Annotated in this window: 205 protein-coding genes, 6 pseudogenes, 1 CRISPR repeat array and 2 riboswitches (1 of these 214 running past the window's edge); of the genes and pseudogenes, 53 read left to right on the plus strand and 158 right to left on the minus strand. The window is 40.1% G+C overall.

The window, feature by feature from the left end:
* Positions 1-323: 323 nt before the first annotated feature.
* From RCG24_RS12420 to RCG24_RS12430, 3 genes are all read right to left on the minus strand, one after another.
* Positions 324-1,154: an MBL fold metallo-hydrolase gene (locus RCG24_RS12420; RefSeq protein ID WP_308077128.1), complete on the minus strand. Its 831-nt coding sequence runs from the start codon at positions 1,152-1,154 to the stop codon at positions 324-326.
* A 279-nt stretch (positions 1,155-1,433) separates the two neighbouring features.
* Positions 1,434-2,273, minus strand: coding sequence for a glycosyltransferase family 8 protein (locus tag RCG24_RS12425; protein WP_308077129.1), 840 nt, complete (start codon positions 2,271-2,273; stop codon positions 1,434-1,436).
* Positions 2,274-2,367: 94 nt separating this feature from the next.
* Positions 2,368-3,489 carry a DUF1835 domain-containing protein gene (locus RCG24_RS12430; protein WP_308077130.1) on the minus strand — a complete coding sequence of 374 codons (1,122 nt, stop codon included), beginning with the start codon at positions 3,487-3,489 and terminating at the stop codon, positions 2,368-2,370.
* 387 nt (positions 3,490-3,876) lie between these two features.
* On the opposite strand from RCG24_RS12430, the gene RCG24_RS12435 reads away from it, so the two are divergent.
* From RCG24_RS12435 to RCG24_RS12445, 3 genes and pseudogenes are all read left to right on the plus strand, one after another.
* Complete coding sequence (locus RCG24_RS12435) at positions 3,877-4,311, plus strand: NUDIX hydrolase (protein WP_308077131.1); 435 nt, start codon at positions 3,877-3,879, stop codon at positions 4,309-4,311.
* Positions 4,312-4,352: 41 nt separating this feature from the next.
* Positions 4,353-4,920, plus strand: a pseudogene (locus RCG24_RS12440) (nucleotidyltransferase family protein).
* Between the two features lie 181 nt (positions 4,921-5,101).
* A complete protein-coding gene (locus RCG24_RS12445) occupies positions 5,102-5,314 on the plus strand; it encodes a glutaredoxin family protein (protein WP_308077132.1) in 213 nt (70 codons plus the stop codon).
* A gap of 267 nt (positions 5,315-5,581) precedes the next feature.
* On the opposite strand, the gene RCG24_RS12450 is transcribed toward RCG24_RS12445, so the two are convergent.
* From RCG24_RS12450 to RCG24_RS12460, 3 genes are all read right to left on the minus strand, one after another.
* Positions 5,582-6,133, minus strand: a complete 552-nt coding sequence (locus RCG24_RS12450; protein WP_202652838.1) for a GNAT family N-acetyltransferase — start codon at positions 6,131-6,133, stop codon at positions 5,582-5,584.
* Between the two features lie 199 nt (positions 6,134-6,332).
* Positions 6,333-9,485 carry a DEAD/DEAH box helicase gene (locus RCG24_RS12455; protein ID WP_308077133.1) on the minus strand — a complete coding sequence of 1,051 codons (3,153 nt, stop codon included), beginning with the start codon at positions 9,483-9,485 and terminating at the stop codon, positions 6,333-6,335.
* A 138-nt stretch (positions 9,486-9,623) separates the two neighbouring features.
* On the minus strand, positions 9,624-10,070 hold the full coding sequence (locus tag RCG24_RS12460; RefSeq protein ID WP_202652840.1) for a YaiI/YqxD family protein: 447 nt from the start codon (positions 10,068-10,070) through the stop codon (positions 9,624-9,626).
* A gap of 151 nt (positions 10,071-10,221) precedes the next feature.
* Between RCG24_RS12460 and RCG24_RS12465 the strand changes: the two genes are divergently transcribed.
* On the plus strand, positions 10,222-10,773 hold the full coding sequence (locus RCG24_RS12465; protein WP_308077134.1) for a class I SAM-dependent methyltransferase: 552 nt from the start codon (positions 10,222-10,224) through the stop codon (positions 10,771-10,773).
* Positions 10,733-10,978 (plus strand): hypothetical protein, encoded by a 246-nt coding sequence (locus RCG24_RS12470; protein WP_308077135.1) that lies wholly within the window; start codon positions 10,733-10,735, stop codon positions 10,976-10,978. Before RCG24_RS12465 ends, RCG24_RS12470 begins: the two co-directional genes overlap by 41 nt.
* 141 nt (positions 10,979-11,119) lie before the next feature.
* Here RCG24_RS12470 and hprK read toward each other — a convergent pair.
* Positions 11,120-12,062: pseudogene (gene hprK / locus RCG24_RS12475) on the minus strand (HPr(Ser) kinase/phosphatase).
* A gap of 280 nt (positions 12,063-12,342) precedes the next feature.
* Between hprK and RCG24_RS12480 the strand changes: the two are divergent.
* Positions 12,343-13,344, plus strand: a complete 1,002-nt coding sequence (locus tag RCG24_RS12480; RefSeq protein ID WP_308077136.1) for a DMT family transporter — start codon at positions 12,343-12,345, stop codon at positions 13,342-13,344.
* A gap of 524 nt (positions 13,345-13,868) precedes the next feature.
* Positions 13,869-15,314, plus strand: a complete 1,446-nt coding sequence (locus tag RCG24_RS12485; RefSeq protein ID WP_374049092.1) for a L,D-transpeptidase family protein — start codon at positions 13,869-13,871, stop codon at positions 15,312-15,314.
* Between the two features lie 60 nt (positions 15,315-15,374).
* Here the strand turns inward: RCG24_RS12485 and RCG24_RS12490 are convergent, their stop codons facing one another.
* Positions 15,375-15,911 (minus strand): CueP family metal-binding protein, encoded by a 537-nt coding sequence (locus RCG24_RS12490; protein WP_308077138.1) that lies wholly within the window; start codon positions 15,909-15,911, stop codon positions 15,375-15,377.
* A 153-nt stretch (positions 15,912-16,064) separates the two neighbouring features.
* A complete protein-coding gene (locus RCG24_RS12495) occupies positions 16,065-16,850 on the minus strand; it encodes a nucleotidyltransferase domain-containing protein (RefSeq protein ID WP_308077139.1) in 786 nt (261 codons plus the stop codon).
* 494 nt (positions 16,851-17,344) lie between these two features.
* Between RCG24_RS12495 and RCG24_RS12500 the strand changes: the two genes are divergently transcribed.
* The 4 genes from RCG24_RS12500 (at position 17,345) to RCG24_RS12515 (ending at position 20,451) form a co-directional block, all read left to right on the plus strand.
* The gene (locus RCG24_RS12500; RefSeq protein ID WP_202652845.1) at positions 17,345-18,073 is read left to right on the plus strand and encodes an amino acid ABC transporter ATP-binding protein; all 729 of its coding nucleotides are present in this window, start codon (positions 17,345-17,347) and stop codon (positions 18,071-18,073) included.
* 18 nt (positions 18,074-18,091) lie between these two features.
* Positions 18,092-18,907 (plus strand): ABC transporter substrate-binding protein, encoded by an 816-nt coding sequence (locus tag RCG24_RS12505; protein WP_308077140.1) that lies wholly within the window; start codon positions 18,092-18,094, stop codon positions 18,905-18,907.
* A gap of 228 nt (positions 18,908-19,135) precedes the next feature.
* Positions 19,136-19,789 (plus strand): amino acid ABC transporter permease, encoded by a 654-nt coding sequence (locus RCG24_RS12510; protein WP_202652847.1) that lies wholly within the window; start codon positions 19,136-19,138, stop codon positions 19,787-19,789.
* A gap of 11 nt (positions 19,790-19,800) precedes the next feature.
* Complete coding sequence (locus RCG24_RS12515; protein WP_308077141.1) at positions 19,801-20,451, plus strand: amino acid ABC transporter permease; 651 nt, start codon at positions 19,801-19,803, stop codon at positions 20,449-20,451.
* Positions 20,452-20,641: 190 nt separating this feature from the next.
* Here the strand turns inward: RCG24_RS12515 and RCG24_RS12520 are convergent, their stop codons facing one another.
* Positions 20,642-22,849 carry an alpha-galactosidase gene (locus RCG24_RS12520; protein ID WP_308077142.1) on the minus strand — a complete coding sequence of 736 codons (2,208 nt, stop codon included), beginning with the start codon at positions 22,847-22,849 and terminating at the stop codon, positions 20,642-20,644.
* Between the two features lie 238 nt (positions 22,850-23,087).
* Positions 23,088-23,264, minus strand: coding sequence for a hypothetical protein (locus tag RCG24_RS12525; RefSeq protein ID WP_202652850.1), 177 nt, complete (start codon positions 23,262-23,264; stop codon positions 23,088-23,090).
* Between the two features lie 143 nt (positions 23,265-23,407).
* Here RCG24_RS12525 and RCG24_RS12530 point away from each other — a divergent pair, with 143 nt between their 5' ends.
* Positions 23,408-24,337, plus strand: a complete 930-nt coding sequence (locus RCG24_RS12530) for an SDR family oxidoreductase (RefSeq protein WP_308077143.1) — start codon at positions 23,408-23,410, stop codon at positions 24,335-24,337.
* A 228-nt stretch (positions 24,338-24,565) separates the two neighbouring features.
* Here RCG24_RS12530 and RCG24_RS12535 read toward each other — a convergent pair whose 3' ends face one another.
* Entirely contained in the window at positions 24,566-25,687 is a 1,122-nt protein-coding gene (locus RCG24_RS12535) for an ABC transporter permease (RefSeq protein WP_308077144.1), read from the minus strand.
* Positions 25,674-26,405 (minus strand): ABC transporter ATP-binding protein, encoded by a 732-nt coding sequence (locus RCG24_RS12540; RefSeq protein ID WP_308077145.1) that lies wholly within the window; start codon positions 26,403-26,405, stop codon positions 25,674-25,676. Before RCG24_RS12540 ends, RCG24_RS12535 begins: the two co-directional genes overlap by 14 nt.
* A 259-nt stretch (positions 26,406-26,664) precedes the next feature.
* On the opposite strand from RCG24_RS12540, the gene RCG24_RS12545 reads away from it, so the two are divergent.
* Complete coding sequence (locus tag RCG24_RS12545; protein ID WP_202652854.1) at positions 26,665-27,753, plus strand: branched-chain amino acid aminotransferase; 1,089 nt, start codon at positions 26,665-26,667, stop codon at positions 27,751-27,753.
* Between the two features lie 78 nt (positions 27,754-27,831).
* Here the strand turns inward: RCG24_RS12545 and RCG24_RS12550 are convergent, their stop codons facing one another.
* From RCG24_RS12550 to RCG24_RS12575, 6 genes are all read right to left on the minus strand, one after another.
* Complete coding sequence (locus tag RCG24_RS12550; RefSeq protein ID WP_202652855.1) at positions 27,832-29,040, minus strand: anaerobic glycerol-3-phosphate dehydrogenase subunit C; 1,209 nt, start codon at positions 29,038-29,040, stop codon at positions 27,832-27,834.
* Positions 29,033-30,187, minus strand: a complete 1,155-nt coding sequence (locus tag RCG24_RS12555; RefSeq protein ID WP_202652856.1) for an FAD-binding protein — start codon at positions 30,185-30,187, stop codon at positions 29,033-29,035. The genes RCG24_RS12550 and RCG24_RS12555 overlap by 8 nt, the downstream gene beginning before the upstream one ends.
* Positions 30,180-30,719, minus strand: coding sequence for a (2Fe-2S)-binding protein (locus RCG24_RS12560; RefSeq protein ID WP_308077146.1), 540 nt, complete (start codon positions 30,717-30,719; stop codon positions 30,180-30,182). The genes RCG24_RS12555 and RCG24_RS12560 overlap by 8 nt, the downstream gene beginning before the upstream one ends.
* Positions 30,700-31,794 carry an FAD-dependent oxidoreductase gene (locus tag RCG24_RS12565; protein WP_308077147.1) on the minus strand — a complete coding sequence of 365 codons (1,095 nt, stop codon included), beginning with the start codon at positions 31,792-31,794 and terminating at the stop codon, positions 30,700-30,702. Before RCG24_RS12565 ends, RCG24_RS12560 begins: the two co-directional genes overlap by 20 nt.
* A gap of 190 nt (positions 31,795-31,984) precedes the next feature.
* Entirely contained in the window at positions 31,985-33,220 is a 1,236-nt protein-coding gene (fabF, locus tag RCG24_RS12570; protein WP_202652858.1) for a beta-ketoacyl-ACP synthase II, read from the minus strand.
* 109 nt (positions 33,221-33,329) lie between these two features.
* Positions 33,330-35,453 (minus strand): sensor histidine kinase, encoded by a 2,124-nt coding sequence (locus tag RCG24_RS12575; protein WP_308077148.1) that lies wholly within the window; start codon positions 35,451-35,453, stop codon positions 33,330-33,332.
* A gap of 115 nt (positions 35,454-35,568) precedes the next feature.
* On the opposite strand from RCG24_RS12575, the gene RCG24_RS12580 reads away from it, so the two are divergent.
* Complete coding sequence (locus RCG24_RS12580) at positions 35,569-36,249, plus strand: response regulator transcription factor (RefSeq protein WP_202652860.1); 681 nt, start codon at positions 35,569-35,571, stop codon at positions 36,247-36,249.
* A gap of 163 nt (positions 36,250-36,412) precedes the next feature.
* Entirely contained in the window at positions 36,413-36,544 is a 132-nt protein-coding gene (locus RCG24_RS12585) for an anti-repressor SinI family protein (RefSeq protein ID WP_202652861.1), read from the plus strand.
* A gap of 104 nt (positions 36,545-36,648) precedes the next feature.
* Here the strand turns inward: RCG24_RS12585 and RCG24_RS12590 are convergent, their stop codons facing one another.
* Together RCG24_RS12590 and RCG24_RS12595 are read right to left on the minus strand one after the other, a co-directional pair.
* Positions 36,649-37,110 carry an S-ribosylhomocysteine lyase gene (locus RCG24_RS12590; RefSeq protein WP_202652862.1) on the minus strand — a complete coding sequence of 154 codons (462 nt, stop codon included), beginning with the start codon at positions 37,108-37,110 and terminating at the stop codon, positions 36,649-36,651.
* Positions 37,111-37,275: 165 nt separating this feature from the next.
* The gene (locus RCG24_RS12595) at positions 37,276-37,713 is read right to left on the minus strand and encodes an Hsp20/alpha crystallin family protein (RefSeq protein WP_202652863.1); all 438 of its coding nucleotides are present in this window, start codon (positions 37,711-37,713) and stop codon (positions 37,276-37,278) included.
* Between the two features lie 211 nt (positions 37,714-37,924).
* On the opposite strand from RCG24_RS12595, the gene RCG24_RS12600 reads away from it, so the two are divergent.
* Positions 37,925-39,598 (plus strand): ribonuclease J, encoded by a 1,674-nt coding sequence (locus tag RCG24_RS12600; protein ID WP_308077149.1) that lies wholly within the window; start codon positions 37,925-37,927, stop codon positions 39,596-39,598.
* A 97-nt stretch (positions 39,599-39,695) separates the two neighbouring features.
* Here the strand turns inward: RCG24_RS12600 and RCG24_RS12605 are convergent, their stop codons facing one another.
* The 9 genes from RCG24_RS12605 to RCG24_RS12645 form a co-directional block, all read right to left on the minus strand.
* The gene (locus RCG24_RS12605) at positions 39,696-41,147 is read right to left on the minus strand and encodes a PstS family phosphate ABC transporter substrate-binding protein (RefSeq protein WP_308077150.1); all 1,452 of its coding nucleotides are present in this window, start codon (positions 41,145-41,147) and stop codon (positions 39,696-39,698) included.
* Positions 41,148-41,486: 339 nt separating this feature from the next.
* The gene (gene glpK, locus RCG24_RS12610; RefSeq protein WP_202652865.1) at positions 41,487-42,977 is read right to left on the minus strand and encodes a glycerol kinase GlpK; all 1,491 of its coding nucleotides are present in this window, start codon (positions 42,975-42,977) and stop codon (positions 41,487-41,489) included.
* Between the two features lie 23 nt (positions 42,978-43,000).
* Positions 43,001-43,831, minus strand: a complete 831-nt coding sequence (locus RCG24_RS12615) for an MIP/aquaporin family protein (RefSeq protein ID WP_202652866.1) — start codon at positions 43,829-43,831, stop codon at positions 43,001-43,003.
* Positions 43,832-44,199: 368 nt separating this feature from the next.
* Entirely contained in the window at positions 44,200-45,456 is a 1,257-nt protein-coding gene (locus RCG24_RS12620; RefSeq protein WP_308077151.1) for a sensor histidine kinase, read from the minus strand.
* A 9-nt stretch (positions 45,457-45,465) separates the two neighbouring features.
* The gene (locus tag RCG24_RS12625) at positions 45,466-46,137 is read right to left on the minus strand and encodes a response regulator transcription factor (protein ID WP_308077152.1); all 672 of its coding nucleotides are present in this window, start codon (positions 46,135-46,137) and stop codon (positions 45,466-45,468) included.
* Between the two features lie 187 nt (positions 46,138-46,324).
* The gene (locus RCG24_RS12630; protein ID WP_308077153.1) at positions 46,325-46,867 is read right to left on the minus strand and encodes a PepSY-associated TM helix domain-containing protein; all 543 of its coding nucleotides are present in this window, start codon (positions 46,865-46,867) and stop codon (positions 46,325-46,327) included.
* Between the two features lie 53 nt (positions 46,868-46,920).
* On the minus strand, positions 46,921-48,087 hold the full coding sequence (locus RCG24_RS12635) for an ABC transporter permease (protein ID WP_308077154.1): 1,167 nt from the start codon (positions 48,085-48,087) through the stop codon (positions 46,921-46,923).
* Positions 48,065-48,775, minus strand: a complete 711-nt coding sequence (locus RCG24_RS12640; RefSeq protein WP_308077155.1) for an ABC transporter ATP-binding protein — start codon at positions 48,773-48,775, stop codon at positions 48,065-48,067. Before RCG24_RS12640 ends, RCG24_RS12635 begins: the two co-directional genes overlap by 23 nt.
* A complete protein-coding gene (locus RCG24_RS12645) occupies positions 48,775-49,767 on the minus strand; it encodes an efflux RND transporter periplasmic adaptor subunit (protein ID WP_308077156.1) in 993 nt (330 codons plus the stop codon). Before RCG24_RS12645 ends, RCG24_RS12640 begins: the two co-directional genes overlap by 1 nt.
* 322 nt (positions 49,768-50,089) lie before the next feature.
* Between RCG24_RS12645 and RCG24_RS12650 the strand changes: the two genes are divergently transcribed.
* Entirely contained in the window at positions 50,090-50,686 is a 597-nt protein-coding gene (locus RCG24_RS12650) for a DedA family protein (RefSeq protein ID WP_308077157.1), read from the plus strand.
* A gap of 141 nt (positions 50,687-50,827) precedes the next feature.
* On the opposite strand, the gene RCG24_RS12655 is transcribed toward RCG24_RS12650, so the two are convergent.
* The 6 genes from RCG24_RS12655 to RCG24_RS12680 form a co-directional block, all read right to left on the minus strand.
* Complete coding sequence (locus RCG24_RS12655; protein ID WP_308077158.1) at positions 50,828-51,319, minus strand: RNA polymerase sigma factor; 492 nt, start codon at positions 51,317-51,319, stop codon at positions 50,828-50,830.
* Between the two features lie 63 nt (positions 51,320-51,382).
* Positions 51,383-53,350 (minus strand): DUF6449 domain-containing protein, encoded by a 1,968-nt coding sequence (locus RCG24_RS12660; RefSeq protein ID WP_308077159.1) that lies wholly within the window; start codon positions 53,348-53,350, stop codon positions 51,383-51,385.
* Positions 53,325-54,224, minus strand: a complete 900-nt coding sequence (locus tag RCG24_RS12665) for an ABC transporter ATP-binding protein (protein ID WP_308077160.1) — start codon at positions 54,222-54,224, stop codon at positions 53,325-53,327. The genes RCG24_RS12660 and RCG24_RS12665 overlap by 26 nt, the downstream gene beginning before the upstream one ends.
* Complete coding sequence (locus RCG24_RS12670; RefSeq protein ID WP_308079171.1) at positions 54,217-54,606, minus strand: GntR family transcriptional regulator; 390 nt, start codon at positions 54,604-54,606, stop codon at positions 54,217-54,219. Before RCG24_RS12670 ends, RCG24_RS12665 begins: the two co-directional genes overlap by 8 nt.
* 456 nt (positions 54,607-55,062) lie before the next feature.
* Complete coding sequence (locus RCG24_RS12675) at positions 55,063-55,617, minus strand: VanZ family protein (RefSeq protein WP_308077161.1); 555 nt, start codon at positions 55,615-55,617, stop codon at positions 55,063-55,065.
* A gap of 85 nt (positions 55,618-55,702) precedes the next feature.
* Positions 55,703-56,104, minus strand: coding sequence for a hypothetical protein (locus RCG24_RS12680; RefSeq protein WP_308077162.1), 402 nt, complete (start codon positions 56,102-56,104; stop codon positions 55,703-55,705).
* Between the two features lie 107 nt (positions 56,105-56,211).
* On the opposite strand from RCG24_RS12680, the gene RCG24_RS12685 reads away from it, so the two are divergent.
* Both RCG24_RS12685 and RCG24_RS12690 read left to right on the plus strand, forming a co-directional pair.
* The gene (locus tag RCG24_RS12685; protein WP_308077163.1) at positions 56,212-56,937 is read left to right on the plus strand and encodes an ABC transporter ATP-binding protein; all 726 of its coding nucleotides are present in this window, start codon (positions 56,212-56,214) and stop codon (positions 56,935-56,937) included.
* On the plus strand, positions 56,930-59,377 hold the full coding sequence (locus tag RCG24_RS12690; RefSeq protein ID WP_308077164.1) for an FtsX-like permease family protein: 2,448 nt from the start codon (positions 56,930-56,932) through the stop codon (positions 59,375-59,377). Before RCG24_RS12685 ends, RCG24_RS12690 begins: the two co-directional genes overlap by 8 nt.
* A gap of 358 nt (positions 59,378-59,735) precedes the next feature.
* Here the strand turns inward: RCG24_RS12690 and RCG24_RS12695 are convergent, their stop codons facing one another.
* From RCG24_RS12695 to RCG24_RS12840, 31 genes and pseudogenes are all read right to left on the minus strand, one after another.
* Positions 59,736-60,155, minus strand: a complete 420-nt coding sequence (locus RCG24_RS12695; protein WP_308079172.1) for a EutP/PduV family microcompartment system protein — start codon at positions 60,153-60,155, stop codon at positions 59,736-59,738.
* A 25-nt stretch (positions 60,156-60,180) separates the two neighbouring features.
* Complete coding sequence (eutS, locus tag RCG24_RS12700; protein WP_202652876.1) at positions 60,181-60,534, minus strand: ethanolamine utilization microcompartment protein EutS; 354 nt, start codon at positions 60,532-60,534, stop codon at positions 60,181-60,183.
* 185 nt (positions 60,535-60,719) lie between these two features.
* Entirely contained in the window at positions 60,720-61,874 is a 1,155-nt protein-coding gene (locus tag RCG24_RS12705; protein ID WP_308077165.1) for a 1-propanol dehydrogenase PduQ, read from the minus strand.
* Positions 61,875-61,908: 34 nt separating this feature from the next.
* Positions 61,909-62,745 (minus strand): DUF7973 family transport facilitator, encoded by an 837-nt coding sequence (locus tag RCG24_RS12710; protein ID WP_202652878.1) that lies wholly within the window; start codon positions 62,743-62,745, stop codon positions 61,909-61,911.
* Between the two features lie 92 nt (positions 62,746-62,837).
* The gene (locus RCG24_RS12715) at positions 62,838-64,232 is read right to left on the minus strand and encodes an aldehyde dehydrogenase family protein (protein WP_202652879.1); all 1,395 of its coding nucleotides are present in this window, start codon (positions 64,230-64,232) and stop codon (positions 62,838-62,840) included.
* Positions 64,229-65,224, minus strand: a complete 996-nt coding sequence (locus RCG24_RS12720) for a cob(I)yrinic acid a,c-diamide adenosyltransferase (RefSeq protein WP_202652880.1) — start codon at positions 65,222-65,224, stop codon at positions 64,229-64,231. The genes RCG24_RS12715 and RCG24_RS12720 overlap by 4 nt, the downstream gene beginning before the upstream one ends.
* A 15-nt stretch (positions 65,225-65,239) precedes the next feature.
* Positions 65,240-65,509, minus strand: coding sequence for a EutN/CcmL family microcompartment protein (locus tag RCG24_RS12725; protein WP_202652881.1), 270 nt, complete (start codon positions 65,507-65,509; stop codon positions 65,240-65,242).
* Between the two features lies 1 nt (position 65,510).
* Positions 65,511-66,302 carry a flavoprotein gene (locus RCG24_RS12730; RefSeq protein ID WP_202652882.1) on the minus strand — a complete coding sequence of 264 codons (792 nt, stop codon included), beginning with the start codon at positions 66,300-66,302 and terminating at the stop codon, positions 65,511-65,513.
* 11 nt (positions 66,303-66,313) lie between these two features.
* A complete protein-coding gene (gene eutJ, locus RCG24_RS12735) occupies positions 66,314-67,141 on the minus strand; it encodes an ethanolamine utilization protein EutJ (RefSeq protein WP_308077166.1) in 828 nt (275 codons plus the stop codon).
* A gap of 8 nt (positions 67,142-67,149) precedes the next feature.
* Positions 67,150-67,731, minus strand: coding sequence for a phosphate propanoyltransferase (pduL, locus tag RCG24_RS12740; RefSeq protein ID WP_308079173.1), 582 nt, complete (start codon positions 67,729-67,731; stop codon positions 67,150-67,152).
* An 87-nt stretch (positions 67,732-67,818) separates the two neighbouring features.
* Positions 67,819-68,094 (minus strand): BMC domain-containing protein, encoded by a 276-nt coding sequence (locus tag RCG24_RS12745; RefSeq protein ID WP_202652885.1) that lies wholly within the window; start codon positions 68,092-68,094, stop codon positions 67,819-67,821.
* Positions 68,091-68,849 carry a BMC domain-containing protein gene (locus RCG24_RS12750; protein WP_308077167.1) on the minus strand — a complete coding sequence of 253 codons (759 nt, stop codon included), beginning with the start codon at positions 68,847-68,849 and terminating at the stop codon, positions 68,091-68,093. The genes RCG24_RS12745 and RCG24_RS12750 overlap by 4 nt, the downstream gene beginning before the upstream one ends.
* A gap of 19 nt (positions 68,850-68,868) precedes the next feature.
* Positions 68,869-69,234, minus strand: coding sequence for a glycerol dehydratase reactivase beta/small subunit family protein (locus RCG24_RS12755; protein WP_308077168.1), 366 nt, complete (start codon positions 69,232-69,234; stop codon positions 68,869-68,871).
* Between the two features lie 78 nt (positions 69,235-69,312).
* A complete protein-coding gene (locus RCG24_RS12760; RefSeq protein ID WP_308077169.1) occupies positions 69,313-71,139 on the minus strand; it encodes a diol dehydratase reactivase subunit alpha in 1,827 nt (608 codons plus the stop codon).
* 32 nt (positions 71,140-71,171) lie between these two features.
* Positions 71,172-71,693, minus strand: a complete 522-nt coding sequence (locus tag RCG24_RS12765) for a diol dehydratase small subunit (protein WP_308077170.1) — start codon at positions 71,691-71,693, stop codon at positions 71,172-71,174.
* 18 nt (positions 71,694-71,711) lie between these two features.
* Positions 71,712-72,386 carry a propanediol/glycerol family dehydratase medium subunit gene (locus RCG24_RS12770; protein ID WP_308077171.1) on the minus strand — a complete coding sequence of 225 codons (675 nt, stop codon included), beginning with the start codon at positions 72,384-72,386 and terminating at the stop codon, positions 71,712-71,714.
* Between the two features lie 19 nt (positions 72,387-72,405).
* Positions 72,406-74,070: a propanediol/glycerol family dehydratase large subunit gene (locus RCG24_RS12775; RefSeq protein ID WP_202652891.1), complete on the minus strand. Its 1,665-nt coding sequence runs from the start codon at positions 74,068-74,070 to the stop codon at positions 72,406-72,408.
* 19 nt (positions 74,071-74,089) lie between these two features.
* Complete coding sequence (gene pduB, locus RCG24_RS12780; RefSeq protein WP_308077172.1) at positions 74,090-74,875, minus strand: propanediol utilization microcompartment protein PduB; 786 nt, start codon at positions 74,873-74,875, stop codon at positions 74,090-74,092.
* 20 nt (positions 74,876-74,895) lie between these two features.
* A complete protein-coding gene (locus tag RCG24_RS12785) occupies positions 74,896-75,180 on the minus strand; it encodes a BMC domain-containing protein (protein WP_235887893.1) in 285 nt (94 codons plus the stop codon).
* A 313-nt stretch (positions 75,181-75,493) separates the two neighbouring features.
* Complete coding sequence (locus tag RCG24_RS12790; RefSeq protein WP_202652893.1) at positions 75,494-76,579, minus strand: helix-turn-helix domain-containing protein; 1,086 nt, start codon at positions 76,577-76,579, stop codon at positions 75,494-75,496.
* Position 76,580: 1 nt separating this feature from the next.
* A complete protein-coding gene (locus RCG24_RS12795) occupies positions 76,581-77,813 on the minus strand; it encodes a sensor histidine kinase (protein WP_202652894.1) in 1,233 nt (410 codons plus the stop codon).
* 222 nt (positions 77,814-78,035) lie between these two features.
* Positions 78,036-79,241: an acetate kinase gene (locus RCG24_RS12800; protein ID WP_308077173.1), complete on the minus strand. Its 1,206-nt coding sequence runs from the start codon at positions 79,239-79,241 to the stop codon at positions 78,036-78,038.
* 396 nt (positions 79,242-79,637) lie between these two features.
* Positions 79,638-80,630 (minus strand): LacI family DNA-binding transcriptional regulator, encoded by a 993-nt coding sequence (locus tag RCG24_RS12805; RefSeq protein ID WP_308077174.1) that lies wholly within the window; start codon positions 80,628-80,630, stop codon positions 79,638-79,640.
* 16 nt (positions 80,631-80,646) lie between these two features.
* A complete protein-coding gene (locus RCG24_RS12810; RefSeq protein WP_202652897.1) occupies positions 80,647-81,696 on the minus strand; it encodes an aldose epimerase family protein in 1,050 nt (349 codons plus the stop codon).
* 85 nt (positions 81,697-81,781) lie between these two features.
* Positions 81,782-83,269: a UDP-glucose--hexose-1-phosphate uridylyltransferase gene (gene galT, locus RCG24_RS12815; RefSeq protein ID WP_308077175.1), complete on the minus strand. Its 1,488-nt coding sequence runs from the start codon at positions 83,267-83,269 to the stop codon at positions 81,782-81,784.
* 18 nt (positions 83,270-83,287) lie between these two features.
* A pseudogene (locus RCG24_RS21295) lies at positions 83,288-83,367 on the minus strand (NAD-dependent epimerase/dehydratase family protein); the annotation flags it as partial.
* Positions 83,364-84,545 carry a galactokinase gene (locus RCG24_RS12820; protein WP_374049093.1) on the minus strand — a complete coding sequence of 394 codons (1,182 nt, stop codon included), beginning with the start codon at positions 84,543-84,545 and terminating at the stop codon, positions 83,364-83,366. The pseudogene RCG24_RS21295 and the gene RCG24_RS12820, both read right to left, overlap by 4 nt.
* Before the next feature lie 425 nt (positions 84,546-84,970).
* Positions 84,971-85,114: a hypothetical protein gene (locus tag RCG24_RS12825; protein WP_308077176.1), complete on the minus strand. Its 144-nt coding sequence runs from the start codon at positions 85,112-85,114 to the stop codon at positions 84,971-84,973.
* A gap of 18 nt (positions 85,115-85,132) precedes the next feature.
* On the minus strand, positions 85,133-86,356 hold the full coding sequence (locus tag RCG24_RS12830) for an ATP-grasp domain-containing protein (protein ID WP_308077177.1): 1,224 nt from the start codon (positions 86,354-86,356) through the stop codon (positions 85,133-85,135).
* A gap of 180 nt (positions 86,357-86,536) precedes the next feature.
* Positions 86,537-87,769, minus strand: a complete 1,233-nt coding sequence (locus tag RCG24_RS12835; protein ID WP_308077178.1) for a Zn-dependent hydrolase — start codon at positions 87,767-87,769, stop codon at positions 86,537-86,539.
* Positions 87,770-87,969: 200 nt separating this feature from the next.
* Positions 87,970-88,860, minus strand: coding sequence for a LysR family transcriptional regulator (locus tag RCG24_RS12840; protein WP_308077179.1), 891 nt, complete (start codon positions 88,858-88,860; stop codon positions 87,970-87,972).
* Between the two features lie 120 nt (positions 88,861-88,980).
* Here RCG24_RS12840 and RCG24_RS12845 point away from each other — a divergent pair, with 120 nt between their 5' ends.
* The gene (locus RCG24_RS12845) at positions 88,981-90,048 is read left to right on the plus strand and encodes a YeiH family protein (RefSeq protein WP_374049094.1); all 1,068 of its coding nucleotides are present in this window, start codon (positions 88,981-88,983) and stop codon (positions 90,046-90,048) included.
* A gap of 126 nt (positions 90,049-90,174) precedes the next feature.
* On the opposite strand, the gene RCG24_RS12850 is transcribed toward RCG24_RS12845, so the two are convergent.
* The 5 genes from RCG24_RS12850 to RCG24_RS12870 all read right to left on the minus strand — a co-directional run bounded on the left by RCG24_RS12850 (position 90,175) and on the right by RCG24_RS12870 (position 94,537).
* Positions 90,175-91,557: an L-cystine transporter gene (locus RCG24_RS12850; RefSeq protein ID WP_308077180.1), complete on the minus strand. Its 1,383-nt coding sequence runs from the start codon at positions 91,555-91,557 to the stop codon at positions 90,175-90,177.
* A gap of 257 nt (positions 91,558-91,814) precedes the next feature.
* Positions 91,815-92,528, minus strand: coding sequence for a hypothetical protein (locus tag RCG24_RS12855; RefSeq protein WP_308077181.1), 714 nt, complete (start codon positions 92,526-92,528; stop codon positions 91,815-91,817).
* Positions 92,528-93,280 carry a hypothetical protein gene (locus tag RCG24_RS12860; RefSeq protein ID WP_308077182.1) on the minus strand — a complete coding sequence of 251 codons (753 nt, stop codon included), beginning with the start codon at positions 93,278-93,280 and terminating at the stop codon, positions 92,528-92,530. The genes RCG24_RS12855 and RCG24_RS12860 overlap by 1 nt, the downstream gene beginning before the upstream one ends.
* Positions 93,258-94,160 carry an ABC transporter ATP-binding protein gene (locus RCG24_RS12865; RefSeq protein WP_308077183.1) on the minus strand — a complete coding sequence of 301 codons (903 nt, stop codon included), beginning with the start codon at positions 94,158-94,160 and terminating at the stop codon, positions 93,258-93,260. The genes RCG24_RS12860 and RCG24_RS12865 overlap by 23 nt, the downstream gene beginning before the upstream one ends.
* The gene (locus RCG24_RS12870) at positions 94,157-94,537 is read right to left on the minus strand and encodes a GntR family transcriptional regulator (RefSeq protein ID WP_308077184.1); all 381 of its coding nucleotides are present in this window, start codon (positions 94,535-94,537) and stop codon (positions 94,157-94,159) included. The genes RCG24_RS12865 and RCG24_RS12870 overlap by 4 nt, the downstream gene beginning before the upstream one ends.
* A gap of 198 nt (positions 94,538-94,735) precedes the next feature.
* Between RCG24_RS12870 and RCG24_RS12875 the strand changes: the two genes are divergently transcribed.
* Positions 94,736-95,572, plus strand: a complete 837-nt coding sequence (locus RCG24_RS12875) for an aldo/keto reductase (protein WP_308077185.1) — start codon at positions 94,736-94,738, stop codon at positions 95,570-95,572.
* A 120-nt stretch (positions 95,573-95,692) separates the two neighbouring features.
* On the opposite strand, the gene RCG24_RS12880 is transcribed toward RCG24_RS12875, so the two are convergent.
* From RCG24_RS12880 to RCG24_RS12905, 6 genes are all read right to left on the minus strand, one after another.
* Positions 95,693-96,163 (minus strand): nucleoside deaminase, encoded by a 471-nt coding sequence (locus RCG24_RS12880; protein ID WP_308077186.1) that lies wholly within the window; start codon positions 96,161-96,163, stop codon positions 95,693-95,695.
* Positions 96,164-96,384: 221 nt separating this feature from the next.
* Positions 96,385-96,975 carry a biotin transporter BioY gene (locus RCG24_RS12885; protein ID WP_308077187.1) on the minus strand — a complete coding sequence of 197 codons (591 nt, stop codon included), beginning with the start codon at positions 96,973-96,975 and terminating at the stop codon, positions 96,385-96,387.
* 215 nt (positions 96,976-97,190) lie between these two features.
* Positions 97,191-97,757: a GDYXXLXY domain-containing protein gene (locus tag RCG24_RS12890; protein WP_308077188.1), complete on the minus strand. Its 567-nt coding sequence runs from the start codon at positions 97,755-97,757 to the stop codon at positions 97,191-97,193.
* A complete protein-coding gene (locus tag RCG24_RS12895; RefSeq protein ID WP_308077189.1) occupies positions 97,750-98,826 on the minus strand; it encodes a DUF2157 domain-containing protein in 1,077 nt (358 codons plus the stop codon). Before RCG24_RS12895 ends, RCG24_RS12890 begins: the two co-directional genes overlap by 8 nt.
* A gap of 241 nt (positions 98,827-99,067) precedes the next feature.
* Positions 99,068-99,982: a pseudouridine-5'-phosphate glycosidase gene (locus tag RCG24_RS12900; RefSeq protein ID WP_202652920.1), complete on the minus strand. Its 915-nt coding sequence runs from the start codon at positions 99,980-99,982 to the stop codon at positions 99,068-99,070.
* Complete coding sequence (locus RCG24_RS12905; protein ID WP_308079176.1) at positions 99,979-101,073, minus strand: carbohydrate kinase; 1,095 nt, start codon at positions 101,071-101,073, stop codon at positions 99,979-99,981. Before RCG24_RS12905 ends, RCG24_RS12900 begins: the two co-directional genes overlap by 4 nt.
* Positions 101,074-101,438: 365 nt before the next feature.
* On the opposite strand from RCG24_RS12905, the gene RCG24_RS12910 reads away from it, so the two are divergent.
* Positions 101,439-101,975, plus strand: a complete 537-nt coding sequence (locus RCG24_RS12910; protein WP_202652978.1) for a ribonuclease H-like YkuK family protein — start codon at positions 101,439-101,441, stop codon at positions 101,973-101,975.
* 115 nt (positions 101,976-102,090) lie between these two features.
* Here the strand turns inward: RCG24_RS12910 and RCG24_RS12915 are convergent, their stop codons facing one another.
* The 10 genes from RCG24_RS12915 to RCG24_RS12960 form a co-directional block, all read right to left on the minus strand.
* The gene (locus RCG24_RS12915) at positions 102,091-103,044 is read right to left on the minus strand and encodes a siderophore ABC transporter substrate-binding protein (protein WP_202652921.1); all 954 of its coding nucleotides are present in this window, start codon (positions 103,042-103,044) and stop codon (positions 102,091-102,093) included.
* 19 nt (positions 103,045-103,063) lie between these two features.
* Positions 103,064-103,825 (minus strand): iron ABC transporter ATP-binding protein, encoded by a 762-nt coding sequence (locus RCG24_RS12920; protein ID WP_308077190.1) that lies wholly within the window; start codon positions 103,823-103,825, stop codon positions 103,064-103,066.
* Entirely contained in the window at positions 103,825-104,772 is a 948-nt protein-coding gene (locus RCG24_RS12925) for an iron chelate uptake ABC transporter family permease subunit (RefSeq protein ID WP_308077191.1), read from the minus strand. The genes RCG24_RS12920 and RCG24_RS12925 overlap by 1 nt, the downstream gene beginning before the upstream one ends.
* On the minus strand, positions 104,765-105,715 hold the full coding sequence (locus RCG24_RS12930) for an ABC transporter permease (RefSeq protein ID WP_308077192.1): 951 nt from the start codon (positions 105,713-105,715) through the stop codon (positions 104,765-104,767). The genes RCG24_RS12925 and RCG24_RS12930 overlap by 8 nt, the downstream gene beginning before the upstream one ends.
* Positions 105,716-106,021: 306 nt before the next feature.
* Positions 106,022-107,014 carry a DUF418 domain-containing protein gene (locus RCG24_RS12935; protein ID WP_308077193.1) on the minus strand — a complete coding sequence of 331 codons (993 nt, stop codon included), beginning with the start codon at positions 107,012-107,014 and terminating at the stop codon, positions 106,022-106,024.
* 265 nt (positions 107,015-107,279) lie between these two features.
* A complete protein-coding gene (locus RCG24_RS12940) occupies positions 107,280-108,794 on the minus strand; it encodes a succinyl-CoA:acetate CoA-transferase ScpC (protein ID WP_308077194.1) in 1,515 nt (504 codons plus the stop codon).
* 212 nt (positions 108,795-109,006) lie between these two features.
* Positions 109,007-109,651, minus strand: a complete 645-nt coding sequence (locus tag RCG24_RS12945; protein WP_308079177.1) for a LytTR family DNA-binding domain-containing protein — start codon at positions 109,649-109,651, stop codon at positions 109,007-109,009.
* 158 nt (positions 109,652-109,809) lie between these two features.
* A complete protein-coding gene (locus tag RCG24_RS12950; RefSeq protein ID WP_202652927.1) occupies positions 109,810-110,421 on the minus strand; it encodes a methyltransferase in 612 nt (203 codons plus the stop codon).
* Positions 110,422-110,500: 79 nt separating this feature from the next.
* Complete coding sequence (locus RCG24_RS12955; protein WP_202652928.1) at positions 110,501-111,871, minus strand: RsmF rRNA methyltransferase first C-terminal domain-containing protein; 1,371 nt, start codon at positions 111,869-111,871, stop codon at positions 110,501-110,503.
* A 138-nt stretch (positions 111,872-112,009) separates the two neighbouring features.
* A complete protein-coding gene (locus tag RCG24_RS12960; RefSeq protein WP_202652929.1) occupies positions 112,010-113,209 on the minus strand; it encodes an MFS transporter in 1,200 nt (399 codons plus the stop codon).
* A gap of 218 nt (positions 113,210-113,427) precedes the next feature.
* A riboswitch (Lysine riboswitch) is annotated at positions 113,428-113,607 on the plus strand.
* 213 nt (positions 113,608-113,820) lie between these two features.
* Here RCG24_RS12960 and dapA point away from each other — a divergent pair.
* Positions 113,821-114,696 (plus strand): 4-hydroxy-tetrahydrodipicolinate synthase, encoded by an 876-nt coding sequence (gene dapA / locus RCG24_RS12965; RefSeq protein WP_202652980.1) that lies wholly within the window; start codon positions 113,821-113,823, stop codon positions 114,694-114,696.
* A gap of 71 nt (positions 114,697-114,767) precedes the next feature.
* Here dapA and cyoE read toward each other — a convergent pair whose 3' ends face one another.
* Positions 114,768-115,709, minus strand: coding sequence for a heme o synthase (cyoE, locus tag RCG24_RS12970; RefSeq protein ID WP_202652930.1), 942 nt, complete (start codon positions 115,707-115,709; stop codon positions 114,768-114,770).
* A gap of 315 nt (positions 115,710-116,024) precedes the next feature.
* On the opposite strand from cyoE, the gene RCG24_RS12975 reads away from it, so the two are divergent.
* The 5 genes from RCG24_RS12975 (at position 116,025) to RCG24_RS12995 (ending at position 120,589) form a co-directional block, all read left to right on the plus strand.
* Entirely contained in the window at positions 116,025-117,200 is a 1,176-nt protein-coding gene (locus RCG24_RS12975) for an acyl-CoA dehydrogenase family protein (protein ID WP_202652931.1), read from the plus strand.
* Positions 117,201-117,355: 155 nt separating this feature from the next.
* Entirely contained in the window at positions 117,356-118,213 is an 858-nt protein-coding gene (locus tag RCG24_RS12980; RefSeq protein WP_308077195.1) for a transporter substrate-binding domain-containing protein, read from the plus strand.
* 224 nt (positions 118,214-118,437) lie between these two features.
* Positions 118,438-119,100, plus strand: a complete 663-nt coding sequence (locus tag RCG24_RS12985; protein ID WP_308077196.1) for an amino acid ABC transporter permease — start codon at positions 118,438-118,440, stop codon at positions 119,098-119,100.
* A 12-nt stretch (positions 119,101-119,112) separates the two neighbouring features.
* A complete protein-coding gene (locus RCG24_RS12990) occupies positions 119,113-119,814 on the plus strand; it encodes an amino acid ABC transporter permease (protein WP_308077197.1) in 702 nt (233 codons plus the stop codon).
* Between the two features lie 19 nt (positions 119,815-119,833).
* A complete protein-coding gene (locus RCG24_RS12995) occupies positions 119,834-120,589 on the plus strand; it encodes an amino acid ABC transporter ATP-binding protein (RefSeq protein ID WP_308077198.1) in 756 nt (251 codons plus the stop codon).
* Between the two features lie 162 nt (positions 120,590-120,751).
* Here RCG24_RS12995 and RCG24_RS13000 read toward each other — a convergent pair whose 3' ends face one another.
* Together RCG24_RS13000 and RCG24_RS13005 are read right to left on the minus strand one after the other, a co-directional pair.
* Positions 120,752-121,579 (minus strand): DMT family transporter, encoded by an 828-nt coding sequence (locus RCG24_RS13000; RefSeq protein WP_308077199.1) that lies wholly within the window; start codon positions 121,577-121,579, stop codon positions 120,752-120,754.
* Entirely contained in the window at positions 121,530-121,667 is a 138-nt protein-coding gene (locus RCG24_RS13005) for a hypothetical protein (RefSeq protein ID WP_202652936.1), read from the minus strand. The genes RCG24_RS13000 and RCG24_RS13005 overlap by 50 nt, the downstream gene beginning before the upstream one ends.
* Positions 121,668-121,733: 66 nt before the next feature.
* Between RCG24_RS13005 and RCG24_RS13010 the strand changes: the two genes are divergently transcribed.
* The 10 genes and pseudogenes from RCG24_RS13010 (at position 121,734) to RCG24_RS13050 (ending at position 130,759) form a co-directional block, all read left to right on the plus strand.
* Entirely contained in the window at positions 121,734-122,642 is a 909-nt protein-coding gene (locus tag RCG24_RS13010; RefSeq protein ID WP_308077200.1) for an EamA family transporter, read from the plus strand.
* A 278-nt stretch (positions 122,643-122,920) separates the two neighbouring features.
* Positions 122,921-124,477 (plus strand): histidine kinase N-terminal 7TM domain-containing diguanylate cyclase, encoded by a 1,557-nt coding sequence (locus RCG24_RS13015; protein WP_308077201.1) that lies wholly within the window; start codon positions 122,921-122,923, stop codon positions 124,475-124,477.
* A gap of 583 nt (positions 124,478-125,060) precedes the next feature.
* The gene (locus RCG24_RS13020; protein WP_308077202.1) at positions 125,061-125,252 is read left to right on the plus strand and encodes a hypothetical protein; all 192 of its coding nucleotides are present in this window, start codon (positions 125,061-125,063) and stop codon (positions 125,250-125,252) included.
* A 190-nt stretch (positions 125,253-125,442) separates the two neighbouring features.
* Complete coding sequence (locus tag RCG24_RS13025; protein WP_308077203.1) at positions 125,443-126,684, plus strand: site-specific integrase; 1,242 nt, start codon at positions 125,443-125,445, stop codon at positions 126,682-126,684.
* Positions 126,677-127,066: a hypothetical protein gene (locus tag RCG24_RS13030; RefSeq protein ID WP_308077204.1), complete on the plus strand. Its 390-nt coding sequence runs from the start codon at positions 126,677-126,679 to the stop codon at positions 127,064-127,066. The genes RCG24_RS13025 and RCG24_RS13030 overlap by 8 nt, the downstream gene beginning before the upstream one ends.
* Positions 127,067-127,205: 139 nt before the next feature.
* Positions 127,206-127,670, plus strand: a complete 465-nt coding sequence (locus tag RCG24_RS21300) for a tyrosine-type recombinase/integrase (protein ID WP_374049159.1) — start codon at positions 127,206-127,208, stop codon at positions 127,668-127,670.
* Positions 127,654-128,679, plus strand: coding sequence for a tyrosine-type recombinase/integrase (locus RCG24_RS13035; protein ID WP_308077205.1), 1,026 nt, complete (start codon positions 127,654-127,656; stop codon positions 128,677-128,679). Before RCG24_RS21300 ends, RCG24_RS13035 begins: the two co-directional genes overlap by 17 nt.
* A gap of 110 nt (positions 128,680-128,789) precedes the next feature.
* A pseudogene (gene tnpB / locus RCG24_RS13040) lies at positions 128,790-129,098 on the plus strand (IS66 family insertion sequence element accessory protein TnpB); the annotation flags it as partial.
* Positions 129,099-129,302: 204 nt separating this feature from the next.
* Positions 129,303-130,522 (plus strand): annotated as a pseudogene (locus tag RCG24_RS13045) (IS66 family transposase); the annotation flags it as partial.
* A 75-nt stretch (positions 130,523-130,597) separates the two neighbouring features.
* A complete protein-coding gene (locus RCG24_RS13050; RefSeq protein ID WP_308079178.1) occupies positions 130,598-130,759 on the plus strand; it encodes a transposase domain-containing protein in 162 nt (53 codons plus the stop codon).
* 125 nt (positions 130,760-130,884) lie between these two features.
* A CRISPR array of direct repeats spans positions 130,885-149,130; the repeat unit is 30 nt; unit sequence GTTTCAATTCCTCATAGGTAAGATTATGAC.
* Positions 149,131-149,310: 180 nt separating this feature from the next.
* On the opposite strand, the gene cas2 is transcribed toward RCG24_RS13050, so the two are convergent.
* The 11 genes from cas2 to RCG24_RS13105 form a co-directional block, all read right to left on the minus strand.
* Positions 149,311-149,574 (minus strand): CRISPR-associated endonuclease Cas2, encoded by a 264-nt coding sequence (gene cas2, locus RCG24_RS13055; protein ID WP_308077206.1) that lies wholly within the window; start codon positions 149,572-149,574, stop codon positions 149,311-149,313.
* 14 nt (positions 149,575-149,588) lie between these two features.
* The gene (gene cas1b / locus RCG24_RS13060; protein WP_308077207.1) at positions 149,589-150,599 is read right to left on the minus strand and encodes a type I-B CRISPR-associated endonuclease Cas1b; all 1,011 of its coding nucleotides are present in this window, start codon (positions 150,597-150,599) and stop codon (positions 149,589-149,591) included.
* A complete protein-coding gene (gene cas4 / locus RCG24_RS13065) occupies positions 150,599-151,111 on the minus strand; it encodes a CRISPR-associated protein Cas4 (RefSeq protein WP_308077208.1) in 513 nt (170 codons plus the stop codon). The genes cas1b and cas4 overlap by 1 nt, the downstream gene beginning before the upstream one ends.
* Positions 151,099-153,576, minus strand: a complete 2,478-nt coding sequence (gene cas3, locus RCG24_RS13070) for a CRISPR-associated helicase Cas3' (RefSeq protein WP_308077209.1) — start codon at positions 153,574-153,576, stop codon at positions 151,099-151,101. The genes cas4 and cas3 overlap by 13 nt, the downstream gene beginning before the upstream one ends.
* 39 nt (positions 153,577-153,615) lie before the next feature.
* Complete coding sequence (gene cas5b, locus RCG24_RS13075; protein WP_308077210.1) at positions 153,616-154,353, minus strand: type I-B CRISPR-associated protein Cas5b; 738 nt, start codon at positions 154,351-154,353, stop codon at positions 153,616-153,618.
* Between the two features lie 5 nt (positions 154,354-154,358).
* Complete coding sequence (gene cas7b / locus RCG24_RS13080; protein WP_308077211.1) at positions 154,359-155,300, minus strand: type I-B CRISPR-associated protein Cas7/Csh2; 942 nt, start codon at positions 155,298-155,300, stop codon at positions 154,359-154,361.
* Complete coding sequence (locus RCG24_RS13085; protein ID WP_308077212.1) at positions 155,293-157,251, minus strand: TIGR02556 family CRISPR-associated protein; 1,959 nt, start codon at positions 157,249-157,251, stop codon at positions 155,293-155,295. Before RCG24_RS13085 ends, cas7b begins: the two co-directional genes overlap by 8 nt.
* 15 nt (positions 157,252-157,266) lie before the next feature.
* Positions 157,267-158,037 carry a CRISPR-associated endoribonuclease Cas6 gene (cas6, locus tag RCG24_RS13090; protein ID WP_308077213.1) on the minus strand — a complete coding sequence of 257 codons (771 nt, stop codon included), beginning with the start codon at positions 158,035-158,037 and terminating at the stop codon, positions 157,267-157,269.
* Positions 158,038-158,337: 300 nt separating this feature from the next.
* A complete protein-coding gene (locus RCG24_RS13095) occupies positions 158,338-159,681 on the minus strand; it encodes an ISLre2 family transposase (RefSeq protein ID WP_308077214.1) in 1,344 nt (447 codons plus the stop codon).
* A gap of 221 nt (positions 159,682-159,902) precedes the next feature.
* Complete coding sequence (locus tag RCG24_RS13100) at positions 159,903-160,556, minus strand: Crp/Fnr family transcriptional regulator (RefSeq protein WP_202652982.1); 654 nt, start codon at positions 160,554-160,556, stop codon at positions 159,903-159,905.
* 126 nt (positions 160,557-160,682) lie between these two features.
* A complete protein-coding gene (locus RCG24_RS13105) occupies positions 160,683-162,572 on the minus strand; it encodes a heavy metal translocating P-type ATPase (protein ID WP_308077215.1) in 1,890 nt (629 codons plus the stop codon).
* A 189-nt stretch (positions 162,573-162,761) separates the two neighbouring features.
* Here RCG24_RS13105 and RCG24_RS13110 point away from each other — a divergent pair, with 189 nt between their 5' ends.
* On the plus strand, positions 162,762-162,884 hold the full coding sequence (locus RCG24_RS13110; protein ID WP_308077216.1) for a hypothetical protein: 123 nt from the start codon (positions 162,762-162,764) through the stop codon (positions 162,882-162,884).
* A 117-nt stretch (positions 162,885-163,001) separates the two neighbouring features.
* Here the strand turns inward: RCG24_RS13110 and RCG24_RS13115 are convergent, their stop codons facing one another.
* The 3 genes from RCG24_RS13115 to RCG24_RS13125 all read right to left on the minus strand — a co-directional run bounded on the left by RCG24_RS13115 (position 163,002) and on the right by RCG24_RS13125 (position 165,326).
* Positions 163,002-163,223: a heavy-metal-associated domain-containing protein gene (locus RCG24_RS13115; RefSeq protein ID WP_202652960.1), complete on the minus strand. Its 222-nt coding sequence runs from the start codon at positions 163,221-163,223 to the stop codon at positions 163,002-163,004.
* Between the two features lie 203 nt (positions 163,224-163,426).
* Positions 163,427-164,584, minus strand: a complete 1,158-nt coding sequence (locus RCG24_RS13120; RefSeq protein WP_308077217.1) for an ABC transporter permease — start codon at positions 164,582-164,584, stop codon at positions 163,427-163,429.
* Entirely contained in the window at positions 164,574-165,326 is a 753-nt protein-coding gene (locus tag RCG24_RS13125) for an ABC transporter ATP-binding protein (protein ID WP_308077218.1), read from the minus strand. Before RCG24_RS13125 ends, RCG24_RS13120 begins: the two co-directional genes overlap by 11 nt.
* A 172-nt stretch (positions 165,327-165,498) precedes the next feature.
* Here RCG24_RS13125 and RCG24_RS13130 point away from each other — a divergent pair, with 172 nt between their 5' ends.
* Together RCG24_RS13130 and RCG24_RS13135 are read left to right on the plus strand one after the other, a co-directional pair.
* Positions 165,499-166,200, plus strand: a complete 702-nt coding sequence (locus RCG24_RS13130) for a LytR/AlgR family response regulator transcription factor (RefSeq protein ID WP_308079180.1) — start codon at positions 165,499-165,501, stop codon at positions 166,198-166,200.
* Between the two features lie 13 nt (positions 166,201-166,213).
* Positions 166,214-167,194 carry a sensor histidine kinase gene (locus tag RCG24_RS13135; protein ID WP_308077219.1) on the plus strand — a complete coding sequence of 327 codons (981 nt, stop codon included), beginning with the start codon at positions 166,214-166,216 and terminating at the stop codon, positions 167,192-167,194.
* A gap of 415 nt (positions 167,195-167,609) precedes the next feature.
* Here RCG24_RS13135 and RCG24_RS13140 read toward each other — a convergent pair whose 3' ends face one another.
* The 27 genes and pseudogenes from RCG24_RS13140 to RCG24_RS13265 form a co-directional block, all read right to left on the minus strand.
* Positions 167,610-168,722, minus strand: coding sequence for an FtsZ/tubulin family protein (locus RCG24_RS13140; RefSeq protein ID WP_308077220.1), 1,113 nt, complete (start codon positions 168,720-168,722; stop codon positions 167,610-167,612).
* A gap of 261 nt (positions 168,723-168,983) precedes the next feature.
* A complete protein-coding gene (locus RCG24_RS13145; RefSeq protein ID WP_308077221.1) occupies positions 168,984-169,730 on the minus strand; it encodes an amino acid ABC transporter ATP-binding protein in 747 nt (248 codons plus the stop codon).
* Positions 169,731-169,746: 16 nt separating this feature from the next.
* The gene (locus RCG24_RS13150; RefSeq protein ID WP_308077222.1) at positions 169,747-170,406 is read right to left on the minus strand and encodes an amino acid ABC transporter permease; all 660 of its coding nucleotides are present in this window, start codon (positions 170,404-170,406) and stop codon (positions 169,747-169,749) included.
* Positions 170,407-170,469: 63 nt separating this feature from the next.
* Positions 170,470-171,252, minus strand: a complete 783-nt coding sequence (locus RCG24_RS13155) for an amino acid ABC transporter substrate-binding protein (RefSeq protein ID WP_202652964.1) — start codon at positions 171,250-171,252, stop codon at positions 170,470-170,472.
* Positions 171,253-171,436: 184 nt separating this feature from the next.
* The gene (locus RCG24_RS13160) at positions 171,437-172,831 is read right to left on the minus strand and encodes an MATE family efflux transporter (RefSeq protein WP_374049095.1); all 1,395 of its coding nucleotides are present in this window, start codon (positions 172,829-172,831) and stop codon (positions 171,437-171,439) included.
* A 121-nt stretch (positions 172,832-172,952) separates the two neighbouring features.
* Positions 172,953-175,136: a sensor domain-containing protein gene (locus RCG24_RS13165; RefSeq protein WP_202656007.1), complete on the minus strand. Its 2,184-nt coding sequence runs from the start codon at positions 175,134-175,136 to the stop codon at positions 172,953-172,955.
* A 333-nt stretch (positions 175,137-175,469) separates the two neighbouring features.
* A complete protein-coding gene (locus RCG24_RS13170) occupies positions 175,470-177,521 on the minus strand; it encodes a methyl-accepting chemotaxis protein (RefSeq protein WP_308077223.1) in 2,052 nt (683 codons plus the stop codon).
* Between the two features lie 489 nt (positions 177,522-178,010).
* On the minus strand, positions 178,011-179,135 hold the full coding sequence (eutH, locus tag RCG24_RS13175; RefSeq protein ID WP_202656009.1) for an ethanolamine utilization protein EutH: 1,125 nt from the start codon (positions 179,133-179,135) through the stop codon (positions 178,011-178,013).
* Between the two features lie 198 nt (positions 179,136-179,333).
* Complete coding sequence (locus tag RCG24_RS13180; protein ID WP_202656010.1) at positions 179,334-179,603, minus strand: EutN/CcmL family microcompartment protein; 270 nt, start codon at positions 179,601-179,603, stop codon at positions 179,334-179,336.
* On the minus strand, positions 179,600-180,283 hold the full coding sequence (locus RCG24_RS13185; RefSeq protein WP_202656011.1) for a hypothetical protein: 684 nt from the start codon (positions 180,281-180,283) through the stop codon (positions 179,600-179,602). The genes RCG24_RS13180 and RCG24_RS13185 overlap by 4 nt, the downstream gene beginning before the upstream one ends.
* 12 nt (positions 180,284-180,295) lie before the next feature.
* Positions 180,296-180,919: an ethanolamine utilization phosphate acetyltransferase EutD gene (gene eutD, locus RCG24_RS13190; protein WP_202656012.1), complete on the minus strand. Its 624-nt coding sequence runs from the start codon at positions 180,917-180,919 to the stop codon at positions 180,296-180,298.
* 18 nt (positions 180,920-180,937) lie between these two features.
* Entirely contained in the window at positions 180,938-181,705 is a 768-nt protein-coding gene (locus RCG24_RS13195; protein WP_202656013.1) for a cobalamin adenosyltransferase, read from the minus strand.
* Between the two features lie 106 nt (positions 181,706-181,811).
* A complete protein-coding gene (locus RCG24_RS13200; protein ID WP_202656014.1) occupies positions 181,812-182,102 on the minus strand; it encodes a BMC domain-containing protein in 291 nt (96 codons plus the stop codon).
* 62 nt (positions 182,103-182,164) lie between these two features.
* A complete protein-coding gene (locus tag RCG24_RS13205; RefSeq protein WP_202656015.1) occupies positions 182,165-183,628 on the minus strand; it encodes an acetaldehyde dehydrogenase (acetylating) in 1,464 nt (487 codons plus the stop codon).
* Entirely contained in the window at positions 183,625-184,239 is a 615-nt protein-coding gene (locus RCG24_RS13210) for a BMC domain-containing protein (protein ID WP_202656016.1), read from the minus strand. The genes RCG24_RS13205 and RCG24_RS13210 overlap by 4 nt, the downstream gene beginning before the upstream one ends.
* 10 nt (positions 184,240-184,249) lie before the next feature.
* Positions 184,250-184,903 (minus strand): ethanolamine utilization microcompartment protein EutL, encoded by a 654-nt coding sequence (gene eutL / locus RCG24_RS13215; RefSeq protein WP_202656017.1) that lies wholly within the window; start codon positions 184,901-184,903, stop codon positions 184,250-184,252.
* Between the two features lie 19 nt (positions 184,904-184,922).
* Positions 184,923-185,811: pseudogene (gene eutC, locus RCG24_RS13220) on the minus strand (ethanolamine ammonia-lyase subunit EutC).
* A 21-nt stretch (positions 185,812-185,832) separates the two neighbouring features.
* The gene (locus tag RCG24_RS13225; RefSeq protein ID WP_202656018.1) at positions 185,833-187,200 is read right to left on the minus strand and encodes an ethanolamine ammonia-lyase subunit EutB; all 1,368 of its coding nucleotides are present in this window, start codon (positions 187,198-187,200) and stop codon (positions 185,833-185,835) included.
* 24 nt (positions 187,201-187,224) lie between these two features.
* Positions 187,225-188,655, minus strand: a complete 1,431-nt coding sequence (gene eutA / locus RCG24_RS13230) for an ethanolamine ammonia-lyase reactivating factor EutA (RefSeq protein WP_202656019.1) — start codon at positions 188,653-188,655, stop codon at positions 187,225-187,227.
* A 138-nt stretch (positions 188,656-188,793) separates the two neighbouring features.
* Positions 188,794-190,197 (minus strand): sensor histidine kinase, encoded by a 1,404-nt coding sequence (locus tag RCG24_RS13235; RefSeq protein WP_202656020.1) that lies wholly within the window; start codon positions 190,195-190,197, stop codon positions 188,794-188,796.
* Positions 190,190-190,762, minus strand: coding sequence for an ANTAR domain-containing response regulator (locus RCG24_RS13240; protein ID WP_308077224.1), 573 nt, complete (start codon positions 190,760-190,762; stop codon positions 190,190-190,192). Before RCG24_RS13240 ends, RCG24_RS13235 begins: the two co-directional genes overlap by 8 nt.
* Positions 190,763-190,797: 35 nt before the next feature.
* The gene (locus RCG24_RS13245; RefSeq protein ID WP_308077225.1) at positions 190,798-191,232 is read right to left on the minus strand and encodes a EutP/PduV family microcompartment system protein; all 435 of its coding nucleotides are present in this window, start codon (positions 191,230-191,232) and stop codon (positions 190,798-190,800) included.
* 9 nt (positions 191,233-191,241) lie between these two features.
* Positions 191,242-191,592, minus strand: coding sequence for an ethanolamine utilization microcompartment protein EutS (gene eutS / locus RCG24_RS13250; protein ID WP_202656023.1), 351 nt, complete (start codon positions 191,590-191,592; stop codon positions 191,242-191,244).
* 200 nt (positions 191,593-191,792) lie between these two features.
* Positions 191,793-192,932 (minus strand): 1-propanol dehydrogenase PduQ, encoded by a 1,140-nt coding sequence (locus tag RCG24_RS13255; protein WP_308077226.1) that lies wholly within the window; start codon positions 192,930-192,932, stop codon positions 191,793-191,795.
* 168 nt (positions 192,933-193,100) lie between these two features.
* Positions 193,101-193,562, minus strand: a complete 462-nt coding sequence (locus RCG24_RS13260; protein WP_308077227.1) for a cupin domain-containing protein — start codon at positions 193,560-193,562, stop codon at positions 193,101-193,103.
* 17 nt (positions 193,563-193,579) lie between these two features.
* The gene (locus tag RCG24_RS21305) at positions 193,580-193,714 is read right to left on the minus strand and encodes an ethanolamine ammonia-lyase light chain EutC (protein ID WP_374049160.1); all 135 of its coding nucleotides are present in this window, start codon (positions 193,712-193,714) and stop codon (positions 193,580-193,582) included.
* Complete coding sequence (locus tag RCG24_RS13265) at positions 193,711-193,857, minus strand: hypothetical protein (RefSeq protein ID WP_308077228.1); 147 nt, start codon at positions 193,855-193,857, stop codon at positions 193,711-193,713. Before RCG24_RS13265 ends, RCG24_RS21305 begins: the two co-directional genes overlap by 4 nt.
* 648 nt (positions 193,858-194,505) lie before the next feature.
* Between RCG24_RS13265 and RCG24_RS13270 the strand changes: the two genes are divergently transcribed.
* Complete coding sequence (locus tag RCG24_RS13270) at positions 194,506-195,375, plus strand: LysR family transcriptional regulator (protein ID WP_308077229.1); 870 nt, start codon at positions 194,506-194,508, stop codon at positions 195,373-195,375.
* Positions 195,376-195,523: 148 nt separating this feature from the next.
* Positions 195,524-196,216 carry a cysteate racemase gene (locus RCG24_RS13275; protein WP_308077230.1) on the plus strand — a complete coding sequence of 231 codons (693 nt, stop codon included), beginning with the start codon at positions 195,524-195,526 and terminating at the stop codon, positions 196,214-196,216.
* 117 nt (positions 196,217-196,333) lie between these two features.
* On the opposite strand, the gene RCG24_RS13280 is transcribed toward RCG24_RS13275, so the two are convergent.
* The 4 genes from RCG24_RS13280 to RCG24_RS13295 form a co-directional block, all read right to left on the minus strand.
* Positions 196,334-196,531 (minus strand): aspartyl-phosphate phosphatase Spo0E family protein, encoded by a 198-nt coding sequence (locus tag RCG24_RS13280; protein ID WP_308077231.1) that lies wholly within the window; start codon positions 196,529-196,531, stop codon positions 196,334-196,336.
* Positions 196,532-196,850: 319 nt separating this feature from the next.
* On the minus strand, positions 196,851-198,146 hold the full coding sequence (locus tag RCG24_RS13285) for an NCS2 family permease (protein ID WP_308077232.1): 1,296 nt from the start codon (positions 198,144-198,146) through the stop codon (positions 196,851-196,853).
* An 83-nt stretch (positions 198,147-198,229) separates the two neighbouring features.
* A riboswitch (purine riboswitch) is annotated at positions 198,230-198,331 on the minus strand.
* Between the two features lie 258 nt (positions 198,332-198,589).
* The gene (locus RCG24_RS13290; protein ID WP_308077233.1) at positions 198,590-199,111 is read right to left on the minus strand and encodes a hypothetical protein; all 522 of its coding nucleotides are present in this window, start codon (positions 199,109-199,111) and stop codon (positions 198,590-198,592) included.
* 177 nt (positions 199,112-199,288) lie between these two features.
* Complete coding sequence (locus tag RCG24_RS13295; RefSeq protein WP_308077234.1) at positions 199,289-199,921, minus strand: nitroreductase family protein; 633 nt, start codon at positions 199,919-199,921, stop codon at positions 199,289-199,291.
* 135 nt (positions 199,922-200,056) lie between these two features.
* Here RCG24_RS13295 and RCG24_RS13300 point away from each other — a divergent pair, with 135 nt between their 5' ends.
* The gene (locus RCG24_RS13300; protein WP_308077235.1) at positions 200,057-200,404 is read left to right on the plus strand and encodes a winged helix-turn-helix transcriptional regulator; all 348 of its coding nucleotides are present in this window, start codon (positions 200,057-200,059) and stop codon (positions 200,402-200,404) included.
* Positions 200,405-200,448: 44 nt separating this feature from the next.
* Here RCG24_RS13300 and RCG24_RS13305 read toward each other — a convergent pair whose 3' ends face one another.
* The 12 genes from RCG24_RS13305 to RCG24_RS13360 all read right to left on the minus strand — a co-directional run bounded on the left by RCG24_RS13305 (position 200,449) and on the right by RCG24_RS13360 (position 209,068).
* Positions 200,449-201,468, minus strand: a complete 1,020-nt coding sequence (locus RCG24_RS13305) for a pirin family protein (protein ID WP_308077236.1) — start codon at positions 201,466-201,468, stop codon at positions 200,449-200,451.
* Between the two features lie 141 nt (positions 201,469-201,609).
* Complete coding sequence (locus tag RCG24_RS13310) at positions 201,610-201,837, minus strand: hypothetical protein (protein WP_308077237.1); 228 nt, start codon at positions 201,835-201,837, stop codon at positions 201,610-201,612.
* A complete protein-coding gene (locus RCG24_RS13315) occupies positions 201,824-201,973 on the minus strand; it encodes a PilW family protein (protein ID WP_308077238.1) in 150 nt (49 codons plus the stop codon). Before RCG24_RS13315 ends, RCG24_RS13310 begins: the two co-directional genes overlap by 14 nt.
* A 185-nt stretch (positions 201,974-202,158) precedes the next feature.
* On the minus strand, positions 202,159-202,380 hold the full coding sequence (locus tag RCG24_RS13320; protein ID WP_308077239.1) for a type IV pilus modification PilV family protein: 222 nt from the start codon (positions 202,378-202,380) through the stop codon (positions 202,159-202,161).
* A gap of 451 nt (positions 202,381-202,831) precedes the next feature.
* Positions 202,832-203,473 carry a response regulator gene (locus tag RCG24_RS13325; protein WP_308077240.1) on the minus strand — a complete coding sequence of 214 codons (642 nt, stop codon included), beginning with the start codon at positions 203,471-203,473 and terminating at the stop codon, positions 202,832-202,834.
* Entirely contained in the window at positions 203,442-204,266 is an 825-nt protein-coding gene (locus RCG24_RS13330) for a sensor histidine kinase (RefSeq protein ID WP_308077241.1), read from the minus strand. Before RCG24_RS13330 ends, RCG24_RS13325 begins: the two co-directional genes overlap by 32 nt.
* Positions 204,267-204,299: 33 nt before the next feature.
* Complete coding sequence (locus tag RCG24_RS13335) at positions 204,300-205,022, minus strand: ABC transporter ATP-binding protein (protein WP_308077242.1); 723 nt, start codon at positions 205,020-205,022, stop codon at positions 204,300-204,302.
* Entirely contained in the window at positions 205,019-205,831 is an 813-nt protein-coding gene (locus RCG24_RS13340) for an ABC transporter permease (protein ID WP_202656041.1), read from the minus strand. Before RCG24_RS13340 ends, RCG24_RS13335 begins: the two co-directional genes overlap by 4 nt.
* Positions 205,832-205,908: 77 nt before the next feature.
* Positions 205,909-206,418: a nitrous oxide reductase accessory protein NosL gene (locus tag RCG24_RS13345; protein ID WP_202656042.1), complete on the minus strand. Its 510-nt coding sequence runs from the start codon at positions 206,416-206,418 to the stop codon at positions 205,909-205,911.
* Positions 206,415-207,692, minus strand: coding sequence for a right-handed parallel beta-helix repeat-containing protein (locus RCG24_RS13350; protein ID WP_308077243.1), 1,278 nt, complete (start codon positions 207,690-207,692; stop codon positions 206,415-206,417). The genes RCG24_RS13345 and RCG24_RS13350 overlap by 4 nt, the downstream gene beginning before the upstream one ends.
* A gap of 251 nt (positions 207,693-207,943) precedes the next feature.
* Positions 207,944-208,363: a GNAT family N-acetyltransferase gene (locus RCG24_RS13355; RefSeq protein WP_308077244.1), complete on the minus strand. Its 420-nt coding sequence runs from the start codon at positions 208,361-208,363 to the stop codon at positions 207,944-207,946.
* Positions 208,364-208,384: 21 nt separating this feature from the next.
* Complete coding sequence (locus RCG24_RS13360; protein ID WP_202656045.1) at positions 208,385-209,068, minus strand: MFS transporter; 684 nt, start codon at positions 209,066-209,068, stop codon at positions 208,385-208,387.
* Between the two features lie 53 nt (positions 209,069-209,121).
* Between RCG24_RS13360 and RCG24_RS13365 the strand changes: the two genes are divergently transcribed.
* Positions 209,122-210,381 carry an ABC transporter substrate-binding protein gene (locus RCG24_RS13365; protein ID WP_308077245.1) on the plus strand — a complete coding sequence of 420 codons (1,260 nt, stop codon included), beginning with the start codon at positions 209,122-209,124 and terminating at the stop codon, positions 210,379-210,381.
* A 216-nt stretch (positions 210,382-210,597) separates the two neighbouring features.
* The gene (locus RCG24_RS13370; RefSeq protein ID WP_202656047.1) at positions 210,598-212,190 is read left to right on the plus strand and encodes a long-chain-fatty-acid--CoA ligase; all 1,593 of its coding nucleotides are present in this window, start codon (positions 210,598-210,600) and stop codon (positions 212,188-212,190) included.
* 223 nt (positions 212,191-212,413) lie between these two features.
* Here RCG24_RS13370 and RCG24_RS13375 read toward each other — a convergent pair whose 3' ends face one another.
* A complete protein-coding gene (locus tag RCG24_RS13375) occupies positions 212,414-214,087 on the minus strand; it encodes an Ig-like domain-containing protein (RefSeq protein WP_202656048.1) in 1,674 nt (557 codons plus the stop codon).
* A gap of 245 nt (positions 214,088-214,332) precedes the next feature.
* Between RCG24_RS13375 and RCG24_RS13380 the strand changes: the two genes are divergently transcribed.
* From RCG24_RS13380 to RCG24_RS13400, 5 genes are all read left to right on the plus strand, one after another.
* Complete coding sequence (locus RCG24_RS13380; protein WP_308077246.1) at positions 214,333-215,544, plus strand: sensor histidine kinase; 1,212 nt, start codon at positions 214,333-214,335, stop codon at positions 215,542-215,544.
* On the plus strand, positions 215,541-216,218 hold the full coding sequence (locus RCG24_RS13385; RefSeq protein WP_202656050.1) for a response regulator: 678 nt from the start codon (positions 215,541-215,543) through the stop codon (positions 216,216-216,218). The genes RCG24_RS13380 and RCG24_RS13385 overlap by 4 nt, the downstream gene beginning before the upstream one ends.
* Before the next feature lie 137 nt (positions 216,219-216,355).
* Entirely contained in the window at positions 216,356-217,285 is a 930-nt protein-coding gene (locus RCG24_RS13390) for an ABC transporter ATP-binding protein (protein ID WP_308077247.1), read from the plus strand.
* Between the two features lie 15 nt (positions 217,286-217,300).
* Positions 217,301-218,515, plus strand: coding sequence for an ABC transporter permease (locus RCG24_RS13395; RefSeq protein ID WP_202656051.1), 1,215 nt, complete (start codon positions 217,301-217,303; stop codon positions 218,513-218,515).
* Between the two features lie 12 nt (positions 218,516-218,527).
* A complete protein-coding gene (locus RCG24_RS13400) occupies positions 218,528-219,685 on the plus strand; it encodes an ABC transporter permease (protein WP_308077248.1) in 1,158 nt (385 codons plus the stop codon).
* 681 nt (positions 219,686-220,366) lie between these two features.
* On the opposite strand, the gene RCG24_RS13405 is transcribed toward RCG24_RS13400, so the two are convergent.
* The gene (locus tag RCG24_RS13405) at positions 220,367-220,912 is read right to left on the minus strand and encodes a pyridoxamine 5'-phosphate oxidase family protein (RefSeq protein ID WP_308077249.1); all 546 of its coding nucleotides are present in this window, start codon (positions 220,910-220,912) and stop codon (positions 220,367-220,369) included.
* A 110-nt stretch (positions 220,913-221,022) separates the two neighbouring features.
* On the opposite strand from RCG24_RS13405, the gene RCG24_RS13410 reads away from it, so the two are divergent.
* Positions 221,023-222,453 (plus strand): MocR-like pyridoxine biosynthesis transcription factor PdxR, encoded by a 1,431-nt coding sequence (locus RCG24_RS13410; protein ID WP_202656060.1) that lies wholly within the window; start codon positions 221,023-221,025, stop codon positions 222,451-222,453.
* Positions 222,454-222,480: 27 nt separating this feature from the next.
* Here the strand turns inward: RCG24_RS13410 and RCG24_RS13415 are convergent, their stop codons facing one another.
* Positions 222,481-222,924 carry a MarR family winged helix-turn-helix transcriptional regulator gene (locus tag RCG24_RS13415; RefSeq protein ID WP_202656061.1) on the minus strand — a complete coding sequence of 148 codons (444 nt, stop codon included), beginning with the start codon at positions 222,922-222,924 and terminating at the stop codon, positions 222,481-222,483.
* A 143-nt stretch (positions 222,925-223,067) separates the two neighbouring features.
* Between RCG24_RS13415 and RCG24_RS13420 the strand changes: the two genes are divergently transcribed.
* A complete protein-coding gene (locus tag RCG24_RS13420) occupies positions 223,068-223,592 on the plus strand; it encodes a CarD family transcriptional regulator (protein WP_308077250.1) in 525 nt (174 codons plus the stop codon).
* Between the two features lie 57 nt (positions 223,593-223,649).
* Here RCG24_RS13420 and RCG24_RS13425 read toward each other — a convergent pair whose 3' ends face one another.
* The 7 genes from RCG24_RS13425 to RCG24_RS13455 all read right to left on the minus strand — a co-directional run.
* On the minus strand, positions 223,650-224,834 hold the full coding sequence (locus tag RCG24_RS13425; RefSeq protein WP_202656063.1) for a M20 metallopeptidase family protein: 1,185 nt from the start codon (positions 224,832-224,834) through the stop codon (positions 223,650-223,652).
* 72 nt (positions 224,835-224,906) lie between these two features.
* Positions 224,907-225,734: a MetQ/NlpA family ABC transporter substrate-binding protein gene (locus tag RCG24_RS13430; protein WP_202656064.1), complete on the minus strand. Its 828-nt coding sequence runs from the start codon at positions 225,732-225,734 to the stop codon at positions 224,907-224,909.
* A gap of 14 nt (positions 225,735-225,748) precedes the next feature.
* Positions 225,749-226,348, minus strand: a complete 600-nt coding sequence (locus RCG24_RS13435; RefSeq protein ID WP_202656086.1) for a methionine ABC transporter permease — start codon at positions 226,346-226,348, stop codon at positions 225,749-225,751.
* Between the two features lie 50 nt (positions 226,349-226,398).
* Positions 226,399-227,421, minus strand: a complete 1,023-nt coding sequence (locus tag RCG24_RS13440; protein WP_202656065.1) for a methionine ABC transporter ATP-binding protein — start codon at positions 227,419-227,421, stop codon at positions 226,399-226,401.
* A 350-nt stretch (positions 227,422-227,771) separates the two neighbouring features.
* Positions 227,772-228,620 (minus strand): carbon-nitrogen hydrolase, encoded by an 849-nt coding sequence (locus tag RCG24_RS13445; RefSeq protein ID WP_308079184.1) that lies wholly within the window; start codon positions 228,618-228,620, stop codon positions 227,772-227,774.
* A 5-nt stretch (positions 228,621-228,625) separates the two neighbouring features.
* Positions 228,626-230,230: an amidohydrolase gene (locus RCG24_RS13450; RefSeq protein WP_202656067.1), complete on the minus strand. Its 1,605-nt coding sequence runs from the start codon at positions 230,228-230,230 to the stop codon at positions 228,626-228,628.
* Between the two features lie 15 nt (positions 230,231-230,245).
* A protein-coding gene (locus RCG24_RS13455; RefSeq protein WP_308077251.1) for an APC family permease crosses the window boundary here: on the minus strand, positions 230,246-230,686 show its final stretch. The gene runs 924 nt beyond the window's last position; the window shows 441 of its 1,365 coding nt (coding positions 925-1,365); the start codon falls outside the window, past its right edge — the gene reads right to left on this strand; its stop codon occupies positions 230,246-230,248.

Below are 230,686 nucleotides of genomic sequence, written 5' to 3' on the forward strand. Positions count from 1 at the left end.
ACATAATTGGATACAATATCTATAATATATCAGTAGATTTTATAGAATTCAATAAAAAATTATAATATTTTGTATCCAATTAATCTAATTTTGGATACAATTCCAAGGCATAGTAACCTTCTTTCAATAATTAAAGATAATCTAGGAACCCACCTACACCACAATGAATTAAAGGACGACTTATTTTTGATACCAGGCGGTAAGCTGAGTACCCTGAACCGTAAAATCCGAGCCATTAACGAGGTCCTATAAGTTGCTCATGAGAACTGGGCATACTAATTTTACCGTTCCCCGTTCTCATAAGCTTTTTTTCAGCAAGATAGTCAAAAAGTGAAAGACCTTTTATCTTGCTCCTGAAGAACCGAAGTAACAATATGGATAGAACTCCACTCTCCCGACGAGAAATAGGAAATCGGGTATTTTTTCGGAAATAAAGTAATTGCGATTTCCTTTGACGGCATTCCCTTTCCGTGAAGATCAATGATTTTTCCCTGTAACTCCAGCAAATAGTCCAGCTTTCTTTCTAAAGCTGTACGCCCTCTCTTCAAGTAACCGGCATGACTGCAAAATACATCGCCAAAATCATAGGTCAAGACCTTTTTCAATGATTCAATAATGGTTGGTACACTTTCTTCGCGTAAAATCACTTTTGTCCGCTCTTGGCAGTATAAATCACCTGTAAACAGCTGCCCGGTTTCACGATTTAAAAAAGCTACATGATCGATGGCATGCCCCGGAGTCTCGATAACCTCCCAGACTGCATTGGGGGAGTTAAAGATTTTTCCAATAGCTTTTGCCCGGAATGGCTTCCTCCTGCCCCAAAATATTTTTCGATATAGTGGGTAATCATCCTTCCTTCCGCAATATTCAATCATACGATGATTCATAAAAAGAGGAATTTGACGCTTTCGCTGCAGCATTTCTGCGCAACCGGTATGATCTTCATGATAGTGGGTAATAACGATTTGTTGGATATCCAGATTTTCAAAAAAAGGGGTAAATTCCTTTTCTAAAGACTTTGCAGCCGTATCGATTAAGACGCCATCCAAGAGGAAGCAATGAACATTTAATTTAACACTTTTAAACTGAATGGTTCCGTTTCCCATTTGCACCCCATTAACTGTCGTTTGCGAAAAATTTTTCTTTAATAGCATGAAAAGCCCCCTCACTGATTTCATTTGTTAAATTCTAACATAGAATGAATGATTATTCATTCATTTTTTTAGGTTAAATCCTATTAAAAAACAATTTACTTGAACATACATTGCATGTTTGATTAGGGAATCTTTCAATTAAAGAACATTTTCCCAGCAAAAAAGCTCGCTTGGCCTTAAGAGCATTGAACGGATAAAAAAGTAAGGCAAACAGTTAGATTGTTCACCTTACTAATGAGATAAATAGTCAACATCATTTCCTTTCGGTTTCGCCCCAATTTATCCTAAAGCCCATTTTTCATAATGCTTGTATAAAGAATGAAACTTGCCGCTATAGTTTTTTTGCCATGGTTTTTTCTTGCCGCAGAAGTGAAGAAATACAGTATTATGTATGATAAAATCCATATCACACTTGCCGCTGCTTTTGAGTTTATAATAGTTGTAAAACCTTGCATCATAGTTGTAAATCGTTTCGTCCAAGGCCTTGATTTTTTTAGCATAGAGGGCATTCAAAATGTCTTGGTCCGGCATAATTAATCTTGCCCGGTTTTTTTCCACAAACTCATAAATTATCTTTTCATTTATCGTTTGTCTCTGGAGCTCAAGGTTCATTAAGAGAACGCCGGAATTGTAGTAAACATCTATTTCGTACGGCGTTAATCGCAACTTGTTAATTTCTTTTACAGAAATCTTGTCATGGTAGGCGGCGGCAAACAAGTATTCCTCCATGTCCAGTTGATAAAGTTGTCTCACTGAATTAATGACTAAAATATCCGGATCCAAATACAAAATACGGTCAAGCCGAGGTGGCAAAAACTTATATGCCAATAAACGGTAATACATTTCTTTCGTATAATGGAGGAGCACCGGGGCCTCGCTGAAATGAATGTCATCTACATGCACCTCTACTAATTGACTGCCGTGCTCATTAATAAATTGGTCTATTCTCTGAATCTCTTCTTGTTTTATGCTCGAGTGCATTAAATAGATTGTAAAACTTTCATCATCGTTATTTAAAAAAAGGGATGTGAGCATGACCTTTAAGGGTTTCAGATAGTTAGAATTCAATGTGACAAGTATATTCATTCCACCAACAACTCCTAAGCCGATAAAACTCATCTTATTTTCCAAGCGAGGAAAACAATACGAACCCATCCCTATTATACACTTTTCCATCAATGCCAACAGTGACTGGCCCTAGTCACATTATTTTTTATCGCAGTCTCACACGATAATGCCTCATCGATCGGGGCACTCCCTTTAACTCGAGGATGCCGCTATAGATTAAATGCCTTATCCGATATTCCAAATAAAAATCACTCATTACTTCGTCCATTTGACTAATGATTTCACCAATCACTCTTCCTGCTCGAATAAAGTCCTTCTGTTCCTGCCCGCGGTGCATTTTTTCAATCGTCCTGATGATGAGTGCATCATAGTAATCCTCGGGCACACTTTCCACTCTCCCATGATGCCAAATGCGGAGAACATTCTTTGTTTGTGCCAGCAATTCCCATTCCTTTTGAAAAATCAGCTTTTCCTGATGAGATAATGGAGTCTCATTGCGGTTCTGCTCAAATAGATGTTTCAGATTTTCGGGACGAATGTAATTTGAATGAGTAATTTTCTCTTCTTCTTTTTTTAAGTTTATGTTTTTTTGAAAAAGGTCGGTAATGTTCATCAGAAACACTTTATTGGCTTTATCCTTTAACAGATGGAGGATAAACCGGAAGCCGGTTTGTTCATCCCCATTGTTGGCGGTCCATAGATAAATAGGACTATCTTCCGGTATCTCGGCTATTTCCAGCAGAGTATTGTTAAAATTATTTTCCAGCTCATAATCATCCTGTTCCATGTTAATATTTTCATTTAACCAATCGAATCGTTGGGTTTGTCCTATTTTTTGATCCAGGTGCCATATCGGGCCCACAGAAAAAAATGCTTGGAATCCAATCACCGTTTTAGGACGATTAAGCCCAAATCTTAGTGCACCCGCCGCAGCTTCCGAGCAGACAAGGTGGACCACCCTTTTGCTATTTTCCTGAAGATTAGCCATTCGCTGCCTATGGATCAATTGATTTATTTTTTTCAACATTATGTTATTAGTATCCTGACTGACAACGTAAAACCGACCGGTGAGCGGAGTGCTATCTTCATGGTTAAAGGTATCGAATTCCTCCTCGTGGTTGAGTTCAAATGTTTGCCATTCTCCAATATGGGGCATTTCTTTTAAAGTTAAATATCTAAGCGTTTCCACTTTATAAACAAACACAATATTCGGCTCAATTAAGAAATAAATAAACGGAAAGCATTCCTTCGACCTTATGATATTCATCCCCTTTTTCTGCTTTAAAACTATAATAAAACATGAGGATATTATTTCCTAGTAGGTTATCTACAAGATAATTACTCGAAGGTGTCTGAAGCTGGTGCTATTCGCGAAGAATTCCAAATAAATTTTTGAAATAATTGAAAATACCGCCAAAATAAATTGGATATTTATGTTAATATTATATAGAAATTATGGAGAAACGCTTATTAACTACGGATACAGTAAAATCAGGGGTGAATACGCCAATTCAGAGAAGTCAGATTCTATACTTAGCGAATTGTATTTCAAAATATTTGATAAAGGGAGTTTTATTATGCGTCCAAAGTGGTCAATATGGGGTTTGAAATATAAGCTTTGAAGAATAAGAAAAATAACTGAAGGAGTGTTTGAATGTTTATTGTAAATGTTGAAGGTGCGATTTGGAAAAATGATAAATGGCTGATAATTGAAAGAAGCAAAAAAGAAGAACATGCCGGTGGTTTGCTTTCCCTTGTTGGCGGTAAGGTGGATATGGAAGGACATTCTTCAGATATTTTAGAAAGAACATTGAAGCGCGAGATTTTAGAAGAAGTCGGTATAACAGTTAAAGACAAACTAAAATATGTTCACAGTACTTCCTTTGTAATCGATACAGGTGAAAACGTGGTAGATATTGTTTTTCTTTGTGAACATGATTCTGGTGAGGCCTTTCCTAAAAGCCCTGACGAAGTGGAACGGGTTTTATGGTTAACTACTGACGAAATATTAAGCCACTCAAATTCACCCATTTATTTAAAGAAAAGCATTAAACATGCCGAAGCATTACTTCAGGTTCATCCGATATAGTATCACTTAGTTTACTACATTCTACGAGGAGCAATTTTCAAATGGAAATGAATGAGGAAAATATTATCTCTCTTATTAAGGAAGATATTTGGATGATGGATATCTTGAAATCAGTAAAAACATTTAACCTGCCTGATTGGTGGGTTTGCGCTGGTTTTGTTCGTTCAAAAATATGGGATACATTACATCATTTCAGCGAGAAAACCCCTAATCCAGATATCGATGTCATTTATTTTGACCCAGCAAACACGGAGGAAGCAACGGAAAAGATCCTTGAGGAAAAACTCAGAACCTTAAACCCCCATATTCCTTGGTCGGTAAAAAATGAGGCCCGGATGCATATTAAAAATAAGATCCCCCCTTATTCATCTTCTGTTGACGCGATATCAAAATTTCCGGAAACCGCTACAGCTTTAGGTGTTAGACTACAATGAAAAGGATAATGTTATTTTCACGGCTCCATGTGGAATTCATGATGTTGTCAATTTGGAGGTAAAACCAACCCCATTTTTCACAGAAACTAAGGAACGGATCGACATTTACAAAGACCGAATTTCAAAAAAGAATTGGAGATCAATCTGGAGCAATTTAAATATTCACCATATCTAAGCTTCATATTAAGTAGTTTTAATGTCTTTATAAATGATACATTTTGCCTTGACTTATAGGGAAAAACTAAAATGCGACCCGGGAATTCTTTTTGCAAAAGAAGGGTTGATTATTTGAAATTTTACCGGAAATATTCATATAATACCCATATAGGTATTATTAATAAAAGGAGGCAGACGCAATGAACGATATTACAGTTTATTCAACCAATACTTGACCTTACTGCACTATGATGAAACAATTCCTTGAGGCTCAAGGATTAACCTACAAAGAAGTAAATGTGCAGTCAGACCCAATTGCCGCTCAAAAGCTGGTCCGGGAAACTGGACAAATGGGCGTACCGCAGACAAAGATAAATGGCCACTGGGTCCTCGGCTTTGACCCGAAGAACTGATGAAATATGTAAAATAAGTTAGGTAAATGAAAACTCGCTGATTGGCGAGTCCTTAAGGACGAAGACAGAGGCGTAGTTGAATTTATGCGACATAAGAAAGCATAAAATTCGGAAAAATTTTATGCCTTCTTATTAGCCAAAAAAGGATTGACCTTTTTTAGCTTGCAGTCAACGTCTTGACTTTCTAGACGAGTCTGCAAGCTTTTTATATAATTTAGAAAAAATAGCATAAAAGTTGAGTGCCATCAGTACAGGAAAGATTTGTTGTTATGAAATATATTCTTTCCATTCGCTTGCTAACATCCCATAAACGACATGGTCAACATAATGATCATAGAGCCATTCTGCTTGCCTGATCATTCCTTCATTTACAAAACCTAATCTTTCAGGAACACTCCTGCTTTTTTTATTCTCCACAGCGGCTCTAATCTCTACCTTATTTAAATTCAAATGATTGAAAGCATAGTTGGTCAATGCTTTCGCCGCTTTGGTCATAATTCCCTTTCCTTGGTATTCTTCCCCCAACCAATAACCAATGTATGCGGTCTCATTTGACCAATTTATACTGTTGAAGCTTGCGACTCCAACGATCTCTCCTTTGTATAAAATAACGGTTGTCATACTTTTAGTTTCGGCATAACCTTTTAAACAGCCATGGATATACTCTTTTGTATCTTCTGCATTCTTGGTGAAGTCGAGCCAGGGCAGCCATTCTCTTAAATGCTTTCTTGATTTGTCTGTTAACTCAAAAACTCGTTCAGCATCTTTTAATTCAATTAATTTTAAGGAAACATCTTCGTCTATTTGATATAAAAACATAACCTCGCCCCTTATTTGAAATTTTTATAATTTTACCACAAAACTTTAAGATTTGTTTTAACAAGGTTCAACTTTTAAAAGAAAGAATAATTACATGTATGGAAATTTGGAATCTCTAAAGTGGACGCATGCAGATATCACAGCGGCTTAACAATTAATCAATGAATATGGGGGCTTATTTTACTGCCCCCGCTGATCACTAAAGAATATTCTTATTGGCCTTCGGAACAAGATAGGAAGGCATTTCCTCTCTCAGCCTCCAGACAAAGCTCATTGGCTTGCTGCCGGAATGGCTGATATAATCGGCTGTACCAAGGAACACAAACGGAGAAGTGTAGCCATTTTCTTTTTTATACTCCCTTACAAACAAGGCAATTTTATGGTTACGCTCTTTATGATGGATATATCGCTCTGCAGTCTTACTTCCCTCCGCCACCCGGCTTTGCGTTTGCCAATGGAACAGCCGATCATTAATCGCATAATCATCATATAGGGTTGACGGTGAAAAGTCCTTTTCCGATTTATTTAAGGTTATAAAAAAGATATCGAGATTTTTGTCTTCAAAGTGTTTAACCCCTTCCCGGAAAGCCGGGCTTTTCGTTTCATTATAATAATCCAAAGCAGCCAGCACTTGAGATGTATTGTAATTACAATGGACCCCCAATGGACAAGGAAAGTCAAAGTCATTTTCGAGCTCCATTGTTTCTAAAGATTCATAAAGATAATGTAAAATTTCTAAAATCTCTTCTCTAAATTCAGGCCGAGTTAATATTCTAATAATTCCTTTTTCAAGAGAGACGAACCCCTCCTTTGTTGGGTGGCTATTATAAAAGGAATAATAAAATATCCCAAGCATTAATTGATCTTCTTTATTGCGAATGGAACATTCTTTCATATACCTAATCATAAACTGAAGTAGCTTTTTCGAATTAATATGAAACAAATTAGGCAAACGCTTCGTTAACCATTTCTCGTCTGCAAACTCAAAGGTAGGCGCAACACCTGCCTCTACCTTCATCCTGCTGAAGCTGCGGTCACCATTTTTACCATAAAAATCGTAGATGGAAAGGTGATAATGATTTAAAAAGTTGGATAACGTTAATGAAAGCCCCGTATCCTCCTCAAAATACTTCATTTTTGCAAGAAGATTCCCCTTTGTGTTGGTACTGGCTTTAATATTTCTTAAAATATATTCCTTTGCCCGTTTTTCCAACTGCAGGAAACAACCTTTTGGCAGGTGCACAAAACCGTTTTCTATATAGTGCTGCACGGAATGCTTCGTTTTACCAATTAATGCCCGAAACTTTTCCTCAAAATTATAATTTCGATGGGCTTGTCCAACAAAATCAAGGACCGTTAGGCACTCTTTTCCCTCTGCTAACCGCAATCCACGCCCTAGCTGTTGTAAAAAAACAGTCAAGCTCTCTGTTGGCCGTAAAAATAAAATTGTATTAACGTCAGGAATATCGACTCCTTCATTATAGAGGTCAACGACAAAAATAAACTTAATATCTCCTTGTAAAAGGTGGCGCTGTGCTTCCCTTCGTATTTTTGTGTCAACATTTCCATATAATGCTATCGAAGGAATATCCACCTTATTAAAGAAGTCAGCCATATACTTTGCGTGTTCAATAGAAACGCAGAAGCCAAGTCCTTTTACTTGTTCAACATCCGTTACATATTTATAAACACTTTTAACAACTTGACTGCTCCTAAGGTCATTGGAGGTATAAACATTCTCTAAATCTTTTATCCCGTAACCCCTTCGACTCCATTTTAATTTGGATAAATCAACCGTGTCAGTTACACAAAAATATTGAAATGGACTAAGCAGTTTGCGATTAATGGCCTCTGTTAAACGCATCTCGGCGGATATTGTATCATCAAAATAAGTTAAAATATTTTTTCCGTCCATCCGCTCAGGTGTTGCGGTTAGACCAAGGAGAATTTTTGGCTGATAATGATGAAGCAGCCTCTGATAAGACTCTGCCGCAGCATGATGAAATTCATCTATGATAATAAAATCATAGTAATCACTCGAAGTCATTTCATAGAGCCTTTTGCTATTAAAACTTTGAATGCTGACAAATAAGTGATCAAGTGATTGGGGTTGGTAGGTTCCAACTAACATTTCACCAAAGTTTGGATCTTTCAAAATAGCCCGAAAGGTATCGAGACTCTGCTTTAGGATTTCTTCACGGTGAGCTGCAAACAAGAGCCTTGCAGACTTATTTTTATTCCAAAATCGCTTATAGTCAAACGCTGAAATGACAGTCTTTCCCACACCTGTTGCTGCAACAAGCAAATTCCGCATGCGTCCAAATACTTCTCGATCTACCTGAAGCTTTTCAAGTATTTCTTTTTGGTAGTAATACGGCTGGATATCGAAAATGAAGTAATGCTCATTCTCTTCTTTAATCTTACTTTTTGATAAAGCGTATTTTAAGGTCTCCTGATCCTGCTTATTACCATGGCTATACACTTTAAATTCATTGTCATTCCAGTAGCTTTCAAACGTAGCCTCAAACTTTCTTAGAATATCAAACGAGTCTTTTTCCGTGACTTTAATATTCCATTCCAAACCAGAAGTTAAAGCTGGATTCGATAAATTGGAGGATCCAATATAGGCTGTGCTAAAGCCTGTTTCCCTTTTAAAAAGATAGGCCTTTGCATGCAGTCTCGTTCGATCCACATCATAGGATATCTTGATTTCTGTATTGGGAAGCTGACTTAATTCCTGAATTGCTTTATAATCTGTCGCTTCCATATAGGAAGTAGTAATCACCCTAAGCTTATGATTCGGTTGATCGGTAAAAGTTCTAAGTTCCTCAATTATGCATCTTAGCCCACTCCACTTAATAAAGGATACAAGCATATCTATGGAATCAGCCGTTAAGATTTCTTTTTTTAACTCTCCCAGCATGTTTGGTTCATAATTAGATCCAGTAAAAAGTGAGCTTTGTGATAGTGGGGTAATGGGGCGGATCACATCACCTTTTCCAATACTTCGAACAGAATTAATTCTTGAATAGATGGAAGTCAGAATCTCTCCTTCTTCTTCAATCCTCAGCTGCCGGAACTCCTCTTCATCCAGTTGAACGCTTAAAGTCGAAATAATTTCATTACAGGTACGAATCTGATTGATTAACGCCTGCTCGTCATCGGCTTCATTTTCACGGACAAATTTAAGAGCCTTTCTGGTTACTTGAGATATGTATGATGACAATAATTTTCGTGCTTCCTCTACATCGATGCGTTCTTTCTCAATATTGTAGGTGTTAACATCTAATCCTGTAAGATCCTCTTTCAGCCTTTGGTTGATAATTTCCTCATAGATTCCTTGTTTTAGCATCAGCAAATACCTCAATTTTTCATGAAATAAATGGTATGAGTATCTCATTACCATTTTACAACATTTTACAACGAAGGAATCCTATAAAATGCAGTGAAAAAAACAGCAGTAAAATTCCTAAGTTTGTGAATTCCTTCATTAAATTGCTTGTGCAATTGCTATTTTAAAAACCTTCCTAAACTGCTCCCTGTCTTCCTGAGTAAAAGGCTTTGGTCCCTTGGTACGCTTGCCGCCTTTTCGGGCCATTGCACTTAAATATCGCGTGGTTAATAATTGGTCAATGTTCTCATTTGTATAGGTAAACCCTTTATGGTGAAGCACTAGGCAGCCTTTTGCCAAACCGAGCGATGCCAGTCCGTAATCCTGGGTTACAATAATATCTCCTGATTCTGCTAGCTTCATGATCCGATAATCGGCAGCATCTGCCCCGCTGTCGACATAAATGGTTTCCACCCCAGGAGGCTGTTCCGCATTCGAAAAATGCGAAAAACTCGTCACCAAAATGACAGGAATATCCTCCCTCACGGCTTCAGAAATGATAATGTCTTTAACTGGACAAGCATCTGCATCAACATAAATTTTCATTTTTCTCTCCTTTTTAAAAAAAAGCACTCCTAATATTAATATACTCAAGAAACCAACTTAATCCAATTTTTCATTTATCAATAGCCATGCAAGACCAATGAGAAAATAATGGTATAATTAGAACATTCATTACATTTAAAGGAGCGAAAAAATGAATAATCATTATACAGACATAAATTCATCGATAATTGATAGCTGGGTGGAAAACAATTGGGAATGGGGAGTACCTATTTCACATGAAACATATGAAAAAGCGTTACAGGGTGAGTGGAATGTCTTGCTTACACCGACAAAACCAGTTCCTAAATCGTGGTTTCCAGATTTTAAAGGACGGAAGATTTTGGGATTGGCTTCGGGCGGCGGACAACAAATGCCTATATTTTCAGCCTTAGGGGCAGAATGTACCATTATGGACTATTCACAAAAACAGTTAGATAGCGAATTATTGGTGGCTAGCCGTGAAGGCTATTCAATTAACATTGTTAAAGCTGATATGACACAACCTTTTCCTTTTGAAAAGGAGTCATTTGATTTAATTTTCCATCCTGTTTCGAACTGTTATATAGAGGATGTTTTCCACGTTTGGGAAGAATGTTTCAGGGTACTGAAAAAAGGGGGATTACTGATAGCTGGTTTGGATAATGGCGTAAACTATCTATTCGATGAAAATGAGAACGGTCTTAACCTATCGGCTTCCCTTTAATCCCTTGAAAGATCCCGAACTGTACCAAGAGTGTTTAAATAAGGATCTCGGAATTCAATTTTCACATTCGATTGAAGAACAGATTGGTGGCCAGTTAAAGGCAGGTTTTATGTTGACTGACTTATATGAGGATACAAACGGAAGCGGCAGATTGCATGAGTATAATGTTCCCACCTTTATCGCCACCAGGGCAATTAAAAAATAAAATAGTAAAAATTAATCCGCCTTTCACAAGACGCACATAAAGAAAATGCTCAGGGAACTGAGCGTTTTTGTGTTAAAATGGCCGATTCAGTGAAAAAGCGAACAATGCCAGCCATTGTTCGCTATCATTGAAGTAAGATGACTAGAGTGATGGTTTAGCCGAACCTGCAATATCGGCTTCAATTCTGCTCATAAAGTCTTCCACTGCACTGTATCCCTGCTGCCTTAAATACCAATTATTCGCTGCAGCTTCGATTAATCCAGCCACATCTCGGCCGGGCTGGAGTTGAATTTCGAAGGACGGAACCTTTACCCCCATATAATCGATATAGTGAGGTTCTTGTTCCAATTCGTTATTTAGGTCATCCTTCTGCCATTTTGTCAGAAGAATATCAAGAGCAATCCGTGTTTCATCTCTGAAACGCTTTGCGGCCGTATATCCGGACTACATTCAACAGTCCAATACTGCGAAGAGCCAGGAATTCCTTGTTTTTTTCATCATGCGTCCCAAGAATCGTTTGCGGACTCAGTTTCTTTAGAACCACGATATCGTCTGCGACCAAGCGGTGTCCGCGACGAATTAATGTATGGGCCGTCTCGCTTTTTCCAACGCCTGAATCGCCTCGAAGTAAGATTCCAATGCCGGATACATTCATACATACACCATGCACCGCTATTTCCGGTGCGAGCTCCTTCACCAAATAGGCATCTAATTTTTTGATAAACTCGGAAGTGATCTCAGTCCTGCTTGTTACCAGCAAAGGTATCCCCTGTTCATTGCAATGACGGCAAAGGTAGGAGAGTCCGTCTTCCCCTGCCGTGACAATAAAACATGGCGGATGATAGTAAACAATATTTTCTATTTGTGATTTCCGTTCCTCTTCGCTTAATGTATGTAAATAGGTTATTTCTTTTTTACCTAAAATAAGAATTCGTCCGGATTGAAAAAAATCAAACTGGCCAATAAACTCCAGACCCGGGCGATGGACCTGTGAATGCGTTATCATTTTTTGAAGTTGATTTTCACCAGCCGCTACCTTAAATGAAAACTTTCGGACCAAGTCTTCGACTGTTATGCTTTTCACCATTTTCACCACCTTGCAGCCTATTTAATTTGGATTATACTGAATAATCTTGAAGTCGTCATCATTTAAGGTCGTGATGAACCTCTTGTTTTTAACAAAAAAATCAGCGACACCAGTTCCTGGCACGGCGCCTATTCGCATTGGCGGCCTTTTCTATTTGGCTGTTTTATTCTTCATAGAAGTGTCTGTAAATCTAAATTTCATAACCTGTTCATGGTAAGAAACATGTTGCATGTGTATAATGAACAATTGGAGTAATAGAAGACATTTGGAGTTGACGATGATGAAACAACAAGAAGGCTATACTCGTTTCTTGACTAACAGATTTTGGGTCATCACGATTGCCGTTTTTTGTTCGATTTTATGGGGAAGTGCTTTTCCAGTATTAAAACTAAGCTATGACGAACTTGGAATGGCAGGAGATGATTTAGCTGCGAAAATTGTCTTCGCCGGCATCCGTTTTATGCTGGCGGCTTTGTTGCTGCTGATCATTGTATTCTTGTTTAATAGACAGGCATTGAAAATAAGCTGGCGGCAATGGCCGGCTGTTATTGGTTTGGGGCTCTTGTCCACGAGTTTACAATATTTCTTTTTCTATAATGGATTAGCCCATACTTCCGGAATGAAAGCAGCGATTTTAAATTCGAGCGGAGTATTTTTCGTTGTGTTTCTTGCCCACTTTATTTATGCCGATGACCGCTTGGATTGGCGGAAAATTCTTGGCTTAATTACCGGGTTTGGGGGAATTGTTGTTGCTAACTGGGGACAGGATACCTCTCTTCATTTTACTTTCTTTGGAGAAGGCTTCATGCTGCTCTCCGGATTGGCTGCGGCGTTTGGAACCTTCCTATCCAAACGCCTATCGGCTGACATTCATCCCTTTGCCTTAACCGGCTGGCAAATGTTGATTGGCTCGGCACTGATGCTGATAATTGGAACACCCAGCCTTAGTCCGGGCGCCATGACGTTCACAGCAAAGGGCTGGCTGTTACTTTTTTATGCAGTCTTTTTATCGGCAGCGGCCTTTGCCCTATGGACCTCGCTGCTAAAGTACAACAAGGCCGGAGAAGTGACACTTTTTAAATTTGTTGTTCCCGTTTCCGGAACGATCCTCTCAGCGATGTTCCTGCCCGGTGAACATTTATCAGTCAATACGATGGCAGCACTCCTTCTAGTATCTGCGGGAATTACCGCTGTCAATCAAAAAGGAAGAAAACCAGTTATAATGTTAAATGGAAACTCGCCGACTGGTGAGTCCTTAAGGACGAAGACAGAGGCGTAGTTGAATTTATGTGACATAAGGAAGCATAAAATTCGGAAAAATTTTATACTTCCTTATTAGCTAAAAAGATGGCAACATGCGGATCAATAAGTAAATAAATCTTAAAATCATGGTGCCTGATTCCCGCTGCATTATACTTTAATGTGAAAGGGGACAGGCACCACTGTTGATTATCCCTCTTTCACCTGCTTTTTTCTTTCTAAATTGCCTTAGCAAAAAGTTGGCAGTTTTTCTGTAATTATCATATTATAATGCTTAGACATTATATCATTTGGCCTGAATCAAACCTCCTCATTGCTCACCTATTATTCTATTTGGCAGCTCAAATTTTTCCAAATTATTACCCGAAACACATTACATATATTTTTAAAATATGGTAAATATAGACATCATAAAACTAGTAAAATAATGGTGATAATAGTAGAATAATAGGGTAAACTAGTCGAGGGGTTAGAAAAAAGATACTCGCTTAAAGCCAGTGGATGCCGATACCATGGTTTTTTACATAGATGGGGGGGAACGTTATGAATAACGCGCAATATGAATTAACGGAAGAAATGAGTAGAATGAAGAAAAACTCCATTAAATGGTATAAAAATTGGAAATTTATGATAACAAGCACCATTATCGTATTAGCACTCTTAATTGGAGGAATGAGCTATTATCAAGCGACCCGGTTCAATTCGCAAATTACCATAAATGACACTAAAGTGGGCGGGCTGACTGCTGAAAAAGCAGTCAAAAAGTTGAAAACAGCGATTTTGACAAACAGAGTTTATGTTGGAAAACAGCAAATTTTAGATGAAGAAGACACAAAGATGGGATTTACCGATGATGATTTGCCTGAAGTAAAAAAAATACTAAAAAGCCAATGGACTTTCTTTCCTTCCTTTAAGAAAAAAAATTATCTGCTTATTCCCAAAGAAGCTGATCAATATCGCAGCGTCACGCTAAAAAAGCTTGTTGAAGAAAAGCTTGTCACCATGAATAAATCCTTAAAAGCGCCTGTAAATGCCCAGGCTAAGTTAGAGCAGTGGCAAATTGTTATCAGCAAAAGCGAGAATGGAGAGCAGTATGATATAGTCAAACTAATGAAGGATTACGAAAAACAGGAATTTAAAAGCGAGATTCGTCTGAAACCGGTATTCCTGCAGCCGATTAAGGAAGACAGTCAGATTGTCAAAAACGAAGAAAAGAAACTGCGAGAACTCCTGAAGCAGACGATTGACTATAAAGTACAGAAAAAAGTCTATTCATTAAAGGCCAGTGAACTAATCAAAAACGCTTCTGTCTCCAAAGATATGAAGATCACCATCGACCCAAGCGAAATCAAAAACAAAATTACGGAAATAAATGAAAAACAGGCAACTTTAAATAAAGATATTCCGTTTAAGACCAGCTCAGGTAGAGTCGTCACCGTAAAAGCTCAAGGCTACGGCTGGGCCATAGATGTTGATAAAGAAGCGGCTCTGCTTCAAAAGGCTTTTGCAAAAGGAGATAAATCGGTATCGGCAACAAATATTTATGGCAATGGCTGGAGTAATGAAGGCATCGGATATGAAAACACCACCAATAACGGGATTGGCGACACCTATGCAGAAGTGTCTATTTCACAACAGCGCATTTGGCTTTATAAAAATGGAAAAATGGTTCTGTCTACCCATGTGGTAACGGGAAAACACATCACCGGTGAAGATACAGAAAAGGGGATATGGTATATCCTTTATAAGCGAACACAGTACACTCTAAGAGGCAGTGCAGTAGGTAAATCTGAATATGCGATTAAAGTAAATTACTGGGCACCGTTCACAAACAGCGGTCAAGGATTCCACGACGCCAGCTGGCGCACGAATTGGTCAAGTAATGCTTATCTTACGGCAGGTTCCGGCGGCTGCGTCAACACGCCACCAAGCATTATGGGGACAGTGTATAACTATCTCAGCACCTATGAACCGGTTGTTATTTATTAAGAATATAAAACTTAAAAGGAGCAGGAAATCGCAAGTGATTTCCTGCTCCTTTATTATGATTTACATCAATTTCATTGTTGTTATACAAGTAGGGGCATCTTTGAACGTAGAGATTTCTGCGCCCGCTTTTTTTCCGTCCTGCTCAATCTTTATTTGATACTTTTTATCCCGCGGCAGCCATAAATCGATAAATCCATTCTTTTGGGACTTAACCATCTTGTCCAATATAACTTGGCCTTCCGCATCTTTAATGTATACTTTAAACTGTTTATTGGTTAGTTCACCTTGACAACCTGTCAAGCTATGAGTCGTTCAAGGATGGGTATTTTTAACATAAGGAGCAATCGAAACAAAAAATTCATCCTTAGGCAAGTTATAAGCCGTCTCGTTTCCTTTTTTGTCTGTCACAACTAGTTGCTGCGGCGTGATCGAGGCGTTTTCCACCTTTTCGTTACCACCGCTATATTCACTTACCAATTGCTTAATGTTAGTCGTTTCCTTTTGCTTTACGGACTTTCCTTCATTTGTACCTGTTCCGCTACAGGCAGTTAATACGGATGCTGTCAATAAAGCAGCCATCATGAGCTTTAATTTCATGCAGTTGCCTCAACTCCTTTTCCCTTTCTTCAAACCATTTTACCTTTTTTCTACTTGGCGGGCGTTATTCTCATTGTATTCTTCACAATTCTTTCACACTATTTACAATTATTTACTTTTTGTTTATAAAGAAAACATTTCAGTGACTCAACATTAAGCCCACACTTCGTCAAGGGTATTTCTAAACAGTGAATCAAGCTGTGGAGAAAAATCTTGTAAATGTACATTTAGGGTTTTGGTCCTTTCTCGAAGTCGGGAAATTTCTTCGATAAAAAATTCGTTGATTATATCGATTTGCAGTTTTTCAGCTTGTTTTTCCCCGACCCGTTTTCTTTTTAGCAAGGCTTTGATTTCTCCTTTTACCTCCCCTTCCGCAATGCATTTTTCCAATAATAGTTGGTAATCCAATGGTGGAAATTCATTCAATTTTTCAATCCAGTTTGCTACCAGTATGGGTCTGAGAACATTCAAATATCTTTTGCTGCTCACTTCACCATCTTGTAAAATCCCTTGAAAATTTTTATTTGCCATGTTGAGATAATGATGCAGGCATGCCTGCGGAGCAAAGATCTCTCTTGTGAGCTTCTTCATTTGTGCAATAGTAGAAAATTCTTGATAATATACTATTCCTGAATGAAGCCATTCCAATAATGGCGGATTGGACTTCCTTAATAACCTTAAGGCTTTCGTTAATTCCCATCCGGTAATATCCAGCAGGTCATCAATTGGCAGTTCAATGACATCCCGCTTTTTCCCTATTCCAATTGGGTCAATCGTTAAATAATCGTCCTTCTTATGGACATATATAAAGCGGACATCATAATCACTATCTTTTGATGAGACCCCCCAGGCTCTGCTGCCAGCTTCACAGGCATATAGGATTTTCACATTATAATCCGACTCGATTTTTTTCAAGGCTTTTAAAATGGTTTCCTTCAAGTGAAATCACCAACTCTTTATCAAATATTTCTTTTCCAAAAAAGGCTTGTTTTCTTCATTAATTGCAGAACCTATTTATCCTATTTTCAGCATGGCTTGAGCTCCATGTCAATTTTTAGTCATGACTCTCCTTAAAGATATTTATGCGCTTCTTTTACATTTGGAGCGGTTATCTTACTCGGCTGCTTCTTCCTCACTCTTAAGGGTAAGAAAGAAGAAAACTGTAATGGGACAATAACAATAATTTGTTCAGCCGACAATTAGCGATGAAGTGAATTGGCTTTTTTTATGGATAATATCCTGTTAAACTTCAAACTTGATTTGAATAATCAAAAATTTCACAATTAAGGTTTACTATATTAAAAAAAAATTGTAGAATGTTTCTATGCCTGTTAATTATTTGTATATTCTAAAAAGAGGAAAGAGTCGACAAAAATCGACAATTCTACAGGCGCCCTTCATAAGAACAGAAATCAACAGGGAGGAGGATTGGCATGATTCGGTTTAATTCTGTTAACAAGTACTATGGTGACTTTCACGTCCTGAAAAATATTAATGTAGAGATTAATAAAGGCGAAGTTGTCGTTGTCATTGGTCCTTCTGGATCAGGGAAAAGTACCATGCTTCGTTGTATTAATCGTTTGGAAACGATTTCAGATGGGGAACTGATTGTGAATGGCGTGAAGGTAAATGACAAAAAGACAAACATTAATGAGTTAAGGCGAAATATTGGGATGGTTTTTCAGCATTTCCACCTATATCCGCACAAAACCGTCTTGGAAAATATAACGATTGCCCCGATGATGGTTTTAAAACAATCAAAAGAGGAAGCAGAAAAGGTGGCAAAATACTATCTCGAAAAGGTTGGTATACCTGATAAGGCAAACTCCTATCCATCACAGTTATCAGGTGGACAGCAGCAGAGGGTGGCGATTGCAAGAGGTCTTGCAATGAAGCCGGAAATTATGCTGTTTGATGAACCAACATCGGCCTTGGATCCGGAGATGATCGGCGAAGTGCTGGATGTCATGAAAACTCTGGCAAAAGAAGGAATGACAATGGTTGTTGTAACCCATGAAATGGGCTTTGCCAAGGAAGTTGCCGATCGTGTTATCTTTATGGATCATGGACAAATTCTTGAAGAGGGAACACCGGCTGAGTTTTTCGCTAATCCAAAAGAAGAAAGAGCGCGACTATTCCTTAGCCGTATATTAAATCATTAAAAAATAAGGGGGATTTATATGTTTAAAAGTAAATCTAGTAAATTAGCATTAATTCTTTTTTTAGCCATTTCCATGCTGCTTGCAGCCTGCGGCAAGGGTGAAAAAGCAAGCACCGGCGGTTCATCCAAAAACGCTCTCGAGCAAATTAAAGATAAAGGCAAAATTGTAATCGGCGTAAAATATGACACAAGATTATTTGGACTTAAGAATCCAACTTCCGGTGAAGTAGAAGGTTTCGATATTGATATTTCCAAAGAGCTGGCAAAAGCCATTCTTGGTGATGAAAAAAAGGTTGAGTTTAAAGAGGTTACCTCAAAAACTCGGATTCCCATGTTAAACAATGGTGATATTGATGCAATTGTCGCTACCATGACCATCTCGGAAGAACGTAAAAAAGAAGTTGATTTCTCTGATGTTTACTTTATGGCAGGACAATCACTTCTTGTCAAAAAAGGCAGCCCGATCAAAGGACTGAAAGATTTGAAAAAAGGTACCAAAGTTTTGGCAGTTAAAGGCTCAACTTCTGCCATCAATATTCGTGAAAAAGCTCCTGAAGCAACTGTTTTAGAATATGAAAACTACACAGAAGCATTCACTGCCTTGAAATCCGGTCAAGGGGATGCATTAACAACGGATGACGCGATCCTTTATGGAATGGTTGACCAAGATCCGAAATATCAGTTAGTCGGCGGTACCTTCACCGAAGAGCCATACGGCATTGCTGTTAAAAAAGGAAATAAAGAATTAGTTGACGCAATTAATGATGCTTTAAAGAAAATGAAAGAAAGCGGAAAATATGACGAAATTAAAAATAAATGGATCAAAACCAACTAACATCCACTAAGATCAGGATGAGCAAAATTTGCTCATCCTGATACTTCTTAATTAGAAAAGCAGAGGCGCCCTGGTCAGTGGCGTATGACCTGGAGCGCTCCAACTGAGATAAAGGAAACACGGTGAACGGAGTGAACCGATGTTGACTTATCGCAGGGCGGAGAGCGAAGGACACTAGCCGCTAGGGAGCTGGAGCTAGACAATGGATAAAAAAGGGGGGAGATCATCATGATCGATTTTTCAATCCTGATCGATAACTGGGATACATATTTGGAAGGATTTAAAAACACGATATTTGCTAGTTTAATTGGTTTGGTAGGGAGCTTTGTAATTGGTGTAATTGTTGCCGTGATGAGAATAGCACCAATTAAACCGTTAAATTGGATTGGCACCGTCTATGTTGAGTTCATTAGAAATATTCCTCTTCTTATCATAGCCTTTTTCTTTTATGTCGGGCTACCTGCGATCGGTGTAACGTTACCAGGGTTTGTGGCAGGGACGATTGCCCTTTCCATTTATACCGCTTCCTTTATCGCCGAAGCGATCCGGGCCGGAATACAATCTGTTCCCAAAGGGCAAATGGAGGCAGCAAGGTCATCAGGTCTCACCTATTTACAGGCAATGAGATTAATTATTTTACCGCAAGCGATCAAAATCGTTATTCCGCCAATTGGCAACCAGTTTATTAATCTGGTAAAAAATTCGTCAATTTTAGGGATGATCGCTGGTTTAGATTTAATGTATTTCGGAGATATCGTTTCCTCGCATACATTCGTTACCTTTGATGTCTACATTTTTGTCGCTTTGTTCTATCTTGTTTTAACAATACCATTAAGTCTTGGCGTTGGTTATCTGGAAAAACGCCTGGCTAGAAGTCATTAAGGAGGGGAATTATGGATATTGCAGGAGCACTTTCAGCCGATCATTTAAAATTCCTCGCCGATGGTTTTATGGTGACGTTATACATTGCGTTTATTTCGATTGTGCTTAGCTTTATTGTAGGAATTCTATTAGGTACTTTACGGTATGCAAAAATTCCCGTCGTATCCAAAATCGTGGCTGTGATTATTGAAACGATAAGGAATACACCGCTGTTGCTAATCATTTTCTTCACTTTTTTTGCCTTGCCGGAGGTTGGAATAAAGCTAAGCATCACAGTGGCGGCGATTTTAGCATTAACTGTATTTGAATCGGCGATGCTGGCTGAAATTGTCAGAGGCGGTTTGAATTCGATTGATAAAGGGCAAATTGAAGCAGCCCGTTCATCCGGGTTAACCTATATCCAAACATTATGGCATATTGTCATGCCTCAGGCATTGAGGAGAATGGTTCCGCCAATTGTCAGCCAATTTATCTCCTTATTGAAGGATACTTCTTTATGCGTGATTATCGCTTTACCAGAATTCATGCATAATGCGCAAATCATTTATGCCCAAAATGTCAATTACATTTTCCCAATCTTTTTCGTCGTCGCCTTCATGTATTTTATCGTAAACTATTGTTTATCATTAATTGCACGTCGCCTTGAAAATAAGCAGGCATAAAACATGGGGTTTGATGTTCCCTTCCTCATTCTTGTTATTAAAAAATCGCGGGGAACACTCTTTAAAAACATAATGGGAACCTAAAAAGACAATTCGTTTGGATTGTCTTTTTTGTTTATCTCTTTAGCACCCCATTGGCGATTTGCATGCTTCCATTGGCGGTTGCTACGCTCTATTTTGCGGAAGTCTTTCAAAAGCGAAGACTTTCCTTTTCCAGCCTTTGAATCAAAAATATTATTGAGAAATAATCGGATTTTACGAGCGGCATTGTAATCCCTATTTTCATCAACTCATCTCCATAAAAAGCCTGCCCGCCATTATTTATTTGATATTTCATTTGCGGGTCTAACCCTCGTAATTTTAAACGATAAAAAGGCGGATTAGGCGTTGCCAGAACTTTATAATAAAAGACGACCGCTTTCGATTTATCTGGGGCTACGTACATAAATGCTGTGTCCATTCCTTCAAACGGACTAAGCAGCCTGAATAGATCTCCAAAGCAGACCAAATCCTGAATTTGCTTGTAAAAATGAATCTCCTTCTGTATTTCCACCCTTTCTTCTTTCGTCAGCTGATCAACCTTCATTTCAAAGCCTAAATTTGCCGCCATGGCAACGTACAATCTCATTTGTAACGGCGTGTTCCTTCCTGTTTGCTGGTTCGGTACATCAGACACATGAGCGCCCATTGTTAACGCCGGATAAACAAGGCTCGTTCCATATTGAATTTTTAACCGTTCTACCGCATCGGTGTCATCGCTGGTCCAGGTTTGCGGCATATAATACAACATCCCAGGGTCAAAACGTCCACCGCCGCCTGAACAACTTTCGAATAAAATCTCGGGAAATCGTTCAGTTAACGTGTCTAAAATTCGGTACAACCCCAGCATATAGCGGTGCGCGGTTTCTTTCTGCCTTTCCGGCGGTAGCGCGGCCGAGCCGACCTCCGTCATATTCCGGTTCATGTCCCATTTAACGTAAGAAATAGGGGCTTTTGTAAAGACGTTTGTAAACGTGTCAATCAGCCAATCACAAACATCTTCCCGGCTTAAATCAAGCACAAGCTGATTTCTCGACAGTGTCCGCTTTCGTCCCGGTACATGGAGACACCAATCTGGATGCAGGCGATACAGTTCGCTGTCAGGTGAAACCATTTCCGGCTCGACCCACAGGCCAAATTGCATTCCCTTTGCTTGAATATATTCCGCAATCCCCTTCAATCCATGTGGCAGTTTTTTCCGATTAACGTCCCAATCCCCGAGTGAAGTTTTATCATTGTCACGGTGCCCGAACCAGCCGTCATCAAGGACAAATAGTTCAATTCCAAGGTTAGCGGCGGCATCCGCCAGTTGCTTTAATTTTTTCTCGGAAAAATTAAATCTTGTTGCCTCCCAATTATTAAAAAGAATTGGACGTGTTCGATCACGGTAAATGCCGCGGCAAACTCTGGTACGCAGTAATTTATGAAACGTTCTTGACATCCCGCCGAGCCCATCCGGTGAATAAACCATTAATGCCTCTGGAGTTTGAAATGTTTCCCCTGGCATTAACAGCCAAATAAAATCGAACGGATTAATCCCCATTGCCAGCCTTGTAGTTTCATAAGGATCTACTTCAATCGAGGCTTGGAAATTCCCGCTGTACACAAGACTTACTCCATAAACATCGCCATGCTCCTCCGTTGCTTCCTTTGAAAGCAGCGCAATAAACGGATTATGCTGGTGGCTACTTGCTCCCCTAGCTGAAGAAATCATTTGGGTTCCATGGTTTAATGGCTGCCGCTCAATATGGCATTCCCTCGCCCATGTTCCATGAAGCTGTAACCAATCCCATTTGGAGGAAAGAAAGTCAACGGACATACTCATGCATTTATGTATTTCTACTTTCTGGGAGCCTCGATGCTCAAAGGAAACTGACCTGGTGATCACATCGAGGTCGTGGTAAATGGTATAAATGAGATCCAAACCAATCGCCAGTACCGGATCTACCAGGGTGATAACTAAGGTATCTGCCTCCTGATTGTTTTCGACATAGGCAGACGGTAACCCCTCCAACCTGGGCTTTCCTTGCGTTATTTCATGCGAATCATATACAAATTCCGTAATCGTGGAACCATCTTTTGTCCGAAGCTGATATGCCGGTGAGCGGAAATCTCCGTTTCCAAAAGCCGGATATTCCTGCGCTAAAGTATCAAGTGAGAATTTTGAATCTGTTGGTTCTGTCATTGGTGAAAAAGGTCTGCCCTTATACGGAAGGATTAATGTTGGCTGAAGTGTTTGAATCCGTTTGCCCCAGTACAAATGAGCAGGATACTTGCCATGGACAATTTGAATTAAATAACTGATTTTTTGATTGTAAAGGTGGAAAACTTTGTCTTCTTCGTTCCATTCGATCGGCATGACCATCCCCCTTGGTATTTACCATTTTGTTCTATTTTATTTTTAAAGGGGGATTTTCAGCACTATTTGAATTTGGATGGTATTGGAGAAATGGTTTTAGCAGGCTATACAGCTAGTTCGGGCCAACTAGATAGGCTTTACTTTACCCAAACTGCTGAAATTTCTCCAACTCGGGCAACTAGACAGACTTTACTTTACCGAATAAGCCGAAAAGTTCCTCCCCTATAATACGATAAGTCTAAATAACCGGATAATACTGTTCATATCTTGGATTCGTATAGAATGGCGGGCGCTTGCCGATTTGCGGTATCATAAAAGGATGAGGATTTGAATTATATAGCAGTTCTTCTTTTTCCTCCGAAAAATCCACTAACAACAGCTTTGCTTCACGGCTGAATTGATAATAATACTGCACAGCTTAAAACCTCCTTGTTGACTTCTTTCTTTACACTATTCCGCATCCCTCCATCTTGAGCCCGTCACAATGGAACTTGACAGGCACTCTATCAGCCCAGATAACATACAGTAACTCGAAGATTTATTTCGAGGAGGATTGCTATGACACACGATCATCACCAGACGCCGCCAAACCAAGATTATCCGATGTATCCCCATTATGGAAAAATAACCCGCTATGAAGATATTCCACTATCTGTTCCCGAACAGCGCCAGCTTCGTCAGCCCGGTGTTGAAAAATTAATGGTTCCCCGGCCAATCATTGAAAATCCAAATTATAAAGGAAGCGGAAAATTAAAAGGGAAAGTTGCGCTTATTACCGGTGGTGACAGCGGCATGGGAGCAGCCGCTGCGATTGCTTTTGCGAAAGAAGAAGCCGATGTCGCAATTGCTTATTTAGATGAACATGAGGATGCCAACCGGACAAAGGCAAGGATTGAGGAACTCGGGCAGCGCTGTTTATTATTGCCTGGTGACCTCAGAGAAAAGCAGCAATGCCTTAACATTGTGGAAAGCACCATTCAAACCTTCGGCCGGCTGGATGTCCTTTGTAACCATGTGGGAATCCAGTTTATGCAAAATAGTCTGCTTGATATTACCGATGAGCAATTCGATGAAACATTCAAGGTAAACATTTACTCTCATTTTTACACGACCCGTGCCGCCCTGCCGTACTTAAAACCAGGCAGTTCCATTATTAATACTGCTTCTGTTGTGACCTATTATGGGAATGACCAATTGATCGATTATACTGCCACAAAAGGAGCAATTGTTGGATTCACCCGGGCCTTGGCACGCAATCTGATTGATAAAGGCATCAGAGTCAACGCCATTGCCCCTGGACGGATTTGGACACCACTGATTCCAGCAAGCTTTTCAGCCGACCAGGTGGCCCTTGCAGACAACCCGATGAAACGACAAGGTCAGCCCTTTGAGGTCGCTCCAACCTTTGTCTACCTTGCCTCTGACGACTCTCGCTTCGTCACCGGACAAACACTCCATGTAAACGGCGGGCAAGTCATGTCTTCCTAAACAAGTGGTACCTGCCACCACTTTTTAAACACTGTTAATGGTTTATTCATAATTTGGTCATTTATTGGGAGTAAGATCATACATGAAACGGACATGATCTTTTCATTGCCTTTCATCCCCCTTTATATATAATTTTTTATCCGGCATATAGCCGGATATTTTTTTGAATCCTAACAAAAATGCCAGGCACCTACCAGTCGGGATAGTGCCTGACACTCGTCAAAAAAGTTAAACGAACAACGCCCAGATCATCAGCATTCCACAAGGTATCAGCCATAATACCAAAAATGCCAGTCGTTTTCCTTTTACTAGGCTTGTTTCGTTTATGGGCCCGATATTTCTTGTAAATGGATGGGTAATAAAGGACTTCCAAATACCATCTTGTATTTTGAAGCCTGCAAAAAGAATGAATGCCAACACAAAAAACTGTACTTTTTCCGGCAATACCGCTAAAGCATAGAAAGAAAACAGGACAAAATATAGATAAAACTTTAAATGTCTTCCCTTGCGAAAATGCCATTTCCAATACATTTCAGCCAGTACATGTTCGGGTATTCTTTTGGAAAAAATTTCCTGTGATTGTTTATTAAATAACGGATATTTTCTTGTTTTCTTGATTCCTTCGTATTCACCGGACTGAACCATTAAAAAGACTGCCCATTTCCACTTTTCACTTCTTTCCCGCTCAGCCTCCGCATGAAAGTACCGTAATGGCTGTCTTTCTTTTTTGAGAAAAAATACAACAGCTCCAAAAATAGGCAGCATCATGCTGAGAAAAACAAGCTGATGATGGAATAGACCATACATTCCAATCCCATACAGCATAAATTCAAAAACGGAAAAAACCCTCCTTCTCCAGATTATCCCCCGTAAGGAAAACCATCTGGCCGCCAGTTTTCGGAAGAGACTCCAAACGACAACATAGAATAGGATGAGCAGCACAGTAAAAATTGAAAGTTGATAACCTGTTTTAAATACCGGATAAAAGTAAAAAATGAGGATACTTGCTGCCAACATGGCTTTCAATACAGAAAAGTATTTCCCCAACTGTAATAAAGATTGATAATAGTCACCTTTTTGAATAACAAATAATTCGTCTGCCTGTTCTACATATGTTCTGATTGAAAAAAATTGAGCAATATAGAAGAAAACAAGTCCAAACAAATGAACCGGTATAAATGATGTCCAAGCGGGCGGCGACTGCCACAGCTGATAATCGATGACAGCCAAGGCAATGATAACGGGAATGACAAGATAAAGGAAAACTGTCCAGTCAATAACCATCCCAATAACTTTCCGCTGGAATTTTTCTGCCTTTCTCCACCTTTTTATGTATTCAATCCAACCCATAATTCGGATCCTCATCGATAAGATAATCAAAACAGTCCAGCAAACTGCCATCCGGCAGCTGACATTTTTTTTGCAGGTCAAGTAGTGAACCTGAGGTATACATCGTTCCCTTTGAAAGCAGGATAAATTTATCGCAAAGTTTCTCAGCCGTATCCAGTACATGAGTACACATCAGAATTCCCGTTCCCTTTTCCCGTTCCTGTTCGATGATTCTTAGCAATAATTTCGTTGCCCGGGGATCAAGTCCAATGAAGGGCTCATCAACGATTAATAATTCCGGCGAAGGGAGCAGCGCAAGAATAATCATTATTTTTTGCTGCGTTCCTTTCGACAAGCTATGTGGCAGCTGGTGAATATAATGCTCGACGCGAAAAGTCTTCACTAGCTCCTTTGCCTGCCCTTCCCAGTTGGGAATTTCCCGCATCACTCCACAATATTCGATATGCTCCCAAACCGTTAATTCTTCATAAAAAACCGGTCTTTCCGGGACATAACCATAAACCGAGCCTTTCGTATGTACCGAAACAGAGCCTTCCATCCACGGGAGTTGTCCCAAAATAGCCTTAATGGTGGTACTTTTCCCCGCACCGTTCTCACCGATCAACCCAACAAGTTCACCAGCTTTTACGGAAAAAGAGATATTCTCAATAACCGGATCCTCGATGCTATATCCTGCCTTTTGCAAGTCAATCGTTAATCTGTCCATGAAAAAATTCATCCCCCCTCCTACGTCCAGTTCTGCTAATATATATTACTACGAAAATATGGGGATTTGGTTTCATCCATCAGCTTTTGTTGAAATCAGAATTAAATTGGAGGCACGACAAAAAATAAGAACCCCCATAGGCGGTTCATTGTCCTAGTACGATGTTTTTTAAGAATTTAGAAAACTTTAAAACCCAAACTATTGTATTTTTTCTGTATTAGGCGTACTCTCAATTATATAAACTAAATGATTGGGGATTTGGGGTGTAACGATGAAACAAGATATTGCATTTATTCAAAGAGAAGAATTAAAGGCTAAACCTGAGCCTGTTTCACTTGGCTTCGGGAACTATTATACGGACTATATGTTTGTCATGGATTATCATATTGACAGCGGATGGCATGATCCACGAATCGTTCCATATGAGCCAATAACACTTGATCCGGCGGCGATGGTTTTTCATTATGGACAGGCCATTTTTGAAGGGTTAAAGGCTTATAAAACCGCTGATGGAACCATTCAGCTTTTTCGCCCGGAAAAAAATATGAACCGGTTGAATGAATCATGCGCCCGGCTATGTATTCCACAAATTGATGAACAGCTTCTATTAAATGCAATCAAACAGTTGGTCTCAATTGAAAAAGATTGGATCCCTGAGGGCGAAGGAATGTCGCTTTATATCCGGCCGTTTATTCTCGCCACAGAACCTCACCTTGGCGTCCGTCCTTCCCATCAATATAAATTGCTGGTGATCCTGTCTCCATCAGGTGCCTATTATGGAAGCCAGTTAAGTCCGGTTAAAATCCATGTTGAAGAGCATTATGTTCGTGCCGTTATTGGCGGAGTCGGTCATGTCAAGACCTCAGGCAATTATGCCGCCAGCTTGAAGGCCCAAGAAGAGGCAGAGGAAAAGGGGTATGCGCAAATTCTCTGGCTCGATGCAAAGGAAAATAAGTATGTTGAAGAAGTGGGCAGCATGAATATTTTCTTCAAAATCAACGGTGAAGTCGTGACCCCTAAATTAAACGGTAGCATCTTACCTGGTGTTACCCGTGATTCGGTTATTCAATTATTAAAACATTGGGAAGTTCCCGTACGTGAAGCGAGGATTTCGATTGAAGACATTTTCGCCGCCCATGAACGCGGAGAATTGGAAGAAGTCTTCGGCTCCGGAACTGCTGCAGTTATATCACCGGTTGGCGAGCTAAATTGGAATGGAAAATCCATCGTTATTAACGAGCAACAAATTGGACAACTATCCCAGCGCATTTACGATGCCATTACGGGCATTCAGCTTGGCAAAGTTGAAGACCCATTTGACTGGACTGTTAAAGTAGACCGAGTGGAATCAGTTCTTTAATGATGAAAACAGCAGCGGGGAGGTCTCCGTTGCTGTTTTCTTCTAAATGAGTTTCTTCCTGCCGCAAGAACAATAAAATCAGCGGTAACTGTCATAGGCCTCCGCTAAGATCTGCATTGGATGTTTGACCACTTTATCTGTCAACTGATCCAGCTGGTTTTTACACATTCCGCACTCTGTAACCGTATAATCAGCATTTACTTCTTTTACCGCTTCGGCCATCGGCTTGCCAATTCTCATTGACACATCATATTTTTCCTTTTTAAAGCCAAATGTACCGCATTGCCCGCAACAGCCGGCGCCTACATCTTGAATCTCGTAACCAGGTATTAATTCTAAAATGTCCATAGCCGGATTACCGATTCCCTGGGCTTTCATATGACATGGAGCATAATACCCGGCTTTTTCCTTCATTGGTGATAAATCCATATTTAACTCGCCGCTGTCTTTTAACAACCGCAGGTATTCATCGGCATCATAAACATGACTGGCCAATTCTTTAGCCCCTGCCGATTTTAAAAACGAGACATATTCTTTTTTAAGAGCCATTGTACAGCTGGTACAGGTTAAGACGACATCGTAGCCCTGGCGGGTATATTCTAAAAGACTATTAATATTATAATTGGCATTTTTCAATCCTTGTGTCATTTGCCCGTTAGCGAACATCGGCACCCCGCAGCATTTTTGATCGGGAACGGCTACTTCAATACCATTGTATTTCATGACTTTGATAAAGCTTTCCGCGACCTCTGGCGCATTGTAAGTGGCATAACAGCCAACAAAATAAGCTACTTTCCGCTTCGTACCGGCTGTCTTCTTATGATAAATCCGCTTAAAGTTCTTAAAGCGATATTTTGGAAACTGCCGTTCGGCGGGTATGTCCATGACCATTTCCATCACTTTTCTAACCGGCTTCATTCCCATTGCCAAATTGGTAATCGGTCCAAATGAAGAGGCGAGCTTTCCTACTGTTTCCGCATTACTTAAGACAAAATCACGGAATTTGGTTCCTGATTGGTCAGAATGAATCGCCTTGGCATAGGCAGTCAATGTGGAAACATGGACATTTTCCGGACAGGACATGTCACAATTTCCGCATAAGGTACATAATTCAATACGTTTATCATCAATCGTTTGCTGCTGGTTCACCAGCCGTTTTAATTCCGGTCCCAGATGCTTAGGCCCGCCAAAATCCAGGGTTGTATTAGAAACAGGGCAGTTCACCACACATGCATTACATTTTAGACATTTTTCATAGGTTTGTTCAAATAAGTCAAAATCAAGCACTGCGGGTTCCTCCTTCTACTGATGCAAGTTGACAAACCTGATTAATCGTTTGATAGGCAGACACGATGGAGAATATGCCTCCGGTAATGCCATATTGTGTATTTTGCAATCCATTTGCTGCTCCAACTGGATGGAGGTTAACCGGACAATTCAGCAATGCGCCCTCCTCATCCGTTTTTAGTCCAAGGGCCGTTTCCTTAAGCCCACTAGGTGTTGCCTCCAAACCGCCGCCTAAGATTCCACCGGTTGCCAGCACAAATTGTTTTCCCTGTAATTCTGTTACCTGATTTACCGTTTTAATCATCAATGATTGGATCATTTGGCCATCCGCTTTAAACCCTGTCACTGTTGTATCGCTGTAAAAGCGAATTCCTAAGCGCACCGCCTGTTTCTTTAACCGTTCATTCAAACGGATCGCTGTTGCATTTGGCGGCATCCCCGGTGCTTCCGTCACTGCTGTGCCTAGCTCTCTGGTAAACTGCTCTACTGTTTTCCTCCAGTTTTCTATCCCTAATGATGCTGGGAAAATAAATAAGGAAGGACGCCTTATGTTCTTTTCCGTGAGTTGCTGCTTTATTTGTGTTAAACATTCGTTACGAACTTCCTCTTGATCTAACAGCCGGGCAGCGTCTAACTGTGTCATTGTCCGCTGTGAATGTTTTCCTAATGAAATCTTCATCGTATCAATGATAAGATCCGGCCGATGCTTGTGAAGATTTCCAGCGACATAAGCCGGCTGAAAATCGCTGATCCCTTGGAAGCCGACTACAACAACGTGGCCTCGCTCCGGAACCGGTTTAATCGTCTGTGGATAGAGGGTTGTTGTTTTTACGTGCCCGGCACCGGTTACAATTTGGACAGGTTTTTCGGGATCACCGGAATATGGGTATCCAAGTCTCTCAGTTAACTCTTTAAATTGTTCCACGGCATCGATGGCGCCTTGTTTTTGTCCAACTGTCAGCTGGTGAAATTCCATCCACTCTTTTAATCCTCCGTGTGAGCCAGGAATTAAGTCCATGACACCGGTTGACTGGATGATTTTACCGGAACCAATGGATACTAAAGCGGTTCGAAAGCCTTGTTCTTTAGCCGATATCGCCGATAATAATCCAGATAAGCCTTGACCTATAACAACCACATCAAACATTTTGTCGTTCCTCCCTTTCTAATCCTAATGAGACAAGGTAAATGGCTGCCATCATTTGTTGCTGCTTCGCTGTTTCTCCCGTTGCCACTACGCCCATTCCTTTTTCCCTCTCAATCATCGATTGCTTAAGGGCCCAATCCGCTTCTTCCGATGTTGCTTTCCCTTTTTCCACCGCTAGCGCCGCAGCCCGGTGATGACAGAAGGTTCCTTGACAAGGTCCCATACCTAAGCGGGTTCTGCGTCGAATATCGCCGAGGTGAAAGCGCCCATCCTCGGGAATCGCTGCCTCCACTTCTGCCCATGTTACCTGCTCGCACTCGCAAATAACCGTATTTTCTTCCCGTAAGGCGGATTCAATTTGTACTGCTTTTGTTCCAGCCCAAGATTTTAGTTTATTCCTTGCCGCCGGGGCCATATCTATCTGATTAAAATATCCTTCAACTTTACGCTGCGGAACTATTTCCTCAGCAGTTGTACATTTAACGTTAACACCAAGCTTTTCACAAACTAAGTCAACCGTCATTTCGGCCATTAGCCGGAAAGTCGTTAGCTTTCCCGGTAATGGTAATAAGGCCTGCCAGTCCATCCCGTTTCTGGTGATCCAATAAAGCAATTCCACGGGAAACATTTCTTCCACTCTTATCATTGAGATCAGCTGACTCTTGATAAAGCGGACGGCTGCCGGAATAGGCACGGATCATACGCATCTCATGAATGGAAGGAATCAATGCTTGTCCTTCTGCCAGCATCCTTTCAAGCTCCTGCCGGTCAAGAGATGTATCATTTGGATCGGTGACATTCACACCAGTCGTACCAAAAATCGTGACATCATGGGCGGGGACGAAAATGTCAGCATCTCCCGGGATCCTTAGCCGATTAATGACCTGCCGATTAAACCGGTGACTAAAAACGGCCAGCATGCCTTTATTATTAATGAGATGAAGCGGAATTCCTGCCATCTGGGCAATCTGTGTTCCCCATGGGCCTGCCGCATTTATAACAATATTGGCATAGATGTTTTTTTCCACACCGCTATACACGTCGCGAACCTTTACACCTTTTACCCGGTTTTGATCCAAAAGTACATCGATCACTTCATGGTATCTCAGCGCTTTAGCTCCATGGGCAACCGCATCTGCGACAACATCGATCACCAAGGTAAAAACATCCACCGCTCCATCAGGGACACGATAAACCGCTTGTACTTTTTTATTTAAATAGGGCTCCTGCTTTAGCGCCTGTTCTAGGGTGACTTGTTCAGTAGGGATTCCCACCTTTTTACAAGCTGCCAGCCATTTTTGAACGTATTCATCTGCATCTTCAGGCACTTTTGCAAATAAACCACCGGTTTCTTCAATGGATCCCGGGATTGTCTTTTTTAAAATTAAGTTTTCTTGATAGCTTTCAATCGCTGCTTCTTCATCACGAACAGCATAACGTGCCCCCGAATGAAGTAGTCCGTGATTTCTTGAGGAGGTGCCATGGCCCAAGTCCTGCTGCTCAATTAATACTGCCTTGATGCCGCGAAGCGCCAGGTCGCGGAGCACTCCTGCCCCCGTTACTCCTCCGCCGATGACCACTACGTCCGTTTCGATCATTTCTGTCATGATTAGTCACCTTTCCTTCCTATTATTGAAAAAAAGCCATAAAAACCTAGGGAAATCACTCTTTAGCTCTTCCCATTGGTTTTTATGGCTTTCTCCAAGTCTCTAGCCAACTATTATGTTTTCTATCTTAAGCATAACAAATTTATATCTTTTTGCAGGTCCTTCGCATGTCGATTTTGTGAAATTTTCTTTACACCTTTTTAAAAACTAATGTTGCATTATGACCGCCAAATCCAAAGGAGTTCGATAATACTACTTGCACATCTTTTTTCTTTGCCACGTTGGGGACGTAATCCAAATCAAGCTGTTCATCAGGCGTTTCATAATTAATCGTTGGCGGCATGATCCCTTCTTTAATCGCTAAAATAGAAAAAATCGCTTCGATTGCACCAGTTGCTCCTAACAAATGACCGGTCATCGATTTTGTCGAACTGACCGAAAGCTTATAAGCATGTTCTTTGAAAACTTCCTTGATCGCCAACGTTTCGTATAAATCATTATAATAAGTGGAAGTACCATGGGCGTTGATGTAATCCACTTGTTCCGGAGCAACTCCGGCATCCGCTAATGCCATTTTCATCGCCCGTATTGCTCCTTCCCCGTCCGGTGCCGGGGTTGTAATATGATGAGCATCACCAGTGCCCCCATAGCCAATCAGCTCAGCATAGATGTTTGCACCTCTGGCTAAAGCGTGTTCCATTTCTTCCAAAATAATAATTCCGGCCCCCTCACCGATAACAAATCCATCACGATTTTTATCAAATGGCCGACTTGCCGTTTGGGGATCGGGATTTTTCGAAAGCGCGGTCATATTGGAAAATCCGGCGATGGTCATTTCAGTGATCGTTGCTTCTGTTCCCCCGGCAATCATTAGTTCCGCATCGCCTTTCTGAATGACGCGAAAGGCATCGCCGATGGAATTGGCACCTGAGGCACAGGCGGTAACTGAACAATTATTGATCCCTTTTGCACCAAGTTCAATCGAAACTTGACCGGCCGCCATGTCCGGAATAAACAATGGAATCGTAAACGGATTAACTCTTCTCTGGCCTTTTTCAATAAACCTGCGGTGTTGTTCCTCGAATTCTGCTAAACCGCCGATCCCGGAGCCGATCCAAACACCGACACGTTCAGGGGAGATGTCCCTGCCAATTTCAATCCCGGAATCTTTTACAGCCATTTTACTTGCCGCTACCGCAAATTGGCTGTAACGTCCCATTCTTCTGGCCTCTTTTTTATCAATAAATTGTTCAGGTGCAAATTCCTTTACCTCTGCTGCAATATTAATATCTACTTTCTCCGTGTCGATACTGGTAGCCGGTCCAATCCCGGATACACCGTTTTTAATGTTATTCCATGTGGTATAGGCATCATTTCCTAAAGGAGTGACCGCTCCAATACCAGTAATCACTACTCTTTTTCCCATATAAGTTCTCTCCTGCTCCTTATTTTAAATCAGGGTACAGCTCAAAATCTTTCTGTTTACATTTAAACTAATCAAAAAAAGGGGGATAAATCAATTGAAATGCCCGGTGTCAGGCACCTTCAAATTGGGTTTCTATGGCTGTTTTCATGATCGGCACGTTAAAATAAAAGCAACTGCCCTTACCAGGTTTACTTTCAACCGCTATTGTCCCTTTGTGATATTCAATAATTTCCTTTGCGATTGCCAGCCCCAGCCCCGCTCCGCTATGCGGTTTTCCCTTAGTACTGTTCTTAAAGAACCGGTTGAATACCAGCCCAACTTCTTCTCCCTTGATTCCAATCCCATTATCACGTACTTTGATGGTAACCTCATTCGTATTTTCCTGGGCGAGCTCCAGAGATATTTTCCCATCTTCTTTGACAAAGCGCTGCGCATTCTTCAATAAGTTGACAATCACCTGTTCAATTCGGGTGGTATCGATAAATATGTATTGCGTTTGCGGTGGAAGGTTATCTATCATAATAAATTTTATCCCCTGTTTCTCGATATCCCATTTATATTTTTCATATAAACTACGAAAATACTCACGAATATCCGTTTGTTCCAAGGTAAATTTAATCTGGTGGTTTTCTATTTCTGAAATATCATTAAGGTCATGCAACATTCGTGAAAAGTAGAGACTCTGATCATAAATCAGTTGAATATACTTTTGTTCCGGTGGAATAACCCCATCAAGCATCCCTTTTGTGTAAGAACGAATATTGGTTAAAGGGGCCGCAATTTCATGGGAAATATTGCGAATCCATTTGTTTTTTGACTGCTGGACTTCGTATAACTTTTGATTGGTAATGAACAGCTCTTCATTTGCCTGTTTGAGCTCCTGCGTTCTTTCCAGTACCTGCTGCTCCAATGATGCATTCATCCGACTCAAATCTTCTGACAAGCGTTCTGTCTTAGCAAAAGAGGTTGCATATTTTTTCGAGAGAATAATCGCTTGTGTAAACAAGAAAAAGAACAGAGCGACAGAAGCTAGTTCGGTGGTAGCAATGAGTCTATTAAAATAGAAGGTGTCATTCAGAATTGCAGCAAACATCACGATAATAGCTGCTGTGTTCAAATAGGAACCTTCACGCTTCGCCCGGACAGCCAGATAATAAACGTAAATAATATAAAGAAACGTAATGATCATCAGGATTTGAATCAAAAGCATCGCCCTCGTATAAATCACTGCCGGGGTCACAATGATAAATAAACTGTTAACCGTCCAGACAATCGTGATGATATTCCTCAGTTTCCGATTCATTTCTTGTGGAAATTGTGTATAGGAAAATAAGGCAATGAAGAGGGTGCCCAGCGTTGCCCCAAGATACTCCAGTTTGCAGGCGATTTCCCAGCTTAAAAAGGACAACAAATAAGAGGCGAGTCCTTCCTCTTGAATAGTTGCCCTAACAGCCACAACGATACAGACAATCGCAAAGAAGAGAAAGGAATATTCCTTTTTTCGAAATAAAAATAAAGCCGCATGGTATAGTCCGATGATAACAATGCTTATAATGATGATGGTGCGATAAATAATCGATTTTTCTTTGTAAGCCATAACAGGCTCCGGTTCTCCGATTAGGATCCCCTCTTCCAAGCCTGCCCGGCGCTGATGAAAATTGGATATTTGAACGATGAGTTCAATTGGATTAGAGTCGACTTTGAACATAATCACTTTAGGGTTATTATCCGGGATCATTTCCTTTCTATTGGTTGCGACGGTGCCCACTTTCGACATTTCTTTGCCGTTAATCCATAAACGATAAGCAGATGCTTCGCTTGGCATATAAATCGCCTTCACCGTACCTAGTGCATTTTGGGGAAGCTGCACTCGTAAACGATAGGTTGCATATCCCGCTAAAGGTAAATGGTTTCCCTGGAAGTTATAGCTCGTCCATTCTTGAGGAACCGTAACAAATTGCCGGTTTTTAGCGATATCCTTTTGTATGAAGTCCCTTGGCGTATACAGCTTTTGCCAATAAAATTCCCATTCTCCATTCAATTTGATAAGTTGATCCTTAGTGAAATGAGAAATTTTAAATTCTCCTGCTACGGCTTTCCCATTGGATGCTGCGTCAACCACAGATGTGATCGAGCACAATCCAATGATGACGATTATCGTTATCAAACTACGAGATTTCCACTTCATCGCCAACATCCCTTTAATATAGTATCCAGCAATCATTATTATCATACCATTTTTTACACAATAAGGTAATGGTACAGCGTATGTATTACATTAGATGCTTCTACTATGGTATATTTAGTGTAAGCAGAATTTTCTCCAAACTGCATAGGGAGATGAATCTATGGGTCCCATTACCATTTTAATAGTCGAAGATGACGATTCTATTATTGAAATTTTACGACTCTATCTTGAGCGGGAGGGATTTTTGGTCTATTCGGCTGCGACCGCCGCTGATGGCCTGCAGCTGATGGAAGAGAACATCCCCAATATTGTTTTACTTGACCTCAATCTTCCAGACCAAAACGGGTTTGAGATTGCCCGCAGATATCGTTCACTATCAGAAGGAATCCTCATTTTTATTACGGGGGAAAAAACAAAAAATACGATTATTCAAGGGTTTGAAATTGGCTGCGACGATTACATTACAAAACCGTTTGATCCTCCTGAAGTAATCGCACGAATAAAAGCTAACCTTAGAAGAATAGGCGTTAACAGTTCCAATGAATTAACCGTTGGCAATTTAACCATCAATTTTTCCGATAAAACAGTAAAGAAAAAGGGAGAAATGATTGAATTATTTGCCAAGGAACGTATGCTCCTCTTCCACCTTGTTCAACATCCAAACCAAGTATTCAGTGCAGAACAATTATATGATCTGATCTGGGGAATAGATTCAGAGGCTGAGCTAAAAACGGTCCAAGTCCATTTAAGTACATTAAGGAAAAAAATCGAAATGGACCCTAAGAATCCACGTTTTATTCAAACAGTTAGAGGATTCGGGTATAAATTTTCAACAAAATAGAGCATTTTTAGGATCAGGAAAAAAGTCCTGATTTTTTTTAGTATATTTATAAGTTTTTTAACTAGTTTTTAACCTTCGTAGGTTAAGGTAAAGATAGGATATATTTACTGGTTGAAAGATACTTGTTAATAGTTTCCGGGGATTGTAGAAAGGGAGTGAATTTTTGAACGCCGCTATAGATCAAGAGTGGGTCGAACTAATAGCAACAGCCAAACAGCAAGGGTTAACAATCGAAGAAATCAAGGATTTTTTACAAACAGAAGCGGAAGGCAGCCATAAGCAAAAAACGGGATGATCTTGCTGAATAGCAGATAATCCCTTTTTTTTATTTCATTAAAAAGCTGCTTTTGTAAAAATAGTTGAACCATGCGAAAAATTCACATGGTTCCATTCACCTCTCTAGAATACTTCTGTCCATTCGCTGCGTTTCGCCAGCATTTGTTTTGCCAGTTCTTGGGCGCCTTCCAAACTGTGGCTGGCTGCCCAGCCGCATTGGACTTCGTTGCAGGCAGGAACTTCATCGGCAGCTAAAACGTCCTTCAATGTTTTTTCAAGAATATCGAGGATTTCGTCATAATTGTCATGGTTGATGACCGTTACATAGAAACCTGTTTGGCAGCCCATTGGACTTACATCGACAATATGATCAGAATGATTGCGGATATTTTCGGCCATCAGATGCTCAAGTGAATGAAGCGCCGGCATTTCCATATGCTCTTTGTTTGGCTGCTTGAAACGAACGTCATATTTATGGATGACATCCCCGTTCTTTCCTTCTTTAATCCCTGCTAAGCGGACGTAAGGCGCTCTTACCTTTGTATGATCAAGGTTGAAGCTTTCTACATTCATTTTCTTTGTCATTAAAGTCGCTCCTTAACTGTTAATATATTATCTTCACTAAACCACTGTTTCTATTTTACACTGATATATCCACTTTTTCTAAGGAAGAAATTTCAAATTTTTTAGAGAAGCTTCTCTCCCAAAATATAAAAGCACCTGACTCATTGGAGCCAGGTGCCAAAATTATTAATGAATTGGAATCTGTTTTTGTTCAATTTTGGGGATGTTCGTTTTAGTGCAACGAATTGTTAAAATTCCGTTATTAAAGGTGGCATCAATGGCATTTTCATCAATGTCCTTTACATAGAACCGACGGACGAATTCACCCATATGTCTTTCTTGACGAATATAGTTTTCCTTTTCTTCCTTAATATCTGCTTCACGGTGCGCAGAAATGGTTAGATAGTTCCGGTCGTATTCCACCTTGATCTGGTTTTTGTCGAAACCTGGCAGCTCAGCCTCAATCACATAATGATCCCCATCGTCTCTGATATCTGTGCGTAATAAGTGGGCATCACTTCTCACAGGTTCGAAGAAATTCTCGTTGAAGAAATCACTGAAGGAATCCCACATTTCAGCACTTAAGTCCCTTGCACGTTTCCTAAACGGCGATAAGTAATTCATGGCTGATTCCTCCTTTTCATTCTAAATTTTTTTACACTTATATTTTATACCTTATACGTAATTTGTCAAATATTGTAATTTGTAGCATTAGACATGTTTTTATATTTTTAATGTTGTTAATTCAGAAAAATAAGATAGAGGAAGTAAAATATTTGACTTGAAAAAGGGGAATACTTCCAGTAACCAATTCGGGATAGGGGGTTCAACAAAATTGCCTGTTAATAAAAATATCCTTTCCATTTTTGCCCTGGGCGGCATCAATGAAATAGGAAAAAATATGTATGTCCTTCAATATGCTGACGATATCGTCATTGTTGACTGTGGTGGGATGTTCCCCGATGAGAGTCTGTTAGGAATTGATTTAATTATTCCTGATATTACTTATTTGGAGGAGAATCAAGAAAAAATTCGCGCCCTGATCATTACTCACGGACACGAGGATCATATCGGCGGGATTCCTTATTTTTTGAAAAAAGTAAATGTACCAATATACGCAACCCGATTTACACTGGGATTAATCCAACTAAAATTGGAGGAGCATAAGCTCAATCGCGGTACCAAACTGGTCACAATCGATTCCGAATCAAAGCTCGAATTTGGAGCGTTTGGAGTTTCCTTTTTCAGGGTAAGCCACAGCATCCCCGATTGCCTTGGCATTGTTTTTCATACGCCTGAAGGAAATGTGGTCCATACCGGCGACTTCAAATTTGATTTAACCCCGGAGAACAATCAATATTCGGATATTCATAAAATGGCGGAAATTGGTACAAATGGGGTAATCGCCTTAATCTCAGAAAGTACCAATGCCGAGCGAAAGGGCTCAACACCTTCGGAGCAAATGGTCGGCGTTCATTTGGAAGAGGCCTTTATCCACGCGCAGGGAAAAATCTTTGTTTCAACCTTCGCTTCAAACGTGAATCGAATCCAGCAAATTGTGGCTGCTTGTATACAGACAGACCGAAAACTGGCTCTGTTGGGGCGAAGTATGGTGAACGTTGTTTCCGTTGCGATTGAACTCGGGATTTTGGATGTACCAGAGGGAATGCTGATTGAAGCAGGCGAAGTTGAACATTTCGCTCCTGAAAAAGTAGCCATCCTCTGTACCGGTAGTCAAGGGGAACCCATGGCCGCCCTTGGGCGGCTGGCCAACGGCAATTATCGGGATGTAGCCATTTACCCCGGAGATACTGTCATTTTGGCTGCCTCCCCAATCCCCGGGAATGAACGCGATGTTTCCCGAATTATTGATAATTTGTTTCAACTTGGTGCCAGGGTAATATACGGCTCTGGCTCTTCTACAGGGATGCATGTTTCCGGGCACGGCTACCAAGAGGACTTAAAACTCATGCTCTCCCTAATAAAACCTACCTATTTTATTCCGATTCATGGCGAGTTTCGGATGCTCCACCACCACCGCTTGCTCGCTGAATCGGTTGGAGTGGAAAAAGGAAATATATTTATTATTAAAAACGGGGATGTTGTCGACATTGAAAATGGTATTGCCCGACAAACGAGAGCGATACCTTCAGGGGACACTTACGTTGATGGGATGGGAATTGGCGACATTGGAGAAATTGTCCTGCGGGATCGTAAACAATTGTCTGAGGACGGAATGATGGTCATTGTGATTACTTTAAGTAAGGGCGAGCGTAACATCATTCAGGGGCCTGACACGATTACCCGCGGCTTTGTCTACGTAAAGGATTCTGAAGATCTTTTAAAAGAAGTCAATAACATTGTCAAAAAAACAGTAAATGGCCTGCAGGCAGAAAACATTCGTCAATGGAACATCATTAAACAAAACATTAAAAAAGCTGTCGGCCGGTATCTGTTTGAGCAAACCAAACGAAAACCAATGATCCTGCCAGTTATTATCGAAATCTAAATTTTTTTATCGTTGTCAGACACCACTAAAACATCGATATCTAGAAGTTTGTTCCCATTAACTTGCTAGATATACTGTTGTGGTGCCTGACACCTGCTCAATTCACTGGTATGTAGCCTATTTTTTCGACAATTTCCTGGCCTTGTGATCCCTGCATCCATTTGAGGAACGGCTGAACCTGCTGCTTTCTGTTATCTTTTAAGGTAATCGCGTAGAGGTTGGCCGTAAAAGGATATTTCCCGCTCCCGATGTTTTTGGGGGTTGGTTCGATGCCATTAATGGCAAGCAGTTTAATATCCGGATTCGGGCTCATGCCAGTGGCAAAAAAGCGAAATGAAAAGCCGATGGAATTGTCATAATTTCGATAATCTGCCACTTGTTCAATGATACCGCCCATTCCTTCAGGAACATCTTCCTTTAATGGCTCGATGATCGGTGTTTCCCCCATAATCTTTTCTAAAAGTGTCTGGCTTCCTGAATTTTTTGGCCGTTGGAAAGCGATTATCCTTGCTTGGTTTCCTCCCAGCTTTGACCAGTTTTTAATTTTGCCGGAATAGATTCCTTTAATCTCAGCTACTGATAAATCATCAACGGGATTTTTATGATTGACGAAAAACACAAATGCTTCCTTACCAATTGGCGTCATAACCAGCTCTTTTCCTGCTTTTTTCGCCATCTCCTGCTGCTCTTTTGACGGCTCGGCGCCGAAATAGATGTCTATTTCACCTGACAATAAGCGTTCATAGGCATAAATCGTGTTGGTAAAAGTGACAACTTCTTTTTCTGCCATCACGTTTTTAATATTTTTATAGGTAGCGTTAGCAAATCCGGAATAGACAGGATAGGCTGCCTCTGCTCCATCCAAAATGGGCATTTCATTTGGATTAGATATTATAAATGAAGACTTTGTATTTAGCTGAGGCAGTTTATTGTCCGGATTCGTCACCTCGTAGGGTGTTAAGTCTGTACTGGAGTATCCGCCTCCATATTTAAATCCATAGGAAGGGAGGACCGTTTTACTGCGATGCCACTCGACAGCTGCCCCAGTTGAAATCGCCAGGGCAAACACAAGCAAAATCGAAAGCAGCTGCTTCTTATGGAACGCAGGACGTAACTTACCAAAAGCAACGGAAGCCATTATTGCTGCTGCAAAGGCCAGTTCATAGACAAGCGGTGCCCATAGAAAAAGTCTTCCTTCCCCCATAAACATGGCCATAAAATAGATCGGAGCCATCGCAATATGAGAAATGCCATAATACCACCAAACTTCGGATCCATAAAATCCCCCGCTAATCAGCATAAAAACAGCCCATAGTACTGCCGTGTAGGCCAGCGGATAAAGAAAAAACAGAACATTATGCCCTGATTTTTCCCATATCTCCTGTTTGATCGAGGCGATAAACCCGGCAAGCAGCCCGCCAACGATAAGTGTAGCAAGTGCACCAATCATCAGAGAACTAACATTCATCATAAAAAAGGCAAGGATAGAAAGAACCAAAGGGATAATGCCAAACCATAAGGACCATAATCGAACCATTTTCTTCAACATCCACAACCCCCAGTGGGATAAATTACTAATAATACAAGTGTAATATTACACTATATATTATAGTATTACAACATAAATTTTCAAAAAATTGGCGCTGCTCAAAAAGAGATTTCTAATTGTGCGGAAGTACTCATAACGCATACTCGCTACCGTTAAACCTGAAATCGCCAATAGCCATTAAGCATTTCAAACAACTGCTCTTGTCTCGTGCCGGTTAAAGTCACCAAAAAGGGCGTTTCCCCTTTTTCTCGTAGTACTTTCCTAATTAGCAAAAAAAGACCACTTCGCAGATAATTAATCTGAAAGTGGCCCTTCCTTTTTTCTAAGGCTGCAAAAATATTATTTAAATACTCTAGCAGCGTTTACAGCTTTTTTCCAACCGGTATAAAGATTTTCTCTTTCTTCTTCGGCCATATTTGGTGTAAAGGCGCGGTCCATATTCCATTGAGCCGCAATTTCCTCTTGACTATCCCAATAGCCAACTGCAAGTCCTGCTAAATAAGCTGCGCCTAATGCCGTTGTTTCTTTAATGACTGGACGCTCTACCGGTACATTTAAGAGATCTCCTTGGAATTGCATTAAGAAGTTATTGGCAACTGCGCCGCCATCTACGCGTAAAGATTTTAGCGAAATGCCGGAATCAGCCTCCATCGAAGTTAACACATCTTTTGTTTGGTATGCAAGGGACTCTAATGTTGCCCGGATAAAATGTTCTTTCGTTGTTCCACGAGTTAAACCGAAAACTGCCCCGCGGACATCGCTGTCCCAATACGGAGTTCCCAGGCCAACAAACGCTGGAACCATATATACTCCATCCGTGGAGGATACCGATGTAGCATATTCTTCGCTTTCAGCCGCATTTTTGAACATCCGTAAGCCGTCACGAAGCCATTGGATAGCAGAACCGGCAACAAAGATACTTCCTTCTAAGGCATATTCTACTTTTCCGTTAATTCCCCATGCGATCGTTGTTAACAAGCCGTGTTCCGATTTTACGGCTTTTTCACCGGTATTCATTAACATAAAGCAACCGGTTCCATAAGTGTTTTTCGCCATGCCTTCTTCATAGCATGCTTGGCCAAAGAGTGCTGCCTGCTGGTCGCCTGCGACCCCGGCAATTGGAACATTGCAGCCGAAGAAATGGTAGTCAACTGTTTTACCATAAACTTCTGATGATGGACGGACTTGCGGAAGCATTGAAGCTGGAACGGTTAGGATGTCCAACAGCTCCTGATCCCATTTAAGTTCATGGATATTGAACATTAAGGTTCTCGATGCATTTGAGTAGTCAGTGACATGAGCTTGGCCGCCGGAAAGTTTCCAAATGAGCCATGTATCAATGGTTCCGAAAAGAAGATCGCCGCGTTCTGCCTTTTCTCTTGCACCTTCTACATTATCTAAAATCCATTTTACTTTTGTGCCGGAGAAGTAAGCATCAATTAATAATCCCGTTTTATCTCTAAATAATTGGTCATAGCCTTTTGCTTTCAAATCTTCACAGATTTCCGCGGTTTGCCGGGACTGCCAGACAATCGCATTATAGATTGGAACCCCTGTATTTTTATCCCAAACTACTGCTGTTTCCCGTTGGTTTGTAATCCCGATACCAGCTACTTGCTCTGGTTTAGTGTTCGTTTCTGCCAAGCAGGTAGCAATAACGGATAAAATAGAACCCCAAATTTCACTTGCATCATGTTCTACCCAGCCTGGTTTTGGAAAATATTGTGTAAATTCCTTTTGAGCGATATGAACAATTTCACCTTTTTTATTAAACAGGATTGCCCGTGAGCTTGTTGTACCTTGGTCAAGAGATAAAATGTATTTTTCCATCGAAATTTCCCCTTTTCAATAGCTTATGCACTAATTTTTTCAGTAGTTGAAGTAAACTCTGGTTCAGGTTTTGTGCCCTTTACTTTAGCAACAGCAAGAACAACAATCGTTACCGCTAAAACAACCCAAAGGCTTGCCGTTGTTTTTCCAAGAAATGCTGCTTTGTAAAATAAACCTCCTAGGCTTCCGCCAAGAATTGGGCCAACAATCGGAATCCAAGAATATCTCCAGTTAGAATCTCCTTTTCCTGGAATTGGAAGGAAGGCATGGGCTAATCTCGGACCAAAGTCACGTGCTGGGTTAATCGCATATCCTGTTGTTCCACCTAGGCTCAAGCCGATGCTGACAATGAGGAAGCCAACGATTAATGGATTTAAGCCATCGGTAAATTTATTTGCACCAATTGCTAGTATTCCTAAAACAAGAATGAATGTACCAATCATTTCACTAATCAGGTTTGCAAAAGTATGAGGAATTGCCGGACCAGTCGCAAAAGTTCCTAATTTCGCACCTGGATCATCTGTCACTTTCCAATGTGGCAGGTATTGGAAGTAGACGAGTACCGCTCCAATCACAGCACCGATAACCTGGGCAATAATATAAGCAGGTACTTGACTCCAAGGAAAGTCCCCTGAGAATGCTAATGCAATCGTCAATGCTGGATTTAAATGCGCGCCGCTAAATTGTCCTACTGCGTAGGCGCCCATTGCTACCGCAAATCCCCAGCCAAATGTGATGACAATCCAACCGCTTCCGTTAGACAGTGTTTTTTTCAAATTGACACCAGCACAAACACCTGCCCCTAACGTAATTAGAATGGCTGTTCCGATTAATTCACCCCAAAATGCTGTCATAAATGTTCCTCCTCTTTTTTCATTGAGATGAAAATATTAAGTAGACTATACAGAAATGAAAGAGGAGACCACAAAGCTTCCCAAAAAAATCAGGGCATTGCGTGATCTCCTCATCTCTTCACTGTTTATCAACTTAGTACCAGTATATTTTCTAATGTAACCGCTGTCAATAAGGTTCACAATATTGACATATATATTACTATTATTACATTGTTGGTGATTTTCAAGTCAAAAACAAGCCCCAAGAGACATCGGGCGTCAAATGCTTACCCTGCTGCAACCCTTACCGGAATAGGTTTTGATTGCTAATAAATTTTGACAGCAGATCTTTGACATTGCCGCCACGAGAAGCTCTTGGAAATAATTTTTTAATTTTTTTGCGCTCTTGGGAAGATCATTTCAATCGCTGTTCCTTCACCCAGCTTGCTTTGAACCCTTGTTTTGCCGTGATGTTTTTCAATAATCCATTTGGCGATCGACAGCCCTAATCCGGTTCCTTCCGCTTTCGTTCTTGCTTTATCACTTTGGAAAAACCGGTCAAAAATCTTGGGAATATCCTGCTCTGGAATTCCAATGCCATTATCTTCTACCTTTAGAAAGATGGACGAATGGCTTTGGTGACAGGAAAGCTGAATTTTTCCTCCTTCACCCGTGTATTTCAAGGCATTATCCAGCAAAATGACGATTAGCTGATGAATTCTTTCTTTATCAGCAACAAAAGTTACAGGCTCAGGCGCGTCCAAAGTAAGCGATTTTTCTTGATATAAGGCAATTTCCTCGTAATCCCGGACGATCTCTTGCAAGAGTCCGTCTAGGCGAAATACCTGTTTGTTCATCTCTAACTGATTTGAGTCGGACCTGGCAAGTGTTAGCAGGTTCGCCACAAGCTTGGAAAGACGTCTGGACTCATTTGAGATCGTAGAGATATCATGTATTTTATCCTGAACGGTAGCCTGCGGGCTGCGAAAAAGCAATTCTGTCTTAGCCTGAATAACGGCTAGGGGAGTCCGCAGCTCATGTGAAGCATCAGACACAAATTGCTGCTGTTTTTGCCAGGCGTTCTTGATCGGAACCAAGGCTCTCCCCGCCAAAAAGTATCCTGACCCAACTGCAAGAATGATGCCCACCCCACAGCCTATTATAATAATGAGAAAAAGTCTATTTAATAATTCTTTTTCCGAGTTCACATTACGGATAAATTGAACGGTTACTTTCCCTATATCAGTATCTACTTCGAAAGCAATATAACGATAGGAGAAGTTCCCCACGGATACATCCTCTAAAGAATTCAGCTTTTTCGGACGGATTTTCTTTTCATAATCTTGAAACAATTGAGAATCACGTGTTTGGTCAGTTATCAGCTGGTGATTCTGATCCCATATTAAGGTCATAATCCGCGGATCTCTACGAATAAACTTGGGTCCCTGAGGCACAATGCTTGGATCATCCATATCATCAGGTGAACGCTGTTGAAAATGCTGAATGGAATCTACTAATGAACGGTTTACGTCTAGGTATAATCTACTTTCAGTATAAAAATAAATGATGCTTCCTAGAATAGCAATCAGGATAATCAGGACGAGTGAATTTAATAATGTAAGCTTAATATGGGTTTTTCGAAACATGGACTATCCCTACTTTTCATCCAGCATATAGCCAACACCGCGAATCGTTTTAATATCAGAATGATAGCCAAATGGTTCAAGTTTTTTTCTGAGGTGATGCATAAATACCTCAACAATCGCAATTGTTGTATCAGAATCAAAGCCCCATACACGATCATAAATTTGTTCTTTTGTCAAAATAGCACCCTTATTCTGGATTAAATATTCCAGCAATTCATATTGCTTTGCAGTCAGTTTAATCGATTCTCCATCCACATGAATATCTTTTTCTTTGCCAAATAATTCAATGCCACGATATTGAATCGTTTGATTAGTCGTTAAGCTGCCGCTCCGTCTTAATAGGGCCCGGATCCTCGCCTTTAATTCAGCGGCCTGAAATGGCTTGACCAAGTAATCATCGCCGCCGCTGTCCAGTCCTTTCACACGGTCCTCGAGTGAATCGCGTGCGGTCAAAAATAGAACCGGTATTTGCAGGCCTTCCTTACGAATCGTCTGTAACACTTCAAAACCGTCAATTTCTGGGATCATCACGTCTAACACGATGGCGTCATGAATATTCTGCCTTGCTAAAAATAAGGCGTCCTCACCGTTTGACGCTTGGTCCACCTCAAATTCATCAGATAAAAGTTGAACAATTGATTCTAATAAAGGAAGATTATCTTCAACAACCAATAAACGCATGTTTACAGCTCCTCAAAAAAATACTAGCTTTATTATATATGAAGTGAGCAGTTGCGGTATAGGATACTTGTGTTGCTTCGCTAATAATTATTCAAGATTCGCTAATAAATCATATAATTCGCTAATATAAGGTTTAAATTCGCTAATAAACGGTCTACTTTCGCTAATAAATTGGAGTCGATTCATGTTAAACAACTGTTCGCTCCACCTTTGTTTTTTTCCTTTTTTTGTCTGCCCCCAGGATCTTAATTGATAAATAGATCCCTGTTCCTGTTAAGAGCATCATGGCGATGGCAATCAGGTCAATAAGCCATTTTATATCTGTTGTTCCAATTCTTCCTTCATGCAGGCCTCTAACGATCCCCATAACAGATTGGGTGCCAGCTCCTTCTCCTTTAAATCCACCTCTTCCATATGCTCCGCCAGCTCCCGGAAATTGGCCGTTTGTGCCATTATTGTTCTGACCATTGGTATTAGGTTGAGCGGTAGCCTGAGACTGGTCATTTGCCTGACTTTGAGTTGTCCCCGATTGGGAGCTTGACGCTGAAGTGGTACCCTGCTGATTCAGATTCGCCGGTATCTGTCCGGGCTGGAAATTGCCTCGTTCTTCTAATTGTGACTGGCCAATCAACCACGGTTCATTCATAATCAAACCCGTTAGCGATTCCATAAAAATAAAAATTGAGCTAATTAATCCAATCCATAAATGTGCAGTTCGTGTTTTTTTCATACTTATATAACTCCTCCTTGAAAAATATCTTTATTGGATGTCAGGCATCATTTTTATTGATAACGAAGTGCCTGAATTGGATTTAGTTTGGATGCTTTGTTAGCTGGGAATACGCCAAACACAACTCCGACTACCAGTGAGAATAGGAATGAGTAAAGAATGACTGATGTAGAGAAAGAAATGCTCATGCTTGTTAAGGTTGAGACCAGTTCTCCCAAGCCAAGTCCTGAAAGTATTCCAATAATGCCGCCCAGCGCACTTAGAACAACAGCTTCAATTAAAAACTGCAGCAGGATATCCCGGCGTTTTGCACCAATTGCTTTACGGATGCCAATTTCTTTGGTCCGTTCCGACACTGACACAAGCATTATATTCATGATGCCGATCCCGCCGACAAGTAAGGAGATGCTGGCAATGCCCCCAAGCATCAATGTCATTGTTTCCGATACAGAACTCATCGTATCCATAACGTCCTGTTGATTTGTGACCCCGTAGTCATCACTTTTACCGGGATAAAGGCTGGCCATCTTCATTTTGACTTCATTCATGACGAAGTCCATTTGATCCTCACTTTTCCCTTTTAGATAAACAGTACTAATTGTCGTACTTCCAACTAACCGCTCACCGGTACTCAAGGGGACGATTATGGTATTATCGCCGCCTTGCCCCATCGAACTTCCTTTTGAGGCCAAAACGCCAACAACTTTATAAGAAACACCGTCTAACTGAATATGCTCCCCCACTGGGTTACTTGCCCCAAATAAGGTGGAGGCTGTTTCCGAGCCAAGCACGACGACTTTTTGCCGATATTCTACATCAAGATCCGTGATAAACCGGCCTTGTTTGACCTTTGCATCGCGAACATCGGAATATGCTGCGTTTGTCCCTGTTAAACTGACCTGGGATGTGGTCCTATCTTTTTTGGCCGTTACCCGTCCGGAGACGACCGGTGATATCGCTTTGACACCGTTCAGATCCCCTAATTCACTAATTTTATCTTCCGTTAACTCAAGGTCCGTGCTATAGGTATTTACCGTTAATAGGTTGGTTCCCAATTGATTGATTCGGCTGGTCACATTTTTGGTTGAACCTTGGGCAATCGACACCAGCACGATCACCGAAGCCACCCCGATGATAATCCCCAGCATCGTGAGAATGGATCGCAGCTTATTCGATTTAACACTTTTGAGTGCCATTTTAATGGATTGCAAGATTCTCAAGGAAATCACCTCCATTCTCCTGCAGCCGGCCATCCTGGATACTAACCATTCGTTTTGCCTGCTTGGCAATAGCTAAATCATGCGTAATTAAAATAATCGTATGACCTAATTCATTTAATTCCTGCATCAGTTCGAGGATCTCTCTACTGGTTTTACTATCGAGGGCCCCTGTCGGTTCGTCCGCCAGCAGAATTGACGGCTGCCCGACGAGCGCCCGGGCGATGGCGACCCTTTGCTGCTGACCGCCGGAAAGCTGGCTGGGCATATGCCCTGCCCGATCCTTCAATCCAACCTTCATGAGACTATCCAATGCCCGCAGACGTCTTTCCCCTGCTGGAACCCCGGAATAGATAAGCGGCAGTTCCACATTTTCCAGTGCCGAAAGTTTAGTTAATAAATTAAAATTTTGAAAAATAAAACCTATTTTTTGATTGCGGATCAAAGCTAATTGATTATCATCCATTTCCTCAATATCTTTTCCGTCGAGAAAATAGGAGCCCTGATCGGGGCGGTCCAGACAACCAAGCATGTTCATCAATGTTGATTTGCCTGAACCTGAGGGTCCGATGATCGCTAGGAATTCACCTTTTTTGATCTCAAGCGAAACATTATTTAAGGCATGCACCGTTTCACCACCAAGCTTGTACGTTTTCATCATATTCTTGATTTGTATTATAGGAGTGCCCATTAATTGCCGCTCCTTCCATTGCTGTTGCTGCTGGATCCTTTATTTATTCCGCTTGGAGGCATGCCGCCAGTTATACCCCCCATACCGCCAAAGCCTTGCATCGCACCTCTTTGTTGACTGGACGATGAGCTGTCTGAAGCCAGCTGCGGTAATTGAACGGTTTCTCCTTCTGATACCCCATCAGTAATTTCCACATAATCTTCATTGGCGATACCAGTTTTGACCGTTTGTTTCTGTGTATTGCCGGCAGCAGAAGATGAGCTGTTATCAGTTCCCGCATTTGCTGAAGCAACAAGAACATACTTTTCATTATTACTGGTGTACACAGCATCAACCGGAACATAAAGGGCGTTTTTCTTCGTTTCCGTCAGTATACTTGCCTCCGTGCTCATGCCCACTTTTAAATTTTGCGGTTTATTAAAATGTATCGTTACATCAAATGTTGATGTGCCGTTCTCGGAAGAGCCTTCTCTAGCGACACTCGTCACTTTTCCTGCAAAGGTTTGATCAGGAAAAGCATTGACGGTTACCGTAGCTGTCTGATTCTTTTTCACTTTTGGAATGTCGAGCTCATCAATTTGTACTACGGTCTCTAAATCACTATAATCGGTAAGATGGGCCACAGCCTCTCCTTTTGTTATCCGGTCACCGTCTTTAACGGATACAGTAGTGATGGTTCCGTCAGCAGGTGCCGTAATTGGATCGCTGCCATCTGTGAAGGTGATTAATTCGTCTCCTTCATTTACTTTTTCACCGGCAGAAACTAATACTTCATCAATTTCATTATTATCCTCGTTGGCTGTGATATCCTCGCTGGTCACGGCTGCAACTGAACCTGAGCCGCTGACTTTCACCTCCAGCTTGCCTTTTTGAACCACAGCCGTTCGGACCTGCTGAACAGTTTCCGCGCTGCTCGTTTTCGAGTTATACCACTGGAATCCAACAAACCCAATAACCAGAACACCGATTATGATCCAAATCCACTTTTTCATATACCTATCTCCTTATCCGATGGAATAGCCCGGACCTATTCCATCAGGTTTTATTAGTTCATGAACCCATTATTACGGGCAAACCTTAACTTATCCTTAAAAAAGGCAAAGAATAATATTTATTAACCAAAAGCGATATACTAAAGTGTCTGACACTGTCCCGGGTCAATTATCAAAAGGTCTGGTTAATTTGCTATTCCAATAGGGAACGAGTAGTTAGCTGTTTCCGATGGTGTCAGGCACTACCCTTAACATGTTTTTGATGATGTTGTAAATACTAAACTGAAGAGTTGATAGTTTTTTATTTGGGAAGTGTAAATGGATGCAGTATTTGAGTGGTCTTATTGAGCATTATGGATACATAGGCATTATCCTCGCACTAATTGGCGGTATTATCGGTCTGCCGATTCCGGATGAGGTGCTCCTGACCTATGTTGGATTTAATGTGTATCAAGGAAGGATGTTGTTTGTTCCTGCCCTCCTTAGCGCGTTTGTTGGAGGATTGGGCGGTATCACACTGAGCTATTTGATTGGAATTAAATTAGGCTTGCCGTTTTTAAAAAAATTTGGCCCTAAATTTCATATAACCGAAGAACGAGTAGCACGAACGAGAAAATTATTTGTAAAGTTTGGTCCTTTTCTGCTCTTAATTGGCTACTTTATCCCTGGAATTCGTCATGTTGTCGCCTATCTTTCGGGAATGAACGGCTATACGTATAAAAAGTTTGCCACTTTTGCCTATTTGGGGGCTATGATCTGGTGTCTTACTTTTATTACACTAGGAAGGATGCTGGGGGAAAATTGGACTCAAGTTGGATTCTTTTTATCAAGATATAGTATCTATTTCGTATTCCTTTTAATTGTTGGCTGCCTTATTTACTATACTTATTGGAAAAAATCACGAGCATTTGGAAAATAATTATAGCAGAAGCACAAAGTGCCAACCCCATCATAACGCCGAAACGTAAAGGGATTGGCACTTTATAAGCATTAGAAACTAACTTTATTTTCCATATTGTCCACTGGAGACGGACAAATGTCCACGAGTGGTGTCAGGCACCTAGCCGGTTGGTGTTAGGCACCGTTTTAGTTGTTTTCGGGCACGGTAGAGTCTGGTTTTGACGGTTCCCGATTTCAGCTTGAGGAGGCTGGCGATTTCGGTTTCCTTGAGACCGTATTGGATTTTTAGGATGAGGACTTGCTGTGATTCAACGGACAGCCTTTCCATCGTTCGGTCCACTTCCTCTTGAAAAAGACGGACGCAAACCTCTTCCTCAATATTGTCTCTGTTTTCCATAGTTCCTGCCACTGGTTCTAACATGTCGGAATCGAGTAAATAGCAGCCTTTTCGTTTTTCCAATCTTAGAAAATCAATTGCTGTTCTGACGGTAATCGCGGACAACCAGGCACCGATTTTTGCGTAATCGTCAACCGAATCAATTTTTTTATAAGCCTTCAAAAAAGCTTCCTGAACAATATCTTCCGCATGGAAAAAATCTCTTGTATATTGATAAGCAAGATAAAACATCCGCTGCGAATAGGTTTCATACAACTGATTAAAATCAATCTTACTCAGGTCGTCACCCCCCTGTGAAACTCTTCTTATTTCTTCTAATTAAAAATGCTTTAATACAAAATCCGGCGCATGTTCCTCATCAAAAGACATGATCTCGTAGTAGCCACCAAATTTATAGTAAAAGATTACTTTGTACTCCTTTTCAGTACTTGCTGATACCCGGTTTAGAAGCTCTCCAATCTGCCTTTTATTCTTGATATCCACTGAATTCTCTTTACCTTCCAATTCCTGCTTCAATGCATTTTCAGAAACATCATGATTGGTAGTATCGCTTTTCACAACAAGCACATGTGAAAAATCATCCGCAGTAACAGCTGCCCTGTCTAATAGTTCCTTTTTCTTTAGCCAGTGGGACAAATTTCGATAAATTGGCTTAAAATCCACCGGCTCAACATAATGTTTATTATTTAATAAAAATTCCACCGTCGAACCACGGTCTTGAAAATAAAGGCTGTCCTCATAAGATTCTGCTAAAATATCCGCTCGCAACGTTGAAAGAGCTTCTTTTATTTCTTCTGGATCGGATAAGGTTACCTGTTTATTCAGAGGCCCATTCGCCCTAATATTGACCGTTTTAATTTTTTCTTCCGGCACTTTAAAAATCGGCATGACCGCAAATTTATAGTCCTTTGAATCATAAATAGGTTTGAAAAAATCATCGTATAGCCGTTGATTTACCTGATATTCGCGATTTACCGTCCTGCCATTTTTCAATTTATACTGAATAAAATAATTTACCAAATTCTCATTTTTGTGCTGCTTTAATTGCCGATCGGCAAGAATTTGCTGGTGTAGCCTGCGAACCGCTGTAATATTCGCCTGATCCTTCATCGGTTTCATCCTGATGAATTCATCGTCCTGAACATTATTGATCATATAAAAGGATCGGTCATTTGCCAACTGGACACTTTGAATATCCGCTATATCCGGAACTTTATTTTCATAAATTCCAAGTGTTTTAACCCCGATTACAAGAACGGCAATAATCGCTGCATAGATCGCTAAGCCTTTTACCTGAGCGAAAACCCGCCATGTTTTTTGCAGCACCATTTCTGCAATAAAGTAGCCAAAAAACGCCCCAATCACATAGCCAAAAATGATCCAGGACAAGCTATTATTGGAGACACCGTTGAAATAGGTCCCGCCAACGAGCATCACACAAAATGTTACACCATATTTAAAAATTGACCGCAGTTTTGGAAAGGCAATCGCTTCTGAAGCTTGCTCCACATTCCTTTTTCTATAAAGATAGAGTGCCAGCCAGTAAAAGACTAAAGCCAAAATAAGGTATAGGAAGGTATCTCTCCAGTGAAAAATTGAGCCGTTACGATTGGCCGCATACGTAATTGGTGACAATTTTTCAAGCTGCTGATTTAAAAGAAGATCACTTGGAAAACCATACAGCAATATTTTCAGGTTATAAAACAATAACAAGGTAAAGCCAACCGGAAAAAAAAGAAAAATATATGCCAGTACCGCATTTACCGCAGAAATTCCGGTCAACATAGCAATCATTACACTCACCGTATACAAAAGAATTGCAATTACAACGGTCGTCCCTGCCCAATAAACCAAGTCTTTTAAGTGAAAAACGCTGTCAAGATCAAGAGCCGTATGCATGAAAAGAAGAATCAAGGTGTTTACGGCAACCGGTGCGATTAAAAATACCATACCCGCCAAAGCGTAATGATGAAAGATTTTTTCCCGATTTAGTGGCAGACTGTGCATCATGTCGGAGGCCTGCTTCACATGAAGGAAGCGAAATAGAAACACTGTCAGCACAACTGGTACAATCACAAGCAAGCCAAGTTGAAACTCAAAATTAACTTGAAAAAGAGTTAAATACTCATTGTAATCTTGTGGAAGGCGTTCTTCCGAATACATCATTAGTAATTGAATGGGCAGGATTAACAGCAAACCAAGGAAATACACAATCGAAATCCAGCCGGTGCTTCTGGCGATTTGCTTCATGATTTCGATATTAAACCACGACACTTTTGATGGCATAACCGATATCCCCCATTTCATAAATAAAAATTTCCTCGAGTGTAAGCGGGAGTATGTCAAAAATGACTGGATTTGTCTCACGAATTTGTTTAGCAATCGAATCTTCTTCGCCCTTTACAATGAAGATGCTGACGCTTCCCCGTTTTTCGCTATGAAGGATTTTCAGGCTTCTTAACAATTTGTTCGGGACAGTATCACGGTAAGCAAGCTGTACCTTGTGGGTATCGCTTTTGAGTTCATCCAGTTCTTTTTCAATAATAATTGATCCCTTATGGATGATGCCGATATGGTCGCAAAGATCCTCCACTTCCCGCAGGTTGTGTGATGAAATGAGGATCGTCATTTCCCGTTCGGCGACATCATGTATCAGCAGGTTTTTTACTTTTTTTCTAACGACGGGGTCAAGGCCGTCCAATGGTTCGTCCAAAATCAGAATTTCCGGATTGCAGGCCAGGGCCAAAATAAAGGAAATTTGCCGCTGCCAGCCCTTTGAAAAGGTTTGAATTTTTTTCTGTAAATTCACTTCAAACAGCTTGGCAAGTTTTTCAAAACGTTCCTCGCTCCAGCTTGGATAACAGCTTTTATAAAAACGGGCCATTTGCTTCGTTGTATAGTGGGAAAAAACAAAGGGTTGATCGGGTATGTAAAAGATGTTTTGTTTCAGGCTGGTATTTTCATAAACCGGTTTGCCGTCAATGCTAATCTTCCCTTTGTCCTGGCGGTAAATCCCTGCAAGCAGTTTGATCAAGGTCGTTTTTCCGGCACCATTTGAGCCGATCAACCCATATATCGAGCCTTTTTGAATCGAAAGGTTGACGTTTTGCAATGCTTGAAACCGGTCAAATTGCTTGCTTACATTACTCATCTCAATCATTCTCGTCCCCTCCTCCTTTTGCACTATCTAACTCTTGGATCATTTGAATCAATTCATTCACTGAAATGCCGATGAAGAGGGCCTCCAAGATTAGTTTTTCCAGCTCCTGCTTAATGGTTTTGATTTTTTCTGAATCCCTTATTTTATGGTTAGGATTAACAAAACTCCCTTTTCCTTTAATCGAGTAAATGAAGCCTTGGGTTTCGAGTTCGCGGTAAGCTTTTTGAATCGTATTTGGATTAATGGTCAGTTCCGTTGCTAATGTCCGGACGGATGGGACTTGTTCATCAGGTTTCAATACTTCATTCATGATTAGCTCCTTCATTTTATCAACCAGTTGCTCATAAATCGGCTTACGGCTCCTCATGTCCAGCTCAAACATAACGGACCCCCAATCTGTATTAAGTGTACTATGATTCATAATACAGTTGTATTATATGCTATCCACTGGAAAAATGGAAGACTTATTTCAAAATTTTTGGTGTCAAAGTAGAATTTGAGGAAGGCACTGCTGGATTCTTTGCGGAAGTATTTTCGTTTTCGAAATGAATGAAACGGGGACAATGGTAAGTTTATGGTGTAGCATATAAAAAGCACCTCCTTAAAATGATACTTTTATCGTACTAGGGGGTGCTGTTTTTGTTTTATATACCTTTTTAGAATACGGGATTACCATTCACTGTCTAAGATGTAAAGCCCAAAACAAAACTCCTTTTTGAACCCTTTTCTGGATAGAACTATTTTTTGTCAGGATATGACTTAACAATTTCTTAATAGAACCACCGTTTACCTTGAGATACAAATAGTGGTAAGAGGAGAGCATTAGTCCCCCTCTAACTTAATTACTATATTTTTTCAAATAGCTTGCCTTTTTATATACCAAGAGAAAAAGGTTATAACCTAAAATAATTCCTAAGGAGTTAAGGATAATATCATCAACATCTATGCCTCTACTTCCTAATTTCATAAAAAAGAGAAGAACTTGTCCCAATTCTATAATAAAGGGAATAAGAAAACTAATTAAGAGTATTTTTTTCCAATTTACTTTAACTGAAAATAAAGGAATCAAGAATCCTATAGGAAAAGTAAGTAAGATGTTTCCTAAGATATTTGATATTGCTATATTTAAAGATATCTTTGAATGAATAGCGTTATTAATATATTCATAAATAGTTTTAAAAGGTAAAAAATTAACGGATAGATAATTAAATGATGGAGCTGGAATAATCCAAACAAAGTAGATTAAAAGTAAAAAATAAGTTAACACTACGAACCTTTTACATTCTGTAAACCAATTTATTTTAATTCGTTTTAATATGAAAAAACGAATCAAAGAATAAACAATATAAAATGGAATAACTAAAAAAATGAATGCTTCTAATAACCTAGACATGAAATTCCCTCAATTAATAAATAGTGATAAAGGAGTATAGTTCTAACGGAACCATACTCCACTTTTTTGGAAGACAGAGTGATAACTATTGGTCAATAGTTCCAGATCCTTTTACTCTGCTACCATAACCGGTATCATCATTTTTAGTAACATTTACTGTGTATGTGCCACTACTAATTTTTCCCCAATTTTTAGTATATGAATATCCATCAGCTAAAAATTTTGCACTATAACTTGTAAATAAGCTCTTATAAAGATCAACAGTATAATGTGATTTGGATTTTTGCACAGAACCACTTGCGCTATATGTATTTGCTGTTGCAGTGGTTGATGTTGATTCATTAGACAAAGAGTGTGTTTTAGAACCTTCTACCCTAGCAGAAATGTCAAATGAATAAGAACCAGTGTATGCACTTACAACTCCCGGAATAATTAGACCCAAAACTAATAAACCAGGTACCAATATTCTTTTAACATTCTTTTTCAAAAAAATCCCTCCTAGACCAATATTTGTTTACGAAATATATATTAAATTAATAGATTATATTTTTCAATATATATTTTACATTTTATTCATTTTTTGTTAAATTAATCTTGTCTAAAAATAATATATTATGTGAGGTTAATAGTGTGTCAACAATTTTAAGAGCCGAAAATATAACTAAAAAGTATAACTATGAAATGCAGAATAATATTCTAGAAAAAACCTGTTTTACCGTTGAACAGGGTTCCATTCAAGTTATTAAGGGAAAGAGTGGATCAGGTAAATCGACATTTTTAAGTATAATTGGAGGAATGGAGTTTCCCACAAGTGGAAAGGTTTACTACAAAAATGAATCTTTATATGACCTTTCTGATGAAAAACAATCAAAGATTAGGGGAGAAAAATTTGGTTTTGTTTTTCAATCTTTTCAGTTAATTCCCGAGTTAACAGTAAGAGAAAATATAGAGCTACCCCTAATACTTCTAAAAAGAAAAAAAAAGGAAAAATTAAAGGAAAGTGTAAACGAACTTGCTAAGGAATTAGGTATAGGCTATCAGTTGGATAAGCGCCCAAGCTTTTTATCTGGCGGGGAACAACAACGTGTAGCTATCGCGAGAGCTTTGATAACTGAACCGGAAATTTTATTTGCTGATGAACCAACAGGTAACTTAGACCAAACGACAACAAAAAGTATCATAAGTCTATTAACCAAATTAAATAAAGATAAAAATTTGTCCTTAGTCATTGTAACTCATGAACCTAATCTTTTTCAGACTCCTCATTATCTATACTCCCTGAAAAACGGTAAGTTAGAGAGGATGAATTTGAATGTTTAATTTAAGTTGTAAATTTTTATTTTCGAGAAAAAAATGGCTTGTTTTGATTGTTCTTACTTTGGCAGTTGTCATTTCCTCTATCCTCTCAATATTTACAGCTTCGGAAGCTATTAGAGCAGGCTTATTGGAAAAAGCTTATTCTCTATACGGAGAACATTCTGGGGGACTAGTTGGTGTAGAGACAACTAAAAGAGAATTAGAAGGAAAAGTAAAGAAAATAGGTGAATACCAATTATTAGATTTCTATCCTTTAAAAAATAATAAGAAAGTAGCTACTATAGGATGGATGGATAAAAATGCTATAAAACTAGGTAATATAAAGATTATGAAGGGGCGTTTTCCCAAAGATAAGAACGAAGTAGCCATAGAATCTGCTTATTTAAATTTAATTAATAGTAAATGGAAGATTGGGGAAACTTTAACTTTAAAAGGAAAAAAGCAACAATGGAAAGTAAAGTTAGTAGGTATTGTTTCTAATTATTCTTCCAAATGGTATGTACCGATTCAGTTAAAACAAGGGATTAATGCCTTTCCGAATATTTTTCTAGGTACTCCTGCTTACAAAAATACACCTAAGAATAACTATTTAATTAAGATGGGGGATGATAGAAAGAACACTATAAAAAAAATGGAAAAACTTTTAAATGAATATAATAATATGGGTTTTGTTAATTACAAGTTATTAGAAGAGGGTTTAAAAGATTATGATAATATCAGGTATGTATCCATTACATTTCAAATTATTCTTCTTTTAATTTCTTTTTTTTCTGTAACTAGCTTATTTTCCTATTTCAACATAAAGCAAATGCAAAAGATAGGAATTTTAAAGGCAATAGGAGTAAAAAATAGTAGTTTATATCTATTGTATTTCTCTCAAGTTTTTATCTTGTTTTTATCCAGTTTGTTGTTTGCAATACCATTCCAATATGTCCTTAAAACTTTTATTGTAAAAATGGGGTTTAAAGAAAGTTTATCGGGATCTCCCAACCTTTTTAATACAAATACTATCATAATATTATGTATTGTCTTCTTATTTGTATTAGTCTTGTTTATTTCTTGTTGGACCCTGATTCGTTCCAAACATTCTTCTATTAAAAGCATAATAACTGGTAATAGCAAAACTCCCTTTATTCATGAATATCTTGAAAAGAAGATAAAGACATTTGAAGTAAAGCAATTAGCAAGGCAATTATTTTTATTCCCAAAACAATTTGCTTTTACGGTTTCTATTATTAGCATATCTATACTTGTGCTAGTATTTTCCGTTGTCCTTCAAAAAGAGTCGGATGGGATATGGGATGTAGAAGAATATTATTACTTAAGCTCTCAAGAACTATACGGCTATGATACGGTAGACAATTTGCCAGTCCTATTAAAACAAGGGCTAACTTTTTCTGAAGAGGATGCTTTGAAATTAAGCAATCTGTCCGGAGTTAAATATGTTGAAAAAAATCCATTTATGGTTGATGTTAAACCATTATTGGATGCAGATCAGAAAACAAAATCTATTAATTTATGGTTAAATAAAAATGGATCTATGTTGACTTACGAGAATAAATGGATTGTACCAAACGTAAAATATGAGATTGTAGATGAACAGGAGTTCAACAAAATTTTCCCGGAACGAAGCTATAATGACTTTAAAGGAAAAATTATGTTATTTATCCCTAATAATGATAGAACAAACGATAAGAATATAAAAAAGCTTATTGGTAAAAAGCTTAATTTCGTTAAATTAGTAAAAGAAGATGAAAATATACGAAAAATAGAAAAGAAATTTTTGGTTTATGATGCTAGAAATCAAGCACTTACTAAACATTTAAATGGATTGAGGATAAAATATGATAATTTTACAATTGTATTTGATAAGGATACAATTGTAAAGTCCAATCTTTTTTATGGTTATTATGATTTTAAAGTTTATTTAGATAAAGATATAACAAACAAAGAATTTAATAAAATTGATGATTATGTGAATCAGCTAATTGCAACTGTACCGGGAAGCTTATTTCAAAACATTCCGGAATCTATTAATAACGCAAAACGGATGACATCACTTTTAAGTTTCCTTGGAAAATTTTCCTTCGTAATTGCATCATTATTAACTACCCTAAGTATTAGTATTATCGTATTTAGTAAATATCGGCTTCAAAAGAGAGACTGGGGAATTTACTTATCTTTGGGGATGTCCAAGAGAAAAATTTACTTATTTCTAACCAAGGAAATGTTTATATATTATTTTCTAGCCTCTATAATAAGTTTCTTAGTACTTGTATCAGTTTTACTTTCAGCAAATTTGACCTATTCTATCTCATTTTATTTAATTTATTTTGTGTTGTCTCTCTTATTTATGTTTTTTCTAATAATAATTGGAAGTTTCCTATTATATCAGATTGTTACCAAGCAATCCGTATTTTCTATGTTAAGAGAAGTAGAATAGAATTATTGTAAAATGCTAACTCATTAAGCCAATTTCCTCACCTATTCTTTAGGTAGGGATTTTTTTAGGATAAGAAAATTCTGTCTCACCGTAGCCCATATGGATCAAGCTCGAAAGTTTCTTTAATCAGTGTTTCTTAATGAAAAGCATCTCCTTAAATTAATACGATTATCGTGCCAGAAGCTTCTACTGTTTTATATGCGTTGTTTGAATACAAATACGGGCTCTTACAAAAAAACAAACAAATGAAAAGAGGATAGCTTCTTCGCTATCCTCAAGGGGCTGAAAGGCATTTTTTTCTAAATATACCGTATGTGGTCAAAAATGAAGGAAATAGTATCGACAGTTAAGAAGAATTCTATTCTTGGTCAAGATACTGTAGTATTTCGTCTATCCCTTGCCCGGTCATGACAGAGATATGAATGATCTTCTCTGCTCCGGCCATACGCAGATATTCTCGGGCAGCTTCAATCTGTTTTGGATCTTTTGCCAAGTCTACCTTTGTTACAATTCCAATGATCGGCTTTGGAAACATCGCCGCAAATAGCGGAGGAAACAAACTTGTTTGCTCTGTACAGTCCTGTATCAAACCGATTACATCGGCATCGGCCGCGGTGATCGTTATGGCATTATAATAGAATCTGTTTTCAATGTATTCACCGGGAGTATCGATGGCATTTTCAAATGTTTGAACGGCTTGCGTCTTTTGATATTCCATTTGCTCCCCGTGGAGCCTTTGACAAAGGGTTGTTTTTCCGCTGCCTGTTTTACCAATCAGAGATGATTTTTCTCATAATCAACTCCTATGTTCTTGTTACCTTGGTAGCAATGGTAAAATCCAAAATCTTGGATAAGCCGGTTAGCACTTCATTCAGCGCATATTCGACGGAGGAGACATCTCCAGTAATCACAACTGAACCACTAAAGCGATCCACAAAGCCAATTTTGATATTACCCGATTTTGTCGCAATATCGGCGGCAATTATCGAGGCTTCACTAGGTGTGATCGTTAATATTCCAATCGCATTATGATAATCATTCGCCAGACCGAGCTTTTTGTATAAGTCCTCGTCCGGATTGGCGATGATATGTGCTAAAGTGACCTGTTTCCCTGGTACATATTCTTGGATAATTCTTTCTTTTTTTCCTTGTTCCATATCTAACCCATCCTATTTCCTTCATTAATTACTATTGCTAGGGCATCTCCATTGAATGTTTTAACATGAAATAATTAAGCTTTCTTGGCAGTAAGCCATCGGTAAATTAATCTTGGAAGAAATCTTCTAATCCTGATTTTCATCTTACGCCCCTCCAATTTTATTACTGCTTAACATTCCAAAGACTAACCTTCATACGCCCACTTCAATAAATTTTTGAAGTCTTCCTTGCTGACACTTTTGGGATTGCCGGTCGTACAAATATCATGGCAGGCTTCCTCGGCAATGACTGGAACATTTTCTTCAAACAACTGTTCATCAATGTTACACTCTTTTAATGTGGAAGGAATACCCATCCGTTTGTTTAGATATTTAACCGCCGTTGCCAGACTTAAAACGCCTTCTTCTAATGTAGAACTGGCAAAGCCTAACATCTTGGCAATCTCCGTATATCTTTTGGCTACCTTGGAAGTATCAACCGTTCCATCACATAATCCGCCGTTAAATTGAATCACATAAGGAAGCAAAATGGCATTGCTTTTTCCATGTGATAAATGGAATTTGGCGCCAACAGCGTGTGCTAAACTGTGATTAATCCCTAATGAGGCATTCGTAAAAGCAACCCCCGCCATGCAGGAGGCAACATGCAGTTTTCCTCTTGCATCAAGGTCTTCACCAAATCTATAGGCTCTCAGTAAATAGGTAAAGATAATTTTTATTGCTCTTTCCGCATAGATATCCGTGAATTCCACTGCGTTTGGTGAGACATACGCTTCCAGCGCATGTGTCAGCACATCCATTCCGGTATCAGCCGTAACAGAAGGCGGGACTGTTTTCGTCAGTTGCTCGTCTAATATGGCAACATCAGGGTACATGCAGTCATCACTCATCGGAATTTTGATGTGGCGGGCTGTATCAGTTATAACCGAATAGGATGTTACTTCCGATCCCGTTCCACTCGTAGTTGGAATGGCAACAAAAGTAGGTCTGGCAAATTCCATTTTTCCATCGAACTTTTGAGCTGCCTTATCGAAAAATGACAAGATCGCTTTTGCTGTATCAATTGGTGAGCCGCCGCCAAGTGCAATAAGTAAATCTGGTTTCTCTTCAAGGAAGGAGGAAAACCCCGCTTTAACCGTTTCTAAAGAAGGGTTAGGTTCAACCTCTGAAAAAACCTTATATTCAGCTCCCGATAATCTGCTGATTATTTTGTCAGCTGTACCAAGTTTCACCATCATTTGATCCGTGACTATGAACGCCTTTTTTACTTGCAAGTCACATAAATAGTCTAATGATTGGTTTCCAAAGATAACTTTTGGTTTTACTAAAAAGGTATTCATTTGCTTTATCCTCCGACCTACACCTCATCACCAATTACATGAGGGTAAAAATAAACAAGCTGCAAAGAAAGATCGTTGTTGCTGGCGGGTCAATATGACTGTCAACATAAGTGTTTAATGTATAGCCGATGGCTTCGCCCAGGACGCCGGCAATGACAGCAAATAGGGCACCAATCAGGACACTTCCGGTTGCCATAGTTGCATATCCGGCAACAAGGGTAATATGGTGGGTGATTGGAATATCAAAACCAAACTCTAGGAAGATTAATGTTGCCGCACTAATAACAAAACCAAGTGTAGTAATTTGCGTTAGATCTATCAAATAAGAAATAACCAAACCAATGCCTAGTGAATTTACGATAACAAAAGCCAATGTTTTGCCGGTAGGAACATATTGTCGTTTTTCACCGGCTTTTGGTGTGAATTTCCCAGTTAATCCTGAATGACCAAATGCGAAGCGGGCAATCAGACCTGATGTAAACACGGTCATCGCAACTGTATCGACAGGAATTTTCAAATATGCATAGAGATAATTAATGAGATAACCCAAGATGCCAAACATTCCGCCAATCAATAAAACTGAATAATCATTGGTTTTTTTCAATGGCGTCAAAATATCAGCACCATTCTCAAATTCATGTTTCTTGTTAGCTGCGAACGCTGCGGCGGCAACACCGCCGGCAAACGCGATATGCGGGCCAAACAAGGTTCCAAAGGTAATATCGTTCAAAATGGTTGCAGGTCCGCCGGCTGCGATAACGCCGACGCCGATTAATCCGATAAATCCTGTGAAAATAAAAGCTGGTAATGCACCCAGAACTGCGCCAAAAACTCCTCCACCAAATGCAGCTAAAATTAATTCCCAAGTCATAAATACTCTCCTTACTCTGAACTCTTATTTTTAAGAGCAAATCGTTTATTTTTATTAGAGGGTATTGCCGTACAACAAGATCTTTCTATTCATTACCTTACAGATAATCCATCTACTAGAACACATTTTCTTCTTCTGGCAAAGTTTTTAGCAGAAGTTAACCCTTCGCCGGTAGGACCCGCGATCGTAAAAGTGGTATAACCTTCTCCGCCAACTCCAATTCCCGCGTAGGATGGACCATTCTTGACAAAAATTGTGGTTTGAATGGCCTTGGCGAAATTCGTTAGATTGTCCACATTCTTAGAGTGCATAATCGCAGTATGACGGAAGCCATGCTCTACTTCCACTGCTAATTCAATTGCTTTCTCAACATTTTCAACCCGGACAACCGGAAGGATTGGCATCATTAGTTCTGCCGTTACCAGCGGGTGATCGCCAGGTACGTCCATAATCGCTACACGGGTACCTGCAGGAACATCAATTCCGATTTGGCCTAAAATATAGGCAACATCTTTACCAACAAACTTTTTATTGGCATGCCCCTTGTCAACTACTAACTCGGTAAGCTTTTGAATTTGTCCTTTATCGGTAATTTGGAAGGCACCATTTTTCTTCATGTAAAAAATCAGGTAATCAGCGACTGATTCAACCACGATGACTTCCTTTTCGGCTACACATGGCAAGTTATTATCAAAACTGCAGCCGTCAATAATATCCTTACCGGCCTTTTCCAGATCTGCTGTTTCATCGACAACGGCCGGAGGGTTTCCTGCTCCTGCCCCAATCGCTTTCTTTCCGCTCGATAGAACGGCTTTGACAACTCCAGGACCGCCGGTTGCCACAAGCATTCTAATCTTTTTATGTTTCATCATGATGTTGGCTTGTTCAATCGACGGATTGACGGTGGTTGAAAGCAGGTTATCCGGCCCGCCGGCTTCCACGATCGCTTGGTTCAGCAGTTCAATTGCTTTTAACGAGGTATTCTTGGCTGTCGGGTGCGGACTAAAGACAACCGCATTCCCTGCAGCGATCATCCCAATTGAATTACAAATAACTGTTTCAGTTGGATTAGTCGTTGGTGTAATCGAACCAATCACACCGTAAGGAGAAAGTTCGACAACCGTTAATCCATGATCACCGGAAATGGCCTCCGTTTTTAAATCCTCAATTCCCGGCGTTTTTTCTGCCGCCAGGCGATTCTTGAGCACCTTGTCTTGATAGTTTCCCATGCCTGACTCATCAACCGCCATGCGAGCAAACAATTCAGCATTTTCAATGGCTGTCTTACGAATGGCATCAATCAGTTTGCCTCTTTGTTCAAGTGAAAGTTTGACCAGTTCTTTTTGAGCAGCTTCTGCCGCTTCAATGGCCTCTTCCATATCCTCAAACAAGCCAAAATGCGGTGCTTTTGCCTCGTTATTACTCGAGCTCATTTCCTCCAAGATTTTTTTAACAAGTTCTTCAACCTTTTGTACATCTACAGTCATTTCAATTTCCTTCTTTCTTCGTCAAACACCTTTAAAGCTGCGGCAGCGATTGTCATATCTTCTTCCACCGTTCCGCCGCTTACTCCAATACCACCAATTATCTGTTTATCTACTGTAAGCGGATATCCTCCGCCAAAGGTGACGATTTTATGATGATTTGTTAATTGAATGCCGTATAACTCAGCACCCGGCTGGATCAACGGAACTAGTTCATGTGTCGCCATTTTTAACGCCACCGCCGTATAGGCTTTGTTAGCCGAAATATCCAAACTTGCTAATAGTGATCCCTCCATACGATGGATTAAGGTGATGTTTCCTCCGGGATCAACAACTGAAAAGACAACAGGAACTCCTAAGGCTGCTGCTGCTTCCTCGACTGCTTTGGCCATTTTCCCAGCCAATTCGAGTGTGACATTTGTCAGCTTTTCTTTCGAACACTCGAGTTTCTCGATTACCTTTCCTTTGATTTCAGCTAACATGCTATAGTAAACTTCCGCCCTCGCTAACATGAAGATCGTATCGGATAATCGGTTGACATACTGAATAACTTCACGACGGACACTTGATTCCTTACTCAGTTCTACGATTAATCGTTCTGCCCTGCGGATGATCGACCTCGATAAATGAAGCGCAGCCGAAGCCGTTGTTTCCCCAGGAATGATAAATTCATGGATTTTTCCCAGCTTTTCCTCATATTTGTCAATAACACTTTCAAAAAAAGCAATATCCTCGGAACCTACTTTATTTTTCAACAGCTCTTTTCCTTTATCGTCACTGGCCAATTCGGCACCGACAACAAAGATCTGTTTTTGGATGCGGTTTATGATATCCTTTAACTCGCGATTTTTTATTAAAGAATAGGCAACACCGAGGGCAGCATTCGCTTCATCAAGTGTTCCGTAACAGGTAACCTTAAGGCTGTCTTTGGCGATTCTTGAACCGCCAAGAAGTCCTGTTTCACCTTTATCGCCCTTTTTGGTATAAATGGCCACTCAGTCCAACCTCCTTTATCCACTTACCTCTACCGAATCAACAATAGCCACAATCGCAGCATCAATCATCGAATCCGAAGAGTCGAATACGAATCCTGCCGGTCTTCCGTTCGTGACAATCACATATTCTCCTTTTCCTGCCCCAACACTGTCTACTGCTACTTCCACACTGTCCTGCAATTCCCCGTTGGGTTTTACCTTTTCTACTAATAATAGTTTTTTCCCAACTAAGTCTTCGTCTTTTCGTGTTGCCACAACACTGCCAATTACGATTCCTAAGTACATCCTAATCACCTGCTAATCTTTCACGTATGATGGTTACCCCCATCTCCTTGGCAGTCTCAAGCGCTAGAGGGCTAATAATCGTTGATTGTGCTATTTTAAGAGCTTCATGATGTTGTTTTGCTTCGATAATGTCCAACCTTGTTAGTACCTTTTTTTGAAAAACCGTCAGTTTTTCACGAGGCGCTTGTTTTGGCCTTTGCTGAGTAGAGAAAGTAAAGACATTCTGCTTGACGGCCTCAAATAGATTTTTGGCCTCCACTAATACCGTGCCGTAGCTTTCCAATGTTCGCAGGTGCTGGTCCATCTGATCTGTATAAGCTTTCGGTGCTTTGTTTAAACCAAGCTTTTCTCTTATCGGGCTGTGTAAATCACAGGCGTCATTGGCAGCGATAATCGGAGTCCCTTCCATAATCACATGGGATGCCAGGTTGGTTGCCATCGTATCCGCAATGCCTAATGCAATCTTTACAGCAGTATTTAAGGTCAACGTCGGAATAATTAAGGCGCTGATTCCATCGTAGTACGGTCTTAGTCCTTTCAAATCCTTTTCAAGATAGATTGTCGATATGCCCAGCCGTTTCTCGATTAATGGAGGGGAAAGAACATACTCGGCACTGTTAGATAACAAAATGTTGAATTCCCAGCCGTCCTCCATCAGAAGTTTCAGCTGCTTCAGCGATTCTTCAAACCCGCCGGCTCCTCCGGTAAAAAGGACTGTGGCTTTTTTCATTTTCTGTTGTAGCCTTTTGAGTACCTCTTCCACGATGCTGTTGAGTATTGCTTCCGTGTTCAAACCCTTTCACCTCATTTCAAACAGGACAGCGCTATACCTAAAGGAGTGGTCAGCAGGGGATGAGCCGGTTTAACCGTTTTTACGCCAATTTCTTTATAAAAGACTTTTTCAAACTCATCAAAGCAGCTCGCTCCCCCGACGACGTAAATTTCCTCAACATCGTAGCTTGCGATGTGTTTTTTCACAATCGCAGCCATCTTTTCAACCACGGGTTTGATAACTGGAAAGACTTCATGTTGTCTACTTTGATCTTTTTTTAGCTTCTCTGCTTCCTCAAATGAAGTTTTGTAATTTCCGGCAACCACCAGGCTCATATGTGTTCCACCTGTAGCCTCATCCGCGGTATAAATGACTTCGCCATTTTTTAGGATGCTAATGCCTGTCGTTCCTCCGCCTACATCCACAACAGCGCCGTCGGTTATTCCCAATACTGCCGCTGCTGCCGTAGGTTCATCGACGACTTTGACAACTTCCATTTCTGCCGATTCAACTACGTTGGCGATCGCCTTTAAGTTGCCGCCAATGGTGCCAGGGGGGATCGCCGTTGCCGCATGGGTCAATGACACGCCAAGAAGATCCTCCATTTCACTCTTTAGCTGCCTTACAATTCTAACTGCGCCGACATAGTCGACCACTAGTCCATCCTTGACAACTGATGCCGGATAAAGGGCGCCAGCAACAGGATTTCCCATGTTGTCCAAAACCGACAGAACAATATTTGCCGTTCCCAGGTCAACACCGACATGCAATTCTCCTTCATAGGGATTACTTTGGTGTTGTTCAATTAGTCGAGCGAAGCTATTAATATAATTATTTACTTTTGTTAGATCAATAGACATAGCGCATCTTAGCCTTTCCTGATTTTCCCGAGTTCTCCGTTTTTCACTCCTGCAGCATTAGCTTCATCCGTATCAAGGTGCATTTCTAAAACATATTTATCAGATACGCGAATAAGGACATGTTGAAAAATCGTTTTCCGTACACTGCCAACTTCTACTTCAACCATTTCCTTATCATGTAAGTCAAACTTCTCGGCAAATTCAGGTGGAACATGAATATGCCGCAGTGCCGCAATCACTCCTTCTTGGAGTTCCAGCTTTCCTGCTGGTCCTGTTAAAACCAAACCAGGAGTTCCTGCGATTTTCCCTGATTCCCGTACTGGTGCCGGGACACCAAGTTTAAAGCTGTCAGTAAAGGAAATTTCTACTTGTGTTTTTCCTCTTACAGGTCCTAAAATTCGCACATTCTGGATTTCACCCTTAGGTCCTGTTAGAACGACCGTTTCCTTGGCAGCAAATTGTCCAGGCTGTTTTAAATCCTTCATTTTGGTTAATTGGTAGCCTGAACCAAACAGTGCTTCCAAATCCTTTTGGCTCAGATGTACGTGCCGATTGGAAATTCCAATTGGTACATACGGCACTGCTTCCATTTCTTGCAGCCTTTTAACTACTTCTTTTACGATCTCTGCTTGTCTAGCTGAGCTGTACGCCATTTAAGAACCTCCAATCGTTTTAGCTTACAGGCCTTGAGGAAGCATTTTTTCAACATCTGTATGTGGTCTGGCAATGACATGGACAGAAATAACCTTTCCGACACGTTCAACAGCAGCAGCACCAGCATCAACAGCTGCCTTCACGGCACCGACATCTCCGCGTACCATTACCGTTACAAGTCCGGAACCGATTTTTTCAAAGCCGACTAAAGTTACATTGGCTGCTTTGGTCATGGCATCGGCTCCTTCAATTGCCCCAACTAATCCTTTTGTTTCAATCATTCCTAATGCGTCATTCATTTGCCGTTCCTCCTTATTTCTTTGTAATGAATACAGGTTGAGCGTAAATCGCCCTTTTTCCTAGGACATTTGGGGTCCTTACAAATATTGCAGGTTGCTCCATTTTCTAGTTGCGATGAATCTACTTCAGCGCTTTCCTTGAAAAGATTTCCTTCTTCATCAGGGAAGTCCGGATTCTCTTGTTCAACTGGGGTTGCATCCTCTGTATCGTTGTGAACAGCTGCTTCCGTCAGCGGACTTTGTTCAGATTCATTCCCAGCTGCCTGATTCTGTTGGATTTCCTCTTCCTTGGAAACTGCTTTGTTTTCAAGACTTTCACCAGCAGCTGACGGATTATCCGAAACCGAAGCAATCGTTGATTCACCCTCAGTCCCTTCCACCTTAGTATGAGTTTCAGTACTTTCGGGGATTTCAGGTTGACTGGATGGAACATCTGTTTTCGTTTCATTTGTTTCTGTTGTTCTTTTTAAAGGTCCTACCGTTTCCTTGGTATAAATGATTTTTTCAATTTCATCATGGGGTCTGGCAATCATATGTTTGCTGGCGACTTTACCGACTCTTGCAGCCGCGGCACTGCCAGCTTCTAAAGCGGCTTTTACAGCACCGACATCACCGACAAATTTAATCATGACCATCCCGCCGCCTTTTGTTAGCTCATAACTAAGCAGTGTGACATTTGCCGACTTAACTGCTGCATCGGCTGCCTCTATTGCTGCTGCCAATCCGACGGTTTCAATCAATCCTAATGCATTCATTCCTAAAACTCCACCTCCTTTACATTCGTTCTCTGATTCTCCTGAGAACCTCTTTCACAATAGTGGAGATTTCCTCTGAGATAAGAGTTTCTTCTTCCGCTGAATGAATCTCTTCAAAGCTTTTAAAAGGAATCCCTTTTACCAATCTGGCTGCATTCGCCCCAAGCACATTCTGTTGATCCTGACTTGCTGCACTTAGTTGAAAAAGCGGCTGTTCCTTAGGCAGCTTGGTATAATGAAGAATCATTTGGCTGTCATCACCAATGCCAATACCAACGCCTAAGGTAGAATCCAACGCAGCCTGATAGCCTAATTCAATCGCTGAATTCCCCGTTTTTCCTTGATAAAGGTAGGGAACTCCTTCCTCTTCGATTCCATAAAGCAAGGAATGAAAAAGAGGAATCGTTCAGTAATGAACTATAATAAACATGGACCGCTGGTTTTTCATTTCCATCGTTTATTTTCACTGAACCCTTCCTCCTTCACTAAGAACCAATATAAGTCCTGTAGCTACTGCGTTTCGAGGACCTTCACTGCCGCGAATATTCCCTCTGCCAGCTACAACACCATATTGAGATAATGCATCCGTTACTAATTGTGGAACTTCAAAGTCTAATGCTGAGCCCCCTACCAAAACAACAAACTCCATATCTCGTATATTTCTTGTTGGTGAAACAAGCGTTAATGCGCGAATTGCGTTGGTCACAAATACCTTTTCTTTCGCTCCCCGTCTCACAAGCTTAATTTTTTCCACTGATTGCTCTCCAGGGATTGGAATCATGTTTCCATCTTTTAAGATAACAACTCTGGCAAATACATGAGGGTCGAGCGGATGATCGAAGAATTGAACGGTTCCATCTTCATGGCGAATATGGAACAAGCTTTCCACTTTGGCCAGCGGATATTTTTTAATATCTTCGGCTAAGCCTATGTCATCAAGACCCAATTCTGAATTAATCAGCATTGTGACCATATCGCCTGCGCCAGCTAAGTGAATCGATGTTGTTTTTCCATCTTTGGACATAATCGAGGCATCGGTAGATCCAGCCCCCATGTCGACAATCGCGATCGGTGTTTTTGTTCCTGGAGTAGATAGTGCGCCGCGGATTGCCATATCAGCCTCTACTCCACCGACCTCTACAGGAACATTGATTTCCGCTTGCAGTTCGTCGGCGATCATTTGCATTTGCAATTTATCCGCTTTTACCATGGCTGCAATTCCGACGGCATTCTCCATCGAGAATTCTTCAGCTAGCCCACCCTTGACCTTTTGTGGGATAAACGTATTGACAGCCAGGAGGTCTTGAATTTTGATATCATTGGGATGTTGGTTTGTCAGCTCAGACATCACCTGTCTAACTCTTTCCAACATGCCGCCCGCATTCGTTCCAGCTTCACCCTTAATATCTTCAATCGGTGCCGATGCTGTTAACACTTCCATCATTCTTTCAGCACCTTCATCGACATCTACTGTAGCCTTTTTCTTACCGATAATATGAAGTTTGCCTGCTGGGATGCTCCTAGCCTGAACATCTCCCTTTGGAGTCTTTATTACAACGGCGGAGCGATTCCCAATGAGTGCCCGCGCAATCGGTACAATCATTTTCGTTTCATCGGAGTCCAAGTTAAATACTGTTGCAATACCGTATGGATTAGATAATACTTCAACGACGCCGCCGGGAGGGGCAACCTCAATCGCTGCTTTCATACCAACCGGTACTTTTTCCAGTAAACGAACTTCATCAATGATTGGCATTTTCTTCTGAATCCGGTTATTAATGAGGACACCGTCATCCTTTTGAACAATCGCCCCGTTGATTTTTAAACCTTGTTCATTGGCCTGATTGATCATTTCGGCAGCCTGTTCAAAGCCCACATCTTTTCCGATTAAAACGATATAATCTTCGGTTGTGTCTGCTTTTTTCAGATCGTGAATATCAATGGTTTTTCCAATGCCTAAGCCCAATCCCCCTGGTGTTGAGGGATTGTGGCCAATCATTGTGGACTCAGTAATAATCGTCTCAGTAATGGTTTCCATGGCCACATCCCCAATAACAGGAGCTGCTTCATTAATTCGAATAAGATCCAAGTCGTCTATTTTTCGATTAATTTTGTTGAGAGCTTCTTTAATGGCAGCCAGGACACCATGGATATTTTGCCGCGTACCTTTCATTCCTGTTGTATTAACAAAACCACTTGTTAAAAAAGTGACTTGGTTGTCATTTGATACATTTGCAATGGCAACTTCCGTTGTGGCGTTTCCAATATCCACTCCTGCAACCAATTTCATTAGCCTGTACCTCCTGGATCAAATAAGGCAGATCAATCTTTTTTCAAACGATCCCTTAGTTCATAGATTTCAGCAGCTTCACGAACTAAAGTAGCGTTAACCTTTGCTCCATATTGGTGTTCAAGTTCATCAGCAATGGCTAACAACTCTTCTTTTGTGGAACGATAAGGCCGTAAAGAATTATAGATTTCGAGAATCCGATCATCTGGAATAGCGATGAGTTCAGCCGCCCGGCGAAGGTTGCGGGCAAATGGTTTCCGCCCCATTGATTCAGCTACTTGTGCTTGCAATTCCAATGTTTCCGGGGAAATCCTGACATCCTCCGGTCTAACAGCGCCATCGATAACTCCAGCTAAGGTTATATCATCTAAAGATTTCCCCGTTGGTGATTTAATGAGCTCTGGTCTTTTTTCTGATAATGGATAGTCCGTTTTTGCTTCAACTTTTACACAAGTTTTTGTTTCGCATTTTGTTGGTTCTGGTGTATTTTCTTTTGCTCCACTCATGGAGGACAATACTTCTTTTACGATTTGTTCAATTAGTTGTTCATTCATACTGTTCACCTCCGTTTATTAGTAGAACTTAACGTCCAATTCAACTGGTTTTTTATTACGGTCGACATATTGTGTTTCTTTAATATGCAATAGTGCCGCAATTGCCTGGTATTTGGGACGAGCCATTTGGTCATTTCGAGTTGGCACTGGATTTGGTGATTCACCTTTTGCATATTTAGCAGCATTTTTCCCAATAGCACGGAAGGTTTCCAGGTCTAATAACGGCGCCTGCGGGAATAGCTCTAAGTTATTTAATGGCTGCAAATCTTTTTGATGGATAACGGTTGTTCCTTTTGATTGAATACCAATACCAATTCCAGATCCGCTCAGTTTTGCCGCATCATGAGCAACAAAGCCTACGTCTGAGGTACGGTAAACACGAACAACTCTGGCTGTAAGTCCTTCTTCTTCAATACCGGCGATAACTTCTTTTAATAAGTCCTTATGTGGGATTCCGACAATTGTTTTTGTTTGATGCTCACCAAAAGCTGCCGCAAGCCCAATGACAACTTCATTCTTTCTTGTACCCACTTTTGCTTCGCCTTTAACAGCAAGTTCTAAGCCTGTTGCCTCATCAGCTGCCGGTTTTTTTACAGTTTCTGTTACTACTGATTCAGTTTGTTTATTTTCAGCACCAAAATCTGCTAATACTTCTTCAATAATTTGACGAATTAATTTTTCATTGATGGCCATTCACTTACACCCCTTTCGGTTAGTTAATGTCTTCCGGTCTAATGGCGCGAGGGATATTTTTAATTTCTTCCCATCTTTCTTCACTCATACGGTAGCCTGTTCCAGGACCCATATAGTCGTTCACGTCATTTACGGCACTAATAATATGGAAGTCTTTATCGATAATTGCTGATGTATGGAGATAGTCACCAGAAATACGTTGTTTTAACATATTTAAGACATTTTGAGCGACATCTTCAAAACCGCGTCTGTACAGTGCTTTCACGACATCAAGACCTGTTACGCCGCGTTTCATCATATCTTCAGCAGCTCTTAAATCCTCAACAACGTTCCGGTCAGGCATATCTTTGCTGCCATGTGCGTAGGTTGCTGCTTCTACTTCTTCATCAGTAATCGTAGGAAGACCTAATTCTTCAAAAACAGCTTGGATTGCTTTCGCTGCTTTATTCCGAATGGCAACTACTTCCTCTTCAGTAACCGGACGTAAGCCGCCATCAACTTTAAGGTCACGTTGTAATACGTTATAATCATCAAAGTCTTCTGCATCGAAGTTCGAGCCGGCAAACATATTGTCATAGTTTGGTGTTGCACTGTAGCCAGAGAAAATAAAGTCTGTTCCAGGAAGCATTTGCATTAATGTCCGGGCTGTTCTTCTGATATCAGAGTGTGAGAATGTTTGGTCGTTACCAGAAGCCACTTCCATATCCAACATTGTTGTAATAAGGTTTTCAGCAAGGACGGCACGAATACCGGATGGAACGCCTCCAGGAACGCCAATACAGCTAATCGAACCGTTTTGCAGTCCTTGTGCACCAGCACCTTTAGTGATAAAGATACAGCGTGCTTCCAGGTAAAGCATCGATTTTCCTTCGGCATAACCCATTTGTACTTCTGAACCTGTACCAGATGTAAAACGCATTTTTAGACCGCGGGATGCATAAGCGGATGCCAAGAATGCTTTAGAATATGGAGTATCGTCACCATCAACAAATACTGGCTCAGTACCGTATACAGAAACTGTTTCAGCGTAACAAGTTAATCCTCTCATCCCCAATTGTAATTCCGTTGCTTCTTCAACAGAACATTGAGTTAAGATTCCGCCGCGACCAGTTTGCGCACCAACTAAAAGTCCCAGTGCATTAAATGGATAATAACGAACAATACCTACTGTTGTTTCCTGTTCATCAAATCCACGTAGTGCTGCTTCAGCTGCGTCAGCGGCAATTTGAATCGGATTGTCTTTTACGTTAGTTACGTGACATTGGTTCGATGGCGTTTTTCTTGCTCTCATTTTTTGTAGTGCCATCATCATTTCTACCACGTTCATATTGCCCAGCACTTCACAAATCTTTGCCGGGGTCATTGCAGTAGTCAGCGGGACAATTTTTTCCCGTGGAACATTAATATCTACTAACATTTTGGCAAACTCTACTGAGTCAATGGCCATTGCTTCTTCAGATTTTTCAATATTAATCCCGTAATCAGCAATAAAACGGTCAATGAAGTCAAAATCTTTACGGGCTTTTCCATCTAATTCCACAACTACGCCATTTTCAATTTTGATGCTTGGTTTAGGGTCGCTAGGACCGTTCATGGCAATTAAGCCTACTTCCGGCCATTCAGCAACAAACCCATCTTGGTTTACGGGACGTTCTGCTAGTACTTGAAAACGTTTGGATTTCATGAGTTACCCTCCTATTTAATTAAATGTAAGGAACTGTATCAGAAACAGGCTGACTTCCAAGGGTTCCCAAAAGTTTAATGCCAACTTCTCTTGCTGCAATTAGGGCTTGGCGGACAGCACCAGAATCGCCACTGAAGGTTAAGATGACTTCATTGGAAAAACTAGTTCCTTGAGCAGGAGAGCTATAACCGATTACATCAACATTTGCAGCTTTTACAACCGTATCAGCTAAAACAACGCCAATGGCAGCAGGTGCTCCAACTACGAGGCCAAATGATTTGCCAATAGGGGCATTAAATGCTTTTTCACATGCATAACTTGCACGAGCAGTATATTGAAGTTCGATATGTCCTGCTTCATTTCCATATACATCACCGAAGGTACGGTCTAATTCTTTAAGAGCAACTTCAACCGCGCGACGAGCATCTGCTACATCCTCTGCACCGAAAATAATTAAGCTGCCGTGACCTGCGCCGCCTTTGGTATCACGGGCAAGTTCTACTTTTAAAATTTCTGTATTCGTTGCTTTGACGGCTTCATCAGCAGCCATAATTTGCGGACCAGCTCCAGTACGGTCTCCGATAATACCGATCGAGCGGTATTTTTTGTCCAACCCCATTGCTTCATGGACACTTGGATCCACGTTTGCGATCACAAGTCCAATGGTATCGCCGCGGCCGGTACCAACAAACTCAGTTAAACCGCAGAAAGTTTTTTCCTGTTTCTTTTCTCCAACAGCAGGTGCAGGTACATCTACTTTTTTCATTACTTCTTCCATAATTTGTTCGATAAGTTGTTCTTTCATTTTTTTACACCTCCGTTAGTTTATTCTTGTATTAATTTAGGTAAGATTCCTTCAACTTCTGAATGTGGTCTTGGAATAACATGAATGGAAACGACTTCTCCCACTTTTTCCGCAGCTGCTGCACCGGCATCAGTTGCAGCCTTCACTGCTCCGACATCACCACGAACCATGACTGTTACAAGTCCTGAGCCGATTTTTTGGTAGCCAATTAGCGTAACATTGGCTGCTTTAACCATTGCATCGGCCGCTTCTACAGCACCAACCAAACCTTTCGTTTCTACCATTCCTAATGCTTCTTTCATCATTTGGAGTTCCTCCTTAAAATGTTAGGCTGATGGAATAGTAATCGGTCAGACCTCATGCTATTCCTAAATCGCTTACATTAATAATCGTATAATAATTGATTTGGACTTTCGTGATAGGATATTGGTATCTAAGGGTAAAGATTTGCTTGTTTGTTATGGTATTTTTTTGTGTTCATTAATTTCTCTATGATGATTTTTTGCCAGGAGGATACTTTTTTGTCCCGTCCTGATATTTTTTTGTCCTGATGCCTTTTAACTGTAATGTTTTTTTAAACAAAAAATCCACCTGCCACAATAGCGGGTGGATTACTTCCTAAATATACCAATTATTATTAAGAATCTTGGCGTTTTTCTTCAACAAAATGTCTTTACTAGGTACTTTCTCCTTTTGCTTACGATATTCAGAGGGGGTAACCCCTACCAGCTTTTTAAAAACTTTACTAAAATAATTCGCCTCTTGATAATTAAGCGATAAGGCAATATTGATGACCGGCATATCTGTTTTTTCAAGAAGTTCCTTTGCCCTTTCTATTTTCCTTTCTGTAACGTAATTAACGAAATTGATCTTTAATTCCTTCTTAAATAGCTTGCTGAGATAAAAAGGACTTAAGTGAACATACTCTGAAACTTCTTCTAATGTAACGCCTTTTTGATAATTTTTTTCGATATAATTAAGCGCAAATTGGATTACCTTTTTTTCCTGAATCGAGGCAGTTGACATAATCTCCTCAAATATTTCTTCTACGATATTGGATATCGTTTTTTCAAACGTATAGAGATCGATAATATTTTGTGCTTTCTCCTGCCATTGGATTTTTTTCTTGATGTCCAAGCCTTTTTCCTGACAGATAATACCTAACTGTTCTACCATGGATACACTAAACGCCCGTATTTCATTCAAATTACCACCATATAGTAAAGAAAGCTGCTTGCCAATTCTTTTCAACTGGTCTTTGGTACTCTTAAAGTCTTCTTCTATGATGGAGTGAACAAATTTATCAATGATTTTATCATAAGAATGCCTGTTAACCATTTCCCACTGCAAAAATTGATCAACGATCTTCATGATACTTTTCGTACTATATGGCTTGATTAGAGTGGCATCAGCCATTCTTTCTACTGTCTTTGGGAGGGTGTTTACGTAATCAAAGTCCAACAATAAAGTAGTAAAGCAATTTTTGTTGTAATCCTTCATTTGTTTTAGGCATTCATAAATATTCATACCGGGAAGATTACTATCAAGGAACATCATATCAGGTTTATTCGAACGATAGAGGTCTAATGCTGATTCCGCCGTTTCAGCCTCCCCGATTGCCGTTATTCCTTTTACTTCCGAAATAATCCGTTTGAGTGCATCTCTTATTAATGATTCATCATCCACTATTAGAAGTTTATACATATCAGATCTCCCTATCGTACTTATTTGGGATCTTTAGTTTAACTGTTGTACCGCCGTTTACGTTTTGACTTATGGAGAGTCTGTAATCATTGCCGTAATGGGAAATTAAAATAGAATTAACGTTCCGTAAACTAATTCCCTTCATTTGCCCAGTCTGTTCAATCATATTTTCACCATCAGCTAAAATATCGGCAATCTTTTCCTTAGTGATTCCAACTCCGTTATCGGTTACTTCAATAATCGAATCGTGACCCATAGGATACCCTTTAATTGTAATGATACCGTTTCCATCCTTTGGCTCAATTCCATGGACAATCGCATTATCAATAATGGATTGCAAGATCAAGGAAGGCAATTCAATAGATTTAATCTCTTCATCAATATTGAAAAAAACTTGAATTCGATCTTTAAATCTAAGTTTTTGCAGTTTTAAATAATCGTCAATAAAGGACAGTTCCTCTTTTAATGAAACAAGCCGGTTATAATTAGTTAAAATGTACTTCATAATATCTGCCAAAGATACAATGACATCCTGAGTTCTAGGCGCATTTTCAACAATCGATAAACATGTAACAGCATTCAGTGCATTGAATAAAAAGTGTGGATTTACGACCAGCTGCAGGGCGCGAATTTGCTTGTCCAACAGAGCTTTCTCCAAATCCGCCTGAACTTTCATTTGTTGGATTAGCTGCTGATTCTTTGCTTGCAGCTCTTCTTGGGCAAGGTTAATGACATTCTGTTCAAACATGTGATTAATCACGTAAAACATCATTTCAGCCGCTGCTTCAATTTTTTTAAGAGAACTAATCGGAATTTTGTTATACTCATCGACTATTTCTTTATTCTCCTGCCAGCCGGAAGACTCTTTAACAATAAAGTCAAGTTTATCTTTTTCTTCATCACTAATTCTGGCTTGTCCCACCTGCATCGAGCCGATCCATTGACCTTTGACAATGATGGGAACAGAAAGATCCACTAATCCGGCATGACATTTATACACATAAAAGGTACCCCTTCTTGCAGCTTCCAAGCCGCCATATGCATCACACTTAAAGCAATTCTCAATGAGTTGTGGATCTTGCCGTAGGCAGTTACAAAAGCCGGAGAAATTACTATACTCGGCAATTGGATTTCCCTTGAAATCAACGGTTATAGCTGCTAGCCCAGTTGATTCTGCATACGAGTCTTGAATTTTTTGTAAAAGATTAATATCAATAATTTCTTGCAAATTCATGATCGAATCAGCTCACTTATATAGAGAATATTATTTATCTCATTATACAACATTGATATATTATTAAAGGTATTTGGGTTAGTGTTTTCGAAAAATAGACATAATCCATTTCTATTGGCAAATGTAATTTTTTAAGGACAACGATTGGATCATCATGGTGTGTTAAGCGATAAGGTTCTTTAGAGACGGTGAAACTTTAAGGGGAAAAGTCTCCCCTTAAAGTCAGCTGAGTACAAACATTTCGTCGGAAATTCTAAGTACATCTCTGGCAATCATCACTTCTTCATTCGTTGGAATCAATAATACCTTGACAAGGGAGTGCGGATAGCTAATTACCGCTTCTTCACCGTGAATATAATTTAAGCTTTGATCCCAATAAACGCCCATAAATTCTAGTCCTGTCAGTACTTTTGAGCGAATCGTAGGGCTATTCTCACCAATTCCTGCTGTAAAAATGATGGCGTCGACGCCATTCATCCGGGCAGCATAGGAGCCGATGTATTGATGAATGCGGCTGGAAAAAATATCGAGCGCGAGCAGTGCCCGGGCATCGCCTTCGCTGGCCTTCGTTTCAATATCGCGCAAGTCACTGGAAAAACCGGTGATTCCTAACAGCCCGCTCTCTTTATTTAAAATTGTTAATACTTCGTCAGCAGTTTTGCCTGTTTTTTTCATGATAAATGGGATGATGGAGGGGTCAACACTACCGGATCTTGTTCCCATTACCACGCCTTCAAGCGGAGTAAACCCCATTGAAGTATCGATCGATTTGCCTCCCTTAATGGCGGCAATGCTGGCACCGTTTCCTAAGTGACAGGAAATTAACCGCAGTTCCTCAATTGGTCTTCCTAGCATTTCCGCTGCCCGCTGGGAAACATATTTATGTGAAGTACCATGGAAACCATATTTGCGGATTCCATATTCCTGATAATATTTAATCGGCAGGCTGTATAAATATGAACTTTCCGGCATAGTTTGGTGGAAAGCTGTATCAAACACAGCAACGGATGAAATATCTGTTAATACTTTTTGAAATGCCCTAATTCCGGAAACGTTTGCCGGATTATGGAGCGGTGCCAATTCAGAAAGCTTCTCCAGCTGGTTTAAGACCTCATCGGTTACAAGAACTGAATCCTTAAATATTTCCCCACCATGGGCCACACGGTGTCCAACGCCATCAATTTCCGAAAACGAATGAATAATTTTATTGGAAATTAATTTTTCCAAAAGAATCTGAACAGCAGTATCATGGTTAGGAATATCGAGGGTCTCCTTCTTTTTTTCTCCAGCGACAGTAATGGAAAAAATGGAATCCTTTAAACCAATCCTTTCAACAATTCCTTTAGTAATTATATTTTCACTAGGCATATCAAATAGCTGAAATTTCAATGATGAACTACCTGCATTAATCGCCATTATCTTAGACATCTTTTGTTTCCCCATTCCTTTTCTAAATCTTCTAAACATGAAAATAAAACACTCCAATAATTCTAATGATACACTCTCTGAATTTATAGTAAATGGATATTTTGTTAATTTATTTTGAACCTTTTTAAAACATGAAAAATATCACCTAAATGTCACACTCGCTATAAATACTATAAAATCATAAAAATTAGTCTTTTACACCCCTTCAAACTGTATTACTCTTAAAATATTATTAACTATAACAGTTTGGGTGTCAGGCACCACAAAAAGACAAATACATCATTTTGTCCACCCCAGGCGGACAGTTTTCCAGTAGTTGGATATACACTTGTTATAAATGGTAAAAAACTCACCAGTTATTGATTCTGGTGAGTTTTTTTCTATGCTTTTGGGAGGTTAAAAGCTGCTGTTGCGAATGATAAGTTCTGTGGCAATCGATATCGTTTTAGCAATTTTTCTGCCGCCGATTCTTTCGAGGAGCGTATCGACAGCTGTTTCCCCCATGAGTTCGGTATACACCTTTACGGTACTTAGAGACGGAAAGACATATTTGGATACACTTATGTCGTTAACACCAATAATATTCACTCGTTCCGGCACGGCGATACCTGCTTCCAAAAGTGCACGAAGAGCACCGATTGCCAAGGAATCACTTCCTAAAAAGAATGCTGTGGGAAGGTCAACACCGCATTCATTAATTGCCTTCTTCATAAGATTATATCCAGCTTCCACTGAGAAGCTACCGGTATAAACAAATGCTTCATTCAACATCCCTGTTTCCGTTAAGTAACGTTTAAACGCTCGCTCTCTTGGATCCTCTATCATCGAGGTTTGATCTTTAAAAGCTTCCCTGCCCCCGATATAACCAATTTGTTTATGGCCTTTTTCGAGCAAATAGCTTAACACCTTCTCCGTTGCTGTTTCAAAGTCAATCACCACGGAATCAAAGCTCTCTTCGTCCGGGCAAGAGTCGACAAAGACAATGTTTTCAGTTGCAGATTGCAGGTCCATCACTTGTTTTTGGCTAAATTTTCCGATCGCAATCAGTCCCTGAATATCTTCTTGCTTGAGATTCGCTAAATTATCATGAAAATATCTGATGATTTGAAGGCCGCGATCTTGGCAGCGGTTTTCCACCCCAAGCCGGATTGACATATAATACAAATCTTCCAGCTCTTCCTTTTCAGAGTACCAATGTACAAGGGCAATTTTTCCCGTTTCTTGTTTCCGGGCTGTCGGCTTCTTCTTATAATCCAGCTCCTCTGCTGCTTCAAAAATTCTTTTTTTTGTTTCATCACTGACAGAAAGAGTCGTGTCATAATTCAATACGCGCGAAACAGTAGCAATTGATACCCCTGCTTTTTTGGCAATTTCTTTAATGGTAGCCATTGGCATTTACTCCTTATCACTTAACAGAAAAACGATAGCTCGTTTCTTGATAATATTCTTCCTCTGGATTTAAAATCACAGACGGAAATTGTGGATGATGTATCGCATCTGGGTACCCTTGTGTTTCAAGGCAAACTCCCAAATATTTTCTTGCCTGAACACCGCCTATGGAAAAAGGCCCTTCTAATTGATTGGCTGTATATAAGACCACACATGGTTGATTTGTCGTAATCGTCAGCATCCGGCCGCTTTCCTCCTCACTTAAAAGGATTGTATTTTTCTCCTCCATTTTCGAAAAAACAATCGCATGGTCATAGCCATGACCGACAAGTACATTTTGCGAATGCCATGATTGAATCCCTTCATTCATCACCCGACCGTTGCGGAAATCAAATGGTGTACCAGCTGCGGCTAATATTTTTCCGGTCGGGATCAGATCCGCACCAAGCTCTAAAAAGCGGTCATTATCAAGCTGCAGCTTATGTTGAGAACAGTCTCGCTTAAGATTCCCACTTAGGTTAAAATATGAGTGATTTGTTAAGTTCACTAGCGTTTTGTGGTCTGTTTTGGCCTTATAGGTAATTTTTAATTCATTTTCATGATTTAAAAGGTAGGTAACGGTCGTTTCCAAGTTTCCAGGGTAACCCTCTTCGCCATCCGGGCTGTGATAGGAAAACTTTACACCAACCGATTGTTCTTTTTCAAACGTTGCGGCTTGCCAAACTCTTGAGTTAAAACCCTTCCTGCCGCCATGCAGATGATTTGGGCCTTCGTTAGCCGTAAGAAAATAGTCCTTTCCATCCAGTTGGAATTTGGCACCTTGAATTCTTCCGGCGACGCGGCCAACAACTGCTCCAAAATACGGTGACCATTTTACATAATCGTCAAAGCGGTCAAAACCCAGAACTACATTTTCAACGTTCCCATTACGGTCGGGCACGATAATTTTGGTAATCACACCGCCAAAGTTCAGGAAAGAAATCGACATCCCTGAATCGTTACTTAAGCAATATTCCATCACTGTCTGCCCATCATACTGCCCGAAAACTTTTTCTGAAATCCTCATCTTCTTCACCCCAATTTCCGAAAACCAAAACTTTTTCTAACAATCAGCAGGGATCAAGCAAAACCCCACTGATTGAAGTTTCAATTTACAATTTATCAATGAACCGCTTGAATCCTGCCCTTCCGGCTTCATCGCGTTTAAACACACCGGCATCCTCTAATACCCGTAAAAATTTCTTCCCTACTTCTTCACGAACAATCTTTTTGCTATTCTCCTCCGCAGCGGCAGCGCCATAACAGGCTTTCAACTGTTCCGCCCATTCTAAATGATAATCAGCCACATTTGCTTCTCGGCCAAGAATGTAATTTTCCACTTCTACAAGTTCCTCTTTTAAACGTGCCGGTAACACGGCAAGCCCCATGACTTCAATTAACCCGATGTTTTCTTTTTTAATATGATGAACATCAGCGTGCGGGTGGAAAATTCCGAGCGGATGTTCCTCACTCGTCCGATTATTCCTTAGTACCAGATCCAGTTCGAAAAATTCTCCTTTTTTCCGGGCAATCGGGGTAACTGTATTATGCGGGGTCCCACCGCTCCAAGCCAAGATCCCTAGTGACACATCACGGTAGTTTCTCCATTTATCTAAAATATGAGTTCCTGCAGTCACAAGCGAGCCGGTATCCTTTGAACGCAGCCGAATCACTGACATCGGCCATTTAACAACAGAGCATTGCACAGCTGGAAATCCAGTCAATTCAAACGTCCAATCGGCCTCAGCCTTTGCCATGGCAAATTCATAATTGCCGCCTTGGTAATGATCATGCGATAATATCGAGCCGCCGACGATTGGCAGATCGGCATTCGAGCCGAGAAAATAATGCGGAAATTGTTCAACAAACTCCAAAATCCTTCTGAACGAATCAGGGGTGATTTTCATTTCGGTATGCTGCTCTGACAGCACTATACAATGTTCGTTATAATACATATATGGTGAGTACTGTAAGAACCACGTCTTATCTAACAAGTTGAGCCGAATCATCCGATGATTGGAGCGTGCCGGATGACCAATTCTACCGGCATAGCCTTCATTCTCGACACAAAGGAGACATTTCGGATAGGCTGTTTGCTTCGCCTCTCGTTCACGGGCGATATTTTTCGGGTCCTTTTCCGGCTTTGATAGATTAATGGTAATATCAAGTTCGCCGTATTCGGTTGGCACTTTATACTGAATATTCTTTTGGATCCGTTTCATTTGAATGTAATTGCTATTTTTACTTAACTCATAAAAATACTCTGTTGCTGCTTTCGGACTCTGCTGATATTTTTCAAAAAAGAGCCGATTAACTTCAGAAGGCCTGGCAACAAAACAATTCATGATTTTACTTGCAAGAATTTCTTTTTCATCCAAATAATCCTCAATCATCCTCTGCTCGCAGGCATATGCAACAATTCTCTCAAGGATACTTGGAATATCCTCAGGAATTTCACAGCAATCGGCTTCCTTTTCCCTGAACTCAGTTAAATGCAGCAGCGATAAGACTTGATTACGCGCATAAATTTCATCCTGCTTCTCGATTAATCCCGCTGTAATCACCCGGTCAATAAGCTGCTGGATCAATTGGTAAATCATTTTTCCCACCTTACCTTTTACTTCGTATCCTCGACGATTAATTGATCAACGGCATAGGAGCCAATATAGCCTGCTTCGCCTAACACGAGAATGCTCATTTTACTTCCTCCAATTCAATTTCTTTTGCCCCATCCCCGATACTGGCAACATAAAAATCTGCAGCGTAACCGATCGTTTCTTTATAAGCCGATCCCACATTTGCAATAAAATGGTCGACTTCTTCATTTTCAACAATCGCAATCGCACAGCCGCCAAAGCCGGCCCCGGTCATGCGAGCACCAAGGACTCCGGGGTGGTTCCAGGCCGCTTCCACTAAACTGTCTAATTCCACTCCCGTTACTTCATAATCATCCCGTAAAGAAATATGGGACTGGTTCATCAGTTGGCCAAATGCTGTTAGATTACCTGCCTTCAACTCATCCAAGGCCTTTATGGTTCTTACATTTTCGTAAACTGCATGTTTTGCCCGTTTCCGAACGGTTTCATTGGTAATCAACTGTTGATTTTCATCAAACTCTTTTTCCGAAAGCTGTCCAAGTGCTTCAATTGGGAGCTTCTGCTGCAGCTGTTTGAGCGCCTCTTCACATTCACTCCTGCGCTCATTATATTTGGAATCCGCTAATTCCCGGCGCTTGTTTGTATTCATGATGATAATTTTGTGATTTTCAAGCTGGATCGGAGCATACTCATACTTTAAAGTCTGACAATCTAATAAGATACCTGCATCCTTTTTTCCCATGCCAACAGCAAACTGGTCCATAATCCCGCTGTTAACACCGATAAATTCATTTTCAACCCGCTTGCCAATTTTGATTAACTCGAGGCGGGGAATCTCTAATTGGTATAAGCCGTTAACCAGCACCCCTGTTAACAGCTCAATCGAAGCCGATGAGGATAGACCTGCCCCATTGGGAATGTTTCCTTCAATGGCACAATCAAAACCAGTGGGAATTACAAATCCCGCCTCAATGATATAGCGGAGCATACCCTTTGGATAGTTGGCCCAAGAATGCTGTTGATCATAATCCAATTCATTTAAGTTAAATTCAATTACTCCTTTATTAGGAAAGTTCTTGGAATATAAACGGATCAGCTGATCTTCCCGTTGTCTGGCAACAGCGTAAGTTCCATAGGTGATGGCACACGGAAAAACATGACCGCCGTTATAATCTGTATGTTCCCCAATTAAATTAATACGACCAGGAGCGAAGAATGCTTGTTTTGGTAAAACGCCAAAGGCATCTAAGAATGTTTTGTTTAATGTTATTACGTTCAAGGTGGAATCCCCTTTCTTTAGGTAAAGATTTTGAAATTCCTGTCATTATTAAAAATAATTATCTGTCTGTCATTTTATCTTACACCGATTAGTAAAAACAAAACAATATTTTACTTAAATTTTACTAAAATATTTTATTTACCAATATAAACTTTATTACAGATTTTAATAGAGCAAACAAATTAGTCTGAAAGATAATAAAAAAGAAACATGGACCCCTCAACGAAAGTCCATGTGTTCCTTACCGGCAATGAAAAAAATTCCTATTTTTCTGCAAAGTGTTTTTCAGCTGCTAAATAGCGTATGTTTTCAATCTTTCTAGAATCAAAGATTGCTTATAGCTTTTGGAATATAACTGTTAATAATTACATCGGGAAATTTCTTTTGTTGTTCAACTCTTTTCCCCGCTTCATAAACCCAACCCTTCACCATCTTTCTCCCAAAATCCACACCATTGAAGGAAAAATAAATAACCCTAGTCCCTCCATTTTGGCGGCAGCTGCATATAAATAAGCTTTCTTAACATCTGCAATCTGCAGGATGCTTCCGATGATGTAGCATTCCATCAAGAACCATATGTTTCTTCTTTAAAGCGGTTCTAAATAAAATTTTATCTCGGCAGCAGCTTTATTCGCTGTCTTTTTTGCCTTTTCAGCGCTGTCCGCGACGGCAATCACATAGGCATAGCGGTCACCCATCGACTGCGGTTTCCTTAAGATTGCTCCTTTTCGCGGTTTCACGTAAACCATTTTAACTTCATCATGCTTTAACGCTCGATTCTTACCGGTTATTTTGATTAATTTTCCTAGTGAATGAATTGTAATATATTTTGCATAAACATAGTTCATTACTGTTTTTTTCAAATTAGGTTTCAATCCTAAGAATAATTTGATGGTCTCCTTGACCAAATTAATTCCTGTACCCTCTTCAATAATTCGATTCATTGCTCCACCGGACATTCTAGGATTGATCTCAATCAGCTTCCATTCTCCTCTTACGTTCCGCATTTCCAGATGACAGGTTCCATTGGTTAATTGAAGGTGTCTTATAATCTTAAAAACGGCTGTTTCTAATTTTTCACTTTCATTTATATTTAATAGGGCTGGATAATTGTAACCAGTGACAATAAAGCGCGCACCGTTTAAAATCTCCTGTTCAATCACGGCAATAATTGAAATTTCACCATTAACTACCATCACTTCGATTAAATATTGTGGTCCATCTAGATATTCTTCGATTAAAATCACATCATTGGGGATTCTTTTTTTTAAGTATTGTAATCCTTTCATTAATTCCGCGACTGAGTTAACAGGGAGTACATCCTTTGAGCCATTTGATACGGGGGACTTTAACACTAGAGGAAAGGAATTCTCTAGTTGCTGAAGCGCTTCGTCAATTGGTTTATCGATATGATAAATGATATGTTTTGGAGAAACAGGGAGCTCTGTTATATGTTTACGCACAAGTGATTTATTCTCAATCAACGATAAGGCCTTGGTTGATAACTGCACAATTCCTAATTGTTGTGACAGTTCTGCGGCTAAAGCAACAAAGGGGTCAATGAAACTGATAACTGCCTCAATCTGTTTATTTTTCTGCTGTAACTCCTGAATAATCGAAAGAACTATGTTTTTATCCAATAAATCCTCTACATAGATCATTTGCTGCACTTCCGAAAATTCTTTTCTTTGCCTGATAAAACTTTTTCGATTAGTTAATAAAACAGTATAGTATCCCATATTAGTGGATACAAATAGGGCTTCTCTGCTTGTTCCAGATTTATTACTACCAATAAAAACAATTGTCTGCATACGAACCACTCATCCCCAGTATTACAAATTTAATAAAAAATACTCTAACATAAAGTATGTCATTTCAAAATGAATGACACTTGGAATTCCTATTCCTGTGCCCTACTTTTCGAAAATGAAAAAGAGTGGCCGCCTTTATGTTTAGAGGCACCACTCTTCTAGTTTTGTAGTTCAAATTTCCTATTTAGATAATAAAGCGAGAACAGTATCCAAAATAACATTGACCCCTTTTTCACAGTCTTCCCATGTGGTCAATTCTTCCTCACAGTGGCTTTTTCCATTGATGCTTGGAACAAATAACATCGCTGTCGGAACATAACTGGCAATAAACTGGGCATCATGTCCCGCGCCGCTGACCATTCTTCGGTTTGAATATCCCAGCGAAGCGGCGGATTGCTCTAATAGTTGACACAGTTCAGGTGCAAACCAAACGGTATCACGCTCCCATAATTTCGTTGTCTTCACTTCACAGCCCTCATTTACCCCTAAAGACGGCAGGCCTTGAATGATTTCTTTTACTGTCGCGATGATCTCCATGTTTTTATGCCTTGCTTCCAGTGTAAAGACCACTTTATTGGGAATAACCGTGTGGATACTTGGATAAACATTTACCCTGCCGATCGTATAGACCAACTCCTGATCCAGTACACTTAAACGCTTGCGTATTTCATTGATCAGGTTATTCGCGGCAAACAAGGCATCCCTTCGCATGGACATTGGCGTTGTCCCGGCATGGTTGGATTCGCCTGTCACTTCAATTTCATAGCAGGCCATGCCTACAACGCATTCCACTACCCCGATCGTCAATGCTTCTTTTTCCAAAACCGGCCCTTGTTCAATATGCATCTCTAAAAAGGCCGTCGCTTCCTTCAGCCGATTCTCAATGTCACCCGCATAGCCGCTGGCTGCCAAAGCTTCACCAAAAGTAATTCCTTCTGAATCCTGACTCCCGAACATGACGTTTTTATCAAATTTCCCCGAAAGGACACCTGAAGCCATCATTGACGGTTCAAATCTGGCCCCTTCTTCATTGGTAAAATTGACAAGCGTAATCGGAATGCTGGGTTCAATTTGATTTTCAACCAGTGTCCTTACAACTTCTAAACCGGTTAGTACTCCTAAAATGCCGTCAAACCGGCCTCCTTTTTTGACGGAGTCGATATGGGAACCGATCACGATTGGCGGTTTATCCTCAAGACCCGCGAGCGTTGCGTACATGCAGCCCATATCGTCTACCTTGACGGTCATTCCCAGTTCCTCGCAGCAGGTACGAAAATAGTCTCTAGCTTGAATATCTTCCTTTGATAACGACAAGCGGGTAACCCCATTATTTTCGGTCCGGCCAAACTCTGCAAACTTTTCCAACTCCTGTTTCAATCTTTTGCCATTAATTAAAACCTTTTGTCGCTGCATTCTGTAACACTCCCCTTTACCCATAATTTAAGTGTGTCAAAATGTCTGTTTCCACAAATGGAGCATCGTTTTCCTTTCAAAAAGACGATATGTTAAAATATTTCGTCAATTATAAATTATAAATCCTTCCCAAAAGTTGTCATTAGACAAAACATAACATCTTTACGCTAACTTGTTTTATAGTTTGTATGATTCACTGATTACTCAAAGTCAGACAAGTATTCCCTTAAGGTTTCAATAAACGTTTTAACCGCTTTAGTCTGAAACGTAGTATGAGTGATAATCGAAAAATTCCGAATAAAAGGAAGCCCCTCTACATCAATCACCCCGAGGTAGCCGTTTCGCAGTTCTTTTTCAATTGCCCAACGGGATAATAAAGAAATTCCCAGGCCAGCTTGCACCGATTCCTTAATCAGCTGTGTGCTGCCAAATTCCATTATTTTTTTCGGAGTAAACTGACGACTGCTAAAAAGGTTTTCCGCCGCCTCTCTTGTTCCAGAGCCCTCTTCCCTTAAGATCCACGTTTCTTCTGCTAATTCGGCCAAACTGAGTGTACCTGTTTTATTAGTTAAGGAATGGTCCGGGGAAGCGACGATAACCATCTTATCTTCAGAAACGACTTCTGAATTAAGCTGGTCATTATGTAAAAATCCTTCAATAATACCAATATCTAATAGATGGGAACTTACCAGCTCAATGATTTCCTTTGAGTTGTGAATTTTAATTGATGGCTGAATATGCGGATAATTATGTTGCATTCTTGCAATAATATGCGGCAATAAATATTCGCCAAATGTGTAACTTGCTCCAATAGTAATCGGTCCACTCGCGTTATTGGTGAGATCATCGACCAAAGATTGCATTTTTGTCATCAGCGCCAAAATTTCCTGAGCATGATAATAAACGATTTCTCCGGCCTGATTGAGACGGACAAACTTGTTGGTTCGTTCCAACAATCTGGCACCAATCTGCTCCTCCAACGATTTGATGTACTGGCTGACGGCCGGCTGAGTCATGTGTAATTCCTCTGCGGCCTTTGAAAAATTCCCCTTTTCAACCACCTTTACAAAAATCTGTAAATATTGATCCATTATCCTAGAAGCCTCCTACGTTTATAACTGCTTACTTATTATACCTATTATATATATTTATTTTTCTTATCAATCAAATAGTTGTACTCTAAGTTTAGATTTTAAATTGAGGTGATCTTGGTGGGGAACGAAACAGCTCAAGCATTATCTTTAGATGAGGAATTCGAAAAGCAGTCTAAAAAGCCTGCGCCGAAGCCATCTGTTGGTCTCTGGCTCGGGGGTATTGCCTTTACATTTATTACTGCCTTTTGTGGCTTTGCCTTAGCAAAAGTGCCCGGATTTGACCGAGTCGGACCGCTGGCCAGTGCAATTGTGATTGCCATCATTTACCGGCAGGTTTTTGGCTATCCTGAAAAAATTCGTGCGGGGATTCAATTTTCAGCAAAACGATTTCTGCGATTCGCCATTATTTTATATGGGTTAAAGCTAAATATTGATATCGTCCTACATCAGGGGCTGGGTCTGCTTGTCCGCGATGCTGGTGTGATTACGGTTGCCATTCTGTTAACCGTTTGGCTTGGTAAATGGTTGAAGGCAGAGTCGACACTTACAATGCTCGTTGGAATCGGTACTGGCGTATGCGGAGCAGCCGCGATTGCCGCGGTTTCCCCGATTATTAAAGCGAAGGACGAAGATACCGCAATTGGGGTTGGTATTATTGCATTGGTGGGAACAATTTTCTCGATTACCTATACGATATTACGGCCTATCTTGCCGCTATCTGCGATTGAATACGGCATTTGGAGCGGGATCAGCCTGCACGAAATCGCCCATGTTGCCTTGGCTGGCGCGCCAGCAGGGCCGGATGGCTTAGCAATTGCCCTGCTGGCCAAGCTTGGCCGAGTGCTCTTGCTGATTCCCTTATGTTTCATTCTCATGTATTGGATGAAAATGCGAAGCGCCGGGAAGACCGGGACTGAGGGGACAAAAATTGAATTTCCATGGTTCCTGATTGGCTTTATTTTAATGAGTGTATTTGGAAGCTATGTCCTTGGCAAATCCATTCCGGTTTCAAAAGCGGCCATGGACGAAATTTCCACAGCCACTACCTTTATTTTAACCTCTGCAATGGTCGGCCTTGGCTTAAACGTCAGCCTCCACGACCTACGCACAAAAGCACTGCGTCCGCTGATTGCGATGTTAATTACATCCGTACTGCTTTCAGTCATTGCTTATTTTATTGCGTAAAAGAAAAAGGTGTCAGGCACCATTCGTGGACAAATGACTTCATTTGTCCACCCCAGGTGGACAGTCGAAGTTTCAATAGGACTGTCCCGCTGTTTTGGTGCTTGACACCTTATTTATGCTTTTTTATTAAGCTTCAGCTATAGTTGTTTGTTGATAGACATCTTTTTCCAACTCACCTGTTGCTCTTGCGGTTAAGATTCCTGCCGTCATGCTGCCGCTGACATTAAGAGCGGTACGTCCCATGTCAATCAGTGGCTCTACTGAAATGAGCAAACCGACTATGGCGATTGGCAGGTTCATCACGGATAATACAATCAGGGCCGCAAAGGTTGCTCCACCGCCCACTCCGGCAACTCCGAAGGAACTGATCGCGACAACCAAAATTAGGGTTAAAATGAATGATAGACTCGTTGGGTCAATCCCGGCAGCAGGTGCTACCATGATCGCTAACATCGCTGGATACATACCGGCACAACCATTTTGTCCGATTGAAAGTCCAAACGAAGCAGCAAAGTTGGCAATCCCTTCTGAAACCCCAAAATCCTTCGTCTGCGATTTAATATTTAATGGTAATGTTCCTGCACTTGTCCGTGAGGTAAATGCAAAAGTCAATGTTGGTAATGCTTTTTTCACATAATTTAGCGGATTTAATTTTGCAAATGTTAATAGCAATAAATGGACGATAAATATGAGAATAAGTCCTACATATGATGCAACGACGAATTTTCCTAACTTGACAATAGCTTCATAATCACTTGTCGCTGTTACTCTGGTGATGATCGCCAAAATCCCATACGGGGTCAAACGAAGAATCAAAGTAACAACCCTCATAATAATCGTGTACAAGGTATCAATTATTTTCGCAAAGAAATCCGCCGATTCCGGATTTTTTCGCTTTACTCCAAGATAGGCCATTCCGATAAAAGCGGCAAAAATGACGACAGCAATAGTTGATGTTGGCCGTGCACCGGTTAAATCCTGAAACGGATTGCTTGGCAATAATTCCAAGATTTGTTGAGGAATTGTCATGTCTTTAACTGTGACTACTTTTTCCTGCAACAGGGCATTGCGGGCATTTTCGGCTTCTCCTGCAGTCAGGTGAATCCCGTCAAGTCCAAATCCCAACGCTGAGCCGATGCCAATGGCCGCTGAAATAGCAGTCGTCCCAAGCAGGATCCCAATAACAAGGAAGCTGATTTTTCCGATGTTTTTGGTTAACTTTAATTTTGTAAAGGCACCGACAATTGAAATAAATACGAGTGGCATAACAATCATTTGCAGCAGTTTCACATACCCGTCAGCAACGATGCTAAACCAGTTGATTGACCCAGTGGTTACTTTGGAAGTTACCCCATAAATCAAATGAAGTACTAACCCAAATACGATCCCTAAACCTAGCGCCGTAAACACGCGTTTTGAAAATGACACGTGCTTCTTTTGCATAAAAAATAAACCAGCCATGAGCAAAAATAACACAGCAATATTCACTATGATAAGAATGGTGTTCATGATGTCTCCCCTTCATATAGTAAGTTCATATAACATTTTCTTATACGAAGATTTTAATACCATAATTCCAATAAGTCAAGTAGGAATTATAGAAAATGATATGATCTAACCAAAACCTACTAACCTTACAACCTCAAAAAACCGGACCGCCACAGGGGCTATCCGGTTTAAATTATTGTCTGAAACGCAACTGTCCACCCCAGGCGTACAAATGTCCACGAGTGGTGTCAGGCACCAACAAAGGCACCCTCCACTGTTCACTTTACGTATTCGAGGTTGAGGTCGGAGTTTTTGATTATTTTTAGATTTTGTGGGACTTTGAGATATAAGATCGCCTGTCCTTCGCTGGAATAGGATTCGTGACCGAAAAAGTTTTCACCGTTAAATTGCTTGACGGTAAATACGTTTGAGAATTGTGATAATCTTAGTTGGTTTTTTGACGAATTGGTAAGACGCAGACGGTTACCTGTTATTTCAAGTCCAGGAGGATGAACCAATTTTGAGATATCCATTCCATTCACTTCAGATCTGGTCATATAGAAACCAATCTCAATGTGACCATCATTTTGTCCCTTTCTTTCCACTATAAAGGTAATGTTATAGGAAGTATCATTATTAGTGGTAATTTCAAGCTGCTGCTGCTTAAATTTGAAATCCCAACTTTTCAACAAAAACTTCTGGTCATACTGGTTGATATTCCCCGCTATTGCCGCATCATACAAACTCGTGCTTTCCTGATCAAGCACATTACTGTTTACCTTTTCCAATTCAGTCAGGCCCTTAACCGGTAATACATTACTTATTACCATGGAAATGATAAGAATGGCTAAATATGCGCCAACAGCCCAGCGGACCCGCATACTATAAGGCAGCCACCCGCTTCTATTGACCGTTTTCGCCAGTTTGAAAGCCACGCCGACAACACAACCTATGACTATTAACATAATGAAAATAGGAGTGATCGCCATCATTATGGTTTCACCTCCATTTTGTTAGATAGGATAAATGCACCGCAAAACATTAGGACCGCCGTTGCCAAAACTTTAACGATAAAAAGAACAAACGATGTTTCCATAAAGAAAAACTTAACCAAAGCAGCAATGACCCCATCCTGCCCGCGTAACCCATCAAGTATTAACCCGCCAACAAAGATAACCGGCAGCACAACTGCGAAGGCCCGGCTTAACTGAACAAGTGTCCCCACCATGTACCCTATTGCAGAAAACAGAAGAATATAGAGAGTCGTCACGCCAGTACCGATTAACAAATCCATTACTCCGGCTAAATTCACAGGACTGATGATTAAAAAACTGCTTTTAAAAATGAAGACAATGATTTTTACCAAAAAGGTAGTCAACATCGAGGTGATCCCTCCGACTATACTCGCGGTCAGCAGGAACAAGACATTGGATAAATTACTGCTGAGACGATTGGTAACCAATATGAAATCATCATTTCGGTACGCCTTCGTGGTAATCAGAATGGCGGTGATGAACCCCCACAGGATTGTAAATCCAACCACCACATCTGCCGAATAATAACGGAGCTCCAAGTCTATCAAGCCGCCGCTGCTCGCCATCATGCCAGAACTGCCTTGCGAAAACAAAATGGCGATTAATTGAACAATAACCATTGACATAAACACCTGAATATAGGCCTTCAGCTTGTAAGCATATTGGCGCTTGACAATCTCCCACAGACTAACCTTCGTTAAAGACATCATCAATGCCTCCCTTCGTTTTACCAGTTAAATAGACACAGAGATCCGTAGAGCTCACAGGCAGAACATTCATCCCGGCCTGTTTTGCCTTCTGCACTTCTACCTCCGAGAAATCATTTCTTACCACCACATAGGATTGATCAAAGGCACCGCTTTTCGAAAAAATAACGTCCCGGTCCTTCGTCCATTCGTTCACAAGAGCAGCCTTCCCTTCCAGCCCAATGGCCCATTCGCGAAAATCAGCCATTGGCATATGAAGCAGATTCCCGCCCTGTTTCATCAGTAAAATATCCTCTAATAAATCCTCAATTTCTTCTAAATGATGACTCGAGAGAATAATTGTCCGGGGATTAGCAATGTAGTCCTTAAGTAAAGCCCGGTAAAAATCCTTGCGAACCGCCGCATCCATCCCTGTTGTTGGCTCATCAAACAGCGTTAATGGCGTACGGGCCGCTAAACCTAAGATTGTATTGAAGGTGCTCCTCATCCCTTTCGAGAGCCCATTATAATATTGCGATGGATGGAAAGAAAAGTATTCAAACAGCCGCTGGGCCAGCTCCCGATCCCAATTTTTATAAAACTTTCCCATTGCCTCAAGAATTTCTTGGAGATTCAAGGCTGTCGGCAGGGTCAATTGTTCATGAACAAAAATAAGATTTGCCGAAACGAATAAATTATTAAACGGATTTTCGGAAAAAACTTGGATCTCTCCAGACGTCTGCTCCATATAACCAGCGATAATTTTCAGCAATGTAGATTTCCCTGCTCCATTGCGGCCAATTAACCCGGTAATCGTGTTTTCTTCAATTTTGCAGGAAAAATGATTCAGCGCCTTCGTGCTGCCAAAAACCTTTGTCAATCCGTTACATTCAATTATACTCATTGCCGCTCCTCCTCCGTATTTGCCGTTTTGATCATTTCAATCAGCTCTTGTTTGCTAACATTCAACCGTTCCGCTTCCTGGACAATTTCCTGGACTAGTCGTTTTAAGGTTTGATTTTTCCGCTTGTTGACAATTATGGCTTTCGCATCGTGCCTAACAAACATGCCCAGTCCGCGCTTTTTATAAAGAATTTGTTCATCCGCCAATAGGTTCAACCCCTTCGCCGCCGTTGCCGGGTTAATATTAAAAAGATCCGCCAGCTGATACTGGGAGTAGATTTTCTGATCACTTTCAAAATTTCCATTCAGAATTTCATTCTCAAGCCATTCCGAAATCTGTAGATATATCGGCTTTGTTCCGTCGAGATTTAGAGCCACTTTTACTCCCGCCTCCTCCCTGACATAGTGCATTACTGTTGTAATGTAGTATATTATAAACCACGCTAACCCGCAACCATTTTTGGATAAAACTTCAATCTTTTTGTTTTGAAAATTTATATAAAGACTCCCGGGGTAACTTTCATAAGCTTATGACTAACGCTATACTATAGGAGGATACTGATAGGAGGAATACGCATGAAGAAGACCTTTGAGGATCAAATTACATTACATAATGGTGTCACCATTCCCCAGCACGGTTTTGGAGTATATAAAATCACTGACCCGGCCGAAATGGAAATTGCAATCCCTAAGGCACTGGAAGTAGGCTATCGTTCTTTTGATACGGCGCAAATGTATCAAAATGAAGCCATGCTTGGAGAGCTATTATATAATAGTTCAGTTCCGAGAAAGGACCTGTTTATTACAACCAAAATCAATAACGGAAACCAGGGGTATGATCAAACATTATTTACGTTTGAGGAGTCTTTAGCCGACTTACAGCTTAGCCAGTTGGATCTCCTGCTTGTCCACTGGCCAAGCGAAAAGTATTTTTTCGATACTTGGCGCGCGTTTGAACGTTTATATGATGAAAAAATGGTACGGGCAATTGGTGTTTGTAATTTTCATCAACACCATCTTGAAAAATTAAACACAAAAGCGAATGTCATGCCGATGGTAAACCAAGTTGAGCTTCATCCCTATTTGACACAAGAAGCATTAAGAAACTATCTGAAGGAGCAAAATATTGCAGTTGAAGCATGGAGTCCGCTGGCAAGAGGGAGGATCCTTAATGATCCAGTCCTTGAAGAATTGGCACGGAACTATCATAAAACCACGGCACAGATCATTCTTCGCTGGCACCTGCAGCATGAGTTGATTTTTATCCCGAAATCCGTCACCCCTAGCCGTATAGCAGAAAATAGCGATATCTATGATTTTGAACTATCCGCTGAGGACATGAAAAAAATTGACAAATTAAATAGAAACCAGCGAACCGGATCCGACCCTGATGATGTCTACCCAACCATCTAAATGATTAAGCAACGGCTGACATTAAGCGAATCAACCAAAAGGCACCCTCCATACTTTGGATCGTGCCTTTTTTCTGTCCTCCTGTGACGGACAAATGTCCACGAGTGGTGCCTGACACCATTAATATTGCTGCTTTTGTGGAAGGCTGACCCAGGCATTAAAGGGTCGATAGGTGTTTTCCGGAAGAATACGAACCATGGGGATGCTGCGTTGATTCGGAGGCAAGGCAATTTGTCGGTAAATAAAATGATCATCAAAACCAATTCGGGCTGCATCTTCATTGGTACAGGCGTAGAATATTGATTTGAGTCTTGCCCAATAAATTGCACCTAAACACATCGGACACGGCTCACAGCTTGTATAGAGTTCGCAGCCGGTCAGCTGAAAGCTATTCAAATACTTGCAAGCTTCTCGAATCGCCTCCATTTCTGCATGTGCTGTCGGGTCTTTTTTCACTGCCACCTGATTTCGGCCTACACTAATAATCCGTCCCTCTTTTACGACTATAGCCCCAAATGGACCACCACCATTCGTTAGTACATTTTCGAGCGCAACATCTACGGCAATCTTCATAAACATCAACTCCCGCATAACTCCCCCCTAATATCGGTAACATCTTTCTTTTTTACTAGTGTATTATCCAATATAAGGAAAAAGAATCAAAGAAAAAAGAATAATCTATTACTACATCTTTGATAATTGCCCCGATAACCAAAAGAAGTGGTATAACCGAGAACTGGTTATACCACATTTTCATTTGGTATCAGCGCTAGGTGAAGATAACACATAGTGCTTACATCCATATCCATGGCTTAGGAAACTTTTTTTAATCTCTTGAATTGTCCCTTTGATAATACTGATTTTTCCAGCCGATGTGCCAAAACTCCAGCGAATACTGCGAGGATGATGTCTTTTGGCAGCGGTGGAATCATCCATAACCAGGCCATTTTATAGGTAAATCCCTCTGGGGCTGTAAACCATAGCTTATAAGCATAGTACATCCAGTTCGTTCCGAACAGGTAATTTACGCTCATCCCTATTAAAGCCGCAATGATAAAAGCAGGCAGCGACTTTTTCTTTTCGACAATTTTCCCAGCAATAAATGCAAGGAAAATAAACGAGACAATGAAACCAAAGGTCGGGCTGAGTATTGTTGAAGGACCGGCGCCAAATTTGGAAAATACCGGAACACCTACTAAACCAACAAGCATATAACTAACCATTGCGATAGAACCTAAGCGGCTACCCAATACCAACCCCGCCAGAATTGCAAAAAAAGTTTGTAAAGTGATCGGCACTCCACCTACTGTCAAAAATGGAGCAATTGAAGTAATGTTAGCTCCAATCCCCATTAGAGCAACAAACATCCCAACAAGGGTAATATCCAGTGCTTTTAATTTCATCTATTCTCCCACCCTATTAAAAAATTTCCATAGTTTTAAGATAAAGGGTAAGAGAGAGTATTGTCAACCTATTTTTAATTTAGGTTAACAAAAAAATACTCCTGGGATTTACCACAATCCTTTGTTTTAGTTAACGAATGCTTATGTTAAAGTTAGTTAATCCCTTATTTCATGGAAAATTATCACAAACTGTCCACCCCAGATGGACAATTTGTCTATTTTGTCCACGGACGGTGCCTGACACCAATTTCAATATCGGTTAGGATTGCGTAGCCGTTGTTGACTTTGGCTTTGGCGAGGATTTGGCCTTTTGTGGAGGCTTCTTCCCATTTAGTTCCGGTGTTGTCTTCGACGTAGTATTTGTCAAGGCTGTATTGGATGAAGGCCACTTCCATTCCTTCGCCATTGGTACCGATATAATCCAGCTTGCCTTTTAAAAACACACCATTTTTCGGCTTGTTCAGCGTCACTTTCACAGGATGATCGATACCGTCTTTCTTTTTCAAAACAACATATACATTCTGTTCACCAATGCCCCAACTCCCGTTCCTTTCCAGCTGCTTGATCACCTCCGTTTCGACCAACTCTTTCGGAACTTCCTCCGCCTCATAACGAAGGATCACATAATCCCCGCGGAACAAATCTGTTGGGTCAACTGGCTTGGTTTGTAAAGTAACTTCCTGCCCGGTAAACAATGTAAGAAGGGGCTGAAAGCACATGCCAAGAAGAATGAGCACCGGTACCGCACAAGCTACTATCAACTGTTTCGTCCGTTTATGCATGCTTGCCCTCTCCCTTCCGTCTTTGTTTTTCAAAATAAAACCCAAAGCCGAGTAAAAGAACACCGCCTATGATAAAGACGAACGATTTGGGCAGGAACTCAAAGGAGATATCAAGGTAAAAACGGAAAATCATGACACATAAGATAATAATGCTAAACAAGCTGCCGCGTTTAATTAGGTACAGCAGGAAGAGAAGATACAACAGTGAAAAAGGAATGTACAACCACTCCACTTGCGCTGGCCAGGTTTCATTAAAGGACAATAGCAGTGCGGCACATCCATGAGTGATATAGCCTAAATACACGTAAATGTCATGAATTTTTCCTTTACGTAAAACTAGAACAATCCCAATTACTAAAAGTATGAGACCTTGAATAAAAGGCTCATCGAAAGATCCATACCTGAGGAGGAAAAAATTAATAACTGTAACAAGAAAGACAAGCTGCACAACACCATTTACAAATGCTGTTCCTCTTGAGAAGGCAATTTTTCCATTTAAAAAATACAATGCAACAATCAGAACCACAATCCAGATCGGAATGACCCTCCCTTGCAAATAGGTAGCGTCCATGAGATGAAAAAGTGAGAAAAAGGCAGCCGCGAGCAAAATCCATTTATCTCGAAGCACCCAAGCTAAGGGGATAATTCCAATCGCCCACCACAAAAATGCATCCTGAGTACTGCCACCAATGTGAAACATTTGCTCCACCAAGAAGATCCCGGCCCCGAACACGATCACCCCAAGGTAATAAAAGCTTTTCGAGGTCTTCGGGTAATTACCTTCAAGCTTATACCCGGCAAATTGACATGCGATAAAGATACCAACAATCAGAAGAAATTTAATTGGCTTGGCCATCTCGGCCCAGTTGCTGGCGATAAAGCTAAGAATTCCGGCACCGATTAAAATCGAGCCAACATACAGCAATGTTCTTGTAAAAGATGGTTTGTCTCTGACTTCATACAACGATTCAATTTGTTCAGCCTTTTCAGGAGTAATAATTTCAGCCGCAGCTAAGTAATCCAGCTCCCTTTTTAAAAACTTCAGCTCCGTCTCCCGAACAACACGCATGAACATGTCCCCCTTTCTATTTTGATCTAGAAAAGCCTAATTGGGTAAAGGATGGAAGTAATATCCTATTTCTATTGTATTCGAAATGCTGCAAACTTTCCAAATAAGGAGATGAACATGCAAAAAAGGTTGATCCATCTAGGGTCAACCTTTTTCTCTAAAAAGATCCGGCCCTCAAACCGGAGCCAGACCTTTCTTTAAGACTTTTTTATTCTTCTGTCATTTAGTTCTAATCCATTTTTCATTTTAATGATGCTAGGTTTACGGCGATTTTCGCTCCTAGAACAGCGTTATTTTTTACGAGGGCAATGTTCGATTCCAGGCTTTTGCCGCCGGTTAGTTCTTTTACTTTAGCTAAGAGGAATGGCGTTACTTCTTTTCCGGAAATATGCTGTTCTTCTGCTTCTTTAAGGGCTGTTTCGATGACGTCCGTGATCGTTTTTTCATCCATTGCGTGTTCTTCCGGGATTGGATTGGCAATGACTGCACCGCCTTTAAGGTGTAAATCCCATTTCGTTTTCAACGTGTTGGAAATGGTCTCAACATCATCCGCCCGGAAGTTAACTGCAAATTTACTTGAACGGGTATAGAACGCCGGTAGGACATCCGTTTGGTAACCAATCACTGGTACGCCTTTTGTTTCAAGGTATTCCAGCGTTAAGCCCAAATCTAAAATCGATTTTGCCCCGGCACAAATAACCGCTACATTTGTTTGGGCCAATTCTTCTAAATCGGCGGAGATATCCATGGTTGTTTCGGCTCCGCGATGGACACCGCCAATGCCGCCAGTAACAAAAATGTGAATGTCGGCCAGTGCCGCACAAATCATTGTTGCCGCGACCGTTGTTGCCCCTAATTTTTTCGTTGCCAATAAATAGGCTAAATCACGGCGGGATGCTTTCGCAACACCGCTGCTCTTACCGAACATTTCAAGTTCCTCGTCAGATAAACCAATCTTAATCTTCCCATCAACAATCGCGATGGTTGCTGGAACTGCTCCGTTGTCACGAATAATTTGTTCCACTTCACGGGCTGTCTGGACATTTTGCGGATATGGCATACCATGCGAAATGATCGTGGACTCCAGTGCTACAATAGGTTGCCCTTGCTCTTTTGCTTTTTTGACTTCTTCGGATAATGCAATATATTCCTTCATGATAATTCCTCCATGTCTAGTTGTAATTGTGCTGCTGATAAATCTTGACGTACGGTAAAAGTTGATTCAAGTGTTTTTGCGGCATTTATCGTCCCGGCTTTAGCAATCTCGATTAAATTTTTCCCCTCAAGCCATGAGAAGATCACTGCCGCAGAGAAGGCATCACCCGCACCTGTCACATCCACGACTTCAGTTTGAATAGCGGGAACATGAAAAATCCCTTCCTTTATATTGCCAATCATTGCACCGTTTTTGCCATTCGTAATCACGACATTGTCAATCCCTTGTGAAAGCCATTTTTCAACTGCCTGCTGCCACTCTGCTTGATTGGAAATAGTCCTATTGAAATAGGTTTCCGATTCATCCCGGTTTGTAATTAACCAGGTGACGCCGTTTAAATCATCAGGCAGCCGCTCCATTTTCGGGGAAGAAACCGGGATTAACACAAGTGGTCTTTCATGTTTTTTCGCAAAATAAGATAAAAATTGAAGCGTTTCTTTTGGACAGTTCAAGTCGGCAACAATGCATTTTGCCCGGTCTAACAATGCGACTTGTTTTAACAGCAGTTCCGGGGTCAATGACTCGTACACTTCCATATCTGCTAAGGCAATGATCATTTCCCCGTCAGTATCTAAAACCGCGGTATAGGAGCCTGTCGCCATCCCTGGAAGTTTCGCCACTTGGTCGAGATTCATATATAATTTCGATGATTCCTCAATGAAGAACCAGTCACTGTCTGCGCCACAAGCAGTTATTAATGATACTTCCTGCCCGAGCCGTCCCAGATTTTCAGCAATGTTTCGGGCAACGCCGCCCACGCTTTTGACTGAGCGGATTGGATTGGATGTACCCAGTTTCGCCTTATTTTTCACTTGGAATTTCCGGTCCAAATTCGCGCCGCCGATACAAACAATTTGCTGCGATTCATTTAAAATATAGGCTCTGCCTAAAATATGACCTTTTTTCGTTAGTCCTGAGATCAAATTGGCGACGGATGGACGGGATAACCCGACTGCTTCAGCGAGCTCCTGCTGTGAAATATAGGGGTTCTTACGAATTAAATCATAAATCAACTGTTCTTTCTCAGTCATTCGTTCAGACAAACTTTCACCCCCTTAAAATCAAACTATTGTTTATTTTATAAACTTATGTTTAAATTTTACCCCCTAAAAGCCTGCCTGTCAACTCATATCTGTACCGTTAACTTTAAACAAAAGATCAAAATGGATTTGGTAAAACCGGCCCGCGGGGGGATTATCTGGTAAACCTTGCCGATAAATTGAGACTTCAACTCAGTTTGGGTTGTTATCACCCCATCACCCTATAAAATCAATAAGCAAGTGCTTCAAGTTCATGCACTCATTTCCGAGTGCACGCCAATTCATCATTTCCCATAAAATAGAATAAAATTTAGAAGAAGTCTTCCGCGTGAAGGGAAAGATGTGGTGTTTTGATGATGAAAAATCCCGAGCCTCGCCGTCATGTTTTTAAAAATCTTCAAGAGAACGGGATGCCATTTGAACTAGTGTTTACACGGATTACTGAGTTTATGAAGGCAGACCCGTGTGGTAATTTCCGCCTTATGGTGGGGACCGACTCCCAAGTCCATAAACTGCATACGGTATTCATTACAGGAATTGTCATTCAAAATGAAGGTAATGGAGTGTGGGCATGCATTAAAAAGGTGATTGTCCCCCGTAAAATGACCCAGCTGCACGAGCGGATTTCCCTTGAATTATCATTTACCGAGGAAATCGTGGCATTGTTTACCGAGGAGAGAAAACAAGAGCTTATTGAAATCGTCTTGCCTCACATTTACCAAGGGGCTACCTTCACGATAGAGGGACACATCGACATTGGTGCCGGGAAAAGAAACAAAACGAGCGAATTCGTCAAAGAAATGGTCACCCGAATGGAATCCATGGGTGTTGCGCCGAAAATTAAACCGGACGCCTTTGTCGCTTCAAGCTACGCCAACCGCTACACAAAATAACCTAAAGCAGGTATTCAAAAAGTGCAGCAAATTCTCCAAAAAACGGAAAAATGTCCACGTGGGGTGGACATTTTGACCTTTTTGTATTTTTAGGGTGTCAGGCACCATTGTATTTTTAAAGAGCAGCTTCGATTTCGTCTGCCATGAGTTTGACGGATTTTAGGCCGCCGCCGCTGAGGTACCAGGTGTCGGCGTTTAGGTAGATGATTTTGCCGTTTTTGTAGGCGTTTGTTTTCTTGACCAGGTCGTTCTCAATCGTTTGTTTGGCGCTGGAATCGCCCCCGATTGCGACGTTACGGTCAATAACAAACAAGACATCGGGATTTTTTTCCATAATGTATTCAAAGGTAATACTCTGACCATGTGTGGAAACTTCAATATTTTTATCAGCTGCTCCAAACCCAAATACATCATGGATTAACCCAAAGCGGGAACTTGGTCCATAAGCGCTGACTTTTCCTTCATTCGCCATCACAATTAAAGCCTTTTTATTAGCTTCAGAAGCTTCTTTATTCACTTTATCAACAGTTCCCTCAATATCTTTCAATTTTGCTGCAACCTGGTCTTCTTTATCAAAGATTTTGCCAATCAGTTTCATATTTTTTTCAAAAGAATCCATGTAATGGCTGTAATCAAAGTCGATATATACTGTCGGAGCAATCTCGGCAAATTGGTCATATAATTCTGCCTGCCGATTTGAAATAAATATAACATCCGGTTTCAATGAATGGATTGCCTCAAAATCAGGCTCCTTCAGGCTGCCAACATTCGTATACTTCTTATCACTATATTTTTCTAAATACTTAGGAACAGTTGTCTGAGGAACACCTGTAACTTCAACTCCCAATTCATCAAGAGTATCTAAAATTCCAAAATCAAAAACAACTACCTTCTTTGGATTTTTTTCCACAACGGCCTCACCGTATTTATGTTCCACTGTCATTTTCCCGGCAGATTCTCCATTTCCTGATGCCTTTTCCGTCTTGCCTTCCTCCTTCGATGCACCGCCACAAGCCGCAAGCACAAGGACAATTGAAAAAATAATACTTACTAAACTCCACTTTTTCATCGATTATCTCCCCTAAAAATTATGAATTAAAATAAACACAGATACGGCAGCCATCCATTTTTTGAATGGGAATGTCCATATCGTAAATTTCCTTCAATGCTTCAGATTGAATAATTTCCTCAGTTGGTCCATTTTTGACCACTCGGCCATCCTTCATTGCGACAATCCAGTCCGAATAAACGGATGCAAAATTTATATCATGCAGGACAATGACCACCGTTTTTCCCAGTTCATCAACAAGCCTCCGTAAAATCTTCATAATCTGAACGGAATGTTTCATATCCAAGTTATTTAGCGGTTCATCAAGCAAAATATAATCAGTATCCTGGGCAATGACCATCGCAATAAACGCCCGCTGCCGCTGACCTCCTGACAATTCATCCAAATAGCGCTCCTGCAACTCGGTTAAGTGCATATATTCAAGCGTCTGGTCGACAATCTGTTCATCCTCATCCGTCAGCCGCCCTTTGGAATAAGGAAAGCGGCCAAAGGAAACAAGCTCACGGATCGTCAGTCTAACGTTCATATAATTGGACTGTTTTAAAATCGACACCTTTTTAGCAAACTCATTTGATTTCATTTTTCGGGCATCGGCCTTATCAATCAGCACCTCTCCCGTATCAGCATCGAGCAGCCGGCTCACCATTGAAAGTAACGTCGACTTCCCTGCCCCGTTCGGTCCAATGAAAGAGGTTATTTTTCCCGGCTGAATCGTCACCGACACATCCTCTACAACTGCCTTTTTCCCGTAAAACTTTGACAGTGAAACGACTTGAATCATTAAGCATTCCTCGCTTTCAATAGTAGGTAGATGAAATACACACCGCCGACAAAGTTGATAATGACACTTAATGTGGTAGAAAAAGAAAATACCCGTTCAACCACCCACTGCCCGCCAACCAGCGCAATGATGCTCATCACCACCGCACCGCCAATCAGTGTCCGATGCTTATAAGTTTTGAAAAATTGATAGGACAGATTGGCGACGATTAAGCCAAAGAAAGTAATCGGGCCGACAAGTGCTGTGGAAATCGAAATAAACACAGCGACGATCATAAGCATCTGTTTGACGACGGCGTCATAGGGCACCCCTAAGTTAATGGCAGTCTCCCGGCCCAGTGAAAGCACATCTAAATATTTCACATAGCGCCAGGCGAAAATGGTTACAACGACAACAATTCCCGCGGACAACCAAACCAAATCTGAGTTGATATTATTAAAACTGGCAAACATCCGGTCTTGGACAATCTGAAACTCGTTCGGATCGATCAATACTTGAAAGAATGTCGAAATGCTCGAAAAAAACGTCCCGACAATAATGCCGACAAGCAATAAAAAGTAAATCTGCTGACCGGCCTTTTTAAACAAAAAGCGATATAGCAACAGGGAAAACACAATCATGACGGCAACCGAGATCAAAAAATTAATTTGTTTATTGACTGCCATCAGATGGTCAGACCCAAGAAAGAAAATCATCAATGTTTGTAAGAGCAAATAAAGTGAATCTAATCCCATAATGCTGGGGGTTAAAATTTTATTATGGGTAATCGTTTGAAAAACAACGGTCGCATAGGCAATGGTAAAGCCAGTTATCACCATGGCAATGACTTTTACGATACGCCTTGGCAATGCATAATCAAAACTTCCGTTTAAATCATGAAACAGGTAGATGGCACAGCATCCTGCAGCGATCAATGCAAGAAGGGCCAGTTTCATCGAATTACGCATATCTTTTCCTCCGGAACAACAAATATAAAAAAATGCCGCTTCCGATGACACCGACCATGAGACTGATCGAAATCTCATAGGGGTAAATGATTACCCTGCCAAGAATGTCACAAATGAGAAGGAAAATAGCACCAAGCAGTGCCGTATGCGGTAAGGTTTTTTTCAAATGATCTCCTTTAAAAATCGAGATAATGTTAGGAATGATTAAACCAAGAAATGGGATAATCCCAACAGTTAAAACAACAGTTGCTGTGATCAGTGCCACAAGAATCAAGCCAATATTCACAATTCGCCGGTAAGCAAGCCCGAGATTTTTCGAGAAATCCTCCCCCATTCCCGCTACGGTAAAGCGGTTGGCATAGAAATAGGCAATGATAATAATCGGAACACTTATGTAGAGTAATTCATAGCGGCCTTTCATGATCATCGAAAAATCACCCTGGAGCCATGCCGACATATTTTGAATTACATCTGCTTTGTAGGCAAAGAAGGTTGTTACCGAAGACAAAATATTGCCAAACATCAACCCTACAAGCGGAATGAATATTGCATCTTTAAACTTGATGCGGTCAAGGATCTGCATGAATAGAAAGGTCCCGGCAAGGGCAAAGGCAAAAGCAACCGCCATTTTTTGGAGCATTGATGCGTTCGCAAATACCAGCATCGAGACGAGTATTCCCAGCCTCGTAGCATCTAATGTCCCAGCTGTAGTCGGCGAAACAAACTTGTTTCGGCTTAGCTGCTGCATAATTAGTCCTGCAATGCTCATTCCAGCTCCAGCAAGCAAAATCGCGATAAGCCTTGGCAGCCGGCTAATTAGGAATATTTGGGTGTCCTCTGACTGGAGGTTCAACAAATCCAATGGTGATACAGTGCTTACTCCTACGAACAAAGAGGCAGCCGATAATACCAATAATCCCAGCAGTAAATATTTCATCTTCATAGCTTCCCAACACTTCTCTTTTTGGCTAATAAAAAGGTATAAAATTTTTCCAAATTTTATACTTTCCTTTGTCGCATAAATTCAACTACGCCTCATGAACCGTCCTTAAGGGCTCGCCAGTCAACGAGTTTTCATTTAAGCTTTTTATCAGTGACATTGAAAATCATTATCATTTAACCTTACGATTTTGATTATATCATCCTTGTATTTTAAGTCAATGCTAATTGAGAATTTTTATCATTTAATTTTCTGGATTTTTTAGTAAAAGGGGAAGAGGTCTCAAAAGTTCCACCAATGAATCGCTAATTATTGACGCATTGGTGGAATTTCCCGGTAGGTTATCATCCGCCACAGCCATTCAATCGGACCGAAACGGAAATACCGCAGCCATACACAACTGAAAATAAGTTGGATAATATAGATAGCGAGGCAAAGTTTGAAAGATTGCAGATAAGTAATGTTGCCAAATAAATGAAACCTATTCCCCAAGAGTAATATGAACACAGTTTGGCAGAGATAGTTTGTCAAGGCCAGCCGCCCATAACTTTTTAATGGGGATAGCAGTTTTTGAAAAAAGGAAAATCGCAAAAGTAATACCAGCAGGCCAGCATAAAAAGCAGACACAAGTGGACCAATAGCAATTCCGATACTAAAAAAGCGCTCTGTTTGCAAACTTATCGCTTCCGACTTCATGCCAAACTGTGTCGGGGCATAGTAGGCTTGATAGAATATGCCAACGACACTTAATAAGAACATCATTACTGTAAAAACGGCTGCCTTTTTTAACGGAATATTTTCAAAGATGCGATACTGCCCCGCGGCAACTCCTAATAGCATCAGCGGTACCACCATAAAGATTTTTATCGAAAAAAGGGCTAGGAAGAAGAGCATGATCCCCCCGAATATAAGATTCATTACTTTGTTGGCTTTATAAAAGGGTAAGATTATCAAGCCGGAAATGGCATACACTGTCAGTGCTTCCCCCGGGTGAAACTTTACATGAACAAGACCGATTAAGAAAAGGACGGCAATCCGCCTTAAAAATAGAACATAACCATTCTTTCCCTTGGCATTAGCCCGTGTGATGAAGATATAAAACCCAATCCCAAATAAAAAGGTGAAAATTGTATAGAAGCGGCCTTCTACAAATAAATACAAAAATTTCCAATATAAAAAATCGGCAGAATCTGAAGCTGGCTGACGAATCTCCAGCAATGGTCCAACATTCACCAAAATAATCCCCATTAACGCAAAGCCGCGCAAATAATCAAGGATATCAATTCGTTTATTTAGATCCATTGTCTGCACCTCCCACGGTCCCCCAACACCATAACGATTCTTCACACTGCTTATTTAAAGATACTAAAATCTCCGTTAAATTCAATAGCATAATAGCACATTCCTTCTTCCATCATACTTAGTGTCTAGCATCGCGGATCGAATCAGAGGCTGATGATCACTTGATTAGCTAACCTCGTACAGCAAAAAGCGCTTTGATCCCCCAATCAAAGCGCTTTTCTCTATATTTTATTTCTCCCATTATATGAATTTACCGATAAAACAATTATACCGTTGCTGTTACCGACTGCAGCATCGTCCCTGTGCTCGCGAAGTTAATGTGCCAAGATAGGGCTTTTTCCAACACATGTGGTGTTTGACCGCCCCTCGTAAGAGCCTCTTGGTAATATTCCCGCAGCTGCTCGCGGTACATTGGGTGAGCACAGTTCTCAATAATTAGTTCTGCCCGCTCTCTAGGCGCTAACCCGCGTAAGTCGGCATATCCTTGCTCCGTCACAATGACATCGACATCATGCTCCGTATGGTCAACATGCGAAACAAATGGAACAATACTGGATATCTTTCCGCCCTTTGCAATCGACTTAGTCACAAAAATAGCGAGACGTGCATTGCGGGCGAAATCCCCTGAACCGCCGATGCCATTCATCATTTTTGTCCCTAAGACATGTGTTGAATTCACATTTCCGTATATGTCTAATTCCAATGCTGTATTAATAGAGATCAATCCGAGACGGCGAATAATTTCCGGATGATTGGAAATCTCCTGCGGCCGCATCAATATTTTATCACGGTATTTATCAAAGTTTCCGAATACCTGTTTCATTTTTTCCTCAGAAAGAGTAAGCGAACAGCAGGAGGCAAAATTTACCTTGCCGGCATCAATTAAATCAAACACCGCATCCTGTAATACTTCCGAATACACATCCAAATCTTCAAACTCTGATTCCAGCATGCCATGAAGAACGGCATTTGCTACCGAACCAATTCCCGATTGAAGCGGGGCGAGACGCTTTGTCAGCCGGCCGGCTTCCACTTCTTTACGTAAAAAGTTGATTAAGTGATTGGCCATAATAAATGTTTCTTCATCAGGCGGTACGATCGTCGAAGGAGAATCAAGCTGATTGGTAAACACGATGCCTTTGACCTTGTCAATATCCACTGGAATTCCAATCGTGCCTATCCGATCATCCGGCTTGGTTAATGGGATCGGACCTCTTTCCCCCTGTTTTCCCGGATCATACAAATCATGCAATCCTTCCAGGTTCACTTGATGAGCCAAATTCACCTCAATAATAATTGCTTTTGCATTCAAAGCAAACGATAAAGAGTTTCCAACCGATGTTGTTGGAATCACCATTCCATCCTCTGTAACTGAATACGCTTCCAAAATCGCAAAATCAACCGGCTCCATTACCCCCGCACGGACCAGTTCTGCTGTATGCGACAAGTGCTGATCAACAAACAACATTTCCCCATTGTTAATTTTTTTTCGCATTGTTGGATCGGCTTGAAATGGAAGTCTTTTTCCCAGAATCCCCGCCTCTGCAAAAAGCTTGTCCACATCCGAACCTAACGAAGCCCCTGTATAGACATTCACTTTAAAAGACTCTGTTTCAGCACGTTTCACCAGCGCAAATGGCACCGCTTTCACGTCACCCGCACGTGTGAATCCGCTCAACCCCAGAGTCATTCCGTCTTGAATCCATGACGCCGCTTCTTCCGGCGACACAACACGATCCAAGAGCCGCTTATCGCGAATCCGTTCGTATTTATTTTCCATATTCCATCCCTCTCCCAAAATATGAAATTACATTAATTTTACCTTAAATAACTTATTAATTAGGGATTTCTGGGATATATTACGTAAAATTAAGACAAAGCAGCATTTTTTTCTTCTAAAGCAGAATGATTTAATTTAATAGTTTTATAATTTAGAATCATCACATTACTACAAGCTTTCCAGGCAATATAGATGAGCCAGAGAAAAATCGATTAAAACCCTAACAGCCTGCGAAAATAACTTGAATATGACTGGCTTACAGGAACTCGGTCGCCATTATCCATTGATAGAATAAAGGTAGAGTGAGTATCAGGGAAAATCTCCTTAATATGATTGACATTCACAATAAAGGAACGATGGCAGCGGATAAAATAATCCTTCGGTAAGACAAACTCAAATTCCTGCAGCGAATATTTATGTGTCCCACAGTGCTCGTTCGTGTGGACATAGGTCTTTTTTTCCTTCGATTCAAGATAGATTACTTGTGAAAATGGCAAGGGGATCCAGCCATCATTTGTCTTTAGGGTAACAACCAATTTTCCGTTTGTCAGCGCAGGGAAGATCGCCGTCACACAGCCCTCAAGCTTTCCCGTATGAAAAAGCGGGACTGCCATCCCATGATAAGGAACCCCAAAAACGTCCCGATTGATGAACTCCGACACCTTTTGCTTCGAATGGATCGCTTTATAAGCAATCGTCCCTTCCCTTAAAGGATCACCGGGGCGAATCTTCAAATCAATCCGCTTGCTAGGCCGATAGTAAATATACTCATAGGTGTTCGAAACGGCAAGCGAAATTTCTTCCGAAAAAAGTTCACTAATCACATCCAAAAGCGAAACAACCGTAATACTTTCCAACACTATACACCTCCACTTTAGTGTCAACGTCGGTATCAAGCACCAATCTCCAACACCACTTTACGATATCAGCACAAGCATAGGTATGATAAACAAGGCCAAAAAGATCATGGCGGCGGTCAAATGGAATTTTCTGCGGAACCCTCCAGACAGCCCGGCTACCCAAGCCGGTAGATTAGAAATCTTTCATTTGCATCCCGTAAATATTCGTGTGGCAGTACGATCTCCTTTTTCAATTCAAAAGGGCTATCGTTTCCCAAATAAAAAATATAATCCTCCGAAGGATAGTACAAAATTAATTCAGCACTCCGCTCACATTCCTCAACTGAGTTCAATACATTGTTAATGATACTCCTAAACACCTGAATGGAAAATGGATTAAAAAAATAAAAACGGTTATCCATTGGGTCAATTTTATATTCCTCTGCCAAACAGCAGTAAAACTGCAGCCTTTGTAAATGATTCTTGGTTTTTCTCGCATACGCTTCGCGGTTGTCAAGCGCCTTCCTGTACAATATTTCATTCATTTCAATCCCGGCTGCTGAGGCATGAAAAAAATAATGAATGTAAAAAACTAACCGTCCCTTGCCGCAGCCAAAATCAACCACCCGGTCGGTTCGCGTTACTTCGTAGTTTTCAAACAATACCTCAAGGGCACCATATGGTGTTGGCTCGTACGGGTAGTAACGGAAGGGTTTTGGTGCCGGCCCTTCCATTCTGTCTCCTTGTGTTTGGATGCCCAACAATTGATCATAATAATGTTCCTTCATCAAAAAGCTCCTAACAAGCAGGATCTATTTATAGTAGATCCCTGCTCTTCCAATTTAATTCCGGACATCGCTGCTTTTCTTACACAGACGCCCATCTCAAACCTTTTGGATAATGGTTTTTCAGTACCTGATCAGATACTTTTCCCCAACCCAGCGAATAGCCGTCAACGTCTACCAAGTACCAACCTTTTGGACCATTTGCTGACAGCGATTCACCTTTTAAATAAGCTAAGACATCAAGGGAATCCTTGCTCAAGCTCCAGCGATATTGGACCTGTTCGCTTGTCAAGGCAAGTGCCAAAGCATGTGACGGTTCAAAGCGATTTTTCTTGATTGTCCCCAAATGCCAGCCCGGCCTCACTACCTTAAGCTTTTCCAATGCCAACATCTCTTTCGGTACGAGATATAATTGGTCCCCAAATAACAGGAATTCACCCATAGGTACTTCCGATAGATGCTCCTCGGCAAACCGAAGATAACTTTTTAACAGCTTGGGGTCGGACATTGGTTTAACATATTTCCGCTTTCCCGGTTCCTCTCCGTCTGTCCTCCTTAACACTGCAACATAGTGCCCCTCACCTTGCAGCTGATGCGGCCAAAGCCTGAACGTCTTTTCAATTCCCACAGCCGGGTCTTCCACCCATTCCTTTCGGCCGCCGCTAAATCCTTGATATCCCTGAACCGCTTCGATTTCAAAATGGTGCTCCTGCTGTAAAAATTGGCTGATGACTCCTTCATTTTCTTCTGGTGCAAAGGTGCAAGTCGAATAAACAAGCCGGCCCCCCGGCCGAAGCATCGCCGCTGCCTGCCGTAAGATATCAAGCTGCCGTACCGCACACTGCTTAACACTGGCTAAACTCCATTCTGTGCGGGCTTCCGGGTCTTTGCGGAACATCCCCTCACCGGAGCATGGCGCATCCACCATTACCCGGTCAAAATAGGCTGGAAATCTTTCTGCCAAACGAGCCGGCGCCTCATTGGTGACGACAGCATTTTTTATTCCCATTCGCTCCACATTTTGCGATAAAATCCTTGCCCGTGAAGGAATGATTTCATTTGTTAATAAAAAGCCCTGCTGGCCCATTTTTTCAGCAATATGAGTTGTTTTGCCGCCAGGCGCCGCACACAAATCCAACACCTTTTCTCCCGGCTGGGGGTCGAGAAGCTCGGCAGCCGCCATCGCACTTGGCTCCTGCATATAATATAGCCCTGCTTCATGGTAAGGATGCTTACCCGGCCGGTCGGCAGCACGATAATAAAAGCCTTTTCTTGTCCAGGGGATTTTAGTGATAGAGAAAGGATTGATTTTTTCAAAATCAGCAAGTGAGATCTTTAAGGTATTCACCCTCAGCCCCTGAGCTTTAGGATGATCATAACTGTTGATAAATGCATCGTATTCACTTTTTAGCAGGACCTGCATTTTCGCGGTAAAATCCTTGGGCAGTTCCATGTTGGCTCACCTCGAATCATTTCAGTCTTTGTCAATCCATATAGTAAACTTTTTTAAAAAAATTTGCCAATCAGAAAAACAAGCTTCCCGTGCTGGGCCAACAGCAAAAAAGTAGCAGCCCCATCAAGGATGCTGCAATCATTTCACCTGCACATTTTTTACCGGAATGGAGGATAACTTGACCGATAATGGAAAGGCACAGAAGAGCAGGACAAGAATAAAACCAATGACTCCCTCCCAGCCAAAATGTGTCCAGAAGAATCCTCCGGTTGTCCCAGCTAAGCTTGAACCGCTATAGTAAAAAAACAAATACAAGGAGGACGCCTGGGCTTTTTCCGTTTTCGCCCGTCGTCCCACCCAGCTGGAAGCAATGGAGTGAGAACCAAAAAAACCAAATGTAAAAATCGCAATCCCAATAATTTTTATCGCTAATGGAGCGGAAAGTGTCAGTACCGCCCCAATGACCATAATAATCAGACCAAGCCACAATACTTTCTTACGGCCGTGCTGATCAGACAGCCGTCCCATCCAAGTAGAACTGAATGTTCCCATTATGTAAACGATAAAAATCCAGCCGACGATCGTTTGGCTTAATCGATAGGGCGGGGCCAACAGCTGAAAACCGATATAATTATATAAGGTAACAAAGCTGCCCATTAAAATAAAAGCAATACCATATAAACATAACAGCGCCGGGTCACGCAAGTGCCGGAACATAGACGTAAATAGATTCTTAAATTTTAGCGGCTTTGAGGTGAAATATTTAGAGTTTGGCAGATTCAGCCAGAACCAAATACTGAGGATTAAACTGATGACCCCGATACTTCCCATGGCAATACGCCAGGAAAAAAAGTCCGTCACCGAACCGGTAATAATTCGCCCTGCCATCCCGCCAATGGAATTCCCGCTAATATATAACCCCATCGCGACGCCTAAACTATTGGGATCTACTTCTTCACTCAAATAGGCCATCGCTATCGCCGGAAGCCCGGCAAGAACAATCCCCTGCAATATGCGAAAGCCGATTAGTGAACCGAAATTTAGGCTGAAGGCGGTAAAGATAACAATTAACGATGACAGCAATAATGAAACGGACATGATCATTTTTCGACCCCATGCTTCCGACAATGAGCTGGTGATCAGCATTGAGACCGCCAGTGTAAAGGTGGTAACCGATAGTGTCAAACTCCCTGCAGCCGCGGAAATATCAAATTCCTTGGTAAAAATCGGCATTAACGGCTGTACATCATAAAGAATTGAAAATGTGATAAATCCCCCGGCAAACAGTGAAAAATTTGCTTTCCGAAATGCTGATGTCCCTTGCTGCAGCTTACTCATTCCTGAACCTTCCCTCTAACAGTTTTTCCTTTTATCACTTTACTCCCCTACAGTGTAAAATACAAATATTGAGACCGTCGTAACCATAAAGTAATTCTCTGAATATCCAAATTTTTCACTATTTACTGTTTATCAGTTTCATAGGTTCCTTGATTTTCCAATGATAATCTGTTATATTACATATAATTACATATTTTCTTACTTCAATAACCTTTTGAAGTGAGGATAGAGGCGCAGAGACCATTAGTACTCAATTCGAGAATAATGAGGTCCTAGGAAAATTGAGGAAAGGGGGATTTGCCGAAGTATCAAGAAACTCATTGTTCTTGATGCTGGTTCTGCTGCTGAACAAGCACAGAATTGTCATATAGGAAACTATATGGAGGGCTATCTCACGCATGGGAACTTAAGTTTTTAAAATGTTTCTATTGCAGCAGCGAGGATCCCCTTCACTGCTGCTTTTTTGCGTTGATTTCATACGGCCTGACCACCTCTATTTTTAATGAAAACTCGCCGATTGGCGAGCCTTTAAGGCGGTTCATGAGGCGTAGTTGCAGAATAGGAAAGTTTAACTTTCCTATCGGCTAAAAAAATGAAAAAGGGTGAGAATGATGAAATTTGGCCAAGTATTAACCGCTATGGTCACACCATTTGATCAACAGGGTAAGGTAGATGTTAACGCTGTAAAAAACTTAGTCAATCACTTAATTGCCAATGGGACAGACGGATTAGTCGTGTCCGGGACAACCGGGGAGTCCCCAACTCTATCGACTGAAGAAAAAGTAGAGTTATTTAAATTGGTCGTGGAGACAGCCGCCGGAAGAGTGCCGGTCATTGCTGGAACCGGCTCCAATAACACCTATGCATCCATTGCACTGACCAGGAAGGCAGAGGAAGCCGGTGTTGACGGAATTATGCTGGTGGTTCCGTATTACAATAAGCCTTCTCAAGAAGGACTTTATCAACACTTTAAAACGATTGCCAAATCAACAGCTTTACCAATCATCCTTTATAATATCCCAGGTCGGACTTCTGTAAACATGTCGGTGGAGACCATCGTCTGCCTGTCACAAATTGAAAATATCGTTGCTGTTAAAGAAGCGAGCGGTAATCTAGATGCGATGGCGGAAATCATCAGCCGGACATCGGATGATTTCCTGCTGTTTAGCGGCGACGATGCCCTAACCATCCCCGTCCTATCGATTGGCGGAGCAGGAGTGATTTCCGTTGCTTCGCATATTATTGGGAATGAAATGCAAGAAATGATCAACCTATTTAAGAGCGGTGATGTTCGAGGCGCCGCTGCGGCTCATCGTCGTTTGCTGCCGCTTATGAAGGGCTTATTTGCTGCTCCAAACCCCACTCCGGTAAAAGCAGTATTAAATATGAGCGGCATTCCGGTTGGCGGTGTTCGCTTGCCATTAGTGCCTTTAACCGAGGAAGAGGAGCAAGCACTGCGCCGTCTGCTTCCAGGGGTCACAGTTTAGTTTTCCTATTATCTTAAAAAAGAGGCGGTCCCAAGCAATGGTGTCAGGCACCATTTAGGACAGCCTCTTTTTTAATGAAATACCGGTAAAGTCAGGACAATCGCCATGAGAAACAAAATGGTAATATAATTGACCGAACATAGGAACATCACATTCGCCCATTTCTTGTCATCCCTTGTGAAGAAACCGTAGATGCTGACAGCTAACCAGCCAACATTCATCAACGTTGCCAAAACTACGAAGGGAATCCCCAGAGCCCCGAGATAAAATGGCAGGGGCAGAAGACAGGCGATATAAACGGCCATTTGCCGCTTCGTCATCGCAAATCCATAAACAACCGGAAGCATTGCAACTCCCGCTGCTTTATATTCATCATATTTTTTCATCGCAATCGCAAATGTATGCGGCATTTGAAAAACAAAAATGATCAAGGCCAGCATAATCGGAACGATATGCCCACTTGGTTCAACAGCTGACCAGCCAATCAGTGGCGTTACTGCTCCTGAAATGCTGCCAATTACTGTATTCAATGTATACCTTCGTTTCGACCACATTGTATACAAGATACAGTAGGTAAACCAGCCAATAAAAGCATAAACGACTGCCTCCCAAGTAGTAAACAGCAGTAGCCCAAAACCAAGGAGTGTCAACAAAATCCCCAAAATAAGGACAGCTTTAAGCGAAAAATGCCCCGTTACTGTCGGTCGCTTTTTCGTTCGTTCCATAATCGAATCGATATCAACATCGTACCAATTATTAAACGCAAGCGCCCCAGCCATTACCAACGTACTGCCAGCAAATGTCAAGAAAAACAGTGACAAATGTTCACTAAAAGAGGCGCCGCTGAAATAAATCGCCAGCCAAAATCCGGTAATTACGGGCAAGGCATTTGCAAGTAAAACCGGCCCTTTAAACAATAATTTTATATCAGAAACAAAAGCAGAAATATCTCGTTTATTACCCAGGGCCGCCTTGACATCCATTCGTGGAGATGCAAAGGTTTCTTCTCTCATTCATTTCTCTCCTCCCTGATGGTGTTGAAAAATCTAATATTATTTTATCATAATAATGAATATAATTAACCAATTGAGACTAAGTTTCATTAATTTTCCTTTTGCGAACCCAACTTTAATTTAGCTATCTTGGTATCAGACTCATTAATTATCAATACTATAACAATGAAACTGCCCATACAGACGTTAACTACGAGGCTAATATTCCGAATTATTATAAAAATCAATTAAAACTCTTGACAGTTTTATAAACCTTAGCTAATATTATCCAATAAATCCAATCGGAATTATACACTTTTATAAAGGGGTCGTAATGTGAATAATCTATTCGTTAAAACAGCAAACCAACGAAAATGGGTCGATAGATTGAAAAAGAATGAAACAGTGTTTCATAAAAGAGGCATTATCGCTGATGACCTGGCTATCTTCCCAGAAGAAAATATTCATGATCTGGTGAAAATGGGTTATTCGAGTATCACACTTCCGAAAGCCTATGGCGGTGAAGGATTAAAAGTTTACGACATGGTCCTTTTTCAAGAAAAGTTGGCCAGCATTGATCCCAGCACTGCCCTCTCAATAGGCTGGAGCCTCGGGGTAACCGGAGAAATTTTTGAAAAAAAACTGTGGTCTAAAGAGAACCTGCAATTTTTCGCAACAGAAATCCTTAACGGCGCATTGGTCAACAGGGCTGTCAGCGAAGCCCAGACAGGCAGTCCGACAAGAGGCGGCCGCCCCGGAACAAGCGCAGTTAAAAAAGATGGCGCCTGGATCCTCAATGGTCGAAAAATCTTCACCACGATGTCACCTGTCTTAACCTATTTTCTTACCTCTGCGTGGATTGAAGAAAAACAAAGAGTGGGCTTTTTCCTTATTCATCAAGATACTCCCGGGCTTTCCATTGATGAAACATGGGATGTGATTGCGATGCGGGGAACCGGCAGTCATGACCTTGTGTTGAATAACGTAAGAGTGGATGAAGCAAAACTGGTGGAGCTTCCGGAATTACCTAGCGGCGCCGCCATCAACGGCTGGATCCTGCACATCCCGGCCTGTTATCTCGGCATCGCCCAGGCGGCCCGTGATTATGCTGTCCATTTTGCTAATCATCATTCACCAAATAGTTTAAACGGGCCCATCAGTCAGCTGCCAAATGTTCAACAGCTGCTAGGCGAGATTGACCTGGAACTAATCAATGCCCGACATCTCATTTATAGCGTAGCAGCCGCATATGATGACGAGACACAGCGGGACTTGCTTACAAATGAACTTGGTGTGGTGAAGCATGTGGTCACCAATTCGGCCATTTCCATTGTGGATAAAGCGATGAGGGTTGTCGGAGCAAAAAGCTTGCAGCGATCGAATCCATTGCAGCGATATTATCGGGATGTAAGAGCCGGACTGCATAACCCGCCTATGGACGATATGACGATAAAAAAATTGGCCTTGACCGCTATCGAACAAGAAAAAAGCAAATCAGCCGAGCAGGTGTAGTTCTTAGCACCTGTTTCAAAGAAACGGTCTCTTAACTTTTAGGAGGGGCCCTTCTTGCCACAGAAGGGCACTTTTCGGGATTAAAACCAAGTATTCACATAGATCAAATATACAAACTAGTATTTAAAAATATTTATATACAAAGGGGTATGGAAATGAAAACTAGAAATTTTTTTAAAGCAGCAATAACTGGGTTTGCGTTAATGACGCTTTTGGCTGGCTGCGCCAACAGTTCAGCATCATCTGATAACAGCGATTCAAAGGTTCGAAAAGTAAAGGTAGCATTTGATCAGGCTTCAAAACCAATTTCCTATTTGGATGAAAACGGCAAACCGACTGGTTATGACGTTGAAATGATGAAACAGGTCGATGAATTGCTGCCAGACTACGAATTTGAATTCGTCGGTACATCCAGCGATGACTTATTGTTGGGTGTGGAGCAAGGGAAGTATCAAGTTGGGGTTAAAAATGCCTTCTGGACAAAAGAAAGAACTGAAAAGTTTATTTATCCAAAAGAATTCCTTGGCCTAAGCAGTGCTGGACTTGTATTAAAGAAAAAGAATGAAAACATTAAATCACTCAAGGACTTCGCTTCAGCGGGATTAACCTTAGCGCCAATTGCTGCAAACAATGCGCAATATACGATTATTGATGAATACAATCAAGCTAATCCAAATAATAAGGTAAAGCTTAAGGCTGGGGACTCGTTTACCGTGGATGTCGTTCAATGGGTCAACGAAGGCCGGGTTGACGGCGGCGTCATGATCGAAGGACCGTTTAAACAACAAGTTCTCGACAAAAATGGCCCCTATTATAAATTGAAAAATGAAGTTATCTATAATGAGTTCGCCGTTATCAAAACATGGCCGCTATTTAATAAAAAAGAACAAAAATTCGCCGATGCCTATGATCAAGCCGTGAAAAAGTTAAAAGAACAAAAGAAACCAAATGAACTAAGCAAAAAATTCTACGGCCGCGATTTATTCGAAGTATTGGATACAGTCAAACGGTAATGAATGGTGTTAGTAATGAGTGGTGTCAGGCACCACTCGTGGACAAATGTCCGTGTGGAGTGGACAGTTTGTGAAGTTATCACATACTTATATCTAGTTGTCATTCAACTAGTCTCCTTTTTCATGGTGTCTGACACCATTTCCCTGCGATTATTACAATGAAAAGTTGGGGGTAAAACATGGAGAAATATTTTAACGCCAGCTATATATGGGAGTCATTTCCTATGTTACTCCCTTATGTTAAAGTAACCTTCCTGGTTGCCGGTTTGTCGGTTCTGTTTGGTACACTGCTCGGCTTTATGTTGGCTGCAATGAAAATTGGAAATAACAAGGTTGCCCGAAAAATCGCCAACGCCTATATAACAGCATTACGGTGTACACCATCGATTGTCCTGCTTTTTTTAGTTTATTATGGTTTGCCGGCTTTGGCGGAAAACTTTGGTTTACTGCTCGATAATGTCGATAAACTGTTTTTTATTGTCATTACGTTTTCACTGCAATTTGCCGCAGCCATGGCAGAGGTGATCCGTTCTGCCTATCAATCTATCGATAAAGGACAATTTGAAGCGGCGGTAAGTGTCGGACTTAGCAATTTCCAAGCCTACCGAAGAATTGTTTTTCCGCAAGCCCTTGTTGTCGCCTTGCCAAATTTCGGCAACAGTTTATTGGAATTAATCAAAGAGGGCTCATTGGCCTATACCATAGGACTAATCGATGTCATGGGAAAAGCCAGCCTGATAATCGACGGCAGATTTAATGCCCACGCACTCGAAACCTATATCGCCCTATCGGTCATTTATTGGGTAATCTCAATCGTGATCGAACAAGTCTTCTTCAAATTAGAAAAAATCTTTAGCAAAGGTAAGCAAGTCATTAAGACAACATAAGGTGGTGACAGAGTGGATTTTAAGTTTTTGGTGGATACTTTTTTTGTCGCATTATCAGGTGTACCCACAGCACTAATTATTACAATTATCTCGCTGCTCATTGCCCTGCCGCTTGGCTTTTTACTTGCCTTAACGAGGATTAATCAAATTCCCGTCCTGCAACGGTTTGCCCAAGTGTATGTTTCGTTTATCAGAGGAACGCCTGTCATTGTCCAAATCTTTATTGTTTATAGCAGTGTCCCGTTATTTTTATCATCCATTTTTGAAAAATATCATATTGATAAAAATGTTTATGATATCAATCCGATTTGGTATGCCTTTATCGTGTTTTCCATTAATACGACGGCCATCATGATAGAAATTTTCCGTTCAGCTATCAGCACTGTCAGCAAAGGTCAGCTGGAGGCGGCCTATTCCGTCGGCTTAACCAATGTGCAGGCATTGCGGCGGATCATCATCCCTCAAGTCCTGGTTACGGCCCTGCCCAATATTTGTACCGCCACCGTCAATCTGATCAAAGCCACATCACTGGGGTATGCGATGTCACTGCAGGAAATCACGCTCCGGGCAAAAGTAGCGGCAAATGTCGGCTACAACTATGTAGAGGCGTACATCGATATTTTTCTAGTCTACCTGATTTTATGCAGTTTAGTAGAATATCTTTTTAAACGTTATGAAAAACGCTTAAGCAAATATAAAATCGCACATGCCTAAATGAAACTGGAGGCAGAAAATGTTAGAGATTAAAAACATTCATAAATCATTTGGTCAAAATGAGATTTTAAAAGGGGTAGATTTACAAATTGATAAAGGGGATGTAGTCGTCATCCTTGGCCCCAGCGGTTCCGGAAAGACAACCCTGCTACGCTGTATCAATTTCCTCGAAAAAGCGGATGAAGGCTATGCCAATTTCGGTGATATCAATGTTCATCTAAAAACGGCATCGAAAAAACAAATTCATGTGATCCGGCAAAAAACCGCTTTTGTTTTTCAAAACTATAATCTGTTTAACAATAAAACAGCGCTCGAAAATGTAACGGAGGGGCTGATCATTGGCAGAAAGGTTCCGAAAGCGGAAGCAGTTGAAATTGGCAAAAAAGCATTGGATAAAGTCGGTCTGTCGGAAAAATACGACGCTTATCCGAGCCAATTATCCGGCGGACAGCAGCAGCGGGTTGGCATCGCCAGAGCTGTAGCCCTTAATCCGGATATCATCTTATTCGATGAACCGACCTCTGCCCTTGATCCCGAGCTGGTCGGCGAGGTGTTAACCGTCATGAAGAACATTGCCAAAGAAGGCACGACGATGCTGGTGGTCACCCATGAAATGTCGTTTGCCCGAGATGTTGCCAATCGAGTCGTGTTTATGGATGGCGGAGTGATTGTAGAAGAAGGGACGCCAAACGAAATTTTCTCCAATCCGAAAGAAGAGCGGACAAAGCAATTCCTCAAAAGAGTATTGCCGGAGGATTATATCTACTATATTTAAAAAAATTCCTGAGGCCGTCCTGAAAGAGTTGGTGTCAAACACCACAGAAAAAAAACTGTTTTGTGGTGCCTGACACCAAGAAGGACCGCCTCATTTTTTAAGCATTACTATTGTTCAACCTGTTTACCCTTACTTCCATTCTTTCACTTAAATAGGTGGATCCTAGAATAAGGAGCCCCCCAATATTTGCAGCATGCCCATGTTCTCGCCTAGAATAACCGCCGCAAAAATAACCGCTGACACTGGGTCCAGATAGCTTAACACCGCAATAGTCTGCCCTTTTAAATCCTTTATCGAAGTAAAATAAAGAAAATAGGCAATGCCCGTATGAAGAATACCGACGATTAAAATAAACAAAATCGACTGTCCGTTAAGGCCTGAAAAATCAAGCTGGTCCCTAAATAGGACATAAGGAAACAACACAATACTTGCGATGATTAATTGAATCACCGTTGTCTCAAAGCCTGGCAAGTTTTTAATAAATTTATTGATTAGCACGACACTTGCATAGAGGGCCGCCGCGGACAAGCCATAAAGAATTCCGACTGCATTGTTTCCTGAAGCACCGCCGCTTGTCCCTCCGAGGTTGACTAAAAACAAGCCGATCATTGCTGTGATAATACTGATGACATGAAACCTCGCCAATTTTTCCTTTAGCACAAAAGGCGCGGCGATCATCACAAAAATAGGGGCGAAGTAATAGCTTAATGTTGCATTAGAAACGGTTGTATAACGATAAGCTTGGAACAGCAAAATCCAATTGAAGCCGATCGCCGCTCCAGACAGAATTAACAGCAGCGCGTTTTTCCTGATCGCTTGCAACGAAATCTTTTGTTTTATCAGCATACTTGCACCGAGTAAAAATAAGCTTCCGATGACTCCCCGGAGCAAAGCAATTTCGCTGGATGACAGATCGATATTTTTGACAAATATCCCAATGCTACCCCATATCAGCATCGCTGTTAATATCTTTATCTTCCCTCTCACCATTAATCCCCCTGTCTCCATTGAAAATCTTAGGTATAATTTTAGAATATTCATAGTTAAAAAGAAACCCCGAGGCTTCCATAGTTTTCATGGACTTAACTCCTGAATATGTATATAATTATAGGGTTTTTTAATTATTTTGTAAGGAGAAGGTACAATGTGGTTTGTTTTTGCACTATTAACGACTTTTGCTTGGGGCGGTGCTGACCTGTTTTATAAGCGGGGGACCGACAGTAACGATCCATACAGCCATTTGAAAATTGTGGTCATGGTTGGCTTGGTCATGGGAATTCACGCAACGGCGTACATGTTAATAAAAGGATTAACTTTTGACCCTATTGATCTTGTAAAATACTTGCCTGTTTCCGCTTTCTACATCCTATCAATGGCAATTGGCTATGTTGGGCTAAGGTATATTGAACTTTCTATTGCTTCGCCTGTGCAAAATTCTTCCGGGGCCATTACAGCCATTTTATTATTTATCTTTTTTCCCCGAGAACTGGGCATTATGCATATCGTTGGGGTGGTAATTGTCAGTTTAGGCGTGATTGGGCTGGCCATTTTGGAAAAAAGAGCTGAGACAGCAGAACTCAGAGCAAACAACGTACATATTGATAAAAAATATCAAATTAGCTTTTTGGCCATAACATTTCCGATAATGTATTGTATTCTTGATGGATTAGGAACCTTTGCCGACGGTATTTATCTTGATGAACTAAAGCTGATCAGCGAAGATGCTGCATTGATTGCTTATGAATATACTTTTCTCATATGTGCCGTGGCATCTTATGTGTTTCTCAAATTTATCAAAAACGAGCCCTTTCAAATTTTCAGAGAACGCGACAAAGGCTGTGCCGCTATATTGGAAACAGCGGGGCAATTCTTTTACGTGTTCGCCATGGCGAAAAATGCCATTATCGCCGCACCGCTGATTGCTTCTTATAGTATTGTATCGGTGATCCTTTCACGTATTTTCTTAAAGGAAAAACTCAGCAAACAGCACTATGCAGTGATTGTGTTTGTAATGATTGGGATTGCCCTGCTTGGACTAGCGGATGAACTTTAAAATAAAAAATTTTTCGGCAATTATTAATTACGAAATTTAGTAATTTTGGTATAATACTCTAATGGGTATATAAATGAAAACTCGCCGGCTGGCGAATCCGAAAGGACGGTTCATGAGGCGCAGTTGATTTATGCGACATGGGAAAGGATAAAATTCGGAAAAATTTTGTACTTTCCTATTAGTCCACCATGCAGCGCAAAATTAGCGCCGCACCACAAAGAATGAAAATAGAGTTATACTTTCATGGTAGCTAAAAAAGACGGCTGGGAGGTGAAAGGATGAATCTCGAAATTTTCACATATGTTGTTATTGTTTGTATATCGGGAGTCTTATCATCCTTACTGGCCATCTACGCCTTCGTCAAAAGGAATGTCTTTTCAGGCAGCAAACTCTTCATTTTAATGTCTTGTTTTTCTGCTATCTATGTTTTTGGACATGCATTTGAATTATCAAGCAGTTCCCTGGTGGAAATTAAATTCTGGCTAAAAGTTCAATATGCCGGTTTACCATTTATTACGCCGACATGTCTTGTATTAATTTTACAATTTGCCGGGCTGGACCGATTTATCAAGCCCAAAATCATGATCCCAGTATTTCTGGTACCGCTCATTACCTTTTTAATGAGCGTAACCAATGATTTTCATCATTTGTTTTATCGCTCCGTTTATTTACGTCCAAATGAAAGTGTACCACTAGCCGACATCACAGCTGGTCCTTGGTATCTTGTTCACGGCAGTTATACTTTTGCGACCATGGTGCTTGGAACCTTTATTTTGCTTTGGTACTGGATTCAAACCCGAACAGCCTATTGGAAACAGATTTTAACGTTAATTTTGGGCCAGGTTATCCCAATGACAGCCTCGTTTCTATACTTAATTGGTCTATCACCGATGGGGATGGATCCGGTGCCGATTGTCATGTGTCTTACTTCCACTCTTTATTTCTGGGCGATTTTTTCTGCCAAACTGTTTATGCTTGCTCCCATTGCCAGGAATCGAATATTCGAAAGTATGCGTGACGGTGTCCTTGTGATTGACGAGGTCAGTCGGATTGTCGATTTTAACCAGGGAGCCAGAGGGATGATTGAAAAACTCAAGTTTGCCGCTATCGGAGAAAAGCTTGATTCTGTCTGGTCGGACTGGGCTAGTTTTGATCCTCTGCCTGAAAATAGAGAAATCGAGTGGTGCAATAAAGGAAAATACTATCAAATTCGAATAACCGATGTTCGAAAAAAGAATAACGAAATAGCGGGAAAAACGATTGTCCTGAGTGATGTGACAGAAAAGAAAAAACTCGAGCAACAATTAAAGCTGCTTGCCTACACGGACGGGTTAACAAAAGCTCATAACCGCACATATTTTCTCGAGAAAAGCCAACAGGAGCTTAACAGGGCCATCAATAAAGCGACCTCTCTGTCCTTATTTTTGTTTGATATTGACTTTTTCAAAAAAATTAATGATGGTTACGGTCACAGTATTGGAGATTTAGCCCTTTGTCATATAGTGGATCTATGTAAAAGCTGTTTGGCTCCAGAGTATATTTTTGCCCGCTACGGCGGTGAGGAATTTGTCGTTTGTCTGCCGGATGTCGATTTAAACAGAGCCGGTGAAATGGCAGAAACCATTCGGGCAGAAATTGAAGCAAATCCCCTTGAAACAGAGAAAGGGCCAGTCCCAATCACCTCCAGTTTCGGTGTCGCTGAAGTAACTAATGAAATTCAGACACTGGACGCGCTTTTGCAGGAAGCTGATAAAGCTTTATATACCTCGAAGGAAAATGGTCGGAATAGGGTGACATTGGCAGCGCATGTAGCAAATTTTCTACAGTTGAATTAGAAGAGAAGGACAGTCCCGGCGGCTGTCCTCTTGACATTTAAGACACAAGGTGGGTTAATTTCAAACCCAGCTTGAGATAAAAACAAATTTAAATTTTTACCAAGCTCTCTGAAACACAGTAAGCGATAAATTGAATAAAATCACTGTTTTCACCTTCTGCTCTTGTTCATTTTATAGCTTGGTTATTTCTGTGCGATAACCTTCCCTCCCTTATTAATAGCAGTTGAATGTACTAATATTAGATTTTATTAACAAGCAAGCTTGCTATTTCTCCATTTTCCATTCATGTTTAAAAGATTGATATAAGCAAATTTAAAATATAAAAGAAAGCCTACCTCTACAAATGTAATAATAATAAACCCTCGGTCAGATTACCTCATTCCTCTTAGGTAAGATTATGACTATAAGGGTTTACAAGGTAACCTTATAAGGTTATAAGTTTCAATTCCTCATAGGTAAGATTATGACGGCACAATCAGCAATTACGAAACGAAATTCGTAAGCCCCCAATCAAACAACGCATATAAACTTACAGCGCCTCCTGGTACTATGAATATATCAATTTAAGGGAGGTGCTTTTCATATGCCACAACAAAAACTAACCATTGTCCCCGTAACGTTACATTCCGTAAACGAAAATGTTTCTTCAAAGAATCCAGTAGGGATTTCCTCAAATCCTACTTGCACGATCAAAACCGGCAACGTCGAAATTTCCTTCTTTAACGGCGTAGATGAGCACATCATCCAAACGTTTATGAGGGAGCTGAGAAATTGATGAAACATGATTATACAAGCGTAAAAAATATTTACATCATTTGCGGTAAGACAGATATGAGAAATTATGGGAATTGTTTAACTATGGAAAATAACTTGAAGAAAAACCCGTAAAAACCGCAAAGTATGTGATTAACACTTCCCATAATGTTCCATACTGAACTTATCTTAATTGAAAGAGAGGTAATTGTATGGATCAAACAATTAATGGGCTAATACATGAGGTATTAAAGTCGCTTAGACAGGAGGGATATACCGAAAAAGGTGTTAAAAAACATTCCCAGACTTATTCACTCCTAGTGTCCTATGCGGATAAAGTTGGCCAATCGAAATATAGTGAAGAACTTGGGAATGCATTTGTTAAGGAAAGATATGGGGCATCTTTCGATACCCGTAGAGGTAATAACAGTCAGTATGTAACTGAAAAAATTCGTCATCTTAATAAACTTTGGCACTTCCAACAATATGGTACAGTCCATTTTGCTGCTAGAAGTGGGAAGAAAAAACCTTTTCAGTGTCCTGGTTGCTTTTCAGATGTGTATGAAAAGTTTTTATCCTTCTGTGAGTACAAAGGATATACGGATCATAGCCGCCGTTCCTTAATATATCCCGTAAAGAAGTTCCTTACATTTCTAGATGCCAATAATATATCATCCATGGATGATATTTTAGCAGGGACCATAACCAGTTTTATGACTCTTTATATTGACTGTTCAAAAGTTTATCTAAAAACATTAACATCAAAACTAAGTGTATTTTTCCATTTCCTTTTTGAAAATCACCTAGTATCTCATGAACTTCATACATTCCTTCCTGATATCCGATATGTGAGGGACTCATTCATCCCTTCTTCTTGGAAAAAAGAAGATGTCATTAAACTAATGAAATCCATTGATCGCAGTAATCCAGTTGGTAGGCGAGATTATGCAATGTTACTTCTTGTTGTGAGACTTGGACTTCGCGCAAGTGATATTCGCAATATTAAAATTACCGACTTTAACTGGCAGAACAGAACAATTCATATCATACAGTCTAAAACCCGTGAGCCACTTGAACTCCCTCTACTAGAGGATGTTGGTTGGGCCGTTATAGACTATCTAAAGAATGGTAGACCAGTAACTGATGATATTACATTATTTGTAAGACATTCCCCGGAGGGAGGACCAATTTCCGAGAGGAATAAACTTCAAAATGTTCTTCACAAACATATGCGAATTGCCGGGATTGAGATTCCAAAGAATGAACATAGAGGCTTACACTCCTTAAGAAGTAGCCTTGCTCGAACTATGCTTGAAAATGGTGCTGCACTTCCCGTTATCTCGGAAATTCTTGGGCACAGGAATACCCAGAGCACAAGTCATTATCTAAAGATTAACATAGAAGCACTAAAGAAATGCCCCATTGATCCCGAGGAGGTGTTCCTTGATGAATAAGTCCCATTATGAGTGGAAAAGCGCTATATCATCTAGCATAAAAGATTTCATTGATGAGAAACATCTTGCTGGATACCGTTTCCGCTGTCAAGAAAGATGGATGAAACAGTTTGATAAGTATTGTTATGAAAAAAATATTAGTATCGAACAACTTAATAGGAATCTATTAGAACAATTTTGTTCCAAAAATAAAAACGAATCTAGGATGACATATGAGGGCCGACTCTGTTTAATGCGGCAGTTCGCTAGATATCTTTTAAAACACGGATACAAAATTGAAATTCCAATCACACCCAAAAAGCGATTTTCTTATCCAATTCGTATTCCATATATATATACCGCAAGTGAGTTAAAAGAAATCTTTGTACAGATTGATAATTGATTTGGACATCACAAAGCCGGGGATATCGAAAACAAATAGACCCACTACTCTTTCGCATGATTTATGGTTGTGGGTTAAGGGTTATGGAAGCACTAAGGTTAAAAGTGGCTGATGTCAACCTCGAAGAGGGCTATCTATCATTGATGCGAAGAATGGAAGAGACCGGATTGTTCCTATGGCAGAAAGCTTAATTAACCGATGTAGAGCCTATTCTAAACAAATGCACTTATTGAGTAGTCCAAGTGATTTCTATTTTCCAGGTCGCACATCAGGAACTCATATATCCCACACTAGTACATACAAACGTTATCGAGAATACTTATGGAGAGCAGGCATTCCACATACAGGACATGGACCAAGAATACATGACCTCCGCCATACATTTTGTGTTCAGAGATTTAAAATATGGGCTCTTGCTGGAAATGACTTGAACAACCTAATGCCATACCTTTCGGCATATCTTGGTCATGCGGATTTTAGGGGAACAGAATACTATCTTCGGCTTACTGCTGATTTATATCCAGAAATTATTTCAAAACTAGATTATGCCCACGGTTATATCATTCCTGAAAGGAGCTGTAGTTTGAGTGAAGAAAGAATCTGATTTTGCTAAACACTTGTCCAGTTTTCTCACCAGATATCTTCCAGGGACATTAAATGTCAGTAAAAATACTATATCTTCCTACAGGGATGCCTATAAATTATTCCTTTTGTATTGGCAAGAAGAGAAGAAAATTCGACCAGAACATCTACGACTGGATTTGCTTACGCGTGAATCCGTCTTGCGCTTTCTTGATTGGCTTGAAAACAGTCGTGGGTGCTGTATTTCGACAAGAAACCAACGCTTGGCTGCGCTCCACTCTTTTATACGCTATGCACAATTGGAGAGCCCAGAAAATTTGTTTGAATTACAAAAAATATTAGCTATTCCAATGAAAAAGAGTTCCCGACCTGATATTAAGTTTCTTACATTAAGGGAAACAGAAATCTTATTAGCACAGCCGGCCACTTCCACTAAAGCGGGGAGAAGAAATCTAGTTTTGTTGGCCCTTATGTATGACAGTGGTGCAAGGGTACAAGAAATAATTGATCTGACCTACCAAGATGTCCGGCTTGACGCACCATCTGTTGTCATCCTTCGTGGCAAGGGAAATAAAACACGTTCCGTCCCATTAATGAAAAATACAACATCTTTGTTAAAAGAATATATTACAGAACAGAAATCAGGATACAGCACCTTATTGAACGATACACCATTATTCCTTAATCAGCAGAAACAAAAATTAACTAGAAAAGGGGTAGCCTATATTCTGAAAAAGCATGCCGAAAGCGCATGCTTAGATTCCGAATTTCAAAGAAGAGAAAAGATAACATGTCATGTGTTAAGACATTCTAGAGCAGCACATATGCTTCAGGCCGGCATTGCCCTAGTTTATATCCGCGATTTTCTTGGCCATGCAAGTGTTAAAAGTACCGAAATATATGCAAGGTTAAACGATGAGATAAAAAGGAAGGCCATGGAAGAAGCGTATATTGATTTAAATATGCAGGATTTTCCTTCCTGGCAGGAGGATGCTAAGTTGATGGATTGGCTTACGGATTTATGCAAGTAACCCAATTATAAAAAATTATGGGAAGTATATTTGTTACTTTGATTATGTAATAAACAATTTTCGAATCCCTACTTCCCATAATAGTACTCTTCGCATAATTTCTCTTATGTGACTCTTCTCATAAGAGAAAGGGAATTGACGGATTAGCTACTCTGATTCAAGATTCTTTTGAATTAGATCCCTATGGTGATTCTATATTCCTATTTGCTGGATGGAAGAAAGATCGTTATAAATGTTTGTATTTTGATGGAGATGGTTTTGCCATGCTTTATAAACGTTTGGATAACGGCAAACTCCAATGGCCAAAAGACGAAAATGAAGTACGCAATCTTTCTCAACAGGAGCTTCGTTGGCTCCTTGAAGGATTATCAATACAGCAGCCAAAGGCGATTCAACCATCATCAAAAGGTGTTTTTTAAATTCGTTGATGTCCTTTAATTTATCTTTATCCCACTGTTGAAACTCGTTATAATAAGAGGAGTGAATCCGAACGAAAAGTGGTGAATGATGTGGCGAACACTTCTTCTACGAATGAAAATCAAAATGAGAAGTTAATTCGACTGCTCGAAGAGCAATTGGCTCATTCGAATCAACAAAACAAGGACTTATCGAAACAGATTGAAGTGTTAACTGAGCAAGTTCGCCATTTAACCAAACTTTTATATGGATCCAAAACCGAAAAATCCAAATATAATACTCCGGATGGTCAAGTATCATTATTTGAAGATGACCCGTCTTTTAATGAACCTGAGCACACAGGAGAACAAAGCCAACAGACCATTTCTTACACTGTTGTACGAAAAGTTCAAAAGAAAAAACGAAATGATTCATTGGATGACCGTATTGAAGTAGAAGCCGTTCACCATTATCCAGAAAATACGATTTGTGACTGTTGCCATGGACAAATGATTGAAATTGGCAGTACGATCGTACGTGAAGAGGCAGAATTTATTCCTGCAAGAATGAAGAAAGTTCAACACATTGAACACGCTTTTGGATGTGTAGATTGTAAAGGCGATACACTTCAAAAAGCGCAAATTAAACGAGGTAAAGCACCACAGCCTCCCATTCAACGCAGTATTGCAAGTCCTAGCGTACTTGCCAAAGTTATCTATGATAAATTTGCACAATACTTACCCCTTTACCGTCAGGTAAAGGAATGGGATCGTTATGGCCTGAATACCAATGATAAGAACTTTTCAAATTGGATCATTCGTGCATCACATGATTGGCTTTTGCCTATTTACAATAGATTGAAAGTCTTGATGATGACTAAATCGCTAATGCATGTCGACGAAACGTATGGGCAAATTCTCAACCGATCCGATGGGAAATCTGGTCAAACCAATGCATATAATTGGGTATTCCGAAGTGTACCGTGCCAAGGGCCACCAATGACTCTCTTTCAAAGCGCTTTATCACGGGCCCGTTCTGTCCTTGAAAGTTTCATTGAAGGCTTTTCTGGAACGATTATTTGTGATGGTTATTCTGCTTATGATAAGTTGGAAGGTGTTACCTTCGCAAATTGTTGGGCTCATGTTCGTCGGTATTGGCTGAAGGCGGACAGCAAAAATGGCAGAATTGGGGTCAGTTTTTGTGACGATTTATATCGACTCGAAAGGAAATTTAAACATTTGGCTCCAAGTAAGCGCAGAAAAAACGCCAAAAATATTCGAAGCCAATTGTAGAAAAATTCCTCGATTGGGTTGAGAAATCACCATTCTACGGGAAAAACGCCCTCGCGAAAGCAGCTGAATATACATTGAACAGAGCTAATGGATTGAAAGCATTCCTATATGATGGGCGCATTGAAATTGATAATAATCCAGCTGAAAATGCCATTCGCCCCAACGTTATAGGAAGAAAAAATTGGCTCTTTAGTGTTAGTGAAGCCGGTGCAAAAGCGAACGCCATTTGTTTGAGTATTGCAGAAACTGCCAAAAGTAACGGGGTTGATTTCTACGAATACATAAAGAAGCTTTTGACGGATCTACCGAATCTCGGCATCCATCAAAACCCAAAAATTTTAGACCAATACATGCCTTGGTCAAAAATGATCCAGGCAGAATGTAGAAAATAATTGAAATAGCCGTAATTCGATTAAAAAAATCAGAATTTACGGCTATTTGCGATGCGTACCGGAAGGTACGCTTCTTTTTATATTTCGGGCTTACAAACTATCACTCTATTTTTCCGGGCATCGCGGTTTCAATTCCTCATAGGTAAGATTATGACTGATCAAGCGGAAAAAACTGTTCAGGTTAGATCTGAGTTTCAATTCCTCATAGGTAAGATTATGACTAGGATTCAATATTCTTAATTCTTCATCTGTCAGCTGTTTCAATTCCTCATAGGTAAGATTATGACCAAGGTAGTGGATTCTCTAATTCTTCAATATCCCCGTTTCAATTCCTCATAGGTAAGATTATGACGAGATTACGAATCTAGTAGATCCTATACCGTGGGTGTTTCAATTCCTCATAGGTAAGATTATGACGGATATGTACCTGTTGAGGAGAAGAAGACCAAAAGTGAGTTTCAATTCCTCATAGGTAAGATTATGACATATGGATATTCATATCATGGAGCGGGTAAAAATATGTTTCAATTCCTCATAGGTAAGATTATGACGTGCTAGGTTCCTCATATGAGTTTATAAATTCTTGGTTTCAATTCCTCATAGGTAAGATTATGACGGATATGTACCTGTTGAGGAGAAGAAGACCAAAAGTGAGTTTCAATTCCTCATAGGTAAGATTATGACTAAGAGGGTTACCGCTGGATGAACCACTTCACACTAGTTTCAATTCCTCATAGGTAAGATTATGACTTGTCTCCACTTGGAAAATGTGGTTTCTGAAACACCGGTTTCAATTCCTCATAGGTAAGATTATGACTTCGATAGTGAAAAGGAAGATCCGGCAGAAGTTCTGTTTCAATTCCTCATAGGTAAGATTATGACGGAGTATAGGGTGTAAAAGACGTAGAAGGTGTCTTGTTTCAATTCCTCATAGGTAAGATTATGACGGAGTTATCTCGGTTCTCAGAAGCTCCTAGCGGTGGTTTCAATTCCTCATAGGTAAGATTATGACGTATTTTATTTCGGTTGTTGCCACAGCTGGGGTTATCGGTTTCAATTCCTCATAGGTAAGATTATGACATTTAAAACAGACACGGGATACACGGCAATAGCCAAGTTTCAATTCCTCATAGGTAAGATTATGACGCGTATTGCGGAATGACCGCGTCGTCGCTCAATCGTTGTTTCAATTCCTCATAGGTAAGATTATGACGGTCGAACAATACAACTGCTTCTTTTAAGTCTCCAAGTTTCAATTCCTCATAGGTAAGATTATGACCTTGGAAAATATGTATTTGCTATCTTTATACATAGTAGTTTCAATTCCTCATAGGTAAGATTATGACAGAGGAAATCCCTATGAGTGGAATTGTCTTGCCATGTTTCAATTCCTCATAGGTAAGATTATGACCGGGTAATGCCAACAAGGTCTTGTCGGAACTTCCATGGTTTCAATTCCTCATAGGTAAGATTATGACGCCATTACCTCTTTCAACCCATCATGCTCTTCCCAGGTTTCAATTCCTCATAGGTAAGATTATGACGTGATCAAGCTGAAAAAACTGTTCAAGTTAGGTCAGAGTTTCAATTCCTCATAGGTAAGATTATGACCAAGTACCGGAACATCTTCAATAGGCGCCTGTTTTTGTTTCAATTCCTCATAGGTAAGATTATGACCTAGTGACAGGGTAGCTGCTCTAGTCCGCAGGTTTACGTTTCAATTCCTCATAGGTAAGATTATGACTCACCGCCCACTCTCCACTGGAGACCAGAAGCACGGTTTCAATTCCTCATAGGTAAGATTATGACACAATCCGACATCAGAAGAAAAGCATGCAAAAGCTGGTTTCAATTCCTCATAGGTAAGATTATGACGAGCTTTCTTTTCGTTCAGCCATGATTGATACTGATGTTTCAATTCCTCATAGGTAAGATTATGACCTGGGCAACTCTATCCTGTTCGCCTTGCATATTCCGGTTTCAATTCCTCATAGGTAAGATTATGACACAATCGCGGCCCAGGTGGGGTTAAGCAACTGCTAAGGTTTCAATTCCTCATAGGTAAGATTATGACACAATGGTATTCGAACAAAGATTTGTATGAGCAAATGTTTCAATTCCTCATAGGTAAGATTATGACTAAATATAACAAGTTTAGCAATATGGATTTTGGAGAGTTTCAATTCCTCATAGGTAAGATTATGACTCAGCAAGCAAGGGAACAGCAACAGCTGGATGAATGTTTCAATTCCTCATAGGTAAGATTATGACCTTTGATTCTATCTGAGGAGTTGATTTTACATGCCATGTTTCAATTCCTCATAGGTAAGATTATGACTGGTTTGGAATTCTAACTTAGAAATCAGTTTATCCCTGTTTCAATTCCTCATAGGTAAGATTATGACTGTAGAGGTTTCCTTTGATGGAGGAGTGAATTACGAGTTTCAATTCCTCATAGGTAAGATTATGACTGTTGTCGGATTCTGTTTCAACGGCAATGTTTCAATAGTTTCAATTCCTCATAGGTAAGATTATGACCCGCGTGTCACGTTATCTATGCGAATATAAGTCGCAGTTTCAATTCCTCATAGGTAAGATTATGACCATTGCCATTCGCAGGGTCGCGTACGAGGAAATCGGTTTCAATTCCTCATAGGTAAGATTATGACGGCGATAGACGGATTTGATGTAGATTATGAAGTGGTGTTTCAATTCCTCATAGGTAAGATTATGACAGATATCAATGGAGACGTGTTTGACGACCAGCCGGAGTTTCAATTCCTCATAGGTAAGATTATGACGCGAGTCACAAAAGTGGAGTTCGGCGTGGTCATCGTAGTTTCAATTCCTCATAGGTAAGATTATGACGATCAAAAAATTCACAAAAGGTTGAGTCAGCGTAGTAGGTTTCAATTCCTCATAGGTAAGATTATGACTCATGAAATCCGACGGCTAATGTTGAAATGCAATTGAAGTTTCAATTCCTCATAGGTAAGATTATGACTCAACGGTATCTAATGCATCCCGAGGAATGAGAACACGTTTCAATTCCTCATAGGTAAGATTATGACTTGGCAACAACACTGTTAACAGCACAATCACCTGTTATAGTTTCAATTCCTCATAGGTAAGATTATGACATTTCCTCCCCGTCTTATTTATATTTTAATTATACGAGTTTCAATTCCTCATAGGTAAGATTATGACCATTATCCACATTACTCAATCCAATATCGCTTTTAGTGTTTCAATTCCTCATAGGTAAGATTATGACATTGTCAGTTAGCATATCGTAATAAAACGACCCCTGTTTCAATTCCTCATAGGTAAGATTATGACACAAACCCTTTAAAAATCGGTGCTGTTTGTTTAAAAGTTTCAATTCCTCATAGGTAAGATTATGACTTATATTAGCTAATATTTCCATGTATTTGTTTTTTGGTTTCAATTCCTCATAGGTAAGATTATGACTTATATTAGCTAATATTTCCATGTATTTGTTTTTTGGTTTCAATTCCTCATAGGTAAGATTATGACGTAAAGCGACACACCGCTGTTCCGTCGCTCAAAAATTGGTTTCAATTCCTCATAGGTAAGATTATGACGAACGATATGAAGGATTGGGATGAAGGGTATTTTAAGTTTCAATTCCTCATAGGTAAGATTATGACGGATGAAGGAAAAATGGATTTATCCGACCATTTAATGTTTCAATTCCTCATAGGTAAGATTATGACTTTGACCGTAGGGATCCTGATGAAGTGCTATTTGCCAGTTTCAATTCCTCATAGGTAAGATTATGACTGGATGTGCTGTTCATTGATGATCTTTTTAAACCTGTGTTTCAATTCCTCATAGGTAAGATTATGACCGCAAGATTGAGTATGTGGCAGATTTCGAGATTCAGTTTCAATTCCTCATAGGTAAGATTATGACCTGCGACCGACTAAGAAAGTCGAGTTTCTTCAACGAGTTTCAATTCCTCATAGGTAAGATTATGACCCGGCTTTTTTAAACTTAAATTCGTTGTTAACTTCATGTTTCAATTCCTCATAGGTAAGATTATGACTTCGTACAGTCATAAATGCAGTAAACGCAAGGGAAGGTTTCAATTCCTCATAGGTAAGATTATGACGTCTTAGTTGCGACTGTGACACCGTTTATTTTTTCGGGTTTCAATTCCTCATAGGTAAGATTATGACGTCTTAGTTGCGACTGTGACACCGTTTATTTTTTCGGGTTTCAATTCCTCATAGGTAAGATTATGACTCGGCGTGACCCTCGACAATTTCCCTTACTTTGAAAGTTTCAATTCCTCATAGGTAAGATTATGACTCGAAATAAACTGCCACAAAAACAAGGTCGCTACCGATTTCAATTCCTCATAGGTAAGATTATGACGCGCCTGCATCCGTGGTTCTTTAGTATAGTCATCAATTTCAATTCCTCATAGGTAAGATTATGACGGAATGGAACTGGATGAAGTCATCCGCTTGAAACAGAATTTCAATTCCTCATAGGTAAGATTATGACGTTTTCCAAACAACCTTAATGACCAGGATGATTGTGATTTCAATTCCTCATAGGTAAGATTATGACGTACATCACTCCATAGCATTCTGTTGACAATAGACAAATTTCAATTCCTCATAGGTAAGATTATGACGTAATACCTTCGGACGTCGATGGAACACCAGCTTTCGATTTCAATTCCTCATAGGTAAGATTATGACGCAGCATTTTCTAAAGATGCAATATAAGTTTCCATATTTCAATTCCTCATAGGTAAGATTATGACCTTCCGCCTCCTTGAAATATTCGAAATGTTTCGCTAATTTCAATTCCTCATAGGTAAGATTATGACTAGGCTTGTTAGCACTGTAGCATGTGCGGATAGCGGATTTCAATTCCTCATAGGTAAGATTATGACTGGGATTACTTAAAACAACGTATGACTATTCGTCAAAATTTCAATTCCTCATAGGTAAGATTATGACCTAATGCATTTTTTAATTCATCACGAATGATAGACGCATTTCAATTCCTCATAGGTAAGATTATGACTTATGGACGACGAATTAGAACGGGAAACGGATGCCTATTTCAATTCCTCATAGGTAAGATTATGACACTGCAAGTGATTGATCGACTAGGGGCAGTTAGTGTATTTCAATTCCTCATAGGTAAGATTATGACAAAAAGGCACGGGATAACCATCAATGAGGAGGCAATATTTCAATTCCTCATAGGTAAGATTATGACTTATAGGAAAATTAGAACGTTCTTGGATTGGTGGTAATTTCAATTCCTCATAGGTAAGATTATGACGCTAGACCGCATCATGGCAAACAATATTCACGAATAATTTCAATTCCTCATAGGTAAGATTATGACGATATTTCCAAATGTAAATTAGATATTTCGTTAGAAATTTCAATTCCTCATAGGTAAGATTATGACCGGCAATTACTGACGGCGGGCTGAGTAGTGTTTGCGTATTTCAATTCCTCATAGGTAAGATTATGACACAAATGGTGATAAAACTTATGTCATCGATGTGTTATTTCAATTCCTCATAGGTAAGATTATGACGAATGTATCCAAAGGATAATGGAGAAACTGTAATGCTGTTTCAATTCCTCATAGGTAAGATTATGACGATTCTTGCTCTTGAAAAAGAGTGGAGCGCCAATGATTGTTTCAATTCCTCATAGGTAAGATTATGACAGATAATCATTCCAGGTAATAGGGATAATTTCCCCGGTTTCAATTCCTCATAGGTAAGATTATGACATGAAACACCAGCAAAAAGAGTAACCCGAAAAAAATATTTCAATTCCTCATAGGTAAGATTATGACGAGTAAACGCGGTTCATCTGATCGTTTCCGTAATGATATTTCAATTCCTCATAGGTAAGATTATGACATCCTCAGAGAACGAAAAATGACGAAGTAGACACATGTTTCAATTCCTCATAGGTAAGATTATGACAAAGTCAGCGTGAAAAAAGGATCGAATAAAACGATGTTTCAATTCCTCATAGGTAAGATTATGACGTATTAATGTACGAAAAAGCTGGCGAAATAGTTACTGTGTTTCAATTCCTCATAGGTAAGATTATGACCTTTCAGACTTGGTGTATTTGGTGTCATTTTCTCCGGTTTCAATTCCTCATAGGTAAGATTATGACGGTTTAGGGGCAGACGAGGAAACACTAAATCGATGTTTCAATTCCTCATAGGTAAGATTATGACTGCACCTTCTGTAATCACAGCATAGTGAACATTGGTGTTTCAATTCCTCATAGGTAAGATTATGACCGTCTCCGAACGCCACTCTATCGAAGCCGTGACTAATAGTTTCAATTCCTCATAGGTAAGATTATGACATAGTCCCCTACACAAAGTAGAGGGCTTTTTTACGTGTTTCAATTCCTCATAGGTAAGATTATGACATCAACGGGGTCGCATCAACTCCTTCACCCTGTTGAAGTTTCAATTCCTCATAGGTAAGATTATGACATTGTGATGGGTGCTGATAAAATCAAAGCTTACTCGTTTCAATTCCTCATAGGTAAGATTATGACTTAGACTCTCTATAAAGGTCTCTGATACCTTCTTTGTTTCAATTCCTCATAGGTAAGATTATGACAATAGTATTCCCCCATTTAGAATCAGGAACACACCAAGTTTCAATTCCTCATAGGTAAGATTATGACTTTTTGTTTTTTACCTGGCGTTTGAAAATATTTAATGTTTCAATTCCTCATAGGTAAGATTATGACCGAGACTGGCTAACGTGCTGGAAGCGGTGGGATTACTGTTTCAATTCCTCATAGGTAAGATTATGACTAAATACGTATTGACATACGATATACGTTATCGTAGTTTCAATTCCTCATAGGTAAGATTATGACGAAGGAGTTAGTGAAAAGTGAAGTATAACTTACCTGTTTCAATTCCTCATAGGTAAGATTATGACTTAATGCTTGACCGTCAATTTTTAAATCAAAACGATGTTTCAATTCCTCATAGGTAAGATTATGACTCCTCCGGTGATGTAACGGACGTGCATTCGAATCATTGTTTCAATTCCTCATAGGTAAGATTATGACTGAAAAGCCGACTCGATGGCGTGTGAGTTGGGCAAGGTTTCAATTCCTCATAGGTAAGATTATGACGCAATTCGTACAATAGTGTTTATTTTTCGTTTTATAAAGTTTCAATTCCTCATAGGTAAGATTATGACTTACTCGTATTTTAAAGGATAATATTGATAGAATTGTGTTTCAATTCCTCATAGGTAAGATTATGACTTAAACGTTCAGTAGATTGTCTGTACTGCTCCTCGGTGTTTCAATTCCTCATAGGTAAGATTATGACCAATAGCCGGCTTTTTGTAATCAGTAGATTTCAAAGTTTCAATTCCTCATAGGTAAGATTATGACCCGAACTGGCTGGCGGTCACATCGTCGGTAACTAAAGTTTCAATTCCTCATAGGTAAGATTATGACAGAATTCCTAAACTGGTTGCTATAGAAGTTCCGGGAACGTTTCAATTCCTCATAGGTAAGATTATGACACTTTCGTTTGTATGAGGACATTGATTTATCTTCATGTTTCAATTCCTCATAGGTAAGATTATGACTACAGACGAAAAAAAGTCCACTATTGAAGTATTCTGGTTTCAATTCCTCATAGGTAAGATTATGACTCTGTTGGATAAGAATAATTTGTACTCATCAAAAGTGTTTCAATTCCTCATAGGTAAGATTATGACTTTCTTTAATGTGTTCATACTTATGTTTATCTCTAGTGTTTCAATTCCTCATAGGTAAGATTATGACTTGTTAAACTAATGATTCATAATTGTTTATCATGTGTTTCAATTCCTCATAGGTAAGATTATGACTAAGCAAATGTTTCAAAACCTGTTCCACCACCAGCGTGTTTCAATTCCTCATAGGTAAGATTATGACCTTAAAGGTCATCGTCATCATCTTCTTCATCATCGTGTTTCAATTCCTCATAGGTAAGATTATGACGCGGATTCCCCAACAACCATACGGTCAATATTTGCTTGTTTCAATTCCTCATAGGTAAGATTATGACGAGTGACTAGCTTCATTAACATTTCTACTTTGGGCATGTTTCAATTCCTCATAGGTAAGATTATGACACTTATGCTTCTTAATTTTCCACTTAGTGTAGTACCGTTTCAATTCCTCATAGGTAAGATTATGACAAAGATCGCGGTTGCAGACTGAACCGAAGGCACGTTGTTTCAATTCCTCATAGGTAAGATTATGACAATAGCTGTAAAATACAAAACATCTGTGGCAACCATGTTTCAATTCCTCATAGGTAAGATTATGACGGAATTACGGTATGCCACAACTGTGGAAGTGAACTTGTTTCAATTCCTCATAGGTAAGATTATGACGGCACAGGGTTGGAAATGGAAGTAACACAATTTATACGTTTCAATTCCTCATAGGTAAGATTATGACTTATATTAGAGCCTAAGTTTGCTAGTAAGATGTGACGTTTCAATTCCTCATAGGTAAGATTATGACGCAGGAAATTTCAATTTATCTGGATTCGATCATTGGAGTTTCAATTCCTCATAGGTAAGATTATGACTTTGGATTCGATTTAGCACACAAAAAGCCGGAAAACGTTTCAATTCCTCATAGGTAAGATTATGACTTATGAAATTGTGACGAAATGTACTGTCGGAAATGGTTTCAATTCCTCATAGGTAAGATTATGACTTTAGTTCATTGGATGGGAAAACCTTATGCGGACGCGTTTCAATTCCTCATAGGTAAGATTATGACGGTCTGGCAAGTCACACTGTCCGGTGTGACCGATCAGTTTCAATTCCTCATAGGTAAGATTATGACCAAATGCCTGGTATTGGTGCAAATGCTGTACAAGGATGTTTCAATTCCTCATAGGTAAGATTATGACAAAAAAATGTCTCCTTTCTCTATATTTATATTATAGTTTCAATTCCTCATAGGTAAGATTATGACCGTCTTGCCGGTGCCAGGCGACTCACTCCATAAGTAGTTTCAATTCCTCATAGGTAAGATTATGACGCAGAAGCTAAAGCGTGGTTAGACTCTGAAAAGGAGTTTCAATTCCTCATAGGTAAGATTATGACTCGTCTGCACTGGGCGGACTGTAAAAAGAGAAAGTAGGTTTCAATTCCTCATAGGTAAGATTATGACGAAGTATTGCGATCTAAATTGTATGAAATATCATCGGGGTTTCAATTCCTCATAGGTAAGATTATGACGAGGACTGGATCCAGCAAAAAAGAGACGAGATTTTGTTTCAATTCCTCATAGGTAAGATTATGACCAATTCAAGCGCATTTACGTGTTGATCGTAACCGCAGTTTCAATTCCTCATAGGTAAGATTATGACAAATGCGGCTCGACCGAGAACTTGGACGTTCACCAGTTTCAATTCCTCATAGGTAAGATTATGACTTATTTGGTGCTCTTTTATCGAGCATAGTAGAAAGAGTTTCAATTCCTCATAGGTAAGATTATGACGGTTATCAATTGGGAAAGAAGAATCAAATTATAGAGTTTCAATTCCTCATAGGTAAGATTATGACAAAATGGAGATAGCAATATGAAAAATATAAGAAAAAGTTTCAATTCCTCATAGGTAAGATTATGACGAGTTTCTACTTTTTCTTCCTCTATTGGAATATCAAGTTTCAATTCCTCATAGGTAAGATTATGACTTCGTTATACGCTTTTGCTAATGCGAATCTACCTGGTTTCAATTCCTCATAGGTAAGATTATGACGTTGTTGGGCAGCCCAAACAGCGGGCAGTGGTCGAAGTTTCAATTCCTCATAGGTAAGATTATGACGATGATCTCCAGTATACGGAAGCTGGCACTTATTCAGGTTTCAATTCCTCATAGGTAAGATTATGACGGTTTTGATGTTCAGCTACGGTTATCAGAAGAATTGATGTTTCAATTCCTCATAGGTAAGATTATGACTGTATCTGGGAAGAATGAAACTATTGTATTTAGAAAGTTTCAATTCCTCATAGGTAAGATTATGACCAATACGGCTTTAATCTCTCAGGAATACAAACTTAAGTTTCAATTCCTCATAGGTAAGATTATGACCATTTTTCTTTTGCATCAAGTTATTTGCTATGGCCGGTTTCAATTCCTCATAGGTAAGATTATGACAAATCACCCATAGACAAAACATCGATAATGTAAAAAAGTTTCAATTCCTCATAGGTAAGATTATGACTCGCTCCCTTTCAAAATCAAATCGTTTTGGAACTCGAGTTTCAATTCCTCATAGGTAAGATTATGACCTTTAGCATCCACTTTTTCTATCTTTTCGATGGAAGTTTCAATTCCTCATAGGTAAGATTATGACACTCCGCCATATCACCATCGCTTATCATATCGCAGGTTTCAATTCCTCATAGGTAAGATTATGACGTTAATTCGTGTATCACTTGCACTTGATAAATCTAGTTTCAATTCCTCATAGGTAAGATTATGACAAATTGCAAACAAAAGCTGCAGAATTGATGCCTGAGTTTCAATTCCTCATAGGTAAGATTATGACGATTTGAACTCGTAGCTGAAGGCAAATATGAAGCCGGTTTCAATTCCTCATAGGTAAGATTATGACACAAAATCCTGATTAAGAATGCGCCATTTGCAACTCAGTTTCAATTCCTCATAGGTAAGATTATGACTGTTAGTTCAGCGCTTATTTCAAGAATCGAAAATGGGTTTCAATTCCTCATAGGTAAGATTATGACTTGACCGGGTCGCTGTACCCATCAATGCTTGCTAACTCAGTTTCAATTCCTCATAGGTAAGATTATGACGATAGCTGACGACGTTTCCGTCTACGTATAGTTCTTGTTTCAATTCCTCATAGGTAAGATTATGACAATGAAGGCGTCACAAATCGTCAAGACTATTTGCGCGTTTCAATTCCTCATAGGTAAGATTATGACAACGTGTCCTATCATTTGTGGTTCAGCGATATGCTCGGTTTCAATTCCTCATAGGTAAGATTATGACGTCTATTGGCGTGCGTTTGAGTTGGCGCCGTCCAAGGTTTCAATTCCTCATAGGTAAGATTATGACGTAAATACGTATTGACATACGATATACGTTATCGTAGTTTCAATTCCTCATAGGTAAGATTATGACCATCAGGAAGCACCTCCAAACCACTTTCTAATAGCGGTTTCAATTCCTCATAGGTAAGATTATGACGAAGTAAACTTTGAAATTGCGCAGCTCATGCTGAAGTTTCAATTCCTCATAGGTAAGATTATGACTTTCCGCAAAAGCATAGAATCCTTTGGTATTTCCGTGTTTCAATTCCTCATAGGTAAGATTATGACTTCCGACCCTAAAATGCTATCGAAATATTCAGCAGGTTTCAATTCCTCATAGGTAAGATTATGACGATAATTCTCCCATATAATTTCCCTCCATGAGTATAGTTTCAATTCCTCATAGGTAAGATTATGACTGCCATCCCCGGATATAAGTCCGACATAGAAAAAGAGTTTCAATTCCTCATAGGTAAGATTATGACTTCAAAGGATTTCCTTTTTGATCTTCAAAATAGAGAAGTTTCAATTCCTCATAGGTAAGATTATGACGAGGGGAAGGCGCAACCTCCATGAGTTCATCAATCCAGTTTCAATTCCTCATAGGTAAGATTATGACGTGATAGTTTCGTTCAAGCGCTTTTTCTCTTTCCGTGTTTCAATTCCTCATAGGTAAGATTATGACACTTTTTAGTTCTTGTATTGCTGTCCATGATTCTATGTTTCAATTCCTCATAGGTAAGATTATGACCCCTCCTTTCCGTGTGATATTTGCGTCTTTCACTAGTTTCAATTCCTCATAGGTAAGATTATGACGAACTTGGTATATACGGTTGACGAAAATCCCGACCCTTGTTTCAATTCCTCATAGGTAAGATTATGACTTTTTTTCGCCATTTTCTTTTCCTCCTCATATTTATGTTTCAATTCCTCATAGGTAAGATTATGACCCGGAATCCCTACCGTTTGTTACCGCGATATTTTTTTGTTTCAATTCCTCATAGGTAAGATTATGACGCGTTTGACTTCGTTTATTTCGCGACTGCCTATGCAGTTTCAATTCCTCATAGGTAAGATTATGACTTTTTGAACTACTTCACTTCATTAATATCTCTCCAGGTTTCAATTCCTCATAGGTAAGATTATGACGAGGAGCAGGAGGAGGAAACACCGCCAAAGAATCCGCGTTTCAATTCCTCATAGGTAAGATTATGACAAAGAAAAATGTCCTGACCGGAAACAACAAACGGACGTTTCAATTCCTCATAGGTAAGATTATGACCGAGTTAGTGCGTGCGGAGTAGCGCCAACTACTCCGGTTTCAATTCCTCATAGGTAAGATTATGACAAATTTGTTTTGCTAGATTTTAGGGTAGCTTTGGCATGTTTCAATTCCTCATAGGTAAGATTATGACGTTTACAAACAAACTTAACACAAATAACATTGCCGATGTTTCAATTCCTCATAGGTAAGATTATGACCAACCAATAGCGAGAAAATTCATGTTGCGGTACCACGGTTTCAATTCCTCATAGGTAAGATTATGACTGGGAAAATTGATTCAACAGTCATTCAAACAATCAAGTTTCAATTCCTCATAGGTAAGATTATGACGAGGAACCGAAAAAGCAACGCCAGGTTATGCCAAACGAGTTTCAATTCCTCATAGGTAAGATTATGACTATTAGCACGTTTGATAATATCCGCCTGCTTGTCCGGTTTCAATTCCTCATAGGTAAGATTATGACGTTGACGACCATCGCCAAAAACTGAAATCATGCTTGTTTCAATTCCTCATAGGTAAGATTATGACGATTACTTAGCTTTGTAATGTTATGAGCTTCAAGGGTGTTTCAATTCCTCATAGGTAAGATTATGACTTGGAAAGAGTGGAAATGATATTGCAGTCAATTGAGTTTCAATTCCTCATAGGTAAGATTATGACAGAAAACGACTCTGGAGCCATTCTGATTCTGTCTGCAGTTTCAATTCCTCATAGGTAAGATTATGACGACAAACCGCCCATAAAATTTCCGCTTGATTCCAAAAGTTTCAATTCCTCATAGGTAAGATTATGACTTTTCCTGAATCAAAAATTCAACAATGTCAGTCTTTGGTTTCAATTCCTCATAGGTAAGATTATGACCGATGGTTTAACGGCCATTTCGTAAAGTATTCAACGCTGTTTCAATTCCTCATAGGTAAGATTATGACATATTCTTCGCAAATAAGTACGTAAGTACAAACGAGTTTCAATTCCTCATAGGTAAGATTATGACCTCCTTTCCGTTCACCATCAGTCATACCGGCACTATGTTTCAATTCCTCATAGGTAAGATTATGACTGCCAGCATCGGCAGCATTGCACAAAAACAAATCAGTTTCAATTCCTCATAGGTAAGATTATGACGCAACAGCCGTTGCTCCTAGGCCTGCTGTATAACCGGTTTCAATTCCTCATAGGTAAGATTATGACTAAATCGACGCATATTGTAGGCTGTCCGTTAACTGAAGTTTCAATTCCTCATAGGTAAGATTATGACCCACCCACAATCTTGATCCGCAATTGATACACCGGGTTTCAATTCCTCATAGGTAAGATTATGACGTGTGACTCCGAACTCGCCAGCGCGATAATCTAAAGTTTCAATTCCTCATAGGTAAGATTATGACAAAAAAGTTGAAAGCAAAGCAAAGCGAAATTGCTTGTTTCAATTCCTCATAGGTAAGATTATGACTCGTGCCGAGCTGGACGCGCAGTTTCGTTTTCAGCGGTTTCAATTCCTCATAGGTAAGATTATGACTTTACTATTGGGGGAGTAATTCCCCCTCTTGTTGGGTGTTTCAATTCCTCATAGGTAAGATTATGACACGATTCCGACTTGCGGGATATATATGATTTCTGCATGTTTCAATTCCTCATAGGTAAGATTATGACATAACCTTTTCGTGCTGCTCGACGTTCCATATTCCGTGTTTCAATTCCTCATAGGTAAGATTATGACCGGAGCAGTTACGCCCCGACTAGAACCTTTCCTATGCGTTTCAATTCCTCATAGGTAAGATTATGACCGAAATGCTCCTCGTTTAACTCCTCCGGCTCCGGTACAGTTTCAATTCCTCATAGGTAAGATTATGACTCACATCGTAATGGTATCCGTTTGCCAGCTGAGGAAGTTTCAATTCCTCATAGGTAAGATTATGACGATCGTCTGTTTTCCTTCTGGTGATTCTTCAAAGTAGTTTCAATTCCTCATAGGTAAGATTATGACTTTTTAGCCTGGGCGGCTAAACCGGATAAGCCGCCCGTTTCAATTCCTCATAGGTAAGATTATGACAAATGCTCCTCGTTTAACTCCTCCGGCTCCGGTACAGTTTCAATTCCTCATAGGTAAGATTATGACGACCACGGTTTTCATTAGTACGATAAAAAGCATGGGTTTCAATTCCTCATAGGTAAGATTATGACGATACATCCAATATTTCCACCTACTTCCAACCGAGGTTTCAATTCCTCATAGGTAAGATTATGACCCCATCCCGTTCCCGTCTCATGCCAAATTTTCCGTAGTTTCAATTCCTCATAGGTAAGATTATGACGTAAATCAAAAGAGATAGCATCATGCCCCAATTCAGGTTTCAATTCCTCATAGGTAAGATTATGACTCACATCGTAATGGTATCCGTTTGCCAGCTGAGGAAGTTTCAATTCCTCATAGGTAAGATTATGACTTTAAACTATCGTGTAGTATAATATTAGTAGCAGCAGTTTCAATTCCTCATAGGTAAGATTATGACGCGTTATACTTAAATTACAGCAAGAGGGACAGAGAAGTTTCAATTCCTCATAGGTAAGATTATGACGGCCACCATAATACGACTGACGCACAACGTCCTCAAGTTTCAATTCCTCATAGGTAAGATTATGACTTTCGACGAATATAAAAATAGAATTCCATTGCATAGTTTCAATTCCTCATAGGTAAGATTATGACCCTATATACTATTATAAAACATACGTTCTCATCCCTGTTTCAATTCCTCATAGGTAAGATTATGACGATACAGTTCAAAAAGTGGCAAATCCTGTTAGAAAAAGTTTCAATTCCTCATAGGTAAGATTATGACCAAAATATTGCGACAGGTGTATAGGAGGAAAAAGAGTTTCAATTCCTCATAGGTAAGATTATGACCTCTGCCGCTTATTTGCCACTATTTACCACCTCCTTAGTTTCAATTCCTCATAGGTAAGATTATGACAACATCACCTTTATTGAATCATTTTTATCCACCGCAGTTTCAATTCCTCATAGGTAAGATTATGACAAATATTACATCATAGCCAAATTTCCGAGATTGAGTGTTTCAATTCCTCATAGGTAAGATTATGACAACCTAAATCAAATATAATAACTAATATAGATCTCAGTTTCAATTCCTCATAGGTAAGATTATGACACGGCGTGGCTGTTGGTGTGATTATTTGGTTCATGTGTTTCAATTCCTCATAGGTAAGATTATGACTCAAATAATTTTCAGCCGCCATGATTAACCCAAAGAGTTTCAATTCCTCATAGGTAAGATTATGACGTAGGTGCAATGCGAACCGTGTCACCTGCCATTGCAAGTTTCAATTCCTCATAGGTAAGATTATGACAGCCCTCTACTTTGTGTAGGGGGCTTGATTTTAACTTGTTTCAATTCCTCATAGGTAAGATTATGACAAATTCTTCAAATCTTTTCTTCCATGTTACTGGCTGGTTTCAATTCCTCATAGGTAAGATTATGACGGAGCTTGATTTTAGCTTTGCAATCCAAGTCAAAGGGTGTTTCAATTCCTCATAGGTAAGATTATGACACTACGGCGCCGTTACATAACTGCAAAAGTTTATTTGTGTTTCAATTCCTCATAGGTAAGATTATGACAAATGCCTCCAATCGTTCTTTTTGGTATTCAATACTAGTTTCAATTCCTCATAGGTAAGATTATGACCTTGGTCGCTTGATCAAGAACTTTCTAAGTCTCATGTTTCAATTCCTCATAGGTAAGATTATGACGCTTTATCAACAAGATTTTTCCAGTCAACCGTCGAAGTTTCAATTCCTCATAGGTAAGATTATGACGTCTTGAAATATATGGCTTCAAAGGCTCAGGAACCTCGTTTCAATTCCTCATAGGTAAGATTATGACCCACCTCTCCTGCTTCGCCAGCAATCCCTAAACCAGTTTCAATTCCTCATAGGTAAGATTATGACGTCGTACTATTTTCGTAGTAATAGTGATACTTCGCAGTTTCAATTCCTCATAGGTAAGATTATGACTGATAACCGGTTATACAGCCGCTCAATCTCAGCCAAGTTTCAATTCCTCATAGGTAAGATTATGACGGAACGTGGTTAATTCTCCCGTAATCATTCTCCAGTGTTTCAATTCCTCATAGGTAAGATTATGACTTCCTCGAGTCTTTCAATATGTTCTGCTCGTAGTGGTTTCAATTCCTCATAGGTAAGATTATGACTTTTGAACCTAGTCTATGAACGTCTCCGAATTCATTGTTTCAATTCCTCATAGGTAAGATTATGACTAGCCGCCGGAGCAACGATTAAAGTCGAGGTTTGCAAGTTTCAATTCCTCATAGGTAAGATTATGACGTAATCGACACTGCCGACGCGGAAAGCTAGTTCGTGTTTCAATTCCTCATAGGTAAGATTATGACAACACTCGCCGATACTGCCGGCTCACCATTTCCACCGTTTCAATTCCTCATAGGTAAGATTATGACAGCTTTGTGGGGTGCAATTAACCTATACTTTGTTGGGTTTCAATTCCTCATAGGTAAGATTATGACGGAAAAAGTAGACTCAATCGTCATTCGAACAATCAAGTTTCAATTCCTCATAGGTAAGATTATGACTTGCAGGCGGAAATCGCAAAAGCGACGGAGATATGTGTTTCAATTCCTCATAGGTAAGATTATGACGTCGCACCGCTCGCAAGCGTTAAGTCAGCCGTTACATGTTTCAATTCCTCATAGGTAAGATTATGACTACTCGTCGAGCAAGCGCGAAAGTGTAACGCAGTTAAGTTTCAATTCCTCATAGGTAAGATTATGACCGAATATAACGGCGAATACGGAGCTAGATATACGTGGTTTCAATTCCTCATAGGTAAGATTATGACGATATGTACCTGTTGAGGAGAAGAAGACCAAAAGTGAGTTTCAATTCCTCATAGGTAAGATTATGACGAATTGCGGCGGTCGGTGCCGGACTTGGCTATCGCTGTTTCAATTCCTCATAGGTAAGATTATGACTTTACCGTACATTAGATTATTATTACCATATCTATGTTTCAATTCCTCATAGGTAAGATTATGACTGAAACTAAAACATATCTCTTATTCTCTTTAGTGGAGTTTCAATTCCTCATAGGTAAGATTATGACGCTGACGCTTTTTGCGCTTTGCTTAGCGTGTGATAGTCGTTTCAATTCCTCATAGGTAAGATTATGACGACGACGGTTACATCGTCAATGAATTCGGCGAAATGGGTTTCAATTCCTCATAGGTAAGATTATGACCTGTTTGCGTCAAGTCGGCGACAAATACCAAGCGGTTTCAATTCCTCATAGGTAAGATTATGACAATAGTCCCCTACAAACGTAGAGGGCTTTTTTACGTGTTTCAATTCCTCATAGGTAAGATTATGACACGAGCTCGTTCGATGTCACAGGCTTCTTCATTGGAGTTTCAATTCCTCATAGGTAAGATTATGACGACGGGCATTAATAAGACGTTTGTTATAACAGAAGCAAGTTTCAATTCCTCATAGGTAAGATTATGACTAAATCCTCCTCCGAGTATGGTAGCTCGTTAGCCTTTGTTTCAATTCCTCATAGGTAAGATTATGACATTTACACATTAGATGTAACTGGAACTCCGTCCGTCGTTTCAATTCCTCATAGGTAAGATTATGACTTGGCGTATTTTTCCCCTTGACTTGGTTTTTCTGCGTTTCAATTCCTCATAGGTAAGATTATGACGGGGCTCGAATCTTTTCAAACTATATTACATGCTTTTGTTTCAATTCCTCATAGGTAAGATTATGACGGATATTAGACGATATTTTGATTTCGGTGTACACATGTTTCAATTCCTCATAGGTAAGATTATGACTTGGCGTTCTCTTTACATTCACTCTTTCTTTTTTTTGTTTCAATTCCTCATAGGTAAGATTATGACCCCAAAAAACATTGTTAAATCAATAATAAATATTTTACACCATAATTAAGAAAGTGGGAAATATTTTAATAAAAACCACATGATTCCCTTTAAATCTCCGAATTTTTCTTGCTTTTCTTTAAAGGAAATTTTGTCGTCGATCCCCCAGAGTTAATGTCCTGAGTTGGGTCGACGACAATTTTAAATAATAAAATCTATATTTCCTTTTTCAATCCCAAGTATTTCACGTTTGGAATATTTCTGCGTTCGAAACGTATAAAGAATGACAGAATCCTCGTCGTCAACCATTAAAAATTCTAACTCCTTTTTTAATTTTACAAAGTTAGCATTTGAAATTTCTCCTTCGAAGACTGAATTTTGGACCCAATTTAAATATTTACGACATATTTTAAGTGCTTTACCCACTCTTTTTTCTCCAAAATCGTAGACAAGGATTAAAAACATTTGATTCCACCCCCTTACCAGCGCGAAACAAATGGTTCATATTCCTTTTCCCCTAAAACATGTTTTTGAATTTTATATAGCTCTAGTCGGTAGAGACGTCGATAAGACACATTTTTTCCTAGATGGCGATGATTGACTGTAGTTCTCATTTTCTGTTCCATCTGCTCCAAGAAGATTTTTCTCCCATTCTCATTTAAAAGAATTCCTCCGCCATGCTCCTGTTCAAAATGTTTTTTCGTAATCATCTTCTTATTGATTAATTGAAAAATTAATCGGTCAACCATAATCGGTTTAAATATTTCTGCCACATCAAGATTTAAAGAAAATCTTCTAAAATTCGTTGAATGCAAATATCCGATTCTAGGGTCAAGATGCGTTTTATATATTTCACTGAGAACCATTGTATAACAGAGGGAATTACCAAAGCTGATTAATGCATTTAGAGCATTCAACGGCGGACGCCTCGAACGCTTGTCAAAAGTAAAATCTTTGTTCTGTATAATTTCGTCAAAGCAGGAGTAATATTTCTCCCTCACATGACCCTCAACGGCCATTAGTTCCTCAATGTTTGTTGCATTACGATAATCATCATGGTTGGATGAAATTTCCTCTAATACAGTTTTTATTTGGTTATTGTTTTCTATCCGGCGGTTAACATAATATTTTAGGACTTGTTTCATTTGAGAAATCGATCCACCTACAAATCTTTTAGCTAAATCCAATCTACGATCTTTATCCAGATATAGCTCACTTTGCTTCAATATAACGTGTCCTGCATTCAAGTGCTCTCTTGGATAGTAAGTACCGGAATAATAGCCATAGTAGTTGAAAAAATGAACACAAATCTTCTTTTGAGACAAGAAATCCAAAAGTTTTGTATTGAATGTTACCTCTGAAAATATGAAAATATCGTTTATATCTTCCACAGGGACAAATATCCGCTTCTCCTCTTCCGTCTCAAAAAATAACGTGTTATCCTTTCGTTTAAATTCACCGCTTTTAGTAATATATAGCGTCTTTCTCACTAGTCTTCACCTGCCCAGCAATATTCTCGATAGGCACATTTATTACAGTACTTTATTTTTTTCGGAGGTGGTGGAATTGATAGTTTAGCATATTTCGTTATATCCTCTATAGCTTCTTCCAGTTCATAGACATTGCTGCCGGTCAATTCCACAGTTTCTTTTGTTTTTTCTTCAGAAAATAGTAATTCTCCAGTTGCCGTGATCCCCATTTTATTCAGTTGGTATAAATAAAAGAGCAACTGAAAATAACTTGACTTTTTAAATCTGGATGATTTCTTTATTTCTTGAACAATTAACCGGTCACCAACCTTCTTGATTCTATCAATTTTACCGCTGCCTATATCTACTTCTTTCTTTCCCCTATCACTGTAATAATCTGTTATAAAACGGCCAATTTCAACATTTTCATCCTCCTGGTCAGGGATTATTTTGTGCATCATCAGCCAAAGCTCACGTTTGCAAATATAGTAATACCAAATATCGGTTCCCGTTATTTCCATTACAACATCCACACCTCACCATCTTCCCAATTTCGGATTAGTCCAAAATCATCGTTGTAATATTGGTTAATAATGTCCTTATGAATCCGAATCATTTTTGTTTTTTCAAAATCATCATCTACTAGATTTTTCACCAACTTAATTGGGGCAGAAATCACATAATTTCTTAATTCACTTTTTAATTGGAGATTGGCTTCGAATCTCTTTTTGAAGTCTGCTTCGTATACTACTTTTTCTAGATATCGTTCCCATACATTGGAGGCATCTTCATCTATCTCCACAAAAGTGTCAACCATAGTATGATTTTCCGGAATTAAAGAAAAATCGGAAACTAGTGATTGTTCCGTCTTACCTTTATTAGAGAACCGTAAACTTCTCATTGCATCAATTATGTTGTCGGATTCATCAGAACGCTTTTGTGTTTTAAGCTTCATGTAATAGTCGGCGATTAAATCAATAAATTGGTGTTCACTTACAACAGTTTTAGGTAAACTGCTTTTGGCTATGTTGGTATGGATTCCTTTATATACATATTTTGATTCAAGGGTTCCATTTCTTGCGATTGGTGTTACCCTTATTTCCCCAAGTTTTCCGATTCTATTTAATTTCCCTTGCCGATTACAACGGCCAGCTGCTTGAATTATCGAGTCTATCGGACCCAAATCCCGATAAACAATATCGAAATCCAAATCAACCCCTGCCTCCACTACCTGGGTTGAAACCACTACTAACTTCTCGTCGCTTTTAACCCTTCTAATCGTTTCAATTCGATTTTTTCTTTCCATTGGAATTACATTGGTTGATAAGTAATACACCTTATAGTTCTTAGTTTTCAGCCAGGATCTTAAATCTTTAAAAATTTTGACTGACGTATTGATTGTATTGAATATGGCCAGATAACTTTTTCCATCTTCAAATTTTTCTTTAAATAGTTGGAGCCATTCTTCAGCTTCAAAATGAAAACCAGGCTCATTATTATACAATCGGAGTGAAACCCTTTCCATTTTCTTAAAAAAGTCAATATTCTGGACTTCTTCATTTTCCAGCAATTCTATTGTCATTTCTTTTTCAAAAATATGTGGCTGAGTGGCAGTTAATAAAATAAATTTACAATTATAAAGCTCGGACATTTTTAGAAGTGATTCTCTTAATAATGGCCAATACTCTACAGGGACATTTTGTATTTCATCCAATATCACAATACTTCCGGCTATTTGGTGAAATTTTTTTAATGCCCTGTTCTCATATCCAATAATGGTATAGAAAAATTGAATAAAGGTGGTCACTACTATTTCGGACTCCCAATTTTCTATCAACAATAGCGATTGATTAATCGGCAATTCTTTATTTTCTTGTCTATACTGAACAGTTGTTAAATGGTGATGTTTTACAAGATAACGATGTTGGTTTTCCTCAAAATCCGGTAATTGCTTTAATAACTTTTGAATGACGTGTTCATTTTGGTCAATGATACTTGTAAAAGGTAGGGCATAAATAATTCGTGGAGTATATCCCTTTTCTTCCTTTATCCAATTCCTCCATTTGCAGGCTACAGACAAAGACAATAATGTTTTCCCTGAACCGGTCGGAGATGTCAGGGTGTATAGACTATGCTTATCGAAATTTGGACGTTGTTCATGAATCTTTCTCATGACTGTATCGTAAATATTATTTCGCCAACCATTTACGCCTTCCTTGACCGTGGTGTCAAACTCTTTCCGGCGAAAGTCATCAACTAAGGAATCAGGTATATCCAATCGAGTCAAGGGATTGATGTTTGCAGCTGAATATTTGTCAGCATTTAATAATATTGAATAAATCAAAAGCAAGTAATAATAAACATCTTTAGATACCCCTCCTCCCTTTTTTAACTCCCTCTTACACTGATAATATTGTTTGTCAATATTCCCCATCACTTCAATCCAGGAGTCAAAAAACTCATTTATAATTTCTTTTCTATCTAGATTGACCAATGCCAAAACCGGTTGGTAGTCTTGATTAATAGACTCATAGTTCATACGAATATCTTTAATCTGCTCTTCCACTACTTTAACTCTGGGCATTAAATCATAAGGATCACCACTCATGATTTTTCGTTTCGACACTACATCCTCCGAAACCAGTCTTAAATTTCCGTGATGGTGCAAAATGGCCACATAAATGATTAATTCTACAAATGGAAGGGTGATTCTTCCATCTTCCTTTACTTTCGACAACAAAAAGGCTCCAAATAACGCGGAAATAAAAGAATGCTGTTTCAAATCACTTTGCAACCCAGTATCTTCCAAGTATTCCTGAAAGAACGAAGTATATTTTCCAAAGTCATGGGAAATCGCAGAAATCTCACAAATTATTTGAACATCTAACTTATATTTGCTTTTGATCGGTATACCATTCGAAAATTTTTTTGAAAATCCATAAACCTCTTCCAAATGAGTACTTAACAATTTTTTCGGGTTATTATGTGATAGGAACATATTGGACCTCCTAAAAAAATAGCGGCAAAATGCCGCGCTTTACATGAATGAAATATTCTCTGTTTTCCCGTCATAAGCCAATTGGTAATATGGAACTTTGAGAATCCCTATGATTTGATTATTTTGTTCCATTAAATAGCTGTCTGTTTCAATGATTTTTCTTTCTTTATCAAAAGATCGTGTCATAAACTCTTTCAAAAAGCGTGACGATGGCAGTAATTCAAGGGAATGTTCCTGCATTTCTGAAATTCTTACCACAGAATCAAACTTTACCTTGTCTGTGTTGGGATGTATTTTTTGTACCTCAACCTCCTTGACAAAATCTAGGGAACTTAATAATTCGCTTAGTCCCATATAAGGAGGATACACAAAGGTTTTCATTTTCAAATGATTTTTCAATGATTCATAAATATCTTTATTTTCGTGCCAAAAGTAAAGCCGATAAACTATTTGACTGCCTTCAAGCGGAGGAAACAAAAATTCAATTGGGATCTGCGTATGTCCATTAATTCCATTGAGATCCGATTTATTTTTTACAAATAAATAGTTGACCGTTTGAAACAATTTCCGGATTGGAGTCCTAACAGATAAACCGATTTGGCATTTGTCATTTGAAAACAGTTCATAATAGGAATCCCTTTCATAACCCAATACACCGGCAATCATACCGATTATAGTGATTCTACTTGGAAAACTGTAAGACAATGAAGATGAATTAGTATCGAGCTTTCTAAAATGCCCCATTGGTCCTTTCCAATCAAACACAATAAGTTTCATAACCATCAACCTTCATTAAGGACAGAAATTTTTGATTTAAGGGACTCCGGCAAAACAGCTTCAAAATCCGCGGTCTCCTCTTCATTTGTAATTCTCAAGTTGGAATCCTGCCAATAATGAATTGCTGTAATTCTATCTTTATTTTCAAATAGTTTATTGATTAATGGCCTCACGTTAAGCGTTACTTCTGTTATACTGCGAAGCCCTTCCTTTTCCTTTAGCTCGACTAGATCTCTTAAATCCCCGATTAAAAAGTCTGATGTCGTGTATTCAATCCTAATATAAAACCGCGGATATTGCCCGGCTTTACTTCTTGTGGCATTTAATGGAATAGATTTAATCATTGCTTCGTCCAATTTGTTGAGATCCTCTTCATTAAACCTTGTATGTTGGGCCCGATTCCCGCTAACGATTCCATGGAAGGCAAGAAATGAATAATACACCCGATAATCTTTCCCTATAGCCCCTCCGTCATTTCTTTCATCTGAACCAAAATGCGAAGTGATACTGGCCGATTCGACCAGATTGACTTTGTTCAATGAGTAGCCCCAATTAAATTGGACAGGTCCTGTAAAGGTCATGGAGCTCCCTTTTTCCGCCGACTTGATTGGCATAGTCGCCCCAAACATACGGACGTCAATCAATTGATCAAGCATCCAATCTCGTTCTTCTTGGCTAAGCTTATTGATATTAGCGTTTTTATCGTTTATTTCAAACAGCTTTTTAATTCGTTCAGTAGCATTGACTGTTTCCCCGTCTACTTTTCCTATAAAAATTTCATTCCCCTGTTGTTGGAGATAGTCCCGAATATAGCGTTTTAATCTAACATCACTAACCAGATTAATAGAACGCTCATAGTCCATGCGGGGGCGATTTTCATCATCCACATCACCATTCGGATTCGTTAACTTTGCATCGTACAAAAATAAAATATCGCTATTATTCACTATCTTTCTCCTCCTCTTCACTTTTTTTCTTTCCTGTTAATGAGCGTTTGGTACCAAATGCATATCCGGACAGGATATAAAATACATTTTCCCGGTCAGATAATTTCCAGTTTCCGAGACTCTTGTCCAGCAAACGTTTATGTTCAGCAAAAATCATTTCATTGTATGTGTTTAGTAATGTTCTACCATCTTTAGATTTTACTTGTCTTAATTTCTCAAACACTTCTACCGACAACATTTGCAACTTCATTTTATTCATGCCATGGAAATTAATCTTATTGAGAATTGGCTTATTACTCGTCCCAGCATTTTCATTTGTTATCCCTTGGTGTTTCAATTTTTGAGCTACACCGATTTTTGCTATAAGAACACCTAATAGAAACAATGAACTTTGGGCATGATTGAAACTCATTTCCTTCATGTAGTTTACTAGGTTTTCATCTTCCAATTGGTATTCCACTGAACTGCTTCCCCCTTTACTGATTAAGTTAAGGCCACGTAGCATTTTTAATAACAATTGAGCCCTGAGCAAGTCGAATACTAGCTGCACATCATTTGAAAATTGATTCGAACGGCCTATTTGATATAAACTGTATTGTTCAAACATATGCGTTTTTGCAAGCGTAAGAAACTGCTGGATTAACCAGTCGTAGGATAGGACTTTTTTTGATAATAAACTTTCATATAAAAGTAAAATCTTCCTCTTTTCAAAATTATCCATGTTTTGTACTTTCATTGGAATTAAGTAATATAGTTGATTTAAACCCATATCCCAATTTCCATTTCCAAAATAATCATTTCCAGTCTTTTGAACATCTAGCATCGCCCTTTGTAGGTGTTTTAAATGATTAACAGGAATATTCGCCAAATATTTATTTACTTTCATAGATGCTTGGGCTTTTGTATAAAACAGGAAGTTTAGTGACACATGATTGTCTATCCCGCTGTAATCCCGATAGTTCAGGGCTTCATCTTCTAGTTTTTCAAAAGCCTTTAAGGTTTGGACCGTGTAAACCAAATCCATGATATGGTCACTAAACTCTTCAAATGGAATATCCTCTTGTGTGTTGATATCAAATAGAAACTCTGGTACTACAATACAAGGTAATGTATTGAACCTCGTATTAAATTTTCGGAGGATATAGGTTTCACCGACAAGAATCTTTTTGTAAGCATCTTGGCCAATTGCCATATTCTTCACATAATTTTTCTTGTCAATATCACTGGCAAAATTTATCTTATCATTTATGTAATAATTAAACTTAAACTTTGTGGTTTCCCCAGTGATAAGGTCAGTTTTGTTAGTTATCGCGCAAATCCCTGAATTTTGATTATCAAAAACATTAAATTTCTCTTGAAGGACAAGCTCTTCATATTTTGGAATAGAAACTATCAATTTTCCGTTTATCGCCAGCGAATAAAGCAAAACATCTTTCGGATTGATCTGTATTTCTTCCTTTAGGCATTTTTCAAAATACTTGGTTACCTCTTTTAACGCCTTTTTATTATCTTTTTCCGTACGATTGGCATTAAAAAACTGTGGATTTAAAATAAATTGGTACCGTTTCTCGCTTGATTTTTTCAATCCCAAATCTTCGAAAAATATTTTCCTTGCCCCTTCTAAATCTTGATAAAAAGGGTCCTCCTTTTCCCATCTTTCCAATAGGTTAGGGATTGTTTGGCTAAAAAAGTAATCAATATTTCTTACCGTTCCATACCATTGAGGACTTGCTGCACCGTCAGCAGCACCAATATAACGGTAATCAGAATATGTTTTGGAAGACATTTGATATGGTGTTACCACAATCTTCTTTTTATTAGTATCCAGATCTATGACAACCAAATACTGTTCTTTTTCTTTCGATAGACTAATTGGTACAGCCAGTCCTTCTAAAATGGAAGGATGTTCAGCCAAATAATAAGAGCCCAACTCATAGACGGTTTTGATCAATGAAATACACCTCCTTTATTTCTTGCCTTGTTCATAAGGAACTACGAAACCAAACCCACTGCTATTCTTTGCCCCAATTGATGTATCTAAAACAAACGATAGATATTCCGCTTTTGCTTTTAATTCATAAATGCCTGTCCAACCCGTAATCCATGTTCCCTTATAATTTGTGATGATTTTATTACGTTCCGACACAAGTACAGGCCGAATAGAAAGAAGTTCTTTTTCATCTGATAACGAATCACCTGTAAATGCTTGATATTTTCTTGCAAAGTTCTCTTCGATTAAATGTTCAAAAACCTTATCCCATGGAGAAAAATAATGGGTAATTTTCGAACCATCCCTCCTCTCGTACGTTGAATAGACTGTAATTGGTGAAAGCGCTTTAACAACGATCGTGTTACTACTAACATGGTTTTGATTAAACTCTACTTTTTCAACATACAATTTCAACCCGTTAAGTTGACAGTTTTCCAACAATAATAACTGGTTGGCAACTTTCTGGATTAAATCTGGTATAATTGAACTAATGGAGATTGTGATCTTGTTGTAAAAAGTAATCCGTTTTGTCCTTTTGTCATAGGAGGTTTCATTACACTGGATGTTGGAAAAGGAAAATAATTTATAGACGCGATCTTGAAATTGATATCCCTGATCATGTATGAATGCGGCTTCTTGTTGTGGAAAGAGGGAATAGATAAAAGACTGAAGTAGATGACTATAATTAACAGAAACTGTTAAAGGTTTTGGCAACCCATACGTAATATGAACGGTCGGGATGTTCATCACTCCTTTATAGCTTAACTTAAATTTAAAATATCATAATAAAAAAATTACGTCAATAGATAGAGCATAATTTTTCCCTTTTAGGTAATATTTTCTCCTTAATAGCATAACTATTTCAAACTCCTATACGGAATAAAATAAAGGAGGTTTAATTTTCATTATACATATCTTTTTGCAAAATACCAAATTAACAAAACGCAGGGTTTGAGTCAAGTATTTGTGGGCAGTTTTTTTATCCCCACAGGAGTGAAAGCGGATTCACTTATTTAGAGTGCTCTCTTGATAGAAAATTTGTCTTTTTTAAAAACCGGCCAACTCTTTTAATGCTTTGTACACTGGAATATTCGCCTTGCCTTTTAGGTAAAGGATATTATCCCTTGTAGCTTCACCAATCGTGCTTTTCACCTTTTCCACATAATGTCTCGGGGGGTTCTTTTCTTCCTTGGTTTCTGTCCATCTTTCCACTCGCCCGAATAGTGTTCTCAAAGCTAAATTATCGAGGAATGCCACCAATCCGGTGATCATGGCACTTACGCCTTTTTCCACCCAACTACGCCCATTTTTGAGCCTTTTTGCGAAGACTCTCATTGTTCCCTCTGCACTTCCCATTGGTCTCATTCCAGATGTCTCAACCCCCTGCTCTTTAAGCCATTCTCGATAATCCCTGAGGGCTTCAGGGTACTTTTCGAGCTGACGAAGCAACTGGTCCAGCCGTTCTTCTTGTTCCCTCGTTTCAAGAGTTCCGACGGCATTATTTAATTCTGTAAGTAGTTTCTGACTGTCATAGGACGCGAGAGCCTTTTGCATTTGGCGATAGCGAGGGTGTTTACGGAACAGGCTGCAAATATCTCGTGCCACGTGAAATCGGTCAATCGAAAAGAAAGCCCTGTCCTTAAAATGCTCACGGCAGGCTGTGATCCAACTAGCACCATCACCGTTTATCACCAGTTTGTGGACAGTGGGGTCATACTCGAAATTCTCGATGAGAAAGTCCTCAAACGCCTCCCAAAAGGGCTGTTTCCCACGGTGAATAAAATGCCGTTTATCTTTTAGACTTACCCGTTTTCCGTTAATTTCCCAGCCTTGATGAACCGCTGCTATTTTTTCTTCCTTTCCTCTTTTTCCTTTTCCCTGACGTTTCACATATATACCGTCCACCTCTACAAATAACACTGAGCGGTGTATAGGCTGACGCTCTTTTGGAATACTGGCAACCTGTAACAGATGTTGACGTATAGCTTCGTGACTGATCACACGGTAGCCTAAAAGTGTTTCAAGCGATTCTGCGGCCTTTCGGTAAGAAGGCCCTGTAATGGCAAGCTCTAGAGCGGCTTCCTCAATAAGGGGACTGAAGGTACCTGCCCCTTCAAATTCCAAATAACGATCAAGGAGATAGACATATTCATTTTTCTCTCTATCACGGTAATAGTTCCGTTCAATCGTGATTTCCCCAAAAAGGCTGTCTAACGTGGTGGTACGCTTATCGAGTAGACGATAACGCTTTTTATTACGCTCTTCGGCAATCTGTTGGTCCATGTCCTCTAAAAGAGTCTTCATAACCCCTGAGAAGGTTTCCTGTAATTGCCTCCAAACTAATTGTTCAATCTGTTTTAAATTGGGATATATTGTGCTATTCTTTTGCATGAGGGCTTCCTCCTTTGGATTGGGTTTGGTCGACTATGATTCTACCAAGGAGTAGCCCTCTTTTTCATGTATTTAGCTTAGAACACTACCGCGCTTTCGCTTGGTGGCCCCTTCATTTGGTGAGCGATCTGACAATCCCTCACCAAATGAAGGGGTTAAATTTTGCCAACATTAATTTTACTCATACAAACGCAGGCCAGTTTAAAAACTGACCAAAATTTTTAAACAAGCAACAGTCCATCCAAATCCAAAATTTCGATTCGTTTGTGAGACTTTTGTTTGATGAGGCCTTGCTGCTCGAGTTCGGTTAGTTTGCGGCTGATCGTTTCGGGTGTGGTTCCTAAGTAGGAAGCTAGATCCTTTTTGCTCATTGGCAGTTCCACTTCATTCGATTCTGACGGGTCTTCCAACGCTTCCGCTAAAAACAGCGCGATCCGGGTTTCTACTTTTTCCGTCGCGAAACGGGTTGTCTGCTTTTCCGACTCATCCAGCCGATTCGAGAACTCAGATAAAATTTTTAGTGAAATCGATGGGTACTTTAAAAGAAGTTTTTGCAGGTCTGACCGATTAATCATGCAAACCTGGGTTGCAGTCATCGCTTCAGCATATGATTCGTGAGTTGCTGCTTTAAATAAAGCAAGTTCTCCGGTAAAATCGCCGGGCTGCAAAATGCGGACGAGCTGCTCTTTTCCCGATTCAGACAGGCGGTAGATTCTGATTTTTCCCTTACTGACAATATAAAGAGAATTGGACTCGTCCCCAGCGTGATAAATAATTTCTCCTTTTTTATAGGAGACGGATTGAACTGTTTTCATAATTTCTGCCATTTGTTCTGTTTCTAAATGGTTAAAAATCGGAACCAGCGAGACACACATTCTATCATGATGATGACACAATTCATGCTTTTCGTCGATTTCCACTTTTTTCACTCCCTCTTTATTATTCAGCGTGTGTTTTTTCCCTATACCTGATGAAGTATCACGCCACGGCATAAAGCCCTCCTAGCCCACTTGCAGTCCTGGTTCTACTATTTCGTTTTTTGGATTAAATTTCATTAACCTCATTGCATTTAGAATGACCAGTAAGACGCTGGCTTCATGGATCAGCATCCCTGATGCCAGATGGACTGTGTTGAAAAGAACTCCCATTAATAAGACAAATACAATGGATAAAGCCGCAAAGGTATTTTGTTTCATATTACGGATGGTTGCCTTTGAAAGTGAATAGGCATGGGACAATTGCATCAGCTGATCGGCCATAAGAACAACGTCAGCTGTTTCCATTGATATATCCGTTCCGCTCTCTCCCATTGCTAAGCCAATATCCGCTGTTGCGATTGCCGGGGCATCATTAATTCCATCTCCAGCCATGGCAACAACATGTCCGGCCGCTTTCAATTTTTTTACATACTCTACCTTATCTTCCGGTAATAATTCAGCATGATATTCATCGATTTCCAGCAGGCTGGCAACTAATTTTGCGGAGTGAGAATTATCACCAGTTAGCAAAACAATTTTTTTCACTCCATTTTTTCGTATTTCGGTTAAGGCGTTAAGAGCATCTTCACGAATTTGGTCAGCGATAGAAATCAAACCAGCAAGCTTCCCATCGATTGCTGCAAAAATAACGGTGTTACCGGCTTTTTCTTGAGTTACAGCGTATTCTAAAACCTCTTTTGAAATGCTCATGTTTTCAAGTTCCATTAACTTACGATTCCCGACCACTAAGGTATGGTCCTCAACATCAGCACGGATTCCATGTCCTTTCACGACTTCACCGTTTTTCACTTCACCGCTTATGTTTATTTTTCTAGCTTTCGCTTCTTTCACAATCGTTTGCCCTAAATGATGTTCAGATATCGTTTCTGCTCGGGCAGCAAGCCGTAATAATTCGTCTGCATCTATTTGTGCAAATATCTTTATATCGGTTACTTCCGGGCTCCCCTTCGTCAACGTTCCGGTTTTGTCAAAAACAAACGTATCGACCTTGGCGAATCGCTCCATTACCTCGCCGCCCTTTACAAGCACACCGTTTTTCGCCCCATTGCCAATCCCGGCAACATTGGAAACAGGAGCACCAATGACCAAGGCACCTGGGCAGGCTACCACCAAAAAGGTAATCGCCAAATGAAGATCTCTTGTTAGGGCGAAAACGATGAGCGATAATAAAACAACTGCTGGTGTATAAATCCCAGAAAACCGATCAAGGTACTTTTCAGTTTTTGTTTTCGATTCCTGTGCTTCCTCAACCAGTTCGATAATTTTTGCAAAAGTGGTATCATCACCAACTTTTTCAGCCACCATTTCAATATAACCGTTATCTACAATCGTACCACTAAATACTTTTTCGTGGACGGTTTTTGACCTTGGAACAGATTCGCCTGTTACTGCTGATTCATTCAAAAGTGCCTTTCCTGATAAAATCCGCCCATCTACAGGGACTTTGCCGCCGGAGCGAATGATGATCCGATCTCCAACTTTCACCTCTTCAACAGGAATGGTTCGCTGTTGTCCGTCCTGAATGACGACGGCTTCCTGTGGGGCCATGTCAACCAGCTCCTTCAAGGAAGAACGTGTTTTTTCTAATGTTCGCGATTCCAACAAATCGCCAAATAAGAATAAAAAGGTGACAACTGCTGATTCTGTGTACTCTTGGATAAACATTGCTCCGATCACTGCAATACTTACCAGTAATTCGATACTAAACGCCTTCATTCGCAGGGCCTGGTACGCTTTGCTGAAAATCGGTATACTGGCGATAACAGTTGCAGCAATCAGGAACACATTTTCAATTTGCTTATTCCCCAGCAAACCTGATAGAAAACCAATAACGATTAACAGGCCGGATCCCGCTGTAATTTGGTTCTTTAATTTATGAATGACCGCCATCATCGTTCATTCCTCCTGCCTTGTTGCTTTATTTTTATGATAAGGCCCTTTTTGACTTAAAGAATTGACGGCAGTCAAGTTTTACAATCTTTTGGGAGATGTGACCTGTTCATGAGAACAGCTGCTGGTGATTCTGCTGAATTTTGTTCTCATGGCTTTGTTCATGAGAACTAGAAACAGTTTTTTCGCCAATTGAAGGATGTTTTTCGCCAATTAGAGGGCGTCATTCGCCAATTGAAGGATGCTTTTCGCCAATTAGAGGGCGCCTTTCGCCAATTGAACCTGCTCTTTCGCCAATTGATTTACTTCAAGTAAATTTAAAGAGACTGCCAAAATCTAATCTGTCCTCATAAAGTTTTTATTTTCAGCAACAAAAAAAGACTTATAAGCCAGTCTCACAAAGAGCGTGGCTATAAGTCTTATTCCTTCCTATTATGAAACTTTTACCGACAACACCGGATAACCCAAGCTCTTAATCTTCTCCTCTAACTCTTGGGCCTGAACTTGGGACTCATCGAATTCAGCTTTGACCTTGCCTGAGTTAAATAACACCCTTGCAGTGTCGACGCCATCTGTTTTGTTCAGTGCATTTTCGATTTTTTTAATACAAGACGGACATGTCAATGGTTCTAATTGAAAAACGGCTTTTGTCATATCCAATTCCTCCTTCAACTTTTTCTACCTCTACTTTAATGCAGCTAGTGATAGAAAAAATTGACGGTAATCAAGGATGAATACCTTCACCGAGTTTTTTCGGCGAATTTTCCGCTATTATCGGCGATTTCTGTCCTTTTATCGGTGAACAGGTATACATTATCGGCAATTTCAGGCATATATCGGCGAACCAAAACGGAATATTAATTCATCACCCATTTATCCTTCAAGAACAGGATCCGGCCGACAATGAAGAGAACTATCATGGAAATTAGATTACTGGCAATGGTAATCACAATATGGTCATAGTTGACGATGCCGAAAACAAGTTCCTTCAACAAGCTGAACAGATTCATGATCGGGATGGCAAAGTGTTGAAATGACAGTTCGTTAACGCCGATACCCATGAGAATCATAGACGGAAAAACCACAAGCATCATAACCGGTGTGCTGTAACTCTGTGATTCTTTAATTGTTTTTCCCAGTATACTCGTAACCATTAGAAGCGATGCGATAAGCATGGCATAGACAATCGATACCAATACGGCAATTATGACAATCAGAACAGCCTTATCTCCTAAAGAAATAGCTTTTTTAAGGTTCTCTGTTAATAAGTTAATCTCTATTACGACGACAACTAAGGTAATAATCCCAGTAATTGAACCGACGGTGGCAATCGTCAGCCATTTCGATAATAGAAGTGTCGAACGTTTTACCGGTGTCATCAATAAGGCTTCCATTGTCTTCTTCTCTTTTTCACCGGCAAATAAATCGGATGCAGCCGGACCCGCCCCCACCCCGATCGCAATAGCTAAAATCATTGGAATCAGCATTGCCAGCACGCTGGCATTAGGATTTTGATTGGATACTTCTTTTTGCTCAATCGTAAACGGTTCCATTACGGCTGGTTTCATGCCATTTGCCTGCAAGCGTTCTGAAATAATCTTTTTCTCATAAATTGCCAAAATATTTTGGACAATACTGTTCAAATTGGAAGACTTCTGGCTGAAGGAATCACCGATTATCGTGACGGTGGCTTTTTCGCCATTTTCAATCTTGCTGCTAAAATTGGCATCCAGTATAAGTGCCGCCTCAACATTTCCTTCCTGCAGGACCTTCTCCGGATCAGCGGCTCTAACCAATTCTATATTTTTAACACCGTTAAAAGCATTTGCTACCTGTTGATCAAATGATTCATTTACCGCTAGTTTATAGTTTTCCCCCTCACCATCAGAGATCATTTTTTCATAGAAAAAGGTTAATCCTGTCATCATAATTACTGGAAGAAATACGGTTAACAGCAATGTCCTGCGGTCGCGGAAGCAGTCCTTCAATTCTTTCAAATAGATTTTAAGAAGCATAGTGTTCGTTCCCCCTTACAAGCTTGCTCATGAAAATATAGTTCAAATCGCGGCTCCCTTCAGACTGATAAAGGGCCTCGAGGTTTCCTTGATAGACTAGTTCTCCTTTATGCATCATCGCGACGGAATCGCACAGCATGGATACTTCCTCCATAATGTGGCTGGAAAAAACAATTGTTTTTCCCTCGCGTTTTAGCTGATGGACAAGCTGGCGGAAAACATTGGATGATGTGATATCGAGCCCAGTGGTCGGTTCATCAAAGAGAATAATTTCCGGGTTATGAATCAAGGTTCTGGCAATCGCCACCTTTTGCCGCATCCCCTTGGAGAAGCCGCCGACTTTTCGGTTCAAATAATCGCGCATCCCGAACATCTTTGACAAATCATCAATCCGTACCTTTGTCTCATGCTTGCTCAAGCCGTATAATGCCGCAAAATATTCCAGGTTTTCCCTGGCTGTTAAGCGGTCATAAAGCCCGGTTTCACCGCCAAACAAGACACCCATTCTTTTCTTTACCTCATTCGGATTCTTGAGCGTATCGTAGCCGGCAACTGTGACCGTCCCTTCAGTTGGCGTTAGTAAAGTGGCAATTGTCCTGAGCAATGTTGTTTTGCCGGCACCGTTTTCCCCAAGCAGACCAACTACCTGCCCTTCCTTTACAGAAAAAGTAACATACTTTAGTGCCGTAACAAACTTCTTTTTATCTTGAAATTTTTTCGTTACCTCATGAATTTCGATCATTCTTCTCCACTCCAATTGTTTATTTTCTTACTGTCATCATACAAATAACAGAAACGAAAATCTGCCATTATGTCGTGAAAAGTCCGTTTCCTGTCGCGAAAAAGCCAAATCCCCCCTTAAAGATGGTAAAATAACCATATGAAACTATGAATTGACAAAAGGTGTGGCGATGATGATGAAGGTAGGTCTGGTCGATGACCGCCCGATTGATTTGGATAAATTAAATGCGATTGTTTCAGGTGTATCTGATGTCGAGATTGTCTTCTCAACGACTTCTGCTGAGGAGGCCTATGATCATATTAAAAAGGAATCGATTGATCTGTTAATTGCCGATATTGAAATGCCGGGTTTATCCGGATATGAGCTGGCAGATATTATTCATTCGCATGCACTCAATATTTCGGTTATCTTTGTAACGGCGAGCAGCGGCTATGCCGTTCATGCCTTTGAATTAAATGTCCATGATTACATCATGAAGCCTTATCCAAGGGACCGCTTAATCCAATCGATTGAGCGTTTGAAGGAAAAATCAAGATCGGCAGAAATTGCTGGCAGGCTTTATATTAAGCAAAAAAACGATATCCATATTATTCAAAAGAAAGATATTATTTTCATCGAAAGATCCGGACGTTCTTCGACGATTTATACCAAGTCAGGTACAATCAAAACCTATCAAACTCTCAATGAACTGGAAGGTGAGTTAAGGGAACGCGATTTCATCCGCTCGCACCGTTCGTTCATTATTAATATCCATTTTGTCAAAAACTTTTCCCTTTATGCCAAAAATTCCTATATCGTCACATTCGAGGGAATTGAGGAGCAGGCGATGATTACAAAGGAAAAGGTCGAATTTTTACAAGAAAATTATTTTTAAAGGCGGGAAGACTTTGAAGCCAATCGTGTTATATTGGGGAGCATTAGCCATTCTAGGTTTGGTCCATCTCTACAGGATCACGCTTTTGCTGCCATGGAATATACCAATCTATGTAACAGGTTTACTTGTTTTTTCCATCCTCTTTTACTTTTACAAAAAAATAATTGCTCCTATTTCTATTTTGGGAGTAAAGTGGAACGCCAGCCTCTTTGTCATTCAACTGCTGCTTGTCGCAACTTATCTGAATTCACAGCCTTCATTGACTGATCTCGCACTGTTTATCGTCTTTATCGGGATTGAGTGGGTAAGGCTGGGGATGGCTCGGAAGCTCGCTGCCTTGGTTCAAGAAAATAATTTATACAAAGAGCAAACAGCGCAATTGAATGAAACTTTTCGAATGGTTCGCAGTGAGCGCCATGATTTTCTCAAGCATGTTTCCGCGATTCACTTCATGCTTGAAAACAGGCATCCTGATGAGGCTAAAGCATACCTCGATGAATTAGTCGATGGCTATAAGGAAACCAATCTTTCTATTAAAGGAGAACGAGGAGTCGTCGCCGGGATATTACATCAAATGTATCGCCGTGCCCAAGCAGCCGGAGTTGCCGTTGTCTATGACTTTGACCTGCCAATCTCGACTTTGCCGCTCCCGGATCCCGAGATGGTCAAGCTGCTGGGAAATCTACTGTCCAACAGCATTGATGCCAGTGAATCCTGGCAAAAAAAGCATGAGGAATCAGCTTTGATCACACTGCAGTTTTACAAACGGAGCGGGTTGTATGTACTCATTTGCCAAAATAACAGCTTGCCCATTCCGACTTCCATCTTGGATGGATTGTTTCAAACTTATGGAAAGACAACAAAAGGAGAAGGTCATGAGGGTCTCGGGACAAAAATCATTCAGGAAGCGGTTGACAAGCACCACGGCTTTTTAGATTTTGTTTATAAAAATGAGAAATTCACAGTTAAAATGAAATTTCCAGCAATTCAATAAAACAAGGACTGATCTGAAGACGCCTCGATGCATCTTTCGGACTGGTCCTTGTTTAGTGGAAAAGGCTGGATAAAATAGGCTGATGGCTGGTACGGACAACATTCCCGCCGCCAATTGGTGTACGCTTCTCGCCAATTGGATGGCGTCTGTCGCCAATTAATGCATGCTTCTCGCCAATTGGATGGCGTCTGTCGCCAATTAAAGCACACTTTCCGCCAATTGGATGGTGTCTGTCGCCAATTAAAGCACACTTTCCGCCAATTGGATGGTGTCTGTCGCCAATTAATGCATACTTCTCGCCAATTGGATGGTGTCTGTCGCCAATTAATGCATGCTTTTCGCCAATTGGAAAGCGGAAATTACTCTTTTAAAACATAAAGGGTCAGTCCTTCATCGGAAGGGCTGACCCTGATGTTTATTTTTGGTATTTGGATAACTTGGCAGAAATGCTTCCTGGCTTTCGTTCCGGCGGTCTTGCTTTGAGACTGGAAGCCCAGGATATCCGTGATTCATACGTTTGTGTAAACTCTTTGCTGACTAAATTTTGCAGCCGGTCTTTATTTTTCTCAAGGGATTCCTCTAAAGTCAACATCCTCCGGCTCGGGAATGGCAGTCCTGCTAAAATGGTGGTAACCGTCGGATCTGCTTCGGAAATATACGTTCCTTCAAATAACTCCAACGGCTCCCCCACCTGTTCAAAAACACTGGGGACATTAATAAGCTTTGCCATTTTTTCGGGACCTTCATAAATTAAGCCTGCACGAATAACACCGGGGGACTCCACCGGACAAAATATCGAGTTTTGCCATGATTGTTGAATCTTGCCGGCTACATCTGCAGTAGTTTTGGCATCAGTAATGGCAGTTGAGGCGATCATAGTCACCCCTCTTGTGGCCAAAATGTTCATGAGATCCGTTTCATCAAAGTTGCCATAAAAAGAACTTTTTTTCGTGACCTGCAAAATATGATTGATGGCTTCGATGACCTGTTGGTTGGAGGAAAGATAGATTTGATGTTTACTGGATTGTGGATTTAATTTTCGCATTTGATCATTGTCGACAAGAAATACTGAGGAAAGTGAGTCTATTTTGGAAATTTCTTCGATGCATTCAGCGGCGTTGATTCGATTTCCTGCTAATACGTTTCGGTCAGGTACAACCGCGATTGCCCCAACCTTAACTCCCGGCAGGTGGTCCAATAACAAATCAATCAATAACGGACTCATCCCCGAACCGGTGCCACCATCAGTTGAAAATGCGACTAGTAAAAGCCTGACATTTTTAAATGAACGCTGCACAAATTCAATAATTTCCCGATAGTTATCATTAATAGCCCTTAATCCAATTGAACGATTTTGCCCGGCACCATTAAATCCAGGGACAAAGAATTTCTTCTCTACCCTTGTATTTACTAAACCATCACGTCGATTTGTATTAATAAGAGCCGTTTGAAAGCCCATAGCTGCAGCAATTTCAGCAATATTCCCGCCCGCTTGGCCAACACCCAAAATTCCTATTGGTTTCACCATATCCCCTCCCTTTCTTACTAAAATAATACTCACATTTTATAAAATTAGACTTTTCTATATAAAAATATCAAAAAAGCGTACTCATTTTCGGGCGGGCTATGTGCATTGCTCTCATCGACTGTCACCCAGGGTCACCAATTACCTCCATTGATGAGCTTTATGGCCTTTGACCCCGATTGGTGACCTATATTCATTTTGAACACTCATTTAGGTCACCAACCAATAGCCTCTATTGATGACCCAACCGAGTGTGCCTTCGAATCATTTCCGATCCCTGTTCAAAAAGGCCTTTGTCCGCTCGAATTTTGGATTAGTGAATAGTTCAGCTGGAGAACCCGATTCGATCATTTCCCCGTTATCCATAAATAACACCTGATTTGCCACTTCTTTGGCAAACCCCATTTCGTGGGTGACCACAATCATGGTCATGTGTTCTTCCGCTAGTTTTTTCATAACCTGCAGAACCTCGCCGGTCAACTCCGGGTCAAGTGCGGATGTTGGTTCATCAAACAGCATAATTTCCGGATTCATCATCAGCGCCCTGGCAATCGCCACCCGTTGCTTTTGCCCTCCAGATAAATTGGCGGGATAAGCATTGGCACGGTCGATCAAGCCGACCTTTTCCAACAGGTCAGTACTGCGGCTTTTTGTTTCCGCTGCTGATTCTTTTTTTACCAATCTTGGCGCCAGCTCCAGATTTTCTTTGACCGTTAGATGCGGAAATAAATTAAAATGCTGGAAAACCATACCCATTCTTGAGGTAATCTGCCTGATTTGCGGTGGTGATGAATATACTCCATTCTTGACCAAATAATGATCAGCAACCTGAATACTACCCCCATCTACTTCTTCAAGGTGAACAAGACCGCGGAGCATTGTGCTTTTTCCCGAGCCGGATGGACCAATGACGGCGACAACATCATTTCTATTCACAGTAAAGCTAATTTGCTTTAGCACATCGAGCTTGCCATACGATTTCTTTAAATTCGATACTTCAATCAAAGCCACATGGATTCACCCCTTCCTATTCAAATCTGAAGCGCTGTTCGATCGCTTTAAACAGCATCGTTAAAATGAGCGTCATCACAAGATAAATGATTCCGGCAACCACAAAAGGAACTATCGTAAAGTCACGGTTTACGGCTGTTTCAGCAAAGTGCAACAGTTCTGGAACCGCAACGGCATACAGTAACGCTGTATCCTTCACAAGGGTTACCGACTCATTCGCCATAGCAGGAAGGGCAATGCGGAACATTTGCGGCAGAATGACCCTTGTTGTCATCTGCCATTTATTTAAGCCGAGGACCTGGGAGGCTTCATATTGCCCTTTATCGATAGCTAAAAGCCCGCCGCGGAAGATTTCCGCAAAGTATGCCGCATAGTTAAGAATGAATCCAAGGCATGCCGCCACAAAACGATCCATTACTAAATATTCACCGACAACTGGAAGCATTGGCAGCCCAAAGCAGAAAAACAAAAGCTGCAATAAGAGCGGGGTCCCGCGCATGACATAAATATAGGCTTGGGCCAGCCAGGAGAGCAGCCTAAAGCGGCTTTGCACTGCCAATGTTAATAGAAAGCCTAATGGAATGGAAGCAACAATAGCAATAATAAACAAAAGAACTGTCGTTTGTGCCCCTTCCAACATCGGCTTAGATATCTGGATAAGGTATTCTAATGACATAGTAGGAGTCCTCCAAAGCAAAACAGGCTTTCCGAGGGAAATCCTGCTTTGCCTTTATAGATATTAGTTTAATACTTTATTTTCCCCAAACCATTTTTTTGAAATCTCTGCCGCTGTCCCATCCTGATTCATTTCATCGAGTGCTTTTTGAAGTTTCGTTAATAATTTCTCGTTTCCTTTCTTCACACCGATACCGTATTCTTCAGGAGCAAGGGACTCATCAAGTACTTTAAAAGTATTTTTTTCCTTTGTCATGTAATAATCAATGACAACCTCATCAATGACGACGGCATCCAGGCGGCCGCTCTTTAAATCATTTAGAGCAAGGACATTATCTTTAAACTCAGTCACGGTTTTGATTTTGGACTTGATCGGGTTGGCATTTAAGGCATCAGCCGCTGATGAAAGGGACTGCAGTCCGACGACTTTGCCTTTTAAATCAGCCAGTTTGGTAATGTTTGAGTCTGCCTTCGTGACAACAACTTGGGCATTTTTTAAATAAGGCTTTGTAAACAGAACCTTCTGTTTTCGTTCATCGGTTATAGTATAGCCATTCCAAATAAGATCAATCCGGCCGCTGCTTAATTCGGACTCTTTTGTACTCCAATCGATCGGCTGGAATTTTACCTTTTGGCCCATTTTTTTCGCTGCTGCTTTTGCATAATCAATATCGAAACCAACAATATTGTTATTTTCGTCACGGAACCCAAGCGGAGCGAATTTATCATCAATACCAATTACAAGCGTTTTATCCTTATCTTTTGATCCTGTTGTTTTTCCTGAGCATGCCGTAAGTACTGAAAATACAGCTGCTATGAGTAAGACAAAAGCTGCAATTCGTTTCATTTGAAAAAACCACCTTTAATTTATTTTACTTTAGTACGTTACCATATTATCATGATAACAATTTAATATACTAACATATTATAATGCTATAGTTTCTAAAAGGCAAGACTTCAAGTTTTTAAAAAGAAAAAGCTCCTCCCAATATCGGAAGAAGCGTTTAACAAGTTTAAGCTTTATAGTTTTTTTACACAAGTCGATGTGCATACCATTTCTTTCCTTTGAATCTTTCCGTAAAAATAAGCCCGCGCGCGCCCCATTCAATGATCATGGCAACCCAAACACCGATAATCCCAAAGCCGAAGGTAATCCCCAAAACATATCCAAGAACGACCCGCAGCAGCCACATGGTGAAAAGCGATGTCACAGAGGTAAACGTTGAATCTCCCGCCGCCCGCAGCGCAGATGGCATAATAAAACTAGGTGACCACAAAATCGGCTGGGCAATGGCTGAAATGAGCACAAGGATAAAAATTGTACCGATGATTTTATCAGGCGGGCTGAACAGTTTGATTAATAATGGATAAAACGGCAAGATGATTACTGATGAAATCACAAACAGGATCGAAGAAAGGCCAATAGTAGATTTAATAAATTTTCGGGCATCCTCGATGTTTCTTTGGCCAATACATTGACCAACTACCGTTACAATCGCAATGCTTAAGGAATTGGGTCCAATTTGGAATAACAAAGCAAACGAGTTACCGATGGCATAAGCCGTCATTGCCAATGTTCCTAACTGGACAATGAATGTTTGTGTTAACAATTTGCCACCATTGAAAAATAACTGCTCCGCCGCAAACGGAAGCCCGATAAACATTACTTTTTTGAGAATGGATACATCGAGTTTCAACGCTTTTTTTACCTCAAATTGGATTGTCTCATTATATTTAATAATGTAGATCAATGAAGTAATCATTCCGAGCACTCTTGCCAGCAGGATAGACATTACTAGACCCTTCACACCGAGATGCAAAATGGTTATGAACAATACATTAAGAACGGTGTTGGTAACATTCATTATTAATGATAATTTTAAGCATGGTTTTGTTTCGCCGACACCTCGTAATGAACCACACACCGCTTGAAAGATGGCAATGAATGGATAGGAAATACAGCTGCCAATCAGATAGATGGTAGCATTGTGAAACACATCCGCTTCCGCCTTGCCAAACAAGAGATTTAAAGTCGGTATGTGAAAAATGATAACGAGAGAACTAATCACAACGGAAAATAACGTTACCGCCGTAATAGCCTGTGTTGCTGTTTTTGATACCATTGTCATGTTCCCGCTGCCCTTATACTGCGCCACGATTACGGTGCCGCCGGTTGCCACCGCAATAAATACATTCACTAGGAAAATATTTAATGAATCTACCATACTTACAGCACTAACAGCAGCGACCCCGGCCGAGCTGATCATCGCCGTGTTTAAAAAACTCATTAAAACAAGAAAGGCCTGATCAACTACAAGCGGGATAATGATAGCTATCATTTCCCTGTAATCAATCGCTGCCCCGGTAAAATATTTATTTAACAATGGAAGAGCCTTACTTTTTAAGTTGAATTTTAACCTATTCACTTTACTACACTTCTTTGATAAAAAATTATAGAGACTATTATACCACGATTCTCTTAAATGGAGAAAGCAAGGGTCCTAATTTGTTTTCCTTCCCTTGCTTTCTCGCCATTTTTTCAATTGATTAAAGTACCAGCCCTAATTTTGGGTCTACCTTACTTAGTTGGCTGGCCGCTTTCACTATATCGTCAAAGTTAGCTTGAATTTCTTCAATAGGTAACGGTTTACTAAATAAATATCCTTGCACTTCATGACAATCATTCTGTTGAAGAAATAATAGCTGCTCTTTTGTTTCCACCCCTTCAGCATTAATTTCTAATTGTAACTGATGGGCCATGGCAATAATTGTTTTTACGATTGTGGCATTATTAGAATTGACAAGACAATCACGAATAAACGACTGATCAATTTTTAATTTATCAATGGGAAATTGCTTTAAGTAATGGAGTGAGCTATACCCTGTCCCAAAATCATCCAAACTAATTCTAACCCCAAATTTCCGTAATTCACGAACAATCATGAGTGCATGATGAGTATCTATCATCATACTTTCGGTAATCTCCAGTTCTAGGAGTTCCGGAGGCATCTCCGTTTCTGTTAATACCTGGCCGACCATCTGAGAAAAGTTAGGTTGAAAAAACTGCTGCAATGATAGGTTAACGGAAACAACCAGCGGCGGAAATCCTGCTTCGCGAAACGCCTTTGCGTCTAAACAGGCTTTTCGCAGTACCCATTCCCCAATTGGAATAATCATGCCGGTTTCTTCGGCCAAAGGTATAAATTGGGCTGGCGAAATCATTCCTTTTTGTGGATGCTGCCAACGAATCAAGGCCTCTACACCAACAATTTTTCCCGTAAAAATATCCAGCTTCGGCTGATAGAATAAGATAAACTCTTCCCGTTCCAACGCCTTGCGGAGGTCTTTCTCCAGCTCCAATCTATCGTTTATTTGTTCCATTGACCTTTTTTCGTAAAATTGATAATTGTTCTTCCCCATTCTTTTTGCCTGGTGCATTGCCAAATCGGCTTTCTTAATTAATATGCCAATATCGTCACCATCTTGAGGATATTGGCTGATTCCCAAACTTGGTGTGACATACATTTCATATTCATTTAACAAAAATGGTTCATTTAAACGTGATAAAATTTTCTCCGCTGTTTTTAAAGCTCCTTCTTGGTTAACATTGGGCTGAAATAGAATGAATTCATCTCCGCCTAATCTTGCAAGACAATCATCAGGGAGGATACAATCTTTTAGCCGCTCGGAGACCTTTTTTAATAAAAGATCGCCCATGTCATGGCCTAATGTATCATTGATTAATTTAAAGCGATCCAAGTCAAGGAAAAGGATCGCTGCTGTTTTAATCTCTCGGTTTGCCATTGTTTCCTGGTAGTGGGATGTAAATTGATAACGGTTAGGCAGCCCGGTCAAAGCATCATAGTAGGCCAGATGTTTGATCTTCTCTTCAGCCATTTTTTGCTCGGTAATATCAATGACACTTCCAATGACAGCCGGTTTCCCTTGATAAATCGTTTTCGTCCCATACACTTCCAGATAAATAATACTTTGATCTTTTTTTATTCCACGATATTGGTATTTCATCCCTTTATTTTTATTAGTAAACCTTTTTTGAATATTTTCCTGTACAAAGGCTACGTCTTCAGGATGAATGAATTCGGAAAGTTTTTCTCCAATTATTTCTTCATACGTATAACCAAACCATTGTAATAATTGTGGGTTCACATACACGAACCGGCCATTTTGGATAATATAAATACCGACCAAAGATTCCTCGACTAAACTGCGATATTTCAATTCCGCTTCCATAAGGGCTTTTTGCGCCTGTTTAAATCTCGTAATATCCTTAAGAATAGCATAGGCGCCGACAATTTTTTCATTAATAATAATGGGAATGCTGGTTACATCCAATTCGATTCGTGCTCCTGATTTGCTGTAAATCGTTGTTTCGTAATTTGCGGCTGTACCGTTTATCGACTTTCTAAAGTATTTTACGGTTTTCTTTAACTTCTCCGGGGCAACATATTCAGCAAACGGACGTTGGAGCAGTTCTTCTATGGTATAACCATAAGACTCGACTACCGAATTAGCGCTTAACAGATTCCCCTTCAAGTCTATTGTTAAAATCATATCGGGATTATGATCGTAGAGGGACTGGTAGTATTGTTCACTCGTTTTTAGTTTTTTGGATTGTACAGCAAGCTTTCCTACAAAATATACCACAATTAAAATACCAAATACGATTATTGCAATAAGGCATAGTTCTAAGATCCGCATCTGCCATTCCATTCCATCACCGTCCCCGCAGCATTTAATATTCTCTTTTTTTAAGGTGATTAAATTTTACCATATTTTTTGATATAATTCTGAATATTTTGCTATTTTTTATAATTTTTTTACATTTTTTGTACTATCCTGACAAAACAATATTATGCTCACGCTTTACCTTAGCTTGATTTTATAAAATAAAAGGCTGAAACTTTGTAGAATCAGCCTAATTTTGCTTGTAAAATTGGTTAAAAATTCCCCAATTATTTACACGAAGACTTATCAGTCTCTGTATATTCACAAAATATTGGCTCGGGATTCTTTTCAATTCCCTCTTACTCTTGCACCAATTTTTTATATTTTAAACATACTGGTCGATTCCTGTAACTCTTGGGCCATTTTTTTAAGTGTTTCAGCTGATACAGCAATTTCGCCCATTGCCAAATTTTGCTCTTTCGCTGACATCGCGACATTTTGTATTCTTTCTGATGCTTGTTCAGCTATGTTCGCTACGTTTTCAATATCTTTTACCATTTCCTCGGAACTGTTATTAACCCCCATTAAATGATCTGAAACTTCTTTTGACATTTTCGCAACTTCGCCTATCATTTGGGCAATTTCATTAAATGTTTTACCACTTTGATTGACAAATTCCAGTCCATCTTGGACCATTTGTTTATTATTATTCATTGCCGTAACGGTTTTCTCGACTTCGCTTTCAATATCTTCAATAATTACAGAAATATTTTTTGCCGCTTCCTGTGATTGTTGCGCTAAAGTTTTTACTTCATTTGCTACCACCGCAAAACCTCTGCCGTTTTCTCCGGCTCTCGCCGCTTCAATAGAGGCATTTAATGCCAGCAAATTCGTTTGTTCGGAAATAGCGGTAATCAAATCAACAATCTGATTAATTTGTTTGGATTTTTCACCTAATTCATCCACCCGACTGGCTGTTTCTTCAGTCGTTTGATGAACCAAATCAATTTGGGAAATCGCCTTCCTAACCACTGCGCTACCGTTATTAGCTTTATCGTTCGTTTCTGATATCAAGTTTGAAATGGAAGTATTAGAACCTAATGCTTGTTCCATTCTAGTTGTAATTTCTTCAGCTACCCCTGTTGAATGGGTGGTTCTTTCCACCTGTGTTTTGGATCCAATAGCGACTTCCTGAATTGCATTATTAATCTGAACGTTTGCTGTGCTCGTTTCTTCAGCGATAGCCGATAATTCTTCAGAGGTTGCTGCCACTTGGTCTGATTGACTTTTCACTTGTTGAATGATGTGTAAAAAGTTATCTTTCATTTGATTTAAATAGCCGGCCATTTTTCCAAACTCATCTTGGCTCTTGATATCTAACTGATGTTGGAAATCGCCATTAGCCAATGTTAAAGCCATGTCATTGACTTTATTAATATTTTTCACAATGGATTGATTATAAAAAAGAATCACTAAAACAATTAATGCAATTCCTACCAAACTGACAATGATTAAAATGTTTGAAAGTGAACTTAATGATGCATACAATTCATCATCTGGAACCACTAGACCAATTGTCCAATTTGTGTTTGGTATTTTTTTAAAAAATAAAGAAGTGTCCACATTACTGCTATTTGTGAAGCGAAGGGATCCGTTTTTCTTTTCGATAATTTGACTGCCTAACTTCGCCAAATTGGCATCATTATCTTCTGTAATCTTCGCTTTCATCACTTTTTCGGAGTCAGGTGCAGCAATATATGTTCCATTATTATCTATTAAAAATGCATAACCTGTTTTTTCAACTTGAATATCCTCAATCGTTTTTTGGATTTGACTTAAGTCAATATCAGCTGTGACCACACCAAGAAATTGTTTTTGCTGATCATAAAATGGAGCAGTAGCCGTTACCATAGAGGCGTTTACGTTCGTATCGAGATACGGACTTGTTAGCACAACAGGTTTATCAGTATTGGTTGCAATTTGATACCAATCTTGAGATGTGTAATCAAATTTTACATCACTGTATTTTTGTGTTGTTTTTATTGCATTTTGATCCCAGTAAGCATAGGTTGAAAAATATCTTAAATCCTTTTTATATTTATAAGGTTCAAAAAAGATTCCTCCTCCAAACGCATTTTTATTTGAAGAAAAAACATTTGTAAGGATTTTTTGGTAATTTGATAGAGAGTAGCTCTTTGGTGATACTTCAATCATCCTGGTAAGTTGCTCAGGTATACTACTTGTTTCCAGCAAATAGTTTTCTACGGATTGTGTCACACCATCTAATCTATTTTTCATTCGATAATTTATCTGTTCTTCCAGTAGACCTTTATCATTAATATAGGTGACCGATGTGATAGACCCAAAAATCACCAGTAATAAAGGAAGTATAATTGCCAATGTACGCATTTTAATACTTTTGAATTTCATTTAGATTCTTACCTTCTTTCTGTATATTCACTCCGTGATATGTATCGATTTGTTTCCCATCTTTATGTCCTCTTCTAAATGAACGGCATTATATCTACGTTCCATCCCTCTCTTCTCCATCATTTGAGTTTCATATTTTCTCTTCCTCAATACCCATAATTTTTTCAGTTTTATTTACCCAATTACTTATATTCGCATCTCCAGAAAATTAAAATACGTGTGTATTACTTTCAAAACAATCCTTTCCTATCCACCTTTTCCAAAAAAAAGAAGCTTTAAAGAGAAAAAAATCTCTATAAAGCTCCTTTGCTTTTATTGCACGCCGTTGTGCCAATTTAATTATATCATGAGAAATTCATAATTAATTGGCGATTTTATGACATTTTGTAAAATATATCTATTCTAATTCAAAAGAGATATTTTTTCTGAACAACCAAACAAGGAAAACGACCATAATTCAGACATGAAAATTGCATCAAACCAAAAACTTTAGTTAGCTTTAGCAAGTGGAGATTGTCCACCTTTATCTCCTGTCTTTCCAAACATTCTGTTAGCGATAAAAATCGCAACAAAGATTACCGTAATTCCTCCAACTAGTTTACCAACAATCATTGGGAAGATCATATCTTTTGCTACACCAGCTGCAAAGCCTAAGTGGTCACCAAATACAAAGGCTGCAGATACAGAAAAAGCAACATTGATAATTTTACCGCGGTCATCCATATCTTTTAACATCGAAAACATCGGAATATTATTAGCTAAAGTTGCAATCATACCAGCTGCAGCTATCTCATTCATACCGAGAAGCTTCCCTAATTTCAACAGTGGCTTTTTGAATACTATCGTAATTACATCAACCATAACGTAAGCTCCTGCTAGAACTATCGCAATACTGCCGACGATGGAAACCCCTTCTTCCACTTTTGCTGTTCCCGGAATAACTGTTAGCCCAGTTAATGTCTGAATAATCCCAACCGCAAGACCAATTGTTGCAACAACCACAACACCATGTCCAAAAATGGTAAACCCTTTGATCATTTTTTCAGGTATTAACCAAAGACCTACCACAATTAAAGCGGAAACTAAAATGATTGGAACAAGGTTTTTCAAAATCATAATAATTGAAAACCCAGCTGTTAGCCCTCCTGCTAAACACCCAAGAGGAATGGTAATCATTCCTGCCAAAATCCCGGTCGCTAAAAACTTATGATCTTTCTTTTCAATAATTCCTAATGCAACAGGAATCGAGAACACAATGGTCGGTCCCATCATTGATCCTAAGATAACCCCTGAAAACATTGCAGCATCCGGTGTTTTAGCCATCTCCTGAGCCAACTGGAAGCCACCCATATCAATCGCCAAAAGACTTGTTGCAAACATCGATGGGTCAGCACCAAGGGCACTATAAATAGGGACAATTATTGGACTTAATACCTTTGCCAATACAGGTGCAATTACGATAATCCCAACCATGGCCAATGTTAAAGAGCCCATTGCCATAATCCCTTCATCAAACTTATCGCCTAAACCGATTTTATTTTTGAAGCACTTATCTAAAGCCCCTATCACCATAAAAATAACCATTAAATACAAAATAATATCATTGATTCCCATTATTGGAGTCCCCCAATTTTTTATTTAGGATTAAATGTTTTAGTTCCGTACTTGGAGAGTGTATTTCTGAAGAATCTACTATATATTTAGGATCAATCCCCGAAAGTGAACATGAAAGGGCCTGGTGCTTTTTTAAACATGTAATCAGCTGTCAAATAGCCTCTGCTGATACTCCGAAGCTCCAATACTCCAATAGCATTATTCATTTTCAACCTCGATTGAATCAATGACCCCGACAATTACGGCATCAACTGGTATGTTTGGATTTTCGAGTGACGCCCTTGCACCCCCGCCCTGACTAATCAGTACCAAATCATTGACACCAGCACCGGCATTATCAGCGGCAACGAAATAGCCTTTCATATCACCATTCTCATATAGAGGTTCTATTACGAGAAACTTTAACCCATTTAATTTATCGTCTTTTCTTGTAGCCCATAGACTTCCGACAACTTTTCCGACAATCATGACAATTCCCTGCCTTGATGAGTAATCACCAAATGATGTGTCCGAATAAAGTCTTTTGCAAGTGGAGTGATGATACTTTTGTCACTAATGATGATTTCCTTTATATTTTGTAAATGCATTTTTTGTAAATCAGCTTCAGAAATCACTCTCTTGGTGATTTTTGAACTTTTTTTACAGGGAACTTTCAGTTCTTGCTCCGTCAACTGTTCCGGTTTTTCTTTCTCTAATTGTTTTGGCTCTTTTAACAATTCATTACTATATAAAAAGAAAACTCCAAAACCTTTTAATTTCTTTTCATATTCCTCATAAACTTTATATAATAACGCAGGTGACTGCTTCTTGTATTCACGGTATTCCACTCCATTTTGCAACACGATAACCTTTTGGCCCTGTAATAATTGATAGAGAATAAATTGTTCTTCAACTGTTGTTCCAATACCATTTGCCAAATTTGCCAGCATCGTAACTGTTAAACGAGGAATGAGGACCATTTTATACGGACCATGCTCCAAGTAATTTTCTTTAGAAAAATAAACGATATCAGAGGATTCTTTGAAAATCCGTTCTAGTTCAGGAACCCGATTGTGGGAGAGGACACATACCGATCCTTGCTTTTTATCTTGTTTCAGTTTACAAGCAAGTTCCTGATAAACAGCCTCTACTAATCGTTCAAAATCCATTACTATCACCTCCTAAGCGCCATTTTTAATAATTCGGCCCAAGGTACCTTTGCTAAAGCCACAGGCATTTGCCTCATCATAGTCAATATGCATATAGGTGCGATATTTTTCACTAACTCGGACTAATACATCATCAAAGATCAATGGGCGACTGCCATACACCTTGACCTGGACAATTTCCTTGTCTTCCAGTTTAAAACGTTTGGCATCCTCTGGACTTACGTGTATATGCCTTTTGGCAGCAATGACACCATTTGGCAGCATGATTTTAGCTATAGGCGACTTTAAAATGATGGAAGGGGTGCCGAAAATATTACCGCTTTCACGAACTGGAGCTTTAATACCAAGAGTTACAGCATCTGTTAACGATACTTCAACTTGCGAGTCCTTTCGTTCCGGTCCCAAAATTACAACGTTTTCGAATTTCCCTTTTGGGCCAATAATGGTCAGCCTTTCTTTACAAACAAATTGACCTGGCTGTGAAAGTTCTCGGTTCTTTGTTAATTGATATCCTTCTCCAAATAATTGATCAATCGCTGTCCGATTTAAATGAATATGGCGACCGGATGCTTCAACCTCAATGAACTGTTCCTTTACTTTCGAGAAAACCTCAGTGATTAGTGTTTCGATTTGCAATCCATCTCACCATCCTTCTTATGATTTGTACTGGCCAGTTTTAAACTTAAACATCATAATGTAAAATAAGGAGGAAAGACGGTTTAGTGCTAGGATAATATCGCCTCGCTCAGCATCGCCTGTCTCTGTTCTAAAAGCAGCGTAAGCAGCTAATTCCGTTTCTCGAACCGAACTTCTTAAGGAGTTTAGAAGAACAACTTCTTCTCCCATTTGATAGTCTGGAATAAAATGTCCGGTTCCGAAATATTTATTCGGATGGTGGGACATTTCCCTTAGCTCGGTGGGATTCATGTGTTGGAGATAAAATTCCTTTACTTCTTCCCCAAGTACTTCACATCTAAGGATATTCCTTACAAACTCCAGAATCTCTTGCAGATCTTCAACCAATCTTGGAACTTTAAGTTTTTGAAATGCAATTTGCGTTTCCATAATCTTTGACTCTAGTGAATCTAGTTTTCCACGTAAAACAATCCGTTTATGGTCTTTAAATACGAGAACATTGCCATACAAGGCTGTCATATGCTCCGGTTTTTTTTCTAAATTGCCTCCATATAAAGTTCGATAAGGATATCTCTTTTCTTCCGACTTATCTATCTTTGCTGCGACTTGCTGCCCATTTATAGCAGTTTGCTTCTCAATAAACTTCAGTTTAATATGGTGCTCAGCTAAAAATCCTTTGGCCGATGGTGTTACAACTGTCCCTTTGGGAATTTCTAATGCATCTGTTGTTTTAAGACCTTTTCCTTTTAGAAGTTTACGAATCTCACTTTCAGTTAGCACAGCCATTTATGTCACTTCCTTATAAAAAGAAGACTGGCCCGTACGACTAAAGAAGTCTCCTTGAATGCAACAACGTATTTTTAAGTTTTGTATACGGGTCAGTCGTTCTTTCTTACTCTTCAACATTTACATTAGGCAAAATTGCAGCTACTTCTGTATGTGGGCGTGGGATTACATGAACTGAAATTAATTCACCGACACGTTCAGCAGCTGCAGCACCGGCATCTGTTGCCGCTTTAACAGCGCCAACATCTCCGCGAACCATTACTGTAACAAGGCCAGCACCGATTTGTTCCTTCCCGATTAAAGTGACATTTGCTGCTTTTACCATTGCATCTGCTGCCTCAATTGCTCCAACTAATCCTTTTGTTTCAATCATTCCTAATGCATTTGTGTTTGCCATTTTTACTTCCTCCTCGAATTTTTATGTTTAAATTCATCATTTTCATTAAAACAATCATCTAGTTAATGTAATTGTGCCAGCACTTGCTTCACGATTGATTCAATCAATTCCTTTTGATCGCAAACCCCAAAGGATGGTTCACATGTTGGTGTATTTTCCCTCAGATCCTCCAGTTCCTTAACTCCATAGGCAACACGGCGAATATTGATCAAGTTCAACGGACCAATATTATCCGATGTAGATGTTCCTCCAACAGCACCGCAACCAAGTGTAAGTGCTGGGACAAGATTAGTCGTTGCCCCAATACCCCCTAGAGCACCAGGAGTATTAACTAGTAATCTTGAAACTGGTTTCTTCAAGGCAAATTGTTTAATTACTTCTTCATTTTCAGAGTGAATGATTAAGGTATGCCCCGCTCCTTCATTCAAAAGAAGTTGTATGCATCTCTCACATGCTGCCTGCCAATCTTTTTCTGTATAAAAAGCCAAGATTGGTGCTAGTTTTTCCCGTGAGTATGGTACGTCTCGTCCGACTCTTGATTCCTTGGCAATTAATACTCTTGTGCCATCCGGAATGTTTAATTCTGCTAATTTGGCTATTTGCTCAACGCTTTTTCCAACAATCGCTGGATTCATTGTTCCATTAGAGCGCATTATAAATTTCTCTAATTGTTTTCGCTCTCTTTCAGAAAGAAAATAACCGCCCTGCTTTGAACATTCTTCAATTACTTCTTCACGGATGCACTCCTCTACGACAATTGATTGCTCAGAAGCACAAATAACGCCATTATCAAAGGTTTTAGAATCAAAGATTCGTTTTACAGCTAATGGAATATTAGCAGTTCTTTCAATAAAGGCAGGGCCATTTCCAGGTCCTACCCCGATTGCAGGGGTTCCCGACGAATAGGCAGCCTTTACCATTGCGGACCCGCCAGTTGCTAGAATTAATGAGACATCCTTATGTTTCATTAACGTTTCTGTACCTTCAATAGCTGGAATCGACATACAGCTTATAGCATCGCTTGGACATCCCGCTTTTACCGCAGCTTCTTTAATCACCCGGACTGTTTCCAAAATGCAGTTAATAGCGTTTGGATGGGGCGAAAAAATAATTGCATTTCCGGCTTTAAGGGAAATCATCGCTTTGTAAATGGTTGTCGATGTCGGATTGGTCGAGGGAATTAATGCTGCAATTACTCCTAATGGAACACCAATCTCCATTACTTTCTGTTGCATATCCTCTTTTAGAATGCCAATTGTTTTTAAATCCTTAAGTGATTCGTACACGGCCTGAGAAGCAAAGGCGTTTTTTAACACTTTGTCCTCCCATTTGCCGAATCCTGTTTCTACCGCTGCAATTTTTGCCAGTTCCTCCCTATTATCATAGCCAGCTTCGGCAATTGCCTTAACAATTCGATCAATCTGTTCTTGGCTTAACAGTGCAAGCTGTGATTGCGCGGCTTTCGCCTTGCCAATTAACTCACGTGCCTCTTGTATCGAACGCAAATCTTTATCTAATAAGGTCATTTACCTTGGATCTCCTTTAAATGATTTGTTAATATTTCCAATAGAAATTCCTTTCTGCCATATTTTATTTGGCTGGGCTTTATATTTTTAATATGACAGGAACGAGCAAGTTTTCTTAGCTCCTCAACAGTTAGCCCTTCAAGATTGTTGATATCTGGCTCCGAGGATTTTTCAACTAATTTTTCTTGTTGCTGTGTAATTAGCTCAGCTTCTTCTACAGTAGGATGGAACTCTTCTTCTTTCACTGATCCAATTTCTTCCGTTTCTATCGTCTCTTCTAGTTCTTCCATAACTAATTGAGATTGATCCTCTACATTAGGAAGAGTTGCTTTCCTACGAGGTTGAATAAGGATCTGTTCTGTTTCTTCATGAACTCTTGCGATGACATGGGACGATAGAATTGTACTGCATTTGGCTGCTGCCTCTGCCCCAGCCTCCACAGCTGCTTTAACTGCCCCTACATCCCCAATCACCATGATGGTGACTAGTCCACCTCTAATTTTTTCTATATTTTGCAATGTGACGTTTGCAGCTTTCAGCGCGGCATCTGCGGCTTCGATTGCTCCGACGTATCCTCTTACTTCAATGAGTCCAAGAGCAGTTGTATTCATAGTCAACTACCTAAAAATTCGTTGGATTTTCTGCTACAAATTCAACTGCCGCCGCAAAAGCATCACATGCTGCTTTACAAGCTGATTGACTGCCTGTTAATAAACCGCCGCCAAAGTTTGTTTCTGAAGGTGGACCATAAAATGCTGCAAGTTGAACGTCTGCTGCTTTTAATGCAGCATCTAGACCATACATAGCCTCTAGTGGAGGTGCAATCAAGTAGGCAATTGCTTCTCCCTCTTTAATACCGGCTACTTGTGATAAATAAGATCCTGTCCTAGAGATACAATGAGCATAGTACGGAATCGAGTTATCATCATTTGCGCTAACAAAATGGGCGCCATTTTCAATAAAGTCTATAGCTGCATTGATTCCGCTCCTTACTTCGGCTGGACTTGGACCAGCAAGAATCCCAATGATTTCCCCGGCTAACTTCGTTGAGGCATTGGCGCTTCCGGCATACATTGATTTGGCATAAACAACGTCTACATCCGCTGCTTTTGTTGCTTCATCCAATGCGGTATAGGTAACATCATCAATATCAGCTGTAATTAAACCAATACTTTTATGATGAGGTTTTAATGCAAGCTTCTCTGATAAATCAGGGTTGACATTAGAAATTATTTTTACACTCAAAACTGTTGCGTGGATCGGTTCATGTTTCATTTTATCTCTCCCATTTCCGTTAATTTTTCAAATCAATGCCGGAAGCCTTTTTGTCAATCATTCTTTTTGATGACTTCAGCAATATGGGCGCCTGCTTCTACTGGAGATGTGCCGCCTTTATGAATATTGGAGACAACTGTTCTTCTTGCTTCCGGCATATCAACGGTCGGTTTATAAGCAATATAGGCACTCATCGACTCCGCTGTAACTAATCCTGGACGTTCTCCAACAAGCAGGCAAACAACATCCGCATCTGTTGCTTCACCGATCACATCCATCGCAGGAACCCGGCAATATTTCACAAACATGATATTGTTAATGTCAATTCCGTACATCTTTAGGCCTTGTTTAATAGCTGGAAGGATATCTTCCATATTGGCTTCAATGGCGGCAGAGCTTAGGCCGTCACCGACCACCAATTGTACTGTCGGTTTACCGCAGACATCCTTCATTTTCTGAACCATTTCATCCGAAAACTGTCTACCAAGGTCAGGCCGGGTTAAATATTCATCCTTACTTTGACAAAGAGTTTGAAACGGAATCAGACCATTTTTTTCAACAAACTCCTCTGAAACATGGGAGAAAACGGCATCTTGCGCGGCCGCGTGGTCTGCTCGAAAGCGAAGGGACGTAACTGTCTTATAACGAGGGCCGGCCCGCCAAACACCAATTCTTGCCGGGGTTTTCTCTTTCATTTTTAAATATCCTTCTTTATCCTCCGGTTCTGGTACGAGTAATTGCTTCTTAATATCAAACTCCGTAATGTCCTCTAAACATGCTTCTTCACAATCAAGACAGACTAGTTGTTCCGCCCCTTGCACCTCAATCTTTTGTTTTTCTTCCTTTTCATCTCCAACCATGTCTTTTAAAATATTTGCGATCAAGGATTTTAATTCTGTCTCATTCACCATTCAAAATTCCTCCTTTCCTTATTTTAAGAACGTCGATGCATCGCCGGCTTTTGAAGTTAACTTGCCATATTCATCAATAAAGCCCATTTTGAACATCCATTGCTCAAATTCCTTAATCGGTTTTAGCCCCAACAGTTCTCGTAATGTCGGAGTGTCATGGTAGCCTGTACACTGGTAATTCAGCATGACATCGTCTCCATGAGGTATACCCATGAAATAGTTAACTCCAGCTGATGCTAATAAAACTGCTAAGTTTTCAATATCGTTCTGGTCTGCCTTCATATGATTCGTGTAGCAGGCATCACAGCCCATTGGAATTCCAGTTAATTTACCCATAAAATGGTCTTCAAGACCGGCACGGATTACTTGTTTGGAATCATAAAGAAATTCCGGCCCAATAAAACCAACTACGGTGTTAACCAAAAATGGTTGGAACTGTTTTGCAAACCCATAGCAGCGTGCCTCCATTGTTAATTGGTCGACACCATGATGAGCATTAGCTGATAATTCAGAGCCTTGTCCCGTTTCAAAGTACATGACATTTGGCCCCATAGCTGTTCCTTCTTTTAACGCAAGCTGACGTGCTTCTTCCAGTAACGAGGCACTAATACCAAACGCGGTGTTTCCCTTTTCCGAACCGGCAATTGATTGGAAAATCAAATCGGATGGGGCCCCTTTTCGAATGGCTTCCATTTGGGTAGTGACATGTGCCAAAACACAAATTTGCGTCGGAATTTCCCACTTATTTTTAAATTCATCAAATTTCCTTAAAATTCTCGATACACTTTCGACTGAATCATCTACCGGATTCAATCCGATAACGGCATCCCCAACACCGTAAGATAACCCTTCCATAATGGAGGCAATAATACCATCCGGATCATCTGTAGGATGGTTTGGCTGAAGCCGCGCTGATAAGGTTCCTTCCAACCCAATCGTTGTATTAGCCGTTGCGGAGACTCTTACCTTTCTGGCAGCATAAACCAAATCGAGATTAGACATTAATTTTGTGACAGCTGAAACCATTTCCGAGGTTAAACCCCTTGAAACTCTCCTAATCATTAAACCTGTTGTATTTTGGTCCAAGATCCATTCACGAAGTTCCTGTACGGTCCAGTTTTTAATTTCGTTATAAATTTTTTCATTAACAGAATCTTGAATGACTCTCGTAACTTCGTCGATTTCATAAGGGACAGCCGGATTGTTACGCAAATCAGCCAACGTTAAGTTTGCGACAACCACCTTTGCTGCTACCCTTTCCTCGGCAGACTCCGCTGCAATCTGTGCTAATTTATCTCCTGATTTTTCCTCATTAGCCTTTGCCATTACTTCGTTAACACTTTTAAACTGGTATGTCCGACCAAAGAGTTTTGTTTTTAAAATCATAAATATCCTCCTCTCAAGGCAAAATTAATGAAACACTAACGTTTTAATCACTACGGGAAGAACGCTTCCATCAGCTACCGGATACCCGATATCGATGTAATCGCCATTTTCCACATGAATTCCATCTATACAAATAAGGTCTATTGGATACCCAATTTTTGCATAAATGGTCTGACCTAATACTTTTGCAATATCTTGTTCTGTGATGATAACCATAGGAAATCGTTTTGTAAGCAAACTCTCCATTCCATCTAGCAGGCCCTCTGCGTACCATTGAATTTCCCGGAATGAAGGATTTAGCTTTCCACAAAAAGCAACTGCTACATTTTCGATGTTTCCATCTACCTTAAACCAATCCAGTTTCTTTTGGATTGTTTCACTTAGTAAACGAGCATCCAGTGTTTCTTCTTCTTTCGCAATCTTCAATACTGGAAGATTCTTTAGAGGAAAAAGACCATCTGTATACGTAATCGTACTGCCGCTTATCTCGGTTGTATGGGTGCCTGCCCCAACAACTGTTGCTCTTATTGTTTCTGCCGGCGTAATGATGTTAAAGGCACTCATAAGCATTGATTGGCGGATAGCTTTTCCAAGAAGAATTCCAATATCACCAAATTTAAAGGGATCTTCATCTGACTCGTTATAGATAGAATCGGCAACACCTCCCGTAAATGATAAATACTTCGCCTTTGCTTGTGGTTGTAATCCTTTATGTGTAATTGCCTGATGATAAAATGAAGAAGTAGTTTCCATACCAACACTTTGTTCAATTATTTGTACCATTTCATTTATAATTGGCTGCAATTGTTCGCACGATGTTGTCTTGCCCTCTTCAACCTTCAAATTTCTTTCCTTAATCAATTCCTTTATTTTTGGTGAAATATAGGTTACCTTCTTAGATCCCGGGTCAATTTTGATGAGCCTTCCACCAATATCCAGACAGCCTGTATCTATGACTTCACCTTTATTTAAATAGGCTAGATTACTAGTACCTCCACCAATATCAATGTTGATGACCGACGTGGAATGCTCCTCTGAAAAAACATGCATTCCTGCTCCCTTAGCTGCAATAATGCTCTCCAAATCAGGCCCTGCCGTTGCTACAACAAAATCACCAGCAAATCCGCTTAATGTTTGCAATACATCGTTGGCATTTTCCCTTCTAGCTGTTTCCCCAGTTATAATAACGGCTCCGGTTTGAATATCTTTTTTTTGAATTCCTGCATTTTCATACTCTTGATTGACAAACTCTTCAATTTTTTCCATATCAATTTTGTTATCAGAAAGCAGCGGTGTGAAAATAATTCGACTCTTATAAATAACTTTCTTATCAACAATGACAATTCTTGGTACAGTAAAACTTGATGCCATATTTTCAATCGTAATATTCGAAAAAACTAACTGGGTGGTCGAAGTTCCAATATCAATTCCAACACTTAAAATCTGTTCATTCATCTCCTCACCTCCTGTCCCGCAAGAAAACAAAAAGGCTTAAGGATATAATAATTTCTTACACAGAAACTACTTATAACCTTAAGCCTCTTTGCTTCCGGATTTTGACGCTGCATTGCGTCACATTATACAAATTAAATTTTATTCATTTTGTAATTCGAACTGGAAGGAAATATCAGTCCCCTTCTCCAGCCTATTGAATTGAAGAGTTCCCTTTAATTTGTCCTTTACATAACTCTGGACAATGGAAAAGCCCAAGCTATTTTTTACCTCATTTGAAAAGTCAAAGCCAGCCCCATCATCGATAACAGAAATGTTAATTTTACTATTCTCTTTGTGCACCTTAACCTGTATTGTACCTTCATTATTTTCCCCAAAAGCATGATCGTAGCAATTTTGTACTAACTCATTAATGATCAAAGCAATAACTGTGGCGTGATCACTGTTAATCATAAAATCTTCATTAGAAACATAATGCAGGCTAATTTTATTATTATCAGAATAGCTTTGATGTAAGTTATTTAGGACAAACTGGATTACCTGATTTAAATTAATTGCATCGCTTAATTGTTTTGATAATAATTCATGGGTTGCCGCTATCGACAAAATTCGATTCATACTGTCTTTTAGTAATCGTTTTGCCTCAGCGTTATTACTTCTTCTTGACTGCATTCGTAACAACGAGGCAATCGTTTGCAGATTATTTTTTATCCGGTGATGAATTTCCCTTATCGCTACCGCTTTTAAGGTCAATTCTGCGTCTTTATCTTTTATCTGGGTGATATCTCGTAACACCACCGCAATTTTTTCCTCACTATTCGGAACAACCACTTTTTTCATTAAGAAGTAGTAGTCCCCAATCTTCACCTCATGATTAAAGTTAAGTCCTTCGTCTACTAATAATTGCTCGAATGTGATCTCATTGATAGTCAAATCGTCGTAATGCTTTCCTTCAATTTCATCCATAAAACCCAAGCTTTTATAAAGAATTTCAGCCTTCACATTTTTGAATTGAAGAAAACCGTCTTTATCAAAAATTAAGATGGCATCGTCTAAATAATCGTTTAGGCTCTTGATTGACAGTAGAGTAGACGGCAGCAATTCTTGACGCTGATCATTAAGCTTGAAATTTTTTTCAATATCATCACTAATATCTTTTTCCATGATTAATGTGCCAATAACCTTCTGCTCATTACAGATTGGATAAATATCTTGTGTCACATAGCGGTTTTCTTGTGTTTGCGCCTTTATATTACTTGTATGCTCACCAGTTGACATTACGTGCCACACACCTGGTTCATTTTCTCGTTTTGCCATTTCACCGACTGGAGTATCCCAGTACATGGACTTTCCCTTTGGTTTACAATGGTAAACAACAATTGATTCATCCTTCCTTGTTGTTGGTACATCAATGAAGATATCACATTCTAAAAAATCAACCATGATGTCTACGACATCAGCCATTTTCAAAATTTTTTCTATGTCATCGTTTGTTAAGTTGGTATACTGTTGACAAAGTTCTAGGATCCGTTTCTTATCACTCATACATGATCATGATTGTTCTGGCAATCTCCCCCATGGAACAGCGCCGATCCATGCTCAATTTTCTTATAAATTTATAGGCCTCATCTTCCGTTAATTGGCGTTCCCTCATAAGTAACCCTTTTGCAATGTCTATTGCCTTTCTATCCTCTAGCTTTTGTGATACCTTTCTCACTTCAATTTCTAGCCTGTTCAATTCTTTTCCTTTTGCAATAGCCGTTTCAATTGTTGGAATAAATGATTTTTCATCCAGCGGTTTAACTAAATAACCTAACGCTCCAACTTCCTTCGCTTGTTGAATGTAGTCAGTATCATTAAAAGCACTAAGCAATAAAATTCCACCTGCAAGTTTTTCACGCATAATCATTTTACTTGCTTTTAATCCATCCAAAATGGGCATTTTAATGTCCATGATAACTAAATCGGGAGAATACATTCTGCATACATCTATTGCTTCAAAGCCATCGGAAGCTTCTCCCACAACATCGTAGCCAGCTTCGCATAATAATTCGCGTATATCGATTTTTGTAATCGGTTCATCATCGACAATTACAATTCGCTTTTTCATATTTTATTTAATTCTCCTTAAGCTGTTGTCTTAATTCAATCAAGCTCCAGATACTTCCTTAATTCTTCAATTCCTTTACCTGTTGAAACGGACGTATGAAACAACTTTTCAGCCCCGGCTATTTGCAAATGTTCCTCTGCAGCTTTCACTTGCCGCTTATTGTTTGCTAAGTCAATCTTTGTAACAATCCCAATAATGGGCTTTGGAAAAACAGCAGCAAAGGAAGGAGGAAAGAAACTATCCTCTTCAGTACAATCTTGTACTAAAACAATAACATCTGCATCTGCAGCTGTTACAATTAGGGCTTTATAATAAAAGCGATTTTCTATATATTCCCCAGGAGTATCGATCGCATGTTCAAACGGATTTATTGTCTGGGTTTTTTGATATTCAACGACTTTCCCGTGAAGCTTTTGACAAAGGGTTGTTTTCCCACTACCGGTTTTACCAATCAAAATAATTTTCTTCATCGTTATCTCCTATGTTCTCGTAACCTGAGGAATAGAAAAATTCAATATCGAAGATAGTCCATTTATAACTTCATTCAGTGCATACTCGACCGAAGATACATCCCCTGTCAGAACAACTGATCCACTGAATCTGTCTACAAACCCAATCTCCACATTGCCAGCTTTTGTGGCAATATCAGCAGCAATAATTGATGCTTCACTAGGAGTAATCGTTAAAATTCCAATAGCATTAGTTGAAAGATTTGATAGGCCTAATTTTTTATATAAATCTGAATCTGGATTCGCAATAATATGCGCTAATGTTACCTGTTTACCTGGTACATATTCCTGAATGACCCTATCTTTATTTTCATGATCCATTTTTAATCCAATCCTACCTTTTTCCTCCTTTGCCCTATAAAGGATTTATTAAATTAAAAACAAAAAGGAGCTTTGAAAAAAAATAACTTTTTTCAAAAGCCCCATTGCTCTCTTAATGAAAGTTGCACTTCCTTGTGCTATTTATAGTATAAAAGAAAAATATTAGTTGTGAGCGTTTACTTTTTAAACAATTTGTGAACTTAAAAAATTTGCTTAACAATTGCTTCAATATCGTTTGTTGTTGGCAACCTTGGATTTGCTTTTGTGCATCCATCCTTTAATGCTGCTTCAGTTATTGTCTCTAAAGACTTCATCAGTTGCTCATATGTCAGTCCGCATGCTCTTAAATTCTGCGGCATATTTAGATCTTTTTTTAATTGTTGAATATGTTGAATCAAGCTTGTTACTCCACTTCTAATGTTACTTGACGAGAAACCATTTTTTTTTGCTAATTGAGCATATTTTTGCGCTGTGAGTGTTTGTGTGCTATTGGAAAAGCCCTTCAGGTCAGCATTATATTCAATTACTGCTGTCAGTAAAATAGCATTCATTCTTCCATGAGGAATATGAAATTGCGCCCCACACGCATGTGCAATCCCGTGATTGACCCCCAGTCCTGCGATATTGAAAGCCATTCCAGCCAAACAAGATGCATGATGAATCTTTTCTCTTGCTTCGATGTCTTTTCCATTGTTATAGCAACGCAATAGGTAATCAAAAATTAACTGGAAAGCCTTTTCAGCCAATGCATCGGAAAAATCGTTGGCATTAGTCGAAACATATGCTTCTAATGCGTGCGTTAAAACATCTAAACCAGTATCAGCGGTAATGGCAGGAGGAACAGAAATGACAAGATTAGGATCCAGGATAGCTTCATCAGGTAATAAAGAATCAGCAACAAGCGGATACTTAACATGTTTTTCTTGATCAGTAATTACCGAAAATGAAGTAACTTCCGATCCTGTACCACTTGTAGTTGGAATTGCAATAAATTTTAAATCATTTTCCTGTTTAAATAATCTTATCGAAAATTCTTTAATTGCCTTCGCTGTATCAATTGCTGAACCACCTCCAATGGCTATCAGGACCGAAGGATAAAATTCCTGTAAGGCCTTTACACCCATTGTGACTGTTTCAATAGGAGGGTCGGGAATAATATCATTAAAAATTAAGTACTCATTATGATTAGAATGAAGCCGATTCGTGACCTCACTAACAATTCCTGACTGGACAATAAATGGATCTGCGATAATAAAGACTTTTTGTCCTGTTATCTTCAACAAACTGTCAAGTGAGTTTGCACCAATATTAAGTTTTGTTCGTAAAGATATTTCCTCCATTTCTAATTATCCTTTCTGAAATATTCTTGTCCCATTACATGTTTCTAACCCGGTGGTGAAGATGTATTGTTTTTTCACCAACCTTTCTTTTCCAAACCGAAATATATTTTCCTAAAACTCCTGATAGAATTTCTTGAATTATTTTAAAAATCTATTGACAGGTTATAATCATTGTTTTGCCCAGTCAGCTGGATATGTGATATATAAAAAACGTGCATGATTCTTTACTGAAAATTGGATCTTGCTATCTCTAGGAATAAATATTACTTCTCCCTCTCCGGCACTGATTGTCTTTCCATTCACCAAGATATCAAGTTGGCCTTCAATGACATAATCTATTTCGTCATATTTCAATGTCCAATCAAATGTAGTATCATCCATTTCCATGACCCCACATCCTAATCTAGGACTCTCTTTCAAAGTAAAAATATCCTTTGTGTAGACAATATCCTCTTTGCTTCCAGTATCCAAACGATCTTCTTCTGTCACTTTGATTGTTGGAATACTAACTGATATCACACCGCTCGGGTCAACGGTTTTATTTATTGCCTGGATTCCTCCTATGTCTAATTGTTCAGCGATAACTTTTTTTATCAAATCTTCCAATAATGATTTATTTAATGTCTCCACAATGTTCATCTCCTAATTTATTGAAATTTATAATACTTATTTAAATTAATGCCGGAAGCCTTTTGTTCAAGTATGGTTTGAATTAGGCCGGCAAGATATGCACCTGCTTCAACAGGAGCTAAACCTCCTTCGTGAATATTTGAAATAACTATTCTTTCAGACTCTCATGATTAAACATAACTTCTATTACGTTTTTTGAAAGATTATCCACTTGGCTGTTTTCGTTAGTTGCCTTTGTTTCATCACCATTGATGAGTTCTTCAAGTATTTGGTTAATAACTGTTTCAAGATCCATTTCTCAATCTCCCTCCTCCAAAAATATAGGAAAAATTTTATACTTCCCTATTAGTCTCCCATGCAGCGCAAAATCAGCGCTGCACCACAAAAATAGTTATACTTTTTCATGGTGGCTAAAATTACTGGGCTCAAACCTATGCAAATTCCTTTTGTCTTATAAAAGCAAAAAGGCTTAAGATTATAAATATCCCCAAAGGTAGGAATATTACTTATAACCCTAAGCCTCTTTGCTTTCAAATCTATGCTTCAACATTGAAACATATATAACTATTTTTTATTCATCTATAATCGATAAACTCAACAGCTTTATCTTTTTAAAGAAACAAAACGGGACCTTTGAAATTTCAAAAGCCCCATTGCCTTCAATATTAAAGCTACACGCCCTTGTGCTGTTTATAGTATAAAATAAAAAGGAGAACTATGAGCGTTTACTTTCTTAACAATTTGTGAACTAATTCATTTTTTCTCAATAGTTTCTTTATCAGTATTGTTGGAATTCTTGGGTCCGTCATTAAAGCAACACCATTCAGCTTATTAAATTTTCCTGTAAAATTCATAACCCATTCTACTAATTCATTATATTATAAGAATATAGTTACATGACTGACATCAAGAATTACGAGCCGTCAGAAGGGTGGTTTCCGAATTGAATCTCGAAAATATTGAGGCTTTTGTCTATGCTGTTCATTTAGGAAGCTTTGTTAAAACGGCCGAGGCTCTATATTTAACACAGCCTTCCGTTACCGCACGGATTCACTCCCTGGAAAGTGAACTTAATGTGGAATTGTTTCAGCGGACTGGGAAACATATTTCCCTAAGTGAACAGGGGAAAATTTTTTTGCCATATGCACAAACGATTCTCCAATCCTATCAGGAAGCAAGGGTGAAACTGCATCATCCTATCACCACACCCAATCAATTAAAAATTGGCTGTGCCAGTTCTATTTCAAATTATATTATCCCAGAGCTCATTCCTACCTTTCAACAGGAATATCCTAATGTCAACATCAAGATTATTACTGGGCATTCCAACGATATTTTGGACGAAGTGCTGAATAAGAAGGTCGATTTCGGTATCGTTCGCACGGTTAAACACTCGCAAATCAAATCACTGTTATTTCGCCACGATCCCATTGGCTTGTTTGCCCCGGCGGGACATCCCCTTCTACAAAGTGAGCAGGTCACGATTGAGGAAGTAAGTGAACAACCATTGATCTTTTTTGATTATGGGTCGGTAGATTGGTTGATGATCTATCGTTTATTTGATTCTAAAAATCTTAAACCTAATATCATTCTTGAAGTAGATAGTATGGAAACAGCCAAAAACCTGGTCATGAATGGTGTGGGGGTCAGCTTCTTACCACAGCATTGTGTGGTAAAAGAGCTTGCGGACGGTCGACTGTTTCGTGTCCCACTCATTTCCCCAGGTCAACTTGATGTAAAAATTGAGATTATTTATCGAAAGGGGGAACGGAAATCACCTTTTATTGACTTTTTTATTCTCAACAGTGTATGAACTCAGATATATTCATATGGATATAAGTTTCAACCGAAATCTAGTCCCTATATATAGAAGTTCTATAATGAATATAGGATTTCGATATACGCTGCCTCTCACCCTGGACTTATACTTTAAGTGAATAATCAAAAAGGTGGAGAGTGGTATGAAGACAGTCGGTATTATCGGCGGCATGGGACCGCTAGCTACAGTTGATTTGATGACAAAAATAATTCTCTTAACACCTGCAAAAAACGATCAGGAACATATTCATATGATCGTGGATAATTATCCGCAAATTCCGGATCGTACTTCAGCGATCATAGAAGATGGAATCAATCCACTGCCATTTATGATTCAATCAGCCCGCAGATTGGAAATGGCTGGAGCTGATATGCTTGCGATTGCCTGTAATACGGCACATTATTTTTTACCAGATATTCAAGCCGCAGTCAGCATCCCGATTATAAACATGCCGAAAGAAACGGTAAACTATATTAAGGAAACGGGATTAAAACGCATTGCTTTATTAGCGACTGATGGAACACTGGCCACAAAGCTATACCAAAATTATCTTAGTGAAGGTAAAATTACTGTACTAATACCTGACGAAATGACACAAGCGAGAGTGATGGAAGGGATTTATGCGGTAAAATCCGGAGATACCATGGAAGCGAAGGAAATATTGCTGCAAGCAGCCGAGACAATGATTACTGCAGGAGCAGAGGCCGTCATTGCCGGGTGCACCGAAATTCCTTGTGTTTTAAGTGAACAGGATGGCATCAATGTCATTGATCCCAGTTTTATTTTAGCAAGAAGGATTGTCGACCTTGCTTCAGGAAGTTTGGTATATTCATAAGTCAGGCAGTATTGTCATTTTTTCTTTCTCCCTCTTATAAAAAGATATTAACAGCCAATCGTTCGTTCGATTGGTTTTCTTATTTAAAAAGCGATGCCTGCAGCAATGCCTTCATCACTAAGACGCAGAATGTTTACAGCACATTCCACTTTTATCTTCCATACTAACAAGCTCATTTAAAGCTATATCGAGTTTTTTACTTGCAAGAAGTGTTTCTTCAGCAGAAAGACCTTTTTCCATCCCTAATTTAATCATCCGTTTTCGTAATCGCTCAATTTTAATAGTAAGAAAAACCTTTCGCTCATATATACTCATGGAGGTCACCCTTTCTGTATTTCCTCCTAACAGGAACTTACATTAATTCAAGACTTAAAGCAATCATACAATTATTGTTTTAAGTGGAATTAAATATAGCAAAACCCTTTTTAGTCCTTTATTCCCATAATATATAAATTAATCATTTTTTTAAATGAAAAATATCACAGAAATAAAAAAAACACGATATTTTATCCCAAGCGCGCCTCTAATCATGGTTATCATCAAAAGAAAACCCACGAACGGGTCGCGACGTTTGTCCGCCATTCGTGGGCATTTTCTTGATATCTGTAGGATTTTGAACCATATCCAGCTATTATTATATGACATAGACAAAATAACCGATAAATATCGCACATAAAACATACATAATCGGATGGACTTCCAATGTTTTCTTCGTAGCTAACATCGTGATTGGATATAAAATAAATCCTAAGGCGATCCCAGTTGCGATACTATAGGTTAAAGGCATCGTAATAATCGTAACAAAGCATGGAATCACAATAGCAAAGTTACTCCAATTGATTTTGCTGATCTCGGTTGCCATCATCGCACCAACGATGATTAAGGCCGGTGCCGTTACCTCCGGTGTGACGACCGCAAGTACAGGTGAAAAAAACAATGATATGGTGAAGCATGCGGCGATGATAATAGATGTAAAACCTGTCCTGCCGCCCACAGCAATCCCCGCCGTTGACTCCACAAATGATGCCGTTGTTGAAGTTCCCAATACAGAGCCAACAATACCGGACAACGAGTCGGCCAAAAGGGCTTTCCCGGCATTTGGAATCTGATTATCCTTCATTAAACCGGCCTGGCTGGCAATCGCGATCAAAGCGCCGGTTGTATCAAAAAAGGCAACAAATAAAAAGGTGAAAATGACAGCTAGCATTTTTATCGAAAAAATCTCATCCAAATGGCCGAATAGCAACCCAAAGGTAGGCTCTAAACTAGGAATGCTCCCAATAATTTTATCCGGGGGAGTAATAATTCCAAATATCATCCCGAGAATGGTTGTTAGCACCATTCCATAAAAAATGCCACCTTTTATCCCTTTATTTAATAGAAAAATCATAATGATAAAGCCAACAATTGCGAGTACAGTCGGGGCTGATTTGAGGTTGCCAATTGCAACAAAAGTAGCTTCATTTGCCGTAATAATACCGGCATTTTTCAAACCCATAAAAGCCACGAAGAAACCAATCCCAGCGGCAATAGCATGTTTTAAATCTGCGGGAATAGCGTTAATAATTTTTTCGCGGATTTTTAATATACTTAAGATCATGAATAACAATCCAGCGACAAATACCCCGGCCAACGCTGTTTCCCATGGTATTTTCATGCCAATACAGACACTAAACGTAAAAAAGGCATTAATTCCCATGCTAGGCGCAATTCCGATTGGAAAATTAGCCATTACACCAATTAACAAGGATCCGATAATCGCCGATAAGGCAGTTGCCGTAAATAACGCTCCCTTGTCCATGCCGGTTTGACTCAAGATCACCGGATTGACAACTAGAATATAAGCCATTGATAGAAATGTCGTAATTCCTGCGGCACTTTCCTGTTTAAAAGAAGTACCCCGCTCGGAAAATTGAAAGTAGTTTCTCATGATTGTCCTCCATATCTATTAAAAAATCCCCCGGCTTAAGCTGCCGCAGGATGTTCTGCAAAGGACAAAGTATACTTTGATAAATCAAACGCATTGCCCCTTGTAGACAGGCTATTTACGGCAGCCTGGTAGAGACATTCGAGCCATATTCTCGAACTTATACAAGGTGAATCTATATTAGAATAATAAATGAATATTATCAGGGATAAAGTTCATCGTCAATAAAAATCGTCATTTTCAGCCAATTAAGTTAACTTGAAAAAGGAACATTTTTGATTTGCCGATATATTGTATAATTCGCGATAAAAATGAAATAGCGCCGATAAAAGGTCCTGTTTCGCCGATATGTTGGAAAAAATCGCTGATAAATCTTCTAAAATAAGAAAAAGACAGCGATTTTTTATGATCGATGTCTTTATGATCATTGTAGGATTATTTTTTTATTAGCTGCTTGATTCTTCGATCTTTTTTCCTCCAAGTTGGAAGCCAAAATTGCCACCGTATTTTCCTAACTTCCCACCTACATGTGCCCCAAGGCCGTGCCCTCCACCTAAATGTCCGCCGGCTTGAACACCAACGCCCTGCTGACCGCCTAATTGACCAGCCGCATGAAGACCAAGACCATGTCCTCCTCCCAATTGACCGCCGGCCTGAAGTCCAAGGCCATTCGGACCTCCTAAAGAGCCCATGGCATGTACATCCAGTCCCTGTCCGCCACCCAGTTGGCCGCCGGAATAAACCCCAAGCCCATGCTGACCGCCTAATTGACCGCCAATATTGTAGCCAACTCCATTACCGCTGCCTAAATGCCCGCCACCATAAACACCGCCATATTTGCCCCCAAAATACCAATGTCCCGGGGGAGGCGACCCGTAATAAATCTGTGGGTAGGAGTAAGTATATTGATAATATGACCGTGAATAGGGACTCGGTTGATACCCAAACATATTAGGTCCTGTTACCATCCGCAAAAACCTCCAATCTTCTTGATGATCTAGTCTATGCTTAGCTGACCAGACGTGTTAACGGCGCTTGACACTGGATAAAAGAAAAAAGCAGCCTATACCTTCAAAGCTGCTTCTGTTACTTTTTCAATTTGATTATTAGATGTTCGAGTGACCATATAAATGCTTCGGCAATTATTATTTATACTCCAATACATCTTTTAAAGGAATCCTTGTCGTTTTAAATGCGGGTGCTGCTGCTTTGCCTAATGCAATCAGGACAACCGGTTCATAGCGTTCCGATACAGCAAATCGCTGACTAAATTTTGCTTTATCAAACCCGCCCATTGGAACAGTATCATAGTCTTTTGCCTTTGCAAGCAGCATAATTTGCATCGAAACCAGCCCTGTATCAAAGAAGGCAATATTTTTGCGAATTTCTTCAGAGGCATGTGGATACGTACTATTAGCACTTTTGATTAACCGTTCCATATTGGCTTCATCCATGTACCCAGCCTCATTAGCACTCCGGTATACTCTTTCAATATTGCGGTACATTTCCTTATCAGCTAAAACGGCAATAACGGCTGATGATGTCTCCACCTGTTCCTGGTTGTTGGCAATTTCCCGCAGTTCCTTTTTCGTATTTTGATCATCAAAGACAATAAAGCGCCATGGCTGAAGATTACTTGAAGAAGGGGCAGAAATGGCTTCGCCTAAAATTTCTTCAATTTCCTGTCTTGAAATCTTAAAGTTAGGGTCGTATTTTCTAACTGAGTGACGTTCTTTTATCACATCAGATAAGCTTTTCATTGCTGTAGTGGTCATCATTTGTCTCCTCCACGCTTTTTTCTAAACTTACTATAAGTAAGTACAGAAACAAGCTTACTATTAGTTAGTTTATTCGTCAAGTTTCATTATTTTTAGTAAAATAGGATCAAGACTAAATTCTACGGAGGCTGTTTCATGGATGAGTGTTCGCCGAAAATGATCACCCCTAATGAGTGTCAGGGAATTTGCAAAGACTTCCACAGTACTATTGAATTCATTGGTAAACGTTGGGTTGGTGTGATTATTTATAGTTTGTTACAAGGACCCAAAAGGTATCATCAAATCTTGGCGGAAATCCCTGGCATTTCGGATCGGCTGTTAACAGAACGGCTACGAGATTTAGAAAAAGAAGGGCTAATTATTAAAAGGGTAGACAAAACTTCGCAAAAAAAGGTGGAATACGAATTAACATCAGCTGGGAAGGAGCTTGAAAAGGTTATTGCAGCCATTATGCATTGGATTCAGCAAAAAGGAAAAAGTTAATACCAGCAATTTTTTGCAAAAAAAGAAGCATGAAAATCCATGCTTCACGATCTTTGTTCTACTCTTCCATCGCCATGTTGGGCAAATCTTCCGGCACTGCGCTCGTTGACAGGATCAAGCCGTCCCCATGGCCATCCTCCGAATTGTGTTCGGCGATAGTCATTAAAGGCATCGCGGATTTCTTCCTCCGAGTTCATCACAAACGGACCATACTGGGCAACCGGCTCCTGAATCGGCTCCCCCTCAAGCAACAGAATATAAGCATCCTTGCTGCCATTGGTCATTTCAATCTCTTGGTCACCTGCAAGCTTTACACGATGGGAAGCCATAATGGTCGTGCCTTCTAACTGGATTTTTTCCCCTTGATAAAAATACATATTTCTGTTCAATGTTTTCGAGACAGCTGGCAGTTTAAACGTAGCCTCTGGCTCCATATGAATAAGAAAGATACTAACATGATGGTCAGGATCCTTGGCCCAAGAAGCAGGGGCTGGATCTAAACTAGTCTTGCCTAGCAGGCTTCCGGCAATGAGGCGAACGGTTGTCTTCTTCCCATTAGGGCTTGTTGGTTCCACTTCGGGGATATCTTCAGCCCACAGCATTTTATAATTCGGATTGGCTGATTTTTCTCTAGCAGCGAGGTTCAACCAAATTTGAAAAAGCTCAAGCGGGTTGTCCTTATCCTGATGGATGAGAGGGAACATTTCGGTATGAAGACAGCCTTTCCCGGTTGTCAGCCATTGCACATCGCCATTTCCATAGCGTCCTCTAGCACCAGTTGAATCAAAATGATCAACAAATCCTTCAAGAACAATGGTTACGGTTTCAAATCCTTTATGTGGATGGGCCGGAAATCCTGGAACAGTTGTACCATGATACATTCTAAAGCCATCTTTTACAGTAAAATCCTGGCCCAAATCCCTGCCTTCCAGCGATACGGCCGGCCCCTGCTGATCATTTCCGGCGGGATAAGCATCTTTATGATGCATAGTTATAAGAAAGGGATCTTCGGTCTCCCATTGAAATCCAAGCTTTTGGATTTTGAGAATTTTATTGTTTTCCATCTCTATGCTCCCTTTCAGCGATTTTTGATGATGTTGATTTGGAAATCCATTGTTACCTAGCGAACTCCATTAAAAAATATTTCAACACTCTTTAAGTTTAAAAGTTTCACACTTAATTAGCAAATCATCGAGAAAGAAATCTTATCTTTCATAGGTGGTTTCAAGCTCTTTCATCGTGAATTTAGCAACCGTTGGAATCCCAATCGGCGGATTTAACACCATCCCTTTATTATATATAATTGAAAGTCTTGATGTTGTTGGGACCAGTGAAGTTTGTCTTTCTTGAAAATAAAGCTTGTCTGATGACGGCCCAACCGAAAAAGAGTTTGCAAAAGGTTTATCTTTTGTTTTTCCCTTAGTAACATTCAATACCACCGGATTCCCGTAAACACCGCCATGAATTTTCAGATTTGATCCAATCCCAAAAAACAGTAATAAGGATGATTGAGGAAATCGCAAGTACCGCTAATAGTTCGACTAAAGTTACGCCACTTTGTCGTTTCATTTTCGAACATACCCCTCCAGTTGCGTTTTATTCTGTTCATTTTTTGTAAATACGGTTATTTTTACAATAAGGACGCGATTAGGAAGATCTGGATGTGGGATAACGATAACTTCTGCGGAATACCTGGATACGTCAGTTGAGGAGTCTAGTTGAAGTTCGTCGTTTATTTGTATCGACTTTGGATTTCAAAGATTTGAAGATAAAATGTCAAATCCCTTTGCTCTATATACATCTAAAAGATTTTGACAAAGCTGAATGGAAGAAAAACTTTTATCCATATGTTTATTTTGCTGGAAACTTTGAATAAAGTAAGAACTGACAAGCATAAGTAAAATCGTGGTAAGAACAATGGATGCAAGTACCTCGACAAGTGAAATTCCTTTTTCCTCCTTCAACATTCTATTCATTTAATCACCTGCTTGAATGATTTGAATTAAATGAAAAATAACTATATTAGTCTACTCATATATATTTTACCATTAAAAAATTCGACAAATTTGGCATATTCGTGACATTTATCACAGTTCGTTACAATTTAAAGTGAATAATCGAGGGGAAAGTTTTCTGCGTCTCATGTAAACTATTAATTTGAGAAATTTTTTTCATAAAAAAAGGAACATTCCCGAAAGAAGTTCCTTTTACTTAACAAATTTTTTTTAAAAAAATAGAATGGCTCAAGGAGTTACTGGAAAAGACGGACCCCACCATTAGCGAAATTAGTGAGGAGCTCGGATTCAGCGAACCTTGTAACTATACTAAAACCTTAAAAAATACGAAAATATAACTCCTTACCAATACTGGAAGTTGTTTTTCATCAAAATATAGTTCTTTAAAATGCTTTTATGTGCCCCTCCCCATTTAATTTGAGATATATTTAACCGCATAGGATGCCAGTTGTACTCTGTTTTCGAGACCAAGTTTATTTAGCAGGTGTTTGATGTGGTTTTTGACGGTGTTTTCGGCGATGTATAGTTTTTCCGCGATTTGTTTGTTGGTGAGCCCGTCTGAAACCAACAGGAGAATTTCCTTTTCCCTGGCTGTCAAGGTGCTGATTTCAGGGGTGTTCATTAAGTCGCGCTCTCTGAATTGGTATAAAAGTTTTCCGGCAAGATTCCTTGTAATGGTGTCGGAGCCGTCAACAATCGAGTGGAGATATTGCAGCCAATCGTCCGGCTCCATATTTTTCAACAAGTATCCCTGTGCCCCATATTGAATCGCTGTAAATAAATCACCAACGTTATCAGAAACACTGAGGATGATCACTTTAATCAAAGGAAATTTTTCTTTGATAATTTTTGTTGCCTCCAGGCCATTCATGACAGGCATTTCAATATCAATTAATAAAATATCAGGGTTCAGTTCTTCACATAGCTGAATTGCCTCTTTGCCATTTTTTGCTTGCCCAGCAATTGAGAAAAGATTGTCGTCTTCAAGAATCTCCAATATTGCCCGGCGTGCATGTGGATGGTCATCTGCGATTAACACTTGATAAGGCATCACGGTTTCGCTCCCTTTTTACGACGATGATGGTTCCATCGTCTAACTCAGAGATTATCTCAAGCTGGGCATCCATTTTCTGGGCTCTTTCCCTTAACATAACTAAACCATATCGGGTGCGCTCACTTTGGTTGGGCAAAAACCCTTTGCCATTGTCTTTGATCGTCATTGTCCAGCCTTCAGAAGTTGTCTGTAATTGTAAAAATGCTGTGGTTGCCTGGGAATGCTTGCGGATATTCGTAAACGCTTCCTGAATAATACTAAAAAGCTGTACCTCTTCCGCGGGGCTAAAGGATCCTTCTTCGGTTCCGATCGAAATCCTCGCCTCAATCCCTGACACGGCAGACCACTCATTAACCCAATTTTCAATTCGTTTTTGTAACGACGGCATTTCCCCGGGATTCATCCGTAAATTGTAAATCGCCTGCCTAACATTGGCATCGATCGAATTGAGCAACCCTTTTGCTTCTTCTATTTTTCCTTTTGATAGATTCACTTTCAGTAAAAATAACGTTTGCGCAATATTATCATGCAACTCTTTTGCCAGCCGTTCCCGTTCCTCATATACGGCTCGCATTTCCCGCTCCGATGCAATTCGTCTATTTTTTTTCGCAATAATATTAAACATCCAGGTTGAGAAGAAATACATAATCACTAATGTTAACAAGATAATCAAGTAGTTTCCCAAAGACATCGATAGTTTATGAAGGAAAACGCTATGCCTAAGAAGTTCAAATCCACCAATCAAGATAGCAGGAAGTAAAATTGTAATTACTTTCAACGTTCGGTAAGACATTGAAAACGCCACCTTCTAAAACGCTATATATATCTATTTAACCATAGATAGTTCTTTTTGCCGATAGCGGTTAGTCAAGTTTACCATCAGTTGTTCGGGATTTTGATGATTATTCACAATAAGTTCGGACATTTTACCCTGATCCATAAAGACAATTTGATCTGCGGCTTCTGCGGCAACGTCCATCATATGGGTGGAAAAAATTATGGTTGTGCCGCTGCTTTTTATTTTTTTCAGTAAATCAATGAATACATTAATCCAGTAGGGATCAAGGCCGTTTGTTGGTTCATCGAGGATTAGGACAGCGGGATGTGCCATCCATGCTTGGCCAAATAAAAGCCGCTGCCGCATCCCTTTCGATAAATGCTGGATTCGTTCATTCTGTTTTTCCTCCAGGCCGAGAAGTTGAATGACTTCTTGAACTCGGGTTTTGGCTACTTTTCTAAAGGCTGCATAAAAGGTGAAAAACTCGTTAACAGTTAAGGATTCTTGAGCATAAAATTCATCAGGCATATAGCCGATCAGTGAAACATATTTTTTACGATTGGTCAGTATGTCAACGCCATCAATCAGGATTTTCCCTTCATTTGGTAAGGAAAGGCCGGCAATCATATGAAGCAACGTACTTTTACCGGCACCGTTTCCACCGCATAAAGCGATGCACTGCCCTTCTTCAGCCGAAAGTGAAAGCGGGTAAAGTGCCATTTTGTGTTTAAAAAACTTGGCGACCTGTTTGATTTCGAGTCGGGCGGTCATGTCATTCTCCTCCGTTTCAAGCTGATTATGGCAAAGGTAAACAGCAGCAAAAAGTAAGCAAGCAGATAGAGAATCAAAAGAATGATTCCCGTGCCCGATTCAAATAAATGGACAACCGAATCATATGATTGCCCAAAAACAGCGCCGCTGTCCCAGCGAATCATCAGGAAAACACGAAAAAACTCGGCCGGATTGATGAACATCGCCAGCTTCATTAATGGTTCAATCAGTGGATACGGCATGAGTCCAAGAATGGCGATTAACGCCGTCGGCCAAATCATGATACCAAAAAACCAGGCCGCGACTGACAATGTGAATGCCTGCCACTTTGTTTTGACAAAGGTTCCAAGAAAAATACCCATCATTAAAAAAGCAAATATGAGCAATAAGGAAAACCAATAAATCCTGACCAGCCAGGCAAGCGATAACGGAACTCCTGTTATTAAACCAATAAGCATGCTTACACCAAAACTAAATGTAAACATTAAGGTTTGTGCCGTAAAAATACCGAGGAATTTCCCGCCTATGTAAGCAGCGATACTGACAGGATACGTGCACAGAAGCCGCCATTGGCCATTTTCCATTTCATTTGCAATCGAAAAGGAACCGTTCATCATCATAAACAGCGGTAATAAATACAATAAAATGTTGACAATCGTACCGCTTATATTGGTAAAGCCGGAAATGCCCATATTGTTTTTCTCCAGTAAGAATAATAAGGAAAAAACAATCACCCATAGGAAAAGAAAAGTATAAAAAGAGCGCTGTCTCGTCAATGTTTTCCATTCTGAAAACCATAGATTGATCATTGTTTGCGCTCCTTTCTTTATAAATAGATCTTAAACACATTTTTATTTAATAGGGAGAGAACTTGTCCCTCCGGCGATTAATGATTCATGTTCATGTTCATTTTTTTCTTCATTTCTTCCATCATTGCCTTATTTCGTTCCCAACTATGGCTGCCTAGATCGTCTGCAGTTAATAGTTCGCCGCTATTTTTGTCGATAAAGTCTTGGGCTGCTTTTTTATCGCCAAAGGCAATGACATTGTAGGCCATTGGCGTTTTAATCGATTTGTCGTAAACGAATGATGCTTTCTCCACCTCAAGCCATTTTTTAGTTTGATAGTCTTTGATAAAGGAATTACCGATTTTCTCATCCTTGTTTTCACTTTTCCATTTGTACATACAGCCGATATCATCAAATTTGAGCGTCTTTTCATTTTCGAGAATAATTTCTGATGCAAACCCGTCATCTTTTACTGCCATATGACAAACATCACATTTATCTGTTTTTTCATTGATGGCAGCAGGTTTATAGTCGGTTTTTCCACACCCGGCAATCAAAAACAGCAAAGAAAAAATAAGAACAGATTGTTTTACAATTGAAAACTTCATATTTTTTTCCTCCCAATATATAGTAAGAATAAACTTCCGGTAATCAGTAAAAGGCTTAACAGTAGGACAGATCGTTTTTCTGATTTCACTTGGACGTTTTTTTGCCAGTCAGATGTCATCAGTGGTTCTTGATCAGTGACCAGCATCTCATCAGGACTCTTGAGCATTTTTTGCAGTAAAACAAGGCCGGGATGCTGAAAAAACAACTGGTATGGCGGCGTTTCACTTGTCAGTGTCAGAAAATAAGGGTCAGCCTTAAAGGCGATGTTACTTTTGTGATTTCCATCCGTATCCAATGTTAAGGCACCGTCCCAGTAGTTATGCTGGATTTGATTTTCACGGCTGCTAGTTGCTTGGATAACGTTTACATTTGCGATGAAAGCATTCTCTTCCATTATCGTTTTAGTCATTTTTTTCATTTGTGTTCCAATAAAATTTGCCTCGACTTTGTTTTGTATAATCGTATTGCTGCTGGAATCTTCGATATACATTCCGAGACGATTGTGCGAAATCGTATTATCACGAATGTTGGAATGATGAACATCATACAAAAGCAGCCCCTGGGCATTCACATTTTGCTGATTATCAATCAACTGGTTTTCCTTAATCTCCGCGTATTTCACCCCCATAATCATCGCCCCAGTTACATTTTTCGTCGATGTATTTTGCTTTAGGGTAATATGATCTGAGAACATCACGTGGACTCCGTACCTTGAATGTTCAATAGAATTTTTTATTAAGGTATTATGATTGCTGTTTTCAAGGTAAATTCCGTCTTGGACATTTTTTATTTCGCATTGTTGGAAGAGGTTTTGCTCAGACTGCCAAAGGTCAATCCCATTTTCTTTGTGTTGCCCATGAATCCGGATATTTTCAAACTTGGATTTTTGGACATTTTTCAGCTTCAAAGCGATTTTTTCCGAAGTAACAGAAATATTATTAAGCTGGTGCCCACTGCCGCTAATGGAAATCGCTGCACTGTTCTTGCCGCTTAGACAATCTACGAGTTTGATGCCTCTCAGCGTGACTCGCTTTCCAGTAATGGTAATGGCGGGTTTGGATGAGCAGTTATGGATTATTACCTCTTCTGCCTCCACCACAACCGGCTTGTTTATGACAATCCGTTCACTATATGTACCTGCCTTTAACTTAACCACCCCTCCAACCGGGGCAGCATTAATTTGAGTTTGTAGAGAATTTTGCGCCCATGCCTCTTTTCCAAAAAACAAACTTACAAACACCAATACCAGCAGAATTTTGATAGAATTCTTCATCCATCACAACCTTCCTTTTTCCGTAAAGGTTATCTATATTTAGCGTAAAGGAAGGAAAGTTGGTTTCCTATGACTCGAATGGGCTATTTATTTTGAAGTTTTTATGAAGTGAAGTGAGCGGGAGCGGAGGGAGGATTTACTTGCGGTTAAGCTCGATTTACTTGCGGATGAAACCGATTTATCTTCGAAGAGGAACGGTTTCATCCATTAATAGGTATTCCATTTTAAAAAGTTAGCTGAATCAAAGATTCCTATTGGCCGCTAACTCTTCTCATAAAATGCAATGGACCCAATTTTTCGGTAAACCCCCACTTTTCATAGAATGGCCGCATTTCAGTTCGGCAATATAATTCAAAATGCTTTACCGACTTAAGTTTGGGGTGATGGATGATCTCATCCATCAAGCTCCTCCCCAGCTGTTGTCCGCGAAAACGTTTGTTGACCATCACATCGAAAATCAGAGCTTTATAGACAAAGTCAGTAAGAACTCTGGCAAATCCGATCAATTCTTGGGTGTCCACATCTATGAAACCAATAATAATATTGGAGTTTTCCACCATAGTCTCGATTTCTTTCCGCTCCCTCCCTTTCGTCCACCATTCCATTTGAAATAGATAGTATAAATCGTCTATTTGGCCGCTTGTTAGTGTTTCCACTTGAATATAGTTCATATTGCAACCTCCCATGATTTTTCATTTTAACTTCCATAAAAATGTCGCGCGGTACACGACAAACACTGCTGCGTTAAAGATTGCCGACATGAGAAAGATAGGTGCCGTGCCCCACTCATGAATAACCCATCCCGATAAATAGACAGTAATCGGCATGCCAATCCTAAAGAACGTTCCGGTGATCCCGCTGATCCTGCCGATCAGCTCGGGCGGTGTTTGTTCGAGCCTGAATGTATAGGCACAGACGCTGTAAAATGAGGTCGCCAGCCCGCTGATAAACAATGCTATAATTAACATGTAGCTATTGTATGAAAAAAACAGCAACAGATATGCAGCTGCATGAAAAATTGCCGACAAGCCAAACAATACGCCCAGACCCCATGACAGCCTCAATCTACTGGCCAACATGCTGCCTGCCATTCCGCCAATTCCGACAGCCGAGATGACAATTGCTACTTGTGAAGAGGCAAGGTGAAGATCTTCCTTTGCAAAAATAATGATCGTTGTTTGAACAACAGTAGCGGTTGCATTCAACAGCATGATAAACAGGGTCATCAGCCAAAGGGCTCTGTTGCCGCGGAATGATTTCCATCCTTCATGTAAGTCAGCCAAGAAACCAGAGACTTTCTGTCGTTGTTCGTCGGATGGGTGTGCCAGCCGGGACAGGATCAACAAGCTTAATAAATAGGCTCCAGCGGTAATCATGATTCCATGTATATGACACGATCGTTATTTACGATTATGCTTCTGAAAAGGCTATGGGCACACTGGCCCATTACTGGGAAGCTAACGAGAACAAAACAGAATGGACCTTCTTTTTAAAAAAAGGGATTCTATTTCACAACGGCAAGGAGCTTACAGCAACAGATATTAAGTACACATTCTCGTTGCTATTGCATCCTGATTTTGAGCAATTTTGGCTCGTAGAGAATATTCACTTTATCGAATGCTTAAATCGATATACGATACGCTTCCATTTATACAAACCAAACGAGCTGTTTTTGCAATTTCTCAGTTTTCCGGCGCTTTCGGTCATTCCTTCAGGAAGCACAAGTTACATCGGAACCGGACCTTTCAAGGTTCAAACTTATAACCCAAATTACATAGCTCTTGAGGCAAATCCCTCCTATTTTGAAGGCAGGCCTTTCGTCGACCGAATTGAGATCTTAAATGTCCCGAGAGAATACGAGAAAGAAATTTTAGCAGATCATACCAGTATTTTTGTTAACACTGGAGAAGGCAGCAACCATATTGGCGACCCGTCACATAAACTGATCAAGGGGACGTATGAAGGAAGTACTTTATTTACTTTCAATCTAGGGAAAAAGACCGTCCCGCAGCAAAACTTATTTTTCCGAAAAGCAGTCCATAAACTGATCGACAGGAAAAAATTGATTGCCGATCTCGGACCGCCGCGAATGATTCCTGCTGCTAACTTTGACATAAACGATTCACTGGAAATGACTTTTGAAAAAGTGGACGATGAGGAAATCCGGGTTTTGTTGCAGGCAGCAGGCTATCGGGGAGAATCAGTACAACTTTTCACGTACGACCGCCATCAACCAGATGCTGAATGGATCAAACAGGAAGCAGCCAACTATGGCGTTTCTTTTCATGTAACGATTCTCGGTTGGAATGAAATCCTTAAACAGGAAAATATCAATCAAGCAGACTGTATTTTGTTTGAAGCCGTTTGGGGAGAAAATGAATTATCGAAACTGGAACTCTATCAATCAGGCTTCAGCTTTTTACGGCAGCACCTCAATCAAGAAACAGCAGAGTTTATCGACAGGAACATGACGGAAATCATGGCTGCATCAAGGCGAGAGGATCGTTCCATCCTGTTTTCGGAAATTGAGTCCCGCCTGATAGAAACAAATGCGCTTGTGTTCCTCGTTCATAAAAACATTGAGTCAACCTTCCACCCCTCGATTAAAGGGGTACAACTAAATACCCGGGGAAATGTCGATTTTAAAACAATCTGGATCAAGCCGGATTTAACAGAAAAAGGAAAATGACATAAAATCCAAAAGTTGTTTAATGAAAATATTCAATAACACCTTTTTATTTATTTTTCTATCATTTAAGGGCGATTAAATACGGCTAAATTCGCTATAAAAATTGAATTATAGACAATTTTTACTATTATTAATAATTTTAGTATATTTTAGGCAAAAAGATATGATAAAATAACGTTTGAAAAATTCAAACTATTCTTTCGGGAGGGAAACAAGATGAATGTACCTTTAGTGTTGACGCAATTTTTGGACCGTGCTGTTTCATTGTATGGGGACAAGAAAGCTGTATATTGTGATACAAGAGCTTTTACATACCGTGAGTTGCAGGAACGGGTCAATCAGCTTTCTCATGGATTAAAAGCCTTAGGTATCACCAAGGGGGAACGGGTGGCTTACCTAGCACCTAATACAGTTGAAATGCTCGAAGGCTTTTACGGCGTATTTCAACTTGGCGCGATTATGGTTCCGCTCAATATCCGCTTAAAACCTGAAGACTATTTATTTATCCTGAATCATAGTGAATCGAAAGTCCTGTTTGTCGATCAAGATATTTATCACTTGATTGAACCGATCAAACAACGTTTAGAAACAGTTGAGCATATCATTGTTCAATATAAAGACGACAAAACAAATGAAACCGATTACGACAAGTGGCTAGCAAGTTTTCCGAAAACCTCGTTCGACCGCGAAGACCTTGACGAAAATGACGTTTGCAGCCTGCTTTATACAAGCGGTACGACCGGCAACCCAAAAGGTGTTATGCTTACCCACCGTAATAATTACCTGCATGCACTACATACCATGCACCATTTGCGCGTAACGGATCAGGATGTCTACCTTCATGTCCTGCCAATGTTCCACGTGAACGGCTGGGGCTCACCCTTCTACTATACAGCCAACGGGGCTACTCATATTTGCTTAAAAAAGGCTACGCCGGAAGCTATTTTTAATGCTATTCAAGAATATAAAGTAACCGTTTTGCATATGGCGCCAACTGTATTAAATTCCTTGCTGCAATATTATGAGAAAAACGTCCCGGAAATTGATCATGATGTACGGGTTGTCATCGCAGGCTCTGCGCCGCCGCCAGCGTTTGTAACCCGAGTAGAAAAGGAACTCGGCTGGGAGTTTATTCAAGTGTATGGGATGACGGAATCAACACCGCTCAGTTTGATTTCCACCATTCGTTCTGAACTTACCCACCTGTCCCCGGGAGAAAAAGCACGGCTGAAAGCGAAAGCCGGGTATCCAATGATTGGCTGTGATGTCCGTGTCGTGAATGAGCATGGTGAAGAAGTAGCCCACAACGGCAAAGAAATCGGTGAAGTTGTCACAAGAAGCCATGGAGTCATGTTGGGCTATTGGAAAAATCCCGAAGAAACGATGAAAACAATTCGGGACGGCTGGCTTCACACTGGAGATATGGGAACAGTTGATGAGAATGGCTATATTGATATCGTTGACCGTAAAAAGGATATTATCATCAGCGGCGGCGAAAACATTTCCTCTATAGAAGTTGAGGGGGTATTATATGAGCATCCAAGTGTCCTTGAGGCGGCAGTCATTGCAGCGCCGCACGAAAAATGGGGTGAAACACCGCATGCCTTTGTCGTATTAAGAGAAGGGCATCAAGTCAGTGAAGCGGATATCATTGCTTTTTCCCGGGAAAAACTAGCTCATTTCAAGGCCGTTACCGGCGTCACTTTCGTGAACGAACTGCCAAAAACAGCTTCTGGAAAAATACAAAAAGTTCACTTAAGAAACGAGTATTGGAGCAGCCACGGAAAGGAAGGCAGGTTTGTTAATTAAGCTTGCTGCCTGACATTTAGAAAGTTTAAAATAAGTTGAGAAAGAAATGGCCAGTTTCATAACTGCGCCATTTCTTTCTTACCTATTTGTTGGAGGAACATGGAATGCAAACAATCTATAAAAATTTTTCAACCCATTGAAACCCACTCATTCTACAAAGGATGACAAAAAAGCTAACCTTGAAAATGAAACAAGTGCATTTTTAAGATTAGCTTTAAATAAATTATTTTGAAACAGTGACTTTTCTTGTTGCGCTTACTTTTCCTTTGCTGTCTTTAGCATTTACGTATAGTTTGGTTCCTGCCCGCTGCTTTGGAATTCGCACTTTAAAACTCCCACTAGCGCTGGCTTTTGCCGAGTATGTCTTCTTTCCGATTTTTATCGAGACGGCTGCATTTTTTTCGGCTTTTCCAGTAACAGTCGCAGTTTTATAAGTTAGTTTGTTCACAGTCGGCATATTTGGTGCCGTTCTGACAACTTTTATCACCTTTGCTTTACTTTTATTTCCCGCCTTATCCCTTGCCGTGACCGTAATGGTCTTTCCAAAGTTTTGTACAGGTATAGCTACTTTGTAGTTTCCGTATTTATCCGCTTTTCCTTTATAGCTTTTCGTAGAAATTGTTACCGTTACGGCAGCATATGCTTCTGTTTTACCAGAAACGGCAGTAGACCTGTTCGTAACTGTCTTCACTGTCGGAATCGCAGGTGCGGTTTTATCAGCAACGATAATAGTCTTCGCGGGGCTTGCTGCATTGTACTGATCCTTATAGGATATTGTCAGCTTGGTTCCTGCCTTTTGAACAGGAATATCAGCTTTAAAGTTCTTATTTTTATCAGCAACAGCACTGCCTATCACCTTTGTTCCGTTCTTTATCTGGATTCTGGCATTTGCCGGGGCTTTCCCGGATATTGACTTATCATTATCATCAACTATATTGACTACAGGTGCATCCAGCTTCCTGCTAATATAAGCTGAGGAAACAAATCCTATAACTTTGGCATCTGTTGTTTTGACCGGATACCAAACAAAGCGGTTACTGGTGGAAGATTTGTCAAAGGTGAAATTCCCTGTAATAATAAGTGTGGTATTTTTTGCCAGCTCTTTTTTAACAGAAGAGGCACTGCTATTGTCTGATCTTACCTTTACCTTATCAGCAGTTACAATTACTTTATCTCCCGTTTGGAAATAATAATTTGATGGATGCATTTCGCCCGTAATGGTATATTCCCTAACTTTAAAAACAATATTTTTGCTGCTATTAGGATCATAATCAAAGTCTTTTGTTTTGAAAGGGAACTGTGCCAGTGTCGTATCATCCAAAAAACTGTCTCGTTTCAATATGGAAAAGATTTTTTCTTGATAGGCGTTCGCATTACGTTTCCCAGTATCCTGGAACAGCGGGCTATTTATTGGTTTTGTCCCGTTATAAGCCATTACTGGAAAATACCAATTTTCAATCACTTCCCGGCCTGCGCCCTTTATTTTCGGCAAATCAGTGCGGTTATACATGCTGTTAAGAATCTCTACGCCTGCCTGAATATTATAGTAAATATCCGTTTTTAGTTTTTGTGGATCATAGTTTGCTTGATTGGTAAGTTGCATCAAACCGATTCCGCCGTCTTTTGAAATAAAGGGCTCGCCATTCGTAAATTGCTTCCAGCCGTTTTCCTGTTCGGCAATGGCCTTGACCACTTCAGGTGGAATCTTTGCAGCTAATGCTGCATTCGTCAGTAAACAATTGATTTGCTGGGGGGCAGGATTTTGATTTGGTTCAACTTTCCCATATATTTTTTCACATTTGGAGGTCCAGGACGTCGCTGCAGAGGCCCCGTCGTAAGACCACCCCAGGAGGAATATACAAGACAATACTACGGCCCTGAGTAGGGTTGATTTCATTCTTTAATCTCCAATCTATCATTCTTATAGATATTTTATCATGATGGGTCATCTTTTTCGAGAAACTACTATCCAATTATGCAGATTCATAGGACATGCAGATGTGTTTCTAAAGACAATAGCTATTATTTTGCCACTCCGGATTCAACCATACCGAAAAGTTTTTATTTTACAAAAATCACTCTTTTAACAGTCAAATAAACAGTGTAAGATATCGTTATATTTAGCAGATTGGCGGGAAAAGTATGGAGTCATTAAGCAAACTGACGTTTCTTCGGATTATCATGTTTTATCTGATTTGCTTCGTGTATTATTTTATCATTTTTGACGGCAATAGTAATCTTCAAAGATATTTTCTGTTTGCAGCAATCGCTATATTTACAGTTGATCAAATTCTTCTTTGTGCAAAGGATCAAGAACAATGGATTCACGTGGTGTTGACTATGGATTCACTTGTGGCAGCCGGTTTGGGCCTTGTTTTTCCGGGAACGACTGGACTGTATTTGACGATATTTGGCATTATTGGGGTTACCTTGTTCTTGGCGATCACGGACAAACAAATCATTCGAAGATATGTTGCCTTTTTTCTCGTGATTTGGGCTGTAATTATCCTCTACACCTATCAAGCTACGGGAAAATGGCAATTGGCTGAGAATGTGTTAAATACCGGGTTTGTTCTTTTTGGCAGCTTTGTCGGGAGCTTAATCCGCAAATTAATGGATGCCCGCACGACCGTGAATGCCCAATATGAAGAGTTAAATACCTCCCATGCGGCTTTAAAGGCGGCTCATGACCAATTGCGCCTTTATTCCAAGCAGGTGGAGGAATTAACAATGATTCGCGAGCGAAATCACATTGCCCGCGAAATTCACGATACGGTCGGTCACAAAATCACGGCTCTCCTTGTCCAAATTCAGCTTGCAAAAGAAATGATGCAGCTTGACCTTGAAAAAACAAAGGACGTACTGCGGCAATGTGAACAACTCACACGCGAAACGCTGCAGGAAATTCGTCTTTCCGTCCGTACGCTCCATGAAGACGGTGAGGAGCAGTCCATGCTCCAGATTTTACGAAAACTATTTCAAGACTATTCCAAATTAACCAATCTCGAAACAACTTTTGAAATGGACGGAGACCCCGCTTCCATTCCGACGACATTGCAGCCCACGATCATCCGGATCATTCAAGAGTCGCTGACGAACGCAAAGCGGCATGGTCAGGCAACTCAATGTTCGGTCATGCTTAATTGTCAGCACGAGAACATTACCGTGCGAATTAAGGATGATGGAAAAGGAGTTCCAGAGGTGGTGCCTGGGTTTGGCTTGGTCAATATGCGCGAGCGGATCTTGGATCATGGCGGTACGTTGCAGTTTCTCAGCCAAGCCGATGAGGGATTTGAAGTCATCGCAGAATTCCCGATGAAAAAACTAAAATGGACGGCAGGTGTAAGCCAATGATAAAAATCATGGTAGTTGATGATCAATCATTAATGCGCGACGGTCTGGCCACAATTCTCAGTTTGCGAAATGAGCTGGAAGTTGTTGGAACAGCTTGTGACGGTCAGGATGCGTTTGAAAAAGCGAAACGATTGATTCCGGATATCATCTTAATGGACATCCGCATGCCGGGGACAAACGGTGTCGACGGAACGAAATTGATTCGTGAGGAAATGCCTGAGATCAAGGTACTGATGCTGACAACGTTTAAAGATAGTGAGCTGATTTTTGAAGCGCTTGAAGAGGGAGCGAGCGGCTATTTGCTCAAGGACATGCCGACAGATACGATTGTACAGGCCATTTTAACTGTTCATTCCGGCGGTGTTGTCCTTCCTCCGGATGTGACGGCACAAGTTATCAAGGAAATGAAGCATTCTCAAAGTATGGCTGCCCCATTAGAAGGAAATCCCCCTGCCGCCCCAAAGGAAACAGAGGATTTGACGGAAAGGGAGCATGATGTATTAAGACAGCTGGGATATGGTCTAAGCAACAAGGAAATTGCGGAAGTTTTATTCATCACCGAAGGCACGGTAAAGAACCACGTATCCAACATTATCAGCAAACTGGGGCTGCGGGACCGGACCCAGGCAGCCATTTTTGCCGTCCGGTATGGAATCACGACTTACGATATATGACGTTTGGCATAGATAGGTATGAAAATCGGCTGAAACCAGCCGGTTTTTTTATGGAAAAATATCCCCTGCGATAGATGGAAGTTCCTGCAAAACCATTTATGATTACCTTAACAAAAAAATAAGTGAAGGTGATCAACATGCTGAAGATTAAAGATATAAAAAAAAGCTTTGGAAAAAATGAAGTGGTTAAAGGGATTACATTTTCTGTACAAAAAGGCGAGTCATTTGGTCTGCTTGGGCCAAACGGTGCCGGTAAATCAACGACCATCTCGATGATTTGCGGATTGCTGCCATTTGATGCCGGCGAAATTGAAGTAGCCGGTAAATCAGTGAAAAAGGACCCGATGAGCACAAAGAAAAAGATCGGCGTCGTTCCGCAGGATATTGCCCTTTATCCGACAATGTCGGCAAAAGATAATTTGGTTTTTTGGGGCAAAATGTACGGCTTAACGAGCGCCCAAGCAAACAAAAGGGCCGCCGAGGTGCTGGAATATGTCGGCTTAAAGGACCGTGCCAAGGAGAAAATCGAAACTTTCTCTGGAGGAATGAAACGGAGGATCAATATTGGTGCCGCTCTGATGCACAAGCCTGAATTGTTAATTATGGATGAACCGACCGTTGGAATTGATCCACAGTCGAGAAATCATATTCTTGAAACAGTCAAAAAGCTGAATCAGGAAGGAATGACAGTCATTTATACGAGCCATTACATGGAGGAAGTGGAATACCTGTGTGAACGAATTGGAATTGTTGACCATGGTCAAATGATTGCCCTTGGAACAAAACAAGAGCTATGCAACCGTCTGGCTGGTGGAACGGTCATCAGCTTACAGCTGAACGAGATAGAGTCTGAATTCATCACGTTCGTGAAGGAGCTTTCCTTTGTTGAACAGGTCGTCTCAAAAGACAATACCATTGAAATATTTGTAACCCATACCAATTTGGCTATTGGCGAGATTGTCGGTAAAGCCGTGACATCAGGACTGCAGGTTCAAGCCGTTCATGTACAGGAGCCAAATTTGGAGTCATTATTTTTACAATTAACAGGAAGATCATTGAGGGATTAAGGGGAGGGAAGATGGATGAAAAGCTTTACTATCGCTTGGAAAGATTTGCATATACGGTTGAAAGACCGAAAAGGGTTTCTGATGATGATTCTCATGCCGCTGATTTTGACCGCCATTTTGGGTACAGCTTTGAGCGGCGTCATGGGCGGTGAAGAAAAACTGCCGCTGACAATCGTCGGAGTAGTGGTTCAAGATCAGGATGAACTTGCAACAACCTTTGTTGATGATGTTTTAAAAAGCAAAGATATGCAAGAGTTCATTAAGGTTCGCACAGTTCCCTCCGAGAAGAAAGCGAAGGATTGGTTGAAGAAAGAAAAAATTGATGCTGGCGTCGTGATCCCAGTTAAATGGAGTGGGCATTTAAAGGACGGACAATTAAAAGACTTGACGCTGCTCACCGATCCGGGAAAATCATTGCAGGCTTCAATTGTGGAATCAATTACGACTTCTTTTACCGATAAAGTGGTTACCATGGCTGTCTCTTCGAAAGTGGTCATGGAGCAGCTTGCCTCGTCCACTCCGGTCCTGACTGGAAAGCTGGATATGAGAAAGGCAGCCGCTGAGATTGCCGGACAACTGCAAGAGCAAATGAAAGCTGCAACCAACTCCGTCTCGGAAACGCCGATCGGAAAACGGTCGGTATCCTCGAGTCAATACTATGCCGCTGCCATGGCAGCAATGTTTTTACTCTATAACATCACGACTGGCGCCAAATCACTATTAAATGAGCGGGCAACAGAAACGCTGGCAAGATTGCTGAGCACCCCGACTGGAAGAATGCAGATTGTCTTCGGAAAATTTTTAGGAACGTTTTATTTTGCTGTGATACAGTTTACCATTTTTACACTTACAACCCATTTTGCCTTTCAGGTGGACTGGGGCAAAAATTTGATGCAAGTTGCAGTGATCGGGCTGGTTTACAGTTTTACCGTCGCAGGTCTTTCGATGCTCATTGCCGCACTGATTAGGGAGGAAAAAACGGCCGATGTCATCGGCGGGATAGGTATTCAGATTTTCGCTATCCTGGGCGGGTCAATGCTGCCGCTATCGGTATTTCCAGATTTGATGCAAAAAGCAGCGAATATTACACCGAACAAATGGGTACTAACCAGTTTTATTGATATCATGTCCGGAACCACCTGGAATACGCTGCTTTTGCCGGTGACGGTATTACTAACAATCGGGATTATTTCCCTTTCCATCGGCACCGTGAAATTTAAATTACGATAAGGAGTGGAACAAATGCGAAAAGCATGGGCCGTTTGCCTGTTGGAGTTAAAAAAAGTATTTCAAAAAAAGCAAAGCTATTTTCTGATGTTTGCCATGCCCCTCATTTTTACGCTTATTTTCGGAGGACTTTCCGGAGACGGCAGCTCGGATCGAATGAAATTGGCTGTGGTGGATGACGATCAATCGACACTTTCCAAAGGGTTTCTGCAGTCTGTTAAAGAGAATGAATTATTTACTTTGGTGCCTGAGAGCAAGCAACAGGCGGAACAAAAGGTAAAGGACAAGAAACTGGGCGGAATGCTGTACATTCCGAAAGGCTTTGAGGAGCAAATGATGGCGAAAGAGGATCCGAAGGTTGTTTTTAAACATGGACCAGAGTTCACATCCGCGACTGCCATTTCGCAAATGATCAATCAAAGTTTGACAAAAATCAAAATGGAATTGGCCGCCAGTCTCCAGTCGAGCCGTTTAACAGGAGAGGATTGGAAACCTGTTTTTTCTGCGATTACGAAGGAGACTTCAACAGCTTCAACCGCTGTGCATAAAATCGAAGTAAAAAAAGGCAAGGCGCAGTCAAAATTAAACAATCAATCGGCTAGTTCCGCTGGTTTCTCAATTATGTTTGTAATGATTGTGATGATGAGTGTCAGCGGGACGATTTTGGAAGCAAAAAAATCGGGTGTCTGGTATCGGATGATGTCGACGCCGATTTCGAGATTTGAATTAATGGCTGGCTTTTTTCTAGCGTTTTTCATCCTTGGCTGGATTCAATTTGGCATCTTAATGGCCGCCACCTCCGTTTTGTTTGATATCCAATGGGGAGATCCTTTGGGCATTGCTGTATTAGTATCGGCCCTGTTGCTGTGTGTCGTGGGATTGGGTCTGTTCATCGCTGGATTTGTCACTACGACCGAGCAGCAATCCGCCTTGGGTAACATTGTCATCATCTCCACTTGTATGCTGGGCGGGGTCTTCTGGCCGCTTGATGTTGTACCGAAATTCATGCAAAAGATAGCCGAATTTGTGCCGCAAACCTGGGCGATGAAAGGATTCACCGAAATCGTTGCCCGCGGCGGCGGCGTTGCCGACATCGCTCTCCCTGTAGCAGTGCTGTTATTGTTCTCAGCAGTATTTCTTGTGGTCGGCATGTCGCGGGTAAAATTTCAATAGCCGGAATTTGACATTGAATAGAGGAAGGGGCAGTCTTTTTCACGATAGTCGGATACTACTGACGCAAAAATGGATCCAGGGGAGAGCCTAGTTTTCAGCCACTTGGGCGCCTATCCCGCCTATTGGTGACCAAACGGCTCTAATTTCCTGACACTCGGGCGCCTATCCCGCCTATTGGTGACCAAACGGCTCTAATTTCCTGACACTCGGGCGCCTATCCCGCCTATTGGTGACCAAACAGCTCTAATTTCCTGACACTCGGGCGTCTATCCCGCCTATTGGTGACCAAACGGCTCTAATTTCCTGACACTCGGGCGCCTATCCCGCCTATTGGCGACCAAACGGCTCTAATTTCCTGACACTCGGGCGCCTATCCCGCCTATTGGTGACCAAACGGCTCTAATTTCCTGACACTCGGACTCCTATCCGGTCCATTGGTGACCGCACAGACCTATTTTCCGGCCTTGCGGGCGCCTATCCCGCCTTATTGAAAACTCAATTGGTCGATTTTCTACAGTTACCGTTCTCATGAAAGGGCTGTCAGAACTCAACCGGCCAGTTTTCTTCCGATGTTGTTCTCATAGAAGGTTTATAAGAACTCACTAGCACGCTATTCTTCGGTTGCTGTTCTCATGGAAGGGGCAGTCCCTTACCGTTTTAACGATGGACTGCCCTTTAAGGTTATAGATCCATTTCGACTTTCCTGCCTTGTTGAAACAAAAGATGTGGATTTAGTTGATTTTCTTTTGCCGTCAGTTCACTTGGGGTCAGCTTAAACACTAATGTATAACTCCCTAGTGAGGAACGATACTTCTCGACATGGGAGGAAGATAGCTGTTTGTCATAATAACCCGGCACATACTTATCCAGCAACGCCTGCATCGCCGCGGTTGCCTCTGCTAAATCAGTTACCTTCGTAAGTGAGCCAAACAGCATCACACTCATATAGGCGGTATCGGTCTTCGCTGGGATTGGACTGACCATTGTTCCATAATCTTCTGCCACCGTAAAGCAACCGTTTGGATTAGTCTCGATGAGCTCGATTTTTCTCCCTTGCGCAGCACCGTGGAAATAGATCGCTCCGTTCAGCCAGGTGAAATTCAACGGAACAACATAGGGAGAATTCCCATCCGTTAATCCGAGATATCCTGTCCGTGTTGTTCTCAAAAACTGGTCAATCCGTTGTTGGTCGGTACAAGCTAATTTTTCTTGGCGAATTTTTTGCATGTTTCCATCCCTTCTTTCATTCCATATGATAGACTCATTTTAAAGAATCTTTGCACAGGAAAAAAGTGACAGATGTTAGAAAAATGATAAGGACAGATGGAGGGTGAACAATGGAAATTTCCCCATTTTTAAACAAGGAACTGCCTGAATCGCTTTATATGCAACTGTATCATTGGATAAGGAAGGAAATTGAAGACGGAAGGCTAATGCCGGGAACAAAGATGCCATCTATCCGTGAACTTACCGCCAATTTAAACGTCAGCCGGAACACGGTGGAGACAGCGTACCAGCAATTACAAGCAGAAGGATACCTCGAAAGTATCCCAAAGAGCGGGGTTTGGGTGGCAGAAATTGAAAAACCGGTATGGCATCTTCCTCCAACTGAGCATCCCATTATACCGGAAAAGCAAGCATCACCAAAAGTGGCTGTGGATTTTGAATACGGAAATGTCGATCTGGACAAGTTCCCGATCAAGCAGTGGAAGAAATGTCTTACAGATGCAATCGATCAGCAAAACAACTGGTTATTCCAATACGGAAACAAAATAGGTGAATTTTCATTACGGAAGGAAATTGCGCACTATCTACAACAATCGAGAGGTGTAAGAGCCACACCGGAGCAAATTTTGATCACCGCAGGCACTCAGACCTCCATATCAGTGCTCTGCCGGCTTTTATCACTGAATGGTGAAACCGTGGCAATGGAGGAACCTGGTTATCTTGGTGTCCGTACCGTCTTTAAAGACGAGGGATGCCATCTCAAACCAATTCCACTTGAACATGATGGATTATCAGTTAAACATCTTCAAACATCGATGGCCAAGGCCATTTATGTCACCCCTTCACACCAATTTCCTTACGGAATGGTTCTGCCTGTTGCTAAACGAATACAATTATTAAAATGGGCCTATCAAACAAATGGATATATTTTTGAAGATGATTATGATGGTGAATTTCGTTACCGCGGCCAGCCGATTCCCTCTTTGAAATCACTGGATGAAGAGGGGCGTGTTATTTATTTAGGAACATTGTCCAAATGCTTCCTTCCTACTGCAAGATTAAGCTATATGGTCCTTCCCCCTTCCCTTATGGAGTTATTATTACAAAAATTTGCAGAATATAACCAATCAGTCTCGCCGATTATTCAGAGAGCGGTTGCTCAGTTTATGAAATCAGGGGAGTTTGAAAAACATATCCGGAGAATGCGTAAATGGTATCAACGAAAACACCAGGTTCTGTTGACGAGTATCCAGCAATATATGGACACACGGGTCAGCATAATCGGTGAAAAATCAGGCTTACATATCTTATTAAAACTAAACGGTATGACCGCTTCCAAATTAATCGAACGTGGGCTGAGCCATGGGGTTAAGGTTTATTCCCCCGCCCGGTTTTGGTTGCTGCCCAACGATGAAATTGAATCTATTATCATGTTGGGATTTGGCGGATTGTCACTCGAAGAAATTGAACAGGGTATTCGAATTCTTGCAAGCTGTTTACCGAAAGACTTAGAAAAAAAAGGCGGCCCTCCATTGCGTTAAAGCAGCGGGGGCTAACCCTTGTTGGGATTATTTCAACTTATCTATTCGCCAATCTGTTTGAAGAATACTTTTTAGAATTGAGAGTTGTTCTATACCGATCGCATCAGCAATCTTTTTCTCAAGCATAGCCTTTAATGACTTATTTTTTTCATAGCACTCTTGGCCAAATGCTGTCAACTGGATGCATTTTTCCTTTTTATTGTTTTCAACATCTTTTATTTCAACTAATCCCTTTGCCTCAAGACGTTTGATGAACTTATGTGTTGCTTGTCGAGAAATATCCACATTTTTTGAAACATAAGAAATTGTCGGCTGCTGATTTTCATATATTCTGGTTAGGATAAACCACTCAGAATTTGATATATAAATATCACTATGATCATTCCATAAATGTTCGGCAGTACTTCGAAGTTGAACATGGCGTTCGCTAATCAGGTCAAGTAAACCTAAGCTTTGTAATTTAGGATCCAAGCAATTCACTCCTATTATTTTTCTCGTTATCACTATACCAAGGACATTTAAAATCGTCAATTAAGTTGACATTTTTACACATAAAGGATTATAATAACATTAGTCAACTTAGTTGACAATTATTCATTAAAGGAGTTAATTTAATGTTTAACAAAGGAGATCTAATCGTTTATTCAGGACATGGGATATGCAAAATCGAAGATATTTGTGACATAAACATTGCCGGAAATACAAAAGCATATTATGTTTTACAACCTCTTAATAACGACCACCAGCTGACAATAAGAACCCCAGTAGATAATAACAAGGTAACCATGTCAAGTTTGATGCAGAAGGATCAGGCTGAGGAAATTTTAGACTCATTCCAATTCCCCGGCGCCAATTGGATTGAAAATAACCACTTACGTATCCAAACCTATAATAATATTGTAAAATCCGGAAATCGTCGCGAAATTGCTAAAATAGCCAATACCTTGATTCGGAAAAAGCATGAACTTGAGTTGAAAGAGAGAAAAATAAGTGAACAGGATAAACAGCTTTTAACTTCAATCAAAAGTGTATTGTTCAAAGAAATGGCCCTATCTTTGCATACGACATACGAAACAATCTCTAATGAAGTTAACAGGCTTTTGTTAAATAAAACGGAAGAACAAACTGAATTGAACTGAGAAAAGGTCAGTCCCCACTGTTTAACGAGAGCGGAACTGGCCTTTTTTTTAAAATTATTAAAGCAAATAATTTGAAACAATTTTTACAAAGGAGCGACCGATGTTTAACAGCGCTCTTTCATCGATATCAAATTTCGGATGATGATGTGGAAAGTGTGTAGCCGCATCCTCATTTTGCGACCCTACTCTGAAATAGGTGCCTGGTTTTTCCAGCAGGAAATACGAAAAGTCCTCGGCTCCCATCGAAGGTTCCATTTCCATGACATTTTCGGAAGAAAACTCCTCCATGAACCATTGGCGAACGGTTTCTGTTTCTCGCGGATGATTATATAATGCCGGATAGCCATTTAAATAATCAATTTCAGCCGCTGCCCCAAACGCCGCAGTAATCCCCGCAACGATGCTGCGAATTTGTTCTTCCACCTGCTTGCGGACATCGGCATTAAACGTGCGAACCGTTCCTTCCAATACCGCTTTATCTGCAATGACATTAAATGCGCTGCCTGCTTGAAACACACCTATCGTCACGACCGCTGATTTTAATGGATCGACCCGACGACTGACAACTTTTTGCAAGGCACCGACGATTTCACTGCCAATCACGATCGAATCAATTGATTCATGGGGTCTTGCCCCATGGCCGCCCTTCCCTTGAATCTTGATGGTAAATTTATCAACAGCCGCCATTTGATAGCCGCTGCCTGTCGTTACTTTTCCGACAGCTGTTTGCGAATCCAAATGGGCGCCGAAAACATAGTCCACCCCGTCCAAGACACCGGCTTCGACCATAAATTTAGCGCCGCCTGGCGGTGTTTCCTCCGCCGGTTGAAAAATAAACACTACATTTCCTTTCAACTGATCGCGAAATTCGTTAAGCACTTTGGCCGTGCCAAGCAATGCCGCCGTATGACCATCGTGGCCACAGGCATGCATAACACCCGGATTCTGCGACTTATAAGGAACGTCTTTTTCATCCTCAATTGGCAAAGCGTCAAAATCAGCCCGAAGCGCAATCGTTTTTCCGGGCTGGGCTCCCCGCAAAATTCCGATTAAGCCATGGCCACCACCAATATTGGTTTCCACTTCTAACCCAAAGCTCACCAGCTTCTCCCTTATGTATAGCGCCGTTTTTTCTTCTTTAAAGGACAGCTCTGGGTGCTGATGCATATATCTTCTCCAGCTCACGATTTCTTCAAAGCTATCCGCTAACTTATCGTTTATTTCTTTTATAAGTGTCGTCATTTCCCTTTCCCCCTTTTAAAAAATAAACCGGCCCGCCGGGGATGCCGAAATCCCCCAGCAGGCTCCATTAAATTATCGTAATTCTTCCGGAATAAACCAGTAATCATCTTCGTTATGTTTTTTCATATAGGCCTTAAATTCATCAGATTGATAAGCAGCGGCAACGTCTTTTGCCCATTTGGTATTTTTGTTTGCTTTTTTCGTTACAGCTACTAATTCCAAGTGTTTCAGAACATCCTCGGATAAAAGCTTTTTCGATGGGTCCATATTGGAAGAGTAGACGATGCTTCCCGGAATAACGCCGTAGTCCAGATCAGCTAAAGATCTTGGAATCTGTGCAGAATCCATTTCTACAATTTTTAACTTGTATGGATTTTCTACAATATCCTGGGAAGTCGCCTTCATCAGCTCTACGCCATCTTTTAGTTTAATTAATTTGGCTTTTTGCAATAAGGCATAGGCTCTTGCTGCATTGGAAGCATCATTTGGAATCCCGATTGTGTCACCTTTAGCAATAGCGGCTAACGATTTTTTCTTACCCGGGAAAATTCCCGCTGGTACTGTTGGAATTGGCGTTAAATTGACAAGATCGGTCTTTTTATTTTCATTAAAATTTTCCATGTATGCAGTATGCTGGTCGACATTCAAATCCACGCCACCATCGGCAAGAGCAACATCAGCCTGCAATAAATCATTGAATTCCACTTGCTTAATGGTGTAGCCTTTTTTCTCCAAAATTGGCTTAACCGCATCTAAAAATAAAACACTGTACGGCCCTGGTGATGTCCCCACTTTAATCGTTGTTTTTTCTTTCCCTGCTGTTTTTTCCTCTTTACCACAGCCCGAAAGTACAAGCGTAAACAAAGCTAAAATACTGACAAAAATTGCAAGTTTCTTCATTCCTCTAATCCCCTTTATTCATGTCTTAATTTTTTTGCTAAACGATTACCAATGCTTTGAATGATTTGCACAATGATAATCAAAATAATAACCGTCAGGATAATGACATACGTGTTAAAACGTTCATATCCGTAAGTGATCGCCAAGCTGCCGACACCGCCGCCGCCAATCGTTCCCGCCATCGCGGTTGCGCCAATGAGACCAATGGTGGCGGTTGTCATCGTTAACACTAAGGAACCAAGCGCTTCCGGCAGGAGAAAATAACGGATCGTTTGAAACGATGTCGCCCCCAGCGATTTTGCCAATTCAATAATCCCTGGTCCAACCTCGAGCACCGAGTTTTCCACTAGGCGAGCGATAAACGGAGCAATATAGACAACCAACGGGACAATCGCCGCCGTTGAACCATACGTCTGTCCGGCAATCAATCTAGTTAACGGTGTAATCGCCACTAATAAAATGATGAACGGAATTGATCTTAGGATATTAATAATGCCATTTAGTATTGTGAAAAAAATCCGACTCGGCTTAATCCCATTTGGCCGTGTCATGACTAAAAGAATCCCCAGTGGAACACCGATTAACGTCCCGATTAAGAGCGAAACGGACACCATATAAATGGTTTCATAGATCGATTGGATAATTAAATCTGCAGAGACGCTGTTCACACAATCACCTCTTTAATAGAAATATTCCTTTCTGTTACATAATGGTAAAGATGATCAAGCACAGAATCTTCACCGAAAAAAGCAACCGTGAAAATTCCCAGTGTCGTGCCTTGCAGCTCGGTAACGTTAGCAAAAACGATGTTCATGTCAACGTCAAACTCTTTTGTTAGCTTTGTAAGCAGCGGCTCTGAAGCGGTTTTTCCAAAAAATTTCAGCTGATAGACCCGCCTATTTCGCTTCTCTGCTTGCAGTTCCTGCACTACACTTGAGGGAATTTCGTCATGGATAACCGTTTTGACGAATTCTTTTGTCGTCTCTCTTTGCGGGTTTCCGAATACAGCAAGGACATCGCCGGCCTCAATAACATTGCCTTTTTCCATGACGGCTACTTTATTACAAATCTCGCGAATGACTTCCATCTCATGGGTAACAATGAGAATCGTAATATTAAATTCTTGGTTGATCCGCTTTAATAGTTTAAGGATCGAGACGGTGGTTTTAGGATCCAGCGCGGATGTGGCTTCGTCGCATAAAAGGATTTCCGGATTGGTGACAAGCGCCCGGGCAATCCCGATCCGTTGCTTTTGCCCGCCCGATAACTGACTTGGGTAGCTGTTTTCCTTGTCTGCTAATCCGACAAATTCGAGTAGTTCTTTTACCCGCTTATGAATGGTCGCTTTGTCTACTTTATTTAACACAAGTGGCAGTGCAACATTATCAAAAACAGTCTTGGATTCTAATAAATTAAAATGTTGAAAGATCATGCTGATGTTTTTCTTAACCTGGGAAAGCTCCTGATTACTTATCGTTCCCAGTTCCTTTCCACCCACAATGACTTTTCCGGTTGTCGGTGTTTCTAGGGCATTGACCATTCTGAGTAATGTACTTTTTCCGGCACCACTATAGCCAATTACGCCATATATGTCACCTTTATCAATTTTTAACGATACATTATGTAACGCCGTCATTTTCTTTCCCTTATGATGAAATTCCTTGACGATATTATGAAACTCAATCACAGAAGACATTCACCTCTCATTTAATTCCGACTTAATTTATAAGATTTATTTGTTTTATTTATATACTATTATTTTTGTTATGTCAACATATGTTTTGAAATTTTGAAATAAATTAGAAAGTTGAGGAAGACGAGGTGCACTAAAGTAAAAAATAAAATGACAATAGTTGAATAGTAGAAATAGTTTTTTAAGAAAGAATTGTGGAGAACAAGGGAAGAATAACTAAATGAAAACTCGCCGATTGGCGAGTTCGTTAGGGCGGTTCATGAGGCGTAGTTGAATTTATGCTTTCCTGGCCAAAAAAGGAGGGGCACCCCTCCTAAACATTTAAGTGAATAACATTTCCTTGTTCACCCGGATATTTTTTCTTTCCCTAAAATTGGCCCATATGTGTCTGTCCGCCGGTCTCTTAAAAACTGTAAAAGGTTTCTGGTAAACTCAATTTCATGTAAATCAATTTCCTCTACAAGAATACCCTCCTTGTCGTCAAGAGATTGAATAATCTCACCCAGCGGATTGCTAATGAAGCTTCCGCCATAGAAATTCATTTCTTTTTCCTGCCCGACACGGTTTACGGCCGCAACAAATACGCCATTATGAATACTATGAGCAGAAATTGCCTTCGTCCAGGCAGCCCTTGTGGACAACTCTGGATGATCGGGCTCCGAGCCAATTGCAGAAGGATAAAACAAGATTTCTGCTCCTTTTAGCGTCAAGATGCGCGCGACTTCCGGAAACCATTCATCCCAGCAAATGCCAATCCCAATTCGGCCGAACTTTGTATCATAGACCGGATACCCGGTATTGCCCGGAGTAAAATAAAATTTTTCATGATACTGCGGTCCATCCGGAATATGGTTTTTCCTGGTCGTCCCCAGATAGTTTCCCTTTTCATCATAAACAGCTGCACTATTAAAATAAATCCCCTTTGCCACTCGCTCATAAAAAGGAACGATTAACACGATTCCGAGCTCCTTGGCAAGCTGCTGCATTTCCGATAATGCCTCATGTTCAAGCGGAATCGCTAATCGATAATTATCGACGGAAACCGTTTGTGGAAAATATTGCCCGTGATATAACTCCTGAAGGCAAATAATATTGGCTCCCTTAGCTACTGCTTCTCGAACCTTTTCCTTTGTTTTTTCAATATTCACTTCCATCCGCTCATCACTTGCTAATTGGATGAGCCCCACGTTCACTTTACTCAAAATGACCCCTCCTCAACTAATTCATAGACAACCTTTCCATCCACCATGGTAAAAATAACTTTTGTTTCTTTAATTTCTTCCACCGGTACGGCAAATAAATTGCGATCAAGGACAATGATGTCAGCTAATTTTCCTGCTTCAATGGTACCGAGTTCTTTTTCACGGAAAGACGCATAAGCTGGTGCCGCTGTATAAGCAAGCAAGGTATCCTTCAAGGAAATTTGCTCACCTTCGCCCCAAACAACCCCTTCATCATCCAATCTCGTTACAGCACGGTAAATCCCCGGAAACGGATTTAAGCCGACAACCGGATAGTCGGTACTGAACACAAGCTTTGCCCCATTGTCTGCAAGCGTTTTTTGTAAAAAGTTGTATTCCATTCTCTTCTTGCCAATCAGCTCTTCATAGACCGTCCTTTGGGTGACATTGATATGCTCCGGCTGGATGGACGGATGTACACCTAATTCACCAAACCGCTTAACATCATCGGGATGAAGCATTTCCACATGCTCAATCGCATGGCGCGAATCCCTGACGCCATTTTCCTGCTGAGCCGCTTCAAAGCAATCCAACGCCAATTGCACCGCACCATCACCGATGCAATGGAAGCGAACACGAAAACCGGCTTTATCGGCTGCTACCGTCCAGCTCTTAATTTCTTCAGCTGGAAAAACCGTACTGCCCTTTGTTACGGGATTATTTGTATACGGCTCGAGTAAATAAGCCGTATAGCTTGTCGTAACTCCATCGATAAACTGTTTAAAGCCAGCAAATTGCACCATGTTGGATTTATATTTTTCACGCAAGCTTTTTGCCCGTTCCAAATCCCCGTTCAGCGGAGCAACAAAATGAACCCGTGTTGTCAGTTTGCCTTTTTCCTCATATTCCGCATATAATTCTGCTTCTTCCGTACTCATATCTGGAATCCTTAGCAGATCATGAACCGATGTAACTCCGTATTTTGCTGCTTCTTGTAAGAAGCTATCAAGTAATTTTTCAAAATTAATGGGTAATACTTTGGTTACAAGGCCAACTGCATGTTCCAGCAGCAGCCCTGTCGGTTCGCCATTTTCATCCTTTACGATTTCACCATATGGAGGATTTTCCGTATTCCGGTCAATTCCTGCCAGCTCCAATGCTTTGGAGTTTGCCCATACACTATGAAACTCAGCTTGATATAATACGACAGGCCTGTCAGGGATCAACTCGTCCAAATATTTGCAGTGAACTTCCCCTTCAACCCACTGGTTTTGTTCCCAGCTGCACCCAATTACAAAGGGCTCATCCTTCTTTGTGTCAGCATAGTCTTTGACCATTTGCGCTGCTTCTTTTGCGGAACGTGCCGTATGGAGCCGAACACTGTCATTCAACATCCCGCCCAATAATAAGTGGATATGAAAATCATGGAATCCCGGCATAATAAGCTGGTCGCCAAAATCATAGATTTTTGTATTTTCATCTATATAATTTGAAAAACTACCAAGTTCGACGACATCAATAATTCTATTGTCTTTTAGTAATATCGATGCCGGTTCTGGAAGGTCTGCTTTCCCTGTAAAGACAGACTCCCCGTTAATTACAACATCAGCTATAAATGTCATCCTCTACCTCTCTCCTTACATTGAAAGATCTTTATTTGTTTCCTCCACATTCACAAAATCCATTTGCGGCGGTTGAACCCGGAATAGTTTGGTTTTATAAATTAAATAAAGTAAACCCACTGCTGCCCAAATACATCCCAATGTCATCGACTTCACATCGAGATCACTCCATAATTTTAAGGAAATGCCAGCTCCGATTATTGGAATGATTAAATACTGAATTGTTCCTCTTAGAGAGCGCTGTTTTCCTTTTATAAAATAATGGGCAACAACACTTAAGTTAACAAAGGTAAAGGCAAATAATGCGCCAAAGTTAATAAAAGAGGTGATCGTTACCAAATCGGTAAACAATGCCGCTAGTGCAATAATACCAACTAGGATAATATTATTCGCTGGCGTTCTAAATTTAGGATGGATATAGGCAAAAAATTTCTTTGGAATCACCGAATCTCGGCC

Source organism: Neobacillus sp. OS1-32 (assembly GCF_030915425.1).
Classification (GTDB): domain Bacteria; phylum Bacillota; class Bacilli; order Bacillales; family Cytobacillaceae; genus Neobacillus; species Neobacillus paridis.

Excerpts from the sequence above, each read along its gene's own strand:
- RCG24_RS13195 (WP_202656013.1), bottom strand. The coding sequence starts at position 181,705 with ATGGCTGTGCTAACTGAAAGTGAGATTCGTAAACTTCTAAAAGGAAAA.
- RCG24_RS12710 (WP_202652878.1), bottom strand. The coding sequence starts at position 62,745 with ATGACTTGGGAATTAATTTTAGCTGCATTTGGTGGAGGAGTTTTTGGC.
- RCG24_RS12905 (WP_308079176.1), bottom strand. The coding sequence starts at position 101,073 with ATGACTGAGAAAGAACAGTTGATTTATGATTTAATTCGTAAGAACCCC.
- RCG24_RS12775 (WP_202652891.1), bottom strand. The coding sequence starts at position 74,070 with ATGAAATCCAAACGTTTTCAAGTACTAGCAGAACGTCCCGTAAACCAA.
- RCG24_RS12980 (WP_308077195.1), top strand. The coding sequence starts at position 117,356 with ATGAAAACTAGAAATTTTTTTAAAGCAGCAATAACTGGGTTTGCGTTA.
- RCG24_RS12425 (WP_308077129.1), bottom strand. The coding sequence starts at position 2,273 with ATGAGTTTTATCGGCTTAGGAGTTGTTGGTGGAATGAATATACTTGTC.
- RCG24_RS13150 (WP_308077222.1), bottom strand. The coding sequence starts at position 170,406 with ATGTCATTAGAATACCTTATCCAGATATCTAAGCCGATGTTGGAAGGG.
- RCG24_RS12915 (WP_202652921.1), bottom strand. The coding sequence starts at position 103,044 with ATGAAAAAGTGGAGTTTAGTAAGTATTATTTTTTCAATTGTCCTTGTG.
- cas5b (WP_308077210.1), bottom strand. The coding sequence starts at position 154,353 with ATGAAACTTATTGTGTTTGATTGGAAAGGACCAATGGGGCATTTTAGA.
- RCG24_RS13105 (WP_308077215.1), bottom strand. The coding sequence starts at position 162,572 with ATGATGGCGGTCATTCATAAATTAAAGAACCAAATTACAGCGGGATCC.
- RCG24_RS13400 (WP_308077248.1), top strand. The coding sequence starts at position 218,528 with ATGCGAAAAGCATGGGCCGTTTGCCTGTTGGAGTTAAAAAAAGTATTT.
- RCG24_RS13185 (WP_202656011.1), bottom strand. The coding sequence starts at position 180,283 with ATGGATTTTGAACGATTAGTAGAGGCTGTTTATCAGGAACTTGCTTGT.
- RCG24_RS12435 (WP_308077131.1), top strand. The coding sequence starts at position 3,877 with ATGTTTATTGTAAATGTTGAAGGTGCGATTTGGAAAAATGATAAATGG.
- RCG24_RS12480 (WP_308077136.1), top strand. The coding sequence starts at position 12,343 with ATGATGAAACAACAAGAAGGCTATACTCGTTTCTTGACTAACAGATTT.
- pduB (WP_308077172.1), bottom strand. The coding sequence starts at position 74,875 with ATGAAAGAACAACTTATCGAACAAATTATGGAAGAAGTAATGAAAAAA.
- RCG24_RS12705 (WP_308077165.1), bottom strand. The coding sequence starts at position 61,874 with ATGAATACCTTTTTAGTAAAACCAAAAGTTATCTTTGGAAACCAATCA.
- RCG24_RS12860 (WP_308077182.1), bottom strand. The coding sequence starts at position 93,280 with ATGATGTCTTTAACGAAGGTTAGTCTGTGGGAGATTGTCAAGCGCCAA.
- RCG24_RS12665 (WP_308077160.1), bottom strand. The coding sequence starts at position 54,224 with ATGATTGAGATGAGTAATGTAAGCAAGCAATTTGACCGGTTTCAAGCA.
- RCG24_RS12460 (WP_202652840.1), bottom strand. The coding sequence starts at position 10,070 with ATGAAAATTTATGTTGATGCAGATGCTTGTCCAGTTAAAGACATTATC.
- RCG24_RS12960 (WP_202652929.1), bottom strand. The coding sequence starts at position 113,209 with ATGAGTAAGCTGCAGCAAGGGACATCAGCATTTCGGAAAGCAAATTTT.
- RCG24_RS13030 (WP_308077204.1), top strand. The coding sequence starts at position 126,677 with ATGAATAAGTCCCATTATGAGTGGAAAAGCGCTATATCATCTAGCATA.
- fabF (WP_202652858.1), bottom strand. The coding sequence starts at position 33,220 with ATGGGAAAAAGAGTAGTGATTACTGGTATTGGAGCGGTCACTCCTTTA.
- RCG24_RS12645 (WP_308077156.1), bottom strand. The coding sequence starts at position 49,767 with ATGAAAAAGTGGATTTGGATCATAATCGGTGTTCTGGTTATTGGGTTT.
- RCG24_RS12995 (WP_308077198.1), top strand. The coding sequence starts at position 119,834 with ATGTTAGAGATTAAAAACATTCATAAATCATTTGGTCAAAATGAGATT.
- RCG24_RS13365 (WP_308077245.1), top strand. The coding sequence starts at position 209,122 with ATGGGCACACTGGCCCATTACTGGGAAGCTAACGAGAACAAAACAGAA.
- pduL (WP_308079173.1), bottom strand. The coding sequence starts at position 67,731 with ATGGAAGCAGTGCCGTATGTACCAATTGGAATTTCCAATCGGCACGTA.
- RCG24_RS12910 (WP_202652978.1), top strand. The coding sequence starts at position 101,439 with ATGAAAAATCCCGAGCCTCGCCGTCATGTTTTTAAAAATCTTCAAGAG.
- RCG24_RS12920 (WP_308077190.1), bottom strand. The coding sequence starts at position 103,825 with ATGATTCAAGTCGTTTCACTGTCAAAGTTTTACGGGAAAAAGGCAGTT.
- RCG24_RS12430 (WP_308077130.1), bottom strand. The coding sequence starts at position 3,489 with ATGAATATCATAAGGTCGAAGGAATGCTTTCCGTTTATTTATTTCTTA.
- RCG24_RS12670 (WP_308079171.1), bottom strand. The coding sequence starts at position 54,606 with ATGTTTGAGCTGGACATGAGGAGCCGTAAGCCGATTTATGAGCAACTG.
- RCG24_RS13420 (WP_308077250.1), top strand. The coding sequence starts at position 223,068 with ATGTTTAACAAAGGAGATCTAATCGTTTATTCAGGACATGGGATATGC.
- RCG24_RS12640 (WP_308077155.1), bottom strand. The coding sequence starts at position 48,775 with ATGGGCACTCCTATAATACAAATCAAGAATATGATGAAAACGTACAAG.
- RCG24_RS13115 (WP_202652960.1), bottom strand. The coding sequence starts at position 163,223 with ATGACAAAAGCCGTTTTTCAATTAGAACCATTGACATGTCCGTCTTGT.
- RCG24_RS12900 (WP_202652920.1), bottom strand. The coding sequence starts at position 99,982 with ATGAAGGAATATATTGCATTATCCGAAGAAGTCAAAAAAGCAAAAGAG.
- RCG24_RS13305 (WP_308077236.1), bottom strand. The coding sequence starts at position 201,468 with ATGGAAAACAATAAAATTCTCAAAATCCAAAAGCTTGGATTTCAATGG.
- RCG24_RS12725 (WP_202652881.1), bottom strand. The coding sequence starts at position 65,509 with ATGTACTTAGGAATCGTAATTGGCAGTGTTGTGGCAACACGAAAAGAC.
- eutL (WP_202656017.1), bottom strand. The coding sequence starts at position 184,903 with ATGAAACATGAACCGATCCACGCAACAGTTTTGAGTGTAAAAATAATT.
- RCG24_RS12840 (WP_308077179.1), bottom strand. The coding sequence starts at position 88,860 with ATGGATCAATATTTACAGATTTTTGTAAAGGTGGTTGAAAAGGGGAAT.
- RCG24_RS13235 (WP_202656020.1), bottom strand. The coding sequence starts at position 190,197 with ATGAGTGATAAGAAACGGATCCTAGAACTTTGTCAACAGTATACCAAC.
- RCG24_RS13210 (WP_202656016.1), bottom strand. The coding sequence starts at position 184,239 with ATGAATACAACTGCTCTTGGACTCATTGAAGTAAGAGGATACGTCGGA.
- RCG24_RS12810 (WP_202652897.1), bottom strand. The coding sequence starts at position 81,696 with ATGAGGATTTCAGAAAAAGTTTTCGGGCAGTATGATGGGCAGACAGTG.
- RCG24_RS13025 (WP_308077203.1), top strand. The coding sequence starts at position 125,443 with ATGGATCAAACAATTAATGGGCTAATACATGAGGTATTAAAGTCGCTT.
- RCG24_RS13255 (WP_308077226.1), bottom strand. The coding sequence starts at position 192,932 with ATGGAGGAAATATCTTTACGAACAAAACTTAATATTGGTGCAAACTCA.
- RCG24_RS12565 (WP_308077147.1), bottom strand. The coding sequence starts at position 31,794 with ATGACAGAAATGATCGAAACGGACGTAGTGGTCATCGGCGGAGGAGTA.
- RCG24_RS13405 (WP_308077249.1), bottom strand. The coding sequence starts at position 220,912 with ATGCAAAAAATTCGCCAAGAAAAATTAGCTTGTACCGACCAACAACGG.
- RCG24_RS12760 (WP_308077169.1), bottom strand. The coding sequence starts at position 71,139 with ATGAAATTGGTTGCAGGAGTGGATATTGGAAACGCCACAACGGAAGTT.
- RCG24_RS12530 (WP_308077143.1), top strand. The coding sequence starts at position 23,408 with ATGACACACGATCATCACCAGACGCCGCCAAACCAAGATTATCCGATG.
- RCG24_RS12515 (WP_308077141.1), top strand. The coding sequence starts at position 19,801 with ATGGATATTGCAGGAGCACTTTCAGCCGATCATTTAAAATTCCTCGCC.
- RCG24_RS12885 (WP_308077187.1), bottom strand. The coding sequence starts at position 96,975 with ATGAAATTAAAAGCACTGGATATTACCCTTGTTGGGATGTTTGTTGCT.
- RCG24_RS12875 (WP_308077185.1), top strand. The coding sequence starts at position 94,736 with ATGAAGAAGACCTTTGAGGATCAAATTACATTACATAATGGTGTCACC.
- RCG24_RS13285 (WP_308077232.1), bottom strand. The coding sequence starts at position 198,146 with ATGAGAAACTACTTTCAATTTTCCGAGCGGGGTACTTCTTTTAAACAG.
- RCG24_RS13300 (WP_308077235.1), top strand. The coding sequence starts at position 200,057 with ATGGATGAGTGTTCGCCGAAAATGATCACCCCTAATGAGTGTCAGGGA.
- RCG24_RS12630 (WP_308077153.1), bottom strand. The coding sequence starts at position 46,867 with ATGAAAAAAACACGAACTGCACATTTATGGATTGGATTAATTAGCTCA.
- RCG24_RS12770 (WP_308077171.1), bottom strand. The coding sequence starts at position 72,386 with ATGGCCATCAATGAAAAATTAATTCGTCAAATTATTGAAGAAGTATTA.
- RCG24_RS13330 (WP_308077241.1), bottom strand. The coding sequence starts at position 204,266 with ATGTCTTACCGAACGTTGAAAGTAATTACAATTTTACTTCCTGCTATC.
- eutJ (WP_308077166.1), bottom strand. The coding sequence starts at position 67,141 with ATGTCTATTGATCTAACAAAAGTAAATAATTATATTAATAGCTTCGCT.
- RCG24_RS13125 (WP_308077218.1), bottom strand. The coding sequence starts at position 165,326 with ATGATCGAAATTCATGAGGTAACGAAAAAATTTCAAGATAAAAAGAAG.
- RCG24_RS12880 (WP_308077186.1), bottom strand. The coding sequence starts at position 96,163 with ATGCGGGAGTTGATGTTTATGAAGATTGCCGTAGATGTTGCGCTCGAA.
- RCG24_RS13170 (WP_308077223.1), bottom strand. The coding sequence starts at position 177,521 with ATGAAATTCAAAAGTATTAAAATGCGTACATTGGCAATTATACTTCCT.
- RCG24_RS13245 (WP_308077225.1), bottom strand. The coding sequence starts at position 191,232 with ATGAAGAAAATTATTTTGATTGGTAAAACCGGTAGTGGGAAAACAACC.
- cyoE (WP_202652930.1), bottom strand. The coding sequence starts at position 115,709 with ATGAGAGAAGAAACCTTTGCATCTCCACGAATGGATGTCAAGGCGGCC.
- RCG24_RS12950 (WP_202652927.1), bottom strand. The coding sequence starts at position 110,421 with ATGAAGGAACATTATTATGATCAATTGTTGGGCATCCAAACACAAGGA.
- RCG24_RS13355 (WP_308077244.1), bottom strand. The coding sequence starts at position 208,363 with ATGAACTATATTCAAGTGGAAACACTAACAAGCGGCCAAATAGACGAT.
- RCG24_RS13010 (WP_308077200.1), top strand. The coding sequence starts at position 121,734 with ATGTGGTTTGTTTTTGCACTATTAACGACTTTTGCTTGGGGCGGTGCT.
- RCG24_RS13225 (WP_202656018.1), bottom strand. The coding sequence starts at position 187,200 with ATGATTTTAAAAACAAAACTCTTTGGTCGGACATACCAGTTTAAAAGT.
- RCG24_RS12935 (WP_308077193.1), bottom strand. The coding sequence starts at position 107,014 with ATGGATCTAAATAAACGAATTGATATCCTTGATTATTTGCGCGGCTTT.
- RCG24_RS13165 (WP_202656007.1), bottom strand. The coding sequence starts at position 175,136 with ATGGAATGGCAGATGCGGATCTTAGAACTATGCCTTATTGCAATAATC.
- RCG24_RS12865 (WP_308077183.1), bottom strand. The coding sequence starts at position 94,160 with ATGAGTATAATTGAATGTAACGGATTGACAAAGGTTTTTGGCAGCACG.
- RCG24_RS13280 (WP_308077231.1), bottom strand. The coding sequence starts at position 196,531 with ATGAGTATATATGAGCGAAAGGTTTTTCTTACTATTAAAATTGAGCGA.
- RCG24_RS12805 (WP_308077174.1), bottom strand. The coding sequence starts at position 80,630 with ATGGCTACCATTAAAGAAATTGCCAAAAAAGCAGGGGTATCAATTGCT.
- RCG24_RS12855 (WP_308077181.1), bottom strand. The coding sequence starts at position 92,528 with ATGATGGCGATCACTCCTATTTTCATTATGTTAATAGTCATAGGTTGT.
- RCG24_RS12895 (WP_308077189.1), bottom strand. The coding sequence starts at position 98,826 with ATGCGTGTTGTTCGGGAGACGGAGCTGAAGTTTTTAAAAAGGGAGCTG.
- RCG24_RS12470 (WP_308077135.1), top strand. The coding sequence starts at position 10,733 with ATGAAAATGAGAACGGTCTTAACCTATCGGCTTCCCTTTAATCCCTTG.
- RCG24_RS12650 (WP_308077157.1), top strand. The coding sequence starts at position 50,090 with ATGCAGTATTTGAGTGGTCTTATTGAGCATTATGGATACATAGGCATT.
- RCG24_RS13360 (WP_202656045.1), bottom strand. The coding sequence starts at position 209,068 with ATGATTACCGCTGGAGCCTATTTATTAAGCTTGTTGATCCTGTCCCGG.
- RCG24_RS13095 (WP_308077214.1), bottom strand. The coding sequence starts at position 159,681 with ATGCAAAAGAATAGCACAATATATCCCAATTTAAAACAGATTGAACAA.
- RCG24_RS13205 (WP_202656015.1), bottom strand. The coding sequence starts at position 183,628 with ATGACCTTATTAGATAAAGATTTGCGTTCGATACAAGAGGCACGTGAG.
- RCG24_RS12790 (WP_202652893.1), bottom strand. The coding sequence starts at position 76,579 with ATGTATAAACTTCTAATAGTGGATGATGAATCATTAATAAGAGATGCA.
- eutA (WP_202656019.1), bottom strand. The coding sequence starts at position 188,655 with ATGAATGAACAGATTTTAAGTGTTGGAATTGATATTGGAACTTCGACC.
- RCG24_RS12535 (WP_308077144.1), bottom strand. The coding sequence starts at position 25,687 with ATGGGTTGGATTGAATACATAAAAAGGTGGAGAAAGGCAGAAAAATTC.
- RCG24_RS13315 (WP_308077238.1), bottom strand. The coding sequence starts at position 201,973 with ATGAAACGACAAAGTGGCGTAACTTTAGTCGAACTATTAGCGGTACTT.
- RCG24_RS12560 (WP_308077146.1), bottom strand. The coding sequence starts at position 30,719 with ATGGCCGAAATGACGGTTGACTTAGTTTGTGAAAAGCTTGGTGTTAAC.
- RCG24_RS13380 (WP_308077246.1), top strand. The coding sequence starts at position 214,333 with ATGGAGTCATTAAGCAAACTGACGTTTCTTCGGATTATCATGTTTTAT.
- cas2 (WP_308077206.1), bottom strand. The coding sequence starts at position 149,574 with ATGTTTTTAATCCTTGTCTACGATTTTGGAGAAAAAAGAGTGGGTAAA.
- RCG24_RS12930 (WP_308077192.1), bottom strand. The coding sequence starts at position 105,715 with ATGAAGATGAAATATTTACTGCTGGGATTATTGGTATTATCGGCTGCC.
- RCG24_RS12660 (WP_308077159.1), bottom strand. The coding sequence starts at position 53,350 with ATGCCATCAAAAGTGTCGTGGTTTAATATCGAAATCATGAAGCAAATC.
- RCG24_RS12785 (WP_235887893.1), bottom strand. The coding sequence starts at position 75,180 with ATGATGAAAGAAGCATTAGGAATGGTAGAAACGAAAGGTTTGGTTGGT.
- RCG24_RS12985 (WP_308077196.1), top strand. The coding sequence starts at position 118,438 with ATGTTACTCCCTTATGTTAAAGTAACCTTCCTGGTTGCCGGTTTGTCG.
- RCG24_RS12590 (WP_202652862.1), bottom strand. The coding sequence starts at position 37,110 with ATGACAAAGAAAATGAATGTAGAAAGCTTCAACCTTGATCATACAAAG.
- RCG24_RS13140 (WP_308077220.1), bottom strand. The coding sequence starts at position 168,722 with ATGGTGAAACCAATAGGAATTTTGGGTGTTGGCCAAGCGGGCGGGAAT.
- RCG24_RS12465 (WP_308077134.1), top strand. The coding sequence starts at position 10,222 with ATGAATAATCATTATACAGACATAAATTCATCGATAATTGATAGCTGG.
- RCG24_RS12520 (WP_308077142.1), bottom strand. The coding sequence starts at position 22,849 with ATGCCGATCGAATGGAACGAAGAAGACAAAGTTTTCCACCTTTACAAT.
- RCG24_RS13200 (WP_202656014.1), bottom strand. The coding sequence starts at position 182,102 with ATGGCAAACACAAATGCATTAGGAATGATTGAAACAAAAGGATTAGTT.
- RCG24_RS12605 (WP_308077150.1), bottom strand. The coding sequence starts at position 41,147 with ATGTTGAAGAAAATGGTTCGATTATGGTCCTTATGGTTTGGCATTATC.
- RCG24_RS13375 (WP_202656048.1), bottom strand. The coding sequence starts at position 214,087 with ATGAAATCAACCCTACTCAGGGCCGTAGTATTGTCTTGTATATTCCTC.
- dapA (WP_202652980.1), top strand. The coding sequence starts at position 113,821 with ATGAAATTTGGCCAAGTATTAACCGCTATGGTCACACCATTTGATCAA.
- RCG24_RS12745 (WP_202652885.1), bottom strand. The coding sequence starts at position 68,094 with ATGAATGACGCATTAGGAATGATTGAAACAAAAGGATTAGTTGGGGCA.
- RCG24_RS12615 (WP_202652866.1), bottom strand. The coding sequence starts at position 43,831 with ATGACAGCATTTTGGGGTGAATTAATCGGAACAGCCATTCTAATTACG.
- RCG24_RS13275 (WP_308077230.1), top strand. The coding sequence starts at position 195,524 with ATGAAGACAGTCGGTATTATCGGCGGCATGGGACCGCTAGCTACAGTT.
- cas3 (WP_308077209.1), bottom strand. The coding sequence starts at position 153,576 with ATGTTCCTATCACATAATAACCCGAAAAAATTGTTAAGTACTCATTTG.
- RCG24_RS13340 (WP_202656041.1), bottom strand. The coding sequence starts at position 205,831 with ATGATCAATCTATGGTTTTCAGAATGGAAAACATTGACGAGACAGCGC.
- RCG24_RS13290 (WP_308077233.1), bottom strand. The coding sequence starts at position 199,111 with ATGGTAACAGGACCTAATATGTTTGGGTATCAACCGAGTCCCTATTCA.
- RCG24_RS13180 (WP_202656010.1), bottom strand. The coding sequence starts at position 179,603 with ATGATTGTCGGAAAAGTTGTCGGAAGTCTATGGGCTACAAGAAAAGAC.
- RCG24_RS12625 (WP_308077152.1), bottom strand. The coding sequence starts at position 46,137 with ATGCGTTTATTGGTTGTTGAAGATAATCTTCCTTTATTAGAATCAATT.
- RCG24_RS13130 (WP_308079180.1), top strand. The coding sequence starts at position 165,499 with ATGATGAAGGTAGGTCTGGTCGATGACCGCCCGATTGATTTGGATAAA.
- RCG24_RS12420 (WP_308077128.1), bottom strand. The coding sequence starts at position 1,154 with ATGCTATTAAAGAAAAATTTTTCGCAAACGACAGTTAATGGGGTGCAA.
- RCG24_RS13335 (WP_308077242.1), bottom strand. The coding sequence starts at position 205,022 with ATGACCGCCCGACTCGAAATCAAACAGGTCGCCAAGTTTTTTAAACAC.
- RCG24_RS12955 (WP_202652928.1), bottom strand. The coding sequence starts at position 111,871 with ATGGAACTGCCCAAGGATTTTACCGCGAAAATGCAGGTCCTGCTAAAA.
- RCG24_RS12830 (WP_308077177.1), bottom strand. The coding sequence starts at position 86,356 with ATGCAGACAATTGTTTTTATTGGTAGTAATAAATCTGGAACAAGCAGA.
- RCG24_RS12940 (WP_308077194.1), bottom strand. The coding sequence starts at position 108,794 with ATGGAAAATAAATACGAACGGATTCGCGATAAGCGGCTCTTGGATCGT.
- RCG24_RS12540 (WP_308077145.1), bottom strand. The coding sequence starts at position 26,405 with ATGAATTTTTTCATGGACAGATTAACGATTGACTTGCAAAAGGCAGGA.
- eutS (WP_202656023.1), bottom strand. The coding sequence starts at position 191,592 with ATGGATCATGAAAATAAAGATAGGGTCATTCAGGAATATGTACCAGGT.
- glpK (WP_202652865.1), bottom strand. The coding sequence starts at position 42,977 with ATGGAAAAATACATTTTATCTCTTGACCAAGGTACAACAAGCTCACGG.
- RCG24_RS12545 (WP_202652854.1), top strand. The coding sequence starts at position 26,665 with ATGAAACAAGATATTGCATTTATTCAAAGAGAAGAATTAAAGGCTAAA.
- RCG24_RS13410 (WP_202656060.1), top strand. The coding sequence starts at position 221,023 with ATGGAAATTTCCCCATTTTTAAACAAGGAACTGCCTGAATCGCTTTAT.
- RCG24_RS13015 (WP_308077201.1), top strand. The coding sequence starts at position 122,921 with ATGAATCTCGAAATTTTCACATATGTTGTTATTGTTTGTATATCGGGA.
- RCG24_RS13295 (WP_308077234.1), bottom strand. The coding sequence starts at position 199,921 with ATGATGACCACTACAGCAATGAAAAGCTTATCTGATGTGATAAAAGAA.
- RCG24_RS12675 (WP_308077161.1), bottom strand. The coding sequence starts at position 55,617 with ATGTCTAGGTTATTAGAAGCATTCATTTTTTTAGTTATTCCATTTTAT.
- RCG24_RS12765 (WP_308077170.1), bottom strand. The coding sequence starts at position 71,693 with ATGAATGAACAACTAATTGAACAAATCGTAAAAGAAGTATTGTCCTCC.
- RCG24_RS13390 (WP_308077247.1), top strand. The coding sequence starts at position 216,356 with ATGCTGAAGATTAAAGATATAAAAAAAAGCTTTGGAAAAAATGAAGTG.
- RCG24_RS13155 (WP_202652964.1), bottom strand. The coding sequence starts at position 171,252 with ATGAAACGAATTGCAGCTTTTGTCTTACTCATAGCAGCTGTATTTTCA.
- RCG24_RS12620 (WP_308077151.1), bottom strand. The coding sequence starts at position 45,456 with ATGTTTCGAAAAACCCATATTAAGCTTACATTATTAAATTCACTCGTC.
- RCG24_RS12555 (WP_202652856.1), bottom strand. The coding sequence starts at position 30,187 with ATGTTTGATGTGGTTGTTATAGGTCAAGGCTTATCTGGATTATTATCG.
- RCG24_RS13395 (WP_202656051.1), top strand. The coding sequence starts at position 217,301 with ATGAAAAGCTTTACTATCGCTTGGAAAGATTTGCATATACGGTTGAAA.
- RCG24_RS12505 (WP_308077140.1), top strand. The coding sequence starts at position 18,092 with ATGTTTAAAAGTAAATCTAGTAAATTAGCATTAATTCTTTTTTTAGCC.
- RCG24_RS12595 (WP_202652863.1), bottom strand. The coding sequence starts at position 37,713 with ATGAATTACTTATCGCCGTTTAGGAAACGTGCAAGGGACTTAAGTGCT.
- RCG24_RS12750 (WP_308077167.1), bottom strand. The coding sequence starts at position 68,849 with ATGAATGCATTAGGATTGATTGAAACCGTCGGATTGGCAGCAGCAATA.
- RCG24_RS13450 (WP_202656067.1), bottom strand. The coding sequence starts at position 230,230 with ATGACATTTATAGCTGATGTTGTAATTAACGGGGAGTCTGTCTTTACA.
- RCG24_RS12485 (WP_374049092.1), top strand. The coding sequence starts at position 13,869 with ATGAATAACGCGCAATATGAATTAACGGAAGAAATGAGTAGAATGAAG.
- RCG24_RS13000 (WP_308077199.1), bottom strand. The coding sequence starts at position 121,579 with ATGGTGAGAGGGAAGATAAAGATATTAACAGCGATGCTGATATGGGGT.
- RCG24_RS13320 (WP_308077239.1), bottom strand. The coding sequence starts at position 202,380 with ATGAATAGAATGTTGAAGGAGGAAAAAGGAATTTCACTTGTCGAGGTA.
- RCG24_RS13005 (WP_202652936.1), bottom strand. The coding sequence starts at position 121,667 with ATGAAAACTATGGAAGCCTCGGGGTTTCTTTTTAACTATGAATATTCT.
- RCG24_RS13265 (WP_308077228.1), bottom strand. The coding sequence starts at position 193,857 with ATGGATCTTGAAACAGTTATTAACCAAATACTTGAAGAACTCATCAAT.
- RCG24_RS13435 (WP_202656086.1), bottom strand. The coding sequence starts at position 226,348 with ATGGTGTCCGTTTCGCTCTTAATCGGGACGTTAATCGGTGTTCCACTG.
- galT (WP_308077175.1), bottom strand. The coding sequence starts at position 83,269 with ATGATTTACCAATTGATCCAGCAGCTTATTGACCGGGTGATTACAGCG.
- eutS (WP_202652876.1), bottom strand. The coding sequence starts at position 60,534 with ATGGAACAAGGAAAAAAAGAAAGAATTATCCAAGAATATGTACCAGGG.
- RCG24_RS13020 (WP_308077202.1), top strand. The coding sequence starts at position 125,061 with ATGCCACAACAAAAACTAACCATTGTCCCCGTAACGTTACATTCCGTA.
- RCG24_RS13240 (WP_308077224.1), bottom strand. The coding sequence starts at position 190,762 with ATGAAAAAGCGAATTGTAATTGTCGATGATGAACCGATTACAAAAATC.
- RCG24_RS12715 (WP_202652879.1), bottom strand. The coding sequence starts at position 64,232 with ATGACTGTAGATGTACAAAAGGTTGAAGAACTTGTTAAAAAAATCTTG.
- RCG24_RS12455 (WP_308077133.1), bottom strand. The coding sequence starts at position 9,485 with ATGCTAAAACAAGGAATCTATGAGGAAATTATCAACCAAAGGCTGAAA.
- RCG24_RS13120 (WP_308077217.1), bottom strand. The coding sequence starts at position 164,584 with ATGCTTCTTAAAATCTATTTGAAAGAATTGAAGGACTGCTTCCGCGAC.
- RCG24_RS12450 (WP_202652838.1), bottom strand. The coding sequence starts at position 6,133 with ATGTTTTTATATCAAATAGACGAAGATGTTTCCTTAAAATTAATTGAA.
- RCG24_RS12800 (WP_308077173.1), bottom strand. The coding sequence starts at position 79,241 with ATGTCTAAGATAATGGCGATTAATGCAGGTAGTTCATCATTGAAATTT.
- RCG24_RS13100 (WP_202652982.1), bottom strand. The coding sequence starts at position 160,556 with ATGTGTGTCTCGCTGGTTCCGATTTTTAACCATTTAGAAACAGAACAA.
- RCG24_RS13430 (WP_202656064.1), bottom strand. The coding sequence starts at position 225,734 with ATGAAGAAACTTGCAATTTTTGTCAGTATTTTAGCTTTGTTTACGCTT.
- RCG24_RS13350 (WP_308077243.1), bottom strand. The coding sequence starts at position 207,692 with ATGAAGAATTCTATCAAAATTCTGCTGGTATTGGTGTTTGTAAGTTTG.
- RCG24_RS12575 (WP_308077148.1), bottom strand. The coding sequence starts at position 35,453 with ATGATAATAATGATTGCTGGATACTATATTAAAGGGATGTTGGCGATG.
- RCG24_RS12510 (WP_202652847.1), top strand. The coding sequence starts at position 19,136 with ATGATCGATTTTTCAATCCTGATCGATAACTGGGATACATATTTGGAA.
- RCG24_RS12580 (WP_202652860.1), top strand. The coding sequence starts at position 35,569 with ATGGGTCCCATTACCATTTTAATAGTCGAAGATGACGATTCTATTATT.
- RCG24_RS13385 (WP_202656050.1), top strand. The coding sequence starts at position 215,541 with ATGATAAAAATCATGGTAGTTGATGATCAATCATTAATGCGCGACGGT.
- RCG24_RS12890 (WP_308077188.1), bottom strand. The coding sequence starts at position 97,757 with ATGCATAAACGGACGAAACAGTTGATAGTAGCTTGTGCGGTACCGGTG.
- eutH (WP_202656009.1), bottom strand. The coding sequence starts at position 179,135 with ATGGGAATCAATGATATTATTTTGTATTTAATGGTTATTTTTATGGTG.
- RCG24_RS13370 (WP_202656047.1), top strand. The coding sequence starts at position 210,598 with ATGAATGTACCTTTAGTGTTGACGCAATTTTTGGACCGTGCTGTTTCA.
- RCG24_RS13345 (WP_202656042.1), bottom strand. The coding sequence starts at position 206,418 with ATGAAGTTTTCAATTGTAAAACAATCTGTTCTTATTTTTTCTTTGCTG.
- RCG24_RS12500 (WP_202652845.1), top strand. The coding sequence starts at position 17,345 with ATGATTCGGTTTAATTCTGTTAACAAGTACTATGGTGACTTTCACGTC.
- RCG24_RS13425 (WP_202656063.1), bottom strand. The coding sequence starts at position 224,834 with ATGACGACACTTATAAAAGAAATAAACGATAAGTTAGCGGATAGCTTT.
- RCG24_RS12925 (WP_308077191.1), bottom strand. The coding sequence starts at position 104,772 with ATGCGTAATTCGATGAAACTGGCCCTTCTTGCATTGATCGCTGCAGGA.
- RCG24_RS12690 (WP_308077164.1), top strand. The coding sequence starts at position 56,930 with ATGTTTAATTTAAGTTGTAAATTTTTATTTTCGAGAAAAAAATGGCTT.
- RCG24_RS12850 (WP_308077180.1), bottom strand. The coding sequence starts at position 91,557 with ATGAACACCATTCTTATCATAGTGAATATTGCTGTGTTATTTTTGCTC.
- RCG24_RS12795 (WP_202652894.1), bottom strand. The coding sequence starts at position 77,813 with ATGAATTTGCAAGAAATTATTGATATTAATCTTTTACAAAAAATTCAA.
- RCG24_RS12835 (WP_308077178.1), bottom strand. The coding sequence starts at position 87,769 with ATGCAGCGACAAAAGGTTTTAATTAATGGCAAAAGATTGAAACAGGAG.
- cas6 (WP_308077213.1), bottom strand. The coding sequence starts at position 158,037 with ATGAACATCCCGACCGTTCATATTACGTATGGGTTGCCAAAACCTTTA.